176 protein-coding genes, 2 CRISPR repeat arrays and 1 riboswitch (2 of these 179 running past the window's edge) are annotated in these 230,686 nt (G+C 46.9%); of the genes, 151 read left to right on the top strand and 25 right to left on the bottom strand.

Features of this window, described 5'->3' with window-relative positions; all coding sequences use genetic code 11:
- The 20 genes from AC6CIF_RS08210 to AC6CIF_RS08305 form a co-directional block, all read left to right on the top strand.
- On the top strand, positions 1 to 1,705 hold the 3' portion of the coding sequence (locus tag AC6CIF_RS08210) for a vWA domain-containing protein (protein WP_498198986.1). 89 nt of this gene lie to the left of the window's left edge; only the last 1,705 of its 1,794 coding nucleotides appear in the window; its start codon lies off the left edge, out of view; it ends in the stop codon at positions 1,703 to 1,705.
- Between the two features lie 258 nt (positions 1,706 to 1,963).
- Entirely contained in the window at positions 1,964 to 5,353 is a 3,390-nt protein-coding gene (locus AC6CIF_RS08215) for a tubulin-like doman-containing protein (protein WP_091036105.1), read from the top strand.
- 1 nt (position 5,354) lies between these two features.
- Entirely contained in the window at positions 5,355 to 7,802 is a 2,448-nt protein-coding gene (locus tag AC6CIF_RS08220; RefSeq protein ID WP_498198988.1) for a transcription initiation factor TFIID, read from the top strand.
- 86 nt (positions 7,803 to 7,888) lie between these two features.
- Complete coding sequence (locus AC6CIF_RS08225; protein ID WP_498198990.1) at positions 7,889 to 9,172, top strand: vWA domain-containing protein; 1,284 nt, start codon at positions 7,889 to 7,891, stop codon at positions 9,170 to 9,172.
- Between the two features lie 19 nt (positions 9,173 to 9,191).
- Positions 9,192 to 9,839 carry a beta-mannanase gene (locus AC6CIF_RS08230; protein WP_498198992.1) on the top strand — a complete coding sequence of 216 codons (648 nt, stop codon included), beginning with the start codon at positions 9,192 to 9,194 and terminating at the stop codon, positions 9,837 to 9,839.
- Between the two features lie 90 nt (positions 9,840 to 9,929).
- The gene (locus AC6CIF_RS08235; RefSeq protein WP_024632789.1) at positions 9,930 to 11,189 is read left to right on the top strand and encodes a TRAFAC clade GTPase domain-containing protein; all 1,260 of its coding nucleotides are present in this window, start codon (positions 9,930 to 9,932) and stop codon (positions 11,187 to 11,189) included.
- Positions 11,186 to 14,401: a GAP1-N2 domain-containing protein gene (locus tag AC6CIF_RS08240; protein WP_498198994.1), complete on the top strand. Its 3,216-nt coding sequence runs from the start codon at positions 11,186 to 11,188 to the stop codon at positions 14,399 to 14,401. The genes AC6CIF_RS08235 and AC6CIF_RS08240 overlap by 4 nt, the downstream gene beginning before the upstream one ends.
- A 673-nt stretch (positions 14,402 to 15,074) precedes the next feature.
- Complete coding sequence (locus AC6CIF_RS08245) at positions 15,075 to 15,959, top strand: ABC transporter ATP-binding protein (RefSeq protein WP_036612750.1); 885 nt, start codon at positions 15,075 to 15,077, stop codon at positions 15,957 to 15,959.
- Positions 15,960 to 16,198: 239 nt separating this feature from the next.
- Positions 16,199 to 16,678 (top strand): glutathione peroxidase, encoded by a 480-nt coding sequence (locus tag AC6CIF_RS08250; RefSeq protein ID WP_498198996.1) that lies wholly within the window; start codon positions 16,199 to 16,201, stop codon positions 16,676 to 16,678.
- Between the two features lie 485 nt (positions 16,679 to 17,163).
- Entirely contained in the window at positions 17,164 to 18,525 is a 1,362-nt protein-coding gene (locus AC6CIF_RS08255) for an FAD-dependent oxidoreductase (RefSeq protein WP_498198997.1), read from the top strand.
- Between the two features lie 289 nt (positions 18,526 to 18,814).
- Positions 18,815 to 19,666, top strand: coding sequence for a formate/nitrite transporter family protein (locus AC6CIF_RS08260; RefSeq protein ID WP_498198999.1), 852 nt, complete (start codon positions 18,815 to 18,817; stop codon positions 19,664 to 19,666).
- Between the two features lie 15 nt (positions 19,667 to 19,681).
- Positions 19,682 to 19,906 (top strand): hypothetical protein, encoded by a 225-nt coding sequence (locus AC6CIF_RS08265; RefSeq protein WP_498199000.1) that lies wholly within the window; start codon positions 19,682 to 19,684, stop codon positions 19,904 to 19,906.
- A gap of 185 nt (positions 19,907 to 20,091) precedes the next feature.
- Positions 20,092 to 22,155: a molybdopterin-containing oxidoreductase family protein gene (locus AC6CIF_RS08270; RefSeq protein ID WP_498199002.1), complete on the top strand. Its 2,064-nt coding sequence runs from the start codon at positions 20,092 to 20,094 to the stop codon at positions 22,153 to 22,155.
- A gap of 192 nt (positions 22,156 to 22,347) precedes the next feature.
- The gene (locus AC6CIF_RS08275; protein ID WP_498199204.1) at positions 22,348 to 23,571 is read left to right on the top strand and encodes an MFS transporter; all 1,224 of its coding nucleotides are present in this window, start codon (positions 22,348 to 22,350) and stop codon (positions 23,569 to 23,571) included.
- Between the two features lie 281 nt (positions 23,572 to 23,852).
- Positions 23,853 to 25,400: a response regulator gene (locus tag AC6CIF_RS08280; protein ID WP_498199004.1), complete on the top strand. Its 1,548-nt coding sequence runs from the start codon at positions 23,853 to 23,855 to the stop codon at positions 25,398 to 25,400.
- A 333-nt stretch (positions 25,401 to 25,733) separates the two neighbouring features.
- Positions 25,734 to 26,594 carry an ABC transporter permease gene (locus tag AC6CIF_RS08285; protein ID WP_235193717.1) on the top strand — a complete coding sequence of 287 codons (861 nt, stop codon included), beginning with the start codon at positions 25,734 to 25,736 and terminating at the stop codon, positions 26,592 to 26,594.
- 15 nt (positions 26,595 to 26,609) lie between these two features.
- The gene (locus tag AC6CIF_RS08290) at positions 26,610 to 27,479 is read left to right on the top strand and encodes a carbohydrate ABC transporter permease (RefSeq protein ID WP_076209737.1); all 870 of its coding nucleotides are present in this window, start codon (positions 26,610 to 26,612) and stop codon (positions 27,477 to 27,479) included.
- A 27-nt stretch (positions 27,480 to 27,506) separates the two neighbouring features.
- Positions 27,507 to 29,156: a type 2 periplasmic-binding domain-containing protein gene (locus tag AC6CIF_RS08295; RefSeq protein ID WP_498199006.1), complete on the top strand. Its 1,650-nt coding sequence runs from the start codon at positions 27,507 to 27,509 to the stop codon at positions 29,154 to 29,156.
- A gap of 92 nt (positions 29,157 to 29,248) precedes the next feature.
- Complete coding sequence (locus AC6CIF_RS08300) at positions 29,249 to 31,024, top strand: sensor histidine kinase (RefSeq protein WP_498199008.1); 1,776 nt, start codon at positions 29,249 to 29,251, stop codon at positions 31,022 to 31,024.
- Positions 31,003 to 32,289, top strand: coding sequence for an ABC transporter substrate-binding protein (locus tag AC6CIF_RS08305; protein ID WP_498199010.1), 1,287 nt, complete (start codon positions 31,003 to 31,005; stop codon positions 32,287 to 32,289). Before AC6CIF_RS08300 ends, AC6CIF_RS08305 begins: the two co-directional genes overlap by 22 nt.
- A 380-nt stretch (positions 32,290 to 32,669) precedes the next feature.
- On the opposite strand, the gene AC6CIF_RS08310 is transcribed toward AC6CIF_RS08305, so the two are convergent.
- The 3 genes from AC6CIF_RS08310 to AC6CIF_RS08320 form a co-directional block, all read right to left on the bottom strand.
- Positions 32,670 to 34,382, bottom strand: a complete 1,713-nt coding sequence (locus AC6CIF_RS08310; protein ID WP_498199012.1) for an ABC transporter ATP-binding protein — start codon at positions 34,380 to 34,382, stop codon at positions 32,670 to 32,672.
- A gap of 78 nt (positions 34,383 to 34,460) precedes the next feature.
- Positions 34,461 to 35,489 (bottom strand): iron-hydroxamate ABC transporter substrate-binding protein, encoded by a 1,029-nt coding sequence (locus tag AC6CIF_RS08315; protein WP_498199013.1) that lies wholly within the window; start codon positions 35,487 to 35,489, stop codon positions 34,461 to 34,463.
- 110 nt (positions 35,490 to 35,599) lie between these two features.
- Positions 35,600 to 37,246, bottom strand: coding sequence for an ABC transporter substrate-binding protein (locus tag AC6CIF_RS08320; RefSeq protein WP_498199015.1), 1,647 nt, complete (start codon positions 37,244 to 37,246; stop codon positions 35,600 to 35,602).
- Between the two features lie 764 nt (positions 37,247 to 38,010).
- Between AC6CIF_RS08320 and AC6CIF_RS08325 the strand changes: the two genes are divergently transcribed.
- Positions 38,011 to 39,000 carry a LacI family DNA-binding transcriptional regulator gene (locus AC6CIF_RS08325; RefSeq protein WP_076253661.1) on the top strand — a complete coding sequence of 330 codons (990 nt, stop codon included), beginning with the start codon at positions 38,011 to 38,013 and terminating at the stop codon, positions 38,998 to 39,000.
- Between the two features lie 161 nt (positions 39,001 to 39,161).
- The gene (locus AC6CIF_RS08330) at positions 39,162 to 42,554 is read left to right on the top strand and encodes a GH36-type glycosyl hydrolase domain-containing protein (RefSeq protein WP_498199017.1); all 3,393 of its coding nucleotides are present in this window, start codon (positions 39,162 to 39,164) and stop codon (positions 42,552 to 42,554) included.
- A gap of 79 nt (positions 42,555 to 42,633) precedes the next feature.
- Here AC6CIF_RS08330 and AC6CIF_RS08335 read toward each other — a convergent pair whose 3' ends face one another.
- On the bottom strand, positions 42,634 to 43,833 hold the full coding sequence (locus tag AC6CIF_RS08335) for a methyltransferase domain-containing protein (RefSeq protein WP_498199019.1): 1,200 nt from the start codon (positions 43,831 to 43,833) through the stop codon (positions 42,634 to 42,636).
- Positions 43,834 to 44,104: 271 nt separating this feature from the next.
- Here AC6CIF_RS08335 and AC6CIF_RS08340 point away from each other — a divergent pair, with 271 nt between their 5' ends.
- Both AC6CIF_RS08340 and AC6CIF_RS08345 read left to right on the top strand, forming a co-directional pair.
- The gene (locus AC6CIF_RS08340; RefSeq protein ID WP_498199020.1) at positions 44,105 to 44,605 is read left to right on the top strand and encodes a GNAT family N-acetyltransferase; all 501 of its coding nucleotides are present in this window, start codon (positions 44,105 to 44,107) and stop codon (positions 44,603 to 44,605) included.
- Positions 44,606 to 44,631: 26 nt separating this feature from the next.
- On the top strand, positions 44,632 to 45,420 hold the full coding sequence (locus tag AC6CIF_RS08345; RefSeq protein WP_498199021.1) for an SDR family oxidoreductase: 789 nt from the start codon (positions 44,632 to 44,634) through the stop codon (positions 45,418 to 45,420).
- A gap of 113 nt (positions 45,421 to 45,533) precedes the next feature.
- On the opposite strand, the gene AC6CIF_RS08350 is transcribed toward AC6CIF_RS08345, so the two are convergent.
- Together AC6CIF_RS08350 and AC6CIF_RS08355 are read right to left on the bottom strand one after the other, a co-directional pair.
- Positions 45,534 to 46,082, bottom strand: a complete 549-nt coding sequence (locus tag AC6CIF_RS08350; RefSeq protein WP_036612698.1) for a GNAT family N-acetyltransferase — start codon at positions 46,080 to 46,082, stop codon at positions 45,534 to 45,536.
- 32 nt (positions 46,083 to 46,114) lie between these two features.
- Positions 46,115 to 46,372 (bottom strand): DUF2164 domain-containing protein, encoded by a 258-nt coding sequence (locus tag AC6CIF_RS08355; protein ID WP_091012850.1) that lies wholly within the window; start codon positions 46,370 to 46,372, stop codon positions 46,115 to 46,117.
- A gap of 265 nt (positions 46,373 to 46,637) precedes the next feature.
- Here AC6CIF_RS08355 and AC6CIF_RS08360 point away from each other — a divergent pair, with 265 nt between their 5' ends.
- Positions 46,638 to 48,371 (top strand): glutamine--tRNA ligase/YqeY domain fusion protein, encoded by a 1,734-nt coding sequence (locus AC6CIF_RS08360; RefSeq protein ID WP_307415829.1) that lies wholly within the window; start codon positions 46,638 to 46,640, stop codon positions 48,369 to 48,371.
- 308 nt (positions 48,372 to 48,679) lie between these two features.
- On the opposite strand, the gene AC6CIF_RS08365 is transcribed toward AC6CIF_RS08360, so the two are convergent.
- Entirely contained in the window at positions 48,680 to 49,909 is a 1,230-nt protein-coding gene (locus AC6CIF_RS08365) for an MFS transporter (protein ID WP_498199023.1), read from the bottom strand.
- Between the two features lie 126 nt (positions 49,910 to 50,035).
- Between AC6CIF_RS08365 and mobA the strand changes: the two genes are divergently transcribed.
- Positions 50,036 to 50,665, top strand: coding sequence for a molybdenum cofactor guanylyltransferase (gene mobA, locus AC6CIF_RS08370; RefSeq protein WP_498199025.1), 630 nt, complete (start codon positions 50,036 to 50,038; stop codon positions 50,663 to 50,665).
- Here mobA and AC6CIF_RS08375 read toward each other — a convergent pair.
- On the bottom strand, positions 50,635 to 51,609 hold the full coding sequence (locus tag AC6CIF_RS08375) for an AraC family transcriptional regulator (RefSeq protein ID WP_498199027.1): 975 nt from the start codon (positions 51,607 to 51,609) through the stop codon (positions 50,635 to 50,637). The genes mobA and AC6CIF_RS08375 overlap by 31 nt on opposite strands.
- Positions 51,610 to 51,854: 245 nt before the next feature.
- On the opposite strand from AC6CIF_RS08375, the gene AC6CIF_RS08380 reads away from it, so the two are divergent.
- The 6 genes from AC6CIF_RS08380 (at position 51,855) to AC6CIF_RS08405 (ending at position 60,377) form a co-directional block, all read left to right on the top strand.
- Positions 51,855 to 53,858: a beta-galactosidase gene (locus AC6CIF_RS08380; protein WP_498199028.1), complete on the top strand. Its 2,004-nt coding sequence runs from the start codon at positions 51,855 to 51,857 to the stop codon at positions 53,856 to 53,858.
- A 306-nt stretch (positions 53,859 to 54,164) separates the two neighbouring features.
- A complete protein-coding gene (locus AC6CIF_RS08385) occupies positions 54,165 to 55,955 on the top strand; it encodes a sensor histidine kinase (protein WP_498199030.1) in 1,791 nt (596 codons plus the stop codon).
- Positions 55,952 to 57,061, top strand: coding sequence for a response regulator transcription factor (locus AC6CIF_RS08390; protein ID WP_498199032.1), 1,110 nt, complete (start codon positions 55,952 to 55,954; stop codon positions 57,059 to 57,061). Before AC6CIF_RS08385 ends, AC6CIF_RS08390 begins: the two co-directional genes overlap by 4 nt.
- A gap of 147 nt (positions 57,062 to 57,208) precedes the next feature.
- Positions 57,209 to 58,489 carry an ABC transporter substrate-binding protein gene (locus AC6CIF_RS08395; protein WP_498199034.1) on the top strand — a complete coding sequence of 427 codons (1,281 nt, stop codon included), beginning with the start codon at positions 57,209 to 57,211 and terminating at the stop codon, positions 58,487 to 58,489.
- Positions 58,490 to 58,668: 179 nt separating this feature from the next.
- On the top strand, positions 58,669 to 59,553 hold the full coding sequence (locus AC6CIF_RS08400; protein ID WP_498199036.1) for a carbohydrate ABC transporter permease: 885 nt from the start codon (positions 58,669 to 58,671) through the stop codon (positions 59,551 to 59,553).
- A complete protein-coding gene (locus tag AC6CIF_RS08405) occupies positions 59,550 to 60,377 on the top strand; it encodes a carbohydrate ABC transporter permease (RefSeq protein WP_340387834.1) in 828 nt (275 codons plus the stop codon). Before AC6CIF_RS08400 ends, AC6CIF_RS08405 begins: the two co-directional genes overlap by 4 nt.
- Positions 60,378 to 60,551: 174 nt before the next feature.
- Here AC6CIF_RS08405 and moaA read toward each other — a convergent pair whose 3' ends face one another.
- The gene (gene moaA / locus AC6CIF_RS08410) at positions 60,552 to 61,553 is read right to left on the bottom strand and encodes a GTP 3',8-cyclase MoaA (protein ID WP_017691896.1); all 1,002 of its coding nucleotides are present in this window, start codon (positions 61,551 to 61,553) and stop codon (positions 60,552 to 60,554) included.
- Between the two features lie 119 nt (positions 61,554 to 61,672).
- Complete coding sequence (locus AC6CIF_RS08415) at positions 61,673 to 63,898, bottom strand: methyl-accepting chemotaxis protein (RefSeq protein WP_498199039.1); 2,226 nt, start codon at positions 63,896 to 63,898, stop codon at positions 61,673 to 61,675.
- A gap of 364 nt (positions 63,899 to 64,262) precedes the next feature.
- On the opposite strand from AC6CIF_RS08415, the gene AC6CIF_RS08420 reads away from it, so the two are divergent.
- From AC6CIF_RS08420 to AC6CIF_RS08470, 11 genes are all read left to right on the top strand, one after another.
- Positions 64,263 to 65,087 (top strand): ABC transporter ATP-binding protein, encoded by an 825-nt coding sequence (locus AC6CIF_RS08420; protein ID WP_074092556.1) that lies wholly within the window; start codon positions 64,263 to 64,265, stop codon positions 65,085 to 65,087.
- Positions 65,068 to 65,880, top strand: a complete 813-nt coding sequence (locus AC6CIF_RS08425; protein WP_498199041.1) for an ABC transporter permease — start codon at positions 65,068 to 65,070, stop codon at positions 65,878 to 65,880. The genes AC6CIF_RS08420 and AC6CIF_RS08425 overlap by 20 nt, the downstream gene beginning before the upstream one ends.
- On the top strand, positions 65,877 to 66,815 hold the full coding sequence (locus tag AC6CIF_RS08430; protein WP_498199043.1) for an ABC transporter permease: 939 nt from the start codon (positions 65,877 to 65,879) through the stop codon (positions 66,813 to 66,815). Before AC6CIF_RS08425 ends, AC6CIF_RS08430 begins: the two co-directional genes overlap by 4 nt.
- A 140-nt stretch (positions 66,816 to 66,955) precedes the next feature.
- On the top strand, positions 66,956 to 68,032 hold the full coding sequence (locus tag AC6CIF_RS08435) for an ABC transporter substrate-binding protein (protein ID WP_498199045.1): 1,077 nt from the start codon (positions 66,956 to 66,958) through the stop codon (positions 68,030 to 68,032).
- Positions 68,033 to 68,240: 208 nt separating this feature from the next.
- Positions 68,241 to 69,614, top strand: coding sequence for an aspartate aminotransferase family protein (locus AC6CIF_RS08440; RefSeq protein ID WP_498199047.1), 1,374 nt, complete (start codon positions 68,241 to 68,243; stop codon positions 69,612 to 69,614).
- A gap of 109 nt (positions 69,615 to 69,723) precedes the next feature.
- Entirely contained in the window at positions 69,724 to 71,013 is a 1,290-nt protein-coding gene (locus AC6CIF_RS08445) for a M20 family metallo-hydrolase (protein WP_498199048.1), read from the top strand.
- A gap of 4 nt (positions 71,014 to 71,017) precedes the next feature.
- On the top strand, positions 71,018 to 71,899 hold the full coding sequence (locus AC6CIF_RS08450) for a nitrilase-related carbon-nitrogen hydrolase (RefSeq protein ID WP_498199050.1): 882 nt from the start codon (positions 71,018 to 71,020) through the stop codon (positions 71,897 to 71,899).
- Between the two features lie 111 nt (positions 71,900 to 72,010).
- Positions 72,011 to 73,378: an NAD(P)-dependent oxidoreductase gene (locus AC6CIF_RS08455; protein ID WP_498199206.1), complete on the top strand. Its 1,368-nt coding sequence runs from the start codon at positions 72,011 to 72,013 to the stop codon at positions 73,376 to 73,378.
- A gap of 104 nt (positions 73,379 to 73,482) precedes the next feature.
- On the top strand, positions 73,483 to 74,778 hold the full coding sequence (gene preA, locus AC6CIF_RS08460; protein ID WP_076319240.1) for an NAD-dependent dihydropyrimidine dehydrogenase subunit PreA: 1,296 nt from the start codon (positions 73,483 to 73,485) through the stop codon (positions 74,776 to 74,778).
- On the top strand, positions 74,775 to 76,220 hold the full coding sequence (gene hydA, locus AC6CIF_RS08465; RefSeq protein WP_498199051.1) for a dihydropyrimidinase: 1,446 nt from the start codon (positions 74,775 to 74,777) through the stop codon (positions 76,218 to 76,220). The genes preA and hydA overlap by 4 nt, the downstream gene beginning before the upstream one ends.
- Complete coding sequence (locus AC6CIF_RS08470; protein WP_498199053.1) at positions 76,220 to 76,447, top strand: hypothetical protein; 228 nt, start codon at positions 76,220 to 76,222, stop codon at positions 76,445 to 76,447. Before hydA ends, AC6CIF_RS08470 begins: the two co-directional genes overlap by 1 nt.
- Before the next feature lie 16 nt (positions 76,448 to 76,463).
- Here the strand turns inward: AC6CIF_RS08470 and AC6CIF_RS08475 are convergent, their stop codons facing one another.
- The 8 genes from AC6CIF_RS08475 to AC6CIF_RS08510 all read right to left on the bottom strand — a co-directional run bounded on the left by AC6CIF_RS08475 (position 76,464) and on the right by AC6CIF_RS08510 (position 86,187).
- The gene (locus AC6CIF_RS08475) at positions 76,464 to 78,140 is read right to left on the bottom strand and encodes a PucR family transcriptional regulator (RefSeq protein ID WP_498199054.1); all 1,677 of its coding nucleotides are present in this window, start codon (positions 78,138 to 78,140) and stop codon (positions 76,464 to 76,466) included.
- Positions 78,141 to 78,480: 340 nt separating this feature from the next.
- Entirely contained in the window at positions 78,481 to 81,717 is a 3,237-nt protein-coding gene (locus AC6CIF_RS08480) for an efflux RND transporter permease subunit (RefSeq protein WP_498199055.1), read from the bottom strand.
- A gap of 33 nt (positions 81,718 to 81,750) precedes the next feature.
- Positions 81,751 to 82,698 carry a TetR/AcrR family transcriptional regulator gene (locus AC6CIF_RS08485; RefSeq protein WP_498199057.1) on the bottom strand — a complete coding sequence of 316 codons (948 nt, stop codon included), beginning with the start codon at positions 82,696 to 82,698 and terminating at the stop codon, positions 81,751 to 81,753.
- A 213-nt stretch (positions 82,699 to 82,911) separates the two neighbouring features.
- The gene (locus AC6CIF_RS08490) at positions 82,912 to 83,043 is read right to left on the bottom strand and encodes a hypothetical protein (RefSeq protein WP_498199058.1); all 132 of its coding nucleotides are present in this window, start codon (positions 83,041 to 83,043) and stop codon (positions 82,912 to 82,914) included.
- 266 nt (positions 83,044 to 83,309) lie between these two features.
- Positions 83,310 to 83,624 carry a DMT family transporter gene (locus AC6CIF_RS08495; RefSeq protein ID WP_017691901.1) on the bottom strand — a complete coding sequence of 105 codons (315 nt, stop codon included), beginning with the start codon at positions 83,622 to 83,624 and terminating at the stop codon, positions 83,310 to 83,312.
- Positions 83,624 to 83,965 (bottom strand): DMT family transporter, encoded by a 342-nt coding sequence (locus AC6CIF_RS08500; RefSeq protein WP_091036235.1) that lies wholly within the window; start codon positions 83,963 to 83,965, stop codon positions 83,624 to 83,626. The genes AC6CIF_RS08495 and AC6CIF_RS08500 overlap by 1 nt, the downstream gene beginning before the upstream one ends.
- Positions 83,962 to 84,585, bottom strand: coding sequence for a TetR/AcrR family transcriptional regulator (locus AC6CIF_RS08505; RefSeq protein WP_498199059.1), 624 nt, complete (start codon positions 84,583 to 84,585; stop codon positions 83,962 to 83,964). Before AC6CIF_RS08505 ends, AC6CIF_RS08500 begins: the two co-directional genes overlap by 4 nt.
- Positions 84,586 to 84,711: 126 nt before the next feature.
- Positions 84,712 to 86,187: a phospholipase D family protein gene (locus tag AC6CIF_RS08510; protein ID WP_498199060.1), complete on the bottom strand. Its 1,476-nt coding sequence runs from the start codon at positions 86,185 to 86,187 to the stop codon at positions 84,712 to 84,714.
- Between the two features lie 267 nt (positions 86,188 to 86,454).
- On the opposite strand from AC6CIF_RS08510, the gene AC6CIF_RS08515 reads away from it, so the two are divergent.
- The 15 genes from AC6CIF_RS08515 to AC6CIF_RS08585 all read left to right on the top strand — a co-directional run bounded on the left by AC6CIF_RS08515 (position 86,455) and on the right by AC6CIF_RS08585 (position 104,918).
- Positions 86,455 to 87,399, top strand: a complete 945-nt coding sequence (locus AC6CIF_RS08515) for a MerR family transcriptional regulator (RefSeq protein WP_221825440.1) — start codon at positions 86,455 to 86,457, stop codon at positions 87,397 to 87,399.
- A gap of 264 nt (positions 87,400 to 87,663) precedes the next feature.
- Entirely contained in the window at positions 87,664 to 89,214 is a 1,551-nt protein-coding gene (locus AC6CIF_RS08520) for a phytoene desaturase family protein (RefSeq protein WP_498199062.1), read from the top strand.
- Positions 89,211 to 90,674 (top strand): phytoene desaturase family protein, encoded by a 1,464-nt coding sequence (locus tag AC6CIF_RS08525; protein WP_498199063.1) that lies wholly within the window; start codon positions 89,211 to 89,213, stop codon positions 90,672 to 90,674. The genes AC6CIF_RS08520 and AC6CIF_RS08525 overlap by 4 nt, the downstream gene beginning before the upstream one ends.
- Positions 90,671 to 91,543, top strand: a complete 873-nt coding sequence (locus tag AC6CIF_RS08530) for a phytoene/squalene synthase family protein (protein ID WP_342571221.1) — start codon at positions 90,671 to 90,673, stop codon at positions 91,541 to 91,543. The genes AC6CIF_RS08525 and AC6CIF_RS08530 overlap by 4 nt, the downstream gene beginning before the upstream one ends.
- A complete protein-coding gene (locus AC6CIF_RS08535; protein ID WP_076253629.1) occupies positions 91,543 to 92,310 on the top strand; it encodes a carotenoid biosynthesis protein in 768 nt (255 codons plus the stop codon). The genes AC6CIF_RS08530 and AC6CIF_RS08535 overlap by 1 nt, the downstream gene beginning before the upstream one ends.
- Positions 92,279 to 93,040: a lysophospholipid acyltransferase family protein gene (locus AC6CIF_RS08540; protein WP_498199066.1), complete on the top strand. Its 762-nt coding sequence runs from the start codon at positions 92,279 to 92,281 to the stop codon at positions 93,038 to 93,040. Before AC6CIF_RS08535 ends, AC6CIF_RS08540 begins: the two co-directional genes overlap by 32 nt.
- 1 nt (position 93,041) lies before the next feature.
- Positions 93,042 to 94,190, top strand: coding sequence for a glycosyltransferase family 2 protein (locus AC6CIF_RS08545; protein ID WP_498199067.1), 1,149 nt, complete (start codon positions 93,042 to 93,044; stop codon positions 94,188 to 94,190).
- On the top strand, positions 94,187 to 95,668 hold the full coding sequence (locus AC6CIF_RS08550; protein WP_498199069.1) for a phytoene desaturase family protein: 1,482 nt from the start codon (positions 94,187 to 94,189) through the stop codon (positions 95,666 to 95,668). Before AC6CIF_RS08545 ends, AC6CIF_RS08550 begins: the two co-directional genes overlap by 4 nt.
- Positions 95,669 to 96,000: 332 nt before the next feature.
- On the top strand, positions 96,001 to 97,068 hold the full coding sequence (fni, locus tag AC6CIF_RS08555; protein ID WP_498199070.1) for a type 2 isopentenyl-diphosphate Delta-isomerase: 1,068 nt from the start codon (positions 96,001 to 96,003) through the stop codon (positions 97,066 to 97,068).
- Positions 97,069 to 97,277: 209 nt separating this feature from the next.
- Positions 97,278 to 97,783: a CRISPR direct-repeat array (repeat unit 34 nt; unit sequence GTCGCACTCCGTATGGAGTGCGTGGATTGAAATA).
- Between the two features lie 197 nt (positions 97,784 to 97,980).
- A complete protein-coding gene (gene cas6 / locus AC6CIF_RS08560; protein WP_498199071.1) occupies positions 97,981 to 98,862 on the top strand; it encodes a CRISPR system precrRNA processing endoribonuclease RAMP protein Cas6 in 882 nt (293 codons plus the stop codon).
- 436 nt (positions 98,863 to 99,298) lie between these two features.
- Positions 99,299 to 100,174 (top strand): DUF6602 domain-containing protein, encoded by an 876-nt coding sequence (locus tag AC6CIF_RS08565; protein WP_498199072.1) that lies wholly within the window; start codon positions 99,299 to 99,301, stop codon positions 100,172 to 100,174.
- A gap of 6 nt (positions 100,175 to 100,180) precedes the next feature.
- Positions 100,181 to 102,358 carry a Cas10/Cmr2 second palm domain-containing protein gene (locus AC6CIF_RS08570; protein WP_498199073.1) on the top strand — a complete coding sequence of 726 codons (2,178 nt, stop codon included), beginning with the start codon at positions 100,181 to 100,183 and terminating at the stop codon, positions 102,356 to 102,358.
- The gene (locus AC6CIF_RS08575) at positions 102,334 to 103,107 is read left to right on the top strand and encodes an RAMP superfamily CRISPR-associated protein (RefSeq protein WP_498199074.1); all 774 of its coding nucleotides are present in this window, start codon (positions 102,334 to 102,336) and stop codon (positions 103,105 to 103,107) included. Before AC6CIF_RS08570 ends, AC6CIF_RS08575 begins: the two co-directional genes overlap by 25 nt.
- A complete protein-coding gene (locus AC6CIF_RS08580) occupies positions 103,100 to 104,068 on the top strand; it encodes a hypothetical protein (protein WP_498199075.1) in 969 nt (322 codons plus the stop codon). The genes AC6CIF_RS08575 and AC6CIF_RS08580 overlap by 8 nt, the downstream gene beginning before the upstream one ends.
- A gap of 1 nt (position 104,069) precedes the next feature.
- Positions 104,070 to 104,918, top strand: a complete 849-nt coding sequence (locus AC6CIF_RS08585) for a hypothetical protein (RefSeq protein ID WP_498199076.1) — start codon at positions 104,070 to 104,072, stop codon at positions 104,916 to 104,918.
- A gap of 178 nt (positions 104,919 to 105,096) precedes the next feature.
- A CRISPR array of direct repeats spans positions 105,097 to 105,534; the repeat unit is 33 nt; unit sequence GTCGCACTCCGTATGGAGTGCGTGAATTGAAAT.
- 229 nt (positions 105,535 to 105,763) lie between these two features.
- Here AC6CIF_RS08585 and AC6CIF_RS08590 read toward each other — a convergent pair.
- Positions 105,764 to 106,000: a helix-turn-helix domain-containing protein gene (locus AC6CIF_RS08590; protein WP_498199077.1), complete on the bottom strand. Its 237-nt coding sequence runs from the start codon at positions 105,998 to 106,000 to the stop codon at positions 105,764 to 105,766.
- Positions 106,001 to 106,242: 242 nt separating this feature from the next.
- Between AC6CIF_RS08590 and AC6CIF_RS08595 the strand changes: the two genes are divergently transcribed.
- The 3 genes from AC6CIF_RS08595 to AC6CIF_RS08605 all read left to right on the top strand — a co-directional run bounded on the left by AC6CIF_RS08595 (position 106,243) and on the right by AC6CIF_RS08605 (position 108,581).
- Complete coding sequence (locus tag AC6CIF_RS08595; protein ID WP_307415874.1) at positions 106,243 to 106,599, top strand: hypothetical protein; 357 nt, start codon at positions 106,243 to 106,245, stop codon at positions 106,597 to 106,599.
- Positions 106,600 to 106,771: 172 nt separating this feature from the next.
- Positions 106,772 to 108,109, top strand: coding sequence for a transcriptional regulator (locus AC6CIF_RS08600; RefSeq protein ID WP_498199078.1), 1,338 nt, complete (start codon positions 106,772 to 106,774; stop codon positions 108,107 to 108,109).
- A gap of 301 nt (positions 108,110 to 108,410) precedes the next feature.
- The gene (locus AC6CIF_RS08605) at positions 108,411 to 108,581 is read left to right on the top strand and encodes an aspartyl-phosphate phosphatase Spo0E family protein (RefSeq protein ID WP_076209783.1); all 171 of its coding nucleotides are present in this window, start codon (positions 108,411 to 108,413) and stop codon (positions 108,579 to 108,581) included.
- A gap of 82 nt (positions 108,582 to 108,663) precedes the next feature.
- On the opposite strand, the gene AC6CIF_RS08610 is transcribed toward AC6CIF_RS08605, so the two are convergent.
- A complete protein-coding gene (locus AC6CIF_RS08610; RefSeq protein ID WP_076209784.1) occupies positions 108,664 to 109,098 on the bottom strand; it encodes a hypothetical protein in 435 nt (144 codons plus the stop codon).
- A 213-nt stretch (positions 109,099 to 109,311) separates the two neighbouring features.
- Here AC6CIF_RS08610 and AC6CIF_RS08615 point away from each other — a divergent pair, with 213 nt between their 5' ends.
- Together AC6CIF_RS08615 and ychF are read left to right on the top strand one after the other, a co-directional pair.
- A complete protein-coding gene (locus tag AC6CIF_RS08615) occupies positions 109,312 to 109,782 on the top strand; it encodes a GNAT family N-acetyltransferase (protein ID WP_248278076.1) in 471 nt (156 codons plus the stop codon).
- A gap of 121 nt (positions 109,783 to 109,903) precedes the next feature.
- A complete protein-coding gene (gene ychF, locus AC6CIF_RS08620) occupies positions 109,904 to 111,004 on the top strand; it encodes a redox-regulated ATPase YchF (protein WP_017691917.1) in 1,101 nt (366 codons plus the stop codon).
- 141 nt (positions 111,005 to 111,145) lie between these two features.
- On the opposite strand, the gene AC6CIF_RS08625 is transcribed toward ychF, so the two are convergent.
- Positions 111,146 to 112,000, bottom strand: a complete 855-nt coding sequence (locus AC6CIF_RS08625; protein ID WP_498199079.1) for a carbon-nitrogen hydrolase family protein — start codon at positions 111,998 to 112,000, stop codon at positions 111,146 to 111,148.
- A gap of 498 nt (positions 112,001 to 112,498) precedes the next feature.
- Between AC6CIF_RS08625 and prfA the strand changes: the two genes are divergently transcribed.
- The 44 genes from prfA (at position 112,499) to metK (ending at position 166,648) form a co-directional block, all read left to right on the top strand.
- Complete coding sequence (gene prfA / locus AC6CIF_RS08630) at positions 112,499 to 113,566, top strand: peptide chain release factor 1 (RefSeq protein WP_076209786.1); 1,068 nt, start codon at positions 112,499 to 112,501, stop codon at positions 113,564 to 113,566.
- A 24-nt stretch (positions 113,567 to 113,590) separates the two neighbouring features.
- Complete coding sequence (prmC, locus tag AC6CIF_RS08635) at positions 113,591 to 114,475, top strand: peptide chain release factor N(5)-glutamine methyltransferase (protein ID WP_498199207.1); 885 nt, start codon at positions 113,591 to 113,593, stop codon at positions 114,473 to 114,475.
- A gap of 85 nt (positions 114,476 to 114,560) precedes the next feature.
- Positions 114,561 to 115,781, top strand: coding sequence for an FtsW/RodA/SpoVE family cell cycle protein (locus AC6CIF_RS08640; RefSeq protein ID WP_498199080.1), 1,221 nt, complete (start codon positions 114,561 to 114,563; stop codon positions 115,779 to 115,781).
- 268 nt (positions 115,782 to 116,049) lie between these two features.
- A complete protein-coding gene (locus AC6CIF_RS08645) occupies positions 116,050 to 117,270 on the top strand; it encodes an FtsW/RodA/SpoVE family cell cycle protein (RefSeq protein WP_498199081.1) in 1,221 nt (406 codons plus the stop codon).
- Between the two features lie 877 nt (positions 117,271 to 118,147).
- Positions 118,148 to 118,807, top strand: a complete 660-nt coding sequence (gene spoIIR / locus AC6CIF_RS08650; protein WP_498199082.1) for a stage II sporulation protein R — start codon at positions 118,148 to 118,150, stop codon at positions 118,805 to 118,807.
- 220 nt (positions 118,808 to 119,027) lie between these two features.
- On the top strand, positions 119,028 to 120,227 hold the full coding sequence (locus AC6CIF_RS08655; protein WP_498199209.1) for an L-threonylcarbamoyladenylate synthase: 1,200 nt from the start codon (positions 119,028 to 119,030) through the stop codon (positions 120,225 to 120,227).
- Between the two features lie 176 nt (positions 120,228 to 120,403).
- Complete coding sequence (locus AC6CIF_RS08660; RefSeq protein ID WP_076209792.1) at positions 120,404 to 120,964, top strand: manganese efflux pump MntP; 561 nt, start codon at positions 120,404 to 120,406, stop codon at positions 120,962 to 120,964.
- A gap of 58 nt (positions 120,965 to 121,022) precedes the next feature.
- Positions 121,023 to 121,595 (top strand): low molecular weight protein arginine phosphatase, encoded by a 573-nt coding sequence (locus AC6CIF_RS08665; RefSeq protein ID WP_036612575.1) that lies wholly within the window; start codon positions 121,023 to 121,025, stop codon positions 121,593 to 121,595.
- Positions 121,596 to 121,691: 96 nt separating this feature from the next.
- Positions 121,692 to 121,773: riboswitch (ZMP/ZTP riboswitch) on the top strand.
- A 141-nt stretch (positions 121,774 to 121,914) separates the two neighbouring features.
- A complete protein-coding gene (locus tag AC6CIF_RS08670) occupies positions 121,915 to 122,508 on the top strand; it encodes a TIGR01440 family protein (protein ID WP_498199083.1) in 594 nt (197 codons plus the stop codon).
- Between the two features lie 232 nt (positions 122,509 to 122,740).
- Positions 122,741 to 123,988 (top strand): serine hydroxymethyltransferase, encoded by a 1,248-nt coding sequence (gene glyA, locus AC6CIF_RS08675; RefSeq protein ID WP_017691928.1) that lies wholly within the window; start codon positions 122,741 to 122,743, stop codon positions 123,986 to 123,988.
- A gap of 429 nt (positions 123,989 to 124,417) precedes the next feature.
- Entirely contained in the window at positions 124,418 to 125,047 is a 630-nt protein-coding gene (gene upp, locus AC6CIF_RS08680; RefSeq protein ID WP_017691929.1) for a uracil phosphoribosyltransferase, read from the top strand.
- Between the two features lie 56 nt (positions 125,048 to 125,103).
- On the top strand, positions 125,104 to 126,261 hold the full coding sequence (gene wecB / locus AC6CIF_RS08685) for a non-hydrolyzing UDP-N-acetylglucosamine 2-epimerase (RefSeq protein ID WP_036667768.1): 1,158 nt from the start codon (positions 125,104 to 125,106) through the stop codon (positions 126,259 to 126,261).
- Positions 126,262 to 126,446: 185 nt separating this feature from the next.
- Positions 126,447 to 126,701, top strand: coding sequence for an AtpZ/AtpI family protein (locus AC6CIF_RS08690; RefSeq protein ID WP_024632723.1), 255 nt, complete (start codon positions 126,447 to 126,449; stop codon positions 126,699 to 126,701).
- Positions 126,694 to 127,071: an ATP synthase subunit I gene (locus AC6CIF_RS08695; protein ID WP_076209794.1), complete on the top strand. Its 378-nt coding sequence runs from the start codon at positions 126,694 to 126,696 to the stop codon at positions 127,069 to 127,071. Before AC6CIF_RS08690 ends, AC6CIF_RS08695 begins: the two co-directional genes overlap by 8 nt.
- 45 nt (positions 127,072 to 127,116) lie before the next feature.
- On the top strand, positions 127,117 to 127,935 hold the full coding sequence (gene atpB, locus AC6CIF_RS08700; RefSeq protein WP_076209795.1) for a F0F1 ATP synthase subunit A: 819 nt from the start codon (positions 127,117 to 127,119) through the stop codon (positions 127,933 to 127,935).
- Positions 127,936 to 128,013: 78 nt separating this feature from the next.
- Positions 128,014 to 128,238: a F0F1 ATP synthase subunit C gene (gene atpE, locus AC6CIF_RS08705; RefSeq protein ID WP_017691934.1), complete on the top strand. Its 225-nt coding sequence runs from the start codon at positions 128,014 to 128,016 to the stop codon at positions 128,236 to 128,238.
- Between the two features lie 113 nt (positions 128,239 to 128,351).
- Complete coding sequence (gene atpF / locus AC6CIF_RS08710) at positions 128,352 to 128,840, top strand: F0F1 ATP synthase subunit B (RefSeq protein ID WP_036612568.1); 489 nt, start codon at positions 128,352 to 128,354, stop codon at positions 128,838 to 128,840.
- Positions 128,837 to 129,385, top strand: a complete 549-nt coding sequence (locus tag AC6CIF_RS08715; RefSeq protein ID WP_036612565.1) for a F0F1 ATP synthase subunit delta — start codon at positions 128,837 to 128,839, stop codon at positions 129,383 to 129,385. Before atpF ends, AC6CIF_RS08715 begins: the two co-directional genes overlap by 4 nt.
- A gap of 16 nt (positions 129,386 to 129,401) precedes the next feature.
- On the top strand, positions 129,402 to 130,916 hold the full coding sequence (gene atpA / locus AC6CIF_RS08720; protein WP_498199085.1) for a F0F1 ATP synthase subunit alpha: 1,515 nt from the start codon (positions 129,402 to 129,404) through the stop codon (positions 130,914 to 130,916).
- Positions 130,917 to 131,086: 170 nt separating this feature from the next.
- Positions 131,087 to 131,959 carry an ATP synthase F1 subunit gamma gene (atpG, locus tag AC6CIF_RS08725; RefSeq protein WP_036612560.1) on the top strand — a complete coding sequence of 291 codons (873 nt, stop codon included), beginning with the start codon at positions 131,087 to 131,089 and terminating at the stop codon, positions 131,957 to 131,959.
- Between the two features lie 95 nt (positions 131,960 to 132,054).
- Positions 132,055 to 133,458, top strand: coding sequence for a F0F1 ATP synthase subunit beta (gene atpD, locus AC6CIF_RS08730; RefSeq protein WP_047840699.1), 1,404 nt, complete (start codon positions 132,055 to 132,057; stop codon positions 133,456 to 133,458).
- 62 nt (positions 133,459 to 133,520) lie between these two features.
- The gene (locus AC6CIF_RS08735; protein ID WP_091036299.1) at positions 133,521 to 133,925 is read left to right on the top strand and encodes a F0F1 ATP synthase subunit epsilon; all 405 of its coding nucleotides are present in this window, start codon (positions 133,521 to 133,523) and stop codon (positions 133,923 to 133,925) included.
- 607 nt (positions 133,926 to 134,532) lie between these two features.
- On the top strand, positions 134,533 to 134,790 hold the full coding sequence (locus AC6CIF_RS08740) for a DUF1146 family protein (RefSeq protein WP_017691941.1): 258 nt from the start codon (positions 134,533 to 134,535) through the stop codon (positions 134,788 to 134,790).
- A 522-nt stretch (positions 134,791 to 135,312) separates the two neighbouring features.
- Positions 135,313 to 136,659 (top strand): UDP-N-acetylglucosamine 1-carboxyvinyltransferase, encoded by a 1,347-nt coding sequence (murA, locus tag AC6CIF_RS08745; RefSeq protein WP_083656970.1) that lies wholly within the window; start codon positions 135,313 to 135,315, stop codon positions 136,657 to 136,659.
- A 469-nt stretch (positions 136,660 to 137,128) separates the two neighbouring features.
- Positions 137,129 to 138,469 carry a stage II sporulation protein D gene (gene spoIID, locus AC6CIF_RS08750; RefSeq protein ID WP_498199086.1) on the top strand — a complete coding sequence of 447 codons (1,341 nt, stop codon included), beginning with the start codon at positions 137,129 to 137,131 and terminating at the stop codon, positions 138,467 to 138,469.
- Between the two features lie 475 nt (positions 138,470 to 138,944).
- On the top strand, positions 138,945 to 139,685 hold the full coding sequence (locus AC6CIF_RS08755) for a M23 family metallopeptidase (RefSeq protein WP_036667765.1): 741 nt from the start codon (positions 138,945 to 138,947) through the stop codon (positions 139,683 to 139,685).
- A gap of 170 nt (positions 139,686 to 139,855) precedes the next feature.
- On the top strand, positions 139,856 to 140,143 hold the full coding sequence (gene spoIIID / locus AC6CIF_RS08760; RefSeq protein ID WP_024632710.1) for a sporulation transcriptional regulator SpoIIID: 288 nt from the start codon (positions 139,856 to 139,858) through the stop codon (positions 140,141 to 140,143).
- A 219-nt stretch (positions 140,144 to 140,362) separates the two neighbouring features.
- Positions 140,363 to 141,361 (top strand): rod shape-determining protein, encoded by a 999-nt coding sequence (locus AC6CIF_RS08765; RefSeq protein ID WP_076209800.1) that lies wholly within the window; start codon positions 140,363 to 140,365, stop codon positions 141,359 to 141,361.
- A 102-nt stretch (positions 141,362 to 141,463) separates the two neighbouring features.
- A complete protein-coding gene (locus AC6CIF_RS08770; protein ID WP_498199089.1) occupies positions 141,464 to 142,348 on the top strand; it encodes a flagellar hook-basal body protein in 885 nt (294 codons plus the stop codon).
- Positions 142,349 to 142,990: 642 nt separating this feature from the next.
- Positions 142,991 to 143,830 (top strand): flagellar hook-basal body protein, encoded by an 840-nt coding sequence (locus tag AC6CIF_RS08775; RefSeq protein ID WP_340984100.1) that lies wholly within the window; start codon positions 142,991 to 142,993, stop codon positions 143,828 to 143,830.
- Between the two features lie 12 nt (positions 143,831 to 143,842).
- Complete coding sequence (locus AC6CIF_RS08780) at positions 143,843 to 144,067, top strand: DNA-directed RNA polymerase subunit beta (protein ID WP_017691949.1); 225 nt, start codon at positions 143,843 to 143,845, stop codon at positions 144,065 to 144,067.
- Positions 144,068 to 144,555: 488 nt separating this feature from the next.
- Complete coding sequence (gene fabZ / locus AC6CIF_RS08785; RefSeq protein ID WP_498199091.1) at positions 144,556 to 144,987, top strand: 3-hydroxyacyl-ACP dehydratase FabZ; 432 nt, start codon at positions 144,556 to 144,558, stop codon at positions 144,985 to 144,987.
- 112 nt (positions 144,988 to 145,099) lie between these two features.
- The gene (locus AC6CIF_RS08790) at positions 145,100 to 146,821 is read left to right on the top strand and encodes a phospho-sugar mutase (protein ID WP_498199093.1); all 1,722 of its coding nucleotides are present in this window, start codon (positions 145,100 to 145,102) and stop codon (positions 146,819 to 146,821) included.
- Positions 146,822 to 147,038: 217 nt separating this feature from the next.
- Entirely contained in the window at positions 147,039 to 149,060 is a 2,022-nt protein-coding gene (locus tag AC6CIF_RS08795) for a DUF5693 family protein (RefSeq protein ID WP_498199095.1), read from the top strand.
- The gene (csaB, locus tag AC6CIF_RS08800; RefSeq protein ID WP_498199097.1) at positions 149,036 to 150,217 is read left to right on the top strand and encodes a polysaccharide pyruvyl transferase CsaB; all 1,182 of its coding nucleotides are present in this window, start codon (positions 149,036 to 149,038) and stop codon (positions 150,215 to 150,217) included. The genes AC6CIF_RS08795 and csaB overlap by 25 nt, the downstream gene beginning before the upstream one ends.
- 7 nt (positions 150,218 to 150,224) lie before the next feature.
- Positions 150,225 to 150,986, top strand: coding sequence for a WecB/TagA/CpsF family glycosyltransferase (locus AC6CIF_RS08805; RefSeq protein ID WP_498199099.1), 762 nt, complete (start codon positions 150,225 to 150,227; stop codon positions 150,984 to 150,986).
- 372 nt (positions 150,987 to 151,358) lie between these two features.
- Entirely contained in the window at positions 151,359 to 152,486 is a 1,128-nt protein-coding gene (locus AC6CIF_RS08810) for a glycosyltransferase family 4 protein (RefSeq protein ID WP_036612523.1), read from the top strand.
- A gap of 166 nt (positions 152,487 to 152,652) precedes the next feature.
- Positions 152,653 to 156,612 carry an S-layer homology domain-containing protein gene (locus tag AC6CIF_RS08815; protein ID WP_498199100.1) on the top strand — a complete coding sequence of 1,320 codons (3,960 nt, stop codon included), beginning with the start codon at positions 152,653 to 152,655 and terminating at the stop codon, positions 156,610 to 156,612.
- A gap of 205 nt (positions 156,613 to 156,817) precedes the next feature.
- On the top strand, positions 156,818 to 157,159 hold the full coding sequence (locus AC6CIF_RS08820) for a hypothetical protein (RefSeq protein WP_036612519.1): 342 nt from the start codon (positions 156,818 to 156,820) through the stop codon (positions 157,157 to 157,159).
- A 519-nt stretch (positions 157,160 to 157,678) separates the two neighbouring features.
- Positions 157,679 to 161,254 carry an S-layer homology domain-containing protein gene (locus AC6CIF_RS08825; protein WP_498199102.1) on the top strand — a complete coding sequence of 1,192 codons (3,576 nt, stop codon included), beginning with the start codon at positions 157,679 to 157,681 and terminating at the stop codon, positions 161,252 to 161,254.
- A 131-nt stretch (positions 161,255 to 161,385) separates the two neighbouring features.
- Positions 161,386 to 164,064, top strand: a complete 2,679-nt coding sequence (locus AC6CIF_RS08830) for a hypothetical protein (protein WP_498199104.1) — start codon at positions 161,386 to 161,388, stop codon at positions 164,062 to 164,064.
- A gap of 110 nt (positions 164,065 to 164,174) precedes the next feature.
- Positions 164,175 to 164,768: a hypothetical protein gene (locus tag AC6CIF_RS08835; protein WP_498199106.1), complete on the top strand. Its 594-nt coding sequence runs from the start codon at positions 164,175 to 164,177 to the stop codon at positions 164,766 to 164,768.
- Between the two features lie 148 nt (positions 164,769 to 164,916).
- Entirely contained in the window at positions 164,917 to 165,189 is a 273-nt protein-coding gene (locus AC6CIF_RS08840; RefSeq protein WP_017691962.1) for an alpha/beta-type small acid-soluble spore protein, read from the top strand.
- Between the two features lie 256 nt (positions 165,190 to 165,445).
- The gene (gene metK / locus AC6CIF_RS08845) at positions 165,446 to 166,648 is read left to right on the top strand and encodes a methionine adenosyltransferase (protein WP_105600112.1); all 1,203 of its coding nucleotides are present in this window, start codon (positions 165,446 to 165,448) and stop codon (positions 166,646 to 166,648) included.
- A 62-nt stretch (positions 166,649 to 166,710) separates the two neighbouring features.
- Here the strand turns inward: metK and AC6CIF_RS08850 are convergent, their stop codons facing one another.
- Entirely contained in the window at positions 166,711 to 166,929 is a 219-nt protein-coding gene (locus AC6CIF_RS08850; protein WP_498199210.1) for an Rpn/YhgA-type helix-turn-helix domain-containing protein, read from the bottom strand.
- Between the two features lie 143 nt (positions 166,930 to 167,072).
- Here AC6CIF_RS08850 and AC6CIF_RS08855 point away from each other — a divergent pair, with 143 nt between their 5' ends.
- The 13 genes from AC6CIF_RS08855 (at position 167,073) to AC6CIF_RS08915 (ending at position 190,867) form a co-directional block, all read left to right on the top strand.
- Positions 167,073 to 170,861 carry an S-layer homology domain-containing protein gene (locus AC6CIF_RS08855; protein ID WP_498199108.1) on the top strand — a complete coding sequence of 1,263 codons (3,789 nt, stop codon included), beginning with the start codon at positions 167,073 to 167,075 and terminating at the stop codon, positions 170,859 to 170,861.
- Positions 170,862 to 171,245: 384 nt separating this feature from the next.
- Positions 171,246 to 174,545: an RHS repeat domain-containing protein gene (locus AC6CIF_RS08860; RefSeq protein WP_498199109.1), complete on the top strand. Its 3,300-nt coding sequence runs from the start codon at positions 171,246 to 171,248 to the stop codon at positions 174,543 to 174,545.
- Between the two features lie 31 nt (positions 174,546 to 174,576).
- Positions 174,577 to 179,370, top strand: coding sequence for an RHS repeat-associated core domain-containing protein (locus AC6CIF_RS08865; protein WP_498199111.1), 4,794 nt, complete (start codon positions 174,577 to 174,579; stop codon positions 179,368 to 179,370).
- A gap of 1 nt (position 179,371) precedes the next feature.
- Positions 179,372 to 179,722 carry a hypothetical protein gene (locus tag AC6CIF_RS08870; RefSeq protein WP_339179861.1) on the top strand — a complete coding sequence of 117 codons (351 nt, stop codon included), beginning with the start codon at positions 179,372 to 179,374 and terminating at the stop codon, positions 179,720 to 179,722.
- A 13-nt stretch (positions 179,723 to 179,735) separates the two neighbouring features.
- Positions 179,736 to 180,320, top strand: coding sequence for a hypothetical protein (locus tag AC6CIF_RS08875; protein WP_498199113.1), 585 nt, complete (start codon positions 179,736 to 179,738; stop codon positions 180,318 to 180,320).
- A 495-nt stretch (positions 180,321 to 180,815) separates the two neighbouring features.
- Positions 180,816 to 183,539: a stalk domain-containing protein gene (locus tag AC6CIF_RS08880; RefSeq protein WP_498199115.1), complete on the top strand. Its 2,724-nt coding sequence runs from the start codon at positions 180,816 to 180,818 to the stop codon at positions 183,537 to 183,539.
- 47 nt (positions 183,540 to 183,586) lie between these two features.
- Positions 183,587 to 184,747: a sensor histidine kinase gene (locus AC6CIF_RS08885; protein WP_036612500.1), complete on the top strand. Its 1,161-nt coding sequence runs from the start codon at positions 183,587 to 183,589 to the stop codon at positions 184,745 to 184,747.
- A gap of 7 nt (positions 184,748 to 184,754) precedes the next feature.
- Positions 184,755 to 185,477: a response regulator transcription factor gene (locus AC6CIF_RS08890; RefSeq protein WP_026081439.1), complete on the top strand. Its 723-nt coding sequence runs from the start codon at positions 184,755 to 184,757 to the stop codon at positions 185,475 to 185,477.
- A gap of 354 nt (positions 185,478 to 185,831) precedes the next feature.
- The gene (locus tag AC6CIF_RS08895; RefSeq protein ID WP_336762423.1) at positions 185,832 to 186,209 is read left to right on the top strand and encodes a hypothetical protein; all 378 of its coding nucleotides are present in this window, start codon (positions 185,832 to 185,834) and stop codon (positions 186,207 to 186,209) included.
- 389 nt (positions 186,210 to 186,598) lie between these two features.
- Positions 186,599 to 187,969: a helix-turn-helix domain-containing protein gene (locus AC6CIF_RS08900; protein ID WP_498199116.1), complete on the top strand. Its 1,371-nt coding sequence runs from the start codon at positions 186,599 to 186,601 to the stop codon at positions 187,967 to 187,969.
- A 280-nt stretch (positions 187,970 to 188,249) separates the two neighbouring features.
- Entirely contained in the window at positions 188,250 to 188,432 is a 183-nt protein-coding gene (locus AC6CIF_RS08905) for an aspartyl-phosphate phosphatase Spo0E family protein (RefSeq protein ID WP_100528416.1), read from the top strand.
- A gap of 130 nt (positions 188,433 to 188,562) precedes the next feature.
- A complete protein-coding gene (locus AC6CIF_RS08910; RefSeq protein ID WP_339298300.1) occupies positions 188,563 to 188,805 on the top strand; it encodes a hypothetical protein in 243 nt (80 codons plus the stop codon).
- Between the two features lie 172 nt (positions 188,806 to 188,977).
- Positions 188,978 to 190,867 (top strand): helicase-related protein, encoded by a 1,890-nt coding sequence (locus AC6CIF_RS08915; RefSeq protein ID WP_498199118.1) that lies wholly within the window; start codon positions 188,978 to 188,980, stop codon positions 190,865 to 190,867.
- Positions 190,868 to 191,074: 207 nt separating this feature from the next.
- On the opposite strand, the gene AC6CIF_RS08920 is transcribed toward AC6CIF_RS08915, so the two are convergent.
- Positions 191,075 to 191,209: a hypothetical protein gene (locus tag AC6CIF_RS08920; protein WP_498199120.1), complete on the bottom strand. Its 135-nt coding sequence runs from the start codon at positions 191,207 to 191,209 to the stop codon at positions 191,075 to 191,077.
- A 30-nt stretch (positions 191,210 to 191,239) separates the two neighbouring features.
- On the opposite strand from AC6CIF_RS08920, the gene AC6CIF_RS08925 reads away from it, so the two are divergent.
- The 20 genes from AC6CIF_RS08925 (at position 191,240) to AC6CIF_RS09020 (ending at position 214,635) form a co-directional block, all read left to right on the top strand.
- Positions 191,240 to 191,830 (top strand): ComF family protein, encoded by a 591-nt coding sequence (locus tag AC6CIF_RS08925; protein WP_498199121.1) that lies wholly within the window; start codon positions 191,240 to 191,242, stop codon positions 191,828 to 191,830.
- A gap of 305 nt (positions 191,831 to 192,135) precedes the next feature.
- On the top strand, positions 192,136 to 197,130 hold the full coding sequence (locus AC6CIF_RS08930; RefSeq protein WP_498199123.1) for a fibronectin type III domain-containing protein: 4,995 nt from the start codon (positions 192,136 to 192,138) through the stop codon (positions 197,128 to 197,130).
- A 148-nt stretch (positions 197,131 to 197,278) separates the two neighbouring features.
- On the top strand, positions 197,279 to 197,683 hold the full coding sequence (locus tag AC6CIF_RS08935) for a TIGR03826 family flagellar region protein (RefSeq protein WP_336762415.1): 405 nt from the start codon (positions 197,279 to 197,281) through the stop codon (positions 197,681 to 197,683).
- A 176-nt stretch (positions 197,684 to 197,859) separates the two neighbouring features.
- Entirely contained in the window at positions 197,860 to 198,144 is a 285-nt protein-coding gene (gene flgM, locus AC6CIF_RS08940; RefSeq protein WP_047840678.1) for a flagellar biosynthesis anti-sigma factor FlgM, read from the top strand.
- Positions 198,145 to 198,155: 11 nt separating this feature from the next.
- Complete coding sequence (locus AC6CIF_RS08945; protein ID WP_145324373.1) at positions 198,156 to 198,659, top strand: flagellar protein FlgN; 504 nt, start codon at positions 198,156 to 198,158, stop codon at positions 198,657 to 198,659.
- Between the two features lie 19 nt (positions 198,660 to 198,678).
- Entirely contained in the window at positions 198,679 to 200,232 is a 1,554-nt protein-coding gene (gene flgK / locus AC6CIF_RS08950; RefSeq protein ID WP_498199125.1) for a flagellar hook-associated protein FlgK, read from the top strand.
- A 24-nt stretch (positions 200,233 to 200,256) separates the two neighbouring features.
- Entirely contained in the window at positions 200,257 to 201,177 is a 921-nt protein-coding gene (gene flgL / locus AC6CIF_RS08955) for a flagellar hook-associated protein FlgL (RefSeq protein ID WP_498199127.1), read from the top strand.
- 16 nt (positions 201,178 to 201,193) lie between these two features.
- Positions 201,194 to 201,763 (top strand): DUF6470 family protein, encoded by a 570-nt coding sequence (locus AC6CIF_RS08960; RefSeq protein ID WP_498199129.1) that lies wholly within the window; start codon positions 201,194 to 201,196, stop codon positions 201,761 to 201,763.
- Between the two features lie 52 nt (positions 201,764 to 201,815).
- On the top strand, positions 201,816 to 202,295 hold the full coding sequence (fliW, locus tag AC6CIF_RS08965) for a flagellar assembly protein FliW (RefSeq protein ID WP_498199131.1): 480 nt from the start codon (positions 201,816 to 201,818) through the stop codon (positions 202,293 to 202,295).
- 1 nt (position 202,296) lies between these two features.
- On the top strand, positions 202,297 to 202,542 hold the full coding sequence (csrA, locus tag AC6CIF_RS08970) for a carbon storage regulator CsrA (protein WP_498199133.1): 246 nt from the start codon (positions 202,297 to 202,299) through the stop codon (positions 202,540 to 202,542).
- Positions 202,543 to 202,686: 144 nt separating this feature from the next.
- Positions 202,687 to 203,901 (top strand): flagellin N-terminal helical domain-containing protein, encoded by a 1,215-nt coding sequence (locus AC6CIF_RS08975; RefSeq protein WP_498199135.1) that lies wholly within the window; start codon positions 202,687 to 202,689, stop codon positions 203,899 to 203,901.
- Between the two features lie 136 nt (positions 203,902 to 204,037).
- On the top strand, positions 204,038 to 204,421 hold the full coding sequence (locus AC6CIF_RS08980) for a flagellar protein FlaG (protein ID WP_498199136.1): 384 nt from the start codon (positions 204,038 to 204,040) through the stop codon (positions 204,419 to 204,421).
- 17 nt (positions 204,422 to 204,438) lie between these two features.
- Positions 204,439 to 206,325, top strand: coding sequence for a flagellar filament capping protein FliD (gene fliD / locus AC6CIF_RS08985; RefSeq protein WP_498199138.1), 1,887 nt, complete (start codon positions 204,439 to 204,441; stop codon positions 206,323 to 206,325).
- 18 nt (positions 206,326 to 206,343) lie between these two features.
- The gene (gene fliS, locus AC6CIF_RS08990) at positions 206,344 to 206,754 is read left to right on the top strand and encodes a flagellar export chaperone FliS (RefSeq protein ID WP_491103703.1); all 411 of its coding nucleotides are present in this window, start codon (positions 206,344 to 206,346) and stop codon (positions 206,752 to 206,754) included.
- A gap of 10 nt (positions 206,755 to 206,764) precedes the next feature.
- A complete protein-coding gene (gene fliT, locus AC6CIF_RS08995) occupies positions 206,765 to 207,088 on the top strand; it encodes a flagellar protein FliT (RefSeq protein ID WP_498199140.1) in 324 nt (107 codons plus the stop codon).
- A gap of 321 nt (positions 207,089 to 207,409) precedes the next feature.
- The gene (locus tag AC6CIF_RS09000; protein ID WP_024631599.1) at positions 207,410 to 207,607 is read left to right on the top strand and encodes a cold shock domain-containing protein; all 198 of its coding nucleotides are present in this window, start codon (positions 207,410 to 207,412) and stop codon (positions 207,605 to 207,607) included.
- A gap of 421 nt (positions 207,608 to 208,028) precedes the next feature.
- Positions 208,029 to 208,592, top strand: coding sequence for a ribosome hibernation-promoting factor, HPF/YfiA family (gene hpf, locus AC6CIF_RS09005; protein WP_498199142.1), 564 nt, complete (start codon positions 208,029 to 208,031; stop codon positions 208,590 to 208,592).
- 982 nt (positions 208,593 to 209,574) lie between these two features.
- Positions 209,575 to 212,079 (top strand): preprotein translocase subunit SecA, encoded by a 2,505-nt coding sequence (gene secA, locus AC6CIF_RS09010; protein ID WP_498199143.1) that lies wholly within the window; start codon positions 209,575 to 209,577, stop codon positions 212,077 to 212,079.
- A 440-nt stretch (positions 212,080 to 212,519) separates the two neighbouring features.
- Positions 212,520 to 213,633 (top strand): peptide chain release factor 2 gene (gene prfB, locus AC6CIF_RS09015; protein ID WP_145324346.1). Its coding sequence is split into 2 segments (ribosomal slippage): positions 212,520 to 212,591 and positions 212,593 to 213,633, totalling 1,113 coding nucleotides; the frame shifts between segments, so codons are not numbered across the junction.
- Between the two features lie 93 nt (positions 213,634 to 213,726).
- Positions 213,727 to 214,635 (top strand): YitT family protein, encoded by a 909-nt coding sequence (locus AC6CIF_RS09020; protein WP_145324344.1) that lies wholly within the window; start codon positions 213,727 to 213,729, stop codon positions 214,633 to 214,635.
- Positions 214,636 to 214,756: 121 nt separating this feature from the next.
- On the opposite strand, the gene cls is transcribed toward AC6CIF_RS09020, so the two are convergent.
- Complete coding sequence (cls, locus tag AC6CIF_RS09025; protein WP_498199145.1) at positions 214,757 to 216,205, bottom strand: cardiolipin synthase; 1,449 nt, start codon at positions 216,203 to 216,205, stop codon at positions 214,757 to 214,759.
- Between the two features lie 329 nt (positions 216,206 to 216,534).
- Here cls and argC point away from each other — a divergent pair, with 329 nt between their 5' ends.
- The 7 genes from argC to argH all read left to right on the top strand — a co-directional run bounded on the left by argC (position 216,535) and on the right by argH (position 225,790).
- Positions 216,535 to 217,584: an N-acetyl-gamma-glutamyl-phosphate reductase gene (gene argC / locus AC6CIF_RS09030; RefSeq protein WP_498199146.1), complete on the top strand. Its 1,050-nt coding sequence runs from the start codon at positions 216,535 to 216,537 to the stop codon at positions 217,582 to 217,584.
- Between the two features lie 129 nt (positions 217,585 to 217,713).
- A complete protein-coding gene (argJ, locus tag AC6CIF_RS09035; RefSeq protein WP_498199147.1) occupies positions 217,714 to 218,952 on the top strand; it encodes a bifunctional glutamate N-acetyltransferase/amino-acid acetyltransferase ArgJ in 1,239 nt (412 codons plus the stop codon).
- 390 nt (positions 218,953 to 219,342) lie between these two features.
- On the top strand, positions 219,343 to 220,125 hold the full coding sequence (argB, locus tag AC6CIF_RS09040; protein ID WP_498199212.1) for an acetylglutamate kinase: 783 nt from the start codon (positions 219,343 to 219,345) through the stop codon (positions 220,123 to 220,125).
- 409 nt (positions 220,126 to 220,534) lie between these two features.
- Positions 220,535 to 221,788: an aspartate aminotransferase family protein gene (locus tag AC6CIF_RS09045; RefSeq protein WP_169479733.1), complete on the top strand. Its 1,254-nt coding sequence runs from the start codon at positions 220,535 to 220,537 to the stop codon at positions 221,786 to 221,788.
- Positions 221,789 to 221,985: 197 nt separating this feature from the next.
- On the top strand, positions 221,986 to 222,951 hold the full coding sequence (argF, locus tag AC6CIF_RS09050; protein ID WP_047840650.1) for an ornithine carbamoyltransferase: 966 nt from the start codon (positions 221,986 to 221,988) through the stop codon (positions 222,949 to 222,951).
- 93 nt (positions 222,952 to 223,044) lie between these two features.
- On the top strand, positions 223,045 to 224,280 hold the full coding sequence (locus AC6CIF_RS09055; RefSeq protein WP_017692004.1) for an argininosuccinate synthase: 1,236 nt from the start codon (positions 223,045 to 223,047) through the stop codon (positions 224,278 to 224,280).
- 106 nt (positions 224,281 to 224,386) lie between these two features.
- Positions 224,387 to 225,790: an argininosuccinate lyase gene (argH, locus tag AC6CIF_RS09060; RefSeq protein WP_498199214.1), complete on the top strand. Its 1,404-nt coding sequence runs from the start codon at positions 224,387 to 224,389 to the stop codon at positions 225,788 to 225,790.
- Positions 225,791 to 225,996: 206 nt separating this feature from the next.
- On the opposite strand, the gene AC6CIF_RS09065 is transcribed toward argH, so the two are convergent.
- On the bottom strand, positions 225,997 to 226,785 hold the full coding sequence (locus AC6CIF_RS09065; protein ID WP_498199148.1) for an alpha/beta hydrolase: 789 nt from the start codon (positions 226,783 to 226,785) through the stop codon (positions 225,997 to 225,999).
- A gap of 274 nt (positions 226,786 to 227,059) precedes the next feature.
- Between AC6CIF_RS09065 and AC6CIF_RS09070 the strand changes: the two genes are divergently transcribed.
- The 4 genes from AC6CIF_RS09070 to AC6CIF_RS09085 form a co-directional block, all read left to right on the top strand.
- The gene (locus AC6CIF_RS09070; protein WP_498199149.1) at positions 227,060 to 227,683 is read left to right on the top strand and encodes a YhbD family protein; all 624 of its coding nucleotides are present in this window, start codon (positions 227,060 to 227,062) and stop codon (positions 227,681 to 227,683) included.
- Positions 227,684 to 227,697: 14 nt separating this feature from the next.
- Entirely contained in the window at positions 227,698 to 228,426 is a 729-nt protein-coding gene (locus AC6CIF_RS09075) for a polymer-forming cytoskeletal protein (RefSeq protein ID WP_340912484.1), read from the top strand.
- Between the two features lie 34 nt (positions 228,427 to 228,460).
- The gene (locus tag AC6CIF_RS09080; protein ID WP_498199150.1) at positions 228,461 to 229,144 is read left to right on the top strand and encodes a hypothetical protein; all 684 of its coding nucleotides are present in this window, start codon (positions 228,461 to 228,463) and stop codon (positions 229,142 to 229,144) included.
- 72 nt (positions 229,145 to 229,216) lie between these two features.
- On the top strand, positions 229,217 to 230,686 hold the 5' portion of the coding sequence (locus AC6CIF_RS09085) for an MFS transporter (protein ID WP_498199152.1). The gene runs 84 nt beyond the window's last position; 1,470 of the gene's 1,554 nt are visible here — the first part of the coding sequence; its start codon is at positions 229,217 to 229,219; its stop codon lies off the right edge, out of view.

The raw sequence follows: 230,686 nt of genomic DNA on the forward strand, positions 1-230,686 counted from the left end.
ACAAGCTGCAGCGGCTCAGGCACAGACAAGCGGAATCGATGCGGTACTTGTAGCCGATGTAAGTAACTCGATGAATACAAGTGACCGTGACAAGATCAGTAATGAAGCCATGAAAATGTTTATTGATATGCTGCCCGTCCAGGGGGACAAGGTAGGGATTGTCGCTTATACCGATCAGGTGGAGCGGGAAAAGGCTATGCTTACGATTCAGTCCGATACGGACAAGAGCAGCCTGAAGGATTTTATTGATCAGCTCGGCCGGGGGCCATATACCGATGTCTCAGTTGGTGTCGCCGAAGCCGTGAACATACTGAATCATGGTGCAGACCCATCCCACTCGCCGATGATCGTGCTGCTGGCGGATGGCAACAATGACTTTAACAAAACCAAAGGCCGTACACAGGCACAATCCGACGCTGATCTGGCAAAAGCCGTGAAGGAAGCACAGGATCAGGGCATTCCGGTGTATACGATTGGACTGAACGCGGATGGCAAGCTGAACAAGAATGCACTCGCAGACCTGGCTCAGCAGACCGGAGGCAAGTCATTCATTACCGATACGCCGGATGATCTGCCACAGATTCTGAGTGAGATCTTCGCCGATCATGCCAAACTGAATGTGGTGAAGCTGCCCTCTGTAACGGGAAACGGCAGTTATCAGGAAGTTACCGTGAACGTGCCAAACGACAGTGTATTGGAAGCTAATATTTCGATCATGTCCTCGAAGCCGGTGGAAGTGCAATTGACGGACCCTTCCGGACAAGCCGTGGATCTGAACTCGGATGCAGCCAAGCTCTCGACTTCGAAGAGTTATTCACTCGTGAAGCTGTTGAAACCCCAAGAGGGAGATTGGAAACTTCGGGTAAAAGGGGCTCCGAAAGACAGCATCGATATCAACCTGTTGTTCAACTACGATCTTCAGCTCGTTGTGGACCCAATTAAGACCAAGTCCTATACCAAAGGAGACAAGGTTGATCTTGCAGCCAAACTGGAGAATGGCGGTCAGCCGCTTCAGGATAATGATCTGTATGCAGATATGAAGGCCACGCTGGTTGTGAAAGATGTGGATACAGGCAAAAGTGAAGAACAACCGCTGGAAAACATAGGTTCTGGTTTTGCCGGAACGTTTGAAGTACCAGACAATCATAACTATGAATTAGTCATCCGTGCGGAAGAAGACAGCTTCTACCGTGAAAGTGAGCCAATCACGATCAACGCGAGCGGAGCAGCCGGAAGTGGATCTCAACCAACGACGTCTGGCGGTGAACAGGACAAGCCGTTTCCTTGGTTACCTGTCATCCTGGGTGTTGTAGCCCTGATTGTGGTCGGTGTTGGTGCCTGGTTCCTGATGGGCTGGCTGAAACGCAAAAACCGGGGATTTGTAGGCCAGATGGTTGTGGAGATTCGTGATGAGAACACGGGAGACAAGTCCTATCCGCAATATAAAAAGCTGGTATCCTTCCGGGGCAGATTCCATCTGCATCAGTTGTTGCAACTGGACCCTGAGCTGAAGGAAACCGAAAAATATGTATTTACGCCCAGCAATGGGGATCGAATTATAATCCGTAACACCGCAGGCGGTACGCTGGAGAAATCCGGTCGTGCAGTTGATGCAAGCTCAGGCGTTGAACTGAAGAACGGTGACCGACTGAGCATCCCGCTGCAACAGGCGGACAAGACCATTTTAATTGAATATCTGGTGTGAAGGATTATTTGATTTAAGTTGATTGTTTAGTTTAAAAGGATGCCAATAAAATTTGGGACCAACTGTTTACACGAGAACGCAGAGGACAGAAATAACGTGAAGAAGCGGAAGCGTTCGCCTTTATCCCCGGATTTTCACTTTGTAAAAGTGAATTGAAAAAATCTGGGGATAACAGCGATCGGAATGTTATTCTGTCATCGGAGTGGCAAGTGTAATGAAGTTGCAGTTCCAACTTTGTTAATCAAAGGAGGACATGGAATGAAACCGATTGTTAGAGAACATATTCAGCAACTGGATGTATCACTTGGCGGAGGTATTGTCAGTGAGAAGATCAGAGTTGATACAATTGATAACCCCATTCTGATTATTGGTCTGGGAGGAACGGGAATTGACGCACTGCTGCGTCTCAAATATCAGATTAACCGTCGTTTCAAGCTACCACAGGACCCGGTATCCAAGAAAAAAATGGACAAGCCGGACAATGTGGAGTTTCTGGCTTTTGAGACAAACGAACAGGATCGTGCCAAAAAGTATAAAGGGATCGGACTCGATCCGATTAATGAATTCGTGCTGCTGTCTAATGCCGAGATTGGGGGACTTCTTCAAAACCGCAGCGTGCTGGAACCTTATATTACGGACTGGCTGTCTCCCGAACTGAGCATCACGGATGGCATGAACGGTGCCGCAGGGGTGCGTCAGGCTGGACGTCTGCTCTTGTTCACCAAGATCAATCAGGTTGTGCAGGCTATCGACAAAAAGATCAAAACCTTATCTGTAGGCACCAACAAAAAACTGATGGTGTTCCTGCTGACAGGTCTGTCCGGCGGTACAGGCAGCGGTTGCTTCCTCGATATTTCCTATATCGTGCGCGGTATTATCGAACGTGATCACGGCTCAGCCGGGATTGACCGCGTGAATACGCTGGGCTACCTGTTCACGCCAGACGTGAACCTGTCCAACAAAAGCTTGAGCGAACACACTCGTGAATACATTCGCAAGAACGGATATGCTGCACTCAAAGAGCTGGATTACTGGATGAACGTGGATAGCCGCGGTGAGCGGTTTACACAGAAGTACGGCAATATTTTAACCGTCAACTCACCACTGCCGCCATTTAACCTGTGTCATCTGATCTCTGCGACGAATACCGAAGGGAAATTGCTAGAGAACGCCTACGATTACTGCATGAACGTCACGGCCGAGAACATTACCAACTTCATGGCAAGTGAGGAGAAGCAGTCGGGTGAGGAGTTCGCAATCCATGACTATATCAGCAACATTCGAACCAACATTGCACAGATGAACAAAGTGTACCCGGCGAACTATGATTACAACATCATCGGTGCATCTTCGGCTGTACTACCAATTGAAGAGATGACCACGTATCTGGCATATCGCATGTTCGACAAAATGAATACCATGTTCTCCAAAGCACCGAACCAGGAGGATACCGAGAAGTTTGCCCGCAAGCTGGGCATTGATCTCGAAAGTGTGGTCAAGTCCTTTGAAGCGCGCGTGCCAGAGCCACTGCCTGGGTATCAGAACAGCGAGCGTTTATCCTATGGCAACGTGGTGAAATCACAGGTTGTGAATATGGACACCGAGCTGGAGCAGAACTTCTTGGCCCGTGCCCGTGAAGAATATATCAAGGCGAAGAAACAACTGCCGGGCGAGATTGCCGGTCAGTTCACCGAACAGATCCGGCGTATGTTTTTGCATCCCGAACAAGGTCCGTTTTATGTCTCTCGTCTGATTTATACGGAAAAAGGCTTCTGTGTACTGAAGATGATTCAGTCGTACATTGAAACGCTGCGTGAGAATGCCTTCCGCATTCCGCGTGATATTGAAGCAGCTCAGGAGCAGTCCGAAGAGAAGCTGGGCGATGCGAAGAGTGCTTTTGTCTCCAAAGAGAAGAAAAAGAATGCTTATATTGAAGCAAAAATTCATGAGTACTGGCTGCACGCCGACGTGGAACGCAACGATCAGATGATCGAGTTCTATGAAGATCTGTATGAGTTGCTGAACCAGGAGAACAGCCGCATTTATAACGTATTTACCGAAACGCTGAACGCCCTTAGCTCGATATTCGCGAAGAACGGTGACCTGCTGACACGTGGCGAAGAACAAGCCGATCACAAAGGAAACAAAACATATTACTGGAACGTCGTAAGTGTACCGGATATCGTCAGTGTGGTGGACGGGCTGTTGGACAAGCGAGATACAGATGATCTGATCCGTGACTTCTCCCGTGAATTGCTGGAAAACTCCAGCCAATGGGTGAAAGAAAACGAGATTGATATCGTCAGCTCCATCTCCGACTTCCTGAGTGAGAAATTCGGTGATCTGATTACGCGTTCCATGGAAGATTTCCTGGTGATCAAATACGGTCAGGATGAGTCGGTTGAGAAATTCGTGGAACGTTTCATTGCTGGCAAGCTGGATGATGAGGCAGTTCCGGTGTTCAATCTGAGCAACAGTACAGGCAGTCTGCATTTCCCTTCATGGGGATTTGTATCGGTACCGGCACAGGCGCCGGGCATTCTGAAAGGGATTCGCAATTATCAGAACAATGCGGTGGGCAAGTCTCATTTTACCGTTAAGGAAAGTGAAGTGCGTAACCGGATATTCTGGCTGAATACCCGCAACGGGGTACCACTCTTTGTGTATACTCCGCTCAAAGTATATGAGGAAAGTTATGAACGTACCATTTTGGACAAAGAAGGCATTGGTCGACACTTGGTACAAACGGAGAAAAACAACTGGACCTATCTGCCGTCTCCGATTCCGGAGAAATCATGGGGAGATGTGTACGAGAACGCCCGCGTGAAGCAGTATAACGCCCGTGTGCGAAACGAATTTGAGCAGGCGCTTGGATACAACATCGTGACAGCCAAATCGATTGATGAGAATACAAGCAACCGGTATGCGATTGTGACAACAGAAGCGTTTGATCTGTCTGCCAAACTGGGAGCCTACGACATGCGTTTGACGTCCACAACGCCGAACCTCGGGGAAGTGAAGCGGGCGGTGATTGAGCTGAAACGTCTGCAATCCGAAGGGTTGCCACGTGTGGGAGTTAAGGATATTTTCGGCAGTATTAATGAAGATATGGCCAAAGAAAACCTGGTACGCTCCCCGCAGCTGATCGCACGTGTACGTGAGGAACTGGCGAAGATGAATGCCATCTCGGCCAAAGTCGCCGAACTCGAAGGCATTCTTGCCCAGTACCAGGACGAAGAGCAGTGGTATGACCGCTTCATCGAAGCGTTATATACTGACACCATCGTCAAAAAGGGTGCGCTCTACGTCTATGACCGTGACCCGGAAGAAGATGCATGGGAGCCATTCGCTAACCTGATGAAGAGCCGTAACTTTGCCGAGTATGAAGTGTTTGGCAACTTCCGCGGTCTGGCGGAAAAGGATCGCAGTACATTGCTACGCAAAGCCTCCCGTCGGGATAATGATCTGACGGCTTCAGAAGATATCACCCCATTGCTGACAAAGCTGGATGATCTGGCTGCGCTGTTCATGGAATCACGTGATCGTCTCGAATACGAGCGAGTAGAACTGGCTAACGGTGAAGACATCTATCAGTTCTACAGAACGATGTCGTCCAAGTTGAACGACATTCGCAGAAGGCTGAAGTAAGATGGCGGCCGGGATGGAGTTCAATTCGAACAATACCCTGAAGCGTGATCTGGAGAAGTATGCAGCACAGTATGCAATAGAGCAGGAACGTCAAGGCAGTCTGGGTGATGGACGCAGCAGTATCCATTACCCGGCGCTGTTCCTGTTTGTGGGTGATCTGGTTGCACCTGCTGTGTCTGCTGTGCAGGAGATCAATCGGCTAAAATGGGATAATGGAGACGGTGTAGTCTACGTTCAGATTGGGACAGAAGATCAGGAAGCGGGTTCGGGTGAAACGAGGAATGGTGGCTCGTCCGATGATGGTCAGGTGACTCGTCACCGCTTGCCTTTGTCCGCTGGGCAGACGGAGCGACCGTCCAAAACGCGGCGTAAGGATGTACATCGCAGTTTCCACGAATCGGATCAGGCGCTCTACGATCTGAATCGTACGCTTCGGCGGGTCAGTAACCGAATTGCCGAATATGGACGGTTATACTCGTCATTTGATCGGATTTACGTTACGGTGGTAACCAGAGCGGATGATCCGTTGAATGTATTGTTGCCAGAGCTGACCAAGCTGACGGAGACCATTTTGTCCCAAGCCTTCAAGTCGGTGCAAACGGATCTGCATGTGTTGGTCAGCGAGATGGAACAGGTGGATTCCTTCGGGTATGCCAGCGCAGCAGGCCTCGCTTTTCTGCGGGAACTGGATTATATGCAGTCCTTGGACTACACGTTCAGCGGTAAACTGCTGGTGACGGAGGATGGGATCTCCATTCCCGTTACACATCCCGCGTCACCGTTGTTTGATCTGGTATATCTGTTGTCCGACAAAAATGAGCGTGGAACCGGCGTTCCCGGTGGCTGGATAGAAAATGCCGAGATCATCTGCCGCATCTGCCTGCTGAAGAACAGAAAGCAGGATGTGGATCACTCGGGTAGCGTTTCAAGCACGGGAGCGAACACGTACAACAATACATCTTTTAAAAACAATATTCGTACCACCTCTGATCAACATGGTTATGCAAGTGCGGGTTTTGCCGAGATCAGGCGGCCAAACAAACCGATTGCACTGGCGGTGTTATATCACATGTATCGGTATCTGCTCGTACGTATGCGGCAGGAGCCGGATTGGAGCATTAAGGACAAACTCTCTTTCTTTGGACTGGACGCGGCCTCGGTGGAACGCAAAGTCGAAGGCTTGCTGCCCAATGAAGATCTGGTTAGTGGCATGAGTGGCATCATGACGCATAACGTCAGTTTCTCTGATCTGAAGCCGCTCTCCCTACGTGAAGCGGAGAGAGCGTTGTTTGGACAAGGAGCCGAAGCGTACTTCCGCGATAACGTTGTCCGTCTTGTCGAAGAGCGTGTGCGCGAGCGCAGCTCTGGCGGCTCTCTACGCCGTCAGGCCGAACAATCCCGCGCGGAGCATCCAGAGGTTGGTTACTTCCAGTGGGCGGCTTGGAGTGACAGTGAGCCTGGCAGTGTACGTGAAGCGCTGCTTGGACTGATTCGGGATAAATCGATGCAGCTTGAATCGGCACGTGCTCTGCTGGAGCAACGTCAACAAGAGCGAGTGGAAGATCAGTCGTTCAAACGAGCGTTGTTCCGTGATAAACAGAATGTGCGCAATCTGATTGACTGCATGCTGGAGCGAGTGTATGTACCCAAGATAGAATTATTGCGGCTGGAAAATGAATTACATTTGCTGCGCATCTACGATACGGAGATGGAAGAGCTTCATCGTTTCAGTCGCCATGTCACAGCAGCACTTGAAGCGCTGGAACGCACATTGCGAGAGACAGCTGCCCAAAGTATCGCCGCTGCGGATGAATACATCGGCCAGAACGTGATGGAGTACTACGGCAAAGTGACGGAAGAGCTAATCATTGATTTGGAGGCCAAGCGCGGACGGGATGTATGGTTTGAGGACCGTTACATGGGAGACATGAACCGGCTCGCCACAGAAGGCGATGATCGTCTGTTGAAACGCCTGATGGAGGTATGTCACTCGTTGCTGCTTACGGCAGAGCCGTTGCAATTGCCATTTGAAGAAGAGCTGTTGCAAAGGGCCAATGTAACGATTGCCTACGGAGACAAAGACGTATTAACCCGGGATGATCTGTTCCGCAGGTTGTACCACACGCTGGAGGATCAGGCGGTTGTTCGGGTACGGGTATTCGACTATACGCAGGAACATCGGTATGAAGAGAAGTATTTCTTTGGTGATCATCATAGTGCTTTCATGGACTACGCGGCACATGCCGAAGAGACGTCACGCATCTACAAGCTGGGTGTAGTGTACGAAGAACGCAGTAGTGGCGTGGAGAAGCTCAATCTGATGGGCGGTTTCCATCTGGAGGATCTTATGGTGTATCGGAACGGCAAGGTATATTATGACTCGTACACGGAGAATGGCTATGAACTTCACCCCGCAGGTCTGGCGGACAAGTTGTCACCCATCCGTTAAGACGTCTGGCGGTGTCCTGACACCCAGCACCAATCTTGTATTAACTCAGCCTGCTTAGGGCTGGTATGGAAAGGATGCATGTAGACATGCAGCGAAAAATCAATCTTCTCCTGGTCCTGTTCAGCCTGATTGGCGGGGCAGTGGGCTTTGCGGCAGGAGAAATCATGCTGCGTCAATGGCTTGGGGAGATGCCACGTCTGTTGCTGATGGGATTATATTTTGGCGTACTGGCGCTGAGCGTTGGATTGTTCTGTTTGATCGCAGAGATGATCTCACCCAAGCTGAATGGTGCTTCATGGAAGCTCCGGTATCTGGGACTGTCGTGGAAATTGCTTGTTCCGGCAACACTGGCTCTGTTGTTCGTTACTGGACTCGCCCTGCAATTGTTGTATCAGATCAATCCGGGCGGTGTGAAGCAAGTGAAGGACATCGTACTAATGATCGACAACTCGGGCAGCATGAATGATACAGATCCGGATAACGGACGCTTTGAAGCAGCCAAGACATTAATCAGCCAAATGGAGAGTGACAAACAGGTGGCTGTCATTACGTTTGATGACCAGCCGCAGTTGTTACAACCGTTTATTGCGCTAGATAGTGAAGCGGCCAAGAATGAGGTTTATAGCAAAATCGATGGCATTGTTACGACTTCAGGCGGTACCAATTTTGATGCCGTGCTGCGGGAAGGCATGGAGCAGATTCAGGGCAAACATGACCCGAAACGCGGTACCGTCGTCATCTTGTTATCCGATGGATTCAGTGAAGCGGATACGACCGATATTTTGTCCCAATATAAAAACGAACAGATTTCCATCAATACAGTCGGCCTCAGTCTGGTGGACCCATCAGGTACGGATTTGCTGCGTAACATTGCCCAGCAAACTGGTGGCATGTATTATGATGTACCGGATTCTGGTGGTCTGAATCTGGCATTCCAGCAGATCTACGATACGATTGATGAACGGACGCTGGTAACGGAGCGTACAGGCATGATGGAGCAGAGCGTTTATCTGGCGATTTTCCGAGTAGCAGCAGTGCTGCTGATTGGCGTGGCACTGGGTGTCTCACTCGGACTTGTGTTTGATAACCGTCATCTCGCGCTCAGCTTTGGTATAGGCGGTGCGGTGTCGGGTCTACTGGCAGGGCTTCTGCTGGAGTGGGGACTCGACGGTTCGAACGTGGGGGATACATTCGTACGTCTTGGTGCGATGCTCATTTTGTCTGGCGTATTGACCCTCTTCTCCTGGATTGTTCCGATTAAGGAGAACACGCCGCGGAAGAGCAGGGGTCGTCGTGAAGCTGGCGGCGGAACTTCTTCTGCCGAAGGGTTTGGTCAGAGACCAAGAGATACACGCAGCAAAGGATTCTAACGTCGGGAGGTCAATGGAAATGCGGTTTACGGATGCAGACCCTTCGACACCCTTGATTCGAAAACTGACACTTGCGGTGGACGAAGGGCGTTGTACACTTCGCTGGCTCTGGCCGGAACGGGTAGAAGCTGTGTATGTGGAACGGCTAGAGCTGGATATGATGAGCGATGATCGTACCGGGGAAGAGCCTGCACAGGGCAAGCTGAAGCTGTACACGAGAGAGGAATATAAGGCGAGCAATGGTTACACGGATCGGATCACAGATTTTGGTGCCATCAAGTACACCGTGTATGTGTGTCAGATGGAGGAAGAGGGACCTGTGCTGATCCGTCAACGAGACGAGGACAACATGGTGATTGCAAGCGCAGGGAAGGCGGATATCCGCTTTTCCATTCGCTACAAGAGCGGTTTTTTTCAGAAACGAAAAAGTGTATTGATCACCGTCACAGCGGAAGTACCTGTTCCAAAGGAAGCCCTCTGTTATGTTCGCAAGCAGGGCGGGGTTCCGCTGAATAAGGAAGATGGTACGGTGTATCCTTTTGTGAGTGATTTTGCTCCCGGAAGAAATGAGATGCCGCCCGTTGAAGTTGCCAAGGATGATTATGTGCGATTATTCTTCACGGACGGACCGAAATATGGAGCCGCCTATCGGCTTATATCAGACTAGATAGTTGGACTAGCGATTGGAAGGTTACTCTGTCATCGTAGTGCAAGTGTAAATCACCTTAGTCTGACTGATCAGGGGAGGGGAGTGGCTATGAGCTTTTTTAGTCGGTTTTTGAAGAGACAACAGCCGGAGGAACGTCCGCTGTTTTACGATATTGTATGCCCTTATTGTTTCAGCAAGTTTTCACCGGAAGAGGTGGTGTTCCGCGCCGCCCATCACCGCGATGATGATGAGGACTACGCACTCGGGGAAGATGCGAAGTTGAATCGGTATCGCGAAAGATTTGGACTCGACACGGTATTTGATATGGAGGCCGTATTGGCTCCGCATGATGTACCGGAGGAACACCGTATTTATTCCGATAACATCGTGATGGGTCTGAACGATCGGTACGGTGTAGTTACACGCCGCCGGTTGTGTCCGCAGTGTCATAACGAGCTGCCTGTTACGGCAGGTAAAGCACCGAGCAATATCATATCCATCATTGGTGCATCCCAGGTGGGGAAATCCGTCTACATGACTTCATTAATTCATACATTGCAGCATTATACGGCCGATCATTTTGACGCGGCTTGCATGCCATTGAATGCGGAGATTAGCCGCCGGTTCCGTGCGGATTATGAAGAACCGTTGTTTGAACGGGGGGATCTGCTGGATTCCACACAGAAGGAAAAGTTGCAGGAGCCGTTTATCTTCCAATTTGTGTTCAAGGACGAAGATAAAGCGCCGCTGACACTGGTTTTCTTCGACGTTGCGGGTGAAGGTATGGTGGAGCAGGATTATCTCGGACTTCACGGGCAGCACATCAAGAACTCGGCAGGCATCCTGTTCATGGTGGACCCGCTTCAAATTCGTTCGATTCGGGACAAAATCCGCATTAACCTGGGCAACGAGCCGGGAGAGTGGACACCACGATACGATGAGCCGCGTGACGTGGTGCTGACGATGTTCGGAGATTTTATCGCGTATCAGGACAAAGCCAAGACCAATATTCCAACAGCGGTTGTGCTCACGAAAAGCGACATGCTGCATTCCCTCAAGGATGAAGAGGGGGATTATATCAAATCCAACAGTAATGTCTTCCGCAACATGGTGCACCGCGATTGGTTCGACTTAACCGAGTTCGAGAATATCGACGGGGAGATCCGGCGTTTTATCGAGAAAGTGGATCGTCCGTTCAAGGGCACGATGGATGTGTACTTCAAGGATACAGCCTATTTCGCAGTCTCTGCGCTGGGTAGCAATCCGGTGGATATGAAATTGCAGGGTGTGGTTAGTCCGATTCGCGTGGATGAACCCTTCTTATGGCTATTGTACAAGCTGAAGTACATTGAGGGGAGAGTGGGATGATGCGTTCTTCCGTAACCCCGCCCATTGAACAACAGCTGTATACCCGAGAGCGGCGCGGGGTGTTTCGCACAACAGAGGGGTTTGATACGGTTGCGGTATCGCCGGGACTGGACCCTTCTTTTATCAAAAAAGTGCTTCACCCCTACTGCGTCTATGACGCTCCAGCGGAGCTAACAGGTCGTAGCGAGAAGGACGAGACGAAGTTTCCGGCTTCCATTCACCTGCTTCATCTGGAGAGTGGGGAGACAATCCTTGGGCAAAATGTGTACCAGTCTGCGGATTTCACCGGGCTGCGCAGTGCCTTTTTTGCACATAATTACGTCTTGTCTCCCGAACGTTCGGAAGAGCAGATGAAACAAGGCGGCTGGCTGGATGCCGTGTTCACCACGTCCTATGACATCGAACAAGGTACAGTTCTGCCAGCACTTGCTGAATTGCCTATATCACCTAGGAGCGGACAAGGTGGGGCGACCGATGCTGGCGTAGGATCACCAACCCAAGTGTTGAGCACCTTGAAAATGAACGAAGTGCTGTTCAAGCGCCTGCTCTACGCGGTAATGCAGTCCGTGGCGACACGCAGAAAAGTATACATTGCACTGGACCTTCCCGCAGAAGAAGTGACCGCAGGGGCCAAAGGATTGTTACGTTTGCTGTACACGGCTTTACCATACGCATTCCGGCGGCAGCTGGGATTCATGACGTTTGCCAAGGAGCCACAGGCCAAGAAGGGCATTCACGTCCAGTTTGTAGAGCGGGGGACGTTGCGTCCGAAAGACCGGAATACGGAGAAGGATTTCACCTTTGATTTGGTATCCGGCAGAGTGACACATGCGGATGCATCTGTGGCGAAGTTACCTTACGCGGAATTCGCTTGGGCCTTATTGCAGGAACCTGCGGCGGCGGATGCGTTCTATACGTTTGCGGATGAGATGCTGTCTGGCATGGAGCCTGGACGGGAACTTTCCATTGAAGCATATGGTGAACTTGCGGTGTTCTATGGTCTTGAACAAGGCATGGAAGACCTGTATTTGGATAACAAAAGTCATGTCCTGAGTGGCTTGCTGACCTATTTGAAGCCGGATGGTGGACCGCAGCAACGTTCCCGTCTGAACGAGCTGTTCCTGACCTTGCTCAGCCGTGAACTGGACAGCGTGAAGCGTGAGAATGTACCCGAAGAAACGGTCGCTGCTCGCATTGGAGAATATTTCAGTGTTGCCGCACCCGTGGTGCAATCCTGGATTGTGGACTATTTCATCTACGGTGTGAATAATGCCCGCGCCCAGAAGCGTATGCGTGCTGTGCAGGAACTGTATGCTGTGCTGGATCGGGATCCGCAGCTGAATCGAGCTTTCTTTGATAAAGTGCTGGCCAATGAATCGCTTACCAAGCTGTTGTTCGAGCCTTATCTGGACAATCAGCTGAAACGCACGGAATCAGCAGCGAACGTTGTGGAAGTGATCCGAAGATGGGTTACGTCCCATCCATCTGCGATCCACTACAGCTTCTTGCAGGAGCGGACAGCCAATGAGCTGCGTGAACGGTTATGTTCTGCGCCTAATCCGGTACAATCTGCGAATGAAGCACTCCAACGGGTTAGCATACTCGATAGGGTATCTATGGAAGGTACTTATGATACAGGCATTACAGCACGAATTGGTCAATCTGAATCTACAGCCCGCCCTAATCGCAAAGGGGGATATCCGTCTGCCAGTCAAGATCCGACATATCAGGAGGAATTAACCCGCCTTGCAGACAAGCTTGCTTATGTCATTAACCTGTTTATGATTCAGGATCTGGATCTGGATCGGGTTAACCGTGAGCAGCTATTAAGCATCGATATTTTGCAGCATGGCAATGAGGTTCGGGATTGGGCGGCACGTCAGGGCTCTGATGTATCCGCTCGAACGAACATGATGCTGGCTGCGAGAGCGTGGCTTAGTGGCGAGGGGAATGAAGAAGAGGCATTGGAGGCACTTTCCCTGGCAGAACGCAATGAACTTCAACGCTGGACGCGTCGCTGGCTTGCCGGAGAGCTGCAGACTCATCCGGGGATCGCGGCATATGAAGCTTTGCCGATGGCTTTTTATCGGGGAGGAAGCGGCAGCAATCGGTTGGATTATCCTGGCCTGATTGAATTCATCCGCACCAATGCAAGTCGTGCTGAAGGGCTGTATCCATTCTTCGAATGGTCAGGAGATCATCGAATGTTTGTCCGGGGGTCCAATGCGCATAAAGGATATGCGGATGCGATCGTGGCGTATTTTAAAGCCCATGACCGTGAAGCTTTCAAGTCGAAGTCAGCTTTCAAACCGTATTACGTGAGAGCCAGCAAGACAATGAAGCCGGTCTATGACCGTGCGAAGACGGAATTGTCCTCTCCACTGATGCGGATGCTAACGGGTAAAAGGAAAAATCTATTCGGATTAATCCTCTTGATCCTGGTTCTGGGTATTGCTGGCGGTACATATGCATGGATGAAAGATTCTGTAGAGCCGCCAGCGGCATCCCCTCCATCTACCCAGGAGCCTGTCATACCGGCTGAACCTGAGGTGCAGCTCGCGGAGCAGATTGCTTATATGATTCCTGTGAGTGAACAGGAGGGTACGCAATCACCTGCTCAACTGGTGATCCGTTTCAGGAATGATACGGGAAGCACTGAGTTTGAGCAAGGCAAACTTCAATTGACGATGAAGGATGGCAGCACTCAAGAGATGGATGCTACAGGTAAGTGGGAGAGCTTTAATCGGAATGAAGAGCCTGATACCCAAGATACCTCCGATGGTGGCTCAGGAAGTACTTCCGAAGGAAGCACGGATGGTTCCTCAGCGGGAAACGCAGGGAACACAGAGCAGGCGGAGGATGTCGATCAGCAGGCAGGTCCTTCAACATCGGGTGATTCCACTCCAGATCCTGCTACCGATACAACAACGGATACAGGGACGAATGCATCGTCTAATGCTGCGAGTGGAGACACGGATCAAGGTACTGATGCAGATCAAGCTACAGGTTCAACATCGCCTGACACATCAGTATCCAATGAACAGGATGCGACCACTCCTGCACAGATGTCTATTGGAGAGGTAGATCGTCTCTATCCGTATGGATTGCAGATCGATCTTCCAGCGAATATGGATGCCGAGAGCATTGTCAGTGTGAAAAGTACGCAGGGCAGCATGACGGTGATCCAATTGATGCCACAGCCGAAGCTGTAAGTTATTTTATTTGGGCCTGTTGCATAGATTCATTGAGTACCTTTTAATCAAATATTGAAATATGCTGACTTCTTACCATAACAAAGAGTATGTTAGATGACCTTGAACTTTAGATTTCAAGGTCATCTTTTTTTTATTTGATATGGCGGATGAATAAATTGAACTAACATTTACACAAAAACGGAGAGGACAGAAATAACCTGAAGAAGTGAAGCGTTCACCTAAAAGCTTTCTAAAAGAAAGCTACATCGGAAGCATATGCTATCCACGGATTTACCCTTTAAAAAAGGATCAAAAATCTGGGGATAACAGCGATCAGAAGGTTGTTCTGTCATCGGAGTGGCCATTGCATGAAAAAAACTCACACATTCACAATTCAGACACAAAATTTGCGATTCAAGAGTTTGAAAGACAGTCAGAAGTGATAAAGTGCGCGGAATGAATGAGAAAAGATCTCATGTGTACTTGGGAAAAGAGCGGGATTTCTGCTACAGAAAGTCCAAATAAAGCACGAAAAGAGAAGAAAATTTGGTTTTTTATGTTGACAAATGATAATGATTATCAGTATCTTTAGTGTAGAAGATATTTGCGTCGGAAATCACAGAATTACAATTTCGTTTTTGTTGTCATAGCCGGATTACATAACCGGGATAAATGAGAGAGGGATGATCGCATGTTTCGTCTGGAGACGACCAAGCTGGATATCGCTTATGAGGAAAGACTAATTGTAGAGGATCTGAATATTCAGATTCCCCAAGGAAAAATTACAGCACTTGTTGGAGCCAATGGTTCAGGGAAGTCAACCATCCTGAAAACGATGGCACGTATTATGGCTCCAAAAGCAGGTAATGTATTGCTCGACGGGAAGTCTATCCATAAACAGTCCACGCGTGAAGTTGCCAAGCAACTTGCGATTTTGCCACAGAATCCAACAGCCCCTGAAGGTCTTACCGTTACTGAATTGGTATCGTATGGTCGCTTTCCTTATCAAAAAGGATTTGGCTCCATGCGTGCGGAAGACAAACGTATGATTGAATGGGCTATCGAAGTGACAGCCATGACAGAATTCCATGATCGTCCGATTGATCAACTGTCTGGTGGACAGCGTCAACGTGCCTGGATTGCCATGGCACTTGCACAAGAAACAGATATCCTTTTCCTGGACGAGCCGACTACGTTCCTGGATATGGCTCACCAGCTCGAAGTATTGCAATTACTGGAGCAACTGAATGCCACAGCCAACCGTACCATTGTTATGGTTGTGCATGACTTGAATCATGCTTCCCGCTACGCACATCACATGATTGGTATCAAAAAAGGTAAAGCCATCGCTCATGGTTCACCTGTGGAAGTTATGAACTCAGATGTACTTCGTGAAGTATTCAACATTGAAGCAGATATCGTGATTGATCCGCGTTCCGGTGTACCGCTCTGCTTGCCTTACGCTCTTGCAGGCGAACGCCAGCAATCGAAGACGCCAGAGCAACTGGTCATGAACAGTGCGATGGTTCATGCTGGAGGACGGGCAGAACCACGTGTTCAAGCGACAGGAAGTTAACGAAATGGGCCATATGTGGTCCTTACATTATAGAATGAAGCCGCTGTGCGCTATCGCACGCGGCTCTTTTGCATTCATGGGGGATTTGCAATGCATGGGAGCAAAGGGGACGGGTAGACTCGGGATTTGGTAATCGCATTGGATCAGGTTTATAATAATAGGACAGGCTGTGGGTTCATTGGTTATGCCAACGTGCTCGCAACAGCCCAAACCAACTTATGTCATGGGAGGAATCAGTCATGTCCGTATATTCATATCAGGCGGTAACCACCGCGAACCAAGAAGTCTCACTGGATCTGTATCAAGGTAAGGTATTGGTCATTGCCAATACAGCCAGCAAGTGTGGGCTGACCCCGCAATACGGTGAATTGCAAAAGCTCTATGATCGTTATCGTGATCTAGGCTTGGTTGTACTGGGTTTCCCTTGTAACCAGTTTGGAGGGCAGGAGCCAGGTACAAGTGAGGAAGCGGAATCATTTTGCCAAATTAACTATGGTGTGAATTTCCCGGTGTTTGCCAAGGTAGATGTGAATGGTGAGGGCACTCATCCCCTGTTCCAATACCTGAAGGAGCAACAACCAGGCGTAGGTGAAACAAGCGACATCCAATGGAACTTCACCAAGTTCCTTGTTAACCGTGAAGGTGAAGTGGTAGGTCGTGTTGAACCGAAAGAATCTCCAGAGACAATGATTGCAGATATCGAGAAATTGCTCGGTTAATACAAGAACGTTTGAGAAGCCTGTCCTTGCATAAGCAAGGATGGGCTTCTTTGATTATTTTATATACGCAGATTTATTCTGTTCACAGGTAGGAGTTGGATCCATGAAATCAACCCTATAATGAAAATTGAAGCCATTTATTCTTTGTATAAGTCAAACATGAAGGCAGGAGACGCCTCTAACTTTATACGTCCACACTGTGTTCATACAGGGATCACGGAAGCCATTACATAGCATAAACCCGCCCAAATCCGGGGACAATGAAATCAATACAATGAAGGGAAGAAAGGCTTAAATACAGGGAATTGACCTCCTTCGACAAACTTTTTTTGCTCAACCTATTGCAATGTGAAAAATATCACATTATAATGAGTGTATAAAGTGAAATAAATCACATACACAGTTTCGAACAAGAAGTGAAATGTTTCACAACCATAACAACGTTATATTCAAACTCATTTATATATTTCGAGGAGGAACTTTTAATGAAAATCGCAGTTATCGGATGTACACACGCAGGGACCGCAGCCATCGTAAATACCGCTAAATTGTACCCGGATGCTACCATCACCGTGTATGAGCGCAATGACAATATCTCCTTCCTATCTTGTGGCATTGCGCTCTACGTAGGTGGGGTTGTGAAAGACCCTGACGGTTTGTTCTATTCTTCGCCTAATCAATTGGCAGAGCTTGGTGTTGAGACCAAGATGCTTCATGAAGTTACAGCAGTTAATGCCAAGGGCCATACTCTTCAGGCTAAAAACCTGAAAACTGGGGAAGAATTTGAAGATACGTTTGACAAACTGATCGTGACAACGGGTTCATGGCCTGTTGTTCCAAAACTTGAAGGCATCGAGATGGATAACATTTTACTTTGCAAAAACTACAATCATTCCAACACGATTATTGAAAAAGCCAAAGATGCCAAACGTGTTACTGTTGTAGGTGCAGGATATATCGGCGTAGAGCTGGTGGAAGCTTTCCAAATGAATGGCAAGGAAGTTACCCTGATCGACAGTGTGGACCGGATTTTGAACAAATACCTGGACCCTGAATTCACGGATGCGATTGAAGATACGTTGACTGGGCGTGGCATCAAGCTGGCTCTCGGTCAAACGGTACAGAAGTTTACTGGTGAAAATGGCAAAGTAACTAAGGTGATCACGTCCAAAGGAGAGTTCGAAACCGATCTGGTTATTCTGTGCATTGGTTTCCGTCCAAATACAGAGCTGCTCAAAGGCCAAGTGGATATGCTGCCAAACGGCGCAATCATCGTGGATAAATATATGCAAACGAGTCAAAAAGACGTCTTCGCTGCGGGTGACAGCTGTGCTATTCATTACAACCCAACAGGCAAAGCAGCGTACATTCCATTGGCGACTAACGCCGTGCGGATGGGTACACTCGTAGCTCGCAATCTGGTTCGTCCTACGACACCGTATATGGGTACGCAAGGAACATCGGGTATCAAAATTTATGAGCAAAATATCGCGGGTACAGGGATGACGGAAACATCTGCTGCTGACGAAGGCCTGATTGTTGAATCCGTGGTACTGGAAGACAGCTACCGTCCGGAGTTCATGCCAACGGCTGAGAAACTGTTGCTCAAAGTAGTATATGAGCAGGCTACTCGTCGGATCGTTGGAGCACAGGTGATGTCTCAGGTTGATCTGACCCAATCGATTAATACGATCTCGGTCTGCATCCAAAATAACATGACCGTAGATGAGCTGGCCTTCATCGACTTCTTCTTCCAGCCACATTACAACAAACCGTGGAACTTCCTAAACACGGCTGGTCTGCAAGCACTGCCTCCAATAGAAGTAAAAGCACCAGCAATGGTGTAAGGAAGCAGAGTAGATGGTTGAACAGAGAGCATGTTATATAGGAAAAAGAAGACTGGCGAGTATATCGTCAGTCTTTTTTGTGGTTTTTAGCTACAAAGGGTCTTACGATACTCTTCTGTCATAACTATTAAAAGACACTTTTAAAGTATCTTTTTAAACAACATTGTGATAATTTGCACAAAGTTATGTTTAGGACCGAGATACAATTAGGATGTGGTATTCAACGCATAAACAATGAAATTCAGGTCGTTTTTCCAATCGATGAACAATGAAGGAGAGGATGAATGATATGGCAGCAAAAACACCTCTTGAGGTTGCACAATATACGGCGCAAACAGGAATGAAGAAGGCTCAATATCCGGTGTCTTCTGTACTGGTGCTTAGTTTTTTGGCAGGGGCTTTTATTGCGCTGGGGTTTCTACTGGATATTCGGGTGATTGCTTCTGCGCCAGCTGAGTGGGGAAGTCTAGTCAATCTGATTGGAGCAGCAGTGTTCCCGGTTGGATTAATCTTGGTACTCATCGGTGGTGGCGAGCTGCTGACGGGAAACATGATGGCAGTTCCACTTGCTACGATTGCACGAAAATTATCCGTGGGTAACATGTTGAAAAATCTAACCTTAGTGACGATTGGTAATTTTGTTGGAGCTTTGTTTGTCGCGTACGCGTTTGGACATGTGCTGGGTCTGACCGGAGAGGGTGTATATCTGGCGAAAGTGGTGGATATGGCTGGGCATAAGCTGCATGATGGCTTCCTGCAAGCTTTCATCTCTGGCATCGGCTGTAACTGGCTGGTGGCACTTGCCGTGTGGCTATCTTATGCATCCGATACGATGAGTGGCAAGGTACTGGGCATTTGGTTTCCAACGATGGCATTTGTGGCGATTGGATTCCAGCACGTTGTGGCCAATATGTTCCTCATCCCGGCGGCAATCTTCGAAGGACATTATTCGTGGGGTCAATATGTGATGAATTTCATTCCGGTATGGCTTGGGAATCTGACTGGTGGTGCTCTGTTTGTAGCTGCAGCCTACTGGGTGGTGTACCTGCGCCAAGCTGAGCCAAAAGTGAAACCGGAGATAGTAACGTCGATCGAAGCTGTGGAGACGGAGGCTAGAGTGATGTTGAGCAAACAAGCATAGCAGGCACAGCGAGGTATGGATACACGTATATTAGAAGTGAAGACGATTCTGATCTTGCTCGGTTCATGGCGAATATGCTGTGATGGAGCAGGGCGGGATCGTTTTTTTGTATGGGGTCCTCGTTGGAGTTTAACGCAAAATAAATTCGCCATGACAAGGTTCGGGGGAACGAAACCTGTTCATGGCGAATTTCGGGAGTGGTCCATGATATGGCATGAGGAGGAAGTGGGGAAACACTAGCCTAATGCCTTATTTTTAATTTACCCCTGAATTCTGAAGTTGAATCAAACGACAAAACATTTTTTTGAGAATAATTTGAAGCTGCTATAGCGGTTAATATTAGGCGAAAATATACTGTTCTCTTTACGCGATAACCTCGAAGAAGATATGATATAGGGATAGCTTTTAAAGAGGGGAGCCTTACGATGATCGATCAGGAGAATGGTATATTTGCGGCGGTGTGCCCGCTCGACTGTCCGGATACTTGTGGTCTGTTATTACATAAAGAGAACGGCAAAATTGTGAAGGTGGCAGGTAATCCGGATCATCCCATAACCAAGGGTGCCATCTGTAATAAAGTTAGAAATATGACTGAGCGGGTGTATCACCCTGAGCGTGTACAATATCCGATGAAACGTGTAGGAGCCAAAGGTGAAGGCAAGTTCGAACGAATCAGTTGGGATGAAGCGATTCACGAGATTACGACCAAATTCGCTGCATTGTCCGAGACTTACGGCCCTGAGAGCATCCTGCCCTACAGCTTTTACGGTAACATGGGCATTCTCGGCGTAGACGGCATGGATCGGCGTTTCTTCAATGCGCTTGGTGCGAGTGTACTGGAGCAGACGATCTGTAACTCCGCTGGAAATACGGGCTGGAAATATACGATGGGTGCCAATCGGGGAACGGTTCCGGAAGATACGGAGCATGCGGATCTCATCCTGGTGTGGGGTGGCAATATCGTCAGTACAAATATGCACCAGGTCGTTTTGGCGGAGAAAGCACGCAAAAAAGGCGCCAAGATCGTCGTCATCGACGTTCATCGCAATCGTACCGCCCAATGGGGCGACTGGTTTATCCCGCTCTATCCGGGCACGGACAGCGCACTGGCGCTGGGCTTGATGCATGTGTTGTTCGAACGGGGACTAACGGATGAAGCGTTTATGCAAAAGTATACGGTAGGTCATGAGGCACTACGTGATCATGTCCGCAGTTACACCCCTGAACGTGTTGCACGCATTACGGGTGTGCCGGAGGAAACCATTGTGGAGCTGGCCGAACTATACGGCAACGCACAGGCAGCTCATATTCACATCGGGAATGGCCTCCAGCACCATGATAATGGGGGAATGAACGTGCGTAGCGTTGCTTGTCTGCCTGCCATTACAGGGCAATGGCTGAAGCAAGGCGGCGGTGCTGTTCGCACCAACAGCTACGCGAGCACGAATAGCGACGCGCTGGAACGTCCGGAGCTGCGGCAGAATCCGGAGCCGCGAGTAGTGAACATGAACCGGATTGGTGAAGCGTTGCTGGAAGCAGAGCAGCCGATCCGGGCTATGATGGTTTACTGCAGCAATCCACTGGTGGTGGCACCGGATACCGAGCGGGTGGAGCGAGGTTTTGCACGGGAAGATCTGTTCACGGTTGTGCATGATCTGTTCATCACGGATACGGCGAAATATGCAGATATCGTATTGCCAGCCACATCTTCATTTGAAGCGACGGACTTGTACACCTCTTATTGGCATCAGTACGTTCACCTGCAAGAGCCGGTAATTGCACCGATTGGGGAGAGCAAGAGCAATGTGGAACTATTCTCACTGCTTGGGCAGGCCATGGGGTACGATCTTGCAATCTTTGGAGAAACGCCAGAACAGATGATTGAGGACGCACTTCAGGGCACAGGCAACCCCTACATGAATGGAGTCACGTTGGAGGGACTTAAGCAGCATCGATTCGTGAAGCTGGATATGTCGCCACATGCTGCATTTCTGGATCAGCTGCCCACACCTTCAGGCAAAATTGAATTATATTCGGAGACGATGGAACAGCGAGGGCTTCCGCCGCTCCCTACCTATAGTGCTCTGGTTGAAGGATATGATGGGGAGCATCCGGCTGGACCTGCCGATACCTATCCATTGATGTTCCTATCGCCGCCAAACCATAATTTCCTGAACTCCACCTTTGGTAATTCAGCCAAACATCAACGTTTGGAAAAGATGCCTCTATTGCAGATACACCCCGAGGACGCCATCCGTAGAAACGTGGAGGATGGAGATGCCGTGGTGGTATGGAATGATCGTGGGCGCATCGAACTTACCGCCAAGGTGAGTGAAGCCATGTTGCCGGGAACCGTCATCAGCCAAGGCTTATGGTGGGATGGTGACGGCAAGAAGCAGCGAGCGAATTCACTGACGTCCAATCGGTTGTCGGACATGGGGAACGGGGCGACCTTCTTCTCAGCCACTGTTGAAGTGAAGCGTCAATGAGTGTGCTTGCAGCTTGATTTTTTTGAGGTAAGATGAACAAAGGCTAGAATTTGAGCAGGATTATAGTGCAATAGATGTAACACTTCATAAAACCTTCGCTCTGGCTGGTTATGGTTATGCCGTCAGGGCAAAGGTCTATTTTTTATGGCCATTTGTTTGTGCAGAGGTACTAAGGAGAATGAATTAACGATGATGAGATGGCTGGATAACTATCCAAAAGAAGTGAGAATATTTTTATTAGCAAGCCTGGTTAACGCAACCGGCAGTGCCTTGATGTGGCCGCTGACCACCATGTATGTGTTTGATGAACTTGGACGAACGATGGCTAACGCGGGTTTTGTGATCCTCATTCAGTCCCTGGGTGGCATCTTTGGACAGTTGCTCGGAGGTTCGTTGTATCACCGGGTGGGCGTGAAGAAGCTGATTATTGGCTCACTGGGGCTTAATGCGTTAGGTTTGTTTGCGCTGCCGTGGATTAGTGCGTATTGGGTCATATTTATATGTGCGATGGGCTGGATTGGTCTGTTCAGTTCATTGTCGCTGCCAGCGATTCAGGCCTTTATTGGCTTCCGGTTTGCGGAGCGACGCGGTGAATTATTCAATATTATCTATGTAGCGAACAATATCGGGGTAGCGATTGGTACAGCGCTGAGTGGTTTTCTGGCTGACTTTTCCTATCACCTCAGCTTTGTACTGAACGGGGTGACCTCAGCCGGGTTTGCAATTTTCTTCTGGTATTATCTGTCCCGGGTTGAACCGGATCAGGGGGAAGTACATCTGACGAAACGGAAAACCGTTCCTGATGGGCCGGGCGTCTGGGCATTGCTGGGTAATACCCGATTATATCTGTTTATGAGCTTGGGCGTGCTCTTCCTGTTATTCGGCAACTCCATCTGGAACACAGGCGTGTCCCCGTATATCATTTCTGAGGGTATGGAAAAAAGAATGTACGGTCTGCTCTGGACCCTAAACGGGGTGTTGATCTTTGTAGGCCAACCTTTTACCAGCTGGGTGAAACGGACCATGGCCCGTACCTCCACTGCCCAGATGACGGCGAGTGCGGTATTCTATGGCATGGCCTACATTGTCATGATTACCATGTACAGCTATCCAGGCATGGTGCTTGCCATGGTACTGGCCACGTTTGGAGAGATGTTGATCTCCCCTGCAACACCTGCGTTTATCTCGGAGCATGCGGGCAGGGCGGCCCCTTTTTACATCGGGATATCGGGTGGGATCGGTGCGGTTGGACGGGTTATCGGCCCCTATGCGATGGGGGTTATGTATGACAAACAGGGACTTATTCCTGTAGCTTGGCTGGCAACAGGCACAGCAGCGATTGCGGTACTTGGTTTTGTGTTGCATGCGGTGTTGAACCGTAATCGTGAAGTGAAGGAGTATGGGATGGATACGTAATGTTGTAGCGGAATTACTCCGTCCGTACCCATACCCTGATGATATTGTAAAATGAAGCGAGGCTAACCTTCACCCCAGTAGCGGGGTGAGGGTTGTTTTGTCTTTACAGAGACTAACTCCAATAGCCGTGCCAATGATTTTCCCAATGAGATGAGCCAGGAATGTTCAGAAATCAGACTTGTTATAGTTCAATTCCCATGTCAATCAACGACCTCCCCTCTATTTGTGCATAATGCCCATATAATAGAATGGAACTGGTTAAAGGTAGGGGGATGCATACGATGTACAAGGTTTTGTTGGTTGATGATGAATCTATGATCTCGGACGGGATCTCCAGTGTCGTGAACTGGTCCCGATTAGGAACAGAACTGATCGGCATTGCTCAAGATGGATTGGAAGCGCTTGCTTCAATTGAGCGGCAACGTCCAGATATCATTATCTCGGACATCCGCATGCCGGGAATGGATGGGTTACAGCTGGTTGAAGCTGTGGCAGAGAAGTATCAGCATATCTCGTTTATCATGCTCACGGGTTTTACGGAGTTCGATTATGCGAAAACGGCCATGCAGTATGGGGTGAAGCACTACTTGCTCAAGCCCTGCAGTGAAGAGCATCTCGTACAGGCTATTAGTGAATTGGTCAGTGAGAAGCGGGAGTTGACCGATCAGGAGTGTTTTGTGCAGTCGATCCAATACAATCTGGAGCGTGTATTGCCGCATGCCAAGGAATATTTTCTGAAAGAGCTAGTCACGAACAGAACATACGGGGTCAAGGAATGGAAGTATTTCGAGGAATTATTCGATGTACAGTTTCAGGATCAGCGTGTGCGGTTGCTGCTGGTAGAGATTGAGGGGGATCATGAGTATTTGCACTTGTTCGCGGTGAAGAACATTGCCGAGGATATTTTTCACAATCCCATCTTAAGTGCCACGGTTGGGGGGCATGTGTTACTAATCATGGAGGAAAAGTTATCTGAAACGCAGTTGTTCCATAATATCGATGAGATTCGCGCCACATTTACCCGATATTACCATGATGATCTCACGATTGCGCTGAGCGAGCCAGGAGACCTTTCGCAGGCACGCCATTTGTACATGCAGACGCTAGTTTATCTCAATTACCGCTTTTACCTCGGTGAAGGCAGTCTCATTATGGAGCGGGATATTTACTCTCCCGGAGAGCGCATTCTTCCTGAATTCGAATACGATCCGGAGCGGATGGTTACTGCAATCAAGGCGGGGCACTGGCAGGAAGTGGGATCAGAGCTGAACCGGATGTTTCAGATGCTTGCCAGCTTGCGATACGATATATCCCAAACGAAGTCCTATCTTATTCAGATGTTTATGGAGATGATTCGACTCAGTGGCTCTGCCGAGATGAAAAGGTATATGGATCAGTTGCCAGGTATGATTGAGTCCAGCACCCTGCATTCTTTTCAACAGTTTCTGCTTGCTGTTGGCAAGGAAATCACCCTGCGCCGCTATGATCAACATCGCTCCAGACAATCGCAGATGGTAGGCAGTGTGAAACAGTTGGTAGAGAAACGCTACAAGGACGAGACATTAACACTCCAGTCTATCGCTGGGGAAATATACATGAATCCAGACTACATCGGCAAAATGTTCAAAAAAGAAACTGGTGAGAAATTTACGAACTATGTGTTAAGCTACCGCATCCGTAAAGCGTTGGAGCTTCTGGATCAGGACGGGAACTGCACTGTATCCTCGCTTGCCGAACAGACAGGCTTTGGTGCCAACTGGCCGTATTTCAGCAAAATGTTCAAGAAATACACGGGTTTCTCCCCTTCCGAGTATAAAAAAGTACCCTAATACAGCGTTGCTACCGGCTTCTACATAGCTAATCTTTATATCCGATCTACATCTAATCTGTGATCGGGCCCTGTACGCCATTCATCGGCAGCAGGGTCTTTTTTTGTCGGACGGAACTCGGTTTTGAACATCCATTTATCGGAAATGAGCATGGGAAGAAAAGGCGCTCGCTTCTATCATTAGAAGTGTCATGTTAGTGAATGAACATCGAGAGTGGAGGTTGAGTGGATGGAGCTGAATCGAAGCCGGGGGATTGAACCTGGGCGTTTGAAGCCAGCTGGCAAATGGAGTTCGGTGAAAAAGGAACTTGTCCGCAACAGATACGTTTATCTGATGCTCGTTCCTGTGGTAGCCTACTATCTGATTTTCAGCTATGGGCCAATGTACGGGCTACTGATGGCATTTCAGGAATCCTACAACCCGATCAAAGGAATTTTGGCAGGCGAATGGGTTGGATTTGACAACTTCACCATGTTTTTTGAAAGTTATTATTTCTGGCGACTGATTAAGAACACACTGATTTTGAGTTTTTACAGTATTGTGTTTGGTTTCCCGGCTCCGATTCTACTAGCACTGCTGCTGAATGAAGTCCGGAAGAAGTGGTTCAGAGGCGCAGTACAGACCATTAGTTATATGCCGCATTTCATCTCGGTTGTCGTCGTGGTCGGAATGTTGAAAACGTTCTCATCTCTGGACGGTGGGTTATTTAACGTCATTCGTGACTTTTTTGATCTGCAGCCGATTATGTTTCTGGCGGAAAAAGATATGTTCCGTCCGATGTACATCCTGTCCAACATATGGCAGGGCGCAGGCTGGGCCTCGATTATCTTTTTGGCAGCACTAAGTGGTATTGATCCACAGTTGTATGAGGCTTCCAAAATTGATGGTGCAGGCCGCTGGAGACAGCTATTACATATTACACTACCGGGCATCATGCCAACTATAGTAATCATGTTAATTCTGCGTATGGGTGCAGTCATGAACGCGGATTTTCAGAAAATATTGCTGATGCAAACGGCACCGACCTATGAGACATCGGATGTCATCTCCACCTTTGTTTATCGATCCGGTATTTTGGAGGGGAACTATACGTATTCAACCGCCATCGGACTATTTAACGGCGTCATTAATTTCGCGCTACTTATTATCGCGAATGCGATCAGCAGAAAGCTTAACTCAACCAGTCTCTGGTAATTGGAAGGTGAAGCGATGAAACAGTCTATAGGGGAACGACTTTTTGATGTATTTAATACACTGCTGCTCTTGGTAATCATGGTTTTGTGCTTTTACCCGATGCTGTACGTGTTCAATTCTTCAATCAGCGACCCGGATCAGATGCTGCGTTCCCGTTCACTGATGCTCATCCCTGAAGGTTTCCAGCTGGGAGCGTACAAGTCAGTATTTCAGGATACTCGCATCTATACGGGATATATGAACACCTTGTTCTATGTTGTGGTGGGTACAGCCATCAATCTGCTCATGACTTCGCTGGCCGCATATGGGCTGTCACGTGGTGATCTGATGGGCAGAAAAACGCTGATGAAATTAATTACGTTCACGATGTTTTTCGGCGGGGGTATGATCCCAACTTTTCTACTGATTCAGAATCTGGGCATGGTGGATACCCGTTTTGCGCTTATTATTCCGGGTGCCATCAGCACATTTTATTTCCTCATTATGAAAACAAACTTTGAAGGCATTCCGATCAGTCTGATCGAATCGGCGAAGCTTGATGGTGCCAATGACTTTCTGATTTTGTTCCGAATTGTACTGCCTTTGTCAAAGCCAATCCTGGCGGTCATGATGCTGTATTATGCGGTTGACCATTGGAATGATTATGTCGGACCGATGCTCTACCTGCGCAGTCAGGAGTTGTATCCGATCCAGATTATTATGCGTGATATTCTGATCAGCAGCAGTACAGAGGCCATGGGCGCTGGCGCTGATACCGGCTTTGCCATTGGGGAGAACATCAAATATGCGACCATTATTATCTCCACACTGCCGATTATGCTGGTATATCCGTTCATCCAACGTTATTTTGTTCAGGGCGCTCTAATCGGTGCTGTGAAACAATAAAAAATGTAATCTATGGAGGCGAATTACGTGAAAAAAAGAATGGGGTCCATCCTGTTGTCATCGCTACTTACCATATCTTTACTGGCGGGCTGTACGGGTGATAATGAACCAGGTACCGCAGAGCCAGCAGAAGGAACAGAACCTGCGGTTCAGGCGTTGACCGAAATTCCGCTACCGATTACAAGTGAGCCATTTACCATTGACTATTGGCGCGCCAATGATGCCAAACTGACAGCTTCCTTGAACAATTTTGGCGATATGGCGGCTTATAAGGAAAAGGAGAAGCTGACAGGCATCAAAGTGAAGTTCACACACCCTCCGCTTGGACAACAGCGTGACCAGTTCAATCTGCTGATCTCCACGAAGGAGCTGCCGGATGTCATTTATTATAACTGGGCGGATGCCGTTGGCGGACCGGAAAAAATGATCAAGGACGGCCGGATCATCCGGTTGAATGAATTGATCGACAGTTATGCACCAAACTTAAAGCGGATTATTGAATCCGATCCGGATGTGAAGAAACAGATTGCACTCGACGATGGCACGATCTATATGTTCCCGCTGCTCAAGCTGGATGCATTGAAGCTGAATGCCACTTCCGGTTTAATTATGCGCCAGGATTGGCTTGATGCATTGAACCTTAAGGTACCTACGAACATCGATGAGTGGTATACGGTGCTTAAGGCATTCAAGGAACAGGACCCCAACGGCAACGGCAAGCCTGATGAGCTACCATTCACCGGGAACTGGGGACCGGGTAACCTGACCAAGCTCCATGATTTTGCGGCGGCATTTGGTGTAATTGGTGGCTTCCAGATGAATGGAGATAAGGTGGAATTCGGACCGATTCAGCCGGGCTACCGTGATTTCTTGGAGACCATGGCCAAGTGGTACAAGGAAGGGCTGATTGATCCCGAGATCATGACCAATGACGGTAAAGCATTTGACTATAAGGTTACCAGCAATCTGGCAGGCGCATATCAGGGCGGTGTGTTCAGTGGTATGGGGAAATACTTCAATCTGATGAGAGATACCGATCCGAACTTTAACGTAACCGGCGTACCATGGCCCGTATCTCCGGATGGAACTTCGTATGCTACCTTCAATCTGGAGAATAAGGTACTAAGTTATGGTGAGGCCATTACGGCATCCGCAGACGAAGACAAACTGAAATATATTGTTCAGTGGATGGACTACAACTATAGCGAAGAGGGTAGTGATCTGTTCAACTTTGGTATCGAAAATGACAGCTATGTTCGTGACGGGGAAGGTGTCAAATTCACAGATACCATCATTGATAATCCGAACGGTCTAACGTATGACCAGGCTCTGGCTTCCTATGCCTTATCCATTATGGACGGTCCAATCAATCAGGATAGTCGTTATCTGGATGCACTATTATTTGACGACGGACAGCGTGCGGCGAACGCGGAATGGATGAAAGCAAGCTCAGCATTAACGCTTCCTCCAATTCGTTTGTCAACAGATGAGGTGACCACAAGTACATCCATCATGAGTCAGGTGAATACGTATTTGAATGAGACGATGACTGCCATTATTAGCGGACAGAAGCCGATCACCGAATTTGACAAGATGGCCGAAACAATCAAGAGCATGGATATTGACCGGGCGATTGAGGTTCATCAGGCTGCGTATGATCGATATCAGTCTAAATAATACGTGAGAAATCGAGCGCTAAAACTTTGGGGAAACCTTCCTGTATGTGATATACCTAGTAGTATCACGTGGTTCAAAGGAGCGCTTTGGTCATGACAGCCTACCGCAAACTCAGCATCAAAATGAAAATGTTTCTGATGATTATGTTCATGATGGCGTTTGTCATCATCCTCGCGTTTGGGTCCTTGTATTATACGTACTCGGTGTATGACAAACAGCTGTTTGATAAGTCGTCCCGACTTCTGAACCTTTCTTCGTCTACAGTGGATGTTGAACTTCAGAAGTTGGAAGCGTTATCATTAAACATGATCTCCGATACGCAGATTCAAAGAGCCTTGAAGTCGTTGCTGGATGACGATAGCGCATATTCAAGCTTTATTGAACGAAAAAAGATCACGGATCGGTTATGGGAGCATATTAGTGGGGCTGCACGATATGTGCAGTCCGTTCATCTGATTGATTCCAGGGGAAGAGTCAATAAATATGGCGAGACACTAACCGTATCTCAGGAAAAATATGATCGGATGATTGCGGCTGCGGAGCAGGCCAATGGTGCAGTGAGGTGGCTATACCCGGATGATGATGACCCGATGCTGGTTATGGTGCGTCAAGTGCGAGCCTACGAACCGATGACCCTGGAACCGGTAGGCATACTGTTTCTGCGTATTAATATCGAGCGACTTGTTGAGGAGTATGCGGGCATTGATAGCCAGGACAGTGACATTATTTTAAAAGCAGGCAGTGAGGTGGTCTATCCTTATCGCCAGCTTCCAGAAGCGGTGTCCGCGGGACTGAATCCACTTCCAGGCAGTGGGGGATATGAGATCAAAAATCTGGATGGGAGGGAGATATTTCTTTCCCAGAAGAAATCCGCCTACACCGGCTGGGTTTACTATAATATGGCCTCTTATGATGAGATTTTTGAACGTATTATATGGTTGAAAAATAGTTTGATTGTTGTTTATCTTATCGCCATTCTGGTTGTTCTCGCACTTGGTATGGTGTTCGCACGCAGTCTGACAAGGCCGATCAGGCAGCTCATCAGTCAGATGAAGGAAGTGCAGTATGGCGATCTGGAGAATATGGACGCCAATCTGTCCATTCCAAGACACCAGCACATGGATGAATTGGGGTTACTACAGCGTACGTATCGAATGATGATTACACATATTAATACATTGATTAAAGAAAATTATGCAAGCCAACTGGTCATTAAAGAAACAGAGTTCAAGGCGCTACAGGCGCAGATCAACCCCCACTTTCTGTATAATGCGCTGGATTCGATCCATTGGCTCGCCAAAAAGAACAGGCAGGAGCAAATCTCCAGTATGGTGTTATCACTCGGATATTTGCTGCGTTCCTCCATCAGCTTCAAGCAAAATATCATTACCATTGCCGAAGAGCTGGAGATCGTCAATCATTACATCACCATTCAGACCTACCGTTTCCGGCAGCGACTGGATTTCCGCTTAGATGTGCCCACTGCCTATCTGGGGTGTGCCACTCCAAAGTTGACCCTACAGCCATTATTGGAGAATGCCATTCAATATGGTTTGGAACCACAGGTTGGTTCATGTCTGATTCGAGTGTATGCCGAGATATCCGGTGGCAAGCTGGCCCTTATCGTGGAGGATCACGGTCCTGGCATGGAACCCGAATATGTGGAACAGGTACTGCGCGGTGAAGTGAAAACCAGAGGAACAGGTATTGGTCTGCTGAATATCAGGGAGCGGGTACGTCTGGCTTTTGGCGAAGAATATGATGTTCTGCTGGAGAGCAAGCCGGGGCGTGGAACGAGAGTAACGGTGCTGCTGCCACCCCCATCACCAGGTAAGGAGGAGAAGTTATGGGAAGATGGATGCGAATGATAGGCATGCTCTGCCTTATGCTGACTCTTCCTGGCTGCGTGAACCAGTTGGATCAAAGGCCAGGCATGATTGTGGAAGAAGAGCCGATAACGCTGCGAATCGCTTGGTGGGGTGGGGAGTTTCGCAACAATGCAACGATAGCCGTTATCAACCTGTATGAGAAGTTGAATCCACATGTGAACATCGAATACGAATATAGCAGTTTCAACGAATACTGGAGAAAACTTGCACCACATGCAGCAGGCAATGCGTTGCCCGACATTATCCAGATGGACATCTCCTATCTGTCCCAGTACAGTTCGCTGCAACTGTTGGAAGACATGACGCCGTACATGCAGAGCGGGCTGATTGACACGACAGATATTGAGAAGGAACAGTTGGAGAGTGGTAGCCTGAATGGAAAAACCTATGGTCTCAGTTTGGGGGTTAACGCCATGCTCAGCATCTATGATCCGGAAGTGTTAAAGGCCAATGATATTGAATTGCCAACGGATACGTGGACATGGGCGGATTTTGACCGGATGGGCGAGCAATTGCTCGGAAAAGGCATCTATCTGGGAACCTATTTCACGCCGGAACAGTTTTTCGCGTATTACTTGAGACAGTATGGTTCCAAGCTATACGCCGAGGATGGCAAGAGATTGGGGTATGAGGATGATGGGCTGTTTATTGAGTACTTTGGCAGGATGCAGCAGCTCGCGGAGAAGAAACTTATTTTTGCACCAGATATCTGGACATCAGATATTGGCCAGCCTGATAACGACCCGTTTTATCTGGGAGAGGCTTTGTTTAGCTGGGGGTATTCCAACCAATTTATCAGCACTGCTCAGCGTTATGGCAAACCCTTAACCATCTCCCCAATGCCTGGGCCAAACAGCCAGGATGGATTGTTCTTGAAGCCAGGCATGTTTTTCTCCATGGCGGGTAATTCCAGACATAAGGAGGAAGCGGCCAAGTTCATCAGCTTTTTTGTGAATGATTTGGATGCCAATCTGCTGCTCAAAGGGGAGCGGGGTGTGCCCGTCTCATCCAGTGTCAAAGAGCGGATGAAGCTGGTGGTTGAACCGGAGCTGGCGCAGGTGTTTGATTATATCGATTGGGTTGCGGATAACAGCACTCAGATGGACCCCCCTGATCCCGTAGGTGCGCCAGAGGTCACCGCGGTGTTACGTGAGTTATATGATCTTCTACTGTTTGGCAAAATTACGCCTGAGCAGGCGGCGGTGGAATTTCGTGAGCGAGCGAATGCCATTCTGGATGGGTAGTGATATAAATTGAACTAATGGTTATTTACACTTGCCACTCCGATGACAGAACAACCTTCTGATCGCTGTTATCCCCAGATTTTTTTGGATTCCCTTTTTCAAAGGGGAAAATCCAGTGATAGCGTATGCTTCCGATGTAGCTTTCTTGCAGAAAGCTTTTAGGCGAACGCTCCCGCTTCTTCAGGTTATTTCTGTCCTCTTCGTTTTGTGTAAATATGTCATTCAATTTATATAACGAATAGTAAATACAAGAACAACCTTCCCTATAGTACAGAGGGAAGGTTGTTTTGCTGTTGTAGTGACTTATTTGTACAACACCTATATTGAACTTATGGCGTTTAAGCCTACAAACCACTTGGTTTCACTTTTAAGCCCTGCCTTTAACCAAACTGGGCTTGATGCAGTCGGCTGTACGAGCCTTTACGCGCGAGAAGTTCTTCATGACTTCCTTGTTCAGCAACGCTGCCGTTCTCCACGACTACGATGCGATCGGCGTGTCTAATGGTCGCCAGTCGATGGGCAATCACCAATGTTGTACGTCCCTGCGCCAGCTCGGACAAGGCCAGTTGAATGGCTGCTTCTGTTTCGGTATCGAGTGCGGAAGTAGCTTCATCCAAAATGAGAATAGGTGGGTTTTTCAGGATCATTCTTGCGATGGATAGAAGTTGCTTCTGTCCGCCGGACAATTTCACGCCACGTTCACCGATCATGGTATCGAGTCCATCTGGCTGGGACTGTACCAGCTCTTCCAGTTGGGCCCTGCGAATGGCTTGCCAGATTTCTTCATCGGAAGCATTCAGTTTGCCGTATGCAATATTTTCTCGAATCGTTCCGTCAAACAGGAAAATATCCTGCTGCACAATCCCAATATGGGAGCGCAGTGATTCCAGTGTCATGTCCTTCACCGGAATGCCATCGATGGAGATATGTCCTGTATCCACATCGTAGAAACGTGGGATCAGACTGCATAACGTCGTTTTGCCCCCGCCCGAAGGTCCAACCAGAGCAACCGTCTGGCCTGCCTGGATATCCAGATTGACCTTAGACAGCGTAGGTTTGTGTTCTCCATAAGAAAAGGTAACGTTATGGAAAGCAATATCTCCTTTGACATCCGGAATCGGCTTCGCCTGTGGTGTATCTTCTACATCCGGTACAGCTTCAAGCAGCTCCAGGTAACGTCTGAATCCGGCGATGCCTTTAGGGTACGTCTCGATGACAGAGTTAATCTTCTCGATCGGTCCGAGGAATACATTGGAGAGCATCACAAAAGCGATGAATTCTCCGTAAGTCATACTGCCTTGAATGACAAACCAGGTTCCACATACCAGTACAAACAGCGATACAAATTTCATCAGGATAAAACTGAGTGAAGAGTTCCAGGCCATAATACGGTAGGTGATTAGTTTTGTAAGCCGGAAACGTTCGTTGTTCTCAACGAAACGTCCTACTTCATGTTTTTCATTGGCAAAAGCCTGTACCACACGGATGCCACTCACATTGTTCTCTACTCGTGCGTTATAATCGGCGATATCCGCAAACATGCGCTTGAACGCCTTGGACATTTTGCGACTGAAATACAGTGACAGGTAGATCATCAGCGGAACGATGATGAACGTCATCACCGCAAGCTGCCAGTTGATCCCCAGCATAATCCCGAAAGCTCCAGCGAGTGTCATGAGGGCAATGAATAGATCCTCGGGTCCGTGATGCGCGATCTCACCAATATCCATCAGATCGTTGGTCATGCGGGAGACCAGATGCCCGGTCTTATTGTTATCGAAGAAGCGGAAGGACTGTTTCTGTACACGCTGGAACAGTTCACGCCGCATATCGGATTCGATGTTAATGCCAAGTTTGTGGCCCCAATAGGTCACTGCATAATGGAAAAAGGAACTGAGCAGGTAGATGCCGAGCAACCCAACACACGCCGCCAAGATCATGGACCAATTGCCAGCCGGAAGCAGTTGATCCACCACCCGGTTAACGGCGAGTGGAAAGGCCAGCTCCAGCAGAGCGGCGGCGATGGCACAGGAGAAGTCCAAGATAAAGAGTCTTTTGTAAGGACGATAATAAGACATAAAACGGCGAAGCATATGTAAGTCCTCCTCGATATGACACAAATGCCCGAGCAGGATGATTAGCCTGTCCGGACACCTGTATTCATGCTTATGTTATTTACGGTTTTGCTCGGCACGTTCTACGATCATATTGGCGAATTCCTCAGCCTGACCTTGAATCGCAATTGGGTCGAAGTACCAGTAACGGTCTTCCAGCAACTCATACACCTGATTGTTTTTCACAGCCGGCAGGGATTGCCAGATGGAATCACCTTGGTAATTTTTGGTGTTCTCTCCAACGGTTAAGAAGATATGATCCCCTGCATAATCACCAACAACTTCACGCGAAATTTCTTTCCATTGGGTATCACCCATCAGTTCTTTTTTGGTGATTTCGAGTGGGGCAAGTTGCAAAGCACTGTAGACCGCTTGTCCTCCTCGACCAAAGTTGTCTCCATATCCATAATAACTCTTGTCGGATACTTCAAGGATGGAGAAGGTTTCCTCCGGTTTAATGACTGTTTTCACCTTAGCGCGAGCGGCTTCAATTCGCTCATCGTACGTTTTCAGCCAAGCTTCGGCTGCTTCGGATTTGTTCATCAGCTCTCCGAATCCCCGGATTTCGTCATGTACATTGGTGAATGTACCATACGGAATGACCACGGTAGGTGCGATTTTTTGGTAACTCTCAATTTCGCTGGCCTGGTCGGAGTAAGTAATGATCAGATCCGGGTTCAAGGCAATAACCTTCTCCATGGATACCGCCGCCCGATCACCGATACCCTCCATGCCCGCCACCTGATCGGCATAGAACGGGTTTTCCAAATAATATTGAACGGCCCCAACGGGTTTCACACCCAGTGCGAGCAGATCACTTACGTACATATCCGTAACGATCCGTTTCGGTTCAGCCGGAATCTCAACATCCCCGCTTAATGATTTGTAGATTCGTGTAGCATTTGAATTATCCGAACCGGACGATGTGTCTGTGTTCGTCTCGGTAGAGCCGGTTGTCGCTTCGGTTCCCGTTGCCGATGTCTGTTCAGTGGCAGTAGAGCCTGTTCCGCTGCTACATGCAGCCAGAATCATAATAATGGCGAGCATAAGCAACAAGCCGGAAAAGCGTTTTTTTGCAGCAAACATATTGTTGTTCCCCCTGTGTATAATCAATAATGATTATTATTCTCATTAATAACATAGAGGAAGATGTGATATTTGTACATGGACAACTATGATCACTATCGCATGGACAATTATGATGTCAGGTGATGCATGATATGCTGCAATTGCTCCATAACGGACAAGGGATCAAATCCGTAGAACATGTCGCCATCAATCTCGTATACACGTCCTTCACGAACGGCGGAGAGGGTGCCCCAGGATTCCTGATTCAGCAGATTATCCAGCATTTCTCGTTCGCTCGTTTCCTCAGGATAGGCGACAAACATGTGATCTGCTGCATACAAGTGAATTTCCGACAACGGAACATGAACGTACCCCGTGAGTACCTGCCCATCCTGCTCCATACGTGAGGGTGGGGTGAAACCAAGTGAGTGATACAGTACATGAGAAGCTCTTCCCCAGCCATGACCATAGATATAAGCGCCGTCCTCTCCAATCATAAACATGCAAACGGCGGACCCACGTGTCCCTTCCATCCATTGATCCAACACATGATTGGCCTCTTGCTCAAGTTGGTGATATCGATGTAATAACGCCTGTGCATTGGACTCAAGCCCGGTAATTCGGCCCAGATGAAGAAGCTGCTCCTGCCAATCAAGTTCCTCGAAGGGCATCAGAATGGTCGGTGCGATCAGACGTAGTTCATCAGAAGCGGGATGTGGTGCATAACCGATAATGACATCAGGATGAGCATTCGCAATCAGCTCCGGATGTTTAACCAGCTCATATTCGGAATGCTGCTCAAATTGTTCATGAACATCATGACCCTCTTCACCCCGGTTTTCTTCCATCCAGCTTGCTACGGCGCCCATGTGGGGAGTGTGGCCCAGTGCCAGAAGTGAGGCCGTATAATTGTAAGTCAAAGATACAATCTTTTTGGGCATTTTCCGGTAGTGTGTTGGTGCTAATCCAACCATCTGTTTGAATTTGCGGCTCAGATAAAAGGTGTCCCTGTAGCCTGTCAGTTGTGCAATTTCCTGTAGCGTGGGGTTCGCGAACAACAAATGTTCCTGAGCCATCCTGATTCTGAGACGGGTCACATATTCAACAAACGTAAGACCTGTATGTTTCTTGAACTCTCTTGAAAAATGCTCAGGGCTCACATTTGCATCTCGTGCCAATTGTTCGCGGGTCAGCGGATGAGTATACATCTGATGGATATGTCTGAGCACGGCATCAAGCCATGAGTGATCTTCATGAGCAGAATGAGCCACATGATCCCGCAAAATATCCAGTAACTCATAGAAAAGGATATGTGGCTTGAATGGGCTGGAATCATGGCCCTTCGAACTTGCTTGAACCAGCTCTAGTGCCCTATCAGTGAGAGTACGACTCGCAATGGGAGCTGGTATCCCGAACGGCCAGAACAGCTGTTCATTTTCAGTGGAATCAAAAGCAATAGCAATGCCCTGTACTGGCGACAGGGAGCCGCGTTTGTTCTCGTGCTGAAGCAGGCTTCCAGCTTGTCGAACGACTGCACAGCCTGCATTTAATGTCAGTTTACCCTCTGCACTAATCAGCCTGGCCTGGCCAGCAGTAATGACGTATAGCACATGAAGGGTACTCCACATCTCATCTGTACGGGAGAACGCCTCACGGTCGTGAAGTTGCACCAGATGGCGCAGCTTGAACAGGGCATCGGGGATGGACTGAATCTTCTGCAAGGAAACGGGGCGGGACAGCGATTTTTTATGATAAATGGTTTTGGATATATTCATTGGATAACTGTCTCCTTACATAAGTCAGCAGGGACAGTATTCGTCTCATGCCCCTGGTGTACTGGCGTTATTCTCGGATCTCGACTATTATGCAGTATATACTATAAACAGAGTGACGTGGATGGACAGATTGAACAAATCAACTTTTTCTATGAAAAATAGATAAAGTGGTTGAAATCGCTATCAACACCGACTATAATGAAAATGTCGAAACGTTTCAATCTAGCGTTTACTGCCAGTTTCACTGTATTAGGCACGAACTGTTTATAGAGCGCCAGATTGAAAGACGTGTCATGACCATCACTAATGGTATGGATTGGAACGGGACGCATTCAACCGTGGTCCCATAAGGATGGGAACGAGGATTTTTTTTGAGAACACCTCGAAACGTTTCGATTGACATCCATCGCTATGATATGTATAAAGATTAATAAACGATAATGAAGGATTTAGTGGTTGTTCTAACCATGTATCGTATAAAATGTGGGGTAACCTTGAATTTGTTCTTTATAGGTTCAACTAAACTTTTTACGCGAGAACGGAGAGGACAGAAATAACGTGAAGAAGCGAAGCTAAAAGCTTTCTGAAAGAAAGCTGCATCGGAAGCATATGCTGAGCCTTTATCCCCGGATTTTCCCTTTGAAGAAGGGAATTAAAAAAAATCTGGGGATAACAGCGATCGGAAGGTTATTCTGTCATCGGAGTGGTAAGTGTAAATATTCTTTAGTTGAACTTATATATAGTTTAGAAGGAGCGAACGTGGAATGGCAACGATTAAGGATGTGGCAAAGCTGGCAGGTGTAGCACTCTCGACTGCTTCCTATGCGCTGAGCGGGGATAGCAAGGTTAGTGCCAAGACCAAGGCTAAAGTGCTTGAGGCAGCACGAGAACTGAATTACCGCAAGAACGGCTTTGCCATGGACCTGAAACGGAGCCGGACAAACACGATCGCTTTGATTCTGACCGATCTGTCGGGCCCGTATTACTCGGAGTTGATCCGTAGTGTACAGGATGTAGCACTCGCGAACGGGTATGACCTGATTGCGTGCAGCTCCATGGGGGGACGGGACTCAACGGCAGTACGATTTTTGCGTGAAAAAAGAGTAGATGGAGCCATCATCCTGGCGCATAACATCCATGATGATATTCTGGTAGAATCTGCCGGTCATCGTTTTCCGATCATTGTGATGGATCGTCAGCTGTCGAGTGACCATCTGGTCAACGTGCTGGTGGATGGAGAGCAGGGTGGTTACCTTGCAACCCGCCACCTGATCCAGGCTGGACATCAGAAGATTGCTTATATCAGTGGCCCATCCAACTCGTATGACAACGCGCTCCGTTACCAAGGGTATCTGCGAGCGATGCGGGAAGCGGGACTTGAAGAAAAGTCCAAATGGCGTCTGAACGGTAATTTTGTACGTGAGGGCGGATACAGTGCAACCAAAATGATGATCATGCAGGGCGATCTTCCCTCAGCGGTATTTTACGGTAACGATGAGATGGCGATTGGTGGCCTGAAGGCATTGGAAGAGCGTGGTGTATCGGTGCCGGATGACATTTCCGTTATCGGTTTTGATGATATTCAGTTGTCCGAATATGTGCATCCACCGCTGACAACGATACGCCAGCCGAAGCATGAAGCCGGGTCGCTCGCCGGACATCTGTTATTCCAGATGCTCAATGGCGAAGCGGTTGACCCTTCATATACGCTAACGATTAATATGATCGAGCGCAGCTCTGTACGTTCGATTTAGACCAAGTCTGAACAATAAAGAACTGCCTGCATGCTGAAGTAAAAGTTTAATGATGGGGTTATCGTCCGGACGGGCTGTAAAAAGCCGGTTTGAAGAGGCCCCTATTCTTTTTCAGATTTATCGAAACGTTTCGATTTTAACTAATTCAAGGAGTGAACCTTATGACAACGATGATTAATGAACCGATCCGGTTAAGTGCCGGAGAGTTATCCTTTACCTTTTTGAACAGTGGCGACCTATACCAGGCTACATCCGGTACAACGATGTTGAACCAGTTGCTCAGCAACCAGATTGATGGATCATTGAACAACCTGTACCTGCGTGTACATGAGGGAGAGAATATCAGCTCGTTCCCGTTGCTCGGTGTACGTTCGAACAGCAAGGTGATTACAAGCAAAACACAATCCAGCAATCAGTTGATATGGGAGGGCACAGTCCAGCTGGAAGGTAGCGAAAAAGGCATTGGCTATCAGGTCGTATTTACGGCTACACCGCAAGGTGTATGGTTCTGGGATGTGAAGCTCACAGGACAACAACATAACGTAGACGTGGTGTACGGACAGGATGTAGGGCTTGCTGATCCAGGTGCGGTACGCAGTAATGAAGCTTATCTGTCACAATACATTGACCATACGGTGTTTGAAGATGAAGCGAAAGGTTATGTCGTTTGTTCCCGTCAAAACCAGCCTCAGGGCGGCGCATTTCCATATATGCAACAAGGTTCCCTGACCAAAGCAGTCGGTTACTCCACAGATGGATTCCAATTCTTCGGTCTGTCGTACAAGGAAACGAATCAACCAGAGAGCTTGAATCGCCCAACGCTGGCAAATGAGACATATCAGTATGAATTTGCCTATACGGCATTGCAATCTGAACTGCTGAATCTGAACGGAGAAGCTCAGGTGGTCTTCTATGGACTGGCGAAGCCTAATCATGCCGAAGGGATCTCTGCACTGGAATTCGGAGATGAAGTTACAGCAGCATGGAATGAAGTACAGGCTCTGACTGTGGAAAATGGTGACACGTTGGAACAGGTGAAACTGTCCTCCTTCCTTGGTGAGCCACTGGTTACGCTTGATCTGACGCAAGATGAGATTCATGATCTGTTCCCTGATCGTCATCAGGAAGAGCACAGTGGCGAGGAACTGTTGTCCTTCTTCACAGGCAGCTATGAACATATCGTTCTGAAAGCAAAAGAATTGCTTGTAGAGCGTCCGCACGGTCACATTCTGATGAGTGGTGGCAACGTGCAACTTGGAGCACAGGTTATTACGACAACATCGTATATGTACGGTATTTTCAACTCGCAGCTCGTTATTGGTAACACCAATTTTAATAAAATGATCAGTAATGCCCGCAATGCATTAAACGTGCCGAAGACGGCTGGACAACGCATTTATGTGGAAATGGACGGACAATATCGTCTGCTGACGATGCCTTCCTTGTTCGAGATTGGCTTCAACTATGTACGTTGGATTTACAAAACGGCATCCGATACAATCATCGTGACGAACTATACAGGGGCACATACTACGGAAGTAAGCATGAACGTACGCTCCACAAGTGGCACAGCATACCGTTACCTGGTAACAAACCAGATTACGATGAATGTGAATGAATACGAGTATCCGCTGCATATGACGCAGGATGGCGATACATTGATCTTCAAGGCTGATCCACAAGCGATTAGTGCAGGAACGTATCCAGATCTGCAATACCGCATGTCGGTGGACGGCGCAGCTGTGAATGTAGGGGACGAAACGTTGCTGGCAAGTGGTATCCGCAGTGGTTCCGCATCACTGGTTACGCTTAGTCTGGAAGCGAGTGCTGAATGGACGCTGAAGGTACAAGGGGTATTGGAAGGCCAAGCAGACAGCGGAGTGGTAGCAGGTTCAAGCCTGACGTTTGAAGAGGAAGTGCAGGCATACCGCGAGTTCTTCGCAGGTGTGATGAACGGGTTCCGTTTGTCCCGTGGCGAAGGTCAGAGTGCTGAGGATCTGTTCAAAGTAAATGCGCTGGCTTGGTGGTACACCCACAACATGCTGGTTCACTACTCTGTGCCTCACGGTTTGGAGCAGTATGGCGGCGCGGCTTGGGGTACACGGGATGTGTGCCAAGGTCCGGTGGAGTACTTTATGGCAACACAAAAATATGAGCAAGTTCGCGATATCATCAAAATGGTTTATACCCACCAATACGAAGATGATGGCAACTGGCCGCAATGGTTCATGTTTGATAAATACTTTGCGATTCAACAGGAAGAGAGTCATGGCGACATCATCGTATGGCCGTTGAAAGTATTGGCGGACTACCTGACAGCGACTCGCGACTATGCAATCCTGGATGAGAAAGTACCTTATACCGTTAAACATAGCTTCGGGTTCACGGAAGAGACGGCAACGGTACTGGATCACGCGAAAAAAGAGATCGAATATATCCGTTCGCACTTCCTGCATGATACGTTCCTGTCTTCCTACGGAGATGGCGACTGGGATGATACGCTCCAACCAGCCAATGCACAGCTGAAGCAATACATGGTGAGCAGTTGGACGGTGGCATTGACGTATCAGTCCGTGAATGTGCTCTCGCAAGCGCTGAAATTCAAGGATGCGGACTTTGCACAGGAGCTTGATGTGCTGGCTCAAGGCATTCGTGAGGACTTTAACCGTTACATGCTGGGCACAGATGTGATTCCAGGTTTTGTATACATGGAAGAAGCGGACCAAGCGAAGCTGATGCTTCATCCAACAGACACAGAGACAGGCATTCAATACCGTTTGTTGCCAATGACGCGCAGCATGATTGGTGAACTGCTGAATGCGGAGCAAGCAGAGTCTCATTACGCATTGATCCGTGAACAGTTCCTGTGCCCGGATGGCGTGCGTCTGATGAATCGTCCAGCTCAATATGCTGGTGGTGTAAGCACACACTTCAAACGTGCAGAGCAAGCATCCAACTTCGGACGTGAGATTGGTTTGCAATATGTTCATGCTCATATCCGTTATGTGGAAGCGATGGCGAAGCTCGGGAAGACAGATCAGGTGTGGAATGGTCTTGCGATGATTAACCCGGTTGGTATTGGCGAGGTTGTACCTAACGCGGAGATTCGCCAAGCGAACTCATACTTCAGTAGTTCGGACGGCAAGTTTAATACGCGTTACGAGGCTCAGGAGCATTTTGACCAGCTTCGTAAAGGTACTGTACAAGTGAAAGGCGGATGGAGAATCTACTCCAGCGGCCCTGGAATCTACATGAACCAGCTGATCTCCAATGCACTTGGCATTCGTCAAGAGGGCGGCGATCTGGTCATTGACCCGGTATTGCCAGCTGAGCTGAACGGCATGCAATTCGAGTTCGAGTATGCGGGTGAGCCGGTGACGTTTATCTATCACTTGAACGAAGGTGCTGTGAGCCGTGTAGCGGTGAATGGCAAAGACATTCGTACTGAGCGTACAGCGAACCGTTACCGTCAAGGCGGAGTAAGCATCTCACTGGATGAGTTCAGACAAGCACGCAGTGCAACTGAGCGTACGGTTGTTGATATTTATATGTAATTTTGTAGCATGATGTATACCAAGGTCATCCTCCTTTAATCAAGGCGGGATGGCCTTTTTGGCATATGCTCATAATCCACTAGCGCAGTGGAACCGCCAACAACGTATGTAACAGCTCGTTATGCCGCACATGTTTTGTTACGTAGCCCTGTTGCTCCAGCCAGCCGCATAGCTCATCCAGCAGAGGGAAGTGACGCTGGCGTAAGGCGCGCAGCTGTTCCTCGTGTCCTGTGGTTTCTGCCTGCCGAATATAGGAATCACGGTGAGTCGCATCAACAAACATCAGATCGGTTAGACCGATACGTCCGCGCGAGGTTAATACCCGCTGCATCTCCTGTAAGGCCAGTCCTTGCTGGTCTGGACTCAGATGATGGAAGGCGAAGCTGGATACAACAAAGTCGAAGGAATGATCGGTAAAAGGCAGCGCCAGAAAATTACCAAGCTTCACATGCATCTCGGGATATTTGGTACGGCATCTGCGCAGCATCTCCCGGGATTGGTCGATTGCAGTCATGTCTGCGCCGTGCTGTAGCAGTTTTCCAGCCAGATTACCTGTGCCTGTACCAATATCGAGTCCTTTCTCACCAAGGGCGGGAGAGATCCAATGAGCTGTCTGTTCGAGCGCTTCGTCATAATTGTGATACAGATAAAAGGAAGACTGTACCGTATCATTAGAGTCGCTCGGCGTGGAATGACCTGCATCCTGGTATGGATGTGAAACTTCATGCTTATCGCTTATGGGAAAGGCTTCATCCGAAGAATGCCTGCCCTCTGAAATGAATTGTCCAGTACTGACTCTGCCTTCTGCCTGCACTCGCTGATCATGGATGGCTGCCTGCGTGTCATAATTCCACCGATCATGCCAGTTCTGCCGGGCTTCGCGCAGGCGACGGGCACTGTCCGCGAGATCGTGTAGATGGCTGACATCCAGCGGACCGTCCTGACGATTCAGGTCAATCATGCGCTGGGTTGTATCCATCATACGTTTCAACTCAATCCACTGGGCATACATGACGGCCTGTTGCAGCTCCAGATATTCTTCCAGCCGTTGCTGATTCCCTTGATCAATCTCTCCGAGCGCATGTGTAATATCCTGTAGCGACATGCCAATCTCACGCAGCGCAGCAATGGTCTGAAGCCGCCAGATATCATTCTCGGTATAGGTACGATACCCGTTACTGGACTGTTTGGCGGGGAGAATTAATCCTTTTTCTTCATAAAAACGAATGGCTCTCGCCGATATACCGAGCCTGCTTGCTGCCTCTTTGATATTCATCATGCATCCTCTCCTTATCGAACCAGTATAAACCATGACGTTACGGCAAGGTTAAGTGTTTATTCCATTTTGCGAAAAGGTTCAAAACCGAGTGGAATTTTAGTCAAAGCTGAGGCTATGCTACAATATATAGAACGAACATATGTAAACAGTGAAGCAAACGAACAACGTATTTCTAAAGTTTCATAAATTTCTTAACTCTCTTAACTTTCTTAAATCTCCCGACGTTGTAACGTACAGCGTTGTCGACTATAGCACGAAAGGTTGAATCATTATGCTTACCAGCCATACATTTACGATTCGTCCATCGGAGATTAAAGATGCAGCCCAGCTAATGGGGTTGGATGCCCTGGTATGGGACAAATACACCTCTCCTGCACCGATGCATTGGCGCTCCAGACAGCAATATCTGCAGCATTGCCCGCCAGGCAGTCAATTGATTGCGGTGCAGGGAGAGCGGGTATGTGGTTATGTGGGCTTTCAGCCAGCCACAGGTATGCCGGTCAACCGTCATGTCTACGAGATTCATATTGCAGTTCATCCTCATGATCGGCGTTGTGGCATTGCCACAGCTTTGATGGATGCCGTCAAGCAGCATGCGGCCCAACAAGGCGTTCGCAAGCTCAGGTTGCGCGTACTTTCCAGCAATCCGGGAGCCATCACGTTTTATACACAGTGTGGATTTGTGACGGAAGGCAGGTTGGTGTCTGAGTTTTATATCGGCGGCAAGTATGTGGACGATATTCTTATGGGTTATTTTATCCAGACCAAATAGAAACTAGCTGAGGAGGAGGAACAACCATGGACATGGGACTTCAAGGTAAAAAAGCGCTGGTGTTGGCTTCCAGTCGCGGGCTGGGCAAAGCGGTAGCCGCTCAATTGGCAGCAGAAGGTGCTGACGTCATGCTTGCCAGCCGAAGCGAAGAAAAGCTCGCAGCAGTGAAGCAGGAGCTTCTGGCGCTTGGTGGTGGTGGACGTGTGGAATATTGTGCAACCGATGTGACACGCAAGGAAGATATTGAGGCTCTGATTCACAAGACAGCGGAGCTGTTTGGGCAGATTGATATTCTGGTGAACAATTCGGGTGGCCCGCCATCGGGTTCATTTGAGTCACTGACGGATGAAGATTGGGAGCGTGCATTTGAATTAAATGTACTCAGTTATGTAAGGCTGATTCGCGCTGCTCTTCCTTATATGAAAGAAAGCGGAGGACACATTGTGAATATCGCTTCAACTTCGGTGAAGCAGCCCATTCCGGGTCTGGTGCTGTCCAACACGTTCCGTACCGGCGTTTTCGGATTGGCGAAGACGTTATCCCAGGAGCTGGCTCCATACGGAATTTTGATCAACACGGTGGCGCCGGGACGTATTGCAACAGACCGTATACGTGAGCTTGATGCAGCACGGGCTGAGCAGAACGGAATCAGTGAGGAAGAGGTATCTGACCAGTTCCGTAAAGAGATTCCACTAGGACGTTATGGTCAACCGGAGGAGTTTGCCAAAGCGGTGGTGTTCCTGTTATCCGGGGCCAATACGTACATTACCGGAACCTCATTGATCGTGGATGGTGGTATGGTCCGAGCACTATAAAAGTCATTGAATACAATAAAATACCCTCTGTCACCACATTACGTGGAGATCGAGGGTATTCGTGTTGATCCATTATGTTGGGAGAGATCACTCCGATTTATTATGTAGGCGAATTAGCGCAAGAGTTCCCATTCATGCTGAAGCATGCCGTACACCGCATGGTTCACGTAACCTTTAGGCAGTTTCTCTGCCTGACGAATGACCCCCTCGAGAACAAATCCGAGTCTTTCAGGGATAGCGCGACTCCGTTTGTTATTCGTTGCCGAGCGAATCTCGACGCGATTCAGGTCCAGGGTCACCAGAGCATAATCAACCAGAACGCGACAAGCGCTTGTCATCAAGCCCTGACCCTCAAAACCTTTGCCAAGCCAATATCCGATGCTTACCGAGCGGTTGGTCCAGTTAATCTCGTGGAATCCGATGACGCCGGCTAGATCCCCTTTTGACCATACTCCGGCGGTGAATCCGCCATTCTCGGCACCTTGTTTTAACGCGTTGGTAATAAAGTTCGAGGTGTGTTCAACTTCTGTCACATGATCCACCCACGGCAACCAATGTCTCAATTGATCCCGCGAACGATCCGTCAGTTCAAACAGCGGTTTGGTATGTTCCATTGCCAGCGGCCGGAGTTCGGTATATTCATCCAATGAATAGGTAAACATGAATGCAACCTTCTTTCTTTATAAATTAGTGATTAACGGGAAGTCTTGGGTAACTTTTGCTCCAGTGCAAACAGGTCTTCTTCCATTGAGGCCATGCGTTGATTAACCGTTGTGCGTGCGTCACGGAGTGCCTGATTATATATGTAGGGAGCGAGCTGTGTCATGAACAGGTCGAGGACACCCCAAGCGGCCAGATCGCCGAGTTCTTCGCCACGTTCCTCTTCGAAATACGACTGGATGGTGCGAATGGCTTCATCCTGCTGTTCTTTGGTCAGTTTAAGCGAGTTCAATGGAATGGGAAACCCTCCCTTTAATTTGTTTTTACTATCATGCTACATGATTCGAGCGAACCCGTCAAAATGGTTTAGGGCCTATTTATGCACGGCTGATCCTGACTTTGGTGCCGTTCTTTATTGAACTCCTCCCCCGTTAAAGGTATATTTAAATGAAACGCGTACGAAACTTTCCAAGAAAATAGATTTTTTCAGGAAATGACTTCGTTATTAAGGAATTATAGCCGGAATTGCTGCAATTCCCTAAGGCTCCAATCCATTCATGAAAGGTTTGATACCTGTGGACAATCGTACAACCCCACCTAACTTTATCAAAAATATTATTACCGAAGATCTCCGGTCTGGGAAAGTCCAGGAAGTTATTACCCGTTTTCCTCCGGAACCGAACGGTTATCTGCATATCGGCCATGCCAAGGCGATCTGGATTAACTTTACGCTGGGCGGCGAATTTGGCGGCAAAACGAATCTGCGCTTTGATGACACGAACCCGGTCAAGGAAGATGTAGAGTACGTTCAATCGATTCAGGAAGACGTGAAATGGCTCGGATACGAGTGGAACGAGAAACGTTTTGCCTCGGATTATTTTGACGAGATGTACAACCGTGCTGTCTTGTTGATTAAAAAAGGAAAAGCCTACATCGACGACCAAAGCGCCGACGAAATCCGTGAAATGCGCGGAACGCTGACGGAGCCGGGTAAGAACAGCCCGTACCGTGATCGTTCGGTGGAAGAGAACCTTGACCTGTTCACACGTATGCGTGCAGGCGAATTCAAGAACGGAGAGAAAGTGCTGCGTGCCAAGATCGATATGTCTGCACCAAATATCAATCTGCGCGATCCGGTTATTTACCGGATTTCACATGCACACCATCATAACACGGGCGACAAATGGTGTATCTATCCAATGTACGCCTTTGCTCACCCGCTTGAAGATGCGATTGAAGGTGTAACGCATTCCCTCTGTTCTCTGGAGTTCGAGGATCAACGTCCATTCTACGATTGGGTTATTGCCGAGTGTGAGATGGAGAACCAACCGCATCAATATGAATTTGGTCGTCTGAACCTGTCTCAGATGGTGACAAGTAAGCGGAAGCTGAAACTGCTCGTAGATGAAGGACATGTGGATGGATGGGATGATCCGCGCATGCCAACGATTTCGGGTCTGCGCCGGCGGGGTTATACACCGGAAGCTATTCGTGATTTTGTATATGAGACAGGCATTTCCAAAAACTATGGAGTTATCGACCTGCAAACGCTGGAGCACTTTGTACGTGAAGATTTGAAACTGAAAGCTCCACGTACGATGGCTGTGCTGCATCCGCTCAAAGTGGTTATTACCAACTACCCTGAAGGGCAAGTGGAATGGCTTGAAGCAGAGAACAATGTGGAGAACCCAGAGATGGGTAATCGCCAAATTCCGTTCTCCCGTGAGATTTATATTGAACAAGACGATTTCATGGAGAATCCGCCGAACAAATATTTCCGTTTGTTCCCTGGCAACGAAGTTCGTCTGAAACATGCATACTTCATCAAATGTAACGATGTGATCAAAGATGCAGAAGGTAATGTAACTGAGATTCATTGTACCTATGATGTAGAGACGAAGAGCGGCAGTGGCTTCACTGGCCGTAAAGTCAAAGGAACAATCCACTGGGTAGAAGCGACTCAAGCGGTACCTGCTGAATTCCGTCTGTACGAGCCGTTGATCCTGGATGAAGCACCAGAAGCAGAGGTCGAAGTGGCAGTAGCTGGGGCTGAAACTGAGGTTGTGGAAGAGCAACCGGAGAAAACGTTCCTGGATCAACTGAACCCGAACTCCCTTGAGATTGTTAATGGGTATGTGGAACAAGAGATGAAAGAAGCGAATGCTCAGGATAAATTCCAATTCTTCCGTCACGGTTACTTTAGTGTAGATCCGAAACATTCCGAGCCAGGACGTCCGGTATTTAACCGGGTCGTATCCCTGAAAAGCTCATTCCAACTGCCGAAGGCGTAAGGTAAAGTCAAGACGTAAACTTAAATTTATAAATGTAAAAGGCGTCTCCATGGCAACAACCCATGGAGACGCCTTTTCTCTTTACCTGCACCTATGCTTAATCTTTTGTCTGAATGTTTGAACGTTTTATTTACACCATAACGGAGAGGACAGAAGAAAGCTGGAGAAGCGGAGCGGTCGCCTTTATCCCCGGATTTTACCCTTTGAAAAGGGAATCAAAAAAATCCGGGGATAACAGTGATTGAAAGATTGTTCTGTCATCGTAGTGCTCTTGTGTAAATCGATCTTTCAATTTTTTAAACAAATGATTAACCGTCCTCATCCATATTACCCATCTCCGTCAATACAACTGGCTGATAGCCGTTACGTCGATTCGATAACCACATGATGCTAAATCCGACAGCGCCAATGAGCGAGAAGAATACGCCGATGCTATACATGATTTCCGCACCGAAGCTCTGGAACAACCAGCCGCCGAACAGACCCGCAATGACGCCCGAGAGACCGCCCCAGGCCATCGTATATACCGCTTGACCGGAGGAACGATAAGGTCTTGGAATAAACAGCATGGTTAGCTGCGTACCCACATAGAAGTACCCACCAAACGTAATGGAGTGCATCAACTGAATGAATACAATCTCCAGTGGGTTGTTAGCCAGTGCCATGAGCTGCCAGCGCAGTGCAAACAGCACACTGATCAGAATGAGAGATGCCAGGAGCATGCTCATTTTGCGTTTGAGTAAGCGGTCGAGCAGCAGGAATACGCCGACTTCGAGAATGGATGAGGTGAAGATGGCCCAGCCGACCATCTGTTTGTCGCCACCCATTTCTACAATATATAGTGACATAAAAGTACTGTTCATTGCATTAGGCACCGATACGAGTACACCCAGGCCGATAAATGCCATAAAATACGGATTGAACATGACTTTGCCAAACCGCCGAAAAGTAACCACCGGTGTATCCGAAGCGATCGGCTGTCTGGGTAGAAATACGGATAATACAAAGGCGGTGGCAATCATGCATGCAAATATAATGGATACACTGCCGATGCCAAAACGGTCAATGAGCGGTCCGGCTGCGACGGCAGTCAGTGCCCAACCGAGTGAACCCCAGAGCCGGAATGACCCGAATTTTTGGGTTGTACCATCGATATATCCGAGAATCAGACTGTTGGTTTGAGCAAATAATGGACTTTGAAAAAAATAAAAGAAAATCATGGCTACATAGATCCACGTATACGTGGGCGCATAGAATACACCTTGGGCGAGCACAAATGTGCCTCCCATCATAATCATCAGAATGATGCGAATGTTGCGAGATTTATCGCTCCAGAAACCCCAGAACGGGTTGGCAAACAAGGATACAAAAGGTCCAATCGCCATGAGACTGCCAATCTCCAGTTTGGTCATGCCAATCTCTTGCAGGTAAAGCTGCAGGAATCCGGCGAAGATCGAGATGGCTCCATATATGAAAAAGTTATATAGTTTCAGAGAAACCAATGAGGGATTGCCTCTTGAAGGTGCAGGTCTGTCCAATTAAGCCATTCCTTTCAAATGCATATTGTTCAATGTATCATTTGTTGAAAGGGGATTCAATGCATAGCGAACGTTTTGAAATTGATGCAGTCATACACATTTCGTGATCTGAGGGAGGATAACAACATGAACACGCGTGAATGGACAGGCATCATATTGGCAGGAGGTTTATCCAGTCGCATGGGGACCAACAAGGCCATGCTGGAACTGAATGGTTCCGTTGTACTACAACATGTCACAAAGGCCATGAGACCCGCTGTATCCCGTATCATCGTGGCAGCTGGACCCAATGTGACAACCTACAGTGCAATGGGCTACGACTGCGTTCAGGATCACTATCCGGGGAAGGGGCCACTCGCCGGTCTTCACGCGGCGCTGGAAGCTTCCGATACAGACTGGAATCTGGTATGCGCCTGCGATATGCCGCTCCTGCAGACGTCTTTCTTTGATGGAATAAAAAAACTGGCCGAGTCGCATGACTCTTATTCTGCTATCGTTCCACGCGTGGATGGACATGTCCATCCTCTTGCAGGGGCTTACCACATACGAGTGCTCCCTGATCTGGAGCAGCGTCTGATACAGGATCATCTTCGAGTTATGAGATGGCTTGAAGAGATCGGTTGCTGTTATGTCGAAGCGGAAGAGCTTGAGAGAGCGGGTGTTCATCAAGTAGCGATGCAAATGAGTAATATGAACACGCCGGAAGAGTACGAAGGTATCCGTAATCAAGATTCTGGACTCGATTCCGATCTGTAGGATACAGGATCGCCTGATGCTTCTGCATGATGATTGCGATATTGAAGCGGGCTTTGGCCTGTCCAGCGTTTGAATTGTCTGCTGAAATGGGACAGATGGGTGTAACCGAGCTTCCACGCAATTTCCCCGAGCGACAGCTCTGGCTGTTCGATCAGCACTTTGGCCTCCTGCAACTTCAAGCTGGACAGGTAAGCCCTGGGCGATCGCCCGTACACCTTGCGAAAGACCTGTAGACCATATCCCGGGCTGATGCCAAACGAGGATATAATCTGCTCTACTTTGACCGTGGATACACTGCTTTCCTTGGTTCGAAGCTGGGCATGGAATGCCTGCTTGATCGCCTCCGCTATAGCTCCCGCATAATGCATGGCTGTTGGAGCTGGTGCATGTGAAGCAGCAACGGAAGTGGTGGACTCCGGTTCATTGTCAGCGGCTTGGGACAACAGGGCGAACAATTCAAACATGCGGGCCTGCATGATCATTTTATCAGTGGACGTGTAGGCTTCAGATATGTTAATCATCCCCATCCAACTCTCCAGCACAATGCGCATCTTCTTATTATTAACCGTACCTGCTGCGTAGATTTGGCTATGTTGTGACATCAGCTTCAGGGTGAAGACCGGATCATCCACATTAAAGTGAGCGCTAAAATAAGTCATGCCTTCCGTGGATACACATTGATTTGTATGTTTGAACCCGGGAGGAATGAGAAGAATGGAACCTTCCTCCACGGTATAGGTATAACCATGAATCACACTCTCCTGCGTACCTTCGATGATCAACATAATCTCAAAGCCCGGATGTGATTCCTCCGGCATCGCCCATCCATAGGGTACTTGTTGGCTGTGAGCACCATAAAATTTGATGTTACAGTCGATAATAGGCAGCCAGTGGGCCAACGTATGGTGAGGCATTTCTCGGAGCTGTGATCGGATATCCATCATATTCACCTCGGAAAAGGGTAAAAACAACTTGCCTTATACAATCGGCACCCGTAGTATACTTCATTATAATCAGTTTAACGCAAGGATGGACAATCCATGGAATACATCAGCGTTTGAAGTGGTTGCTGAAAAATTCAAGTTCTTCGACCTATAATAATGTAAACGCTACCATTACGGATTGGAATATGTCAACTCTTGCACACGTCAAGAACATTATATTTTCCACCTAAAAAGGAGATTAAATCATGGACAAATTATTATATGGCGTAGCTTACTATGATGAATATATGCCTTACGAAAGATTGGACAAGGACATTCAGATGATGAAGGATGCAGGCATCAACGTGGTCCGTATTGCAGAATCAACCTGGAGTACCCATGAACCGCAGAATGGCGTATTTGACTTTTCTTCCGTAGACCGTGTGCTGGATGCCATGCATGAAGCGGGAATTCAGGTTATCGTCGGGACACCAACGTATGCTGTTCCAACATGGATGGTCAAGGAACATCCGGACGTGCTGGCTACCACCTCTCAGGGACCTGGTAAATACGGTGCAAGACAGATCATGGATATTACACACCCAACCTATCTATTCTATGCCGAGCGGATCATTCGCAAGCTAATCTCTCGGGTAAGCACACATCCAGCGGTCATCGGTTATCAGACAGATAACGAGACAAAGCATTACAATACGGCTGGAGATAATGTGCAACTGCAATTCGTCAAATATATGCGGAACAAGTTCAGTTCTCTGGATGAGCTTAACAAGGAATTTGGCCTCGACTACTGGAGCAATCGGATCAATAGCTGGGAGGACTTCCCGTCTGTGGTAGGAACGATCAACGGCAGTCTGGGCGCTGAATTTGCCAAGTTCCAGCGGCAGCTGGTAACCAACTTTTTGGCTTGGCAAGTGGGGATCGTGAATGAATACAAACAGGCAGGACAGTTTGTTACCCAGAACTTTGACTTCGATTGGCGTGGGTATTCCTACGGCATTCAAGGGGATGTGGATCACTTTGCCGCATCGAAACCTTTTGACATCACCAGTGTGGACATCTACCATCCTTCGCAAGATGATCTGACGGGCATTGAGATTTCATTCGGCGGGGATGTGGCGCGTTCCACCAAACAATCGAACTATCTGGTACTGGAGACTGAAGCGCAGGCGTTCTGGCATTGGGTTCCCTATCCGGGACAACTGCGTTTGCAGGCATTCAGTCATCTGGCATCAGGAGCAAACATGGTCGCATACTGGCACTGGCATTCGTTGCATAATTCCTTTGAGACGTATTGGAAAGGATTGCTCAGTCATGATTTTGAACCGAATCCGGTGTACAACGAAGCGAAGACGATTGGCAGGGATTTTGCCCGACTCAGTCCAAAGCTCGTTAATTTGAAGAAAAAAAATCGGGTGGCGGTGCTTTTTAGCAATGAGGCTCTGACATCCATCAAGTGGTTTGGGTTTAACTTCACCAGTGACAAGAACTACAATGACGTGGTGCGCTGGATGTACGATGAATTGTATAAAATGAACATTGGCTGTGACCTCATCGACCCATCGGTTGAGAGTTATGCGGAATATGACGTGCTCGTTGTACCTGCTCTGTATGCAGCTTCGGATGCACTGTTGGAAAGATTAAATCAATTCGTACAGGATGGCGGACATATCGTCTACTCGTTCAAAAGCGGATTTGCAAATGAGCATATCAAGGTACGCTCTACCCGCCAGCCCGGCCTGATCAGTGAGGCATGCGGGATCAGCTATAACCTATTTGTAGAGCCAAAACATGTCTCGCTGCGCGATGATCCGTTCGGGGTTGGTGAGGAGCAAAACCAGGTTCACACCTGGATGGAACTGATTACGCCAACAACGGCTGAAGTACTCGCTTGGTATGATCATCCACATTGGGGTGAATATGCGGCAATTACCCAGAATGCCTATGGAAAAGGCAAAGCAACCTATGTCGGCTGTTTCACCAGTTCTGCCGTAATCCGTAAGGTGTTGGAACGTGTCATGAAGGAAGCGGGCGTATGGGGAGCGGATCAGGAGCTGGCTTTTCCTATCATTGTGAAGACAGGTGTGAACGATCAAGGGAACACGATTCGCTATTATTTCAACTATGCGGATGAGGCCACATCCTTCGTGAATGCTTATGGGGAAGGGACTGAACTTCTGGCAGGAACCCCGATTGCTGCGGGAGAGAAGATCGAACTGGAGCCATGGGGAATACGGATCATTGAACAATAATAGGAAATAATATATAGGTATATAAGTTGAATTCAACATGTACACGTTAACGGAGAGGGCAGAAGAAACCTGAGGAAGCAAAGCGTTCGCCTTTATCAACGGATTTTCCCCTTAGAAAAGGGAATCAAAAAAATCCGGTGATAACAGCGATCAGAGGGTTGTTCTGACCACGTAGTGATCTCGTGTAACCATTCATTCTATTGTATAACGTGATATTTTAACATTTCCAAACGAATATAAAGACCAAAGCGCCCTCAGCTTCCATGCTGGGGCGTTTGTCTATTTTAGCTCAGGAGTGGATGCGCTGTGTTTACCGAATGTTATCGGAAGCTGATAGATCCTTTCAAACGCAGCATTCGCAATAAGTTGATTCTTACCATGACGCTGCTGGCCGTTGTGCCCGTCATTGCCATGACCGCTATGGCTGCTGAGAATACCCGCTCTTCCATGGAAGAGGAGATTATGGAGACCAACCGAGCTAATATGAACTGGGCCTCCATCTATCTGGGTGAACAGTTCGCGCGCATGAACAACATTATTTATTCCATTCAGATCAGTGACGAATTGCATCAATATCTGGCGTTGAACGAGGAAGCGCCGGCAGCCAGTCGGTTCGATGAACAGAAGGCCATGTTCAATATGCTGAACAGTGTATACTATTCGGCTGGCAATTATGTATTTGGCGTTGAACTCTATCTGAAGGAATTGGACACCCTGTTCACCTTCAACTCGATGGATTCTCGCATCAAAGCGGTATCGGAAATACCGGAAGGATATCATGAGCTTTTTGCACAACATAAAGATTTTACGATTATCAATGATCCGAACGATCCGCAAAAGTTTCACATGACCCGCAGCATGAACCGCTTCGAGGATCGGGCACAGATCGGGGCCATCAGTCTGGAGGTCAAGTGGGCTGAGTTCAACCAGACCCTGGAGCTGCTGGATAGCCGGGGTGACTATGCGGTATACATTGCTGACAGCACGGGCAGTCCGGTCTATCAGCCAAACCAAGAGATTCAGCCTTCAGCGGAAGCACTGGAGAAATTGGCAGGCACAAAAGAAAGTTCGGGGTTTATCCGTACAGCCAAGGAATACGTATTCTTTCATTCCATCGAGCCGTCAGGACTGCGTGTGATCAAGATTGTACCTGCCCATGTTGTTAACGAAAGTGCCTTGGAAACGATGAAATATGGATTGGTTGTGGGTGGCCTGGCAACCGTCATTTCTGTAGGACTAGCTGCGCTCGTAGCCTGGCGTACATCAAAGCCCATTGTCAGACTGGCAAATTCCATGAAGGGTATTCAACTGATCAAGGACAGGGAAGTGGTGCGAAGTGGCCGGGTAGATGAGATTGGTCTGCTGGAGAAAAATCTGCACGGCATGGCTAGTCGTATTCGGGAACATATTCGCGACAACTACCTGATGAATCTGGAGAAGCAGACGGCCGAGCTCAAAGCACTGCAATCCCAGATCCATCCGCATTTCCTGCAAAATACATTGCAGATGATTGGCGGCATGGTCTACTCGCAAAAACCGGCAGACAGTTACAAGGTCATTCGAGCCTTGAGCGAGATGTTTCGTTATATTGTGCGAGCGCCGGATGGACTTGTACCCCTGCAGTCTGAACTGGACCAGCTGGAGCATTATATGCTGATTCAGAAGCAACGTTTTGCCGGCAGGCTTGAATATACACTGGAGATCACCGGAGAACTTCGGGCGTGTTATATCCCCAAGTTGTCTTTGCAACCCATTGTGGAGAATGCATTTTTGCATGGTCTGGAGAAGAAACAGGGCGAATGGAAGCTGGGTATTAAGGTCGTCTGTGAACCTACAGATGTAACCATTCGAATTCGCGATAACGGCGTGGGTATGGATGCTGAGAAACTAACGGAGATGCAGTCCAGACTGGAGCGGCTTACCCGGCAGGCAGATCGGGTGTGGAGTTCAGGTACAAGTATTGGACTGGTCAATGCGGCCTCACGAATTATAATGCATTTTGGACCTGAGTACGGGATGAGCATGGAAAGTGAATACGGACAGGGGACAAGCGTTACGGTACGAATCCCCTGCAATACAGGAGGCGAAGTCTTGTGAACAAGGAACTGTACAGAGTGCTGTTGGTGGACGATGAACCGTGGAACCGGGATATTTTGCGCAACCTGGGAGATTGGAATGAACTTGGCATGACCGTTGCAGGTGAGGCAGAGGATGGTGAGCAGGCCATACAACTGGTCAAGCAGCATCAGCCTCACATTATCATTACGGACATGCGCATGCCCGGTACAGACGGTGTGGAACTGTTACAGACGCTGAGCGGACAATACCCACAGATCAAGGTGATCGTGGTGAGCGGATATGATGACTTCAATTATGCAAAACATGCGATCCGGCATCGGGCTGCAGATTATCTGCTCAAACCGGTGAATCCGGATGAACTGAATGGTGTACTTGCGAAATGTGCAAAAGAATTGGAAAAGGTTGAATCAGCACCTGAATCATGGGAATCGTACCCATCTTCGTTCGCAGGTGAGTTCTCCCTGTTTCAGCAGCAGGCCCGCCTGCGGTTTAATGACCTGAACGTTCAGAGTCTGCGTGAGTGGTTCCAGCAATTGCAGCAGAAGCTGGAACGATGCGAGATTAACAGACCTCGGCAGCTTGGAAGGGTAGCCTATGAATTACAGGCTTTGTTGGATGAACTATGCGTCTCCAATGGCTTGTACGAGCGGCCCGAAGCAACGGCGCTACCTCCTGCGGCTGCGCTGGCTTCCATCGAATCCACGATCACATGGATTTCGACTCCATACTACCAGGCTTTGGAGCAGCTGATTGCGCAGCGCAAATTTAAGAACAAGCTGAACCTGGACGAGGTGAAGCAATACATTGAGCAGCACTGTATGGAGATGATTACGCTGGAGCAGCTCGCCCAGATCTTTTTTGTCAGCAAGGAATATCTCAGCAAGGTATTCAAGAAAGAGTATGAGGTGAACGTAACCGACTATGTTGTCCAGTTACGTATGACGAGAGCGAAAGAATGGGTGATGGATGAACAGATTCCGTTCAAGCATGTTGCCGAGATGGCGGGTTATGAGGATGTGTCCTACTTCTATCGAGTGTTTAAGAAGCATTTCGGAATATCTCCAGGGGAGATGCGGAAGGGACAGGCTCGTATATCAGGTAAATCAGGCAGTAGTACGGAATGAGACGTTTGATAGAGCATTTGCGGCAGGATTAAGGTTTAAAATAATCCAATACACAAGTCTAATTTTGTCCAATGAAGCGCTTTCATTTTCTGATATATAATGAGCCTATGAAAGACAAACCAGTTACACACCGGGAGGTCATAAGAGATGAAAGTATGGAAAAGCGTAGCAAGTGCGGTACTGATCAGTGTTCTACTCGCAGGTTGCGGTTCCAATGCAGGAACGGACAGTGGGCAGGAGGAATCGGCATCAGGCAGCACGGTATCACTCAAAGTATTCGTTGCACAACCTCGGCTGAAAGAACACTACGATAAATATATAGAACAGTTCAAAGCCAAGGAGAAAGCAGAGAAAAACATTGAGGTGAACGTGCAACTGGAGATGCCGCCAGCGGACAATGCCCCTCAGATTCTGAAGACTCGTCTCGCCTCCAATGATGCACCGGATGTGTTCGCCCTGCATGCAGTCAATGAGATTCCACCATTCAGCAAAGCGGGTTATCTGGAAGACCTGTCGGGCCAACCTTTTGTCGATAAGCTGCTGGATTCGGTTAAACCTTCCATAACGGATGCGGAGGGCAAAATCGTAGCTGTTCCATTGGAAACAGTATCATGGGGCTATCTGTACAATAAAGATATTTTCGAAGAGCAAGGGCTGGAAGTGCCAACGACTTTAACGGAAATGAAAGCGGTCGTGGAGAAACTCAAAGCAGCCAACATTACACCGTTTGAACTGTCCTACAAAGAAGCCTGGATTCCGCAATTATTCCTGCCACTTACCGTGGGTGCATTAACTCAGTCTGAGCACAAAGACTTCGTGGAGAAGATGAATCAGGATCAGGGCTCCTTCTCCGATATGAAAGCATTGTTTGATATCTTCGATCTCGTCAATGCCAATGGAACGGACAAAGCGCTGGAAGTGGGCGGAGATGATGGTTCAGCAGCCTTCGCATCAGGAAGCGCCGCAATGTGGATTCAAGGACCATGGTTTGCCGAAACCATTCTGAAGTCCAACCCGGACTTGAACTTTGGTGTAGCACCCATGCCGATCAATGACAATCCGGATGATACCAAAATCAATCTGAGCACCTCCACTTCACTTGCAGTATCATCATCTAGCAAAAACAAAGAAGTGGCACTCGATTTCGTGAACTACATTCTCGATGACAAGGATTCAAGTGCATTCTTCGAAGCACTCAAATTTAATCCGATTGCCAAGATCCATGACTTCAAGAGCTTCCCGTGGGTAGACGATGCTCAGAAATATGTGAGTGAAGGTAAAGCTTATGAGGACCCATCCCTCCCTCAAGCGGTGAAAGACGAGTCAGGCAAAGCGTTGCAAGGTTACTACTCTGGGCAATTAAATCAACAGCAGGTTATCGATGCGCTCGACAAGGCGTGGAAATCCTACAACAAAGTCAACAAGTAAGGAGCTGCGAGGAATGGAGTATCCGCTTTTGTTGGCAAATCTCAACGGTCTGAGAGTTTTGTCAACAAATGAGCGGTACTTTGTTTCGTCGCAGTCTCCAAGCAGATGATACGGCAGGCAGAACGTTCTTCGTTCCCTCGTTTACAATCATCCGCTTCGAGTGAAAAGGGGGAGAACCTATGGCTACGAATGTGTTCAAGAAGTATCTGTCACTGCTCGCGTTCACTGCGCCTGCCTTTGTCATCTATGCAATTTTCCTGCTGTACCCTACGTTTAGCGGCATGTTCTATAGCCTGACGGATTGGAACGGACTTAATCGGGATTACAGCTTTATCGGTCTGGGCAACTTTGTGGAATTGTTCAAAGAAGATCCAGACTTTCTGAACTCTCTGTGGTTCACGATGAAATATGTAATATTTATGCTGATTCTGCAAAATGGAATTGCCTTGCTGCTCGCTGTGTTGATTGAGTCACGAACGCGCAGCAAAGGGCTTTTCCGGACGCTGTTCTTCATGCCTAACATGATCAGTACAATCATCAGTGCTTTCATGTGGACATTCATCTTCTCTCAGGTGCTGCCACAGCTCGCAGAGAAACTGGCCTTTTCGTTCCTTGACCAGCAATGGCTGGGTGATCCGAAGTTTTCATTTTACTCTATCCTGATCGTATCGCTCTGGAACGGTGTGGGGTATATGATGATCATCTATCTGGCTGCTCTCCAAGGTGTGCCAAAAAGCCTCAAGGAAGCGGCTGTTATTGATGGGGCCAACGCATTCCAGGTGCTGCGTAATGTGGTGTTGCCGATGATTACTCATGCCGTGACCATCTGTTTCTTCCTGACACTGAACGGAGCATTCAAAGTGTTTGAAGTGGTGTATGGACTGACGGGTGGTGGACCGGGCCGGGCCACGCAGGTGATCACGATGAACATCTATGAAGAAGCGTTCTCCAACAACTTCAGATACGGCTATGCGAGTGCAAAATCGGTTGTGCTGTTCATCATCGTTCTCATCTTTACACTCATCCAGATCACCATCATGAAGAAGAAAGAGGTGGAAGCATGAGGATGCAACGACTGAACAGTTATCTGATTCGACTGCTGCTGATTCTAGGCTCTCTCGTTGCCATGCTGCCGATCTACATGGCGGTGGTGAACTCTTTCAAAACACAGGGTGAAATGTTCCAATCCTTTCTCGCGCTGCCAACAACGTTGCACTGGGAGAATTATTCGGACGCGTTTAACAAAATCAATCTGTTGGGCAGTTCCATGAACTCGGCAATTGTATCCTTTCTGGGGATCGGTGGTATCGTCTTCTGTGCCTCACTTGCGGGATACAAGCTGTCACGTACCTCCGGCCGTTTGAGTAACCTGATCTTCTTCCTGTTTGTTGCATCCATGCTGGTGCCGTTCCACTCAATCATGATTCCGCTGACACGGGTAGCCAAAGGCATGGGGGTGCAAGGAAGCACGTACGGATTGGCCCTGATCTATATCGGACTTGGCGTGAACATGGCAATCTTCCTCTATCACGGGTTTGTGAAGTCCATTCCGCGTGAATTGGAGGAGTCGGCTCAGATTGACGGATGTAATGAGTTCCAGACGTTCTTCCAGATTATCTTCCCGCTGCTGCTTCCGATCACAGTCACCATCGCGATTCTGGACTTCCTGTGGATCTGGAATGACTTCTTGCTGCCACTGCTCATGTTGACCGATGTGAATCGTTATACGCTGATTCTGTCCACAAACATGCTGTTTGGTGAATATAATAAGGAATGGCCATTGATTCTGTCCTCCCTGGTACTGACTGCGATTCCGGTTATTCTGATCTATGCGTTCTTCCAGAAGTTCATCATGGAGGGCATTGCGGAGGGTGCAGTCAAAGGGTAGAACATTTGACAAATAAAACTCCCCGTAGCAGTAACGCACGGGGAGTTAGAAATGGATGCTGAACTTGGTCATTCATGTATTCCTAGTACAACGTTCTATTTCACGTTTCCAGCAATGAATGCTGATTCACGTAAAGGTATACACCGCCAGCATACATCATCCATGAAACACGTGTTATCCGCCAATCTGGGACATGCGCCGTACCGTCGGCGTATGAGATTGCATTTTTTGTTCCAAAGCCAGAGCCATCTCATGATTCTTTGGTTTCGTACCCAGCGCTTTGAGGAAAAGTGCCGCCATAGCGTCCGGATCATCCACGAAGCGGCGAACATTATACTCATCCGACCAGTAGAGGCAGGCTTTGATATGTCCATCAGCGGTCAACCGAAGTCGGTTGCAATTGTCACAGAAATGATCGCTTACGGGATGAATCAATCCAAATGTGCCTTCGGAGCCCGCAATTTTCATATTTCGTGATGGGCCATTGCCCGCAGGGCCTGTTGTATTTTCTACCGTCCAGCCTGCTTCAGCACATACATCAGTCACGGCTTCCAGCGGCAAATAAGATTTGCGCCATGAATCCGAAGCCTGTCCAATCGGCATATATTCAATAAAACGCACATGAAGAGGTTGATCAATCGTCATGGCAATAAAGTCCTTGATCTCATCATCGTTGATACCCTTCATCAGCACAACATTCAGCTTGATCGGAGCAAGGCCAGCAGCTGTTGCAGCTTCAATGCCTTTCAGTACCTTGTTCACATCTCCGCCGCGGGTAATCATGGAGAAGCGATCAGCGCGCAGGGAATCCAGACTGATGTTAATCCGGTTCAACCCAGCATCTTTCAACGCCTGAGCTTGTTTGTCCAGCAGAAGAGCGTTGGTAGTCAGGGCAATATCGTCAATCCCGTCAATTGCCGAGATCATGCTGACGAGCTTATGCAGATCCTTGCGTACCAACGGTTCGCCCCCCGTGAGTCGAACTTTACGCATGCCCATCGGAGCAAGCACTTTCAGCACCTGTGCAATCTCTTCGTAGCTCATAATCTCATCATGTGGAGCAAACTCCATACCCTCTGCGGGCATGCAATACACACAGCGTAAATTACAGCGGTCCGTAACAGAAATACGGATGTAGTCATGTATCCGGCCAAATGAATCCTGAAGCAGTTCCATGCAGACCACCCTTTCATCGGTTCAGATTGGAAATCTTCTATTATAAATGATACGACAATTTCAAAAGGAACAGTTGCATCAAATTTTAGCTATTTCTCCAATCCGCGTCAACGATGACGTCAGATGACAGCATTTTTGGCGGGGTGATTCAGATGGAATTGTCCCACGAGTTGTTGCAGAAAGACTGTAATGGCTTCCACATTATGCGAAGAATGCTGAACCTGCAACATATCCCGGATCAGCTCCATCATCTCTGCTTCTACCTCGGCGGAAGTCGCCCGATTTTGATGACTGATTGCAGCAATATTCTCCATCAGCATGACCACTTGATCCACGACTTGCGTACGCTCAGGTTCTTCAGCGGTAGCATTTTGCAGAAGTTGCGAAGCGGCCTGAACCAGTGTTGTTCCTTCAGCCAGTACCTGATCACCCTCTGTGATTAATTGGGATGCAGCTCCTGCTGCCGTTGAGATTCGGTCCAGAATCTGATGAATATTTTCAGTAGAAGAGCGGGATAACTCGGCCAGCTTGCGGATTTCCCCTGCTACGACCGAGAACCCTTGGCCATGTTCGCCCACGCGTGCGGCTTCAATTGTAGCATTCAGAGCCAGCAGGTTCGTCTGAGCTGAAATTTCATCAATGACAGCCAGTGCACGGTAAATCTCTTTCATGGTATCCATGAAGGACAGGATGGTACGGTTGGTATCGGACACCGCTCCTGAGATTTGGGTCATTTTGTCGCCGATTCGTTCCACTTCCTGCTGAGCCACGCCGATCTGTTCGGTAGCAGAGGTCTCCAGTTGTTGCAGCGTTATGCGCATGTGATCGGCAGCAATCTTGGCCTGGTCGAGATCTTCCAGTTGAGTGCGAATGGCCTGAATCATCGAACCAAGCTTGTGGTTCACACGCTCAGTCGTACCCTGAGTTGTCTCTGTTGAAGTTCGCATCTGATACTGGTTATCCATAACGTCTACCGTGGCAAGTTGTACCTTCAGCATAATGCCTTCCAGAGAATCAATCATGTTGTTGATCCACTTCGCCAGTTCACCTGATTCATCTTGGGCAAAAGCAGACGTGTCCATGCGCTGGGTCAGATCACCCCTGCCTTCGGCGTTAATTCGAATAAATCGGCTGATGCGGCGTAAGTCTTCATGAACTCGTCGATATTGGCTGCGATGCAGCTGTAATGCAGTGAAGAATCCAAATAACACATTAAAAGCGGCCATTGCTGCCGCACTCCAACCGCTACCAGTGAGGGCATAGACAAGCGCGGCTCCTGCAACGCCTGACAAGAGCGTGAAGAGACTGTGCTGCTTGAACTGGCGCCAGCCGATGCTTCGTATCCGATACACTTCCTCCAGATCCCCTTCACACATCATTCCCCAGCGATCAGGACAGTGTGGCAGCTGGAAGGTGATGCCTTTGCCGATCACAGAAATATGGCGATAATCCGAGTAGCCGGGAAAGGCTACGAACAGATTGGAACCATTCTGAATGGTGTTTGCTACCCCGGGATGTAGTTCTCCGGTCGACGGATCAGTGAACATGAGTTCCAGCTCGGTATGCTCCTTAATGGAAACGATCCCCCATTCGGTGGTCACACCATCTTTGAGGTTTTCCCCATGCGTAAAGGTACGGTCTTCGAAGCGGCTTCGGGATAAGGCGGTGCCAGGTTGCAGATGGGGCCTTAATATCGACTCAGCCATAAAGAGGTAGTTGTCACCGGAATCGGGATAGATATGACCTGATTCTCGTTGGATCAGGTCACCCAGTACATCTGCGGGAACACGGCTGCATAATGAACCGACATATCGACCTTCCTGCAGAATTGGGGAGATAAACAGCAAGGTGACATCATCGTGAAAAGCGGACGAGCGTGGACCAATATCCAATGTCAGTGGATCAGAATAAGGACCATACAAGCATTTTCGGCCCTGACGATCTGCTCTGGAGTATTTCAATCCTGGTCCAATCAATGCTTCGTGATCCTTATAGATCTGTCCAATATGTTTCTTATATGTAGAGAAAACCACCTGATTCTGTTCGTTCAGCATGAATAGCTCCGTACTGTCAACGGCTCGATTATAACTGGATTGAAACCATGCATCTAGTTTGCTTAGTTGCTGTGAATCTTGTAATACATCCTGTAATTGGACCGACGGTAACTGTTGGAGCAAACGATCCAGGTGATTCCATTGTTCATCTGCCCAGTCCATCATAAGCTGCCGTCTCGTTTCGGCAATTCCCTCAAAAATCTGTTCCACATCTTCCTTCATATGTGCGTTTAACCGATACGATCGCCACAGCGGCAATCCTTTTCTCCATCCCAGCCAATCAAACATCATGACCACCCCGATTTCTGGATTCTCTATTCAATCTTTATACAAGAAAACGAACAAGAATACGAGGGGATATGTCATATTTTCCGAATATTCATTCAATAAATACAAATGATCGTACGTTTATTGTTAGGTGAAATATATGTTAGCTTTCTACCAAGGAAACTCACATGAATACATCTGAGAATGGGTCTCATTTTACATTGTGTAACATGAACAGGCCCATACTCAAAACACACTGTATAATGTAATCCCCGCCCAAAGCGATATAGTATTATCTAACAAGCAAAACCTGTTACGTTTGTGTATATAAACCTCCCATTCAGCCTTGGTGTGTAATGAAAATAACTTCCCACAAAGGAGAATGCCCATGTCCTCCATATCTTCAGCCACAGTCCCCGAAGCCTGCCATATTGATGTAGATCATGTGTCCGTTGTTTTTGGTACAGGTACACAACAAGTCACTGCCTTGTCGGATGTTACATTCCAGATCCAGTCTAATGAGTTTGTCTCTCTGCTGGGCCCTTCCGGCTGTGGCAAGTCGACCTTGCTCCGGCTGGTGGGTGATCTGCTTCAACCTACCTCAGGCACCGTACGCATTGCAGGTCAGGAGCCTGAGCGGGCTCGACTACAGCGACAGTTCGGCATTGTCTTTCAGACACCCGCCTTGTTCGATTGGCGCACCGTTCGTCACAATGTGGAATTACCCTTGGAACTGCTGGGTACCCGCCGGAAAGAGTGCCGCCGCATTAGCGGTGAACTGCTTGAAATGGTAGGGCTAACCCGCTTCGCAGACCATTATCCATGGCAGCTCAGCGGCGGGATGCAGCAACGTGTATCCATTGCACGTGCCCTTGCGCTTGATCCGCCATTGCTGCTCATGGATGAACCCTTTTCGGCCCTGGACGAATTCACCAAAGAAAAGCTTCAATTGGAGCTGCTTGAGATCAAACGCTCGACAGGCAAGACCTTCCTCTTTGTCACACACAGCATCCCCGAAGCCGTATTTCTATCCGACCGGATCATCGTACTCTCGGCACATCCGGGGCAAGTACATTCCATTCATTCCGTCAATCTGCCTTCCGAACGTCATAGTGAACTGAGAGAAACGGAAGCCTTCTACCACATGATTACAACCATTCGCAACTGCTTCTACGAGGAGCGTGATGAATCTCATGTCTCTGCGGTTCTTTAAACCAGGATATCGCTCCTGGGTCGTCATCTGGATTATGGCCGTATTGGTGCTGTGGGAAGGAATCGCCTGGATGCTTCAACTGTTCTTGTCACCCCAGCAGGCGGCATCTCGCCTTCCTTATCTGCACGAAGTCCTTGCAGCCCTGTTTCGTTACTCGGGTACGCTCGCAGAGCAGGGGGCTGTCACGTTTGGCAATGCAGCCATTGGTTTCGCAGGGGGAACGTTGCTGGGTCTGGGTCTGGCGCTGCTCATGAGCGCGGCTGTCTGGCTGGAACGCACGTTATCGCCATATGTAGTCTCCTCACAGATGGTTCCGGTTATTGGTCTAGCACCAATCGTGTACGGTATCATCCACAACGCGGAGTGGGCCAGAATTATTATGGCGGCGTATGTCACTTTCTTCCCAATCATCATCCATACGTTAAAAGGATTGAAAAGTGCAGCACCAGAGCATCTGGAACTGATGCGTTCCTGTGGAGCTTCACTGACTGCGCGATACATCAAATGTCTGCTGCCCTCAGCACTGCCGGGACTATTTTCCGGTATGAAAATAGCTGCTCCGCTGGCGGTGACTTCCTCCATCGTTGTGGAATTGATGGGGGCTCCCGACGGGCTGGGCGTACTGATGGTCAGTTCGTTATATTACGGCCATGCCCAAGTTGGCATGTTCTGGGCAACCATCATGCTTAGCATTGGCATTGGTCTGATCTCGTATCTGGCCATCAGTCTGGCTGAACGTTGGCTAACCCCTTGGCAGCCTGAATTCAGGGCCAAAGGAGGGGATGCCACATGAGTGAAGGTCAAGTTTTGCAACGGAAGGGTGATGAAGGTGTGGCGATTGCTGCTGTAACTGGCGCGGCTACGCCCCTCACAGGTTCACAGATGACATCTGCTCCCGGATCGGAAATTCATGGACAACGGGGACAAGCCGGAAAGGCTAGATTGGGTACCAGCGTTCGCGGGCGCTCCATTGCACTGAGCATGCTTCCTTGGGGTGCTGGTGTGTTGTTTCTCACCCTTTGGCAGCTCAGGTTATTTCATTGGATATTTTCACTGGAAAGTTACCAACTACCTGTGCCTTCCGCGATTGCGGCATCCATTCAGGAAAATGCCAATATGCTCTTTCGATATGCGATGTACAGCGGAACCGAAATGCTGGGTGGTTTCCTGCTCGGTTCACTGTTGGGTGCTCTGGCAGCAGCGGGTGCATCCTTCTTTCCAACAAGCGGCAGGGCGGCGGTTACGGTTCTGTCAGCACTGAACGCTGTTCCGATCGTGGCTCTTGCCCCAATTATGAACAATTGGTTTGGTGATGGGATCTGGTCGCGTATTGCAGTCGTCACGGTGATTACAATGGCAGCGATGGCTGTCAGCCTGTTCAAAGGACTGACTTCCATTCAGCCGCAGTACAGTGATCTGCTGAGTGGCCTTGCCGCGAGCAGGATGCAGTTTTTTTGGAAGCTGAGACTGCCTCACGCGCTGCCTTCCCTCTTCGCCGGTCTGAAGATCAATATGTCGACCAGTATTATTGGGGCCATTGTGGGTGAATTTTTCATCGCGTCCCAAGGGCTCGGATACTTGCTCTCAGATCAGATTCGACTGGCGAACATGCCCTTGGCCTGGTCCTGTATTGTCATCGCTGCCGCGCTTGGCATTGTGCTGTATGAAGCTGTTGTCCTGGCAGAAAAGCGACTCATTCCTTGGAATCGTGCACGCACAGATCAATAACGTACATTAGGACACCAACCATCCATAGATCGTAATACGTGATTGAGGTTGTTCAAAAAGTCCACGGTACTGAAAAGCAGACTTTTTGAACACGGACTGATGCTTGATAAATCGTATATAAACAGGGGGTTGTTCTGTACATGTACAAAACGTTGAAGCCGGGTTTGCTGGTATTGGTCCTGTTGGTTGTTACTATGCTGGGCGCATGTTCTACGAAGTCCGAGCCGGCTGCTGAGCCTGTTGCTGCGAGTTCAGGAGGGGCGGGCGAAGCAGATCAACCTTTAACCAAAGTGAAAATTCAACTGAAATGGGTGCCGCAGGCTCAGTTTGCCGGGATCTATGCAGCGAAGGAAAAAGGTTTTTTTGCAGATGAAGGCATTGATGCCGAGATTATTCCGGGTGGTCCGGATATCGTGATTGAGCAGCAGGTGGTCAATGGCGCGGCCGATGTGGGTATCACCGGAGTGGACAGTCTGCTGGTCAGCCGGGATAACGGTCTGCCGCTTGTCTCACTCGCCCAGATCTCACAGAAGAGTAGTTATCGTTTGATTGCCAAGAAGTCCCTAGGCATTACTGATCCCGCTCAGATGAAAGGCAAAAAGGTCAGTACCTGGTTCGGCAGTCAGCAGTTTCAGGTGCTTGCATTTATGGAGAAGAACGGCCTAGATCCGAAGAAAGACATTGAACTGGTGAAGCAGGGGTTCACAATGGATCAGTTTTTCAACGATCAGGTAGATGTGGCGACGGCGACGATCTATAACGAATACCACGTTGTACTGGAAAGTGGAATGAAAGAATCCGATCTGGATGTGTTCAACATTGAAGATGCCGGTGTTGGGATGCTGGAGGATACGCTGATTGCCAAAAAGGATTGGGTAGACAGCAACCGTGAGCTTGCGATCAAAGTGACCCGTGCCATTCTGAAAGGGTGGAATTACGCCATTGATCAACAGGATGAAACGGTGGATATCGTGATGAGTAATGTGACGGATGGCAGTACCACCCGTGAACATCAGGTAACGATGCTGGAAGAGATTGCAAAGCTAATTCGCCCGGAAGGATTTACAGAGCAGCAAGTCGGCAGTTTTGTGGATGAGTCATTTACCCGAACTGCGGATATTGCACTGAACTATGGCTTGATCAAAAAAGCCGCAAACCTGGATGAAGCGCTGGAGAAAAGCATCTATGAAGAAGCGGTGATTGATGTGACGAAATAATTAGGCTGGGAACAAGCATTTACACGAGAACGAAGAGTGCAGGACCAATCTGAAGAAGCGAAGCGTGCGCCTTTATCCCCGGATTTTTCCTTAAGGAAAAAAATGAATCTAGAAAATCTGGGGATAACAGCGATCGGAAGATGGTACTGCAATCGGAGTGGGCGAGTGTAAAGTCTGTAGGTCCAGCTTAAAGAGAGGAGGATGACGAATGAGTTCTGTGGATCAGCAGCCTCAGCCGCTTGGCGGTACGAAGGAAGAATGGCTGGAGAAGGATCGCAAATACGTGTGGCATCACATCTCGCCTCATAACGATCATCCAATGATTGCGGTAAGTGGAGAGGGCAGCTGGATCACCGATCAGGATGGTACGCGTTATCTGGATGCGATGTCCGGACTGTGGTGTGTGAATGTGGGGCATGGCCGTGAGGAGATTGCGAGAAGTGCCTATGAACAGATGAAAGCACTCGCTTATGTACCGATGACGCAGAGTCACGAACCGGCGATTTTGCTGGCGGAGAAGCTGAATGAATGGCTGGAGGGGGAGTATCGAATATTCTTCTCCAACTCAGGTTCAGATGCGAATGAAGTGGCTTTCAAAATAGCCCGTCAGTATCACCATCAGAATGGTGAGCCTACTCGGCACAAATTCATCTCCCGTCACCGTGCCTATCACGGTAATTCCATGGGAGCGCTAGGCGCCACCGGGCAAGCCGCCCGCAAGATCAAATACGAGCCGCTCGGCGTAGGTTTCTCTCATGTTCCGCCACCATATTGTTACCGCTGTCCGTTTGGACGAAACAAAGATGGATGTGCACTCGAATGTGCAACCATCTATGAAGAGGTGATCCGTTGGGAAGGTCCTGAGACAGTTGCCGCAGTAATTATGGAGCCGGTGATCACAGGGGGCGGCATGATTGTGCCCCCGCCGGATTATATGCGTACCGTACAAGAGATCTGTCAACGCTATGGCGTGCTGCTCATTGTAGATGAGGTAATCTGTGGTTTTGGCCGCTCTGGGCAGAAGTTTGGTCATCAGAACTATGGCGTACAGCCAGATATTGTGACGATGGCAAAAGGCATGACCAGCGCCTATTCGCCATTATCAGCAACGGCCGTGCGAGCCGATCTGTATGACACGTTCCGGGAACCCGGATCGGATGCCCATTTTCGCCATGTGAATACCTTTGGCGGGAATCCCGTATCCTGCCGGGTGGCACTGGCGAACCTGGAGATTCTGGAACGAGAGAATCTGGTCAGCCGCGCGGAGGAACTGGGATACCTGCTTCGTGAGAAGCTGGAACCTCTGCTGGAGCTGTCCATTGTGGGGGATATCCGTTCATTTGGATTCGCCTGTGGCATTGAATTGATTGAAGCAGACGGATCTCCTGCGGAGGCGGATAAAGTAATGAAGGTACTCGCCAGTTGTAAAAGGGATGGCATCCTGATTGGCAAGAACGGCGATACCGTACCGGGGTTTGCAAACATTTTGACGATCTCTCCACCGTTTGTCACCACCGAGGAAGAGCTGGATCTGATCGCTGGAAGTTTGCTCATTGCGCTACGTAGTCTGGACGCAGGTTAGTTGCCATAATTGGATAATACACAGGTACGACAGACGTTTACGGTTTAGCAAGCGAGCTGGAGATTTTCATATCATTACGCGATAAATAAGCGCAAGGAGGCGAGGGAGGATGCAGACCACAACAGGCAAAGTCATTAATCAGCTTCGGCTGAATGAGCGAATTGAGCAGTTGTCACGTATTGGCCGAATCGCAGAGACGGGTGTTTGCCGACTTGCCCTGACCCCGGAAGATATGGATGGCATCATACAGGTTCGTCTCTGGATGGAAAAGGCCGGTCTGACGACGCGATTTGATGCCTTCGGCAACCTGATTGGTCGTCTGGAAGGCGCGGATCAGGCAATGCCGATCCTCATGATTGGTTCCCATATCGACTCTCAACCGTATGGCGGTCGATATGATGGAGCGATCGGTGTGCTTGGCGCACTCGAAGCGGTGCAATGCCTGATCGAAAATGGCATTCAGCCCCGTATGCCGATTGAGGTAATTGCCTTTTGCGATGAAGAAGGTTCCCGTTTTAACAAAGGCCTGTTCGGCTCACGTGGCATAACCGGTCAGTTGGAAGAAGGCGAACTGGAGCGGCAGGATAAAAACGGAGTGACCCGCCGGGAGGCGCTGGAAGCCTTTGGCTGTTCTCCTGCCGATTTTGAAGAAGCGATCTACCCGACGGGTTCCATAGGCAGTTATCTGGAGCTGCACATTGAGCAGGGGCCGGTGCTGGAAGCACTGAATGCTCCTGTGGGTCTGGTGACGGGCATCTCGGGCCCGCTATGGCTTACGGTGACGATGAAAGGAATGGCGGGTCATGCCGGCTCTGTTCCGATGGGGATGCGGCATGATGCTTTGGTAGGCAGCGCCAAAGTCATTGCGGCTTTTGACGATATGGTGAGAGAAGACCCGGAAGCTCCAACTGTAGGTACGGTGGGTAGTCTGAGGGTGTTTCCAGACTCGCGTAACATCATCCCAGAGGAAGTCAGTTTCACGGTTGATTTGCGAGACATGGAGATGGAGCGCAGGAACCGGCTTGAAGCCCGATTGATGAACATTTTGGATGACGTGAGTTTCCGATATGGTCTAACCTACTCGCTGACAGAGGATACGAATAGTGAGCCGCGGTATTGTGCAGAGCCAATCAAGTCGGTGATTCGTTCATCCGCGGAAGAGATCGGGGTTACTTTGCCAGAACTGATGAGTGGTCCGTTCCATGATGCGTTGGCCCTTTCGCTTGTGTGTGATTATGGCATGATTTTTGTCCGCAGCAAGGACGGCATCAGTCATCATCCCAGCGAATATTCCTCCCCGGAGGATATTGGACTCGGCACGGAAGTGTTGTATCGCACCATTCGGAAAATGTGCAGTGGAATGAACCAACCAATCATTTTACCTGAGGAGGCGTTGTGACGTTATGAGCAAAATCAGCATCGGATTAATCCAGGCTTCTCATGAGATTGAAGGTTCGGCTCCCGTTGAAGTACACAAAGAAGCTGCGGTTCAGAAACACATTGCGCTGGTCCGTGAAGCGGCTGCAAGAGGCGCCAAGATCATCGGGTTGCAGGAAGTATTCTATGGGCCGTACTTTTGCACAGAGCAGAATCCCAAATGGTACGCATCCGCTGAACCGGTGCCGGAAGGACCGACGACCAGACGTTTTCAGGAGCTGGCAAAGGAGCTTGGGGTGGTGATTATTTTACCTGTGTACGAGGTGGAGGGCATTGCTTCGTATTACAATACGGCAGCCGTTATTGATGTGGATGGTACGTATCTGGGCAAATACCGCAAACATCATATCCCGCATGTGGAAGCAGGTGAGGGTACGAATGGGTTCTGGGAAAAGTATTATTTCAAACCAGGTAACCTTGGGTTTCCGGTTTTTGATACGGCCTACGCCAGAGTGGGTGTGTACATCTGTTATGATCGTCATTTTCCGGAAGGGGCACGATTGCTTGGGCTCGCAGGGGCAGAAATTGTGTTCAATCCGTCCGCTACGGTTGCGGGTACATCGGAATATCTGTGGAAACTGGAACAGCCCGCTCACGCGGTAGCTAACGGCTATTATGTAGCGGCCATCAACCGGGTTGGCGTGGAAGCGCCATGGAATATGGGTGAATTTTATGGACAGTCGTACCTGGTCGACCCGCGAGGCAGAATGGTAGCGATCGGCAGCCGGGATCAGGATGAGGTCGTTATTGGCGAGATGGATACGGAGATGATTCGTGAGGTGCGTAATGTGTGGCAATTCTACCGGGATCGCAGGCCGGAAACGTACGAACATCTGGTTCGTCTGTAGGAAGCAGCAACGAGTGATCGGTAAGTGATTCTGTCAGCGGGGTGGCATGTGTAATGCGCTAAAGATTGTTTTAGATAGCGTAGATCATTCTCCAGGAGGTGCATGACATTGATGAACAGCTCAGGAACAACGTTATCCGATTATGGGTGGGAGAGTCGTTTTGACGAGATGAAACCCGCTATGACAGGAAAGGAAGCGATGGAGGAGTCAAACCGCTGTCTGTACTGTTACGATGCACCTTGTATCAAGGCCTGTCCAACTGATATCAACATCCCTTCGTTTATTAGCAAAATCTCCACAGGGCACCTGAAAGGTTCGGCCCGCACCATCATGGATGCAAATCCGGTTGGAGCCAGCTGCGCACGTGTCTGTCCCACAGAGGAACTTTGTGAAGGCGCATGTGTGCTGAACGAATCGTCAAAGCCGATTCGAATTGGTGATTTGCAGCGTTACGCCACTGACTGGGCACGAGCCAAGAATGAGCCGTTATTCCAGGCAGCGCCAGCCAATGGGAGAAATGTTGCTGTTGTAGGAGCCGGGCCAGCAGGACTGTCGGCGGCACGTGAACTGGGGCGGGAAGGATATGAGGTGACGATCTATGAAGCAAAACCCAAAGGCGGGGGACTGAACACGTACGGCATCGTATCTTTCCGTTTGCCTGAATCGGTTGCGCTATGGGAAGTGGAGCAGGTAGAAGCGCTTGGTGTACAGATCCGTTATGGGGTGCGCATCGGTGTAGATATCCCTGCTTCGCAGTTGCTGGAGCAGCATGAAGCGGTCATTCTAGCCTGTGGCATGGGTTCAGTACCTATGCTGGGCATTGAAGGGGAGACATTGGAAGGTGTCTATGATGCGATTGAACTGGTGGAGTCTACGAAGCAGGGTGTTCCACCCGCGCTGAATGGTCTGAAGGTCGCCGTTATTGGCGCGGGCAATACGGCGGTAGATGCAGCGACCTGTTCGGTACGTCTTGGTGCCGAGCGGGTGCAGATGTTATATCGGCGCGGGGAAAGCCAGATGACGGCTTATGCGTTTGAATATACGTTTGCCAAGCAGGAGGGTGTGGAGTTCCGCTGGTTTACGATGCCGCAGCGAATCATTGGAGACGAGAACGGTCGGGTTCAAGCTGTGGAATGTGTGAAAATGGAGCTAATTACCCCGCCTGGTGGTGGGCGTGCGTTACCCGTGCCTGTGGAGGGATCGGAGTTCATGATTGAATGTGATACGGTCATCCGGGCGATTGGGCAGCATCGTTTATTACCATTAATTGAAGCGTTCGGGCTGCGTCATCACTGGGGTGTGGTCGAGATTGAGCCGCATACGTACCGTACCTCGCATCCTCAGATCTATGCGGCAGGAGATGTTATTTTTGGTCAGGGCCAGGGTGAAGCGATGGTTGTCTCGGCTGCACAGCAGGGTAAGCTGGCTGCCGCCGCAGTCATGAAGGCATTACCTGGACAGGTGGAAGAGACGGCATGAGCAGGCGCTATACAATGTACCGATAACAAACTGCACGTGTTTTAGTAGCTTCCGTGCCGTAAGCGGCAGACTGTAAGTTCAAACAACACCAAGGAGGGATCATTATGGCTGACTTATCCATTAATCTGGCAGGTATTCGATCACCCAATCCATTCTGGCTGGCTTCTGCACCACCCACCAATACGGGATATCAGGTCCAGCGTGCGTTCGAAGCGGGCTGGGGTGGTGCGGTGTGGAAGACGCTGGGCGAGCCAATTATCAATACATCATCGCGTTTCGCGGCGGTCCATTTTGGTGGGCAACGGGTGGCGGGGTTTAATAATATTGAATTGATATCCGATCGTCCGCTGGAAGTGAATCTGCGGGAGATCGCCGAGACCAAGAAACGCTTCCCGGACCGTGCGGTTATCGCTTCACTGATGGTGGAACCTACGCGGGAGAAGTGGCATGAGATTGTCAAAAAGGTGGAGGCTGTCGGCGTCGATGGCCTGGAGCTGAACTTTGGTTGCCCGCATGGCATGGCCGAACGTGGTATGGGAGCCGCCTCTGGTCAGCAACCTGACCTGGTCGAACTCCAGACGATGTGGGTGAAGGAAGTGGCGACCACACCGGTGATCGTGAAACTCACGCCGAATATCACGGATATTACGGCGACTGCCCGGGCAGCTGTCCGCGGTGGCGCAGATGCGATCTCCCTGATCAATACGATTAACTCTCTCGCAGGTGTGGATCTGGATTCGTGGAATACCGTGCCCCATGTGGGCGGCAAAGGAGCGCACGGCGGGTATTGTGGCCCAGCCGTGAAGCCAATTGCACTGAACATGGTTGCTGAGTGCGCGCGTAATCCGGAGGTGGGTGTGCCGATCTCGGGTATTGGTGGAATCTCGGACTGGCGGGATACGGCAGAGTTTCTGCTCATGGGTGCTACAGGGGTTCAGGTATGTACCGCAGCGATGCATCATGGATTCCGCATTGTGGAGGACATGATTGATGGGCTGAACGATTATTTGGATGAAAAGGGTCTGAGCAGCGTAGCAGAACTGGTAGGTCAGACGGTTCCGCGTTACTCGGATTGGGGCAATCTCGATCTGAACTACAAAGTGGTCGCCCGCATCAACCGCGATGTCTGCATCAATTGCAACAAATGCCATATTGCTTGTGAGGACACCTCGCACCAGTGTATTGATATGTTGACCGACCCGTCCGGTTCCTATCTGGAAGTGGTGGAAGAGGACTGTGTTGGCTGTAATCTGTGTTCGATCGTCTGCCCGGTGGATGGGGCGATTGAGATGGTTGAGCTTGTGCCTGAACAAGAGCCTGTAACCTGGAATGAACGTCAGTCTGCGATTGCCATGCTGCAATCCGTCAGAGATCAATCAACCAAGGAGGCGATATCATGAATACCCGCAAATTGATTCGTAACGGTGTGTTGGTCACAGCGTCAGATACCTTTGAAGCAGATATTTTGATCGAAAAGGGTAAAATCACCCAGATTGGCATCGGACTGGTGCCGGACGAACGAACGGAAATTGTGGATGCAGCGGGCTGTTACGTCATTCCGGGTGGTATCGACCCGCATACGCATCTGGATATGCCATTTGGTGGCACGGTAACGGCGGATGATTTTGCGACGGGAACAACAGCGGCAGCCTTTGGCGGTACAACAACGATCATTGATTTCTGCCTGACACAAAAAGGCCGTCCATTAATCGAATCCCTCCAAGAGTGGCACGCCAAAGCCGAGGGTAAAGCCGCCATCGACTACGGTTTCCATCTGATGATCGGCGAGATGAATGATCAGGTGCTGGAAGAGCTGCCGCAGATCATTGAAGAAGAGGGTGTGTCATCCTTCAAGGTGTTCATGGCGTATAAAAACCAGTTTCAGGCCGATGACGGGATTCTCTTCCAGACGTTGCAAAAGGCAAAAGAGTACGGCGCACTCGTCATGGTTCATGCCGAGAACGGGGATGTCATTGACCTGCTAGTTCGACAGGCGCTGGCCGAAGGGCACACGGAGCCAATTCATCATGCCTTAACACGCCCATCCATGCTGGAGGGAGAAGCAACAGGGCGTGCGGCACGTCTGGCTGCACTTGCGGATTCACAGCTGTATGTGGTGCACGTGACCTGTGCGGAGGCTGTAGAGCAGATCGCGCGTATGCGTGAAATGGGCTACCGAATCTGGGGGGAGACCTGTCCTCAGTATTTGACGTTGGATCAGTCGATCATGGATCAGCCGGACTTCGAGGGTGCAAAGTATGTCTGGTCACCACCGCTGCGAGAAGCAGCTCATCAGGACGTGTTGTGGAATGCATTGAAAAGCGGTCAGTTGCAGACGATTGGTTCCGATCATTGTTCGTTTAATTTCAAAGGACAGAAGGATCTGGGTAAGGATGACTTTAGCAAAATTCCGAACGGCGGGCCGGTCATCGAAGATCGCCTCAGCATTCTGTATTCGGAAGGTGTAGTCAAGGGGCGAATTACGCTCAATCAGTGGGTCGATCTATGTTCGACAAGAGCGAGCAAGTTATTTGGACTATTTCCGCAGAAAGGGACTCTAGCTGTAGGGACAGATGCGGATATCGTTATTTTTGACCCATCTGTAAACAGGGTGATCTCAGCAGATACCCATCATATGAACGTGGATTACAGTGCATTTGAAGGCATGCAGGTACAGGGGTGTCCGGTGACGGTGTTGTGCCGCGGGGAGTATGTCATTCGAGATCGACAGTATGCCGGAACAGCAGGGGCGGGGCAGTATGTGAAGCGCAACAAGTATGATGCAGGTGCACCTATACCGATGAAACAACCCGTGACGGCAGTGAATGGAGGGAGAAGCTGATGTCGGATCATGATGTGTTTGAGGCCGAGAGGATCGCCATAGAGCGAATGGTTACACAAGGTTATCGGATCTATGCGGTACGGGAACATCTGGAGGGTGCTCACGTCATATGGGGGCACCCGGATCTTCCCGAAGAGAAACAAGAGCAATACGTAGGCACGGCGTCTGGACGGAAGTGGTTCAGTCATATTTTGATTCGCCAGCTTCAGGAGCAACGGGGAGCGTAGACCATACTGAAGCTCTTCATGCGATCGGGCCGTGTACGTACTCATAAGCGTAGATGGCAAGTTCGATCGCTACCCGCTTCTCGGGAAGGATATAGTCTTCTCCCAAAAGGGCTTCGATTTTGTCCAAACGGTGATACAGTGTCTGTCTGACGATATATAGAGCGGTGGCCGTCTCTTGCTTGGAGCAGCACAGGATCAAATATTGCTTGAGCGTGCGCAGCAGCTGACCTCCTTTCTCTACATCGTAACGGATGAGCGGCCCCAGATATTCTTCGATGAAATCATCCAGATTACCGCTCTGCTTCATGCTGGCAATGATCCGATAACAATGAAGGTTACTGTAAAAGGGCTGCTGCATCACACCGATGTCCTTCTGAATTCGCAGTGTCTCCTTCGCGGATTCCAGACTATCCTTGAGACGGGAGAGGTCTGTGCAGTTATGACTGATACCGATCAAGCCTGAGAAGAGGCAGTGGGTCTGTTCCTGCTCGTGCTGCTGCAGCTGTTCGATGCAGCGCCAGAGACTGCTTTTGCGCTGAGATCCAGGTAGTGGGTCGAGAATGATAAGAATGATCTGGTGGTTCAGAACGGTGCTGTAGAGGGTGAAATTCTCCCGAGCGAACACGGAACGGGCAACGATGTTGCGTTGGATCAATAACTTCTGAAGTCTGAGGCTATCTGTGTACGCGGGGTTGCTGTCAAATAAGATTATGGTGGCTTTGCTCGTTGCGAGAAGGGGATTAACGGTGGATACATATTCATGGATTTCCTTCGTGGAGTGATGTCCGTTAAGCCAGTCAATGACCCACATATCTTCTTTGTAGCGACGTTTCTCTTCCATGTATTTGGTTCGCATCCAGTCCTGGGCAATCGCGGCCGCGCATCGTTCCAGTGCCTGAATGACGAATTCATCCGAAGGTTTGATCGGTATGCTTGAATCTTGATCCGTCAGCTTTTGATGCATCAGCACAAGGTCGGCAAAGGTGTAGTCCAACGCCTGAACAGGCATGCTGATCACATCCAATGTGTTCTCTGACAGCTGCATTAAATTCGGAATATCCTCCCCCGCCAAATGTTCCCGCTGTAAAAACCAATCCTGCCGACGAATCTCTAGCTCCTCTGGAGGGCAGTAGGGAACGGCGCTTGCTTCCCCTTCAAGTGGATATAACGCCACGGCACATCCGGTTGTTCGTGACAATAATCGAAGCAGAGGTTGTACGCCATCTCCATTCAGAAGAAGTTGGTTAAATGAGGTGGTGAGACTATCGAGTTCAGCGATCATCCGCTGATGACTGCGAATCAGGGTGAAATGCAGGTCTTGCGTAATATCAATATAACGGACTTGTTCGTGAAACCAGATCAACGGAAAATCCGCTGCTACTGCAATTTCTTTCATAGCCCCGAGCTGCGACTTGGTGTGATCCCCCAGTTCCATACAGAGTCCAGCAGCCCCACGTGCAATTAACTGACGCAAAAAAGACAGGCCTTGCTGCTCACCTTCCTGCCAGCCAATGCCTGTCGTAAGTACTAATTCCCCTCCATTGAGCAAGTCCCCTACCTCAGGAACCTCCATGATATGAACCCAGCGAACATACCGCTCCAACGCGCGATCACTGGCCAGAACTTCCGCCTTGCGAAATACGGGACGTTTTAACATGTCTCTGACTTGAATATGAAGCGTTGTCTCCCCCACACAACCACCGTCCTTCCCCAATCACATGTGATCTATCTGGAGTCTGGAATCCGTCAACTTGCATAATTAATCCATATTATAAGTCCATTTACAGCCTATGAGCTGAAATCTCACGTTCATTTGTTTCAAATGACAAACGGGTCTGCACTTTTTGTGATTTTGATTAAAATGAAGCATTTCTATGTCAGTTTATGTCTCGTGTGAATTTACATAAAAAAAGCCCCTTAACATCACATCGGAATTCAATCATTCCAATATGCGCTAAGGGGCGAGAAGCTAAATATTATAGTCTGTATTTAAGTTGTACTCGAACCGTTACATGAGCACGACTCTCTATTTCTTAATCTTCGATTCTTTTCTTTTTAAATTTCATCAGGAACTCATACACAATCGGTACGATAACCAGCGTGAGCAGCGTGGAGCTGATCAGACCACCGATTACGGTGATTCCGAGTCCTTTGGAGATGATACCCGCACTCTCTTCGAGACCCGTTACCAGTGGCAACAGGGCACCAATGGTTGCGAGAGCGGTCATCAGAATTGGACGCAGACGTGTTGCACCGGCTTCCAGCAAGGCTTCACGGGTAGACATACCCTCTTTTTCCTTGTGAATAACACGGTCGATCAACACGATGGCGTTGGTGACCACGATCCCGATGAGCATCAGTCCACCCATCATGGCTGAGACGTCAAGCGTACCACCAGCGATGAACAGACCTACCATAATACCAATAACCGTAAATGGCAGGGAGAACAGGATTGCGAATGGTGCCAATCCGCCGCCGAATGTAACAACGAGCACGAAGTATACAATGGCGATGGCCGCCAGCATGGCGAGACCCAGTTGAGTAAAGGTATCATTAATCTGTTCGGTTGTACCTCCGAACTTCACTTCAACGCCATCAGGCAGATCCAGCTTGTCGATCTCAGCCTGTAGGTTACTCGAAGCTTTCGTTACATCCGAAGCCAGGATGTTGGCTGTGACTTGTACAACAACTTTACCATCAATTTGCATGATGGAGTTCGGGGACGTACCTTCTTCCACTTTGGCAACATCTTTGATTGGTACTTCGATGCCAAGCGGTGAAGTGACGGTTTCATCCTCAATCTCTTTAATGCTACTGAATGATTTGTTGTCTGTCTCTACATATACTTTGTACGTTTTGTTATCAATATCGACTTCCGTAAGCACAGGACGTTCCCGTGCCGGGCTAAGCGTCATAGCCAGTTGGCCTGCAGTCAGGCCTAGGGAACTCAATTTCTCCTGATCCGCCACGAGCGTATACTGCCCGTAGGTGTCAGCGAGTGTAGTGTCTGCTTTTTCAAAATTATCCTTATCCGCTTCAACCAGTTTCAGAATTTCGTCCGACACAGGTTTAAGTTGCTCTACATTATCGCCATAGATGGAGAGACTCAGGCCGCTACCACCCAGACCGCCGGACATGTCGAGCTCATTCCAGGTACCTACGGTAACTTCTTTCTTCAGACCTTCTACAAGCTGTTCCTTCACTTTGGTAAAGTCTTTCGTGTCTTCGTTATATTCAATATAGAATAGAGCCGAGTTGGAACCACCGCCACCCATACTGCTCAGTGGGTTCGTGCCGCCGATGGAATATTGCATTTTCTCCAGACCTGGTTGTTCCAGCAACCACTTCTCGGCAACGAGTGCTTCTTTTTCTACATCTTCACGTAAAGCTCCAGTTTGTGGACTGTACGTAATGGTCACATATTTATCCTGTTGTTCTGGCAAGAAGCTTGCACCGATGAACGGGTACAGGAACAAACTGCCGACCAGCAAGATCACTGCAATACTGACCGTGATGAGTTTGTGTGAAAGGGTCCAGTTCAGCAGGCGTTTGTAACCTTCCGCCATTTTGCCTGGTTTTTCTTCGTGATTCTGTTTGTTCTTCAACCCTCCACGGAACAGGGTGTGCGCAAGCATCGGCACAATGGTAATGGCAACGATCAGGGATGCCAGCAAAGCGAATACCATGGTCAGTGCAAATGGCGTGAATAACTCACCGACCATACCGCTTACCAACGCCAGTGGCAGGAATACCGCAATCGTTACGATCGTGGAAGAAAGGATAGGAACAAACATCTCGCGAGTTGCTTCGCGGACCAGTTCACGGCCTTTCAGTTTCTCACCTTTAAGTGTTAATCTGCGGTAGATGTTCTCGATAACAACGATGGAGTCATCGACAACCCGTCCGATGGCAACCGTCATGGCACCCAGCGTCATCATGTTCAAAGTAATATCCATCATGTTGAGCGCAGTCAATGCCATGAGCAAGGAGAGCGGGATCGATATAATGGAGATAATGGTTGAACGAATATTACGCAGGAATAGCAGGATGATCAGGATGGCAAACAAGGCACCAAAAACGGCTTTACCCAGCATCGTGTTCACCGAGTCCTGAATCGGTTTACCTTGGTCAAGCAGGACAGTCAAATCAGCATTTTTGAACTGCGATTGCAACTCTTCCGCTTTATCTTTGACTGCGTTAACGACATCAACCGTGTTGGCATCGTTGGATTTTACAATGGAAATACCAATCGATTCCTTGCCGTCAGTCCGGGAAATGGATTCCGCTTGACCGATGACTTCGATCTTGGCAATTTCACTTAATTTCACTGTCGGGATACCAGCTGCGTTGGCAGCACCTGAAGGGCTACCCACACTGGCATTACCACCAGCAGCTTGGCCTGCAGCCTGGTCTGTTCCTTGTGCAGAGCCAGGAGCTGTACCTTGACCAGCTTCACCAGTTGGTGCTCCAGAGCCTTGTGGGGCTGCGTTTGAGCCATTGCCTGCGGAAGCACCGGCACCGCCGGGTACAACTGGAATGGCAAGGTTTTTCAGATCATCGATGTCGATAATGTTACCATCTACGACAACGGCTTTCTGGGATTTATCCAGTTCAAACAGTCCAAGGGGCACACGAATGGATGAACCTTGAACGATGCCGTTTACCGTATCTTCGGTCAGGCCCAGCTCGGCCATTTTGGCTTGGTCAAACTTTAATTGAACTTCTTTCACATATTGACCGGACACCTGAACCTGAGCTACACCGTCAATATCTTCGAGTGCAGGCTGAATATCCGATTCAACCAGTCGTGTCAATTGTTCCAGGTCACCGCCGTCCTTGTCGGACAGACTCAGAGATACAACCGGGAAAGAGTTAATGCTGAACTTGGAAATGGTTGGCTTCTGCACGCTGTCAGGCAATTGGACTTCATTCAGTGCCTCACGAACGGTTGCCGTCGCGTTGGTTAGATCTGTTCCATAATCAAATTCGAGTGTAATAGATGCTGCATTTTCCATGGAAGTGGAGGTAACGGTCTTCACGCCATCTACATTACGTAGTTTTACTTCCAGCGGCTTCGTGACATCCTCAACAATTCCCTCCGGTGCAGCCCCCGGATCAATGGCAGTGACATTCAGAAACGGTACGTTGATGTTTGGGATTGTCTCTTGTTTCATCGTCAATCCGCTGTACAAACCTGCGAAAGAGATGATAATTGTCAGAATCCAAATCGCAAACTTGTTGTTCAGTGAAAAATTAATAATACCTTTCATACGATGGTTTCTTCTCCTCTCTGTTTCTCCTGTTTATATGTGTGACGAGTCAGCCTGAATAAACCGGCTATACTTGGCATCAAGACTGTGCTTAAGCTCAGAGTGCAAAGGTTTGATGGCAGATACGCTCTCCAAATTGTGCATCATGCCAAGAATGATGGCACGCCGCGGTGTGAATTCCATCATCTCCTGTCTGAGGATGGCGATGGTTTCGAGCACATCATTCTTTGTTTGCCCTGCGGGCAAATCGGAACCAGCGATATCCTGCATTTGCTTGATGATGTGAATGGGATGACGCATCACAGTGGAGTCTGTGTTTGGATCACTACTCCATGCGGGCCAGTCTTCCAACAAAATCAAAGGCGCAGGGCGCTGATCGAGCAATCCGTAAGCTGCATAATCAATCATCTGCAGCATATTGGTTGCCATTTTGGAGACGGTAAGGGAAGGCATTTCTGTAAACCAGATCTTAACGTAAGAGAGGAACAGACCCTGTATGAGCAAAATAAGATCTATCGTATAGGGTTCAATCTCCGGTCCGTACATATCTTCCAGTTTGTCCTTGAAACCGTGTAGTGTAAGGATCTCCAAATCTTTATGCTGCGGGTTGCATTTTTCCTTGCGATGTGGCTCATCATTCATCATCATGCTTTGCATTTGCACTCGTAAAAATTCCTTTAGCTCGGACACATGGCCGAGCAGTGTCTCAATCTGTTTGTGTGAACGTTCTCTCGGAGTAAGGTCGGCTTCATGTTCGATCCGGGATAGTTCGTCTATGAGCGTAAATAAACAGTACTCCATCGTGCTGTCTTCCAATTCCTCTTTGGATTTGAATATCAGGTAGAGGCTTCCCTTGGACATCCCGCATATCTCTGCAATCTCCTGCATGGAGGTTGCGGCACTGCCTTTGGCCGAGAATAGCTTGAGTGCTGTAGTAATGATGAGTTTTTTCTTCTCATTCATCTCATGTATAGGGTTCATTAACGATACTTTCACCTCATCAGGGAACTTATGAGTTCTTGAATTGACTTAAGGGTCAAACTAAGTATAAACGATCTGGTTGAAGGAATTCAAATGGGAGTAAATTGGAAAATTAGAGCGGAGAACAGAGGCTGATCAAAGGGAAGAATACACGGCAAGTAACAAGGTACAGCTTGTATGCACGATAGGGATAAGGTATCAAGAATGGATAAGTTAGTTTCCTCCAGTGAAGGCGTACAAGGCTAGTATAATAATGGCGACTAGAGCGATGAGATAGAAGATGGCCATACCGATCAGAAGGGTATACCCTGTAAAAGAACCCATGCGTGCCAATAATTTTTTCATGATTACGACATCCTTTCTTACGTAGCAGAGTGTAGAGAGGTTCCCTATTTATATCATTCCCCAAAAAAGACGACTTCCTGATCGAAGTCGTCTTTTTTATATTACAGAATTTAATAGATATCATAATGGAAGCTAAGAATTACACGATAACGGAGATTGCAGAACCGATTTGAAGAAACGAAGTGTTCGCCTTAAAGGTGTAAGAAAGTTTCTTCGGAAGCATATGCTATCACCGGAGTTATAAGTATAACTTCATTTTCGTTCCGTTATGTGATCAGTTTCAGACCAACGGCTGCCACCAAAATCATCGCGATAAACAGGATACGCTTCGCTTCTTTCCGTTCACCGAACAGGAACATGCCTGTTAACGTACTGCCGACCGTCCCGATCCCCGTCCACACGGCATACGCTGTGCCCATGGGAATGGACGTCATCGCGTAGGACAACAACGAGAAGCTGAACACAAATGACACCAGCATCAGTACGATGTATGGCCATCCTTTCTTGGTGGAAGCACCATTAATACCGATTACGCCGAAAATTTCACATATCCCTGCACCTACAATTGCCATCCAAGCCATTACGCTGCACCTCCTTGGGCTTCTTGCTGATCCGTAACCAGTTTCAGCCCGATTACGCCGCATAGCAGCAGCCCGATAAGCAATACTTTGGCCAAGCGGAATGGCTCACCAAACAGTACCATTTCCGTAAGGACGGTACCCGCCGTACCAATTCCCGTAAAGACGGCATACACCGTACCTACAGGCAACCTTTTGGAAGCGGCAATGATCAGTCCAAAGCTGATCACGATGGCAATCCCCGTTAAAGTCCACTCCCAGGCATTCGAGGCATGTTTCAGCCCGCTTACCCAGACAATCTCAATAATTCCACCGATAAATACATATAACCAGTTGCGGTTCATGTTGTTAAATCTCCTTCCGGCACAACGTGTTGTGCCTCTTCGTTCAAATGATGAATGCCATGCCAAAAGACAGGCCAGGATGCTTCCAACCGTCTCTTGTAGCGACGGGAACTTCCATAGATAATCTCCACGGTAATACCGTCGAGGAACGTCATAAATGCAATAGCGGCTTGTTCAGCGGGAAGAGGCGGTATATCTTCATTACGCATTGCCCTTTGCAGCAGACGAGTCAGTGCGCGTTCCATGCCATCGATAAACGGATACACCTGATCCATCACTTCGCCATACAGAGAAAGGGGTGGGTAAAAACAATTACGCAGCATCAAACGAGCCGAAGCATGGGCATTGTATTCTTGTTCGAACCAGATCAACAAGCCTTTCAGCCGCTGCTCCAATGGCAGATCCGCATGATCGCGGAAATATTCCAGTGTGTGCCGTTTTACCTCGTGAAATGCAAACGCCAATGTGTGTAAAAACAAGTCATCCTTGCAGCTAAAATGTGCATATATGGACGGTTTTTTAATCCCGACTTCATCAGCAATAGCTCTCAGAGAAGCTCCCTCATAGCCATCTCTGGCAAAATGGAACAGGGCTGCATCCCGAATGGATTGTGCAGTCATTCAATCACCTTCCTAACGGTCGTTAGGTAATTATATTTTCACACTTCACACCCCCTGTCAAGATGAAAAAATCCGCCTGCACAGTAGAGTACAGACGGATATAACAGATGTGAATGTGGTTTTTGATCAAAAGGTTGTAAAACCCAGAATCAGTTGCAGCTTATATAGGATACCTTTCAAAAACGTAGTCTTCTCCTGAAACTCATTCAAGTCTAACGTGAACTCGGCATCATTATTATTCCAAATGCGCTCGAAATAACTCGCGATATCAAGCGTGAACTTATTGTCTGGAGGAGCAGCAATCCATAAATCATTCTCCAGATTGTAGTCATTCATGTTTCGGGGTGTGAAATTGGTTGAACCCCCTAGGACAATATGATCTCCGGTTGCTTTGGCAAGATAGATCATCTTGGTATGGTATTGTTCCTTGGTGGTGTTATACCAGCGGATCTGAATTTTACCGTCGGATTTATCATGCAATTCAGCAGCGACAGGACGGTTCGGAATGCCGATCTTCTCCTGACCAAATGCATTTTCATTTGGATCAAGTACAAGCCGGATCTCGGTTCCTCGTTTTGCGGCTTCCAGCAGGGCTTCTAATACTTTCGGAGAGGCCACATAGAACATGCCTATCCATAAGGTGTCACCTTTGCCAGCCTGATTGATCTCATGGAGTGCAGCGTCATTCACTTTGCCTTCAGTTAAATAGCGAATTCGTAGGTCTCCCGTGTTTGAATCCGGGGAAGGCGCGGTGTAGGCAGGAACCTTGCCACCGCCTGAGAAGTCGAGAACAGCTTGCTCTGACTGAAGAATATCGCCAATGATTGGGCCTGTTACTTCAAATGCAATGTTCGAGTGGTAGGCACTCGCATCATGAATATTGCCAGAAGAGACAATCGCCTTCTTCTCACTAACAACAACTTTGCGATGATTTCCTTTCACATTGAGCAGCTTGAGATAGGAACGGACCGTTACATCCGGACCATCCGTGGCCATCAGGTTTTTGATCCAGCCATCTCCGGATTGGCCAAACCATTGGAAGAAGGTCCGCCAGACCGCAGAGTATACTGGCGTTGAATCACGCAAAGGGTCAACATCAGTGATGACCACATGAATGCCTGCTTGTTTCATTTGTTCCAGCAACGGATTGGGTGCTGAGTTATAGTTGGTATTTACTTCATCTGTAATAAACCAGATGTCCATATCAGGATGCTGATTTTTTTTGGCGACCAGTGCTTCGGTGAATTCATTACTCACGGGAGGAAAGTTCTGTCCCTTGTGCTGATAATTATTGAACAGGAACATATCCACCAGGACAAACTGCTCTGCTTCCTCCACAATTTGCATCATGCGCTGGAAAATCTGCTGTTCGTGCTGCATCTGTCCGTCGGAGGAAGGATAAGTGAGGTCATACAGGAACTCGACTTGATCCACACGATACTCCGGACTTTCGTAGGAAATGCCCGTTGGTAATGGTTTGTAAGTCTGATAGAGCATGACGGCGATGAGCCATAGGACCAATAGGACGAGTCCTGTTCGTATGTATGGAAATTTGCCGCGTGAAGACTTGCGGTCTGATGTATGGCGGCGTAATGAGACCAACGGTGGACTCCCCCTTCTGTACTTGCTGACTTCTATTACCACACGGATGATAACGTTGACGCAGGATAACCCGGTAGAATAACTAATGCAACGGTAAAATGCATATGGCAAAATTGACATTATGCAATCGACAGGTGTCTGAGCGTTGTGTATAATGGGTGTATTATTTTTGTAGAATGTTAGGGTTTTCATATGCCTGACAAGGACGGGGAACCAATGATATAACCTTTGAAATCTGGACATTTAGGAAAGAAAGTGGGTAATAAGGTGTATTCCATCAAACAAGTCGCTGCCATGCTCGGTATCCCGACGGTGACGCTCCGGGCTTGGGAGAATCGGTATAGTGCGGTCACCCCTGAGCGGACGGAATCGGGTTATCGAATGTATACCGAAGAGAATGTTGCGGATCTGCGCTGGTTGAAAGAACAGGTTGAGCTACATCAGACCAATATTTCGGAAGCGGTACGGATGTTGAAAGTAAACAAATTAAATCCGCCCGAGGCTGTGCCCACGCCGATCATGGCTCCGGTGCCTACGATGGAAGAAGCCTACGCACGCATGGCAGATCAGATCTATGACTCGCTCTACAACTTTCAGGGTGAACGTGCCAATGGTTTGATTGATTTTGGTTTCACCATGTATGGGTATGACTCGATGTTCTATCATGTGTTGGTGCCCATTCTGGTTCGGGTTGGAGATGCATGGGAGCAAGGCAGGGCTTCGGTGGCTCAGGAACACTTCATGACACAGCTGATTTCACAGCGGTTTTATCAGTTTTTCCATCTGTTCCCGATCTATCCGCATCTGCCCAAAGTTCTAGCGTTGTGTCCAGAAGGGGAGCATCATCAGGTTGGATTGCTGCTGTTCTCTCTCTTTATGCGTAAAAATGGAGCGGAAGTACTGTATCTCGGTGCGAACACACCAGAAGAAGGTATCTTCCCGATTATCCGGGAGCAGAAGATCAAGTTGGTCTGCCTTTCAATCACAAGTCCAGGGCTTCTTGAACGGTGTGATCAACTTATAGAGCGGATTAAAAACGAGTTTCCACATATTCGCTTCGTACTTGGTGGAAAGGGCTATGAGCGTGCAGAACATGCTCGTTACCCGCAATGGATTATGCCAGGGGATTCAGCGGATTGGCAGTCATGGATAGAACGTGAGTATCTCGCAAATCGACCAACTGGTGCGAGGTTTGGACAGGCACATAACTAAACATATCTTATCATTCAATGAATAGGTTAGAGTATAAGGGACATCCTTTGACGAAAGTGATCAAAGGGTGTTTTTTGTGTTTATATATGGATTAGTAGAGTGTTTGACCAACGGGTCATTTTTTGGTTTACAAGGTCGTATAATATTTGTATTATATTTGTATAATGTTTTTGCTAGTTACCGCTTAAAGTGTTCTTGGGCGGTTTAATAATAGGTTAGGGGCTAGAGAACTATAGGAATTCCCTACATAGAAAGGTGAGTGGCATGATACCGAATCAACAACGCAAACGTGCAGCTGTCATTGGTGCAGGTCCAGGTGGACTTGCAGCAGCGATGTTATTGTCCGGTCAGGGGTACGAGGTAGATGTGTATGAGAAACAGCCAGTCATCGGGGGGCGTTCTGCCAGATTGGAACTGGGTGAATATCGATTCGACCGGGGTGCTACATTTTTGATGATGCCGCAGCTGATTGAGGAAATGTTCGACGTGGTGGGACGCAAGTTATCCGATTATGTGCATATGAAAGAGCTAACCCCGCTGTACGCACTGAACTTTGGTGACAAGGTGTTCAAGCCTTCTCGTAATCGGGAAGATACAGCTGCACAGATTAAGGAATTGTTTCCGGGCAATGAAGACAATTACCTTCGGTTCATGCAAGAAGAAGAAGTGAAGTTTGGCAAAGTCATGCCTCTGCTCCGTCGTCCTTTTGGCAAGTTGACTGACTATTTACGCAAGGATGCGGTAACGGCTCTACCCAAGCTTGATGTCCATAATACGGTCTACGGAATCTTGTCCCGCTATTTTACAGATGAGCGTCTACGCTGGGCATTTACATTCCAATCCAAATACCTTGGCATGTCTGCCTGGGATTGTCCGGGCACCTTTACCATATTATCGTTTATTGAGCATCACTACGGATTGTTCCACCCCATTGGCGGCGTGAATCGGATCTTCCAAGCCATGGCTGATGTCGTGGAAGAATACGGAGGACGTATACATACTTCCACCCCGGTGAAACAGGTCATCGTTCGCAATGGTCGTGCAGAAGGTGTGTTGCTTGAGAACGGTGAACGCATCGAAGCGGACCATGTGGTGGTGAACGCCGACTTCGCACATGCGGTGAACCATCTGTTCGAACCAGGCGTGCTTAAGAAATATACCCCGGAGAAAATGAAACGCAAAAAGTATTCCTGCTCTACAGCAATGCTGTATCTGGGCGTGGATGGTGAAGTGGACCTGCCGCATCACTCGGTTTATTTTCCCGAGGACTATCGGTTGAACGTTGATGAGATCACAAAGCACAAAATGTTATCAGCCGATCCATCTCTATATATTCATAACCCTTCCAGACTTGATTCGACGCTGGCACCGGAAGGGAAATCTGCTTTGTATGTTCTTATGCCTACACCTAACCTTACCGCAGACATTGATTGGGAGGCAGAACGGGAGAATGTGCAGGAGGCCATTATGAAACGCATGGAAGGCATTCCTGAGCTGGCAGACATACGCAGCCGTATTGAAGAATGTATGCTGTTCACTCCACTCGATTGGGAGACTGAACTGGATGTTTACCGCGGAGCAACGTTTAATATGGCGCATAATCTGGGTCAGATGATGTATCTGCGTCCCCATAACCAGTTTGAAGAGTTGAAAAGTGTATGGCTGGTAGGCGGCGGAACACATCCGGGCAGCGGGTTACCCACGATCTTCGAATCGGCACGGATCAGTGTCAGACTGATTCAGGAAGAGGACGCACGCACAAGTTCCAAGCCATCCTCTTATGTGAAGACGGCACAAGCCAGAGGGCATTCATGAAGCGGGCCGCTATTGTAGGCGCAGGGATTGGCGGACTCACTTCGGCACTGTTATTGAACCGTCAAGGCTGGGATGTCACCGTGTATGAACGGGGTTCCCGCGTTGGCGGACGCATTGGATATGAGCAGGAAGGCGAGTATCGGATCGATCAGGGGCCAACGATCGTACTGCTGCCGGAGATGTTACTTGGCATACTGGAGGAAGCAGGCGTAGATCGTTCGAAGATTGAGTTACTTCGCTGTGATCCGTTATACAGAGTGCATTACCACAGTGGTCGTGTCATGACCAAGATGACCTCACGTGAAGAGCAGACAGCGGAGATTGAACGTTTGTTCCCGGGAGAGAGCCGAGGATTCACACGGTTCATGAAAGATATGGACACGTTGTTTCCGGCAGGCAGGGCAGCGTTTCTGGAAAGGGCTTTTCCGCGCAAAAGGGATTTCTTCACCCCTTCGCTCATGTCCCTCATGGGCAGATTGCGTGCACACAAAAGTGTCCGGAAAGCGGTAGGCGATTATTTTGAGCACGAGGAATTGCTTGATGCATACTCACTGCAAAGTTTATACATTGGTGGATCACCGTTTGGGACGCCAGGCATCTATTCCCTTTTGCCTTACGCAGAGCATGAATATGGTATCTGGATGGTCAAAGGTGGATATGCAGCATTGCCGGCCATGCTGGAACAGGAACTGATATCACGTGGTGGACGTGTCGTGCTGAATTCGGAAGTGACCGGACTCAAGATTAAAAATGGTGTGTGTGAAGGTATAGAAACGGCAGCAGGCGCAGAAAATGTGGATGCAGTTATCTACAATGGTGATTTCCCCCATCTATCAGGTTTGCTTGGACAATCACCAGAGGTAGCGCGTAAAAGAAAACCGTATCGTCCCTCTTCCGGATGTGTATTGCTCTATGTGGGCGTGGACAAAACCTGGGAAGATGCAACAACACACCAGTTCTTCCTGCCACCGAGTCTTGAAGGTAGCTTACAGGAAGTGTTCAATCAGCGATGCATTCCGGCAAAGTCCTCATTCTACGTATTTAATCCGGTCGCATTGGATGAAACTGCAGCACCTCCAGGACAGAGTGTATTATATTTCCTCATTCCCGTACCAGATGCCGAAGGTGTCGACTGGGATCAGGAGAGTGAAGCATTGGCGGAACGGGTACTGGAAGAAGCGGAGCAACGAGGATTCCCAGGACTTCGTGCAGCGATCAAGTGGAAAAAGGTACGTACACCCGCTGACGCAGAGCGAGACGGGCTCTATGGGGGCGGTAGCTTTGGTATAGCACCTGTATTGTTCCAGTCCGGTGTATACCGACCGCAACCCAAACCATTCCCTAATATACAGGGATTATATGCCGCAGGAGCATCTGTACATCCAGGTGGCGGAGTGCCGATTGTAATGCAGAGTGCACGTATGGCCGTCAATCAACTCATGAAGGAGATGGGAACATGAATGAAGCGATTTTGAGCAGGTGTGAAGAGTTGATGCAAAAGGGTTCTTCCTCTTTTTATCAGGCCTTTAGAGGGCTGCCAAGTCCACGTCGGGAAGCGGTATATGTCATTTATGCCTTCTGCCGCATGATTGATGACAGTGTGGATGAGCCGGAGCAATCGGCCTATACGATTCACGAGATCCATGACTTGTTTGATCGTCTGGATGAAGCGGAAGGACACTTTATCTGGCCAGCACTGAGATGGTTGTTCAGTAGTTTCCCTCATCTGGATAAGGGGCCATTTTTCCGTCAGATGGAAGGTCAGCTCACGGATCTTAAAGTGACACATTATGCAACGATGCAGGAACTGGAGCATTATTGTTATCTGGTAGCCGGCACTGTAGGCGAGATGTTGTTGCCTGTATTGCGGGATGATAATGGCGCGGAAGTAGCCATGAACGGGATTGCTTTGGGTAAAGGGATGCAGATCGTCAATATTATTCGGGATGTTGGTGAAGATCGGGCCAGAGTGCGCCGGTATGTTCCGCTGGAAATCATGGAGAAGCATGGTTACTCCGAGCAGGACTTTGAAGATGGGATCGTGGACGAACGCTTTATTGCCATTATTCATGAATTAAAAGCTGCAGCATTGAACTGGTTCCGTATTGGCATGGATCGTCTGGATACGTACCCAACGGAAAGTGCGTTTTCCATCGAGCTGGCAGCAGCCTTTTACTCCACTATTCTACACGCGGTTGAACGCAACGATTATGACGTATATACCAAACGGGCATATGTTAGCGATGAATTGAAACTGGAGATGCTGGGTGCGATTGTGAAACGTTACCCGATGCTGGCCTATCAAGCCTCCCGAACGGCGGTATCCTGATGATCCAGTGGCTTTACTGGGCGTGGTATGTCATTGGAGCAACCTTGATGCTAACGATCGGTGTGCCTGACGTATTATCTTTTTCTAATGGTTTATTTCTAATCTTCTACGCATTGTATGTGCTGGATCTGATCTATCAAGGGCGTAATCGGACAGGCCTGTCCGACCAGTCAGTCATCTGGCTGAAACCCGGACTCTGGATATCCTCTGTGATTATCTGGCTTGGAGGTATGGGCGTAGAGTGGGTAGGCGTTCATACGCATTGGCCCTTTGGTGAGTATGCTTACTCAGACTTCTTCGGGATTCATCTGTTCAGTGTGCCAGTTACGCTGGGTTTCGCCTGGATCGCAGTGGTGGGTAACTCGGCGCTGTTAAGTGGCGGTGGTTCAACGTGGACTGGCAGACTGCTTCGAGCAGTGAAGACCGGGTTCTGGGCGATTGTTCTTGATCTGGTACTCGACCCTGTTGCACATGCGAGAGGATTCTGGGAATGGCAGGCTCCAGGTGGTTTCTACGGTGTTCCGTGGACCAATTACATAAGCTGGTTTATCATGGGTGCATTCTTGTCCCTTTTCCTTCCGGCCATGCCTAATGACCGTAGCTCATTGCTCCGTGCAAAATGGTTGTATCAGCTGTTTATTCTTCTGTTCGGCCTGCTTGCTCTAAAGGAAGGGATTACGGGCAGCTTTATCATCGCCATTGCTGGTGTGCTTCTTGCCGAAGGGAGCTGGCTCTATGATTCGCGCCGTAAAATCAAAACCGTTTAATCGTATTTTTGCCTTATACAATCACTATTATCTGCTACGTCGGCGCTTCCGCTCATTCACGCTCACAGGGTCACTGGACCCGCAGGTGGACATCAGGGATAACTCCCCGATTGAACCGACTCGTCCGGTGATCTATTTCATGAACCACAGCTCCTGGTGGGATGGTCTGCTGCTCTATCATGCGGCGAGGCAGACATCGCGGGGTGATCATTATGTGATGATGGAGGAGCAACAGCTTCAGCAATATGCTTTTTTTCGTAAATTGGGTGCGTATTCGATCAATAAGGATAGTGCGTCCGGTATTCGGACCTCTCTACAGTACACCAGTGAGCTTTTGGATTCGGGTAAAAGGGTCTGGATTTTTCCGCAAGGAGAAATATTGCATCAGGAGGCTAGACCAATTCAGTTCCGTCCAGGCATCGGATTGTTGCTTCGTCGTTCTCCGAATGCCATCGCCGTACCGGTAACCTTGTGCCATGGGATGGTCCAGCATGATCTACCGGAAATATCGATGCAGGCAGGCCCTCCTGTGATAGAAGACTGGAAGACGTTGAAGAGTGAAGAGATTGCCTCCAGACTCGGCCTTTTGTTGGAAAAGCAGTTAGACGATCACAGATCAGAGCTCGTACGGATGGGGCAGGGAAGTTTGCCAGATGCGCTTTCGTTGATTCGTCATGTACGTTCAACAAGTGAAAAATACGATGCGGCACGAAAGCGGGTGAACCGTTAGCATGAATGCATCTGAAATCTTCTGGACTGTGCTTACAAGCATATTGGGTATCCAGTTGCTGTTCGCTCTATGGAATGTCTCCTGTCTGCCCAAAGTACGTTCATTCCGAGCAGACCGAATACAACCACCAGACCTGCTGGTTTCGGTGCTGATTCCAGCCAGAAATGAAAGACTACATATTGAAGGATGTCTGGAAAGTGTACTCGCGAGCGAGACGTCGGGATTCCGGATGGAAGTGCTGGTGCTGGATGATCGCTCCGAAGATGAGACAGCGGCCATGGTACAAGCGATTGCGGATCGCGATGCACGTGTGCGTCTGCTGCATGGCGTCGATCTTCCCGAGGGCTGGATGGGGAAATCCCATGCGTGTCACAGATTGGTTCAGGAAGCCAAGGGAGAATGGTTTATGTTTGTAGATGCGGATGTGCGTCTCGAGCCAAGTGCCATTCGGCAGACGCTTGCGGCAGGATGTGAGCAGAGCGGTGGTCTGGTAACGGGTTTTCCTTATCAGGTAACAAAGACATGGATGGAAAAGCTTGTTGTGCCCATGATGGTCTTCACCATCATCAGTCATCTACCCATTTTTATGATACGCAGATCATCCAGTCCGATGTTTGTGGCCGCTACGGGGGCTTTTTTGCTGATTCATCGCTCCAGTTACGAAGCATCCGGCGGTCATGCTGCCATTCAGGCACATCTGGTGGATGACATGAGTCTCGCCAAAGCAGTCAAGCGTGCAGGCCATCCGGTGATGCTTACCGATGTGCATGACGTAACAAATACCCGCATGTATCAGAACGGGGCAGAAGTATGGAACGGATATAAGAAAAATATGTACGAAGGTATGGGACGTAAAGACGTACTGCTGCTTGGCACGATGTTCATGTATACACTGATGTATATTGTGCCTCCGCTAGGCTTGATTATTGGACTCCTTATGGGCAGTTCGATGTCCATTCTGTATGGATTGTTAGGAACATTATTAGGTATGGCTGTGAAAAGAGTAGCGGATCATGCTGGCGGACAACCCTGGTGGCTTGCCCTTCTGCAATCGGTCAGCATGGCCTGTGTCATTGCCATCGGACTCGCTTCCTGGCAGGCAGGCCGCTCCGGCAAAGGGTATGTATGGAAAGGTAGGCGGTACAGTTGAGAGGTAACGTCATTATAATCGGTGCAGGGTTTGGAGGTTTGTCGTGTGCGATACGACTGGCTTCACAAGGTGTGCAGGTGACCATTCTGGAACGGCAGCAACATGTAGGTGGCAAGCTGCAGCAGATTGAGCGGGACGGGTATCATTTTGACCGAGGACCGAGCACAATCACGATGCCATCCACCTTTCGTTCAGTCTTCGACCATGCGGGAGTAGCAATGGAAGATTACGTACAGTTATATGAGTTAGAGCCGCGTACGCGTAATATATTCGCAGATGGCACAGTGGTAGATTTGTCAGGCAATCGCGGGTGGATGAAAGAGCAGATCGCGGCGTACAGTCCGGAGGATGCGGCTCGTTATGATGCATTTATGGATGAGTCTGCTGCACTGTATGCGGAAGCCAATCGTCATTTTCTCGGTAAGTTGCTGCTGTCTCCTTCTGACAAATACAATCTGCAGATGCTGCGCAGCCTGCTCCGCGTGCGGCCAATGGTGAAGCTGGATAAGTTGCTGCGTTCGTATTTCCAACATCCGAATACGCTGGCTATGTTCGGACGGTACGCGACCTATGTGGGATCATCGCCGTATCAATCGCCTTCTATCTTTGCCATGATGGGTCATGTGGAAGCAGAGGTGGGCATCTACGGAGTCAAAGGTGGAACCTATCAACTGATCGAAGGAATGACTCGTCTGGCACAGGAAAAAGGCGTACAAATCATTACCGGTATAGAGGTCCGGCAGATTGTTGTTCGGAATGGCAAAGTGGCTGGTGTCGATACGGATCAAGGCTTCCGTGAAGCCGATCAGGTGGTTGCCAATGGAGATGTACTTAGCGTGAATCGACTGCTGCTCGCACCGGAACATCGGAAAGAGATGAGCGATGCTCGCATACGGAAGTATGAGCCATCCATTTCGGGATTTGTGACGCTGGCGGGTGTGCGAAGACAATATGATGCGTTGTTGCACCATACGGTGTTTTTCCCGGAACGTTATGAACCGGAGTTTGACCATATTTTCCGTGACCGTAAAATGCCCGAAGATCCGACGATCTACATCTGTTATTCCGGTTATTCGGAAGCAGGTATGGCTCCGACGGGAGCCAGTAACCTATTCATTCTGGTCAATGCCCCCTACTTGTCGGATTCATGGAATTGGGAGCAGCAGACGGAACGTTACGGAGCGTTTGTGCTGGAACAATTGGCAGGACGGGGAATCACCGGGTTGAACCAATCCGATGTGCTGATCCGATATACGCCGCGAGATATTGAACGGGATACTTTGGCGCATCAAGGATCGATCTATGGCATCTCCTCCAATTCGGTAAAACAGACCTTCATGCGACCGGGCAACCGAAGCAAAGATGTACAAGGACTCTGGTACGTAGGGGGAACGACACATCCAGGCGGTGGAACCCCGATTGTGACGTTGTCCGGGCAGCTTGTTGGTGAGCAGTTGGCATCGGAAATCTTGAGATAAGTTCGTTGTGCGGATGATGGAGTGAAATGTGTTCTGTTGATCCATGTGCGTGTGCATCGTCTCTGCTAATTAACTTTGAAGCTGCTACGGATGATCCGTGCTGTTGAGTAGGTATAAAATAGTGGTGCTCCGAGATTTAAGTGAGACATTTGGTGTCGGGGCATCCTTTCAATAGATGGTTTGGAACGTTATACTGGATAGAGTTAAACTGTTGAGCTGCAATGCTTATAGGATTAATGTTTTTGTCTTTTGCAAAAAGACGTATACATAGAAGCTAGGAACAGGCAGGTTATCCTGTCGATCCGCACGATTCTCACATAGGAGGTCTCATCATGAATGAACAAGAGCGAGCCGGCGAACGGCTGCTTCCCGAAGTGGCTACGGGAGAACGGAAGCTGGAACACGTGCGCCTCTGTCTTGAGGAGAATGTGGCAGGAGAAGGGGTAACCAGCGGTATGGAAGGGTATGCGTTTCGCCATCACCCACTGCCGGAACTGGATTTTGAAGAGGTGCATCTGGAGACTTCGTTTATTGGCAAAAAAGTACGTACACCCTTTCTCATCAGTTCGATGACGGGTGGAAGCAAAACAACGGGCGCCATCAATGAGCGCCTCGCTCGAGTAGCAAACGCCAGAGGCTGGGCGCTCGGCGTAGGTTCAATCCGGGCTGCCGTGGAACAGCCGGAACTGGCGAGTACCTTCGATGTGCGGCGCTGGGCACCGGACATCCCGGTCATTGCCAACCTGGGCGCGGTGCAGCTGAACTATGGTTTCACCACGGCTGACTTCCATCGTGCCGTAGATATTGCGGGAGCGGACATGCTCGTGCTTCATCTGAACACGTTGCAGGAAGTCTTTCAGCCGGAAGGTAACACCAACTTCAGCGGCTTATTTCAGCGGATTGAGAACTTGTGTCATGAGCTAGACGTGCCTGTTGGCGTGAAAGAAGTAGGTTTTGGCATCGATGGCGTGACGGCTCAGCGACTATATGAAGCAGGTGTCGCGTTTATCGATGTAGCCGGGGCAGGTGGTACAAGCTGGGTACAGGTAGAGAAGTACCGCAACAATAACCCGGTACGTCGGGCAGCAGCTGAAGCTTTTGCCGACTGGGGCATTCCCACAGCGGAGTGTATTCAGGAAGTACGAGCACTGAACCCTACTGGTGCCCTGATCGGCAGCGGTGGACTTTACACTGGCGTGGATGCGGCCAAAGCTCTCGCGCTCGGCGCGGACCTGGCTGGTTTTGGCCGATCTCTGCTCGAATCCGCAGTCGCTTCGGATGATGCGCTGAATGAGCGGTTGGAACAGGTTGAATTTGAACTGCGTACGGTGATGTTTGGCATTGGTGCAGGGCAGATTGAAGATCTGAAGCAGACGTCACGTCTGGTGGAACGGCGTTAGAGTGAGGGGGAAATGAAGGTGCGAACCCCAAGCTCACAAGATTTCCCTGGGAGATTCGCACCTCGAAATTTGTTGAAAACGTCGTAATTATTACCTTTTGGCAACAGGAGTGTGGTTTTTTTAACACAAATATTTCTATAATTCGGTATAATAATTGAGCATACGTGATAATGTTTGAATTTGATGACGTTATTACGTGTATTTTCGCTGTCGCACTCCGTATGGAGTGCGTGGATTGAAATAGTTTCGCCCAACTGCTTGTTGTCCTCGTCATACAGTCGCACTCCGTATGGAGTGCGTGGATTGAAATATCCCTACCTCTAGTAAGTGTGGGTGTTCAAAGTCGCACTCCGTATGGAGTGCGTGGATTGAAATAGATTAATTTTTAAGATATAAGCCGATTAGAAGCAGTCGCACTCCCTATGGAGTGCGTGGATTGAAATCCAAAGGAGAAATAAAAAGTTATGAAGGACTCAAGGTCGCACTCCGTATGGAGTTCGTGGATTGAAATTTTGAAATCTTTGATGAAGCGCCACGGGTCTTCCAGTCGCACTCCGTATAGAGTGCGTGGATTGAAATTTCGCAATCATGTCACAGCAAAGCTTACTCATTACGTCGCACTCCGTATGGAGTGCGTGGATTGAAATACTCATGACTGTTCTTCCTCCCTCAAATGATTTCGTCGCACTTTGTATGGAGCGCGTGGATTGAAATGCGTCAAAGTGATTGCTGCCTGGTTCATACTTCGGCGTCGCACTCTGTATGGAGTGTGTGGATTGAAATCGTCCGGATACCGCCAGAATTATAAAGTAAACGTGTTCGCATTCTGTGACAGTGCATGAATCAAAAAATACCGAGATGCTGTAAGAAATGTCGCATCTGCTTTAACTAAATTTAGAATTGGAGTTACACATGAATAGAACATCACCTGTGTTCTCGCTAGAATATCTACCGTTACTCATTCGATTGCAATGCAAGGAAGACGCACGTCTGCCTGCATTTCTCGGGTCAACACTTCATGGTGTCGTAGGATGGGCGTTACCCAAACATCCAGAGTCGTATGAGTACCTGTTTCAGAATCGTCGACGGGGTGGAGCGAAACAGGATATTGTCAATCCATATATCATCGAGCCGCCAAGACCAAGACCAATGTATCTAAAAGGCGAGCTGTTGAGTTTTAAATTCTTATTGCTTGGAGATGCGATTCAATATAGGAAAGATGTAATCACGTCTCTAGTCGATTATCATATATATGGAGTTGGATCGGAGCGAAAGGTTTTTGAGCTGTTGGATATATTACATGGGGAGACGTACGAACCTTTGTGGCAAAAGGGAGCTTTAAATATGAAGTCCGCTATCTCAGAAAATATTTCTCATCATGCGACCTATGATCATGCCTCATGGTGCTCTATTCATATGGTCACTCCTGTTCGGATTCGCCGTGGGGGTGCATTGGTGCAGGGTATTGATTTTTCAACCATTACTCGGAATATTACGAGGAGAATAACAACGCTGACTGAACGTTATGGAGGACATATTCATTCAGATGTAGCTGATCATGCTGTGGAACGTGCGGGTGACGTCCGCATCACCTCTTCAGCGTTGTATTTGAACCAGATGCATCGATACTCCAATCGTAAAAAAGAGTCCCTTGACTGGAGCGGAATGCTGGGCGCTTTGACGTGCGAAGGCGAGTTATCACCATTCATACCTTGGCTAAATGCCGCACGAATTTTGCATATCGGAAGAAATTCGACTTTTGGCTGTGGACAGATTGATGTAATCTATAGCTAAGTTCCCTAGGCTATTTGCCCGTGTGGTAAGGTGCGAACCCCAAGCTCACATGATTTCTCCGGAGGATTCGCACCTCATATTTTTTCGAAAACGTACTTTTCGTGACCTTTTGGCAATGGTCTTTCTCTGTTGTTAGATGATTTGATATGAAAAAGATGAAGTTGCGTAATAGTTTTTTGATTTTTCAACGTTTTACGTTATTTTTCGCTGTCGCACTCCGTATGGAGTGCGTGGATTGAAATACGCCACAGATTGCGTAGATTGATGGTGTTGAGGTCGCACGTTGTATAGGGAATTCATATAATAACGAAAGATGCTATTTGGGCGTAGGCCAGATGGCATCTTTTTTTATGGGGTTTTAAGGAAAATATGATATTCTATGAATAGTTTTGCAAAAGCAACTCATCGTTACTTTTACAAGAAAGGGAGTTACTACATGGCGAAGGAATTATCTTTTGAGGAGAAGAAAGAGAAGATGATTGCAAATGTTACAGGAAATTATACGCAAGTAGAAAGATCTATTGTGAATCAGCTCTATATGAAGCACGATCTGCATGGAACAACCGTTGGCTCCGAGCGGGAAATGATTTGGTCGCAATTATTTGAAATGATCATTCCCAAGAAATTTGTCATTGAACCATCGGTATTCATCATTGATTCTCATGGGGGAGTGTCCAAGGAAGTGGACTTTGCTATTTTGGATGAAACCTATACTCCCTATATCTTTCGTTATGGCAAAATTAAATTCGTTCCCATTGAAGCAATTGCGGCGGTCATCGAATGTAAGAGTCATAGCCTGGATGCAAGTTCCATTGGGAAATGGGCTAAAAGCATTACAACTTTAAAAACCTCGGGAGACTCTATTGCTCGTATTGCGCCAGCTATTGCTGTGGGAGTAGATGGTGTCAAAACACAAAAATCGACTCGTCCGCTTCGCATATTATGTGCTTTGGAAGAGAATTGTGGGAAGGGTATTAAACAGCACTTTGATTTTACATTACTCGCTTCCAGACCGGATGAGGGAGATGTACGGATTGATATTGAGTGTAATGCGGATGATACGTTATTTTCCTGGTTCAAGAGTCTTAATTTTCATGAATATGAAATGGATAAAGAACTGGAAGAGAAGACATTAGATCAGCTTCAATCTTTTTCACTCGAAAACTACAAGGTTCACGATCAGAAGGGCCAAAATATTTCGCTGTTAACCTTTAATTTCCAATTGAATCAGTTATTAATGCTAATCAATAATCCTATTTTATTTCCGCATCGTGCCTATGTGAATTTATTTGACCAAAAAGTAAAGGATTGAATTCCAATGAACTCATACGTGGTAGCTGTATCAATGGACAAGGTGCAGTCTTTTCTATATGATGTGCTCCAAGCGCAGATCCAGGAGAAACAGAGTAATAACAGAACGTTAAAAACGATTATTGAATCCTCCCAATTCATTTCAGATCAGTTCTATCAGGATATTGGAATAGAGAGCAATGAGAGCAATGAGAGTTCATTTGCTGGAAATATTGATGAAACATTGCTCAAATGTTCCGGCATGTGTGTGTTTATAACTTCGCTTCCAGAGGATGAGATTGTTAGTAAGCTCAAGACTTTATTTGAAACGTATTACAGGAAATTGAGTGGGCAACTTTTGATGAAGTATGTGTATTTTGAGGTGAGCGATCTCAAACTAAACCCTAAGCAGCCAGATCACGAAAACGACGAGCAATATCAATTAAAGGCCATCAAAGAAAGCAAAAAACGATTAAAAGGAAAAGCCTGCTTGAACTCCATCATTGCGCAGAATCAGGCGTTAATATTCGGATTTCACGAATCACCTGCCAAGGATGAGAATTGGAGCTTAACGTCATCCCCAGCGAATAATCTGAATGGGTTCACGAGAACCATCAATAAACTATATTCTGAGCAGGATGATAACAACGAAAATCACTTCCGGGTGGCAATTATTAAAGCCGATCTGGATGGGATGGGTACAGTCTTTGACCAAATTAATAATTATGAGACGTATACGCAGGTAAGCGAACTGTTATCCGAATACATATGTCTAAAGCATTTGCACAACAAGATTAAACAGTATAAACGCAATGATCCCGAATTCAGGTTGTTCCCACTGTATATTGCGGGCGATGATATTTTCTTTGCCGTGCCGACCTCGAAGCTCGTGGATGGTGTTAACCTGTGCAGAGATATTTTGAAGCAGATTAATAGAGGACTCGAACAAATTAATCTTAATAGTGAGGCAGGGCTTCAACCCTTGTCGATGAGTATTGGAATTGATTTTACGTTCAATCGTGAGCCAATCCGCTATTACTATGAACGAGTTCAGAAACAACTTGATTGTGCGAAGTATGCACCGAGCATGGAGACCGTCGCGGACATTGTTCCATCGTCATGCATGAAGATTAGTATCAATGAGTATGTGTTACATCGTTACGATCTGCCACCAGACAACTCAGGGAATTCCAATCAAACGAAGAGCAAAGATAGTCCGAAGAACAAATCCATGGAATCTGATGCATCAAAACATAATTGGAATCACTTCGTAAGCCAAGTCAAAAGAATTCAGCGTGCGATGGAGAAAGGCTTCACGGCGCATCACTTTTTCTACGGACTTCTCAGCAAGATTACAGATCCTGAAGTACGCAAAAGCGAAGTGAAATACAGCAATGCGGTGCTGTATCATGTGATTCCGCAGTACCTCAATAGTAACAGCGAACTATTAAGGGAGTCTGAACTGCTTATTATTGAATCGATGCTTAAACATCTGATTGTCAAAACAAACAAGTGGGATAAGCCAAGTAAAGAAGGAAGGCTATCTTTCAATTCAAATCAGCAACTGCAACTAGAGAAGTATGTTCGCTTACTGCTGCTATTTTCCGATCCTCGCTTCAAGATTGTTCAGAATAATGATGCGAAAGGATTGGATAAGAAGGATTTTGATCATAAACGGGTGAGAGGTACGGTGTTTAATAAAACACTACGTTATCTGTTCGATGAGAACCTGAGAAGAGTGGAGAAACGTGAAGAGTTTAGAAATATTTTTGTAGAGAGGGGTACCTACACTCCTTTATCTAACGTTGGAAGCGGACGAGGTCAGAACTCTGGAAGGAAAAACGAGGTCGATGTTTATCGGACTCTACGTTTATCGAACTCTTTGCTCTATCGTTTGAAAGGCATGAAAGACATTCAACAGGTGGCAGACATGATTGAGGCAACGAACGCGCAGCAGCAAGAGGAAGTTAAAGTTCTTGAGAAAAAGCGTGAAGAGGAGCATAAAGCGCCACCGGGGTTGTTTTTTGATAAGCAAACATTTCTACGAATGGCTCGAAGCCAAGGGATGTGGAACTCGGACTACATCGACTCTTTGCTAATCTTCTACCAGTTACGGGAGCAATCCATTCAATTCAAAGTTCACCCGGCATACCCGAAAAAAAAGTCAGGAGGTAATAAAACATGGAAAAAGACCCCGAAAAGATGATGAAAAAGGTTGCAACGGAGCTTTCTGTACATGTAACAACACGTTCCAATCTCTTCATCGGCGGTTCCCCATCAACATTTGAAATCGGTGGTGTAGATCTGTTTACGGTTACGAACCAAGAGGGGCTACCCTATATTCCGGCTTCTTCGTTTAAAGGGACTTTGCGCCATATCGTCAGGGAAATGATTGAAAGTCATGGATATATAGAGGGAATTACTCAGGCATACACACAATACTTGATGGGACTTCAGGAGAAAAATATACAAGAATGCGAAAAATACGGCATTGATCAGGATCGGATTAAACGGATGAAAGAACGATATGACAAGGTTATAGGTAAGGTAAGTGCTGAGTATTTATTCGGGATTGAAGGATTCAACGATACGCCCAAGCTGCTTTTTAACGATCTGATGCCTTTAGGTGATAAACCTGTTAAAGAAGAGTGGTTCTCCATTGATTCCAAAAACAGTATTGAACTGAGTGACCTGGGAGGAGTGCCACAGGTTGCTGCGAACCCTCGAACATACAGAGTGGTACGTCCGGGAATTACATTCAAGGGAGACGTGTTGTTCTACAATATGGATAAATTGAAATTAGACGAGCAAAGCTTGGATTCCGAAATTCTTAGCTTTGTTAAAGAAGCTATGATCCGATTCAATTCAGGACATTATCGCTTGGGAAATTCGGGTAGTCGAGGGTATGGACGTGTGGAGATCCAATTCGATGAGGAGGATTCTTCACATGGCTGAATGGACATATTACCGAATCGATATGGATTTGATGGGGAGGTTAACCCAACTTCCGGATTCGCAGAAAATGTTCGGAGCGTTGGTACACCGATTCTCAGACATCTACTCTTCTGGCCAAGCAACACAATTGGTCAGTAAAGTAAAAGATGGAACATTGTCCTTGGCAGTATCCAGTATGTTTCCGTATGAGTATTTTCCTGTCCCATACACGGAATTAATGGATCAGTTGACTGCCAGTGGCAAGGGGAGTAAGCCAATCTATAAGGAATTGAAGAAGCGCCCATATGTGAAGAGAGCACAGCTTACTGAGATGATGAAGGAGCCTGAACAGGCGTGTGAAATTTATCCCTATGTGTATACCGAGTTTACACAGCAGATCCACGCGTCAATTGACAGTAAACGTCTTAATCTGCCAGGTCTGGAACCTAACCTCTATTCGGTACCCGAAGTGATTGTAAAAGAGGTTACTTCAAAGGGAGGACAGGAACATACGATTCATACATTTTCGTTTTATCTTGCGATGGAAAGTTGTTCTGAAAGAGATATGTTGCTTGGCATGCTGGAAAAAGAAAAAGATGAAAGTAAGCAATTTATCCTTGGGCCTCGTGGTTCTCAAGGTTTGAATACATTCACGATCAGAGAACTTCAATTTGAAACGAGCGCAGCATCGAACGAGCCAGGGATTTACTTGAATTTGGGAATGCTGTTGCCGAAAAATATTGATTTTGAAAAGTCTAGTCTCAAGTTATTCACTTCAGAACGCAGACCGTACAATCCGCCGGGAGGTTGGGACTCGGGCGACGCTAGTAGGTTTATTAGTTTTATTGAACCGGGTAGCATCGTATACGCACCTGATGGAATTGAATCGACTGGACATTCGATTAAGTCTCCGTTTTATTCTCGTGATATTGTGTTTGGAAATTCCCTGTTATATCCGTTGTCTGATCAGGAGGGAGATTGAAATGTCACTACAACGATATCAATATCGTTTGAAAACCTTATCCAAGCTTGCCATGTCGCCAAGGGATCATGAAGGATTATATTTAGCTGCTAAAGAGTTCAAAAGGGAAGACGTGATAAAGCACTTATCCTCAGAGGGTGCGAGTGACGAAAGTGATAGAGCCAACAAGGTGAATATCATCTATCCATTCTATCAATATGGAGCCTATTCCCCATATAATCCAATTAAGGCAGAATACTATATACCCGGTTCTTCACTCAAAGGTGCGCTACTCCCAAAAGGTGTCAACGATACGGTAAAGCGTTCATCGAAGTTGATGGTTGATGATATTCCAGTTAAGGGTATGGATGTACGCTTAAACCAACTTAATAAGCTACAAAATATGTCAGAAGGAAGGGCAGAACCTATTGTTCTAAAAGAATTCTTCCCCAATGTAGCTGTGGAGATGCTAGAGGCAGAGTGTGACTATACCGGGGAGCTTTTTTATGAAGGAGATCTACATACAACGTTGCAGGCAGCTCAGCAACAAACGATGTGTAAACTTGCACAATTCATAGATAAGCTGGGTGTTGTTAGTGACGAAATCTTGGTGGATGATAATACAAAGCAACATGTTGTTCAGTTGAAAAAGAATATACAATCTTTGATTGATGATAATCGTGATAGATGTATTCTACTACTCGGAGGATACAAAGGACTTGCGTTATCTGGTGTATTTGAAAATGTTAAATTTGGTAAAGTTGATAGTGCGGTATATGTGGATATAAAAAAGGGTTTACCGTACGGAATGGTTGAAATTGTGGACTGTCAAGAATGGTCTGATCCAAGTGCGAACCCCAAGCTCACATGATTTCCCTGGGGGATTCGCACCTCAGATTTTGTCGAAAGCAGCGTTTTCGTAACCTTTTGGCAACGGTTATGTTGAGTATATACGCTGTTGTAGGATATAATGATTACATTATTTGAAGAAGTGTTGAAAACGCGTTATGAATTTTAAATGATGGCACTTCATTGCGTGTATTTTCGCTGTCGCACTCCGTATGGAGTGCGTGAATTGAAATACGTAGATTTGGGATATCTACATAAATTTGCGTATGTCGCACTCCGTATGGAGTGCGTGAATTGAAATATGCTAATCAGCATATCTACATCTTTGAAAATTGTCGCACTCCGTATGGAGTGCGTGAATTGAAATCGAAGAACACAATAATCAGCACAACCGCCGCAAGCGTCGCACTCCGTATGGAGTGCGTGAATTGAAATACGGAACCGTCTTACTCCTGTATCCTTGTGGACCGTCGCACTCCGTATGGAGTGCGTGAATTGAAATTTTTACTTCGTCTAAATACAGGTCATGAGTAATTAGTCGCACTCCGTATGGAGTGTGTGGATTGAAATTGTCGTATATCCGTTCCATTGTTGTGTATAGCAACGTCGCACTCCGTAGGGAGTGCGTGGATTGAAATGCCAGATCTGATAACGCCGTGTCACGCTGCGCCAGTCGCACTCCGTATGGAGCTCAACTTATCAAATCCTTAAAGCTCCTTATCTATTTTGTGCTTGTTTTAACATAACTAGAAGTCAGTAGTAAGCCAAACAAACCGTCCAAAGTAAACATGGACGGTTTGTTTGTGTTTCTCTTTGAAATTGAGAAGGTGAGGGCTCCATTGACAATGCTCAGCCCAGTTTGTTTTTTTACCCCTTGTCATCATCCGGTATGTACTCCAAAACATCTGTAAGAGTGTAATCATCTCCTGTCATTGCCCGTAGAGTGTTCACTATATTATTCAACGTATCTAAATCAAGCCTTTTCGTTTTTCCTTCGCACAAATCATAGATAAGGTTCGGTCTAACTTTTGCTTCTCTAGCCAGTGCATTTTTAGTGACGCTGGCTGCATCTAAAGTGTCGCCCAATCTTATTTTTATAGACATAGCCAATTCCACCTTTCACTTTAATGATAACCTAACGTTAAATGTTTTAAAATAATCACTTGACGTTTATCGTTAAACGTTATAAAGTTTGGATGTATTATCAATAGACGTTAAACTTTTGACGTTAAATTATTTGTGGTTTAAATCAAATTCAATAATGTTTTAAATTTACCTAATGGTTATTTCTTCATAATAATTATGAATATTGAGTCTCATTCTTTTTAAGGGAGGGCAATAGTGTCATGAAAATCTCAAACCATTTTGAACGTGCTTTGTTAATCCTCGACACCTTTGACCAAGATCGAGAGATGTATATTTACCAAGGTTATGTCATGAATGAGCGCTATATCATTTATGTAGATGAAGGTACGTTATGGCTTCGGCATGTACAGAGAGTTACACATATAGATCATTTATATATTGATGGAGATACTGGAGGGTTAGTCCTGGCTGAGCATATCACAGGAAATGCAAGAGAGATGCTAGAGTCAATCGTGGACAGATTGAGTGGTATGGATGCGATGACATTTCTCACGGATGTCTTATTGTGGACTCCCGACCGTGTGGATATGAATTTGATGCTTGATCGCATACTATGACAAGGCTCTCCAGCCCTCTTCCAGGCTATTTTTTACAACATTTTAAGCAAAGCAGATAAATATCTTTATAATAAAAGTAAATTATTTACAAGTAAAATATTGATATTAAATTCAAAAATATAGTATTATTTTATTGACCATTGCTTATTTTTGTTTGGAAGGTGGTGTACCTTTGAAATCAGTAGCCACAATACGTGATCATTTAGCAGACTACTTAAAAACGAACCATATGACACTCAATCAATTCTCTGAGATATCGGGAATTAACTCAGGGACGTTGAGTAGTACGCTGAACGGGCTTCGTCCCATAGGCATGCAGCAATTGGATCGAATTACTGCCGGGATGGGTCTAATAGAGGGTTACTTCTATGAATTATACATACATGAGTGTTTTGTACATACGAGCCCGGATTGGCGAAGACTGGGGCCCTTTTTATACCGTTGTGCCGAACTCGGTAAGGTCGATTATATGAAAGAAGCCGTTAATCTAATTATGGATAATCTTTCCTATGCACCGCTTTTGTTCGAGTTGGCTGAACAGTTATATCGTGAAGGGAAGTTGGAAGCGGCCAAGCCCTTGTACCTTTGTGTAGCCGAGGGTGAGAAAATGCAACATTCTGAACGGTTGGCTCTAAGTCAGTATCGTTTGTTCACAATCGGACTTTCCAAGGATCAGTTGAGCAATCTTACACTTGCTACGCAGTTTGAGTTTTTTGTAGATCGGCTTGATGAACACTACCAGCTGGATGGATTGAACGATTTGATTAATGTGTATGCTTCGTTACGCCGATGGGATAAGGTGAAGAATCTTGCTGACAAGTTAAAACTAAAAGCAATGATCCATTATGAATTAGGGGTAACATCTGAAGAGCCCGAGGCTAAACCCAAAAAGCAGATTGTTTTCTACGTTTTGTACGCATATTTAGCGCTTGGAGAAGCTTGTTTCTACTATGAAGAATATGAAAAGGCACTTCAATATGTCTCTTTGTACACCGATTATAGCTGGATAAATAATCCGAGTGACGAGGAAACCGTTGTTATTCGTCAGTTCGAGGAATGGGCAGAAGGCAACTGTTATCTATATGAATTAATGTCAGGTAAAACAGAGGTTATCCCAAGTTATATGAACTACATCTCGGAGAGAGAGAACGAAATCTTCCCTGCTTTATGTGCAATTGTGAATGCGGCAAATCGGTTTGATATCAACATTGACTCAGTTCTTGAAGCGTATGACTCTTATTTTATCTACCAAGAACAGAGCAGTCGTATTGGAAAAATCAGCGAGCAGTATACGAATGATCAATATGTTACTTTGCTTGTCGGCCTAGGGAGATATTATCTACAACATCAAGATTTTACCAAAGGATATGAGTTTATCCTTAGAGGGTTGGATTTTGCAATTAAAATTAAGAATAAAGAGGGTATTCTCGAATCTTTGTTTGAGGAGTTTCGGTATTGTTCAGTCGAAGAAGTTAAACTGCGTTACAATAAGTTGATTCGGGAGCTTTGAAGATAAAAGAAGATGAAATTGGCAGTATTGATAGTTACATGCAGTATCACAGTAGGCGTTGTTTTTCCTACTACTCAACCCATCCCCGTTGAAAAAGACCGTCCAGTAATCGTGACAACTAATGGCCACGGCACAGGGAGTTAACCAGCATTTCTGAAAATACGCTTTTTGAATATGAGCTGCTCCCTCAAGTAGAATGGTGAATTGTCTACGTTGAAGGGAGCTTTTTCGTGTTGGAGTTCACTTGATTTCCTACTAATTAGCAGAATGGACTAGAATGTTACAACAGGGAGGGGTGAATATGGATTGTGGTGAGCTCAAGTTGCAGATCGAAGCAGCGAGACAAAAGCTCTATCAACTCAAGGTGGACTATGGAGATCTGCTTCATCCTCATGTTATACAGCAATCTATGGTCCTGGATGATCTAATTAATCAATACAATCAGGTTAAAATAAATAAGCCGATTGAATAATTCAATCGACTTTGGGCGAGAAACTTTGGCGGGTCGCTCGCCCCTATATTTTAACATAAGTCCACAGAGCGAAGTATCGCTATTACATACATTCATCTTTCACGGTGACATTCTCATTGGTTACAGTGACGTAGGAATTGCCGGACAAGTATTCGGTATAACCGCAAACTGTTTTGTTATAGGTTTTTCCGCGGCTGTCCGTAAACGCCAAGGAGACGGCCCCCTCCCCGGAACGTTTCAGCTGCGGGGCGAATTTCACGTTTGCTCCGCTGGGAATATCCTTATTGAATACGTAGGTGGAGCCACTCTCATTGTTGTTTAACGAGTTGTCGCCTTGGACTAGGCTAGCCTGAATATGGGTGAGGTCATAGTCGGACTGATTGTGGATCGTGATTCTTAAGTGGCGAAAGGGATCCATTGCATTCAGAAAGCTCATAAAAGCGACTATGGCGATTCCGAGTATGATAGCGGATAAGATAATCATTTTCTTTTTGGAGAATCGGCGACGTGTGTTCAATATGATCCACTCCTTTCCTATGAGGTATAAACGATGAGAAGAGATCAAAAGTTTTGATTAAAATGGATAAATATGAAAATTGAAAACCGAACCGTCAGAATAACTTCATGCGCTAAGCGAGAGAACAGGATACAATAAGATACTAGTAGTGCAAAAAGGACTGCACAGAGTTCATACATAATTAAGATCACTCTTAATAAGGAGGGGAATAACTTGGAACTTTCTCCAATGAATCAGGAAGATTATGCGAGTTTTCGCATTCGATCGATTAAGGATTTTGCAGAAGAAAAAGTAGAAGCGGGTACCTGGGCTGAGGAAGAGGCGCAGCAACTTGCCGAGGAATCTTATGAACGTTATCTGCCAGAAGGCTTGAACACACCGGGAGCGTATCTCTACAATCTGGTGCACCCTGTGGACGGAAATGTGGGATATATCTGGTTTAACATCACGGATAATCGCCGCGGGAAGGATGCTTTTTTGCTGGATATTGTGGTTGAAGAAGCGCATCGTGGTAAGGGATACGGAACAGAGACAATGCAGGCGCTTGAACAGACGGCCTTGAGTCTTGGCGTGGATCGCATTGGTTTGCATGTGTTTGGACATAATGTGCGGGCGAGCAGCCTGTATCGCAAGATGGGATATGAGGTAACGGATCTGACGATGTACAAGGAAATCAAAGGTTAAACCAATAGCGGATCGGACTCTGGTCGAATTGGCGAAGTTCCTTGATGCCTTGAGGTTTGTCATATATAATGTATAGGATTATCCATACCGAACAAGTAATCAATGAGGAGTTGTCATATACATGGCTTTGAAAGCAGGAATTGTAGGGCTTCCGAACGTCGGAAAATCTACGTTGTTTAACGCTATTACACAAGCAGGTGCCGAATCGGCAAACTATCCGTTCTGTACGATTGACCCTAACGTGGGGATCGTTGAAGTACCCGATGAGCGTTTGGACAAACTGACAGAACTCGTTGTACCTAAGAAAACAGTACCAACAGCGTTTGAGTTTGTAGATATCGCAGGTCTTGTTCGCGGTGCGAGCAAAGGCGAAGGTCTTGGTAACAAGTTCCTTGCCCACATTCGTGAGGTAGATGCAATTGTACACGTGGTACGTTGCTTTGTAGATGAGAACATCACACACGTCGATGGTAAAATTGACCCGGTGAGCGACATCCAGACGATCAATCTGGAGCTGATCCTGGCCGATATCGAGAGTGTTGAGAAGAAAATCGATCGCTCCAAGAAAAACATGAAGGGCGGCAACAAGACTGCCTCTCAAGAAGTAGAAGTATTGGAGAGAGTGAAGGCTGTTCTGTACGATGACAAGCCGGCACGCAGCATGGAACTTACGGATGACGAGCTTCTGATCGTGCGCGATCTGCACTTGCTTACCCTGAAGCCTGTTCTGTATGCAGCCAATGTAGCTGAGGACGAAATCGGTGACGTGGCGAACAATGCTTACGTGCAAAAAGTAAGAGAATTTGCAGCTGCTGAGAATGCAGAAGTGGTGCCAATCAGTGCAAAGGTTGAAGAAGAGATCTCCGAGCTGGAAGGCGAAGATAAACAAATGTTCCTGGAAGAACTCGGTATCGAGGATTCCGGTCTGAACCTGTTGATCAAAGCGGCTTACAAATTGCTCGGTCTGTACACATACTTCACAGCAGGTGTACAGGAAGTTCGTGCTTGGACAATCCGCAAAGGTACCAAAGCACCTGGCGCAGCGGGTGTCATTCACACCGACTTCGAACGTGGATTCATCCGTGCAGAAGTGGTTTCCTACGACGATCTGGTTGCAGCGGGTTCCATGAACGGTGCTAAAGAGCGCGGACAACTTCGTCTTGAAGGTAAAGAGTACGTTGTAAATGACGGCGACGTTATGCACTTCCGTTTCAACGTATAGGTTGTTACAAGTTTATATGTAGATTCAATAACCAAAAACCCTACGATCTTCTCGTGAAGATTGTAGGGTTTTTAGTATCGATGTATGGGGCGACTTCAATCGTAATGTACTTATATAGGCTTCAATTCATACGAGGTTTGCTTAATTACTGACAATAGTCTTGAAAGAATAGTGTTCTTTATTTATATCAAACGAATCTGCAAGCATTCTTTCGCCATTTCTAGCTTGATTAAGAAGAGCGGGGTCTAATTCAGCCAATAGCAATTCAACGTTGTCTTGCGAGGCATCAATTATATTATCACCTAGAGGGTTCCATACACCGCTATGTCCACACGTATCCCAGACTCCGGTTGTTCCAACGTGATTACACATCGCTGTAAATATCGTATTATCCAGAGCGCGGGCAGGAAACCATACTCGTGACTCTTTGTACCCCATTCCTTTACTAAAAAGAGAGCTACCCATATATAAATGACAGCCATTTTGTGCTAAAAGACGAGAATGTTCAGGGAAACCTGCATCATAACAGATGGCCATCCCAATATTCCAGCCCTTTAATTTAATGATGACCTGCTCATTATTGGTTGAAAACAGTTCCTTCTCTGTTTGAAATAAATGAGACTTGTCATAAACACCTACTTCATGTCCATTGGAATCTATTATAATTGAAGAGATGAACACATCCTCGCCTCTTCTTACAGGGGTTCCGATGATTGACCAAATGCCGTACTTTTTGCATGCTTGACGCAACTTATCAATCCTCGCATCATTAATGGAGAGTGTATATTCAGTTAAATTGGATTCTACGATTTCTGGCACATATCCCGTCAGGTATTTTTCTGGAAACATGATAATATCGGCATGCTCTTTTCCAGCTTCTTCAATCATCTCATAAGCCCTATTAACGTTCTCTTCAATATTTCCGTCGATCGAAGAACATTGTGCCAAAGCAATCTTTAATTTTTCTTTTGGATAAACAGCTGGTGTTAAGTTCATATCATCCATTCCCTCCTAAACTAAAATATCCATTGAATTTATTTTACAACATCAGAAAGAAACTTGAATGATCTATTTGTTACAATCATTTCCGGCAGGCTGATCCATGAGCAGGATGGCAACGAGTGAAAGTTGAGAAAATTGCATTTAAAAATTAGTTCATCTGCATGCGGAACAGTTACTATTCAGAACCATGAGAATATGCTATAATTAAGAGTCGTATACCACGTTGAAATTCGCGCTAGAACAGATGAGCTGAAGCGGATTTCATTCAGGGTACGCGATTTCTTGATTTCACTTTAAAAGTAAAGGATTTGATGACGTTGTAGCGATGTTATACGTCGATCATACATGAATGTGAATACATGCTGCGGTCAGGGGATTCGTGAGAATCCTGTGCGTTGTGGAATATAGATTATAGATGTAATTAATGTTGGATTGAAATAATTATTGAAAATGTGATGTGCTTGGACAAAATAATGCGTGAGGTGACTATACATGTTGGATAAATTACAGGCGTTAGCCGACCGTTATGACAAGTTGAGCGAGCTTTTGTGTGACCCGGATGTGGCAAGTGACAACAAAAAGCTGCGGGAATACTCCAAAGAACAATCCGATCTGCAACCGACTTATGAAGCGTACAATGAATACAAACAGGTAAGTCAGGATCTCGAAGCTGCGAAGGAAATGCAGGGTGAGAAGCTGGATGATGAGATGCGTGAAATGGTCAAAATGGAAATTGACGAACTGAGCACTCGCCAGAAGGAACTGGACGAATTGATTCGTGTGCTTATGTTGCCAAAAGATCCGAATGACGACAAAAACGTTATTGTTGAGATTCGCGGAGCAGCTGGTGGAGATGAAGCAGCGTTGTTTGCAGCAGATCTGTATCGGATGTACACACGTTATGCAGATGCACAAGGCTGGCGTGTAGAGCTGATGGACGTTAACACAAATGATCTCGGTGGATTCAAAGAGGTTGTTTTCCTGATCAACGGACGCGGCGCATACAGCAAAATGAAATACGAAAGCGGCGCACACCGTGTACAGCGTATTCCAACAACCGAATCCGGCGGACGTATTCATACGTCAACTTCAACGGTTGCGGTTATGCCTGAAGCCGAAGATTTCGATATTGAAATTCATGACAAAGACATCCGTGTTGATACGTTCTGTTCCAGTGGTGCCGGTGGACAATCGGTTAATACCACGAAATCCGCAGTACGGGTAACGCACGTTCCAACGGGAATCGTTGCGACATGTCAGGATGGAAAATCACAGAACTCCAACAAGGAAAAAGCATTGCAGGTTCTGCGTACACGTATCTTCGATATGAAACGTATGGAAGAGGAAGCGAAGATCTCTGTTGAGCGGAAAAGTAAAGTGGGAACGGGCGACCGTAGTGAGCGTATTCGTACGTACAACTTCCCGCAAAGCCGTGTGACGGATCACCGTATCGGTCTGACGATGCACAAGCTGGATCAGATCATGAACGGGGAGATTGAAGATATCTTGTCTGCACTGACCATTGCTCAGCAGACTGAGATGATGGATAGAGGAGAATAATCTGTGACCCGCGCGCAGTTTGTCATGACGCCGGAACAGAGCTGTCGGGAAGCCTTCGTGGAGGCTTCCTCTTTTTTGGAGAAGTGCGGCGTGTACGAGCCGCAAAACAATGCCCGGCTGCTGCTGGAACATGTACTCGGCGTTTATGGCGCCGCGTATTACATGATGCAGCCGGAGCCTTTTCCCAGCGAGCATCGCAGCCGCTGGGAGGACGCCGTCACGCGCAAGGCTGCGGGTGAGCCGGCGCAATACATTATCGGCAGCCAGGAATTCTATGGGCTGCCGTTTGAGGTCACGCCGGCCGTGCTGATTCCGCGGCCGGAGACCGAGCTGTTGGTCGAGGCTGTGCTACGCGAAGCCGACCGCGTGTTTCCTGACGGCGCTCCGCTCGCCGTCGATATCGGCACGGGCAGTGGTGCCATCGCGGTGACGATGGCTTCACTGCGCCCGCGCTGGCAGGTCGGCGCCGGGGATCTCTCGGCGGCTGCCCTGCAAGTGGCCGCGCGGAACGCGGCCGCGAACGGCGTACAGATCGACTTCCGTGAAGGCGATCTGCTGGCCCCGTTCGCCGGGGCTCGGGTGGACATCCTGGTGTCCAACCCGCCATATATCCCGGCGGCAGACATCGCCGGGTTACAGCAAGAGGTGCGTGATCATGAGCCGCGCATGGCACTGGACGGCGGTCCGGACGGGCTTGCACCGTACCGTATCATGCTGGAGCAGTTGGCGCTGCTGCCTGCGCCGCCGCAGATCATTGGTTTTGAGCTGGGCCAGGGGCAGGCTCGCGACATCGCAGCTTTGCTTGAAACGGAGGGACATTGGCCGGAAATTATCATTGTACCGGACCTTGCCGGAATCGAGCGGCATGTCCTGGGTGTTCGTGCTTCGGAACAGGTGACGAAAATGTAAGGTTCCGCGGGTTTTCTTTTTGCCGTGAAATCCTCTACAATGAGATATACCGAAGATTTCTGAATGCTTGGGGGAACATAATTACATGCTGCACAAATTTAAAAAGATAGACTATTCTATTGTGTTTATACTGGTTATTCTGATGGTTATCAGTATTTTGTCGATTTACAGTACAACGTTTGGTCGTCCGAAGCTGGAGGGACTCCCGAAAAGTGCAGTGATCTTTTATATTTTGGGATTCGTAGTCTTTTTTGGGATGTCGATGATCAACTATAAATTCATAATCAAAAATTATTTATATATCTATGGCGTGGGGATGCTCCTGCTCATATTCGTTATGTTCTTTGGTAAAGAGTACTATGGTGCAAAAGGTTGGCTGTCCATCTTCGGGGTCAGTTTGCAGCCTGCTGAGTTGTTCAAGTTATGCCTGATTGTGTTTTTATCAGCCTTTTTGGCTCGAAAGAAGAATCGTCCGCTCTATTTTGGACGTGATGTTATCCCGATCACACTCTGTGTTATGCCACCATTACTGCTGGTGTTGCTCCAAAATGACTTGGGGAATGCTTTAAGTTATGTGGTCATTCTTGTGGGCCTATTATGGATCGGCAACATTAAATTTACGCATGCCCTCATTGGCTTTATGATTGCAGTGGCTGCTTTTATCGGTGGTACACAGGCGTATATTCATTACCATGATGAGATTGTTAAATTCCTGAATGACATTGGACGTTCGCACTGGGCGGATCGTTTTGACCCTTGGCTTGTACCAGAGCTGACCTCAAGAGATGTACTCTGGCAGACGTATAATGCAAAGCTTGCGATTGGTTCTGGTGGGATTACAGGCAAAGGTTATATGGAAGGCACAACGATTCAGTCGAATCGGGTGCCGCTGGCCTATGCTGACTCCATCTTTGTGCAGATTGGGGAAGAATTTGGTTTCATCGGTGCCTCGGTACTGCTTCTCCTGTACTTTATCCTGATTCACAGGCTGGTGCTGATTGCACTGGAGTGTAAGGATCGCGCGGGACCTTATCTCATTGTTGGGATCATAGCGATGCTGCTCTACCAGATCTTTGTTAATATTGGTCCATTCATTGGTCTGATGCCGTTGACAGGGATTACGCTGCCGTTTATCAGTTCGGGTGGTACCTCCATTATGATCAACATGATCAGCATGGGTCTTGTGATGAGTATTAAGGTCCACACGGAAGAGAACGAGGATATTCTTGGCTCTGCGGAACAACCGAGTATTACGGATCTGGTGATGAAATTGCTAAGACGCAAGCCGTCGCAGCAGGAGCAATAACGTTTTTGAGTCAAACCGTGAAATAGCACGTCAGATTTATGTATATAAGCTAGATAACTATAGAACCCTGGAACAGACCAACCCAAGTTACATTGGGTGGATGTTTTGGGGTTTTTATTGTTTTTAGATGTGAGTCAGGCCATTGAATGGTTTAATAGTCATCCTGAAGCATCCAGATTTCCATTTTATTATCCAATTATATACAATGGTAATATTGAGTTCAATTGGAAATCATAGAATGTTAGATTTCAGGGGGATGGACGGAGTCATGTTGAGAATGCTGAAAAAGATGGACGGTGTGATTCTTTTTGTCATGCTGTTGCTCATGATTATTAGTGTATTTGCGATTTATAGCGGGACGCAGACGGATGCCAAACTGGCGAATCATCATGTCAAAACGATTTATTTCTATGTGGCCGGGTTCATTGCGGTACTTGTAATCGGGCTTGTGAATTACAAGTTATATGTGAAATATGCGTTTTATTTGTATGGCTTGGGGATCATACTACTGATCCTTGCGAATGTGCTGGGCAGTTCGATCAATAACGCCAACGGTTGGCTGAAGCTGGGCGAGAACTTTTCTTTTCAACCGGCAGAGCTGTTCAAAATGATTCTGATTCTGTTTCTCGCTCATTTAATTGTGAAGAGACAACGAGGTACGCTGAAATTTTGGAGAGATATTGTGCCGATTGGCTGCTGGGCATTTATTCCGTTTGCCCTTGTTATGGCTCAGAATGATCTGGGAAATGCATTGGGATATGTGGTGATTCTCGCTGCGGTATTCTGGATCGGAAATATGAGGCTGAAGCACGCATTGATTGCACTGGCCATTGTGGGAGTGGCGTTCTTTGGTTTTGTCAAAGCCTATACCTTCTACCATGATGAAGTTTTCACTTTTCTTGAAAAGATAAAACGTGAGCATTGGGCGGAGCGGATTGATCCCTGGCTTGTACCGGAAAAGGCTACCTCCAAAGCTTCCTGGCATACGAAAAATGCAGGTTTAGCCATTGGTTCAGGGGGCATCATCGGCAAAGGTTATTTGCAAGGAACTTCCGTTCAGAGTGGACGAGTCCCCTATACGTACTCTGATTCCATTTTTGTCGTGATTGCAGAGGAGTTTGGCTTTGTTGGTGCATCCGTACTGATTTTGTTGTACTTTATTCTGATTCAACGTATGGTGCTGATTGCTCTGGCATGCAGAGATCGCGCGGGACCCGTCATCATTGTAGGTATTATCGGAATGTTATTGTATCAGGTGTTTGAGAACGTGGGGGCGTTCCTCGGACTGATGCCACTCACAGGTATTACGTTACCGTTCATCAGTTACGGCGGCACCTCTTTGCTCATTAATATGGCATGTATTGGGGTGGTCATGAGCATTAAGTTGTATGGACAAGAAGAGGAAGATGAACTTCTCATAGGGGAGCAGCAACCCCGGTTATCGGAACGTTTATGGAATATGCTCAAGAAAGAGAAAAGTGCTGTGTAACTGTTGAGTTGGTGTAGGTGAAAAGTAAAGTGGTGGGACGTATAACGTGATCGTTCGTAGAAATGAAGAGGTTGATTTGCCCTGTAACCAGGTGCAGATCAGCCTTTTTAACATGATGGGTGAGAAAGTGTGAATGAGGACGAGAGAAGCAATGCATAGGTGTTTTCAAGCCAACTGTAGGCTGAGGCGTACCTGTAAGAGTTGGGAACAGAGTGTCGAGCGTGCTGTGGAGCTTCAGGTGCCAGCTGTTAGGGGGTTAGGAGTTAGGTGGTGTCCGGAGAAAGCTAATGAATCTGAGACACGTTATATCAGCATAAACAGCCTTTTGTAGCGTGTTGATTAGATGATTTTGGGAAATAACTCGCCTCATGTTCCTTACAATTTCAAAAGAAGACCTGAAGGGCAAATAAGACGTCCTCGGTTCCTTGGAACATCGACTGGTCATTCACGAGAGTCATTCGCCTAGGGTCAGCCAGTACAGTCTTCAAGGCTTCTTGTACGCCCACATTTGTCATCGTATAACTTGCCTGGGTTTAAATACACATTCTAGTAGTACGTGTTCAAATAGTTGGGTTTTCACTACCGAGAAGATGGGATTAGGTTAGAAATGGAGTTGTGGAGCGTAGGATAAACTACGCGAGCAATCAATTTGTTTCCTTCGGAAACATACTGCGTAAGCCTCACGCTTATTTCCGCTGAATTTCATATTCGACGTTGATGATGCAGCTGGGCATCCTTCGTAATTAAAGCGAACTTTTTGAACAACTTCTAGTAGATTTATTGCAAATGCTAGGTTTACTTCCGTCTCTACCGGGCATACTGATAGACATGAGAGAGTTACAGGCAACGTGATCAGAGAGCCGAGGGGGAGAACGGAATGAACAGACGAATTGTAAAGCAAATTGGACTTATTATTGTATGTCTTATGATGATTATCATGATGTGGGAAGGTCAGAAAACGGATGCAGCTGTGGCGGCCACAGCAATTCCGGAACAATCGATTCGCTTGCGTATTCTCGCAAACTCGGATGCACCGGGAGATCAATTAGTGAAACGCGAGATTAGGGATACTGTCGTTGCTCAGATGGGCGAGTGGGTAGCCGAACTGGAGAATCCGCAAAGTCTGGATGAAGCGCGCAAGGTTATTCGTGAGCATCTGTCGGAGATTGAGGGTCAGGTGGGAGAAGAGTTGGCCAGTCGCGGTTTGAATTATGAGTATCGGGTGGAGCTGGGTTCTGTTCCATTCCCGACCAAACTATATGGGGGTACTGTCTATCCTGCCGGAGATTATGAAGCCGTTCGGATTACGCTGGGCGAAGGCAAAGGTCAGAACTGGTGGTGTGTGTTGTTCCCGCCGCTGTGCTTCATTGATGCAGGGACCGGGGATGCACTGGCGAAACCTTCAACGGTATCGGCCGCAGCGGCTGAACCAGGAGATGCTGAGGCATCTGTGCAGGGAGATACACCGGAGGCGAGATTCTTTCTGTGGGATATGGCTGTGAAACTGTGGAGTTGGGTAACTGGATTATTCGCATAACAACTTATTTATACTATTAAGAAGGGTGACTTCGATTAAGGGAGCTGCCCTTTTGATATGAATTAGTGGGGAATTTCCGGGGGCAGTTTGAAGGGCATCCGAGTTGGGACAGGTATGTTATAATTAGTTATATTGAATATGGATATGAACTAACCTACTTGAAGTTTAGGAATGATGATATATGAGCAGAGAAAACGAATCAGTTCAACACACCTCTGAGATGAGGGATGGTAGAGAAAACCGTGATATGAAAGCTTCGGGAAAACTGGTCACCGAGATGTGGGATGTACGCGTCTTGGTGAGCGCTGAGAACGATCACGGATTGGGTAATATTGAAATGTTGGATGTGAAAAAGGGGAGCGCCGATCAACAGGCGCTCGCCGACTTGCAGGCTGCCGCAGCCTGCATTCGTCAAGGTCAGACGGTGGCCTTTCCGACCGAGACGGTCTATGGCTTGGGTGCGGATGCGCGTAGCACAGCAGCCGTGGAGGCCGTATTTATCGCCAAAGGCCGACCTTCCGACAATCCACTGATTGTGCATATCGCGCACCGTGACCAGTTGGATACTCTGGTTACGGAAGTGAACGAAACAGCGGAAGCGCTGATGGCGGCCTTCTGGCCGGGACCACTGACGCTGGTGCTCCCGGTTAGGCCGGGGGCGGTGTCCCCGCGTGTCACCGCCGGACTGGACACGGTGGCCGTGCGCATGCCGGACCACCCGGTGGCCTTGCAGTTAATCGCGGCGGCGGCATGCCCTGTGGCTGCACCAAGCGCCAACCGCTCCGGGCGGCCAAGCCCGACACTCGCGTCTCATGTGCGCGAGGATCTGGATGGCCGCATCGGCGGCATTGTGGACGGCGGCCCCACCGGGGTGGGCGTCGAGTCCACGGTTGTGCAGGTCGGTGACGACGGTACCGTCACCATCCTGCGCCCTGGCGGCATTACGGCGGAACAACTGTCCGCCGTTGCCGCCCGTGTCGCCACGGACCCCGCGCTACTCGCGGAGGGGGCCGATGGCGTGGGCAGCCCGGCGCCGCGCTCGCCGGGCATGAAGTACACGCACTACGCACCCGCAGGGGCGCTGTGCGTGGTGGAGGGGCCGCCCGCAGCGGTGGCGACCTGGATTAGCGCCGCCCTCGCAGAGGCGGCGCAGCGCGGAGAGCGCACCGCTGTGCTGGCGTTCGCCGAGCACGCGGAGCAGTACCGCGCCGATGCCGTTTTCTCGCTGGGTGACGCCAGCGAGCTGGAAGAAGCAGCGCGCCGGCTATACGCCGCGCTGCGCAGCTGCGATGAGCAAGGCGCCACATATATTGTGGCTGAAGCCTGCTCACGCGAAGGGCTGGGAGCAGCCGTCATGAATCGGCTGCTCAAGGCTGCGGGGAACCAACTCATACAAGTTGGCAACCAGCAACCCTCATAACCTCTCCTGATCATACAGTCAGGAGAGCTAATTACTCTTTTTCCAAAACAAAATCAAGATTCTATAAAGCCAGCATTTGACCACAGATCCGTCGCCGTTTGCCTTTCATCGGTCATGTTTAGGTCCTTGTCCGCATATCGTGTACAAGAACCTTTACGTGACTTGGGGGTATGGGGATGTGGGATGTGTCTGCCCATGTGGGGCAGTTGGTAACCATTTTGATCATGGCTATTGCGCTTGGCCTCGATGCGTTCTCACTCGGGATCGGAATTGGCATGAAGGGCATTCGGCTGCGGGATGTATTGCGAATCAGTATTGTAACGGCTCTATTTCATATCATCATGCCGCTCATCGGCATGTATATGGGCAAATACGTCAGCTCCCTGCTCGGTGACATTACGACGTATGCGGCAGGTGGATTGCTTGTTTTGCTGGGTGCTCATATGATTCTGAATGCATTTCGTGAAGGCGATACCAAGCTGGTGGACCACCGTTCCCTGCTCGGCGTTGTGTTGTTCTCCCTCAGCGTAAGTGTGGATTCGTTCTCCGTTGGCGTTTCCTTAGGGATGTTTAGCAGTGATCTGATCTTGACCGTACTTGCTTTCGGTGTGTGTGGCGGGGTGATGTCGGTTATGGGGCTGTTATTAGGCCGTCGGGTGAGTCAGAATCTCGGGGATTACGGCGAAGCTATTGGTGGCGCAATCTTGCTTGCGTTTGGACTTTTGTTTATATTTTAAAATAAAACTTGAGATATCATATCATTCGCATCATATGTAAAATGGGGAGGCTAACACAATGAAACATATTTTATTCGTATGTACAGGAAATACGTGCCGCAGCCCCATGGCAGAGGGGCTTTTGCGAAAACTGGCATCGGAGCGCGGCATTCAGGTAGAGGTTCGCTCCGCAGGTGTGGCAGCAACGTCGGGTATGCCGATCTCCCGTCATGCGGAAGCAGTTTTGAGAGATCATAACGTTGAAGGTCCACCTCATTCCACACAGCTTAGCTCTAACCTGGTAGGTTGGGCCGATCTGGTTCTTACATTAACACGGAGTCATAAGCAGCATGTCATGCAGGTTTTTCCCGATTCAGTCCACAAAACCTATACATTGAAAGAATATGTGGAGGATGATGAACAGGTATTAAGTGATGTTCAGGAGTTGGACAGCCTGTTTGCAACGCTTGAGATGAAACGTGCCCTTGGGCAAGAGATCCTGGCATCGGAGCGTGAGCGAGCCATTGAGATTAGACAACGAATTCCAAGTTTCGACATCTCCGATCCGTTTGGGGGAAGTCGTGATGATTATAATATAGCTGCAGCTGAGATTCGGACGGCATTGGACCGGCTTTTGGATAAGCTGGGATAATTCTGATCCTGCGAGGCAGGTTATAGAAATAGGACACGTGATGTAAATTAACCGTTGATTTTAGGCGCGGGTTGTTTTATGATGAAGGGGAAAACAGGGATCCGGTGTAACTGGCGACGAAGTGGGCATAACCACGATGGAGCACCGGAACAAACGGCCGGTCGCCTGGGCAAAAGAGCAATTCTGCGTTACCCGCAGACTGCTCTTTTTTTCGTCTTTCATCTGATTATTCGCTATAATAGTACCTGAGATGCCGTGCAAGAATACGAAGGACAGCCAAGAGAAAGCAGGCATGATTTTATCGGGAGGCGATAATAGGATGACTATAGAGTTAGATTCGGAACAACCCGGATTGCAGGAACAGACCGCGTCTATTCTGCATGAACTGGCGCTTGCCGGACAGCTTGGGCCTGGACAGATCGTTGTGATCGGTACAAGCACAAGTGAAGTCGCAGGCGCTCGGATTGGTACGAGTGGTGCCATTGAATTGGCGCAACAGCTTCTTGCGGGTATACGCGAGGTGCAGGAAGAGTTCGGTTTTGACACGGTATTCCAATGTTGTGAGCATCTGAACCGTGCGCTGGTAATGGAACGTTCTGTGCTTACTCGACTTGGATTGACCGAGGTTGGTGCAGTACCCGTGCCCAAGGCCGGAGGTTCCATGGCATCCGCAGCATATCGTTCGCTGACCGATCCATGCCTGGCTGAACATGTGCAGGCCCATGCGGGACTGGACATTGGGGAGACGATGATTGGGATGCATCTCCGGCATGTAGCCGTACCCTATCGTACAGTGCTCCGCTATGTTGGAGATGCTCGTGTAACCACAGCGTTGACCCGTCCGAAGTTGATTGGCGGCGAACGCGCGGTGTATCGTAAGGAAGAACAACCAGATTCGACATTTTGTGACTGATATCTTCAACCAATATAAAGCTAAATTAGACTTTACACGAAAACGGAGAGTGCAACACCAATCTGAAGAAGCGAAGCGTTCGCCTTTATCCCCGGATTTTCCCCTTATTATAAGGGAGTTCAGAAAATCCGGGGATAACAGCGATCGGAAGATGGTGATGCAATCGAAGTCAGGAGTGTAACCACTGTAGTTTCGCTTTATAACTTCACTTATACCTGGGAGGAATTTAATCATGGAACAATTGCGCAAGAATGACCCGGCAGTACTGGAAGCGATGAATCTTGAACTGAAACGTCAACAGAACAACATCGAACTGATTGCATCCGAGAACATCGTAAGTGAAGCAGTAATCGAAGCAATGGGATCTGTTCTGACCAACAAGTATGCTGAAGGATATCCAGGCAAACGTTACTATGGCGGTTGTGAGCATGTGGACATCGTTGAAGACATCGCGCGTGATCGTGCAAAAGAATTGTTCGGAGCAGAACACGTGAATGTTCAACCTCACTCCGGTGCACAAGCGAACATGGCAGTATATCTTGCAGCGTTGAAACCTGGTGATACTGTACTTGGTATGAACCTTGCCCATGGTGGACACCTCACACACGGTAGCCCGGTTAACGCATCTGGTTTGCTGTACAACTTTGTAGCATACGGCGTACAGGAAGATACATTCCTGATTGATTATGATGAAGTACGCAAAGCGGCTTTCAAACACCGTCCTCGTCTGATCGTTGCAGGTGCAAGTGCATATCCGCGTACCATTGATTTTGAAAAGCTGGCTTCCATCGCCAATGATGTAGGCGCTTTGTTCATGGTGGACATGGCTCACATCGCAGGACTGGTTGCTGCTGGTTTGCATCCAAACCCGGTTCCACATGCGCATTTCGTAACAACAACTACACACAAAACGCTGCGTGGACCTCGTGGTGGTATGATTCTGTGCCGCAAAGCATGGGCAGCAGCGATTGATAAAGCGGTATTCCCAGGTTCCCAAGGTGGACCTCTGATGCACGTGATTGCTTCCAAAGCGGTAGCATTCGGTGAAGCTTTGCAACCTTCGTTCAAAACATATGCACAGAATGTCGTGAAAAACGCACAGGTTCTGGCTGAAACACTGATCGCTGAAGGATTGAACATCGTATCCGGTGGTACAGATAACCACTTGATGCTGATCGACACACGCAGTGTGAACATCACAGGTAAGGAAGCAGAGCATGTGCTTGATTCCATCGGCATTACCGTGAACAAAAATGCAATTCCATTCGACCCTACAAGCCCGTTTGTAACGAGTGGTATTCGAATTGGTACACCTGCTGCAACTTCCCGTGGCATGAACGAAGAAGCTATGGTAGCGATCGGTAAGATCATTGCCAAAACGCTGAAAAATCCAAAAGATACAGCGAAGCTGGATGAAGCCCGTGCAGAAGTGACTGCACTGACAGACCAATTCCCGCTCTATACCGATCTTAAATACTAAAAAACTTTGCTAATGGTGTTTGTATTTGAGATGTTCTTAAAATGGGATACAAAAAAACGAAGCAGACAGAATGAGACCGCAGAAGCGAAGCGTTCGCCTTTATCCCCGGATTTTTCCCTTGTTAAAAGGAGAATAAAAAAAATCTGGGGATAACAGCGATCGAAGGATCATTCTGTAGGCGGAGTGCCCTTGTATTCATCATTTTCATTTTCTTAACGACATAACAGCAGGAGCAAAACAGGACCGGATGGATCATTTTCCGGTCCTGTTTTTTATAGGATTCGGTAATCTGTAATGATTGGGTGCCCTTTGATGGTGTAATTCGTTGTTGGTGATGATATAATATACAGGATTTATCGAGCCCATGAATGGCGGCTAGGTATATTTGGAAATGCTGAACATGAAGAACTTACCGGAGGGACAAATTAGATGGGAAAATTAGTAATATGTGATCACCCTTTGATTCAACACAAACTGACGTTTATACGCGACATGCGTACGAATACGAAAGATTTTCGTGAATTGGTGGATGAAGTAGCAACGTTGATGGCTTATGAGATTACAAGAGATGTTGAACTGGAAACGATTGATGTACAGACACCTGTAGCTGCAACACAAGGTAAAGTCATCTCTGGACGTATGCTCGGCCTGGTGCCGATTCTGCGCGCAGGACTCGGAATGCTGGATGGCGTTGTGAAATTGTTGCCAGCGGCAAAAGTTGGACATGTTGGTCTGTTCCGTGACCCGGAAACACTGCAACCGGTAGAATACTACACCAAACTGCCTACAGACGTAACAGAGCGTCAATTGATTGTAATTGATCCGATGCTGGCAACGGGTGGTTCGGCAATTGCAGCTATTGACGTGCTCAAAAAACGTGGCTGTACCCAAATCAAGATGATGAACCTGGTTGCGGCACCGGAAGGCGTAAAAGCTGTGCAAGATGCACATCCCGATGTGGACATCTATGTAGCAGCATTGGACGACCGTCTGGATGATCATGGTTATATCGTTCCAGGGCTTGGAGATGCAGGAGACCGTCTATACGGCACTAAATAAGCATATTGCATGCTTTGTAAGAGGTTCGGAACTTATAGAAAAGGGGCTTTGCTCGAATGTCCAACAAAATTAAAGTCATGACGATCTTTGGGGTGCGTCCGGAAGCCATCAAGATGGCTCCGCTTATTTTGGAATTGCAGAAACACCCTGAGTCTATTGAATCTATTGTTTGCGTAACTGCGCAGCATCGCCAGATGTTGGATCAGGTACTTGAAGTTTTCGACATTCATCCCGATTATGATCTGGATGTGATGAAGGACCGTCAGACATTGAATGAAATCACAATTCGTGTGCTTGGCGGTCTGGAACCGGTGTTAGCCGAAGCGAAGCCGGATATTGTACTGGTTCACGGGGACACATTAACTACCTTTGTAGCGAGCTACGCAGCATTCTTGCAACAGATTCAGGTAGGACATGTGGAAGCTGGGCTGCGGACGTGGAACAAGCTGTCTCCATATCCGGAAGAGATGAACCGTCAGCTGACGGGAGTACTGGCGGATCTACACTTTGCGCCTACGGATTGGTCTTCTTCCAATCTTGCCAAAGAAAATAAATCAGAGTCTAGTACGTACGTCACAGGCAACACGGTAACAGATGTGTTTCAATATACTGTACGGGAGGACTACACACACCCGGTACTTGATTGGGCCCAAGGCAAACGCCTTGTGCTGATGACAGCTCATCGCCGTGAATCTCAAGGCGAGCCTCACCGCAACATTTTCCAGGCCGTCAAACGGATTGCCGACGAATTTGAAGATATTGCCATCGTGTACCCGGTGCATCCAAGTCCTGCTGTGAAGGAGCCGGCTCACGCGATTTTGGGGAATCATCCCCGTATTCAATTAATTGATCCACTAGACGTGGTGGATTTGCATAACTTTTACCCGCACACTCACTTGATTTTGACCGATTCAGGCGGTTTGCAGGAAGAAGCGCCTTCGTTTGGTGTGCCTGTGCTCGTATTGCGCGATACAACAGAACGCCCGGAAGGTATTGAAGCCGGAACGCTGGAATTGGTAGGTACCGAAGAGGAACGTGTGTATGAACGGACCAAAGCTCTGCTTACAGACAAAACCCTGTATGCAAGCATGAGCCAGGCTGCCAATCCATACGGTGATGGACATGCTTCGGAAAGAATTGTCAATGCGATTTTGCATCATTTCGGTGTAAATAGTGAGCGTCCGGAATCATTTCACAGAAAATTCAAAAAATAATACATTTTTTCTGACGGATTTATAAAGGGCAAGCATACAGTTAAACTGTACGGTTTACGCGGGTTTATGGGCTTTGAGGGTCTGTATTCCCGTCGTTTCCCCCTTTAAAACGCTAAAATCATTCAATTGACAAAGGCTCTCATCATTCAGTAAAATTAACTGGGATTGCAAGGGTGGCGTGGAAAATGGCCGATTCGAACAAACCAAATTCATCCCGTAACCATGACGATAATGTATGGAAAGCGATGGGGCTCGTGACAGCTTTTGGGATCGAGATTGCCATTCTCGCTGTTGCCGGATATTACGCTGGCTCCTGGTTGGACAAGACCATCGGAGGTAACGGAATATGGATCGCCGTAAGCGTTCTCTTTTTTCTTGCGGCAGGCGGTGTAAGCATCTACTTTATCGCGAAAAAATTCATGGGGGAAAGTGATGAGTGAACTAACCAGATACCGCAGATCGATGACTGTTTTCGTCATGTACTTTCTTATGATTTGTTTTCTCGCAGCGGCCTTTATGCCACGTGTGGAGACAATTGCTTTGGGACTGGCCCTGGGTACAGGAGTTAGCTGGATCAATGCATTTTACCTGGGCTACAAAGTAAGGAAAATGTCTGATGATGCGGCAGAAGGTAACTTGAAGCGTGTCAACTTGGGATTTTTGACAAGAGCGGCACTCGCTGTGCTCGGTATATTCATATCGATGCGCTTTCCGCAGTACTTCAATACATATGCGGTTGCAGGCGGTCTCGTCATTGCACAATATTCCTTACTGATTATAGGGATTGTCCATTCCCGCAGAGCAGAATGATGTTAAGGGCTGCAGCTTTCAAGTCGAGAAAGGGGTGAGAAAAATATGCATGAAGCTCCAATTATTATGCTTGGCGGATTTCGACTGGATCTATCGGTACTGTTGATGCTGGTGGTAACAGGTGCACTTGTTTTTATTTTTGCTGTACTGGCAACACGGAGATTATCCGTTGAAAATCCCGGCAAGCTGCAAAATTTTATGGAGTGGGCAGTAGAATTCGTCCGCAATCTGATTTCCAGTACAATGGATATGAAGAAAGGTAAACATTTTATCTCTCTCGCTCTTTCCATGATTATGTTCATTTTTGTAGGAAACATGCTCGGACTTCCATTCCAAGCGGTAACTGCAGTGGACAGCGCAGAACATGCGCAAGTATTCGGTAAGCCGATTGTTACAGCGGTGGAGGCGTTTGAAAAAGCGCATGCCAAGGACCCAGAGGCACACCCACACGTTGAACTGGCCTGGTGGAAATCACCAACAGCCGACTTGTCTGTAACGATGGGACTCGCTCTCGTAGCGTTCCTTGTATCTCATGGACTTGGATTGTTCCGTAACACCAAAGGGTATCTCCAGCATTACTTCAAGCCATTCGCCTTGTTCTTGCCAATCAACTTGATTGAGACGGCATCCAAGCTGTTGACACACGGTATGCGTCTATTCGCGAATATCTTCGCGGGTGAGGTACTGATCGCAACGATCCTGAAACTGACCACATTCAAAGTGTTTGGTGCTATTGCAGCGATTCCGCTACTTATGGTGTGGCAAGGTTTTAGTATCTTTATCGGCGCGATCCAGGCATTTGTGTTTGTTATCTTGATGATGGTGTACATTTCACAGAGCATCGAGACACACGACGAGCATTAAGTTTCAAGCCCTACGAAGATTTCTTCACCAGGCTGAACAATAAAAAATTCGATTTATCATTTTAAGGAGGATATACAAATGGGAGCAATGGCATTAATCGCAGCAGCAATTGTTGCAGGACTGGGCGCGTTTGGCGCAGGTATTGGTAACGGTATGGTAATCAGCAAAACGGTGGAAGGTATTGCCCGTCAACCGGAAGCAAAATCCACTCTTCAAACAACAATGTTTATCGGTGTAGGTTTGATCGAGGTATTGCCGATCATCGGTGTGGTACTCGCGTTCATGTTCTACGGTATGGCTTAATTAAATTTTAAAGGTTTGGCGGGGAAGGCCATAGCCATCCGCGCCTTCTTTTTAGGTAATGTCCGTTCTAACGGATGACGTTTCAAGGATACCTCCAGGAAGGAGTGAACAGATTGAGTTTCATATGGGAAAATACGCTTCTTGCGATTGTTGCATTTGCAATTTTATATTGGCTGCTTAGCCGTTATGCCTTCGGGCCTTTGTTCTCCATTATGGAAAAACGTCGTGAACTCGTGATGACGCAGATGAATGAGGCTGCACAGACACGGGAACAGGCCATTGCCTATGTGGAGGAACAAAAACAAGCTCTTGAGCAAGCACGTCAAGATGCTTACGACATCATTGAACAGTCCAAACAAACAGGTGGTAAACAAGCTGAATCGATTTTGGCTGATGCAAAAGCTGAAGCAAATCGTCTGAAAGACGATGCAGTACGCGAAATCGAGAGCGAGAAGAACAAAGCAGTCGCAGCACTTCGCAGCGAACTGGGTACAGCTTCCGTTCAGATTGCATCCAAGTTGATCAAAAAAGAAGTTGAGAACGGTCCTGCACAAGAAGAGCTTGTGAACCAATACCTCAATGAGGTAGGAGGCCGACAATGAGCCGCGATACGATAGTTGCCAAGCGTTATGCGAAAGCATTGTTCGAAGTTGCTCTTCAGCAACAGCAGGTGCTTGAGGTTGAACAGGAACTGGTTGCAGTAGTCAGTGCATTGACCGGAGATGCAGATATCGAGAAATTTATCGTATCCCCTAACATTTCTGATGAAGCGAAGCAGAACGTAATTCACTCAAGTCTTGATGGCAAGGTATCCGATTCAGTCCTTCGTACAGTCTTGTTGCTGATTGAGCGCGGACGCGTTGAATTGCTGGGAGACTTGCTGAATGATTATCGGAAGATCCAAGGTGAGTCGCTGGGCATCGCTGATGCGCGTGTCTACTCGACTTATGCGTTGAATGATGAAGAAAAAGAAGCGGTAGCCCGTGAATTCGGTGGCCGTGTGAATAAAAAGATTCGTATCGAGAACATTGTTGATCCGACTCTGCTGGGCGGATTGAAAGTCGCCATTGGCGATACGATCTATGACGGCAGCTTGGCTGGCAAGCTCGAACGTCTTGAGCAGTCTTTTAACAGACGAGTACAGTAGATTGGGGTGAGGACACTTGAGTATCAAACCAGAAGAAATCAGTACATTAATTAAGAGCCAAATCGAACAATACAAGACCGATATCGATGTAGTCGAAGTCGGAACGGTAATCGAGGTTGGTGATGGTATTGCTCGTGTTTACGGACTTGAGAACGTCATGTCCAACGAGTTGGTTGAATTCCCAAGCGGTGTTATGGGACTCGCCATGAACGTCGAAGAAAGCAATGTCGGTGTCGTTATCCTGGGACCTTACTACGATATTCGTGAAGGTGACCAAGTGAAACGTACGGGTCAAATCATGCAAGTGCCTGTAGGCGAAGCATTGATTGGACGCGTTGTGAACCCGCTCGGTATTCCTGTAGATGGCAAAGGGCCAATCGCTACAACGGAATTCCGTCCGGTTGAAGGTAAAGCACCAGGCGTAATGGATCGTAAATCGGTTCATGAGCCGATGCAAACAGGGATCAAAGCCATTGATGCAATGGTTCCAATCGGTCGCGGACAACGTGAGTTGATCATCGGTGACCGTCAAACAGGTAAAACATCCATCGCAATTGATGCGATCCTGAACCAAAAAGGCAGTGGCATGAAGTGTATCTACGTGGCTATTGGTCAGAAACAGTCTACGGTTGCTCAAGTTGTGGAAACTCTTCGTCGTAAAGGCGCAATGGAGTACACAATTGTTGTAACAGCAGCAGCTTCCGATCCATCACCACTCTTGTACATCGCACCGTATTCCGGTTGTTCGATGGGTGAGTACTTCATGTACAAAGGCGAGCACGTTCTGGTTATCTATGATGACTTGACCAAACAAGCCTCTGCATATCGTGAGCTTTCCTTGTTGCTTCGTCGTCCACCGGGCCGTGAGGCTTATCCGGGTGACGTCTTCTACCTGCACTCCCGTTTGCTGGAGCGCGCTGCGAAGCTGAATGATGAACTTGGTGGTGGTTCTTTAACCGCACTGCCGTTTATTGAAACACAAGCTTCCGACGTATCTGCATACATCCCAACGAACGTAATCTCCATCACGGACGGACAAATCTTCTTGGAAGCTGACTTGTTCAATGCTGGACAACGCCCGGCGATCAACGTAGGTATTTCCGTATCCCGTGTCGGTGGTTCTGCTCAGATCAAAGCGATGAAAAAGGTTGCAGGTTCCCTGCGTCTCGACCTCGCTCAATATCGTGAGCTTCAAGCGTTCTCCCAGTTCGGTTCCGATCTGGATAAAGCGACTCAGGCCCGCCTGAATCGTGGTGCACGTATGATGGAAATCCTGAAGCAAGGTGTTAACCAGCCTCTGCCTGTAGAACAACAGGTTGTCAGCTTGTACACCGCGGTTAAAGGATTCCTGGATGAGATCCCAACAGGTGATGTTACTCGTTTCGAACGTGAGTTCCTCGCGTTCATGGAGAGCACCCATCCGGAGATTCTTGCATCCATCCGTGATACTAAAGAATTGACTGCAGACAACGAAAATGCACTGAAAGGTGCAATTGAGAAGTTCAGAAAGAGCTTTGCTGTCTCTGTCTAAATAAATGATTGCAGGTGCGGAGTTGTCTAACCGATTCCGCATGTCTGCATGTAATACTTTGACTCTGTCAAAAAAGATGATGCTTACGATGTAGTTTTGACTTTGTCAAAACTAGTGGTGATGCTTACGAAGTAACTTTGACCCCGTCAAAGTTTTGAGGTGGTGAAATCATGGCAAAAGGCATGCGCGAAATCAAGCGGCAAATTAAAAGCGTACAAAGCACCAAGCAGATCACCAAAGCAATGGAGATGGTAGCTGCTGCAAAACTGCGTAAAGCGCAGGAAAAAGCGGAAGCAGCCCGTCCTTATTCGGAGAAACTGAAAGAAGTTGTAGCTAGTATTGCATCAAGCACGCAAGGCATACAGCACCCGATGCTGGAGAGCCGTCCGGTCAAAAAGACAGCTTACCTGATCATTACATCGGACCGTGGTCTTGCAGGTGGATACAATGCAAACGTTTTGCGTCAGGTTAATCAGACGCTCAAAGAGCGCCACAACTCCCAGGATGACTACGAATTGTTCGTCATTGGACGTAAAGGACGCGATTACTTCAGACGTCGTGAAATTGCGATGGCATCCACAACAACGGATCTGTCGGATTCGCCTTCATTTGCAGACATCAAATCCATCGCACACGAAGCTGTTCATGGGTTTGAACTGGCTGAATTTGATGAATTGTACATTTGTTATAACCGCTTTGTGAATGCGTTGACCCAGATTCCTACGGTAGAAAAACTTCTTCCGATGGAAACACCTGAGGTAACTGCTGCGGAAGGACCAACGGCAAGCTACGAATACGAGCCGTCTGCTGAAGCTGTACTTGAGGTCTTGCTTCCGCGTTACGCGGAAACGCTGATCTATGGTGCACTTCTGAACGGTAAGGCAAGTGAGCTCGGCGCGAAAATGACGGCAATGGGTAATGCAACCAAAAATGCATCCAAACTCATTAACGACTTGTCATTGACATACAACCGTGCCCGTCAAGCGGCGATTACGCAGGAGATTACGGAAATTGTGGCAGGTGCCAACGCAGCACAAGGCTAACCGTTTTTTTATTAATGAAGGCTTGCAGAGCAAAGATAAACGAACGGTACATTATTTTTGCAAAAGTAGCAGGCTTGTAGGAGGGGAACGTTAAGATGAACAAAGGACGCGTTGTGAGCATCATGGGTCCGGTTGTTGACGTCGAGTTTGATCGCGGCGGTCTGCCGGAAATCCTCAATGCCATTACGATCACTACAGTAAGTGAGAGCGGCGTAAGTGTAAACCTTACACTCGAAGCTTCGAAACATCTGGGTGACAACCGAGTACGTTGTATTGCGATGTCCTCCACGGATGGACTTGTTCGTGGTATGGAAGCTTTAGATACAGGAGCACCAATCTCTGTACCTGTCGGAGAAGCAACACTGGGTCGTGTATTTAACGTACTCGGCGAAGCAATTGATACTGGCGGTGCCGTAGCTGCTGAGCACAAGAACCCGATTCACCGTTCAGCACCTGCATTTGATGAACTGACTACCCAAGCAGAGATGCTGGAGACAGGAATCAAAGTTATCGACTTGCTCGCTCCCTACGCTAAAGGTGGTAAAATCGGTCTCTTCGGTGGTGCCGGTGTAGGTAAGACGGTAACCATTCAAGAATTGATCAACAACATCGCACAAGAGCACGGCGGTATCTCCGTATTTGCGGGTGTTGGTGAGCGTACACGTGAAGGTAATGACTTGTATCACGAGATGAGTGATTCCGGCGTTATCAACAAAACAGCAATGGTCTTCGGACAAATGAACGAGCCTCCAGGCGCACGTCTTCGTGTAGCCCTCACAGGTCTGACGATGGCGGAATACTTCCGTGATGAAGAAGGCCGTGACGTGTTGCTCTTTATCGATAATATCTTCCGTTTCACTCAAGCGGGTTCAGAAGTATCTGCCTTGCTTGGACGTATGCCTTCCGCGGTAGGTTACCAACCTACGCTGGCAACAGAAATGGGTCAACTGCAAGAACGTATCACATCAACGAAAAAAGGTTCTGTAACATCCATCCAGGCCATCTACGTGCCTGCGGATGACTACACTGACCCGGCTCCTGCAACGACGTTTGCTCACTTGGATGCAACGACGAACTTGGAGCGTAAAATTTCCGAGATGGGTATCTACCCTGCGGTAGATCCACTGGCTTCCAGCTCCCGGATCTTGTCCCCTGAAGTTGTAGGTGAAGAACACTACAGCGTGGCTCAAGGCGTTAAACGTATCTTGGCACGTTACAATGAATTGCAAGATATCATTGCAATCCTGGGTATGGACGAGTTGAGTGAAGAAGATAGAGCGCTTGTATACCGTGCTCGTAAAATCCAACGTTTCTTGTCCCAGCCTTTCCACGTTGCTGAAGCATTTAACGGTATTCCGGGTAAATACGTTCCAGTTAAAGAAACGGTGCGCAGCTTTAAAGAGATTCTCGAAGGTAAGTATGATGATCTTCCGGAAGCAGCTTTCCTCTTTGTTGGTACAATTGAAGAGGCAGTGGAGAAAGCCAAAACACTGGTTTAGTCTGAATCCAGGATTGTCCTTATGAAGCGGGCTATCCTTCGGATATTTCAGGAGGGATGGAATTGAGCACCTTTTTGTTGGAAATCGTAACACCCGAGCGTTTGGTCTATTCAGAACAGGTGAATAGCATTACAGCTCGTGGTATTGAAGGGGAACTGGGCATTCTGCCAGGTCATATTCCTATGGTTACACCTTTGCAGATTGCACCAATCTATATCCATAACGGAAAAGAAAATAAACGAGTTGCTATCGGTGGCGGGTTTATCGAAGTTCGTAAAGATAAGGTTGTTGTACTCGCAGAGAGTGCTGAATTCCCGGAAAACATTGATGTGGATCGTGCGCGTGCGGCGAAAGAGCGGGCTGAACGTCGGCTTGCAAGCCAAAGCAATCAGGACCACTTTGATCACCGTCGTGCAGAGATTGCACTGCAAAAAGCGGTTAACCGGATTAATGTATTCGGCAAATAAACGATTCTTGGAAGCCTGGCGGCTTAGTCTGCCGGGCTTTTTTGAGTTTGTTTGATAGAATTGTTTTATCGAATATATCAAAATAGCTGACCACAAATCCATCCTGTTCCTTCAGTACACAGAAGTATTTTAAGCAAAATATTCACCGATTATGAGGATTTGAATAGAATGTAGGACTAAAGTAGTGGGCGCATTTACCACTAAGAGAACCATTTTTTTCATGAATGAATCTAAATTATTTCCGAGGAAATGACAGAATCGATATCGAAATAGCGCTCTTTTATGTCGTTTTGGTCACAAAATCCCGGCATTTTAAAATTAAAATATTTTAGAAGTGGAAATCAATGTAATTGACAATGTATGATGAAAGAGCCTATATTCCATAGAGTCAGCAGAAGCAGGAAGCTGCGTAGTAGATTCCATAGTCATGCACAGCCGCAAATGTTGCTGCTCGGTGATTGGGCATCAGGAGATTCCTGCCTGGCAGGAGTAAATCTGACAGTACGTTCAGTATGTTGTGCTGAAGACATTCCATTATACTAACAAGTTATGGGTGCCGGGCATATGATATGCTGATCGCTGCAACAAATGTGGAGGTAAAGAATATATGGATACTGATCTGACGAATCAGGTGAACCAGGCGTTAAGCACCAATGGCTTGGTCTCAATCATCGTCTCCCTGTTATGTATTGCGTTGTCTTGGTGGGCTTTGACAAATCTCAAACTGGATTTAATCATCAGGCAACCACGAGGTGCTCAGGGAAGACTGTTGCATTTGTTGCTCGCCATCATTTTGGGGCATGCCGTTGCTGGCTTTGTCATTGACTACTTGTCCTGGACTCAAATGTTGCGTAATTTGTTTTAATGTTGAGATGGTTGGTTAATCATCTGTTAGGTTCTTCAAGCTGCTCATTGTCGAATAACATCGATTAATTGTGTTAACAATTAGAGTATGATTTGTCGGTAAAGAAATTAAGAAAAAAATGTGACGTTAAATTGGATGAATTTGAGATGTTTTATGTAAAAATGCTTGTATCGTACAATTCAACAATGTTATGATGGAAGTTAGGGAATTCACAATTGTTCACTTATTTTGTAGTTATAAACGGGATATCCGGTTCATGCCGGCTAATAACCATCCCACTCTGTCTGTTCTGATGCTCTGCTGGCTTGTAAGACACTGATTTTTACATGCTGAATAGCAAGATGCACGGCACATGGTATCATTGATATGGATTATAAAAACCAATTCTTTTCTGAACAGACATCTGTGGCAATATGCCAGAATATGTCGAAATTCCACACACAGCAACAGTCCTTTCTAGCATAGTGGGGCTTACGTATTCCGGAATGAAGAAAAGGGAATAAAAGCGCGGAGGGAACCATGATGAGCAAATTTATCGTCCGCGGTGGCAAAAGGTTGACCGGAAGTGTCAAAGTTAGCGGCGCTAAAAATTCTGTTCTTCCGATCATCGCTGCCTCTCTCTTAGGGGAAGAAGGACAAAGCGTTATTATTGACGCGCCTCCTCTAGACGATGTGATGACGATTAACAAGGTGTTGGAATCGCTGGGAGCGGGAGTTACATACCGGGACGAAGTGATTACCGTAAATGCGGAGAAACTTACTTCCTGTGAAGCCCCGTATGAATGGGTAAGTAAAATGCGGGCGTCTTTCCTGGTCATGGGGCCTTTGTTGACTCGAATGGGTCATACAAGAATCTCACTTCCTGGTGGATGTGCCATCGGTACACGGCCTATTGATCAGCATTTGAAAGGTTTTGAAGCCATGGGCGCAGAGATAAGCTTGGGCCAAGGTTATATCGAAGCTCGTAGCCAAGGACGGTTGCGTGGCGCGAAAATTTATCTGGATGTGGCTTCCGTAGGTGCCACTCAAAATATTATGATGGCTGCAACATTGGCCGAAGGTGTAACTGTTCTGGAGAACGCGGCGAAAGAACCTGAGATTGTGGATCTTGCCAACTTCCTGAATGGAATGGGTGCCATCGTACGTGGCGCTGGTACTGGAGTCATCCGCATTGAAGGTGTGGAGAAACTGAAAGGCGTTACACACACCGTTATTCCGGATCGGGTAGAAGCTGGTACGTATATGGCTGCTGCTGCAATTTCTGGTGGTGACGTGTACATTGAAGGTGCAATCTCTGATCATTTAGGCTCCGTTATCGCGAAGCTTGAAGAGATGGGTGTAACAATCCAACCGGATGAGAATGGCGTGCGTGTAATCGCAGATCGCCCTCTTAAGGCTGTGGATGTGAAAACATTACCATACCCAGGATTCCCGACCGATATGCAATCCCAGATGATGGCACTTTTGCTTGCATCTGAAGGAACAAGTGTCGTGACAGAGACTGTTTTTGAAAACCGATTCATGCATGTGGATGAGTTCCAATTGATGAATGCGGAGATCAAAGTTGAAGGACGTTCGTCCATCATCACAGGTAATGCCAAACTGAAGGGTGCCAAAGTAACGGCTACCGATCTGCGTGCGGGTGCCGCACTCATTATTGCAGGTCTTGTTGCTGAAGGTACAACGGAAGTGGGCGGTGTTCATCACATCGACCGTGGCTATGTACATCTCGCTGAGAAGCTTAACGGACTTGGCGCTGACATCTATCGGATCTCGGTTGATGAGCCTAAGCTGGAAGCAACCAAAGCACCTAGTGAAAAAGTGGAGAAAGAAGTACCTATGTTTAAGGTGCAACCAACTTTGGCTTAACACTGGATTGAATAGAAAAAATATGGTCCCTCGATTATGAGTCACACGGTTGTGTGGATTATGAATGCGATGGAACGTATATTGTAAAAAATGATAAAGCTAAGCCATCTGGCTTGGCTTTTTTTGTGTTTACTTTTAGGAAGATGACGAGATATTTGATACCTGATTCTATTAATAGCTGGTCCTAACTTGTATAGCATAACATCGTATTCTGTATCGATTCTGAACCAAATGAAAGAGCGTACTTTATATAGGGTGTCGACTGCAGTTAATTACCGGTATTCAGCGACAGATCAACGTTTCTAAGATGTACATAGCAAAAGAAAACAGGAGATTGAACTGAACGAAAAGGGCCTCGTTTCTCTTAAATCAGGTTCTATCAGATCAAGCCAGCTCATAACCTAAACTATGGATTTGAACAACACGACCGGCACATGACCGGCCATAGATAACGGAGGGTTATATTCAAATGAAAGAAGCTCGTGTACAGGTAAAGGTACCCCTTGTCCCTCGTCCAGGTATGCAAGAGCCGGAGGGAAATACCGTTTCTGGAGTGGAAAAAGACAAGCCTGCACCATTGAACCTGAGGACTGTTCCATCACAGCCTGCAAGTTTCTCCAATCCAGGACGGGTTTCGACAGATGAGTTGAACCGAAAGACAACCGAGCACATTCATATACCTGTTATTGAGCTGGACCAATTCCGCCGAGTGAAGCGTCGCCGAATGCGGACATTTGGACGAAAACCCCGATGGGGACGCAATACGAAGCGATGGCAACCTGCCGCCGCTGTATCTGCCTTATTGGCAATGGCGTTGCTGATTCCGGTAATTCTGGTATGGCCGCGGACAAGCGAAGCACCAAAGCCGCTCCCTGCTCCAACAGATTCAAGCAGTACAAGAACCCCAGCTCCTGCGCCAGCCGTTCCTATTACGTACCCTGAACCTAAAGTACGCGTATACCTGTCTGCAACGGGCACAACGATGAATCTGCCACTGGAAGACTATGTTACCGGGGTTGTGGCAGCTGAGATGCCGGCGGAATTCAGACTGGAGGCGTTAAAGGCGCAGGCAATAGCAGCTCGTACATTTATCGTACGTAGGTTAGCTGCGAGTGATACAAGCGGTGTTCCGTCGGGTGCGGCGGATGTGACGGATACAGTCAGCCATCAGGTGTTTATTCCGCCAGATCAGGTGAAAGCGGATTGGACGCGTCTAGGGAAGGCGAAGGAATGGGAGAAGCTGCAACAGGCTGTACGCGAAAGTCGAGATACGGTGATGACATATCAGGGCAAGGCGATCACCGCATCCTTTTTTTCCACAAGTAATGGGTATACCGAGAATGCGGAGGATGTATGGGGGAACGCTGTGCCGTATCTGCAAAGTGTAGACAGTCCGTGGGACAAAAAACTGGCACCAGGATTCAAGCAGACCGTTACCTTGAAGCGTAATGAGATTCTGCAGAAGTTAAACTTGGATGCCATTCCGGTTACCGCTCAGAAGGGTGGATCGTGGATGGAAGTATTGTCTACAACTAAAGGGCATCGGATTAAGGAAATGCAGATTGCAGGTGAGACATTCAGCGGACCCGAAGTTCGCAAACTGCTTGGACTAAGATCCAGCCAGTTCAGTTGGAAGACCACAGGTGACGAAATCCAGATTACAACGTACGGGTACGGTCATGGGGTTGGCATGAGCCAATGGGGAGCAAACGGCATGGCGCAGGAGGGACACACGGCCACCCAGATTCTCAAACACTACTATACCGGCATTTCATTCGGACAGGCATCCAAGATGCTTGCATCGAAGTAGGAGAGATGAACACGGATGGATAGATAGATGCTTTGACGCATGAGGACGTCAGGAAAGCCTTAGTTGGCCGGTATCCAGTCACATCCTATATCATTTCGCTCTCGCCGATAAATGGACTTCATAGAAGGACTGGCCTCTACACCAATCCAGACCAGTCTACCAACCACCCATTCCGGAGCTTTCGAGATTCGGCTATATATGCGGAGAGTGCTAGCGTATGGGGAGCGCAGGGGACAGAAAAGACCTGTAGAAGCGAAGCGTCCGCCTTTATCACCGGATTTCTCCATTGGGAGAAATAATCAGGAAATCCGGGGATAACAGCCGGTCGAAAGGTTTTCTGGCCCCGAAGCGGCGCACGCACTAACCACTCACCCTTCACATATATAGCACTCTCTGAAACCTCCGTGAAAATAATTAGAGTCGCGCGTGTATAAAAGAGTTGCACCCGGTAACACTTGTTACTGAGGTGATTAACATGAATGAACAAAACAAAAAAACAAACCAAGAAGAAACTCCTAAAACAACTCAAGGAGTACCGGCTAGCCAGCCCTCTTCATGGAAAAGAGCAATGTCCAAACGCTGGGTCTTCCCGGCAGCCTACATCGCAGCAGCAGGCATTATACTAACCTTAGTGTGGGTCTATCAGGGCACAGGCGACAAAACGCTAAACTCGGACCCTGCTAGCGGGGTAGTAGAAACAGGCGCATCGGCGGGTACAGAAGGAACAGCAGTAGGTGGAGAAGAAGAAAGTGTGGAAGTTGTTGCAAAGTCGGAGAATTTTGTATGGCCGGTAGCGGTACCGTCCGAAATTTCGGTAGTAAAACCTTTCTATGATAGCGAAGCTTCAACCGAGGAACATGAAGCGGCAATGGTGCAGTACAATGATACATTCATCCCGAACACGGGTGTTGATCTGGCACGTGGGGATAACAAAACGTTTGAAGTCAAAGCAGCACTCGCCGGTAAAGTTACCCGGGTTGAGCAAAATCCGCTCACAGGTCAGGTTGTGGAAATCACACACAGCGATAACCTGAAGACCGTATACCAAAGCCTGGCAGACGTCAAAGTGAAACAGGACGACGAAGTGAAACAGGGAGATGCGATTGCATCCGCTGGCGTCAATGAATTGGGTAAAACGCTTGGCAACCATCTTCACTTTGAAGTGTACGAAGACGGACAGCCGGTTAACCCGCAAGGATATCTTCCGGAAAAATAAATGAATTTTACCGCAGCAACATGATGGGCAGAGGGTTGAACCTCTGCTCTTTTTGTGCTTTTCAGAAAATAATGGGACCTTCGAAGCTTGTCACACCTCTAAACCGCGAATATATAGGCATGCTCCTCATATAATGTACCAAACTATCCACACAGTAGGGAGGCGGGAGCGTGCACGATTACATCAAGGAACGGACCATCAAAATTGGTCGCTGCATTGTTGAGACGAGGAATACGGTCCGTACCATTGCCAAGGAATTCGGCGTGTCAAAGAGTACTGTGCATAAGGATCTGACGGAGCGTCTGCCGGAAATCAACCCTGATCTTGCTGACCAGGTGAAACACATTTTGGAGTATCACAAGTCGATCCGCCATTTGCGGGGCGGTGAAGCGACCAAAATTAAATACAAAAAAACGAGTGGCAAGAAACGTGAGGTGTTGGCTTCCGCCAAATCGTAAGCATCTTCACAAAGACGTAGGCCAAAAAGCTCACACATGCATTGAATCCCTCCCCTGAAGTATGATATGTTAAAAGCTGGTACAGGATCGAATTATGACATCTTATCAGCCCGATTTTTACATATATATGTTGCACTTTGTCGAACGAGCGGTGACGTGATAAGGGACTCTTTTTCACAGGATACGCTGACCAAATAATATCACTTTGGGGGCTCTTTTATGTTTAGCAAGGATATCGGTATTGATCTTGGCACGGCCAACGTGCTTATTCACGTGAAAGGAAGTGGGGTTGTCCTCGATGAACCTTCCGTCGTGACCATTGAAAGAGATACGAAGCGTGTCCTTGCTGTTGGGGAAGAAGCGCGTCGTATGGTGGGGCGTACTCCAGGTAACATTGTTGCCATTAGACCGCTGCGTGACGGCGTTATTGCGGACTTCGAGATTACAGAAGCGATGCTCAGACATTTCATTAATCGTGTGGGTGCAAGAAGCTGGTACAGCCACCCTCGGATTTTGATCTGTGCACCAACGAACATTACTTCCGTGGAGCAGAAGGCCATCCGTGAGGCCGCAGAACGCAGCGGTGCCAAAGAAGTGTTTCTGGAAGAAGAGCCGAAAGCGGCAGCGATCGGTGCGGGAATGGATATTTTTCAGCCGAGCGGCAATATGGTCGTGGATATCGGCGGCGGTACGACTGACGTTGCAGTCCTTTCTATGGGCGACGTGGTCACCGCCTCTTCTATTAAAGTTGCAGGGGACAAGTTCGACGAAGCCATTATCAAGTTTATCAAAGCCAAGTACAAGCTCATGATTGGAGAACGGACCGCTGAAGATCTTAAAATTGCGATTGGTTCCGTGCACCCGGATGGAGGGCAAACGGAGATGGATATTCGCGGGCGCGATATGGTATCCGGTCTGCCAGTTACCGTAACGGTATCGGGAAAAGAAGTACAGGAAGCGCTGTGGGATTCCGTACAATCCATCATCGTGGCAGCCAAATCGGTATTGGAACGTACACCGCCTGAATTGTCAGCGGACATCATCGACCGTGGTGTTGTATTGACTGGCGGAGGTGCATTGCTGAACGGACTGGACGAGCTTTTGTCCAATGAATTGCATGTACCGGTATGGGTTGCGGAAGATCCAATGCACTGTGTCGTGAAGGGGACAGGCATAATGCTTAATAATTTGGATCAGGTGGTTAAGAAAAAGTTCTAATCTGCCGATATAAATAGCAAAGGTTCGCCATGCTCGGAAAGCAGAACGGACAAGCAGCCAACCTGTGATGCAGGTCAAGCGCTTGAGGAGAGGGGTTAATTCATGTTAAGAGGTCTGTACACCGCTACTGCGGGAATGATTACGCAACAACGCCGCCATGACACAGCAACACAGAATATCGTAAATATGAACACCACGGGATACAAACAGGTGAACAGCGTAAGCCGTTCCTTCCCGGAAATGCTCATTACTTTGGTAGGCGGAGATGCAAATCTTCCAACAAAGCGGCTGGGCAAGCTGAACACGGGGGTGTTCGCGGAAGAGAGTTTGTCCATGAATTTGCAGGGGACCATAATGGAGACTGGGCAGAAAAATGATTTTTCCATTTCATCCAATATGACGGTCAATGATCCGCAGACTGGACAACCTATCCCGTTTGACGCATCAGGCAAATTTGTACGGGCCGACGGCACGGTGACTTACCAGCCTCAGGCGTATTTTACAGTTCAGGATGCAGAAGGTAACACCGGATATACACGCGATGGTCACTTCGAGATCACTGGAACGGGACAATTGCTGAGTTCAACAGGTTCACAAGTGTTGGATAATAATGGACAACCTGTAGTGTTGACAGGTTCTGTGGAGCAATTTAAAGTGGATGAGCAAGGCCGTTTGGTAGATGCAGCAACGGGTGCACCAACAGGGGTTACTCTTGGCATTAGTGTCATTGACCAGCCGAATCAACTGGTTCGTCAAGGTAATGGCAATTTCAGTCTCAGCGATGCAAACGGGGCAACGGCCCGGATGATGGCTGCTGGTGATAATGTGCAGATCCGTCAGGGGTACCTGGAAGGCTCGAATGTTGATGCTTCACAGGCAACGGTTGATATGAACGCCGCATTCCGTGCGTATGAAGCAAACCAGAAGATCGTACAATTCTACGACCGCAGTCTGGATAAAGCCGTCAATGAAGTCGGGCGTGTATAACGCCGACGTTTAAATATAACCGCGCAGCGGAGAGCCAAACGCCCTTTGCGCAGCAAAGCAGAGAGGCTCACGCGAAGCGCAAACCACACGCAACCGAGCTATGCGAGGAATGCGTGGCAATACCTGAGCGCAGCGACGGTCTCGACAGTCCTTTGCGAAGCAAAGCAAGGAAGAGACCCCGCGGAGCGCAAAAGCCTAGACGCAGCCGAGCCTATGCGAGGAATGAGTAGCAGTACCTGAGCGTAGCGACGGTCTCGACAGCCCTTTGCGAAGCAAAGCAAGGAAGAGACCCCGCGGAGCGCTAGAACCTAAACGCATCCGAGCCTATGCGAGGAATGCGTGGCAATACCTGAGCGCAGCGACGGTCTCAACAGCCCTTTGCGAAGCAAAGCAAGGAAGAGACCCCGCGGAGCTACACGCAGCATAAAGAGCGTGCCGTGCTATGATTCAGCCTTGTGAAACGATGGCGGGAATCATAGTCGGGCAGTCGCGGCGCATACACACCACCGCCACTTAGCAAGATCGTACCCCACTTACCTAATCCGCCTGTTTCGGGAGTCCAGAGGGCAGCGCCATCTGGGGCCCTCCCTACTAGGGAGGGTTTGGGAGGGTGGACAGGACACAAGGGAGGGTATACCACCAATGAATAATTCCATGATTAGTGCCAAGGTGTCCATGACTGCGATACAGCAGCGCCTGGATGTCATTTCCGATAATATTGCCAACGTGAATACGGCAGGCTATAAGAGCAAACAAGCGGCCTTCGAGGATGTGCTGACCCGGGTTCAACAACAACCGGACAAGTACAAACTGGATGGACGTTCCACACCGATGGGATATAACCTCGGTTTTGGTGCTCGTTTGGCAGATGTAACGAAGGATATGTCTCAAGGCCCCTTGAACGAGACTGGTCTTCCGACCGATCTGGCCATTGAAGGAAATGCGATGTTTGCAGTTGAAGCGAATGGGGAGAAAATGTGGACACGTCAGGGTGCATTTCATTTTGTACCTGATACAAGACCTAAGCCTACTCCGAATTCACCTGATATGATGGTGATGGTCAATGGCGAAGGCCACTTTGCCCTGGATCGTCAAGGCAATCGTATTACGGCACCGAATAATAGCAAAGTTGCTTTTGATGAAAATGGCAACCTGTTAATCCGACGCGGTAATGCGGCAAACGCAACCATTGGAGCACAGCTGCAAGTGGTAGACATTGAACGTCCTGAGGGGCTGGTGCAGTTTGCGGATAACCTGTTTGGTCTGGATGCGGGATTAACCGAAGATGATGTATTTGGCGCTAATGCAGCTACACGTCAAGCAGCGGCCTTGATCCGTCCAGGATTTCTGGAGCAATCCAATGTTGATATGACACAGGAGATGTCTTTGCTTATGCAAGGACAGCGGACATATCAGCTGGCGGCAAAGGCGCTAACTTCAAGTGATTCCATGTTGGGACTTGCCAACAATATGAGAGCGTAAAAGGTGAATGTGATGACAGAAACACAGCAGCAGAACAGTAAGCCGGAGAAAAAGGAAGTCAAGAAGAAGAAGAGTGGATGGCGCATCGCAAGATGGTTCCTGGTTCCGGTCCTGCTTGTTCTTGCCCTCGCTGGCGGAATGGTAGCTGGATATGTGGTACTGGGCAAACAGGATATCGGTTCCGTATGGCAATGGAGTACATGGGAACATGTATATAATCTGGTGTTCGCTCCATAATGTAACGAGTTAAGCGAAAACTCCTGCGCAGGCAGGAGTTTTCTTTTTGACGTTGAAAACAGTATAATGATGGATGACGTTTGACGTCACAAAAGAGGCCTCCCCTGCGAAAGACATTTGTCATCGCGAAGAGAGACCCCTTATCTTAACCTTCACTACTGCAGTCATGAAGGATATAACTAGTGTTAACCGAAAATATGCTTTCCATACAAAATTTAAAAATTAAAAACCTTTTATATGAGCTTCGACTTGATCATAATCAGGTTTTCCATGTCCGCACTAAAGTCAGTGAAGGGAACGGAATCGTTCGAAAGAAGCGAAGCGCTCGCCTTTGTTTCCGAATGTTATCCATCTGAAAAATAGTTCAGAAACATTAGGAAACAACAGCGATCGAAAGAACGATCCGTAACCGTAACGGTCACCTATGCGCACATGAAAAATCCATGATGAAGAACGCTCATATAAACATCCTGAGAGGAGATTACACTGTGCTCGATATTAAACAGATCCAAGAAATCATCCCGCATCGCCCCCCGTTTTTGCTGGTGGACAAAATTCTAGAGATTGAGGATGGCAAACGTGCCGTTGGTCTGAAAAACGTAACCATTAACGAACCTTTCTTCATTGGTCATTTCCCAGAGTATCCGGTAATGCCGGGTGTACTGATTACAGAAGCGCTGGCGCAAGTTGGTGCAGTAGCCATTCTGAATTTGGAAGGCAACAAAGGAAAAATCGGCTTTTTGGCGGGACTGGACAACTTCCGATTCCGTGGACAAGTTGTGCCCGGAGATACGTTGATTCTGGAAGTGGAGATTACACGTCTGAAGGGTCCTATTGGTAAAGGTAAAGCAACTGCCCGAGTGAACGACAAAGTGGTCGCTGAAGGCGAGATCATGTTTGCACTGTCTGACCCAAGCTGATTATATACGTGAGCATTGACATCATGCAGGAACGTAGACGGACCGGAATGATGCAAGATGCTGAAGTAACTCAGCACACCTGAATTTATATAGACGGAAGGGGTTTATCGGAATGGAACAGTTAAGCACAGCAGCAGCAGAGACGTTGCAGCAATGGTTGGAGGATGCTTCGATTGATGAAGCAACGAAACAAGAGCTTCGTGACTTGCAGGATCAGCCGAAAGAGCTGGAGGAACGTTTTTACAGAAACCTGGAGTTTGGTACAGGGGGATTGCGCGGAGTCATTGGTGCCGGAAGCAACCGGATGAACCGTTACACCGTAGGTCGGGCAACGCAAGGATTTGCGCGTTATTTGCTTGAACAGCATGGTGACCAAGAAGGCAAACCTTCTGTTGTCATTGCTCATGATTCCCGTCATTTCTCACCTGAATTCACACTGGATGCTGCGCTTGTACTAGCTGGAAACGGCATTGTAGCCAAGCTGTTCCCATCCCTGCGTTCAACTCCTGAGTTGTCATTTGCGGTGCGTAATCAGAAGGCAACTGGCGGAATCGTTGTAACAGCGAGCCATAACCCACCGGAATATAACGGCTATAAAGTCTACAATCATGAGGGCGGTCAATTGGTACCGGCTGAAGCGGAAAAAGTCATTCAGTACATCCAGGAAGTGCCTTCCCTAGCTGACGTGAAGAAACTGACGCAAGAAGAAGCAGAAGCTCAGGGGCTCTTGATCTGGTTGGGTGAAGACCAAGATCAAGCATTTGTGGATACCGTAGCAAGTCGCAGTCTCAGTCGCGAACTGATCCAATCCGGCATTGGCCGTGATTTCAAAATCGTTTACACACCGCTACACGGAACAGGTAACATCCCTGTACGTCGCGTGCTGGAGCAGATCGGATTCGAGCAAGTGCATATTGTAGCCGAACAAGAACAGCCGGATGCTGAGTTCTCTACCGTGAAATCCCCTAACCCGGAAGAACGCGAAGCGTTTACCCTCGCAATGAAGTTGGGGGAATCTGTTGGTGCTGATATTCTGATCGGAACAGATCCGGATGCAGACCGTATGGGTGCTGTCGTGAAAGACAACGATGGCAAATATTTCGTCTTGTCCGGTAACCAGTCTGGTGCCATTATGGTACATTACCTGCTCAGTCGCCTGCAAGAGACCGGAACACTGCCAAGTAACGGTGCGGTTGTGAAAACAATCGTAACAAGTGAGATGGGTGCTGTTATTGCTGAACATTACGGTGCAGAAGTGATGAACACACTGACAGGCTTCAAATATATCGGTGAAAAAATGAACCAGTTCGAAGCAACAGGCAGTCATACATTCTTGTTCGGATATGAAGAGAGTTATGGCTACCTTTCTGGCAACTATGCCCGTGACAAGGATGCTGTCCTTGCCTCGATGCTGATTGCTGAAGCAGCTGCGTATTATAAGAGTCAAGGCAAGACGCTCTATGATGTCTTGCAAGAGCTGTACAACCAATTCGGATACTTCTTGGAGAAGCTGGAGGCCCGTACGCTGAAAGGCAAAGACGGCGTAGCTCAGATTCAAGCCAAAATGACGGACTGGCGTTCCAATCCGCCACAAGAAGTAGCGGGAATTGCGGTACAAGATGTACTGGACTACTCCCTTGGTCTGGACGGTCTTCCGAAGGAGAACGTACTGAAGTTCATTTTGGCAGACGGTTCATGGTTCTGCTTGCGTCCTTCAGGAACAGAACCGAAGATCAAAGTATACTTCGCCGTGCGTGGAGAGAATTTGGAAGATGCGGAAAGCCGGATCGAGCGTCTGGTGACTACAGTGATGTCGCGTGTAGACGCACAATAATACGAATGCAACAATGAGCAAGAACATGAGAAGGCCTCTCCGCACCGTAAGGTTGGTTGGCGGAGGGGTTTTTCTTTGAAATAAAAGTGTAGATGGTTCTAGCATATAAGAGGGCTTGTTGACACAAGCTGTTTGTAACCTATTGTATGAATGTTAAATGAACGAATTACTTGAGCTGAACGTGCATTTGGTTCCAACACTTGAGGAGGTACATGTAGTGCGTCAAAAATGGCTTTATTGGAATAACGCTTCTCGGAAGTGGTTGTGGCTCGTCGTTATTATCGGTCTGGTTGCGTCCATCCCTGTAATCAGTGATCGGGTGCAGACAGAATCTTCTGCCAAAAAGGTGGAGCTTGTCTTTAACTATCGAGGACTGCTGGATATCTCAGCGTATCAGGCACATCCGCAAGATTTCATGAATGAACAATTGACTCGTCTAAAAGACGCAGGCGTAACAACGATGGCTGTGTTCGAAAGTACATTGGACGAGCTGAGAAAAACACGCCGACTGATGGTATATAACGGCCAGGATCTCGCGAACCTGACTAAAGATGTGATCCCTTCTAATGCAAATTACACGTATGTGTTATTTACATCAGAGGAAAACGCACAGACGTATACCCCTATTATTGAACAAACGTTCGCTGATCGGCAGATTCCGGTAGTACCATGGGAATATGAAGGTCGTAGCGGCTTAATATTGCAGACTCCTCCGGAGAATGCCAACATGCAACCTTTGCAGCCCGATCCGGTTGCCGTGAAGATGCTGCGTGATAAAGGTTTCTACATTTTGCCGCGGATCTCGGACAGTGTGCCATACAGCCAGGAATCAATGGAGCGCTTGCTTACCTTCTTCGAAGAGAATGGCGTAAAGCGCATCTTGTTTGATGGTGATGCTGTGAAAGGGTACAATGATAATGCAGACATGAAAAGTCTCGACCAATTCGCACAGTTGCTGAATAAGCACAATATTGGTCTTGCAGCCATTGAGAACTTGAAGAAACCGCAGTCTGGGTTCCAGACTCTTGCTTATAAAACGGATTACAACGTTACGCGTCTGTATTCGCTTAGTGATGGAGATGCCAATCTAGACGTAGATACGATTGCTGACCGTTTTGTTCTGGCAACCAAGGATCGCAACATTCGTATGCTCTATATGAATGCATCGCCAAGCCGGAATACAGCAAAGGCCATGATTACAGATCCAATTGAGAATCTGATCAACAGCCTGGGTGAACCGGGTCATGCGGTAGAACGCATGGCGAAGCATGGATTCGAGCTAGGACAAGCTGAAGCATTTACAGTTAAGGATTCTTCGATTCAGCGTTATGCCAAGCTGGTTGCTCTTATTGGTGCAATTGCGATGATTGCACTTATGGTTTCTTATTTTATCCCACTACTGACCTTGATCGCATTTGTGGTTGCATTGGTGGGCAGTGCAGGATTGTTCCTCTTGAAACCAACGCTGCTGGAGCAAGGAATTGCCTTGCTTGTGGCAATCGCCGCGCCGACCATAGCAATGGTGCTGGCTGTTCGTACAGTGAACTATCAGCAACAGCGTCAACCAGACGCATCTGCGGGTCGTCGTTTGAAACAAACGTTGGTGTTATATGTAAGAACTTCGATTCTGTCATTCCTGGCGGTACCTTTTGTCATCGCATTGCTTAACAGTATTACGTACAGTCTGGTCATTAACCAGTTCCGCGGCGTGAGTCTGTTGCACTTTGCACCTATGGCACTGGTAGCGATCTATATTGTGTTTTATCGTGGTTCAGGTTCGTTCTCTATTAAGAAAATTAAAGAAATGCTTCGTATGCCAATTAATGTTTTGATGGTTGTTTTGGCACTTGTTGCTGCCGTTGTTGGATACTATTACTTGAGCCGTACAGGCAACTCGGGTTCAGTAACACCATTCGAGATGTTCCTTCGTACTACGTTGGAAGATACGTTCGGTGTACGTCCGAGATTCAAAGAATTTATGCTGGGACACCCGCTATTTATCGTTGGCGTGTTCGCCGCTTTAAAATATCGTAAAGTCATCTTTGTGCTCATTATTGCAGCGATTGGACAGTTGTCCATGGTGGATACGTTCGCGCATATCCATACGCCGGCTGTATTGTCACTCATTCGTGGAGTGATGGGATTGGGACTTGGCTTAATCTTCGGTATCATTGCTGTGGGTGTGTGGCAAGTAGCGGAAGGATGTTGGAAAAAATGGTCACCACTTCTCAAAAGTTAGTCATCTCGGGGTATTACGGATTCCGCAATAGCGGAGACGAAGCGGTGCTAAAGTCGATTTTGACAGCGCTGGAAGAGGAAAGCCAAAGGTCGAACATAACGATTGAACCTATTGTTCTCTCGGGTGATCCCGAGTCGACAACCGCCATGTACGGTGTGCGCTCCGTGCATCGCATGAAATTGAAGGAAGTCCGTGAAGCACTCAAGGAGAGCGACGGGTTAATCAGTGGCGGAGGAAGTCTATTGCAGGATGCAACTGGACTGAAATCCATTCCTTATTATCTGGGTGTAATCAAGCTGGCTCAGTGGCTGAAAAAACCAACGTTTATCTATGCACAGGGGATTGGCCCTGTGAATCGTAAAATTTTTAATCCGATGATCAAATCAGTCTTCAAGTCCTGCACCTATGTATCCGTTCGGGATGAACAATCTGCAGATTACCTGCGTGGGCTCGGGTTACAGTGGAATCAGATCCATGTTGTACCCGACCCAGTAATGGGCTTGCCATTACCTGAAGCAAAAGTTGAGAGGGGCGCAGGTGCTGTCTCAGCAGATGCTGCTCCTCAAGCTAATCGAGTGGAACCTTCAACTGGAGGACATACCAAGCTTCCTGTGATCGGCGTATCGGTACGTTTCTGGGAGTCAGACCGGAAGGAACTTACGGCTATTGCAGCAGGATTGAAAAAGCTATGCTCCAAAAGAGCGGTGCACTTGCGTTTTCTGCCGTTTCATTTGCCAGTTGATGAACAGGCATCACGATTCCTTATGGAAATGCTCGGTGATGTGACCAGCAAAGGCAGTGAGATTAGCATCACAGAAGATCTGACCGATCCTCAGCTTATGCTAGAGGAAGTCAGCAAGTGTGATCTCGTTATCGGTATGCGTCTGCACAGTCTGATCTATGCAGCTTCGCAATATGTGCCTCCGGTGGGTATCTCGTATGATCCGAAAATCGATCAATTCCTGCTTCGTCTGGACAGTGAACCAGCAGGCAACACGGATACACTCGATGGCGACAAACTCGCGAAGACTGTTGTTGGACTGCTGGATCAACGTTCACAGTGGTTGAAGGAACATGAAGAAGGCATCACCCAACTGAAGCAGGAAGCCAGAGTGCCTGCACAGCAGATTATTAACTATTTAGGCCGCAAAGGATGAGATAAAGATGAGTCAGACCGGATCAATACCTACCGTTTCAATCTACGGCATTCCTTTTTCCAAACTGACGATGAAAGAAACGGTGAAGGTTCTCCAGGAAGCTGTGCTGTCCAAGCAGACACCACATCAGGTCATTACAGCCAATCCAATTATGGTCATGGCTGCATTGGAAAATCCCTCAATCATGGAAGTCATGCAAGCTGCGGAATTGATTGTTCCTGATGGAACAGGTGTCGTATGGGCTGCGAATTATTGTGGAGATCCTGTAGCTGAGCGAGTGCCGGGTTATGAGCTTTTACATGAATTGCTGCGTGTTGGAGAAAACTATCGATGGGGCGTATATCTGCTTGGTTCCACCCCTGAGGTGATTCAAGAAACGGCAGTTCGGTTACAACAGCAATATCCGGCGATTCGAGTTGTGGGTTATCGCGACGGTTATTTTGGTCCGGCTGAGGATGAACAGGTCATCGCTTCCATTCGGGAAGCGGCACCTGATCTGTTGTTTGTAGCACGTGGGGCGGACACCCAAGAACCGTGGATTCACAAGCACAAAAATGCGCTACAGGTTCCCGTAACCATGGGCGTTGGCGGCAGCTTTGATGTGATTTCGGGCAAAACCAAACGTGCGCCTATGCTGTTCCAAAAGTTAAGACTGGAGTGGTTTTATCGCTTATTGCGTGAACCAAGCCGGGCTGGCCGGATGCTTGCGCTTCCGAAATTCGCTGTTAAGGTGATGCGTGACAAAGAAAACGTGACGAAAGTCCGTTAAAAACAGGTAATTGCGAGATAAATGCGTGTTTTTGCTAGAAATTGAGGATGGCTTTTCGGGTGTGATGAGCGTATAATTCATTCCGGATTACATGTGTGCCACTCCATGAAAACAGAAGCGTTACACTTGGCACTACGATTGCAAGGCAACCTGTCGATCGCCGTTATCCCCAGATTTCCTTTTATCCTTTTCCAAAGGATGAAATCCGGTGATAAATGCGAACGTTACACTTCTCTAGGTTTTCCTTGCACTCTCCGTTATCGTGTAACAGAATTTTTCATCAAAAGTGACTAACAAATAATTTTATATATAAAAGAGATCAGGGGATTTATAATTTCGTACAGGTATTATAATTGGGGGTCGAATGTTCAAATGGTAGCGATCTTTATCATTGGATTTATCGTGTCAATGGGACTGGCTCTTGCCCTGACACCACTTGTCAAAAAGTTCGCAGTCCGCATTGGCGCAATGGATACGCCGAATGCACGTAAAGTACACACACGGATCATGCCACGTCTTGGTGGTCTGGGGATATTCCTGGCCTTTATTATTACAGTTGCTGCATTGCTTCCGTTTGTATCGGCATGGTTCACAACTCGGGATATGAGTTTTGTCAGCGCGTTTCTGATTGGTGGAACAATTATTGTACTGATCGGAGCACTCGATGATCGGTTTGAACTATCAGCCAAAGTGAAGTTGCTTGGTCAGATCGTTGCTGCTTCTGTCGTTGTATTCGGATTTAATATCCGGGTAGATTTCGTTAACATTCCTTTTCAGGATTCCTATTCTTCACTCGAAGCTTGGGTATCCATTCCGCTGACGATCCTATGGATTGTTGGTGTAACTAATGCGATTAACCTGATTGATGGTCTGGATGGTCTGGCTGCCGGTGTATCTGGTATTGCAATTGGTACCATTGCCGTAATGTCCTTCCTGATGGGTAACATGATGATTGCCTTGATGTGTCTTGTATTGCTGGGTAGTATTATCGGCTTCCTGTTCTTCAACTTCCACCCGGCCAAGATCTTCATGGGGGATACCGGATCACTATTCCTTGGTTTCTCTCTGGCGATGCTGTCCATGCTCGGATTCAAACAAATTGCTATCGTGTCCTTTATTACACCGCTGATCATTATCGGTGTGCCGCTCTCGGATACCTTCTTCGCGATTATCCGTCGTGCGGTACAACGGAAACCGATTTTCGCACCGGATAAAGGTCACCTGCATCACTGCTTACGTGAACTTGGATTCAGTCACCGTCAGACGGTACTGATCATTTATGGAATTGCCGCATTCTTCGGAGTTCTGGCGATTATCCAATCTTCCGCTGCCATGTTTGAAGCGAACTGGGTAACGTTTGTGGTCATCTGTATCATGATGTTCTTCCTCCAGGTGGGAGCAGAAGTCATCGGACTTGTTAGCAAGACGAGAAGACCGGTTATCAACTTCCTGATGCGCATGCGCGTCAAGCTGAATCCGGAGACCCGTTCGAAATCATAAATAGATAAATGTAATGGTTATAGCTATTCTTGAATATTATTCCAGACCCAACCTTATCCCTCGTGGATAAGGTTTTTTTGTTTATTTTGAGATTTTTACTAAATAATTGGAACCTTTTGCCGATATATAAAGGTAACTGACTTAAAAAGAGGAGAGATGATATTTAATGCAACAAAAGAAACGGCCGTTGGTCTGGATGATGTTGGTCACCATGGTGTTCTCATTGTTCCCACAAGGTCTATTCGGTGGTTCCGTTGCTTCGGCAGCTGACGCATTTTCCACATACTTCACGCCCTCGGATCAAACAATTCGAGAAAGTTCCAGACTCTCACTAGTTTTTGATTCTACTCAAGGTAAGGATAACTCCAATTTCCTAACCCGTGATAAGGTATACAAGAGCCCTACCTCAGCGCTGACAATTACAGGTACATTCGCCATGGTGAGTGGGACAAGTCTGAAGGTAAAAGTTGAACAGTTGAAATTAGTCGAACAAGGAACCCTTAAGACATGGACTCCGGACGAGACCCGTACAGTAACAACAGCTATTACGGATAGTGGAAGTAATCGATTTACAGCAAATGATGTTGCATTGTTTTCAGGATTTAACAAGATCACGTTTATCGGAACACAAGGTAACAGTTCTGTAGAAAGCTCCGATAGTTTCTATGTGATGTATGATCCGGCTCCTTATATTGAGAACTTTGTATTATATACAGATCGAACTGTTCCAGGCGGTGGTGTAAGCTACAACTTGAATGAGGGAACAGAGACGGTAGTGGATACAGAGCGTGTTGATTTCCAAGGTACGGTTAAAAACGCAACGCAGGTTTCGCTCTCGGTTAATGGTGCAGAACCTATTGATCCACCAGTTACTTCAGATGGCAGCTTCTTCGCATCACAAATTAAGTTGTTGCCGGGGGAAAACATTCTGAAGTTTAAAATTGAAGGTCAGCCTAACGGTATTGAAACAGAACGTATCGTGTATTATTTTGATAAAACAAAACCTTTTGTAGATCTTAAGGTGAAGATTGGAACTGAAACTAAATCCGTACTGAGCAGGGACGAAAAGTCAACATTTACGGATCCAAATCAAACCACAGCAACATTGTCTGGGCAAGTATTGATTCCTTATGTTGAAGGCAGTGGTAAATTCGCTGATGAAGGTGTAGTAACAGTTCAAGGACAACCCTACACCGTTATTATTGGTGCTAATGATGAGAAGTTGATTACAGGTCCTGACGGAAGATCTGTAAGATATCGTATGGTATCATTTACTTCTAATGATGTATACAACCTGACTGCAGGTAAGAATCAATCGCTTACTGTAAGGGTGGCTCAAGGCGCATTCAGTGCAGAATATACAACCAGCTATTTATACTCGCCTGGTTCACAAGACATCACGAACCTGTACTACCTGCCTAACTTTAAACCAGGATCTGCAATTACGTCCAAAGTACCGCTTAACGGCGCGACATTACAAGAGGATAAACTGTATATTCTCGTAGAATCGAGTAGCTCACTTGATAAGATACCAGAGCCTGTCCTTAAAGGAGCTTATCTGCCATCAGGGCTTAAGACGGTGGATATGACAGAAGTTACGAATGTCTCAGGATTAACTGATAAACAACAAGTGTATGAAATTAATGGTCTTGCAAGTGGTAAGCAGCAACTTCGCTTCTCCTTTAGTGATACGCCAGAGCCTGAACTGTCTAAAATCGTTGAAGTTACCTATGCAACGATCAGTTCGATCTATGTTGGAAGCTTGCAAACAGGAGAAACTTATGAGTTTGACTCCTCTGCAGGGAAGCAATACGTGAGTGTAGAGGGAGAATTGCTTGGCTTCAAAGATCTGACTGCTTTGAAAGCAGAGATGATTGTGAATGGTCAATTGACTGCAACGACTGCCACAGGACTGGTGACTGGGCCTACTTTAGATGTTGAGCCTCCAACACCTATTCCTGTAATCGAATTTCCAAAAACTCAGAAATTCAAATTTAGCTTACCGATCAAGCGAAATGGTCCAATATACTATGGAGAAAATACGATTGAACTTCGCGCTGTAGTTGATGATGGGGGCGGAAGGCCCAAAACAATTACAACCTTGCTGAAAATCAATGTGATCGATACTTATCATTCAACCATATCTACATTTATGCCAACGCGTATTCCAACAAGCAGAGAGTCTTTTGATAATTCGGTAATTGGCAATTACACACAAGAGAAGCTAAGCAGAATTTTTGCGGTGACTCCTGATTTTATCTTTAAAGATGAAAAATATGTAACGAGTGAAAAAGAGTTTGACTTGGTATTCAGAGGTGCTGGGGCCCAGAATGTAAATCTGAGCTTTGGATCAAAAGTCATTTTCAGCCAAACATTGAATAATGATAATGTGCTTCAGAGTAAAGATACTGGCAATACGGCTGATTATACCGGGTCAGACTTTGCGGGTAATCAAGATGCATTTATTGGCCGGATTCGCGGCTTGAAATTTGATGCGCCTGGTACACAAGTGTATACACTTGAGTTAATTAACAGCACAGGGGCTCGTTCTACTCAAAGAATCGAGATCGTGCGTGAGCCTGCATCTTATCGGATATTAGCTCCACAACCTACAGTGGGTGATCAGATCGTTGTTAATAAAAACTTTGTCCGCTTCGATATTGAAGCAGAAGGCGCAACTCAAGTGAAGATTGGTAAAGACATAGCTGAGAAACGTACAGACTTAAACAATCGTTTTGTGCTTGATTATGTAGATCTTAAGGCGGATAAAGAGAATAAAGTGAAGATTGAAATTACCCGTCCAGGCGGGAAAATTAATGATACGATCTCTATTTACTATACAAGTGCAGTAACGACAAATTCGGAGTATATGGCTCCGAAGGTTGCCAATAAATATACGGCGTTTAATAAAAACTTGCAGTTGTCTTTCCCGAAAGGAACTGTGTTACAATCTCAAAACTCAATCGGTGTAACAAAGTTTTATCCAAATAACAAACTGTTGTTTGGTATTGCGGAACCGAAAAAAGGGATTGTAGAGAAGATCAATGATTATGGTTATGACACCGAAATTGGTGGAGAGAATAAGCCGAAAATTGAAATACCGCTTGCTGTCTCAGGGAATTTCGCATCTTCATTGGACACAGGTGACTTTACCTTAATCTCAGATATTTACTGGATTAATGGTGGAGTCGGTGAACTGGGTAGCAAAAGTGATAGTAGCTATAAACCAGGTACGGATGGTCTCACTCCTTACAGTATGGAAGGGATCTTCTCTACATTCGCTTCTGAGCGTATTCTCACACCGTCTAGTCGAGGATCATTAATTTTGAACTATGATCCGTCTATTGTGGATGATGTTGGTGCTACAATTACGGTATTCCGTCTTTCCGATAAAACCAAAACAGGAACATGGGTTCCAATTGGCGGCAAGGTGGATACGAAGAAACATACCATTACAGTCCCATTCGATGAATTTGGATATTATAAAGTAATGAAACAGAGCAAAAGCTATGCGGACATTACTAATCACCCTTGGGCAAGAAACTACCTTAATGCCATGTATGCCAAAGGTCTGATGAAGCCATTGAAGAGTAATTCGTTTGGTGCAGATGATCGTATAACTCGTGGTGAGTTCGCAACGTTGCTGGTAAAAGGCATGAATATTCCAATTACAACGCCAACACAGCAGACCTTCAGTGATGTAGGAAAAGGTACGGGAGCGGAGATTTGGAACTATGAAGCTATTGAAACTGCAGCACGTGTAGGTATCATTACGGGACGCAGTGACGGCTTCTTCCAGCCGCAGTTACCAATATCAAGAGAAGATGCGGCGGTAATGATTGCCCGCGCCATGAATGCTAAACTGGCTGCTAATGACGACAAACTGTCGCAAGCATTAGGTAAGTCATTTTTGGATTCTGGTTCAATCGAATATTATGCACGACCAGCTATACAAGCCGTAACCAAAGCCAAAATTATGGATGGAAGTCCGGTTACAGTAGCTGGATCTAAGAAAGCACAATTCCAATTCAATCCAAAAGGCAATATGACTCGTGCTGAAGCTGCTAAAATTGCTGTAGAGCTGCTTAAGAAAAGTACAGGTCTATTCCCTAAAACCTTGAGTTAATTCATTTGATACATGGAATCAATTTAGGAAGGACCTGTCCCTTACTCTAAAGGGCAGGTCCTTTTCATGGCTGTCAATGAATTGACATAGAGTACTTTTATAATAGAAGAAACAGAATTTTTACCAATAACTATTTTTGTAATTTGCTAGAGTTTAAGATACAATAACGGTAAATACACAATGATCTAGAGGGTGAAGTTAGCTAATGAAACCGATTTATTCGAAAGCCCAGCTGGGCTACATGAAGGCAAAGACACAGTTTGAGAAGCAGGCAGTCATTCTGGAGAAAAAGTTGGAAGATACACGCAAGACTCAGGAGATCTCTCAGGAAGTTATGGAAGGGCTTGTACAGTCCACTGGCTTCCATGATGCGTATAACAATCTGGTTCTGGCTGAGAATGAGTTGATTGAATGGTCTCACACGACGATGAAGCATGAGAAAACGTACCGTGAGAACAGACAACCAATTGACGATATGTATCTGAGATTGAACAGTGATCCAAATATGCGAGCTCAAATTATTGAACTTGCGATGAAGATTAAATAACTTATATTTCCAGAACTGCACCAGAAGCATCCCAATAGGGGTGCTTTTTTATTTTGTTTTTTGTGAATTTTGTCGCTTCATAGGTTGAAGTTGCGGGTATAAATAAACGTTGGTAGCACAGACAAACCAGAGATCGCAATTCCAGATTCACTGCTGTATCAACGGTTTGAAAAGGTTTTGAATAGCTTCAATACCCGCACTGTACCTATACATAAAAAAAATCAAAACTTTTTTTGTGCAATCCGCAACTTTTTGAAATCTACTGCGTTTAAAGTGTAGAGTCGAAAACATTGGGCCTGTTACCAAGAATGACCTCGTGAAGAATCTTGTCTATTTTTTAGAAAAAATTGCTTTACGGCACGAGAGACCCATTGTATAATACGTAAGGTAGGATTAGGAAACTACTCTATTTACGTGTGATTCTGCTTTACCAAACTAGTTTACAAGTTTCTGTGATATGCTCACAGACATCATTTATATTAACTTGCTCACAACTCTGGAAAGGGGGTGCAACAATATATGAGGAATACGAGCGACCCTATTAAAAAAGAAAATTCAAATGTTATGAACGCCCAAGGAGGAGAAAAAAAGGTTATGAAGAAAATTTTATCCGTAGCATTGTCTACAGCAATGGCATTCTCAATGTTTGCATCTGTAGCATTCGGTGACACAGCAGTTTCCCCGCAACAACAGTTTGATGCATTGAAAGCAAAAGGTATCTTCAACGGTTATCCGGATGGTACAGCAGGTCTTGACAAAGACATGACTCGCGCTGAGTTTGCAAAAGTTATCACTAAATTGCTGGGTCTGAAAGAGATCACTGGAACTCTTTCTTACACTGACAAAAACTACACAGCTAAAAACTGGGCTGTACCTTACATCGAAGCAGTAACTGCTGCTGGTATCATGGAAGGTAAAAACGTTGAGAAGAAAATCTTCGACTTCAACGGTAAAGTGACTGTGTCCGAGATGGCTACAATCCTGACTCGTGCATTGGATCTTGAAATCCCAGCTGAAACAAACAACACTGCTCCAGCTTGGGCTAAAGGTTATGTTCAAGCAGCAATCAACGCTGGTTTGGTTGATGCAAACACTAACTTCACAGCTAACGCTTCCCGTGAATTGCTTGTAGGCGCTGCTTACGCAATTGACGAAGCACAAAGCTTGAAAGTATCTTCTTACACAGTAACTGAAGGTGGAAAAGTTGTTGAATTCAAAATCAGCGACGGCGAAACTGTAAAAGTTACTTTGGATAAAGCTCTTGAAGCTAACAAAGAAACTGAAGTGAAATTTACTTACAAAGAAAAATCTTTCACTGAAAAAGTTACTTATGTTGTAGAAGCTGCAACTAAAGTACAATCCGCTTCTTCTGTTAACTTGAAAGAAGTTGACGTTGCTTTTGACGGTAAAGTAGACAAAGCTACTGCAACTGACAAAGGTAACTACACTGTAGACAGCAATTCCAAAGGAATCAAATCCATCACTTTGTTGGCTGACGGTAAAACAGCTCGCCTGTTGTTAAACGAATCCAGCAAATTCACACAAGGCACTACTTACAAAGTAGCTGTTAAAAACGTGAAATCTTCTACAGGTACTGTATTGCCACAAGGTGAAGTTTCCTTCACATCTGCTGACAATGTACTGCCTACAGTAGCAGAAGTTAAAGCACTGGGTACTAAAGTTATCAAAGTAACTTTCTCTGAGCCGGTTGTAGCTCCAACTAGCAGCAACTTCCAATTGGATGACAAAGCTTTTGTTGGATCTGTAACTCAAGGTGCTAACCAACGCGAAGTAATTCTGCGTGACTTCACTGGTTCGATCGCTACAGGTGATCACAAACTGACTACTTCCCTGGTTGAAGACTTCGCTGGTCTGAAATCTTTGTCTGCAACAACTGACTTCACTGTAGTTGCTGATACTGAAGGTCCTAAAGTATCTGAGATCTCTGCTACATTGGAAAAAGTAACAGTTACTTTCGATGAAGAAATCGATCCTAACTCCGTTACTAACGATAGCTTCTATTGGAAATCAGGCGATACTAAGAAAACTGGTAAAGTAACACAAGTTGCTTCCAATGTTTACGAAGTTGAGTTTGATCAAGCTAACCGCCTGCCAGGTTATGAGTCCACTTTGTTCGTAGAAGTGAAAGACTACTCTGGTAACGCTAATGCTGTGAAAGAACACAAAATCAACGCCACAGTTGACTTGGTTCGTCCACAAGTAGTTGAAACTACTTTCGGTGATCGTACAAACACATTGACTGTACGTTTTGATAAAGCTGTAAGTGCAGCTGATAAAAAGTATTTCACAGTGAAAAAAGGCAGTGATAACGTTCCAGTAAATAACGTTACTGCAGCTGACAGCTCTAACAAAATCTTCTATGTTACTTTCTTCAGCGAACTGAAAACAGGAACTTATAACCTTAAAGTTGCAGATGTGCAGGACACTACTGCACTGAGAAATACTTTGGTTGAGTACAATGGAACGTTTATCGCTAATGATAGCGTAAGTCCATCTGTTCAATTCGTAGATTACAATGAATCTACACGTAAGGTTACACTGAACTTCGGTAGAGAAATGGATCTGTCTACTTTGAATAACAAAGGAAACTACTACATTTCCTTCGTTAAAAATGGTGGAAACGCGCAAAGTATTGCATTGCCAACAGAAGCAACTGTAAATGCTGTAAACGGTGGTAAATCTGTTGTTATTCAGTTCCCTGAAAACATCGATGCTACACGTGTTACATTCGGTCCTGCTGGATCTGTTAAGAGCATTACTGCAGCTGGTTTGAAATCCAAAACTGGTCAAATCGTTTCTATCAATACTAAAGAATTGAATGACGCTGCTAACAATCGTCTTCAATGGACTGGTGCGGTTCAAAAAGATGCTAGAACTTTCGAACTGGAATTCAACCAAGTAATTGCTAATGCAAGCTCTAGTGATTTCCGTATTGCTGGTCAATACCCTGTTTCTGTAACTGTTGATGAGAACAAAGTTACTTTGAAAACTGATCGTGACTATGTAGGTGGAATCACTAATATCACATTGGTTTCTAACAACAACATTGAAACTTACTCTAACAACAGAACGAATTTGACTAACGATCAAACTTCACCTGTTAACAGCAATGTTTCTCCTAAAGTACAGAGCGTAGGTATCTCTGTTAATGGTGCTGTTGTTGCACAAAGAAATGCTGATGATGAGTTCTTCGTAACTTTCTCTTCTAATTTGACTGGAGAGCAAGCTCAAATCGGAAATGACTTCATCGTAATTAATGAAGCAACTGAAAAAGAACTTGTTCTTGGTGAAGGTTATACGGCAGAAATCGTTGCTGCCTCCCCTAATCAAGTGAAAATCGAAATTATTGGTGCTACTGCTACTGAAAAACAACCAGTTACAGTGCAAGTTAGAAAAGGCGCTAAGTATTTGAAAGCAGCTGGAACTAACGGTCCATTGGTTGCTGAATCCAGTAAATATACTGTAGTTGCTAGTTCTACATCTACAAATAACGATGTTTCAGGTGCTGCTGCTTATGCACCAGCTACAAACGCTACATTCGCAAAAGTTAATGCGAATGGCTTGAGCTTTACTTCTTCTAAAGCAGGAGAAGTTGGTAATGTAACTGTTGAATTAGAAGTAGTTGCCCCTGGAACTGACATTGAAAAAGTTGCATTTAGTGCAGATGGTAAAAAAATCACCGTTACTACTGATGCTACAGTAAGTGATATTGTTACCGCAGCAGAAGCTAAAGCAGCTGATCTTCCTTATACAATTGTTGGTGGTACTGGAGTTCTTCCAACAACAGGAACTACTGATTATGTACTTGTAGGTGGATCTGACGCTAAACAAGCAACAGTAACAGTACAACTTAATAAGGCTGCAAGTGGAGTTGTGAACCAAGTTGCTATCACAAACTCCGAAGCAACTAAAAACTACTCTGCTGAATTGCAATTTGCTAATGGTGCTACTACAAGCCAAGTGCTCGTAGTTAAACTGGGAACTGATACAATTAAAGCAGATAGCACATTGTCTGGTAAACTTATCGTAAATAATGAGCAAGTTAACCTTACTACAGGAACTATCACGAACTAATCTTTAATTATTAAACCAGAGAACTTTGTTCTCTGGTTTTTTTTCTATTTAAAACCAACAACATCGTAACTTTCTCTCCCTGCTAAACGTTTATACTATATAGCAACAAGCAACTTATGGGAGGTTTGGAAGTGGATCATAAAAAGGTCATAACGACTTTGATAACTAGTATGTTATTCATCAGTTCAAGTGGAGGTTTAGTAGCTGCTGCTGCTGCAAATACACCAGCTAACTCAGGTAAACCTACTACAAATAACAGCGCAACAACAAAGAAGCAACAGACTACACCCACGAATAAAGTCGTACATACCCTGGCTAAGGTGCCTGCGGTCAAAGTAACTGCACGGAGTACCGTGAAGCTAACCGACGTTAATATCTTGTCTCAAGACGACGGGAATACGGTGACGTATACACTGACGTATAAAAATAATGACAGCACACCGATGATGATGCTCGATTATTGGAGCAAAGTGAAAACAAAAGGTGGAACAAGCTTCTCTCCAAAGCTGATCGCCAAGGATCAAGAGAAGAAGACGGTATCACCGGGTTCCACGATAGATCTCACATATGTTATGAAGGTTGGACGTGAAGTGAAATTAAGTGATCTGAACTTCCTGATTGTGAAGTGGGATTTCAGTAAACCGAATTATGAAAGCACGCTGGGGAAATTCAATGTTCCCACATCTTATAGCATCACTACACCTGTAGGCAAAACGAAGACGGTTCGTCTGATTGATTCAGCTGTCAAGGTTAAAGTCTCTGGTATTAAAGTGTATCCAGGTGAAAATAAGAAACAATACGTCAAAGTTGGCGTGAACCTAAATAATATCAGTTACAAGCTATTGGATAATCCAAATATCAAGTGGATTCTACGTACACCAGGTGGTACGAATTATCCGTTGACCCCGGATAAAGATAGTACGGGTGTCAGTATTCAGGCACAGGCCAACAAAACGTTAAATTTAATGGCTTCTTTGCCTACAGCATTGAAACTGGAAAAGTCGGAATTGCTGCTCGTTGAAGAACAAGGTGAAGAGAAGACTGCTCTACCGGTGGCAGCATTACAGCTTCCTGTCGCTAGCCAAACCAATGTAAACGTAGCAGCGAATCAACCGAACATCATCTCTATTGATGGACAACCTGTTTCGACTCTTCTGGAATCGGCTCGTGTGCGTGCAGAAGATGAGGAATTTGATCTGACCATGCAATGGGTATTGAAGAACCAAGGCAAGAAAGAAGTGAAGGTTCCCAAATATGCATTGGAGATCCGTACAGAGGATGGTACTTCCTATCCGATCGAGACGAAGCTACTGGATGATCTCAAGTTGAAGCCAGGTTCAACGAAGACGATTAAGCTGATCTCTACGATTCAAGGGGATGGCGATACGAGTAAGATCAAATTTGTTGTGATGACACCTACTACCAAAGATGAGAGCAAAGAAGGGGAAACGACTGGCGGAGGCACGAGTGGCTTTGAGTTTTCCTATCCTGTTGGCATCTATGCTATTCCTGAATCCGTAACAAGTGGGGATGGACTTACGACGGAAACGGTCATTAAGAATAGTAAAGGTACATTCGGTGTATCTGTAGGCTCTTTGCAACGTCTTCCGTGGACAGACAGTGATATTATTGCTGCCAAGGTCACCATCCGTAATGCATCGGCCAAAACGGTTCAATTGCCTGAACTGGAAGCGATGTTTACAATCGATTCCGCACGTATTGATGGAGATACGAAGCTGATTCGTGCAGAAGGGGGTAAGTTGCTAGGTTCTGGCATGGTCACCGAAGCTTATCTCCTGACGAAGATTCCATCTGAGCTTAACATGAGCCGTTTGGAATTAACTTTGCTGGAGAAAGTGAGTGAGGAAGAAAAGAATGATTGGATTACCCTCAGTACGTCTGGGTTAATTCAGCCCCTCTCTTATGTGGGCGAAGGGAAAACCTATACCCAGGGCACTTCTGATAAAGAAACAGAGCTGGGCATACGCAGAACATATGTGTATCCAGGATCTTCTTCCGATATTGTATACACCGAATTCGAGATGACGAATAAGTCTCTGCGTCAGAGTGGACTTGCGAAGTTGGTAGGATACTACAAAACAGCAGATGGTCAATATTACAAAGCAACAGCCAAGCAGGCAAACCGTGTACCGGGACCGGGTCAGAAGAGTATCGTTACGTTCTGGGCCAAAGTGCCGAAGAGTGTAAAAACATTATCTGATATGCGTCTGATTGTAGGTGAAGGGGTTGCTGACAACAAGTTTGTCACCGGTGAAGGTGAGGCAACGGCTTATGTTAATGCCATGTCATTTGAAGTGCAGCCGAAATCATTATCTGTTCTATCATCTCTGAATGATATAGACTTGTATCCGTTCAAATTCTCGGGCAGCAATATTAAAGCTTATCTTACAGGTGGAACTTCAGTACAGATTGAGATGATCTACTCCTTAACACAGGAGGAAGCTGTGGATAGTGGAGAGTACGGACATAAGCTGATTCTGTCTCTAACTGATGGGTCAGGTAAAGTGTTCGATAAAGAGATCACACCAGGAACTGATCTGAAGACAGGAATTAACCAAACGCTCAACTGGAGTATTGATGATACGGTATTTGATAAAATACGTGGTGGTTCATATCGTGTAGCCTTGTATGATGTGTTCGAGGGTCAACGCATCCGTCTTGCAGAACAAGGCTATAGTTATGATGTGTCCAAACTGCCTAAAGAAGAACCAGAGTTTCCGGAATTCCCAGAAGAGGGATCTTCTGATAGATACGAACCGGTAACTATACCAATTAACCGCATAAAGTAAGATAGTTAACCTCGTCTTCGACAACACGGAGACGAGGTTTTGCTTGTCGCATGGCATTTTTTTCTCTATAGTTAAAGTTAATAGATTACCAGAGGAGGAAAATGATTCACATGAAACCTTATATGAAAGTATCCCTCGCTGCGCTCGCCATTGGTGTTGGCGTGTGGGTTGGGTCGGTATACAGCAATACAGCCATCGGTGCAGGTACAAGCCAACCAGGAACAGCAGATGATCCGGTTGTAACAAAGAGTTATGTAGATCAGCAGATCCAACAGGCTTTGGGCGGTAAAATCCCGACAGGAAGCGGTAATACCAGTACGGGAACGGACAGTAATGCAGGAAATGGTAACAATACAGGCTCCACAGGAACCGGGAACTCCGGTAGCACAGGTGGAGACACATCCCTTCCTCCACTGGTCTCGGGCGCTTCTGAAGCCGTTGAGATCGTAACCGTGAAGCCGGGTCAACAGCTGATCGGCAAGTCTGGCGCGGAGTTCATTGTACGTAGCGGTAAAGCTGTGATCGTCAGTGAAGGTACGAATGGTGTAGCTGATCTGACGGACGGGATTGACCTGACGAATGGGCAGGCAGCGCCGACCAATCACCTGCTCTCTTTTCCAAGGGATGGACGGGGAATCACGGTATTGGAAGGAAACAAATACAGCCTAACCGTAATGGTTCGTGGTGGATATACTCTGAAATAGGATTTGTAGCTGTTAAAGGAATTATTCATTAGTCATTCATTTCATTTGCTCAGATTAACCAGTTCTAACAAACATTAATACGGCTAGCTGACCTTGTTCCTGCTCACTCTATAACTGTTGATAATCAATTAATGGAGGTGCAGGAACCATGGCTAGAAGCAATCGCAAAGTGGTACCCGAAAGTCGTCAAATGCTGGATCAGATGAAGTATGAGATTGCTGCAGAGTTTGGTCTCAATGTAGGTTATGGGGGCAGAGGTTTGGCTGGTGCGGATACAGAATTTGGATCTGAACTGGGTGAAGTGAGTGACCACTCGTATGGGCAATACAAAGGGTGGGGACATCTGACTTCCCGCGAGAATGGATCCGTTGGTGGAGAGATCACCAAGAGGCTAATTCGCCAGGCAGAGCAGCACTTATAGGGCATTTTCCTTCCCCCAATTCGTTTGACACGTCTTGACAAATACGTTAAGATGGCATTTGAGGTATGCAACCTTTTCCACTAGGGAAAGGTTGATTTTCGTTTGAGGCAATTACCTGAAAAATCCTTATCTTCGCAACTGCGGACCCCTGCGTCCTTATTCCATTTTGGAAAGCTTCGAGGGTACAGTGAACGAATCGCTGTCATGTTTTGTTCGGGCAATCGCCATACTACTAGTTATGGGAGGTTGAAACTTCATGTCTGTTAAAGGCCGGCATCTATTTACATCGGAGTCTGTAACCGAAGGACATCCGGATAAAATCTGCGATCAGATCTCAGACGCCGTATTGGATGCGTTTCTTGCAAACGACCCCAATGCTCGCGTAGCTTGCGAAGTTTCCGTAGCCACAGGCTTAGTGCTTGTCATCGGTGAAATCAGTTCAGCTTCTGAATACGTGGACATTCCGTCCATCGTTCGTAATACAATTAAGGATATTGGCTACACACGTGCCAAGTTCGGTTTTGATTATAACACTTGTGCAGTTCTGACTTCTCTGAATGAGCAGTCTGCTGATATTGCCCAAGGCGTTAACGCAGCGCTTGAGAACCGTGACCCGGAACAAGTCGCTCGTGAAACAGAAAACATTGGTGCAGGTGACCAAGGTCTGATGTTCGGTTTTGCAACGAACGAAACACCGGAACTCATGCCTTTGCCAATCGCATTGTCCCACCGTATCGCTCGCCGTCTGGCGGAAGTGCGTAAGAACGGTACATTGGAATATCTTCGTCCGGATGGTAAAACTCAAGTAACGATTGAATACGACGGTGACAAGCCGGTACGTGTGGATACAATCGTTGTGTCTACTCAGCATGCTGAAGAGACTACACTGGAGCAGATCCAAAAAGACATCAAAGAACATGTAATCTTGCCTGTCGTTCCAGCTGAATTGCTGGATGAGCAGACTAAATATTTCATCAACCCAACAGGACGTTTCGTTATTGGCGGACCTCAGGGAGATGCAGGCCTCACTGGACGTAAAATCATCGTAGATACCTACGGCGGTTATGCACGTCATGGCGGTGGCGCGTTCTCTGGTAAAGATCCGACAAAAGTAGACCGCTCCGCAGCATATGCGGCTCGTTACGTAGCGAAAAACCTTGTAGCTGCAGGTCTTGCAGACAAAGTGGAAATCCAGCTCGCTTACGCGATTGGTGTAGCCAACCCGGTATCGATCAACGTGGATACATACGGAACTGGCAAAGTCAGCGAAGAGAAATTGGTTGAGCTTGTTCGCAACAATTTCGATCTTCGTCCGGCTGGCATCATCCGTATGCTGGATCTGCGTCGCCCAATCTACAAACAAACCGCTGCTTACGGTCACTTCGGCCGTACAGACCTGGATGTACCTTGGGAGCAAGTGGACAAAGTTGACCTTTTGAAAACTCAAGCAGGTCTGTAAGCTAGATTCAAATAGAAAAGAAGCCCTTGATTCCGATAAGGAATCAGGGGCTTTTTTTGTCGTTACGATTCTTTTTGTAACTTTAAGACTTCTGCCTCCGATAGACCAGAGGCTTCAATGATAACGGAAAGATCAACACCCATTTTTATCATTTTTGTAGCGATCTTGATTGCTTTTGTGTGTTCCCCTTCTGCGAAAGCCCCTTCTCTAATTGAGGCTTCATCATGCAGATATCTCTGCCGGGCTTCATATAGCTGGCGTACCTCTGCATCCTGAATGATTTACTTCACAGCGAGAAGAGATATAACGAAGAAATAATACCAAAATAACCCTTTTTCCTAATTGAAACACATCGTTTTGCCGAAATACATAATGAGGTCTGTACATCAGACAGGAGAAGAAATTCAGATAAGGGGGAAGATCAGTGAAATTGAAGAGAATTGCCAAAAAAGGCATGCTCGGAATCTTGATCGTTATGCTGACGGCTCAAGGTTGGCTTACGGGTTGGAGTGGAGTTGAGCAGGGAGCATATGCGGCCAATGAATTAAGTGCAAATGGAATAACGAACACTGTTCCTGCTGTGAAAGGAACGAATGTGGATAGTTCAGTACCATTCGTTATTGATTTTGATAAACCTGTTCAGAAGGCACCTGGTACACAAAGTTCAATCTTGATTAAGCGTTTGGATGATAATACAACGATGGGTTCGGTACTGGTATCCAGTGACCAAGTCGTGATTGATCCCACACCACCGATTACAGACCCTACGACACCCGATGCGGGGGACAGCACACCTGTACCAGCTAATGGCCTACGAGTGACGATTACACTGGGCAAGGACAAGGTTCTACCGGGAGCAACATACTACGTAGAGATAGATAATAAATCATTTGTTTACGCGGACAATACTCCATTTCCGGGCCTGACTAACAAAGAGTGGACCTTCAGTACTCTGGGGCTAGGCTCAACTTCCCTTGTGAGTAGAATTCCTGATAACGCAGCAATGGTATCCCCTTCAACTAAGGTAGTGATGACATTCGATAAGCCGGTGACCGCAGGCAGAGGGAATCTCACTATTTATCAGGGAAGAGTCGGAGGTACTGTATTTGAGCAGATTCCAGTAACCGCAGGACCCTCTCGAATTACAGGTTTTGGAACAAATACGATTACGATCGTTCCCACGAATAACTGGAACAACAACACTACATATTACATCGTAATGCCAGAAGGTTTCTTGAGGGATAGAAATGAGAATGATATCAGTGCAATTAGTGGGAATGTTTGGGGATTTAATGTCATATCCGATCCGACATCCCTTATGGTATCTACTGTATCTCCCACAAACGGTGCTACCAATGCACCTTTAACGGGGAATTTAACAGTTACGTTTAACAAAGAACTTGATCCGAATTACATTCAGAATGTAACACTCAAAAAATCAAATGGAGCAACCGTTGCATCTAAGACAATCATTAATAGTGCAAACAGTAGACAATTGCTTATTACACCTACGAACGCATTGGATAGCAACACGAACTATGTGGTGGATATTCCCGCCAATACGTTTCGTGATAAAGCAGGCAATGCATTCACAGGTCTGAATGGGTCCACATCATGGGCTTTTAAAACATTAAGCCTTGATACAACTCCGCCTGTACTGAAGACGGCTAAGATGCATAGCAATAACACCATTCGCCTGACGTATGACAAGTGGCTGAACAGCACCAATTCGCTGAGTAGTACTTACGCCGTAACGGTGAATGGGGAGAAGAGAAACGTCAGCTCCACTTATATTTCGGGTGACAGTGTATATGTTGTCTTGGATACGGGTGTAGCGGTAGGACAGGTTGTGCGTATCGCTTATGCGCCGGGTACTACAGGTAATCGTCTCACAGATCAGTCTTCCAATGCTGCGGCTGCTTTTGGCGCTCGGGATGTAGAGAATGGTCTAGATTCTGTCATGTCCAAGCCGCGAGAAGGTAACGTGTATTACAGTACAATTACGTTGTACTACCCTGAGACGGTATATATCACTTCAAGTGATGCAGCAAGACAATTCAGCGTAACTGCGGATCAGTCTGCTGTAGGCGTTAATAGCATATCAGTCAATGGCAGTTCTGTCGTAACATTGAATCTTAGTCGGTCAATTACGGATGGTGAAGTCGTTCGGGTTGCATACACGCCAGGTTCATGGCCTGTAAAAGATACACGTGGACAGGCTCTTGCTGGATTCAGCGGTTTCTATGTCCGCAATTCAATTGATACCAAACCACCTGAGTTTAAGAGTGCTGAGGTGAGTGGTAACAAGTTATGGATGCGTTACAATGAACCACTGAACACGACGAATAAACCGCTCAACAGCCAATATTCTGTTCTGGTCGATGGTAAGCCAGTCTTCGTTAATGATTCTGAGATCGAAAATGATCTGGTCACGTTAACGCTGGCTTCAGCGGTGAAGGATACACAAAATATATCGTTATCATATGTACCTGGAGCATTGCGATTAACGGATCTGAACAATAACCCAGCAGGATATCTCAATCTGACTCCAGTAACGTACACATATGGAAATGGCAAAATCCTGTCGGCTACGCTTCAGGGAGACACGGTTCAAATTAATTTCCGTGATTCAATCCAGTCCCAGGCTGCACTAACAGCATCTCAGTTCAGTGTAGTGATTGGTAATTCAACCACAACTGTATTGTCTGCTTCAGCTTCTGGCTCTGTGGTGACGTTGAAAGTGGATACTTCAGCAGTAACATCGACAGCTACTCAGACGGGAACGGTGAGTTATGTACCTGGGGCAGTGCCGTTGCGGGATGCGTCGAATGCCACGATAACAGCATTTGGCCCACTTACGTTACAACAGACGAATAATAGTTCGAACAATAATCAGTCGGGAAACCGTCCTTCCTGGTTGGCAGAATTGGATGCATCGAGCTATGGTCAGTCTTTACTTGTGATGAATAACACTACGGCTTCTGCTGTATCTGCGATGTCCCACTATAATCGCCCGACTCGTCAATTCAACGTGGATGCAACCAAGTTGATTCAGTCCTTTGAATACGCTGGAGCAAACGGGAAATTGACTCAGCCGGTGGTATTTGAGATTCCGGACAGTGAATCGGCTGCGTATGTTGGATTCCCATTAAATGCACTGACTCAGATTGCTGCAAGTTATCGCACCGGTACCATTGGTGTGAAGTATGGAGATCGTCTTTGGACGGTGCCACTGTCTAATTTAGATATGGCGGCTATGAGTCGGAGTGTAGGAACGCCAAACACAATTACAACGACAGGAGCAGCGGTTCCATCCTTATACGTTCAGTTAGAGACGGTACCTGTGTCTTCATCAGGAACGATGGAAGGCTTGATTGCAGGTGCAGGAGCGCAGAAACTTGCGAATTATACGGATGTGTACCTGTTTGCCAGTAATGGTACGACCGATCAACGTGTGGAGCAGAAAATGAAAAGTCAGTTATCCATGCAATTACCAGTAGGTACTTCTACAGTAACATCTGGATTCACTTATATTGATCCAGTTACCTTCATGTTATCGAACGTACCTAGCTCGTTTAAAAATACACCAGGAAGTGTCGTTGTCCAAGGACAACTGAATGGTAATCAATCGGTAGTCCCGGTCAACCATATTGTTAATTATCCGGATACCACATCACACTGGGCAAGTGCAGTCATTAAGGAACTCTCTGCCAAATGGATTATTAATGCACCAAATGGCTCTTACTATCGACCGAATGAGAATATTTCGCGTGCAGAATTCGCTGAATTGGTCGCCAGAGGTCTGGGTTTAAATGGAGAACCAACCGCAGCGAGTCGTTTCAGGGATGTCCGCAGTGGAAGTATGACAAGTGCCTATATCGGTGCTGCTGCTGAAGCGGGAATCATTACAGGGAATACCGATGGTACGTTTAAGCCGGATCGCCCCATTACGCGTGAGCAGATGGCACTTATGATGGTACGTGCTATGAACTACGGTGGTAACACGGTCTCTCTTCAATCTTCGGCTGCTTCCACTCTATCCAAGTTCAAGGACAGTAACAAAATCCAGTCCAAGGATTCTGTTGCCAAAGCGGTGCAGGAGGGAATTATTCAAGGCATGACAGCCAGAACATTCGAACCTCAGGGAAATGCAACTCGTGCACAGGCAGCAGTCATGTTGAAACGGGTTTTGGACAATTTAGGATATCTATAAGGCACACCATAACTATTTAACTATAATAGTAATCTTATTCATCCAGAGCTAGAGGATAAAGATGTGTAATTAGTAGGGACACTTCAAGGAAGCACATTTCTTGAGGTGTTCCTTTTTTGTTCTAAGGATGTAGGCTCTGGCTTACGTCTTAAGTTAAATGCAAAGATACTGCAACCCTCGTTGTCGGGGTTATCTTTTCATGTTAAATAAGTATGCTTGACTTCTTGTTATCTGAGATTTAAGAGTAGAATAGTCCCTATAAATAAGGACCATTCTACTATTACCTAAAATAAGGTAAATACCGATAATCATTTATTAGACTCCATTTATATATCTGTTAAGGAATTGAATGGAGAAAAATCATAAAGGAGGAATACAAATTTCATGAGTTTAAGAAAAAGTTTTATTGTTTTTCTGATGGCTTTGTTGTTGATTGGAACCATGTATCCAACTAGCAGTTATGCGCTTTCCGATCAATCGGATGCCATAATAACGACTGAAAGTAGCGCTGAGAATGTCGATGTTTTTATGGAGGAATCAGCTGTAACAGACGACGAGTATCTAGATCTTATTGATCCGGATATCCACGAAGAACCAGAAGGTGTAGACGAAGATGTGGAAGATGTAGATGATGCACAGACCGTAACTGAGGATACGTACGAAGAAGATTTTTTTACTCCTCAAGCTATGGCATTTGCCGAAGAGCAAGTTATAGTTATGTATCCTGGTGATTCCTATAGCTTCACTAATAATGGAACTCGCTCAAGATCCTTGAGCACAGATGCTGCGACATCGAGAAGCAGTTCTTATGATTATGCTGTTTATAAAGCAGATGGAAGTGTTTCAACGGATAACATGAATTCGACTAGTAGCTTATCCGTAGGAGCAGGATACACCGCTGTCGTGACTTCAAGTGGGAGCAATGCATTTACAGTAACAATACCTGCTGAATTTACTTATAGTGTATCTGCGAATCCTGCCTTACATAGAGCGACCTTGTCCAAAGGTGAGAGCTATCGGTTCGTCAATGAAGGAACACAAACGAGAGCTGTTAGTGCGGATACCTCCACAGCTCAAGACCGGAGATATGACTATGCAAACTACAATGAAGATGGAAGCCTTTCTAGTTCGAATTTTGAATCAACCGGCAAACCATACTTAGGGGGAGGAAACGAGATCATCTTTACGGGGGCCGGAGCACAGCCTGTCACCGTTGGACTTCCTTACGAAGTATATACCGGTGAATGGAGTGATGAGCCAGCCTATACGCGTACGACTCTACATCAGGGCGAGAGCTACCAGTTCACCAACATCAGTTCCAAATCAGATGCGCTCCAAAGTGATGGTTCCACCAAAGATAAGCATGACTATGTCGTTTATCTTCCAAATGGAACAGAAAGTTCTACAGGGACGAATACATCCACTAAGCCTACTGTAGCAGCAGGAAGAACCGCTGTTGTAACCTTGGTTACAGCAACGCCTGTAACATATGGTGTACCCTATCGGACATTTGATGTCCAAAAAGCAGGTGGTGATGCGATTACTCGAATCACTGTATATCCTGGAGAATCTATGATTTTTAGTAATAATGGTTCGTTGGCCAATCCGATTAAAAACAATGCAAGCAGTACCAATGGAGCCGTTTTTGATTATGTTCTTTATACAGCAGAAAACGTTGTTCATTCGGATGGATTCAACAAAAATACCAATCCGATCATTCGCTCACAGGGTTACGCAGTCGTGACCGTAGCTGGGCAAGTCCCAATTGAGTTTAGTTACACGGACGATTTCTCGGTTGAAGAAAGCATGGAACCTGCATACCATCGCGTGACACTCAAACAGGGAGAAAGCGTGACATTTTGGAATAACAGTACCGATCGGGAATATCTAGACAGTGATGCTTCCACCACCCAAGGGCGGATATTTGATTACGTCACCTATTATCCGGATGGCACAGAACGGAGTACAAGAAAAGCAACAGCGGTTGAACCTGTTGTTTTTTATGGAAATAAAGCAGTGGTCACGGGTGTATCCGCTCAACCTGTAACCATAGGTGCGATTTACACCATTTTTGATGTGGAGGATCGACCAAATGAAGCACTAAGTAAGATTACCGTGTCACCAGGCCAATCGGTCAAATTCCATAATGGGGGTTCACTTAGTAACCCAATTCGGAGTAACGCCAAGTCGGTAAGTGCTCTATATGATGTCGTGGTGTATAAAGCAGACGGTAGAGCACATAGTGACAAGTTCAATAACAATGGTAGTCTCGCTACAATACCAGCCGGTGGTGAAGCCATTGTTACCGTAGGGGGAAGTACACCTGTGTTATTTGAATACACGGATGATTTCTCGGTAGTGGATAGCCAGGAACCGGCTTATCTGCGCGTGACATTGAACAAAGGTGAAAGCTATGCCTTCACCAATACAAGTTCGGATTCGGAAAGGCTCCGAAATGATGCTTCCAGCAGCGCGGGGCGGGTGTATGATTACACGATTTACAACGTAGATGGAACAGAGTCAAGTAGTAGAACAGCAATAGCGATCGAGCCTCTTGTCCTGGGTGTTAAAAAAATTGTCGTTACTAACGTCTCCGATCAACCCATTACGTATGGTGGGATTTACCGTGTTTTCCGTGGACAAGATGATCAAGTCCCTTCACCAAAATCGGAAATCACAGTCAACCAAGGGCAGAGTGCAGTATTTACGAATCCGAGTTCGGAACCGGCACAGCTTAATCGGATTGGAGTAACCAATTCCATTGTGGATTTTGTGGTCTACGAAGCAAACAATAAATATTTGTATTTAGTGGTAGGTTCAAGTCTTGAAACATGGGATATTCCAGCGGGTGGAACGCTTGTCATCACTGTAATATCTCCAGAACCGGTAACGATTCAATATAACGTTCCTGTGACAGCCAGTCCCAGTCAGGAGCCTGCACTTATCAAACAGAGTGTGGAGCCAAATAGCACGGTGTTGTTCTCAAACACATCATCTTATTCGTCATTGCTCTTTACATCTCATACAGAAGGATTAACCTATGATTACGTTATCCGGAACCAGAACCAAGTGATTGTTAAGGAAGGTGAGAATACGGTAGGATCACAACACATACCTGGAAAGTCTGATATTCAGTTGCATAATGTGTCATCCCAAACGCTGAAATTTGTAGCTGCTTACCGCCATTTTACGGTCAAGGAAGCGGAAGTGGAGTTTCTGACTTTGTATGAAAATACAGAAACGGAGCTTCCCGCAGTTCAGCAAGGGAATGTGTACTACCGTTTTAGTCCTTATAGCTCTGACAAGTATCGGATTGCGATAAAGGAATCAGGTGATTTTTCCATTGAACCTCGGATCGAATTGTATTCAGATAAGGAACTGAGTATTCCGGTAGCTTCTTCATTAGAGCAAGAACAGGTATATGGTGAGCAATATACAATTCTTGAATGGGAGCTTCAAGGTGGACAGAATTATTATCTCAAGCTAAGTGAAAAGGATGAAAAACCGATTCAGGGAGCCATAAAAGCAGCATGGATGAACATTCGTAATGACAATAACTATGAGTATGGCTATGGCAATCAATTGCTTAAAGTCGTTCTATTTACAGGAGATCAAATTGTGTTTGAGTATGATCGCAACGGTAATTTAACGAAACGAACGAAAAAGATTTTCCCATTTAATTAGTGATTGTCTAAATCTAGGTTGAGGTGATGGAGTGTTTAAGAAAATAACGATTATTTGGTTATGCGTGATATTGGTTCTTAGTGGGTTCGGTTCTTTTGGATATGGAGGACAAGCAGCAGCGGCGGCAGAAGGTAGGGATTCACTCCCTTCCGCTACCTACATTACAATCCATAGTTTAAAAGAGCAATTTGGTATTAAAGAAGATTGGATTGAGAAAAAACTAGATCAAGGTTACTCGCTGTACCAGTTGTATAAAGCTTTACAGACAGATCGCACAGGTGGCGAGGCTGCTGAGAAATGGCTAGAAGCACAAGAAATAAGTGAACCGATCCAAATGGAGGGGCTACGCCCTTCCGGATCATCACAGCAAAACAACTTCTCGATTAATGCTCTTAATGAGGATGCTCCAGGTACAGGAACAACCGTGGACGAAACTGGACTTAACCATGTAGATATCCGAGATGACGCATCGCTTTATATGACGTCTTATGGAGCAGAATCCATCTCAACTGCTACAGGGGAAATGATGATTCAGAGTACTGACATTTCTCTACCTGGTCTCATTCCGTTTGATCTGACACGCGTCTATGACAGCGCTAGAGCGAGTGGACAGCTGGACGTTGAATATGACGAAACGACACAGACGTATTCCAATATAGTTACGCCACGCAAGGAAGAACTCTCTGCTGGATTGGGGCAAGGCTGGCGTTGGGACATTCCTTTCATGGAAAAGCGTGGCGATCATCAGTATATTCTGATTCCAGGCGTGGGCTATTACCGCTTAAACGCGAATCTGGAACTGGAAGGTTACGTATGGAATGACTTAACCGTTAAGCGAGATGCGACCGTGACTGTTAATGGCGTATCTAGCAGTTATCGTCTATCCATCCGTAACGGCTACGATTATCTATTTAATGAAGCCGGAGAACTGTTGCAAATTACAGATGGCTACCGGAATACCGTGAATTTTCAATATACGACATTGGATGGAAACCAAGTCATTACTAAAATTGAAAACAGTGAAGGTCAGGCGCTGACATTTGCTTATGACAACCTGAAGGTTACTGTACAGCTTGCAGGAACAGATCGGAAAGCAACGTACACGCAACGCGAGGACGAAGGCATTCGCATTTTGCGAGAATTCACGGATGCTCTCGACCGGACAACGACGTATACGTACTATTATCCGGAATCCAAATTCAATTTTCTGCCTGAGTTGCAAAGCAACCAAAATGCTCAAGGTGTGATGCATACAGCGCTGTTATCGCGTATTACAAGCCCTTCATCGGCTATAACGGATTATGCATATATTCCTGCACTGAAGCAGATCGGCGAAGGTTCCTCACATTTTGTATTCAAAGTAAGAGAGCGTAAGAGCCAGTTTAGTACAACGGAAGGCGAAGGCGTACTGGACAAGGTTAACTTTGAGTACTCTGGAGAAGATCTGGACACCTACGGTCAATCTGCAACATGGACAACGAAAGTGAAGGCAGAGCAAACTGTAGATACTTGGACATTCTCCAAAACGTTTAGCGCTGCAGCTCATCCAGATTTGGTTCGCGCAGATAAGCACACGTTAACTGGAGATGATGTGACTTACTCTACGGAGTTCCAGTATGATAACCAAACGAAGCGAAACCTTCCAACTCAAATGACAGAGTGGGTGAGCGAGAGCGGTCGTTCAGGCGAAAAGCTGACTACGACCATTAAGTATGATGCAAGCGGCATGGTGACCTCTAAAAAGCTTAGCACAGGGCAAGAATCCACCTATGCATACGAAACAGGCATAGCACCATATCACTGGATTAAGCCTGTGAGAGTCAGCACGAAGATTAATAGCACGTTGGAGCGCTATACTGAAACAACGTACAACAATCAAGGTTCCATGATGAGGACCAGCACCAAGAATGGATATGGCGGACAATTGCTTTCTGAATCGGAAGTGAAGCTTGATGACAAAGGACGTGTCATCAGCACAACCGACAAAGGTGGCACACTGGCCAAAGATCGTACGGCGACATTCAGTTATCATTCTAATGCTGGGCATTTAATGGGGTCGACATCAATTACAGTCCATGACGCTGCTGGCAAAGCAGAAAATCTTGTGGAGTCATATAGCTACACGTCTGCAGGTAAACTGGAAACGACAACTAATGCTGCAGGAGAACAGGAAACGAATCAATATGACCAAGCAGGACGACTTCTTCAAATCACGCATGCTGATGGCACGAAATCAACAACGACATATGATGATGAAAATAACATCATTATCAGCACGTCCCCAGACGGCATTTTGACTACCGAGCAGTACAATCCGCTAGGCTTGCTGGTGGAAGAGCAGACTGCTGATGCTACGTATAAATATGCCTATGACGGTAAAGGAAACGTTATTGCTTCGGAAGATTCGGAAGGCAATGTGACGAGATATTTGGTCAACGCGTTTGGACAGACGGTAGAGGCGCAATACCCAGATGGAACTACGGAGAAAACATCTGTTGATCCTGTCGGAAAAACCGTGACATATCAGGATGCTTCCGGGTATCAAACACGCGAGAAGAAAGATCTATTGGGACGCACGACAGCGGAAGAAGAATATCGGAACGGTGCATTTGTATCGTTGCAACAAAGCGAGTACGATTTAGAAGGGAACGTCACCACATCCATTGACGGTAACGGAGAACGAACAACATATACGTACGATGCACTGGGACATATCGCGACCGTGACAACGCCGAAGCAAGAAACAAGTCGTTATTTCTACAGTTATCTTGGACAGGTGACCCAAATCGTCTCTGCAAATGCGCAAACAGTTACCAAACAGTACGATGAATTGGGCCGCATCATCAAACAGACACCACCCATGCTGGATGGAGCTGCGACAACTTACTATTATGATAAGAAGAGTAATCTGGTTAAGATGCAGGATCGACTTGGGAAAGTAACAGAGTATACGTATAACAGTGACAATATGCTCACAGCTATGAAAGCACCAGATACGAATGTATCCTATACGTACGACGAGATTGGCCGCAGAACATCGATGACCGATGATCATGGAAAGACCACGTACAGTTATCGAGCAGCAGATGGGATGTTGAACGGACTGACGTTCCCGGATGGGACACGACTTGATTACGAAAACAATACCCAGCAACGTCTAGGGTATACCTTAACGGATGCCAAAGGACAATCCTTGCGCATTCACGGCGAAGTAGATGCCATGAATCGGGTAACCTCCATGGATATTACCTCGGGTTCGGGAGGGGCTTCTGCACTCGCAGCATCGGGGACGACGCCTGTGGATCGTATGACATTCAGTTATGCGTCCAATAGCTTGCTGGAGAAATTGTCGTTTGGCAAGGGTCTCAGCACAAGCTACCAGTTCAATGGCTATGACCTGTCGGGAATCACGATCTCTCAAGGGACATCTGCGGTGCAACAGTTCGCCTATGAATATGATGGTAATAAAAACATCACGTCTCGTACACAGAACGGGGAAACCGATCAATACACATACGATGAATTGAGCCGGATTCAGACCGAAACGGGGACACAAAAAGAAACGTATACTTATGACCCGAATGGTAACCGGTACAGTACCGGAAGTGGTAAGATATACGGTCTAAAGGATGCACAGTATACGTATGACAGCCAGAATCGTCTGATTAAAGCAACGGGTGAAGGCAAAACGGTAACCTACAGCTATAATGGAGATGGACTGTTGTATGAACGTACGGAAGGCGACCAAACGATTCGTTATTACTACGATGAAGAAGCCAAACTCATGGCTGAGGCCAGTGTAACTTCTGGAAAAGCAGAATTGACTTATGCTTACATCTATGATTTGTATGGACAACTGTGGGCACGTCAGGACAAGCAAACAGGCAAGCTGGAATACTACCAATTCAACGGTCACGGAGACGTGGTTGGACTCGTGGATGATGCCGGTCAAGTATTGAACCAGTATACGTATGATATCTGGGGTGGGCCATCAACGACGGAACAAACCGTACCGAATATACTTCGTTATGCTGGCGAGTATTGGGATGAAACGATAGGGTTACAGTATTTGCGAGCCCGATGGTACGATCCAGGCATGGGTCGATTCATTGGTGAGGATACGTACGAAGGTGAACTGAACGATCCACTGAGTTTGAATTTGTATTCGTATGTAAACAATAACCCGTTGAAGTACGTGGACCCTAGTGGGCACATGCCAAAAAATCTCTTAAACGGCTTCTTGAAGGACTTCTTGAATGGTAGGAATGATGGAACGAAATATACAGATTTACAATTATCCGATGCTGTGTTGAATGCTAATGGAGATAATCGAATATATTTAGCGTTCCATGAAATTGCCCAAATTCATACAGCAAAAGCAATACATTTAAAAACAGGCTTGAGCACAACTTTGGAATATCATATAGAACAAGAAATTGCATGGTGGCCTAATAAGCATTATTGGGTAGATATAGTAACATCAAACGGTCAAATGTGGGAATTAAAGGCCAGACGAGATGTTCCTTACGGTGATACTGACGGGTACTATGAAGATGCAGAAGAACAACTGACAAAATATCAATCTGTAAATGGAAAGCTTGTTAGGGGAGCGCAGTATCGAACAATAAAAGGAATAATTGTAGAAGGTGATTTATATATGGATATTGAATTTTTCGATAAAGGGAAGATATTCTACGAGTTCTATTTGGATTATGGTAATGGTAAAACTGTGTCAATGACAACTAGACAGGCAGAAAATTATGTGGATGCGAATCACTTGTACCCGCCTGAATTCAACTTTAAAACCAAAAAAAGGAGAAGGTAGTTTGACAACTAAACTAATTAGTTCCTTCCTTCTGATTCTGTTACAAATGGGGTGTAATATGGCTAATGAAAGTAATTTTGTATATGAAGCAACTTACGTAGTAGAAGTATTGGAAGCTTCTATAGAAAATAAGGGCTTTCCAAAATCAGAGATAGTCAGGATTGACAATTTTTTTGATATGGATCTTTTTAGAGAAGAGGAGAACAGAATTCAAGAAAAGTTGATGAGTGTCTATATGGCCTTTCTGGGAAAAACTAATTTTAAGAATATTGACTCTGACGAGAATAATAAGTTGTTTAAACAACTAATCATGGAGTTAAATGAAATCTATGTAGAATTAGAATCAATGTAATGGTGCGGTGGACATGTTGTATCCAACTATAGAGATGCCATTTGAATTCGCTCCCTTTTCAGTGATGTCCAAAACTGAAGCAGAGGAATATTATGAATGGTTCCTTTCGATCATCCCGCAAAGAATTGAATTATTACAGGAATATGTTGAATTATCTGGTTCTCATGTACAGCTGGATTTCAGTCAAGATTCTTTGATTTCTCTGTGGGAATGGTTTATTCCTAGAATTGAACAGAAAAAAATGACGATAGAAGAAATAAATGAAGAATTGGATCTAGTACCGGATTGGATGAGACCTGAAGTAGAACAAAATGTATTAAAGTTTAGTAGAGATACAGAAACTCAAATAATAGATATTGGAATTTATTTTAGCAGTGTATTGATACATTCATCCAGTAAATTGAAATGGACGGTAATTAATAAACCACGGAATCATGTTGATGTTAATCAACCCTTACTGGCTGGGACAGGGAAGATACGACTAAATCCAATTCGAGTCGTGGATGTATGTGCGGCAAGGGCTTTAAGTGATGTTGGAAATATAAACATGTTAAATGATCTTTATGTTTGGTGGAGAGAAAAATTGTTGAATCACTGAACATACTAGGGCTTGTATAGTTCATAAAAGTCTTCCAAAATGTCAGAGAATATGAAATGTTGTAATAATTGTACCCTATAGTGTGGACTTACTTAAAAAGTCCAACTATGGGGTGATTTTTTATTGAAATATACATATCTATTAAGCTATTTGTAATTCCCTTACAATTAGATAAAGGGAAAAAGAAGTATCCTTATATAGGAACGGGAACCTTTTTGAACATTACCTAGATTCTCACTATGGAAGATTTTAAGAACTATCATTCATTTATCAAGATTACCAACCAATACATGGATTTTTGTTAGGTCCAGAAACGATTATTCGTGACAAGTCATTTAACCAATATATACCTCAAAGTTAGCTATGGGCGTAACTTTTTCCACAAAAAGCAGTCTATTAATAGAAGAGTATACTAGAGATCTCGCTATCTCTGCCTACTTGGCAGTGTTCGTGATGTCTAAGATTGATATACAAGATGGGAGAGACGTTTCAGACATGCTGGGGAAACATGGGAAACAGCTGGAAGACGTTAAGGGCAGTAAGGTGAAGAAATGGGCGATTGTGACGCTGGCGGGTGTGATCTGGATTGCACCGGTGATGAGCGCAGGCGGGCAGATGTGGTCTGGCACTTCGTGGCAATCGGTGGCCGCCGCAGCATCTACGAATACAAGCAAGTTGAGTGAAGAGATTCTGACTTCGGGTGCGAAGCTCATGAAATACAGATATACAACAACACGTTCCGGTTCCAAGGTCAACGTACTGGCGGATGTGATCCAGGTGGATCTGCAGAACCCGTATGTGAAGCTGGATGTAATGACAGGCAAGGGCGGTAATCTGAACAGTAAACAGAGCACAGGTGCCATGGCTAAGGAAAATGGTGCAGTAGCTGCTGTGAATGGCGATTACTTCAATGTTTCCGGGGAGCTCGCCCCAATCGGTGGACAGGTATCTGATGGCGTACTGGTCTCCACACCTTCTGAGCTGTCGGGCATGTATGCCCTCACGGTGACCAAGGATGGCAAGCCGATGATCGACGAATATTCTTTTGACGGAACAGTGAAGGCGCAGGATGGTTCAACATTTGCTTTGCGTGGGATAAATAAAGAGGATTATACAGTAGAGTCGGGTGCGGTAAAATACAGCCATGCCAATTCGATGTATATTTATACACCAGAATGGACTTCTACCAAACGTCCAAATGACCCTTCCACAACGCCGACAGAGGTTCTAGTACAGAACGGGGTAATTACCCAAATCTCGGATAAAAAAGCGTTAAACATGACGGTGCCGAAGGATGGGTACATTTTGCGTGCGCATGGAACAGCGGCGACATGGATCATGAGCCATCTATCTGTTGGGCAAACATTGGATGCGGATTACAAGTTGAAAGCCAAAACAACCGGGCAATCGGTTGATCCAAGTAACCTGGAGATGATGATTGGCGGTCATACGATTCTTGTGAACGGTGGAAAGGCAGCTTCCTTTTCACGTGATATCGCAACTTCTGGCATCGGTGGCATTCGTGCAAGAACGGCAGTAGGATACTCCCAGGATGGTCGGTATGTCTACATCATTGCAGCGGAGAAAAACAGTAACAGCAGCGGTATGTCGCTGACGGAACTGCAATCCTTTATGACCAGTGTGGGTGTCTGGAAAGGCATGAACCTGGACGGAGGCGGCTCCACAACGATGGTAACACGTCCGTTAGGTGAGCAGACCGCGGGTCTGACGTTCAACACAGAGTATGGCACCGAGCAACGTCAGGTTGTAAACACGCTGGGTGTGTTCTCTACGGCTCCTGCAGGTAAACTGAAGGGCTTTGCCGTGAGCGGCAACCAAACGTTGCTGGTGGGACAAGAGGGCAAGTACACAGCCAAAGGATATGACACCTACTACAACCCGATCGCAACAGGCGATATCAGCATGTCCTGGAAGTCCAGCAACAACAGTATCGTGAGTGTCAGCAACGGAACGATCAAAGGCGTGAAGCCGGGTACAGCAACCCTGACGGCAACGAGCAATGGAGCTTCATCCTCCATTAAAGTATCGGTACTGGGTGGAAGTGAATTGGCTTCCCTGACAGCAGGGTCGGGTCTTGGTTCGCTCAAAGCGGGCACAACGATATCGATTCCGGTGACGGCAACGACGAAGAACGGGCAAAGTGTCACGGTTCCGGCAGACTCGCTGACATGGGAATTTATCGGCTTCAAAGGTAAAGTGACTGCTGACCAATTAACCGTATCTTCCGTCAATTCCGGTGCACAAGTGGGATATGCGATTGGACGTTATGATGGTTACAGCACAGTCGTAGTACTCTCGGCATCTGCCAGCGAAACGATCTGGGAGAACTTCGAGAATGTGAATTATCCGATCAACTTCACGACGAACGCAGCGGGAGTAACGGGTACGGCAACCGTTACAGCAGGAACAGATGAGAAAGCCGGCTCCAATGTACTGCAACTCGGTTATGATATGACTGCTGGAACAGGCAAAATGTATGCTTATGCACAACTGAATGGCTCTACCGGTAGAGAGGTATCTGCCGCAGCTACATCGATGTCGATGGATGTTATGGGAGATAAGAGTCTGAACTGGCTGCGTGCCGAATTCACGGATGCCAATGGCAAAACGGTATATGCCGATCTCGCCAAGGCGATTGACTGGAACGGGTGGAAGAAGCTGAGCGTGGACCTGAATGGACTGAACATCGCCTATCCGGCGAAGCTGAAGCGGGTCTATGTGGTAAACGTGGAAGAAGGTCAGGATGAGCGTGCGAAATCAGGTACGGTTGCTTTTGACAACATCGCCTTCACGATGCCTTCCAAGTCCAGTGAAGTCGGATTACCTACGGGTACAGCTTCGCTTGTGCTTGGACAGAAATCAATGACGGTGAATGGAACGAAAAAAGCCATTGATGCAGCACCAGTCCTGAAAAATGGTACCACGTATGTGCCAATCAAACATGTTTTGGACGCTTTTGGTGGTCAGGCAAGCTGGGATAGCAAAAATCAGCGGATCACGGTATTGCGTGGTGGCAAGCTGATTGATCTGGTTGTAGGGCAGAAAGAATTCATTCTGAATGGTAAAAGACAGAGCGCAACTGTTGCACCATACGTAACGGGTGGTAGGACTTTAGTCCCGCTTAGACTCGTTTCCGAGCAACTTGGTCTGACTGTAAAATGGGAACAGAAAACGAAGACCGTTACCATCTCATCGTGATATGGTATGATATATACCGGAAACGATAGAAATGGAGTCGAACAAACGTGGATTTACAAGCCGATGCCATAGACCGCGTCATAAAAAACGCCATACAAGTCATGGAAAACAGCAAATATCAAATGTTCGAAATCATGGACTCGACCCGCGATGAGCTGAAAACCCTCAACGAGGAGTTAAAGTCGGTGCTGAAGGAGACGGCAGAAACGATCGAGAAAGTAGATCAATTGGAGCTGAACTACCGCCGTTCCCGGATCCGGCTGACGGAGGTTAGCCGTGACTTTGTCCGTTATTCCGAGCATGATATTAAGCAAGCGTATGAAAAGGCAACACAGCTGCAGCTGGATTTGATGATTTATCGTGAGAAGGAAATGTATCTGAAGGCCCGTCGGGATGATCTGCAGAAGCGTGCCAAAAATGTGGAAGCTTCTGTGGAGCGTGCCGAGACCATCGGTTCGCAAATGGGCGTTGTACTCGAGTACCTTTCGGGTGAACTGGGTCAAGTGACCCGGATTATTGAAAATGCCAAAAATCGACAAATGATTGGTTTGAAAATAATTTTGGCCCAGGAAGAAGAGCGGAAACGCATTGCTCGTGAGATTCATGACGGGCCTGCGCAGATGCTCGCCAATCTAGTGCTTAGGACGGAAATTGTAGAAAGAATGCTCATTAAGCAGGATTTTAAGATGGTCCAGGCCGAAATAGTAGATTTGAAAGGCCAGGTTCGTTCCAGTCTTGAAGAAATGAGAAAAGTAATTTTCAATCTGCGTCCTATGGCACTGGATGATCTGGGACTGATTCCAACGCTTCGGAAGTACGTGCAGGATTTTGAAGTAAAAACGAAAATCCGGTCGCTTTTTGAAACAAGAGGTAAAGAACACCGTTTATCTTCCGCGATGGAGGCAGCGATCTACCGCCTCGTGCAGGAAGGTCTGTCGAATGCTGCAAAGCATGCTTATCCCACATATGTAGTAGTGGAAATTACATATCAGGCTCAGCTCGTCAAAATTGTCGTTCAGGACAATGGGCTTGGGTTCAAACCGGAGCTTCTTGCGAAGAAAAGCAAGGATCATACCCACTTCGGTCTGATTGGGATGAGAGAACGGGTTGAACTGTTAGAAGGAAGAATAGAGATTGAATCCGGAGAAAATCAAGGAACCAAAATAGTAATTCATATCCCGACAAACGTGGATAAGGGGAAGGAGTAGCAGGATGATGGAAAACCGTGATACTGGTAAAGCATCAATTAAAGTTCTTTTGGCTGATGATCATCAGCTGTTCCGTGAGGGACTGAAACGCATTTTAAATATGGAGGACGACATTGAGGTCATCGGCGAGTGCGGCGATGGTATTCAAGTACTCGAATTCTGCAATCAGGATAAACCTGATATCGTATTGATGGATATTAACATGCCGATCGAAAACGGGGTTGAGGCAACGGAGAAATTGCGTGAACTGTTCCCTGATGTCAAAGTGATTATCTTGTCCATTCATGATGATGAAAGTTATGTATTTGAGACGCTTCGTAAAGGGGCTAACGGATACTTGTTGAAGGATATGGAGGCCGAGTCTCTGATCAATGCGATTCGTTCCGTGCATGAAGGACATGCGTTCATTCATCCGAAAGTAACGGGCAAACTGATCATGCAGCTGCGTCGTATGACGTATCTTAATGAAACAGGGGCAATGAGTGAAGGAGCTTCGAAGGAAGCAGGTGTTAAATTTGTCGCTGGCGACAACAACCCGCTCACACGTCGTGAGGCTGAAGTACTTCGCTTGATGGCAGAAGGTAAGAGCAACAAAATGATTGGTGAATTCCTGTTCATCAGTGAAAAAACGGTAAAAAACCATGTCAGCAGTATTCTGCAGAAGATGGAAGTGGACGACCGTACACAAGCTGTAATCAATTCGATTAAATATGGTTGGGTTACGCTCTAATACCTTATTTTTTCTTAAAGTAATATTCTTATCGGAAGTCAGTCCATTGGTTGATTCAACCTGATGAAGTATAGATTGGTGTACACTCGCGCCCTTTCCAGAATGTTGGATTGGTCTGCGGGTTAATGGACTTTATCGCTGTGAATGAGCAAAGTGTAAAGTTGTGCGGAACATATGTTCAAGCTTAGGCGTGAATGAATGACCTGGCCTGTCTTTCTTCGTCCGGTGTCGATCAGAATGGAATATGAGTGATAGGAGTTGCAAGTGTAACCCTTCAGAAAGTACAGCATATACTGCTGTATACAGGGATGTTCGCCATGGGTGAGCATGACCTTCCGAGGAGGTGCAGTTGCCATGGTTGCTCATCTGACTATGATTCTGCTCATATACTTCCTGGCGGCAATGGCCGTTCATGCCATGCACCAGCGCCATCTTTCCCGTCCGGAATCTGAAGGCTTCGAGCAGATCCTGCTCATCCCTTCCAATCAGGCAGGACGGATCGAAGGCACTGTAAGAGCACTTTGCCGGGAATTGTTATACCGTGGAAAGAGCTTCAGATTAACAGTTGTCGCTGATCGTACAGAAGCGGAAACGATTACGATTATTGAAAAGCTTATGCAAAGGCAAGGAATGGAGACATCTTATCTGCCTGCTGTCCCTGCTGATATTGAACGGGTAGCACAGACCGATCACACGTTTCGCTTGATTGATTTGCGTGAGCCAAAGCAATAAATCAGGGTGTGAACGAAAATCGGAATGAGTATTTCTAAGATCTACAGTGAAAAGATTACAGCAGAAGCTGTAGTCTTTTTTTGTAATTGTAGCCAAGTCTGCTTTTAAATTAAAAATGGGTTTTTATGCAATCTATGGTTATAAAAATTTTCGAAGTCAGAAATCTTAATTTAAAAGTATAGACGAAGCAGACTGGAAAAAGTTTCGCAATTTAAAGAAAGATTCTGGTTATTAGAAGAATTAGTATGTGTGAACCAGAGATGATAGATCAACTCATAAAATGCACAGCAACTCTTCCATTATATTGACCTATGGTATATTAAACCATATAATGACTTAAAATGGATGTCGGGCGTGGGAAAAGTGTGTTTCTGGAAGGGGGTATCTTCTTGAGTGTATTGAATAAGACGATCCGAACAGAATTTTTACATTACATAGAGGAAAACAAAATCCTTCTCTATCATTTTGCAGAGAAATCAGGCATTAATTCTGGAACGTTAAGCAGGGTGATTAATGGTTCACAGCCCATATCGGTGAAAATTCTGGATATCATGACAGAATACATGGGATTGGAAGAGGGATATTTTTATGAACAGTATGTGAGTGAGTTGTTTGATGACCCTACAATGAACTGGCGACGGTTGCGCCCGTTCATCATACGCTGTGCTGAGCTTGGAAAAAACGATTGTATTGAACGAACTGTAGATCTAATGATGGAGAATCCTGCGTATATCCAACAACTGTTTGATTGTGCCGAATCATTAAACGCTGAAGGGAGCGCAGCGGCTGCATTAATTATTTATCGTAAAGTGTGTGAAGGAGAACGGTATCAGCATGCCGAACGATTGGCTATTTGCCAGTATCGAATTTTTAAACTCTCGATTAATGATGATCAACAGCATAATCTGGAATGCGCGGTACAATTCGATCCGTATGTCGCGCGTCTTAATGAGTTGGAGCAATTGGATGCGCTGAAGGACCTGATGAATCTATATCTCTCATTGCGTCGTTGGGACAAAGCGGAGCAACTGGCAACACGAATGGGCAAACTGGCGAGGGTACAATATGAAATCAAACATCAACGGATTAGACGGGGGAAGAGTTATCAGGAGCCTTCCAAAGCGTTGTTTGGTTATATTTTATATTCTGATTTGATCATAGCATCAATATATGGAGAAAAGAATGAGTATCAGCAGGCGCTATACTACGTCTCAAGCTATGAGAATCACGAGTGGATTATTGAGAATGATCTTGAGGCGGAGCTTACAAAGAGTCAATTTCGGGAGTGGGCAACAGCAAATAGATACCTCTTTGAAATTATGGCAGGAAGAATTGAGATTTTAGATGAGTATGTGGATTATATATCTACAAAAGAAAATGAGATTCTACGTGGATTGTTTAAGCTCATTAAGGCAGCACTAAAATATAATATGAATATGGATCATGTGTTGGAACGCTTTAAGACCACAATATCATCATATATGTTCACACATGAGAAGGTGGGTTCCTACACCAATCAGATTATAGATGATCAGTTCGTGAATTTCTTGGCAGATGTAGGTGATTATTATCTAAACTCAGACCGGGTCCGGGTTGGGATTCAATTCGTACTGGATAGTTTGGCAATCTCAGCTAAAATTAACAACGATGCTTGTATGGTTAGAGGGTTCTGTACATTTGATTCCATTCGGTATTTAGCAACAAACGAAGAGCTTCATAAGTACACTACACTGCTGAAGGAGGTTCGAAAAGAGAGATGAAGATAAAATTCATAATCATTGCTACCATAATTACCATCACAACGATGGTGGTACCATTAAATACGTCTTCTGCTACGGAGCATGTACCGCCTGAAGTTCCAAAAAATTTGGCGACTAATTCTCATGGTCAAGGTGGTTGGTAGATCTTATTTTATAGATTATAGATAATTACCTGTGAGAGGATGGCCACATTTCATTTTCTTATAGGTTTTTTGTATATCTGACATGAATCTTGGTTTTTACATAAAAGGTTACACTATTTCATAGAGGTGAGAATGCTATGAAATATGTTGTGAACAATCAGGAAAGTGACTTGGAACGTGAACGGGAAAGTTTGCACGCGTTGGTTGCGATTTATGGTTTACAACATCCAATCGTAATTAAGCAATCCGAGATTTTAGATGAGTTGATTAATCGATATAATCGAATGTTCTCAGGCATCTCCAAACTAAGTAATACATAACGAGTTCCTGGACATTTCAGACCAATATGATTGAAGTAAACGTACATCGTAGAATAAGGTTCATCTCTCTTTATATATAAGTTTCCGGTCATAGGTTGTTAATGAAGTGGTTCATGAGGAGAATGATCTAATGAGACAGCAATACAAAAAGAAAATGATTTTTTTGATAACATTGATCCTGGTATTGAGTTTTAGCTCAAGCAAAGTAATTGCAGAAGGATATAAACAAGATGGAGAAGTCCCTGATATATATGGTACGACATCTGAAACGATATTTACTTTTGAGGTGAATGGTCAGATTCTACAACCTGGCGAGTCGATCTATATTGAGACAGCTCCTGATCAGCAACCTGTAATTCGAGTTGGGAAATAAGCTGTTTTTTGAATGGCTGAATTTGTAGAGTAGCGTTTCAGTTGATATAGTAATAAGTAGAGTGATCAATAAGAGATAGAATATGGACATGAAGCACATGCTCCGGCGAACAGCCGGGTTGGCATGTGCTTTTTTTTGCGTTCGGAAAATGTGCGATGGGGGAGGAGAGTAAATGAAAGTTGCCTTATATGTATGCCGTGTAGGGGAAGGGTGGAGCATGATCTTGTCTCTCGATATTCGAGTGGATGTAGCTTGGTGGCTAGAGGGAAGAAGTGGGCGACATGTGCTGCGCTGGTTAATGTTGGATACAGCGTTGCCGTTAAGTCAGGCATCTTGGTTGGTTGAACATTTTGAGATGGGGCGGGGCATGGATCAGTGGGGCGAGCGCGAATGGCAGAGTTATCTTGCGCGGAAGCTGGATGTGTATGAACTGGCCTCAGGGGAAACAGAGGTTAGGAAAGCTACAGCGGGCAAAGCGGGGAGTGCCGCTGTGCGTGGCATTCAGTTAGGCGGGATGTCCGAGCCGTATCCCGCCGGGCATTGGGCTCAGCTGGAGCGGGACGCGGCCCTGCTGGCTGAGCGGATTAGCGGCCGCCAATTACTGGCGGCCGAGGCGGAGGCGTTGCTGGCGGATACCGCCCAGCCGCCAGGGGAGTGGCGCGCGGCGGCGCAGCTCGCGCGCTTGCACGGGCGGCTGAGCATCACAGCCGCCCTCGAAGGGTCTGCCACGCGCCGTCGGCACGCGTGGCTTGGACGCGCGCGGAGCGCGCCCCGCTGCCACCGTTGTGGCAGCGAAGCCAGGCAGCGCGTGCCCTGCGCTGCCTGCGGCCTGGCGGCGTGCGCCTACTGCGAGGCTTGCCTCGCGCTGGGGCGCAGCCGTGCCTGTGCGCTGCTGCTACGCAGTGCAGCGCAAGAGGCCGTGCCACGACGCGGCGAAGCACCGCGTGGCACGGCTATGGCCTCCACCGGCGGCGGGCTCGCCCGGTGGGGGCTTAGCGCAGCGCAGAGCGCGGCAGCAGCCGCGGCGCTCGCGTTTTTGGCCCGGCCACCCGCAGGGGGTGGGCCAGGGCGGTTCTTGCTGTGGGCCGTGACCGGGGCCGGCAAGACGGAAATGATTTTTCCACTGCTCCAACATACATTGGATCGCGGTGGACGAGCACTGGTCGCTACGCCACGCAGGGACGTGGTGCTGGAACTGGCTCCGCGTCTGGCAAAAGCTTTTCCGGGCACCTCACTCGCTACCCTTTACGGAGGCAGTGACGAACGCTGGAAAGACGCTCAGCTCACGCTCGCGACCACACATCAACTGATGCGTTTTTATCAGGGGTTCGATCTCGTCATTATCGACGAACTGGATGCTTTCCCCTATCACAACGATCCCATGCTCGCTCACGCGGCGGCATCTTCCTGTAAACCGGACGGGAATTTCGTTTATCTATCTGCCACACCGCCTGCTCGGCTCCAGAAGGAAGCAGCACAGGGGAAACTCACTCATGCCAAAGTTCCAGTACGTTTCCACCGTCATCCTTTGCCCGTGCCAAGATTGATCAAGATGGTTACCGTTGCTGAATGTATTAAGAAACGAAATCTTCCTTCTGCCTTGAAGAGTAACATCCAAATTTCATTGAAGCGCGACGCTCAGGTATTTGTTTTTGTTACACGCATTGCCCAGATTGAGGCGTTTGTGAACCTGATGCGTCGTACCTTTCCCGGAATTCATATCGAAGGAACATCATCTCAGGACCCCGATCGCGCTAGCAAAGTTACAGCCTTTCGGGAACGCACGATTCGTCTGCTCGTAACCACCACAATTCTGGAGCGTGGCGTGACCATTCCGCGCAGTGATGTCTTTATATTGGATGCTGACAATGGTCTTTTTGATGAGGCATCGCTGGTTCAGATGGCGGGTAGAGCTGGGCGTTCCAAGGATGATCCGGCGGGTAGAGTGTTTTTTGCATCGTCTCGTCGGACACGATCACAGGTGAAGGCCGTTGCACAGATTCGGAAAATGAACGATATCGCTCGTCGCAAAGGTTATCTGCATTCGTCATCCCAAAGATAATCGTCATCTACCAAGTTTATATCCATATTTCACATTACATTCACCAGACTGGAGGTTTGCATCCTAGTGTTCAACTGGCTCAGCAATATCACCGATCACACGCAGTACTTGACTCAGCGCCTTCACCAACTGCTCGCCCCACCGGGAGCGACGTGTCTGACATGTGGCACTCGGGCGATCCTTTCTCCACTCTATCCAGATATATGTTTACGTTGTGTGAAGCAGATTCCATGGATTCGTTCCATCCGCTGCCTGCGTTGTGGTCGGGGTGTCGGTTGCCCGGACTGTGCTCGTCCACACATGCAAAACCGTTCTTTTATCTCCAACCGCAGCGCCGTACAATACAACCCTCTTATGAAAGAATGGATAGGCATGTACAAATTCAGAGGCCATGAACGCTACGCGCCGCTCTTAACCGTGCTGTTGATTCAAGCTTTTCAAGCGATGAGCGAGGAACAGAATTCTGCTTTGGCAAAAGAACCCCCAGCCCCCGTGGCTCATCTCGCCACACCTGCTCAACAAAAGAAGCCGCAATGGCAGCCTGACGCGGTCACCTATGTTCCCGTGAGCAGCGAGCGCCTGGCCGAGCGCGGCTTCAATCAGGCGGAGCGGCTGGCCGCAGGACTTGCCACCGCCTGCCGCCTACCCATTGTTGATCTGTTGCAGCGCCAGATCAACACCACCAAACAAAGCTTTAAATCACGCGGTGAGCGTATCGAAACGATGAAGAACGCTTTTTCCATCAATCCGGAAGGCATGCAGTTAATTGAAGAATTATACAGGGAATCTTATCTGCCAACACAGATGGGCATGTCACATGCCAAACCCATACAGTTACTGCTGATTGATGATATATATACAACAGGCAGCACCTTAGACGCTTGTGGGCGAGTTATCCTAAATGCTGGCTTCTCCATGGAGATTCCATTCGAGATATACACACTGACACTGGCAAGATCCTAGGAAGTAAATCTAAGTAATGAATGACTGTCCAGCAATCTTCAGCCACTTTAGGTGGGTGACCTATACTGTATGATTAATAGTAGACAGGAAAATATGTTCCTTTATTAATCATTGGTATGTTAATGCGTGTCTCCATTTCATTTATACCGTTTGAAGTATAGTTGTTTGAAGAAATTATGGATGAAAGCGTTATAAGAAAATTTTTACATGTTAAAAAGAGGAATTGGTTTTCTCGCGCAGAATAGATAGTTTTGCCGTTCACCACAGGGAGTGGCACAACATATCTGTTGAAGGGGAGAACAAAAGTGGTCGCAGGAAAAAGAAAAAATGGATTTTACTTATGGACCGTCCGTCTACTAGTAGTCATGCTGGTATTCGGACAGTTTAGTGTGTATGGAGGGAACCGGGCACATGCAGCGGCAGGAAGTGAAATAGTCTCATCAAGTAATGATTACCAATATGTGTTGACCAACAACAACGGCCAATTACAGGTGAATCAAAAATCAGTTAAGCTGGGTTGGGTGAGATCATATGAGATTTCAACATCAGGATATTCTTTTAGGAGAAGCCAATCGATCAATGGAGCAGTTGAGGACATAACCAAGATTTCATTTGGCTCCTACACATCTACTTATGCCGGTAAAGTTACCAATGCTTTTATTATCGACTTTGCTGAGGTATGGGAGTATTACACGACTATGGAATACAGACAATCCGGAACCAATGTTGGTGTATGGAACAATTCTACCGTTGATGAGTTTGGTATGACTACACCAAGATATGTGCAAAGCTACGAGGCTACACAGTTAAGTCTTGTTGTTAATGCAGATACAGGAGCGGTAGTCGATTTTGTATCCAACCTGAACCCGTATTATATACGGAAAGCAGAATCATTCAGTTTTGTAAAAGAGCCGGGGGCAACACAGCCTATTACTACAGTTCCTGCTGTTCCAGCTAATTTGGCGGCTGATGCCAATGATGTAGCTATTAATCTTAATTGGTCTGCTGCTCCACAAGCTGTCCAATATGAGATTGAAGAGAATGGCGTAGTCAAAGAGCCTTTTTATGGAATCAATTATACAAGTTCATCACTTATACCCAATACTACATATACCTATAGAGTACGTGGAGTTAACCAACTAGGGGCTAGTGAGTGGAGTGAGCCGGTTGCAATCACAACCTTGCTTGAGAAACCCGTTCTGACCGTAACCTCAGAAGAAAGTAAGAATACGGTACAGTGGAAGGCGGTTGAATTTGCCGATCGGTACCAGCTGCAGATTGATGGGGGGACGCCAATTGAACTCGGGAACGTCACCTCATACGTGCATGAAGGCCTAGAAGCGAATTCAACGCATACTTATGTGCTAAAAGCTTTCTCATCTAATAATGAGAGCGCGTGGAGTAAATTGGTGAGTCAGTTAACAGTACCTGACCGTGCGGACGGGTTGAAGGTTACTGATGCTACATTTAATAAACTAACCGTAGCTTGGACTGCAGTAAAGGGTGCTACCGGATATGATTTGGAGATTGATGGCACTAATGTTGCTGTAACCGGCACCACATATAGTAAAACTGGACTTACAGCCAATACAGAGTACACCTTTAGAATCAGACCTAAAAATGCTGGTGGTGCAGGAAGCTGGAGTGAGGCAATTACAGGAATTACTCAGATGAGTACACCCGTAATTCAATCCAACCCTTCTCAAGAAGAAGTTGTCCTCATCTGGTCACCAGTTGATGGTGCTATGTCGTATGAAGTTGAGGCTGATGGCGTTGTCGTTGGAGACATATCCGATTCAATCTATACGCATACGGGGCTCAAACCTGGTACGGCACATAAGTATCGTGTACGAGCTATAAGTGACAATAACGTTAGCGCATGGTCGGCAGTAAAATCACAGTATACGTTGCCTGATTCCGTTAATGGATTGGTGATTAGTGCAGCAACCAACGCAGCTATTACTCTGAAATGGACAGCAGTAACCGGAGCCACAGGTTATGACCTCGAGATCGATGGAACAGTTGTTCCAGTGACGGGAGCTGCCTATACGAAGAGTGGTCTTGCAGCGAACACAGACCATACCTTCCGTATTCGTTCGAAGAATGCGGCCGGTGTAGGAGTGTGGAGTGAACTCATCAGTGGAAAGACACTGCTGAATACACCAGTAATAAAAGCAACATCGGAAGAAACTGCTGTCAATCTGACGTGGGCTGAGGTAGCAGACGCAACCAAGTATGAGATTGAGGCAGACGGAGCAGTGGTTGCAACAGTAGAAGAGCCTAGCTACAGTCACACATCATTGTTACCAGGAACGGCGCACAAGTATCGTATTCGTGCGTTGACGGATACCAATGCGAGTGCATGGACAGCAATCCTGACACAAAGCACCATCCCTGCTTCCGTTACAGGCTTAACGGTTAGCTCGGCTACAAATGTAGCCATTGCCTTGAAATGGACAGCTGTAACTGGAGCAACGGGATATGATCTGGAAATCGATGGAACCGTTGTCCCAGTAACGGGAGTAGCCTATACGAAGAGCGGTCTTGCAGCCAACACAGACCATACCTTCCGTGTTCGCTCAAAAAATGCCGCTGGTGTAGGAGCGTGGAGTGAACTCATCAATGGAACGACACTCCTAAATACACCAGTACTAAAAGCATCATCGGAAGAAACTGCAATCAACCTGACGTGGGCTGATGTAGCAGACGCAACGAAATATGAGATTGAGGCGGATGGAGCAGTAGTGGCAACAGTAGAAGATCCTAACTACAGCCATGAAGCATTGCTGCCAGGAACGGCGCACAAGTACCGCATTCGTGCGTTGACGGATACTAATATAAGTGCGTGGACAGCAATCCTGACGCAAAGCACCATCCCTGCTTCCGTTACAGGATTAACTGTTAGCTCGGCTACGAATGTAGCCATTGCATTAAAATGGACAGCAGTAACTGGAGCTACAGGATATGATCTGGAAATCGATGGAACCGTTGTCCCCGTAACGGGAGTAGCCTATACGAAGAGCGGTCTTGCAGCCAACACAGACCATACCTTCCGTGTTCGCTCGAAAAATGCAGCTGGTGTAGGAGCGTGGAGTGAACTCATTAATGGAACGACACTCCTAAACACACCTGTACTAAAAGCATCATCGGAAGAAACTGCAATTAACCTGACATGGGTAGCTATTGCGGATGCAACCAAGTATGAGATTGAGGGTGACGGAGCAGTAGTGGCAACAGTAGAAGAACCTAACTACAGCCATACAGCATTGTTACCAGGAACGGCGCACAAGTATCGCATTCGAGCGTTGACGGAGACCAATACGAGTGCGTGGACAGCAATCCTGACGCAAAGCACCATCCCTGCTTCCGTTACAGGCTTAACTGTTAGCTCAGCGACGAATGTGGCCATTGCATTAAAATGGACAGCAGTGACGGGAGCAACGGGATATGATCTGGAAATCGATGGAACCGTTGTCCCAGTAACGGGAGTAGCTTATACGAAGAGTGGTCTTGCAGCCAACACAGACCATACCTTCCGTGTTCGTTCGAAGAATGCTGCCGGTGTAGGTGCTTGGAGCGAACTCATCAATGGAACGACGCTTCTAAATACACCTGTATTAAAAGCATCATCGGAAGAAAATACAATTAACCTCACGTGGGCTGAGGTAGCAGACGCAACGAAGTATGAGATTGAAGCGGACGGAGCAGTTGTGGCAATGGTAGAAGAACCTAGCTTCACCCATACATCATTGCTGCCAGGAACGGCGCACAAATATCGCATTCGAGCGTTGACGGAGACCAATACGAGTGCATGGACAGCAATCCTGACACAGAGCACTATACCTGCTTCCGTTACAGGATTAACTGTTAGCTCGGCTACGAATGTAGCCATTGCATTGAAGTGGACAGCAGTGACGGGAGCAACGGGATATGATCTGGAAATCGATGGAACCGTTGTCCCAGTAACGGGAGTAGCTTATACGAAGAGTGGTCTTGCAGCCAACACAGACCATACCTTCCGTGTTCGTTCGAAGAATGCTGCCGGTGTAGGTGCTTGGAGCGAACTCATCAATGGAACGACACTCCTAAACACACCTGTACTAAAAGCAACATCGGAAGAAAATGCAATTAACCTCACGTGGGCTGAGGTAGCAGACGCAACCAAGTATGAGATTGAGGCTGACGGAGTAGTAATGGCAACAGTAGAAGAACCAAGGTATAGTCACGCAGGACAGTTGTCAGGAACGGCACATAAGTATCGCATTCGTGCGATGACAGATGCCAACACAAGTGCATGGACGGCAGTACTGACTCAAAGTACGATCCCTGCTACAGTTAACGGTCTCATGTTAAATACCGCTACACCTGTGGCTATCTCAATGAAGTGGAGCCCAGTTACAGGCGCTACCGCTTATGATTTGGAAATTGATGGTGTTGTAATTTCTGTGAGTGGAGCTGCTTATACGAAAAGTGGTCTTCTGGCCAATACAGATCATACCTTCCGCATTCGTGCGAAGAATGCTGCTGGCATCGGTAGTTGGAGTGAGATCGTAACCGCCTCTACCCAATTAAATGTACCAACAATACTGAAAGCTGTATCTGAAGAAACTTCAGTTACGCTGACATGGAATGAAGTTGCTGGTGCAACAAAATATGAGATTGAGGCAGATGGCATAGTAGTTGCTACTGTGAGTGATCTCTCGTATGTCCATAATGGAGTACTTGGTGGCACGATTCATAAATACCGTGTTCGTGCCATTACAGATACCAATGTGAGTGCATGGACAGCAATATTGTCGCAAACTACGTTACCTGCCAGTGTCTCAGGTTTAAGTATTAACTCTGCAACCACAGCGGCGATCGGACTGAGATGGAGTGCTGTAACTGGAGCTACGGGTTATGACCTTGAGATTGATGGTACGGTGATCGCCGTGAGTGGAGTAGCTTATACGAAGAGTGGACTTGCACCGAATACAGAGCATACCTTCCGAATTCGTGCCAAAAATGCTTCTGGTGCGGGAGCTTGGAGTGAGATGATTACAGGTACGACTCAATTAACCACAACTGTGCTGAAGGGAACTTCGGACAGAACGAACGTTATTCTGACGTGGGACGCGGTTATGGGGGCTTCGTCTTACGAAATTGAAGCTGATGGACAAATTGTGGCGACTGTCAGTGACTTAACGTTTATTCAGTCTGATCTGTTACCGTTCAGTTCGCATAAATATCGTATTCGGGCATTCAACGATCAGAACACAAGCATATGGTCTTCTGTACTAAGTATTAGGACATTGAATTAGTGTTGTATAATGGGGAACAGGCTTGCGTATATATGCATCCTGTTCCCCTCTTTGTTTTGTAAATAGACTATGGCTTCATCAGAGAAAATAAGGTAATGTATAGTTATTATCTATTCGGAAATGGAAGTTTGAGAGGGGCGTTTTAGCGATGAATCTAGGTAATTGTCCTCGCTGTGGTAAATTATATGCGTTAAATTTTAGAGATGTATGTTCAAACTGTATTAAGGAAATAGAGCTGGAATATCAGATCTGTGTAGATTATTTGCGCGAAAACAAGGGCACCAACATACAGGAACTATCCGATGCAACAGAAGTTTCAATTAAAAACATTACCAAGTTCATTCGTGAGGGACGAATTTCCATCGAGAATGCCCCCAATATGATGTATCCTTGTGAAGTATGCGGTACATTGATTCGTGAAGGTCATATGTGTGATTCTTGCCGTAATCGTTTGACGAAAGACTTGGCAGGAGCAGCTCGTGAAGTAGGTCAGAAGGATAACAACAATGTAGGCGGACGAACCTACAATGCTGTCGACAAACTACGCGATTAATAGGAGCGAGGGCTCAAATACATGTTTTGCTATAACAAATGTTTTGAAACGTACCGATAAACTTATTAAAGATTATCGGTTTTTTTTATTATCCTAATCATTTTGATAACATAAAGATAAAGTAAGAAAAACGTATATCGTCGTAAAAACCTAATGTGGAAGGAAGTGCAAGTTAAATGAAAATCAATGAACCGAGTAGGATTGGCGCCATCAATTCATATCAGAGGAACGTTGAATCCAATCAGCAGGCTGATGCCAAGAAGAGCCGCCGTAAGGACGAAGTATCCATTTCTCCGGAGGCGATGAAGATGCTTGAGGAACAAAGTCGTACACAGGATGCAGGACGCATACAACGGATACAGGAACTGAAAGAACAGGTTAGTTCGGGAACGTATCAGGTAGATAGTAGCAAGCTTGCTGACAAGCTGCTGCCGTATTTTAAGTCTTTTGATAAGGAATAGGTGATCACGTAATGGCAGCACTGGACAGATTGATTGCAGTTTTGCAGCAAATGGAACAAAGTCACCGCGATATGCTGGCACTCAGCGAGGTCAAGAGACAGGTCATTGTCAAAAACGATGTGGATGAGCTCATTGCCCTCCTCAACAAAGAATCTCGATTCATGAAACAACAGGAGCCATTGGAGATCGAGCGGCAGAGCGCAGTTCACGAACTGCTACAGGAGCGAGGCATCAAGTCCATGCTGAACCTGAATATCACCGAGATCTCGAAGCTGATTTTTGATCCAGCTGACAAACAGCGATTGCTTGAAGTCCAGAAGAAGCTGGCGGGAACACTGCAGGAGTTAAAGGAAATCAATCAACTGAATCAAAAGCTGATCGAGCAATCATTGATGTTTATTGACCTATCCATGGACATCTTTGCTTCTCGGCCAGAACAGGATGCCACATATCAGCATCCTGCTGATAAGAACGGCAATCCAGGGCGAATCGGTCTGTTTGACACGCGTGCCTGATTAATTAGGGGGAAACCAGGTGACATCTACATTTCATTCAATCGAAACGGCTAAACGCAGTTTGTTCACACAGACGACAGCTCTTAGCACAACAGGCCATAACATAGCCAATGCCAACACCGAAGGCTATTCACGCCAAAAGGTAAACATGCAGGCATCTATTCCAATGGAGCCGTTCGCATTTCTGCATAGCACAACACCAGGACAGCTCGGTACAGGGGTAGAGTTCGACTCCATTACCCGTGTGCGTGAAAAATTTCTGGATGACCAGTATCGCAATGAAAATACCAACTTCGGGAGTTGGTCCATTCAACGAGATACACTTGAGAAACTTGAAGCTATTGTAAACGAACCATCAAACACCGGTTTTCGAACCGTTATGGATAATTTCTACAAATCATGGTCAGATCTGAGTAAGAATCCTGAGGATGTCACAGCACGGCGGATCGTAAAAGAAACAACGTTGGCTCTGACTGATGCGATGAATCAGATTAGCCGTCAACTGGATGCACTTAGCGAGGATCTTGATAGTAACATTGCTGTGAAAGGCAATGAAATTCAGGGCTACCTGGGTAATATAGCGAACCTTAATAGTGCCATTGTAAAAGTCGAGTCTCTTGGCGACAATGCCAACGATTTACGTGACCAGCGAGACTTGATGTCAGATAAGTTGTCCAAAATTATGAACATTACGGTTACGGATTCTCCACAAGGATACCAGATTCAGATGAATGGACAGGCACTCGTTACAGGCGGGGCAGTACAAGTTGCGGTAGACCCTGCCTTTCTGAATGCTGCATATACGGCAGGTACGCTCACCAACGGCGAAGTCCATGGGATGATTAAGTCCAGAGATACGTTGGTGAGTGATTACCAGAAGCAAATGGATGACTTAGCCAACACGTTGGCTAACGGAGATATACAACTTACGATTCCTGCTGGTTCTGTCCTGCCTGACAACACTGTTTTGGATGGTGTTACATATACAGGGGCTGCTCGTACACTGGTTGCAGATCTGACGGTAACAGTAAAAGGCTTAAATGGTCTGCATCAACTTGGTTACAGTATGGACGGAACGACCGCACCGGGCCTACCATTCTTCACAGCATCGGGTGGTGGTACGGCTATTACAGCTGGCAATATCTCATTGAACGCAGAAATCTTGGCAGATCCGAACAAGATTGCTACTTCGTTACGCACTGTGGATGCTTCTGGAGCAGAAACAGTGATTAAAGGAAATAACACCCTTGCCATTCTAATTGCCAATCTGAAGGATACATCAATGAAGACCGCGGACGGCCTGCGCAATGCTACCATTGGCGCACAGTTTAGCTCGATGGTGGGACAACTTGGGGTACAGTCTCAGGAAGCTGCACGTCAAACGTCAAATTCAGAGTTTCTTGTACAGCAAGTGGACACCCGACGTCAATCGGTTAGTGGCGTATCCCTAGATGAAGAGATGGCAAATATGATTAAATTTCAGCATGCCTATAGTGCATCTGCTCGTTTTATGACGACATTTGACCAACTTCTTGATAAATTGATTAACTCTACTGGTGTAGTAGGCAGATAATAGTAAGGAGTGACATAACAGACCATGAGAATAACCAATAATATGCTCAGTTCACAGCTACTTTTGAACCTGAACCGGAATGCTCAGCAGATGAATAACACACAAACCCAGCTGGCAACGGGGCGTAAAATTAATAAACCCTCGGATGATCCGGTAGGGATTACGTACTCCCTTCGTTATCGGGCAGAACTCTCATCCAATGAGCAGTATCAGAAAAATGTGGATAGCGCGGTTTCCTGGCTGGAGTTTAACGATACCGTTCTGAATCAAGCGGGGAGTGTATTGCAACGTATTCGCGAGTTAGCGGTACAAGGTGCAACTGATACCAACCCCCAGTCTGCACTTGACAGTATCAATGAAGAGGTGAAACAACTTAAGGGACAACTTATTGATGTTTCTAACAGTAAACTGAATGGTAAGTATATTTTCAATGGTGAAACCTATGATGTTAAGCCGTATGATTTCCCTACTAGTGCAGACGGTTCCCTGGATACGACGAATGCAGCATCAGTGGCTACAGACAAGGGGAAAATTAATTTTATTGTTGGGGAGAGTGTGCAGCTTCCCATTAATGTAAATGGCAATGAAGTATTCGGCTTTGAAACAGAAGATGATCATTTGTTCGTGACAGTCGACAATATTATAAAGGCACTAGCAAGTGGGGATACGAAGGAATTATCGAATCAATTAGAAAATATAGATACCCGAATGAACAAAATGTTGGCAATCCGCGCCGAGATTGGTGCGAAAACTAACCGGGTAGACTTAATGACGGATCGTTTGACTGATCTTGAGATTAATCTGACGGATATGCAGGCCAAGGTGGAGGATGCAGACGTTGCAGAAGTGATGATGAAAGCTAAAATACAGGAGAATATTTATAATGCTTCCCTATCTGCTGGAGCTAAGATTATTTCTCCGTCGTTAGTGGATTTCCTTAGATAGGAAGGGGAGATACGCCTTGAAGACTCTTCCCATTGTTCAGATTCGAACAACGCCATCCATATTGAATATGGATACTAACCCTGGTCAATACTCTATTCGTCAGCCTAAGGCGGAAGTACAGCTTAATACCAGACCAGCGAAGTTAACCGTTCAGAGTCATCCGATCACTCTTCATGTAGATCAGAGCAAAGCTTTCTCTGCCTATAATGGTGGAAATATGATTGACATGAATGCACGTATCTATTCAGGAATCCAGCAACAGTTCTTGCAAAACATGGCTGAACGTGTTCAGCAAGGGAATCAATTAGCTGCCATCCATAAACCGGGGAATACGATAGCTGATATTATAGGTGCGGATTGGCAGTCCAAGCCCTTTCCAGAAACAAGAACTCCCGCATCATTTGATAACGTAGATATTCAAATTGATACGAGACCGCCAGATATTAGTTATGAACCAGCTGTTTCTGAAATGAATGTTATTGTTAATAAACCGGAAATTGAGTATCAAAGAGGCAAGCTAGATATCTACGTGAAACAATACGCATCAGTTCAATACACTCCACCTGCCATAGATATGGGGTTGTGAGTTATAATGTAGAGCTATAGACGGTCTTGGAAGCAGCCCGCTATGGCTCTTTTTGCATAAATTCTTCGCCAAGGAGGCGTTTGGTATTATTATTCATACAAGCACGTGGGGAGAAGTAGAGGTTAGTGGGGACGATGTATATCAGTTTCCGAAAGGTCTGCCGGGATTTGAAGACGAGACGGAATTTGCCTTAATTCCATGGGAGGGTACACCGTTCAGTTACTTACAGTCGCTGCAAGAACCCGATTTATCTTTCTTGTTAGTGAGTCCATTTACGTTTGTATCTGATTATAGTTTTGAACTGAGTGAGGTAGATAAGGAAGAGATGGGCATCGTGGATCAGGTATCGGTGTACTCTATAGTTACAATCCATTCTCAAACAAATAAATCTACAATGAATCTACTTGCGCCAGTTGTGCTTAATCCCGAAAATCGTGTGGGTAAGCAAGTTGTACTCCATCAATCCAGCTATGAGACACGTCATCTCATATGGGCAGAAGATGAAGCAAACTCAGCGAAGGGTGGAGTCTGACATGCTGGTATTATCACGAAAAAAGGGCGAGTCTATTGTAATTCAGGATCATATTGAGGTCACTGTGCTCGCTGTAGAAGGGGATACCGTGCGAATCGGAATCTCTGCACCCAAGCATATCGATATCTTTCGTCAGGAGATTTATGCATCAATCCAGGAGACCAATCGTGAGTCTGCAACACCTCTGACAGCCAACGTTGAAGCGTTTATGGAACGCTTGCGGAATGATAGTACTAAAAAAGAATAAAAAAATTCCAATTTGCTATAAACAGTTGATCCTCTTCTGTCGATATATAATTTAGACGCTGCTTCGGCAGGGCGGCCGACCTTAATGTCGCGGCGTTTACCACATGGATGTGGAACTAACTCAATTTCAGGGAGGAAATACCAAATGATTATCAACCACAATATCGCAGCGATGAATACTCATCGTCAACTGACTACTAACACTGCAAACACAAACAAAAATATCGAGAAATTGTCTTCCGGTCTTCGTATCAACCGTGCCGGTGACGATGCTGCCGGTCTGGCAATCTCCGAAAAAATGCGTGGTCAAATCCGTGGTTTGGACATGGCTTCCAAAAACTCACAAGATGCGATCTCTTTGATTCAAACTGCTGAAGGCGCATTGAACGAAACCCACAGCATTCTGCAACGTATGCGTGAGCTCTCTGTTCAATCTTCAAATGATACAAACACAGATGCTGACCGTAAAGAACTTCAATCCGAAGTTAAACAATTGGTTACTGAGTTGGACCGTATCGGTAACACTACAGAGTTCAATACGAAGAAATTGTTGGACGGTTCTGCTAAAGGTGTAACTGAAGCAGTAGCTGGTACAGCAAAAGTTAACAATAACTCCGGTGTTAAAATTGATTCTGCAGCCTTGGAAAATTTGAATAAGGCTGCGGGTACATCAGGTGCGACTGGAACACAATCCAAGGTTGATGGGGCTTACATGATTGTAAGAACTGGCGTTTCTGATCCAGCAGCTACAGGATTCGATCCAGATGATTATAAAATCATTGGACCAGACGGTAAAGATTCTACTGGCATTGCAATCACAAGTAAAGACTTACTTACTTTTGACGGTTCAGTTCTTAATGGTGGCGCAACTACATTAGCAGTTGGCGATTTACATGTGAACATGAAAGTCGGAGAAAGTATGACTTTTGTATTTGGTAAAGATGAAGCTGCGAGTAGTGATCTGGCTAACTCCATCATGACCCAAATCGGTGCGAACGCTGGTCAAACGGCATTTATCTCTGTTGGAGATATGCGTGCAGATGCTCTTGGTGTTAAAAAGATTGATATTTCCAGCAAGTTTGGTGCGGCAACTGCAATTGAAACCGTTCAAAACGCTATGCAAAAAGTTTCTTCCCAACGTAGTAACCTGGGTGCTATGCAAAACCGTTTGGAACACACAATCAATAACTTGGGTGCAGCTTCCGAGAACTTGAGTGCAGCTGAATCCCGTATTCGTGACGTGGACATGGCTAAAGAAATGATGGCTCAAACGAAGAACAACATTCTTGCTCAAGCTTCACAAGCAATGTTGGCACAAGCTAACCAACAACCACAAGGCGTACTGCAATTGCTTCGTTAATTTCTTCTTGTATGACCAAAGCTCCGGGAAATCCCGGAGCTTTTTTCTTTTTTTCGCTTGACAGCTATAAAATCCTAAATTATCCCTGAATGAAACCGATATATAATATAAATGAGCGTCGCTGGAGGTCAGGATAATGAATGTACAGTTTTCACTTACTGCTAGTTCTACAATAAATAAGTCTAGCGGTACAGAGAGCAGTCACAGCACAGAACCGATATCACAGGTAAAACCATTTTCTCCAATTCAAGATATTAAAGGAACGGGGGAGAAGCAAGGTTCGCACGTATCTGTAGCTGAAGAACAGCTTATTCGAACGATTGAACAAGCAGTGAAGTCTCTACAAGGACCTCAGACCACGCTGGAGATCAGCATCCACGAGAAGACGCATGATATTATGGTGAAGGTACTTAATAAAGATACCGGCGAATTAATTCGTGAAGTTCCCCCAGAGAAAACGCTGGATCTTGTCGCTAAAATGATGGAAATAGCAGGTATACTGGTGGACGAGAAAATCTAACATTTGGAGGTGCTGATTTGGTTACAAGAATAAATGGGTTTTCTGGCATGGATATTGATAGTATGGTCAAGAGCATGATGGCAACGAAGCGGGTACCGCTAGATAAACTTAATCAGGATAAGCAAATATTACAGTGGACCAGAGAAGGATATCGTGAACTGAACAGTGTGCTGTACGATTTTCGTACAAACAAGCTGAACGATAAATATAAAAAGTCTGACTCTCTAAATGCGAATAAAGCTGTGACTACAGGAAACACAAACGCAGTAAAAGCCGAAGCTACTGCTACGGCAACCGGAGTGGATATGAAGGTCAGTGTAACTAAACTTGCGACCAAAACCACACTTCAGACTCCTGGCTTAGGCCAGGGCGTACCTAGTTCAACTTCACTGGCACAGCTAGATGGTATCGCATTGTCAGAGCTTAGTGAAGAAGAAGAAGCTGCATATCTTAAGAAAGGTTTTGACATTACCATTAATGGAGTGAGCTTTAAGGATAGTGCGGGTAATTCACTATTTAATGGTATGACATCTATATCTTCTATGATAGCAACAATCAATTCCAATGAAAAAGCCAATGCTGTCGCAAGTTATGATGAGATAACTGGAAAGCTGTCGATTGCATCTAAAGTTGGAGGGGATGCAGGGAAGGTAGAGGTTGCAACTCCGGCTGGAAGTAATTCATTATTGGCGCTGTTTTCCAAAAAAACAGTGGTAGAAACGAATGGAGCGGGGGGAACGGTATCGAATACTCAAACACTTGCTGAATTGCAGAAGATGTTGGATGGTAAAGATCCAGAACCTGGTGCTCCAGCCAAAATATACAGTTTCAGCATTAATGGGAGTAACTTTTCATTCGATGCTTCGACCTCAATAGATGCAGTAGTATCAGCAATTAATTCAAAAACAGATGCTAATGTGTTTGCAAAAGTCGATGGCGGTAAACTAACGATCACCGGTAATAATGGTGGAGAAGTGAAGATGGGCGGAGCTTCCTACGAATTTTTGAATTTATTCAAGGGAGCTGTACCTTTTGCCGAGGGCGCGGATGCGATCAAAGAGGTTATTAAAGGTGAGAATGCAGAAGTCACAATTAATGGTGAACCTATAAAAAACGTTACTAGTAACGTTTTCACTATCAACGGTGTTCAACTTACATTATTGGACGTTACTAATAGTAGCGGTACAGATGTTCCTACCAATGTTAAAACCCAAAGTGATCCGGATAAGGCGCTGGAATCTATCAAGGGTTTCATAGAGGACTACAATAATTTAATAAAAGCCCTTAATAGCAAAGTTAATGAAACTAAGTATCGTGACTTTAAGCCTCTGTCAGATGAACAAAAAAAGGAACTGAAAGAAGGCGAAATTGATAGTTGGACAGAGAAGGCCAAAAGCGGTTTATTCAAAAATAACGACATAATCACAAGTGTTCTCTCGAAAATGAGAGAAGCAATTACGGAGAAACTTGGAAGTCTTAATGCAATTGGTATTACTACAGGAAATTATATGGAGAACGGTAAGCTGGTAATAGCGGATGAGACGAAGCTGAAAAATGCTATAAGTGCTAACCCACAACTTACTATTGATCTATTTCAAGGTTCCGCCAATGCTCCGGATTCAGGCATCTTCAATAAATTGACCAATAGCATTACAGGCACTTTAGATATGATTTCTGCTCGCGCGGGTACCAATAAATTCTCGATGGATTTAACGAGTACTTTTAAAGAGGAAAGTGTCATTGGGAAACAACTTAAAGGTTATAATAGTCGGATACTAACGATGCAAAGAAACCTTCAAATGACAGAAGATCGCTATTACAAGCAATTTTCTGCGATGGAATCAGCGATGAATAAATTGCAAACACAGTCGTCGAGTCTTTTGTCCAGTATGGGACTATCTTAATTTAAAGGGTGAGACCATTTGATTACATCTCCTTATGATAAATACCGTCAATCCTCGGTTCAGACTTCGAACCCTGCGCAGTTGGTTATTATGTTGTATGACGGGGCAATTCGTTTTGTCAAGACGGCTATGGATGGGTTGGCACAGAAGGATAATGAGAAGGCGAATCTGAATCTTGGAAAAGCTCAAACCATTGTTAGTGAACTGATGAGTACCTTGGATCGTTCTTATGATATTTCGAAGAGTCTATACTCACTATATGAATATACGAATTATCTGCTTGTGGAAGCGAATATTCGTAAAGATGTGACCAAAGCCGAAGAAGCAGTGGGATATTTAACGGATCTTCGTGAAACGTGGCTACAGGCTTCCAAAATTGCTGCAGGGCAAGAAGCGTCACCTGTTTCTACTGAAAGTGCTCATGGATAAATTGACGTACATGACTCAGCTGCAGCAGCTAACGAGAACTATAATGGATATATTGTATGAAGCGAATTATGAACAGCTTGAAGCTTTTGTTGAGGAACGTCAGATCATTATTGATGGACTCGCTGAACAGTTCGCATTACAGGCCGCAAGTTTAATTGAGAAGATGGAAATTGAACAACTCTTAAGCAATGATCATGAGATTGTAGCACGTATGAACGTTTTGCGACTGGAAGCACAGGATTGGTTGCATAAGCGTGGTCAGGCCAAGACACAGAGAAATGCTTACGAGTCGAGCTATACGCCAGATAGCTTTTTGATGGACAAGAAAAAATAAGCAACATACAAATACCCTTCATGCAACCCTCGACTAAACTGATTTGTCAGTAGGATTGTGTGAAGGGTGTTTTTGCTGATAATATATCTTAAACTAGGTCATTTCATCTTAGCTCCCACGACTTATCAACTCTCCAATAAACTGATATATTCAAGATATCCCAGCGTTCAACACAATCCCCAATTAATCTACAAAAAATTCCAAGAAAACATTTACTTTTCCAATTGACAGTGGATAACTTTGGATGGTATTATCTGAATTGTGGGCTAAGGTTAAGGCCAAAAGCTTCACTTCATTTGATGACGAAGGGAATGTTAGTGCATGCAAGGTAAAGTAAAATGGTTCAACGCAGAAAAAGGTTACGGTTTCATTGAAACTGAAGACGGCGGCGACGTATTCGTACATTTCTCCGCAATTCAATCCGAAGGATTCAAAACTTTGGAAGAAGGTCAATCCGTAGAATTCGACATCGTCGAAGGCGCGCGTGGACCGCAAGCAGCTAACGTAATCAAATTATAATCATCCGGACAATCCGACCTACATATATGGTTAGATGGTTACCAAATTGAATTATCGCTAGCATCAGACTCCGGTACGTTCCGGGGTCTTTTTTTGTTCTAATAGATTCGAGATTTAAGGATCATCCGAGGAGCATTATTCTTAAGAATTTGATAGATTTAAGAGATAGATTGAAGTTCATTTTACATAATAGATTGAGCAAGCTCAAAATGGGTTAATTACATCATCAAGCGCCTAATAAGACATAGCATGTAAATTTGCGATTATGGCTGAATATGCCGGAATATCGCGAAATATGGCGTTATGCCTACGTTGGCAGATGTGGCTTGAACAGATGTCATTATTCGGTCACCTGGAGTTTTTACATGGCGCTTACATTCGTGTTATAATGAAGTGGCAAAGGAAAAAGGAGGAGTGCCCTATGAATTTAAGTATTCGAGGTCAACAAATCGAGGTTACTGATGCTTTGAAGGATTATGTCGACAAAAAGTTGAGTAGACTCGAGAAGTATTTCGATGCACCCCTTAACTCTGACGGTGCTGTTACATTGAGCACGACGAGAGGCTTGCATACGGTAGAGGTGACGATCCCTTTGAAAGGCATTGTGCTCCGCGCAGAGGATGAGAGCGACGATATGTACGCATCCATTGACTCCGTGGTAGACAAGCTGGAACGTCAGATCCGCAAACATAAAACAAAAATTAACCGTAAGTTCCGCCAGGAAGGCAGCCTGAAAACGCTCTTCGTTGAAGATCCAACAGGCACTGTAGCTACAGCTGAACTGGATACGGACACGGATGAAGATGATCTGGAAGTTGTACGGACGAAACGCTTTATGTTGAAACCAATGGACGTGGAAGAGGCAATCCTCCAAATGAACATGGTTGGCCACAATTTCTTCGTATTCTCCAACATTGACAGTGAAGAAGTTAGCGTTGTTTACAAACGGAACGATGGTAAGTACGGATTGATCGAACAAGGTTAATCTTAACGTACAAGATCATCGGATCGGACTTGGGTATAATATCTAATAATAATGAACACAGGAACTGTAGTTTCCTGGATTAGACTTAACAAGAGCTTCCATCCCTTAGGGATGGGGCTCTTTTGTGCATAAAGGGGCTGGGAAAATGACCTTTGGAAATAAAATGGTGAAACTATTCCCTATGCTGCTGCGTCTAATAGATAGTAAGAAGAAGCACAAACTGTGCAATCATACGACCCAGATTCAGATGGTTACGAAAATATTCGTACACATGCATTCGAGAACTGGATATTGAGATTTACATCCAAATTTACCATCAAAATTCGTTGACAGGGCGGTCTACCGTGCAAAATCAAACATGGCAATCCATGGCTTCTGCTAACGACTATGATTTTTTGCACTTAAACTCAATTTGATATGTCTCAGAAGTTCAAAGAAGTGTGCCGTGGCGTGTTGCGGCGACCCTTACAAACTGTTACAATTTATGCAAAGAGAATCATTGTCCTGATGGAGAATTGTCAACGAATGATCGCTAATCATAATCAATGACAGGCACAGCACCATGAACATGATTCGCAAGGCTCGGGCTTCGGCTAGTTTTTAATAACCGAATCCGTTAGAATACCGAATCAGCTTCATGAGGAACCCTTGGCAAGCCTGAAGTTGATTCATCATATTACTTATTAGTATATGATTTGAATTTGATTTTTACAGGGATGACGAAGAGGGCAGAAATGACCTGTAGAAGCGAAGCGTTCGCCTTTATCCCCTGATTTCCCCCTCTGAGAAGAGAGTTTAAAAGAAATCAGGGGATAACAGCGATCGAAAGGACATTCTGGCAACTGAGTTGACGAAGTGTAATCTTCATTAAGCTCAAATCATATTGTTTGTCACCCCCGGGCAAGTGGATGCAACATCCATCCGATGGTGTCGCGTGGCGGCAACAGGGGGTCTATTCTGTTTTGCACGAAAGGGGTATACCATGCTAGGACTTGTCAAAAAGATCTTCGGCGACATGAACGAACGTGATGTTAAACGTCTGATGAAGACGGTCGATGTGATCAATAAACTGGAACCACAATTTCAGGCGTTGTCTGATGAACAACTGAAAGGTAAAACGGACGAATACCGTGCTCGTATTGAAAAGGGAGAAACGACAGATGAACTTCTTCCAGAGGCATTTGCAACCGTGCGTGAGGCATCACGCCGTGTACTGGGCAAACGTCACTACGATGTACAGATGCTGGGTGGTATCGCTCTGCATGAAGGCCGTATTTCCGAGATGAAAACGGGTGAAGGTAAAACACTGGTAGGAACACTTCCGGTATATCTGAACGCATTGATGTCCAAAGGCGTACACGTGGTTACGGTCAATGACTATTTGGCACAGCGGGATAGCCAGGAAATGGGACAAATCTACGAATTCATGGGCATGACGGTAGGGGTTAACCTGAGCGGTATGGACCATGCTTTGAAACAACATGCTTATGCATGTGATATTACGTACGGAACGAACAACGAATTTGGTTTTGACTATCTGCGTGACAACATGGTGCTGTACAAAGAGCAAATGGTACAACGTCCATTGTTCTTCTGTATCATTGACGAAGTGGACTCAATTTTGGTCGATGAGGCGCGTACGCCGCTCATTATCTCTGGACAAGCTCAGAAATCGACGGACATGTACTATTCAGCAGATCGTTTTGTGAAGCGTCTGGTTCCTGAAGAAGACTTTACGGTAGACATCAAGGTGAAATCCGTAGCGTTGACTGAGGCGGGCGTGGCAAAAGCAGAGAAGGCATTTGGTATTGAGAACTTGTATGATCATGCCAATGTTACACTTAACCATCACATCGTACAGGGCTTGAAAGCCAACGTAATCATGCGTCGTGACGTGGATTATGTTGTCAGTGATGAGGAAGTTATGATCGTCGATGAATTCACAGGTCGTCTGATGTCTGGACGTCGTTACAGTGATGGATTGCACCAAGCGATTGAAGCCAAAGAGGGCATTGAAGTACAAAATGAGAGCATGACGCTTGCTACGATTACCTTCCAGAACTATTTCCGGATGTACCGTAAACTCGCGGGCATGACGGGTACAGCGAAAACCGAGGAAGAAGAGTTCAAAAAAATCTACGGTCTCGAAGTACTGCAAATTCCAACCAACCTTCCGAACAAACGGGATGACATGGCAGATGTCGTGTACAAGAGCATCGATGGCAAGTTCAATGCCGTTGTAGAAGAGATCGTGGCACGCCACAGTAAGAACCAGCCGGTTCTGGTAGGTACAGTATCTATCGAGAACTCGGAACGCCTGTCTGACATGCTCAAACGCCGTGGTGTAAAACACCAGGTACTGAACGCCAAGTACCATGCGGAAGAAGCAGAGATCATCACAGGAGCTGGACAAGCGGGTGCAGTAACGATTGCAACCAACATGGCTGGACGGGGTACGGATATTATCTTGGGTGAAGGCGTAGCTGAAGTAGGCGGCCTTCATATCATCGGTACAGAGCGTCACGAATCACGCCGGATTGATAATCAGCTGCGTGGTCGTGCGGGACGTCAAGGTGACCCGGGCTCAACACAATTCTACCTGTCACTCGGTGATGAATTGATGAGACGTTTCGGTGCAGACAATGTATTGAACATGATGGAGCGCCTTGGTTTTGAAGAGGACCAACCGATTGAGAGCCGGATGATTACCCGTGCAGTAGAATCAGCGCAAAAGCGTGTTGAAGGTAACAACTTTGACGTGCGTAAAGTCGTTCTCCAGTATGATGATGTGATGAACCAACAACGTGAAATTATATATAAACAGCGCCGTGAGGTGCTGGAATCCGAGAATATCAAACAGATCGTTATGGATATGATCAAGCCATCCATTGAACGCATCGTTGAAGCACACTGCAGTGACGATATTCCGGAGAACTGGGAGCTGCAGGAAGTTGCCGACTACATGAACAGCAAATTGCTGGATGATGGTTCGATAACAAAAGATGATCTGTGGGGCAAGGAAGCAGAGGAGATCATTGAGTTCCTGTTTACGAAAGTTCAGAACAAGTACAATGCACGTGAAGAGCGAATTGGCGAAGAGATGGTTCGTGAGTTCGAGAAAGTGGTTGTGCTCCGTGCAGTAGACAGCAAGTGGATGGATCATATTGATGCGATGGATCAATTGCGTCAAGGTATCCATCTTCGCGCCTACGGCGGTACAGATCCACTGCGTGAGTACCAGTTTGAAGGCTTCGAGATGTTCCATCAGATGATCGCTTCGATTCAGGAAGAAGTAGCAACATATGTGATGAGAGCGCAGATCGAGAGCAATCAGGAGCGTCAAGCGGTTGTTGAGGAAAGCCAGATCTCGACAAGCGGTGAGCCTGCTGAGAAACGTCCAGTGAAGGTTTCTGACCAAATCGGACGTAACGATCCATGTCCATGCGGTAGTGGCAAGAAGTTCAAACATTGCCACGGTCAAGAGTAGTACAATGGTTTTTATATACACTATAGTGTAATAAGTTGAACCTTGATTTTACACCATAACGGAGAGTGCAGAAGCAATCTGAAGAAGCGGAGCGTTCGCCTTTATCCCCGGATTTTACCCTTTTGTAAGGGGATTAAGAAAATCTGGGGATAAGAGCGATCGGAAGATGCTACTGCAATCGGAGTGATATGGTGTAAAGAATGCTGGCTCAACTTAAATAGCATGACATGAACGGCTCCTCGCAGCCGGGTATTCCATAGGATGAAGTGAAGGATGCAAAACCGGTTAATGGTGCATAGTTATAATAATATGACCATGATCACGGAGAAGAGATATACTGATACACCAGTAATCTCAACACCAGGTGGCGCATCGGATACTTGATCTGGAGGAATGCCCTGGATGCGGGGAGCTTATCTTAATGAAAAGAGGAATTGCACATGATCGATCCAAACGTGAAGCATGACCTGCGTGAAATAGGCAAGAAACTAACAAACCTTAGGGGGTCTCTTTGACTTAGATCTGAAGCAAGAGATGATCGGCAACTTCGAAGTCAAGATGTCTGCCCCGGATTTCTGGGACGACAGTGACAAGGCACAATCCGTAATCGCTGAGTTAAACGCGGTAAAGGGATCTGTAGATCAATACACCAAACTTCAACAAGATTATGATGATGCGGTGATGATGATTGAGCTGGCGGACGAAGAAGGCGACGAAGACCTCGCATCCGAGATTGGTAACAGTATTACAGCGATCGTGAACAAGGTTGCAGAGTTCGAACTTCAACTACTCCTGAATCAGCCGTACGACAAGATGAATGCGATTCTGGAGCTTCACCCGGGTGCGGGTGGTACCGAGTCTCAAGACTGGGGACAGATGCTGCTCCGGATGTATACACGCTGGTCTGAGAAGCGTGGTTTCAAGGTTGAGGTACTGGATTATCTGCCAGGTGATGAGGCTGGGATCAAAAGTGTTACGTTGTCGATCAAGGGACATAACGCTTATGGCTATCTGAAAGCCGAGAAGGGTGTACACCGACTGGTGCGGATATCTCCTTTTGATTCATCGGGCCGTAGACATACGTCATTCGTATCCTGTGATGTGGTACCGGAGATTGATGATACGATTGAATTGGACATTCGCACAGAGGATCTCAAGATCGATACGTACCGGGCAAGTGGCGCGGGTGGACAGCATATCAATACCACTGACTCTGCCGTGCGGATTACTCACCTTCCGACAGGTGTGGTTGTAACGTGTCAGAATGAGCGTTCACAGATCAAGAACCGTGAGCGTGCGATGACGATGCTCCGTTCGAAATTGTATGAGCGTAAAATTGAAGAGCAAAAACAACAGCTGGATGAAATCCGAGGAGATCAGTCGGATATTTCATGGGGTAGCCAGATTCGCTCCTATGTGTTCCATCCCTATAGTATGGTAAAGGATCACCGTACAAGTGTAGAGACTGGAAACACAGGGGCAGTAATGGACGGCGACCTCGATGCATTCATCGATGGTTATTTGCGTAGCCAGATTAAAGTAGAAACCGATTAATATAAGTTCCTGTATGGACCCATACGTGTAGGCGTATGCTGGTGTGTACAGGAGCTTTTTTTGAGTTTACAGACAAAAGGAGAGCAAGATGACATGCAACAACGATCACAACTTCACAATAACCGCAAAAAGAGGATAACTAGCCTCATTCCACTCAATGGCCCATGGAGGAACGTAGTGGATACGGTATCCATCATTGTAGGTTCGTTTTTAATCGCAGTGGCCTTTAATTTATTTTTATTACCGAATCAGATTGCTTCGGGTGGGGTGTCCGGGTTATCGATCCTGGGTAAGGAATGGCTAAATCTGGAGCCGGCATACACCCAATGGGCAATTAATATTCCGCTCCTGATCGCGGGTTTCCTGCTCATTGGCAAGCAGTATGGTGTTCGCTCAGTACTGGGAAGTATTGTCCTGCCACTGTTAGTCTATCTCACGAAGGATTGGGCCATTCCAACAACGAATCCGCTCCTTGGTTCACTGTATGGTGGGATTGGCGTTGGTCTAGGGATTGGAATTGTATACCGGGGTAGAGGATCAACAGGCGGCATGAGCATTCTTGCCAGAATCGTGCAGAAATACAGTGGGCTCAGCTACTCTCTCTGTGTTGTGATTATGGATGCCACTGTTATTATTATGGCTGCATTTGTATTATCGTTGGAACAGTCTCTCTATGCGCTGATTGGGTTGTATGTTACCGGTAAAGTAATCGATGCCGTTGAGATGGGTCTAGGCTTTTCCAAGGTGGCCTATATTATCTCCAACCAGACGGAAGCGATTAGCAAAGTGATTCTGGATGACTTGGATCGCGGATTGACGAAACTGGAAGCCAAAGGTGGTTACACTGACGATCAACGAACAGTACTGATGGTCGTGGTTGGGCAAAATGAGGTTCCTAGACTCAAAGCGTTGATCCGGTCTGTGGACCCTGGAGCTTTTGTCATTATCAGTAACGCGCATGAAGTGCTTGGCGAAGGCTTTAAGCGGGGAGAACATGTTTGAACGGGTGTAAAAACTAGTGAGTGAGCCATACAGGTTTAATAAGATATGACTTCATCAAAAAAAAAGCAGGCACATTCCTTTCTCCGAAATAGCGGAAGAGGATGTGCCTGCTTTTTTACTATTACAGAATCGGAGACAGCAGACGGGAAATCGCTTCTTTGAAGCGGATGATCAGACTGCGTTTTTTGTATTCCTCAAGCGTCATCTCCCGCGATACATGCACGTCATGCTCAAAGGTATGTACAAGTGCTGTCGCAATCGTCTCATCGTACATAAAAGCATTAACCTCAAAGTTTAACCGGAAACTGCGGTAGTCAATATTGGCGGTTCCGACAGATGCAACCAAACTGTCAATGATAAGCGTTTTGGCATGAATGAAACCATTGTCGTATATAAATACTTTGGCACCAACCTTCAACAACTCACCAATATAAGATAACGTAGCCCAATATACGAAAGCATGGTCGGGCTTATTTGGAATCATAATGCGAACATCAATGCCGGACAGACACGCGAGACGAATAGCTTCGAATACACTGGCATCCGGGATAAAATAAGGCGTTTGAATCAGAATCGATTGTTTGGCCCCGTTAATCATCTTAAGATAACTGTTCTTGATATGCTCGGTCTCTGCATCCGGTCCACTGGAGACAATCTGCATGGCAATCTTTCCTGTGCCCTCGATATGAGGGAAATGCGCGGGAACATAAGGTGTATCGTGTTGCTTGGACGCTTCATTCCAATCCAGGAGAAAACGGGTCTGCAGCGCATGAACGGCGTTCCCTTGAATACGCAGATGTGTGTCACGCCAGTAACCGAATTTCGAGTTCAAGCCCAGATACTCATCTCCGACATTAAACCCGCCCGTGTATCCAAGGTTACCATCGATGATGACAATCTTCCGGTGGTTCCGGTAGTTCATTCGCAAGTTGATCAGACTGAATTTGGATGGGAAAAAGACTTCAACCAAACCGCCTGCTTCGCGCAATTCTTTGAAAAAGCGTTTGGATACCCGCCGTGATCCGAGCGCGTCATACAGTAATCGGACTTTGATGCCTTCCCGCGCTTTGCGGATAAGTGCATCCCGGATTTTTTTGCCCAGCCGGTCGCCTCTATAAATGTAGTATTGTACGTGCACGTGATCCTGAGCTGCTTCGATGTCGTCCAAGAGCCGCTGGAATTTGTCTGTTCCATCCGTAATGATCTCGACCGCATTATCCTCTGTTAACAGAGCACCGTTCTGCTTCAGGTTCATATAGATCATATCCTGGCTACTCTCGGTTGCATGGTTACGGAAAGGGGTGCGGTTATCGTGCAACTGCGTGAGCTGGGCTTCAATACGTTCCTCTAGCCCGAGCTTCTTACGTTCTTTCCATTGGAAAAGCCGGTATCGGGTCAGGTTCTGACCGGTTAGAAGATAAAGTACAAACCCAAACACCGGAATAAAGTTCAAGACGAGCAGCCAAGCCCAGGAAGCGCTAGCATCCTTCCGTTCGAAGAAAACGACTGCTGCGGCAAAAATAATATTCAGGCCCAGGAGTACAATAAGTAAAATGGATTCGATATGCACTATAGTCCCCCACGTCTCATAATAACCATCATGAATCTATTCATATGTCCTTGATTAGCAGGTTAGTTATGAATGAGACCCTGATTGTAATGTTTCCTACTAATACGTATTTTAACAGATGTATACCTATTCGTCCCGGATGTTAAAAAAGATATGTTCGGATTGGATGGAAATCCATGTGAAATTGATGATAGAGTGTTGTATTTATATAACCAGAGTTGTATAATAATACACAAATATGCATATAAGCGACGGAATTGCTTTGTTCGGACCTTATTAAGGGATGGCTTAGCACAAGTAGCGCATACATCGAGATTGGGGGAGCGAGAGTGAATAACAAATTAAAAGTGGCAATCGTCGGTTCCACCGGCTACGGCGGGGTGGAGCTGATTCGTTTTTTCCAGAACCATCCGCTGGTTGAAATCACATCGGTGATCTCATCATCGAGCAGTGGTGAATCCATCGCAGATGGGTTTCCGCATTTGACGGACGTGATTCACAGGCCGCTCGACGGCGTCGATCCGGCTGGAATTGCGAGTCGTGCAGATCTGGTATTCACAGCGACCCCGTCCGGCGTAAGTGCGAAGCTCGTACCAAGCTTGCTGGCAGCAGGGCTTAAGGTCATTGATCTGTCTGGTGATTTCAGACTCAAAGATGGAGCAGTGTATGAAGAGTGGTATAAACATCCGGCGCCTCCAGCTGATTTGTTGGAACAGGCGGTATATGGCATGGCTGAGGTGTATGGCGAAGAAGTGAAGGGACAGAATTTTATATCCAACCCGGGCTGTTATCCAACGGCTACACTTCTTGGACTGATCCCTGCAGTAGAAGCGGGATGGATTGATCCATCCACCATTATCATTGATGCCAAATCGGGCGTATCGGGAGCGGGACGAGGAACAAGTTTGACGAACCATTATGCAGAGATGAATGAGAATTTCAAAGCTTATAAACTGAACAAACACCAACATATTCCCGAGATCGAACAAGTGCTTGGCAATATAACGGGAACGCCTGTTACGGTTACCTTTACAACACATCTGGTGCCAATGACACGTGGAATCATGAGTACGATGTATGCCAGCCTGATTGGGGAACACAGTGATCGGGAGATCGTAGATTTGTACCGCAAATATTATGAAAATAAACCTTTCGTACGTGTACGTGAACCGGGCATCTGGCCTTCGACCAAGGAAGTGTATGGATCGAACTATTGTGACATCGGATTTGCGGTGGATCCTCGCACAGGACGTTTGACGATTATTTCGGTCATCGACAATCTGGTGAAGGGTGCATCCGGGCAAGCGATTCAAAATATGAACCTGATGATGGGATGGGAGGAGAACCTCGGGCTGAACATGACACCGGTATATCCATAAGAGATGGAATTCAAGAGGAGCATAAGTACATTCGTTGTAAAAGTGCATTCTCGGAGCCACTTAGGGAGAACGGATCAGGTTAAGCAGGCGATCATCAGCATATAGCTGAACGCATACGGGGGATATGATATGGGAACGAATGTGGAGCAACAGACTTTTACCGTGGTTGAGAACGGAACAATTGTAACTCCTGGGGGGTTCACTGCGGGTGGACTTCACTGCGGATTGAAAAAAACATCTCGCAATGACATTGGAGCGATCCGCTGTGATGTACCGGCTACAGCTGCTGCTGTATACACGACCAACGTGTTTCAGGCGGCGCCACTCAAAGTAACGCGCGAAAGCTTGAGCAATGGACGCCTTCAGGCGGTCATCGTTAATAGCGGCAACGCCAATGCATGTACAGGGCAACAAGGTGAAGAAGATGCTTATGCGATGCGTTCAGCCGCTGCGCGTGAGTTGGGTGTGGCAGAAGAGGACGTTGCTGTGGCTTCCACAGGTGTCATTGGTGAATTGCTCAAGATGGATGCTGTACATTCAGGCATCAAGGCGCTTCCGGAGCAACTGGGCAAGGAATCGAATGAGGCGGAACAATTTTCACAAGCGATTCTGACAACGGATTTGGTGAAAAAGGAAGCCTGCGTCTCCGTTAAGGTTAACGGCAAGACGGTTACGATTGCGGGAGCCGCCAAAGGCTCGGGTATGATTCATCCGAATATGGCGACAATGCTCGCTTTCATGACCTCTGACGCGGTCATTGGTGCAGAAGCGTTGCAGCGCCTGCTGCGTCAGGCAACCAATCACACATTTAACATGATTACCGTCGATGGAGATACGAGTACGAACGACATGCTGGTAGCTATGTCCAGTGGATATGCAGGCAATGAAGAGCTGACGATGGAGCACCCGGATTGGGACGCTTTTGCAGCTGGATTCACCTATGTATGCCAAGTGCTGGCCAAAGCCATTGCTCGTGATGGTGAAGGAGCAACCAAACTGGTTGAGGTAGAAGTTACAGGTGCAGTGAGTGATGAATCCGCGCAAGCGATCGCCAAAACCGTCATTGGTTCCAGTCTGGTGAAATCCGCCATGTTCGGCGCTGATGCCAACTGGGGACGGATTATTGCAGCCGTAGGGCGTGCAGGACAGCCGGTGAACCCGGATACCGTGGATATCCGTTTGGGAGAGATCTCGGTACTCGCGCAGTCCCGCCCAGTCGTATTCGACGAAGAAGTGGCACTGGCGTATTTGCAAACTGATACGGTTCGCATTGTGGTGGATCTGCACCACGGCGAAGGAACAGCAACAGCCTGGGGCTGTGACCTGACGTATGACTACGTACGAATTAACGCAGCATACCGCACGTAATAAGTCTTTGGGATAAAGGTTTTGCGAAACAGCTGTCTTCTATTGTGAAGCTGTTTCGTGAGATGTTTCAAAAATTATCAATAAAATTTAAACTTGTTGTTTGGTGTTGAACATATAGCGATAGTAATGGAGAAGACGGAATTGATTCTGCAGAAGCGGAGCGGTCGCCTTTGTCTCCGGGTATTCCCCTATATAGGGATAATTCAAGAACCTGGAGACAACAGCGATCGAAAGAACAATCCGAATTCGGAATGGACTCCTACCAGCCTTTGTTACCTTATAAAATGTTATATTTTTTTGAATGTAATTTTTACTATGAAAGGAGTTGTTCTCTTGAATTCAACATTGCCAAATGATAGTACCGCAACGGAAGCGGGTACTGAGAAGCAGATGTTTGTCATGAAATGTGGAGGAAGTACGCTCGCAGCGTTGCCTGAATCTTTCTTTGCGGATCTGCGTGATTTGCAGTCTCAGGGTACGCAGCCGGTAATCGTACATGGCGGAGGTCCTGCGATCTCAGATAACCTGGCGAAGCTTGGTATCGAAACCGAATTCGTTAATGGCCTGCGCAAAACAACTGAACCTGTGCTGGACGTAGTGGAGATGGTGCTTGCGGGCAGTATCAACAAACAGATCGTGCGTCTGATTCAACGTGTGGGCGGTCGTGCACTAGGCTTGTCCGGCGTTGATGGAGGTCTGATTCAGGCGAAGCCCGTATCGAACCACGCAGAGATCGGTTGGGTAGGCGATGTCACTGGTGTGAACGCAGAGATTATCCAAGGCATCGTGAACATGGGTTATATGCCGGTTATCGCACCAGTTGGCGTAGATGCAACTGGACAACGCTACAACATTAACGCAGATACAGCTGCGGGTGCAGTGGCGTCTCATCTCGGCGTAAGTCGGATGATTGTCGTGACAGACGTTCCTGGCATCATGAAGAACGTAGGCGGCGAGAAAAAAGTACTGCCATCCGTATCTGTACAAGAGATTGAGGACATGATCCAGACCGGAGAAATCTATGGCGGCATGATTCCGAAAGTACGTGCAGCTATCGCTTGTATTCATGGTCAAGTACGTGAGGTCGTCATCGTAGACGGCAGCGAACCCCAAATCCTAAGCCGAGTGCTCGGCGGAGAAATCATCGGAACAAGAATCATCCGTATGCAATAATTTGCTCTCAGTGTGCTAGGGTCTTAATAGTCTTATATTAAATAAAAAAATATGTGCACAGCTTTTTTATATAAGAAATCTAATATTACACTCACATATCGTAGGGTGCAGAACCAATCTGAAGAATAAAAATGCATAACGGAGAGGACAGAAATAACCTGAAGAAGCGGAGCTAAAAGCTTTCTGAAAGAAAGCTACTTCGTAAGCATCATCTCGCCTTTATCACAGGATTTTCCCCATTGAAGGGGAATAAAAAAAATCCAGGGATAACAGCGATCGGAAGGTTGTTCTGTCATCGAAGTGGAGTATGCATACGTTCGGAAGATGGTTCCGCAATCGGAGTGATCTAGTGTAAATAAGAGCTCTTATATAATTGCCGTTGCACCAACCAATAAGGAGTGATATGGTCATGGCAAAAGGCAACGAACAGCCAGGTTCTGGCACAGCGGTAGCGGGCGCAACAGCAACAGGTGCAGCGGCACAGACGGAAAGCTCGCTTTTCCAAACGTATGCGCGTTATCCAATCAGTCTGGTTAAAGGTAAAGGCAGCTGGTTGTGGGATGATCAGGGGAACCGTTATCTCGATTTCATGTGCGGACTCGCTGTAACTAGCCTGGGCCATGCACCGGAGAAAGTTGGAGCCAAGCTGAAAGCTCAGATTGATGAGTTGTGGCATGTGTCCAACCTGTTCCAGATTCCGGGCCAGGAGAAAGCAGCAGCATTGCTGACAGCCAATACATGCGCTGACGCAGTGTTCTTCTGTAACAGTGGTGCTGAAGCGAATGAAGCGGCTATTAAAGTAGCCCGTCGTTATCACCAGAAGGTGAAAGGCACAGATCGGTATGAAGTGATTACCTTTGCCCAATCCTTCCATGGACGGACGCTTGCAACACTGACAGCAACTGGACAGGATAAGGTGAAAGAAGGATTTTTGCCATTGCCAGCCGGATTTGTAACAGTACCTTTGCACGATATTCCTGCACTGGAAGCGGCAATTGGACCTAATACGGCAGCTATTATGCTGGAGATGGTTCAAGCCGAGGGTGGTGTATATCCAGTCGAACCGGAATTCGTCAAACATGTACGGAAATTGTGTGACGAGCACGGTTTGCTTCTGATTGTCGATGAAGTACAGACTGGAATGGGACGTACAGGCAAACTGTTTGCGCACGAGCACTACGGCATTGAGCCAGACGTGTTCACTGTTGCCAAAGGTATCGGCAGTGGTTTCCCTGTGGGAGCGATGCTGGGTAAAGGCTTCTTGCGGGATGCGTTCACGCCAGGCAGTCATGCGACAACATTTGGCGGAACACCGCTCGCTTCATCCGTTGTCATTGCGACAATTGAAACGATGCTGGAAGATCGTTTGCCAGAGCGTGCAGCGGAGATGGGTGAATACCTGATGAGCTCCCTGCGGAATCGTCTGGCGGGCAATTCCTTTGTGAAGGAAGTTCGTGGCTTGGGATTGCTGGTCGGCATCGAATGTGCTGAGCCGGTAGGTGATATTGTGCTTGCTGGGCAAAAACGCGGTATTTTGTTTGTCTCCGCAGGACCGAATGTGATTCGTTTGCTTCCGAACCTGTATGTGAGCAAAGAAGAGATCGACGAGGCGGTATCCCTGGTAGCCACATTGATCGAAGAGCACGTAGCGGCGAAAGCCTAATATAAAAATGAGAACCTTTCTGTCTCGAGGCCATTACCGGCCTCGAAGCAGAACGAGATGATGAATCCCTGTAGCCGCGCGGTGAACCTGCAGAAGGTGGAAATGAATAAACTTGAGAAGCATCCAAACAAAGTGTCAACGTTGCTCTCTTCTGCCCATGCGGGTGCAGGGAACCGGAAATAAGGAGGACATTATACATGACAGCACAACAGACGGAAAAGATTCAAAAGATTGATCTAAGAGGCCGGGATTTTATCGAATTCACGGACTACACAGCCGAGGAGATTCGTTATCTGCTTGATCTCGCGATTGAGATTAAAGGCAAGCAAAAAAGCGGTGTACCTTTTCAACCGTTGAAAGGCAAAACGATCGGACTTATTTTTGAAAAATCATCTACACGTACGCGTGTATCCTTTGAAGTGGGTATGTTCCAATTGGGCGGACACGCGCTCTTCCTGAGCAAAAATGATATCCAGCTGGGTCGCGGGGAAACAACACATGATACAGCGAAAGTATTGTCCCGTTACCTGGACGGCATCATGATCCGTACCTTTGGACACCATAATGTAACTGAACTGGCAGAGCATGCGGATGTTCCGGTCATTAACGGCCTGAGCGATGCAGCGCATCCTTGTCAGGTCCTGGCAGACTTCCAAACGGTGCTGGAGCACAAAGGCAAGCTCGCAGGTCTGAAAATGGCCTACATCGGAGATGGCAACAACATGGCGCACTCCCTGATGCTGGGTGCAGCGAAGATGGGTATGCATGTTGCTGTAGCAACGCCAGAAGGCTATGAGCCGGATAGCGCAGTTGTGGAGCAGGCGCGCATTATCGCACAGGAGAGCGGTTCTGAAGTGACTGTAACGTACAGTGCACAAGAAGCAGCGAAAGATGCAGATATCGTGTATACGGATGTATGGGCGAGCATGGGCTTTGAGGAAGAGCAGAAGATTCGTGAGCAGGCATTTGCGGCATATCAAGTGGACGAGGAACTGATGAAAGGCGCGAAGCCAGACTACATGTTCTTGCATTGTCTGCCAGCACACCGCGGCGAAGAAGTGAGTGCCGGTGTAATTGACGGACCGAACTCCCTGATCTTTGATCAGGCGGAGAATCGCTTGCATGCACAGAAAGCATTAATGGCTGCATTAATGAGCGAATAGCTGCTATTTCATTGAATGGGTTGATTTTAGGCGCAGATTTCGCGATGATAGATAAAAGTTTATAGCAACTGATCTTGGGGAGGACCATCGAACATGGCTAAGGAAAAAATTGTACTCGCATATTCAGGCGGGTTGGACACATCTGTAATTTTGAAATGGTTGAAAGAAACATATGATGCAGAGATTATCGCATTCACAGCGGATATTGGACAAAAGGATGAACTGGATGGTTTGGAGGAAAAAGCACTGGCAACAGGCGCTTCCAAAGTATACATTGACGATCTACGCGATGAGTTCGCAAAAGATTTCATCTATCCGATGTTCCAGGCTGGCGCCCTCTATGAAGGACAATACCTGCTTGGTACAAGTATCGCTCGTCCACTGATCGCTAAACGTATGGTGGATATCGCTCGTGCAGAAGGTGCTACAGCCATCGCTCACGGCGCTACAGGTAAAGGTAATGACCAAGTTCGCTTTGAGCTGAACGCGGCTGCGCTGACACCAGACATTAACGTAATTGCACCTTGGCGTCTGGAAGAATTCCGTAACCAATTCCCGGGACGTGCCGAGATGATTGCTTACGCTGAAAAACATGGCATTCCGGTAACCGCTTCTGCGGCTAAACCGTACTCGACAGACCGTAACTTGCTGCATATCAGCTATGAGAGCGGTGTTCTCGAAGATCCTTGGTTCGATCCAAGCGCGGACGAGAACAAAGACATGTTCCTGCTGAGCAGTGCACCTGAAGATGCACCGGATCAAGCGGAATATGTTGAACTGGAATTCGAACAAGGTGACTGTGTTGCACTGAACGGTGAGCGCCTGAGCCCACTGCAAGTGATGGAGCAACTGAACGAGCTGGGTGGCAAACATGGTATTGGCCGTGTAGATATGGTTGAGAACCGTTTTGTTGGTATGAAGAGCCGTGGCGTATACGAAACACCAGGTGGAACAATCTTGTTCACCGCACATCGCAAAATGGAGTCCATCACGATGGACCGTGAAGTGATGAACCTGCGTGACAGCCTGATCACACGTTACAGCACACTCGTTTACAACGGCTTCTGGTTCGCACCGGAACGTCTGGCGCTGCAAGCGCTGGTGACTGAAAGCCAGAAAAATGTAACAGGTACGGTTCGTGTGAAACTGTACAAAGGCAACATCATCGGCGCAGGCGTGAAAAGTCCTGTCAGCCTCTACAATCCGGACATCGCAACGATGGAAGCTGATCCAACGCAAGCCTACGATCAAGGTGATGCAACAGGCTTTATCCGCCTGAATGCATTGCGTTTGAAAGTAAACTCCGGCGTGGAGCAAAACAAAAACTAATTTCAACCTGCATACTAGAGCTACATCAATATAAATGACAAGGCAGGCCGTTCTTGCACATCTGGCAGGAGCGGCTTTGTCCATGAGCGAAAGGGGAGTACTCACTGTGAGCAAGCTGTGGGGAGGACGTTTTACAAAACAAACCAATCATTTGGTTGAGGAATATACGGCATCGATCAATTTTGACAAAGCTTTGGCTGAGGAAGATATTCAGGGCAGTCTGGCTCATGTAACGATGCTGGGCAAATGCGGCATTCTGCCAGCGGAAGATGTAGAGACCATCAAAGAAGGATTGATCACCGTTCTGCACAAAATCCGTGCGGGCGAAGTGGAATTCTCCGTATCGGACGAAGACATCCACATGAATATTGAGAAAAACCTGATCGAGACGATTGGTCCTGTAGGCGGTAAATTACATACAGGCCGTAGCCGGAACGATCAAGTTGCAACGGATATGCACTTGTACCTGCGTGAGCGCGTCGTTGGATTTGTAGGCATGCTGCATTCCTTGCAGGAAGCACTGATTGGACAAGCAAAAGATAACCTCGATACCATCGTACCGGGTTATACGCATCTTCAACGGGCACAGCCAATTCTGTTCGCCCATCACCTGATGGCGTATGTATCCATGTTCCAACGGGATGCGGAGCGTCTGATGGACAGTTACAAACGCATTAATATCCTGCCACTGGGCGCAGGTGCGCTCGCGGGCACAACATTCCCGATTGACCGTCATTTTGTGGCGGAACAACTGGGCTTTGATGGGGTGTACGAGAACAGTCTGGACGCAGTAAGCGACCGTGACTTTATCGTTGAGTTCCTGGCAGCCGCTTCGCTGATCATGACTCACTTGTCCCGTCTGAGTGAAGAGTTGGTGCTGTGGAGCAGCACAGAGTTTGGGTTCGTTGAACTGGACGATGCGTTCTGCACAGGCAGCAGCATTATGCCTCAGAAGAAAAACCCGGACGTTCCTGAACTCGTTCGTGGTAAAACAGGACGTGTGTACGGCAACCTGATCGGTTTGCTGACGGTACTAAAATCTCTTCCACTGGCATACAACAAAGACATGCAGGAAGACAAAGAAGGCATGTTTGATACAGTAGCGACGCTGGAGGGTGCACTGCAACTGTTTGCTCCGATGATCGCGACAATGACAGTGAACAAGGATCGGATGCGTCAAGCGGTCAACCAGGATTTCTCCAATGCTACGGATATTGCTGACTTCCTCGTGGGCGAAGGCTTGCCTTTCCGTCAGGCGCATGAAGTGATTGGTAAAACGGTGTTGTACTGCATCCAGAACAGCAAGTATTTGCTGGATCTGACGATTGATGAATTCCGTCAGTTCTCACCGTTGTTTGATGACCGGATCTATAATGTGCTGCAACCGGAAGCGGTTGTGAACGCGCGTAATGTTTACGGCGGGACAGCTTCGGGTCAAGTTGCTGAAGCGATTGGACGCAGTGAGAAGGTACTGGAGATCACCGAGCAATGGATTACGAACCGCGGTTAATATCACCGCTACTATAAGGTACCCTTACAGATACAACAGTACAACAAAGAAGCAGGCCAGAGAACTTTGTTCTCAACGGCCTGCTTCTTTGTGTTTTACAGCGATGTGCTCTAGATATATTGAACTCAACCGCGTACGGAAGGTAGGTTGTTTTACTATCGGAGTACCAGTTTAGTTACTCGCGGTAGCTCCATTGCAATTCTCCACTAATCGCGCTTTTGTAAAGGCAACCATTTCAATACATCCTGAATCTTGGCATCCCAGTAGCCCCACTCATGTTCACCAGGCCCTTCCTCGTACGTCAGTTCGAAGTTCGTCTGTTCACAGGCATGCCGGAAGGTTTGATTATCCTCATACAGGAAATCTTCCGTTCCGCAACATTGGTAGAGCAAAGGTCGAGGACTTTCGCTAGATTGATTTTCTTTTAACAGATGGATTAGATCGTTCTCTGTACCTGTCACCTCGGGTCCGAAAATCCGCTGTAACTCCGTCTGTTGTAATGCTGAGGATGCATTTCTATCCATATGTGCAGACATGTCGAGTGCTCCAGACAGACTGGCAGCTGCAGCATATTGATCTGGTTTACGAAGGGCCAGCTTGAACGCCCCATAGCCACCCATGGATAATCCGGCAACGAAATTGCCCTCCCTTTGATCTGACAGCGGGAAGAAAGAACGAGCAAGTGCCGGCAGTTCTTCACTGATAAAACTCCAATAACGTCCGCCTTCTACCATATTGGTATAGAAGCTGCGATGTACCTGTGGCATAACAACAGCGATCCCGAGGTTTGCTACATAACGTTCGATGGAAGTCCGGCGCAGCCAGATGGAATCATCATCAGACAGACCGTGCAGCAGGTACAGGGTTGGGTGCAACCCTTTGCCAGTCACATTCTCCATACCGATCTGATTGTGGGTTTGTTGCGGCAGAATGACATGCATGCTGGTGCTAAGCCCAAGCGTATCCGAGTAAAAATCACATTTAATAAGTGCCATGAGTATAAGAAACCCCTTTCATAAGTTTGTTAACCACGTGTTCTGACATGAGACGATGGGATGAAAATCGGATGCCTAGGCCTCCAAAGTGTTTATATGTAACAGGTTATACGCATTATGCTTCCATTGCAATAACAAGATCTATAGTAGAAAACAAAGAATTTCACACCAGTGGTTAAAGTGGAAATCTGTAATCTGATCATCGATTTTTCAATGCGGTTTACAACGTAACAATGTTATGTTACACTCATTTCAATAAAAAGGGGGACTATATATGACGGATGATTTGATCTCCAAGAAAGAATTGTTGGACCTGACAGGAATCTCATACGGCCAGTTATACCGTTGGAAGCGGAAAAATCTCATTCCGGAAGAATGGTTCATTCGGAAGTCTTCCTACACCGGACAAGAGACCTTTTTTCCCAAACAACAGATATTACTTCGCATTGACAAGATTCTCAATATGAAAGACGGATTATCGCTGGATGAGCTGGCAGACGTGTTCTCACCTACGTTGGGTGAAGTAGAGATGTCTGCACAGCAACTATTAGAGCGAAACATTGTTTCACAGATCTCGCTGGATCTGTTAAAAGAAGCAGGTCGAGAACAACCGTTGTATGTTTTGGAGCAGATTATGATGCTCTACGTCCTTGATAAGCTGTTAATGAGCGGAGATATTACTCGGCAAGAGGGTGCTTTGCTGATCGAAGTGATGTCCGAACATTATTATCGTTTTACAGGCAAACCCAGCGAACTCGTGCTTATTCGTAAGATGGGTGTTCCTTCATTCATGCTGGTAACAGCAGGAACGGAGTTTTATTTTGACAATGGTGTGAAAGTGGTTCTTAGGCAGCCGATGGGAACATTTATGGAAGAATTAAAACTCAAATTGGGATAAGGAGAGGATCATCTATGGAAGAACGAAATAAGCGGAATGATCTGAATGTGGCGGGCATAAGTCAAACGGCAGGCGGGAATTTTCACCGTGTATCTATTGATGGCATGGCTAAGGTGAACGGCAACCTGGACTGCACCTCTATGGAAGTAAATGGAACATTGAAGATGCACGGCGCTTTGAGCTCCGAGAGTGCAACGATTAACGGCATGTGTACGTTGAACGGTCCTTTGACCAGTTCTCGTGTTCGGGTGGATGGCATGACGACGATTAACGGAGATCTCCATAGCCCTGAGCTTGAAGTGAACGGAAAGTGTACCGTACGTGGAAGAGTGGATGGGGAACGAATTGATATTGGCGGTGTGATCGATATTGAAGGGGATGTCCAATGTGAGTCCCTGAATGTACGGGGCAATATTAAGATCAGCGGCTTACTGAATGCGGGAACAGTGGAGATCAGGCTGCATACATCTTCTTCGGCTAAAGAGATTGGCGGAGAGCGTATCGATATTCGTCGCAAGGAACAACAGAATGGATTTTGGAAAAGTATTGGTCTGGGCGGGACCCCTTCTTTTAAGACATCCTTAATTGAGGGTGATGAGATTGTGCTGGAAGATACCGAAGCTGACATTGTTCGGGGGAGTAACATTTTTATCGGTCGCGGCTGTAACATCAGGCTTGTCGAGTATTCAGGTGAACTTGAGATAGATCAGGATGCCAAGGTGGGCAGCAGTCAGCGAATTTAAAGTTTGGATATGGAGAGAAAGGGATGGGATCGAAATGAATAACAATCCTGGGCGTTCATTGGACAAAAAAATGGATATCAGCATCGTTGGTGATGGCAGTTCTTCTGGTGGCGTGTACGGCAAGATCAAGGTCGTAGGGGACGCGTCCTTTAACGATAATCTATCTTGTGATCGATTCAAATGTACGGGTACATCAGTCATATACGGATCGCTTGAATCCACAGATATTAAAATTACCGGCACCCTTACTCTGAAAGAGCGAGAGACCAGCAACGATGTTGAGGATGGAATCCAGGCATCTGGCCTGCATGCCAAAGCTGAGCATATAAAAGTGGTCGGTGAGCTTCATCTGTCAGGGGATTGTCAGGCGGAAAATATCAAGCTGAACGGACGATTGACGATGGCGGGGATGCTCAGCGCTGAACACATGACGCTCAAAATCATGGGTCCATCAGAGGTCAAGGAAATTGGTGGTTCCATCATCTCGGTGAAGAGTGGCCGGTTGAATGACTTGTTTACGGGGAATAAATCAATTCTCAAAGCACAGATTATCGAAGGTGATGATATTGAATTAGAGAATACGGAGGCCGAGATTGTCCGTGGCGATAAAATAAAAATCGGTCCTGGCTGCCGGATTGGTACAGTGGAACACCGTTCATCTCTGCAAGTTCATCCGCAATCGGAAGTTTTGCTGCAAAGCAATCGGTCTCTGGACTGATTAACGCAGACTTCCTTTCGGATATACTAATGCAGTCATATGAATAGAGCGTGAATGGAGAGATTGAGTACAATGGTTGCACGTAAAAACAGTATTGGATTGGTGCTGGCAGGGTTACTGCTCAGCATACTAATGGCCTCGATGGATAATACCATCGTGGCAACAGCTATGGGGGATATTGTCGGGAAATTGGGTGGGCTCGACAAGTTCGTCTGGGTTACCTCCGCGTACATGGTGGCTGAGATGGCGGGAATGCCGATCTTCGGTAAGCTATCGGATATGTATGGCCGGAAGAAGTTTTTTGTATTTGGTATTATTGTGTTTATGCTTGGCTCGGCACTGTGCGGAACGGCAACGTCTATTGTGGAATTGACGATGTACAGAGCGATTCAAGGTATTGGTGCAGGTGCCCTGGTGCCGATTGCATTTACGATTATGTTTGATGTTGTTGCACCAGAATCACGCGGCAAATTGGGTGGATTGTTTGGAGCGGTTTTCGGCCTCTCCAGCGTATTTGGACCCCTGCTCGGTGCTTACATTACCCAGTATGCGACATGGGAATGGGTATTTTATATCAACCTGCCACTCGGCTTGATTGCATTTGTGTTTATTGCGTTCTTCTATAAAGAATCCCATCAGCATCAATCTCAACAGATCGACTGGCTGGGTGCGGTAACGCTAATCGGTGCCGTTGTCTGCCTGATCTTCGGTCTGGAACTGGGCGGCAAAACATTTTCCTGGGGTTCCTGGCAGATTCTTGGCTTGTTTGCCGGATTCGTAGCACTAGCGCTGCTGTTCCTGTTTGCAGAAACGAGAGCCAAGGAACCGATCATCTCCTTCGGCATGTTCCGCAACCGTGTCTACTGGTCCAGTAACGTCATTGGTATGTTCAGTGGTGCGGCGTTCATTACAGCATCCGTGTACATTCCGATCTTCATACAGGGAGTACTTGGTGGTAAAGCGACCAACTCCGGTCTCGTACTTTTGCCCATGATGCTGGGGTCTGTTGTGACGGCGTCCTTGGGCGGAGTGTTGATGACCAAAATCAAGTATCGCAATATCATGATCCCTACGTTGGCCTTACTTGTCATTGGACTTGGATTGCTGACTACGCTGGATGAGAATTCTTCCCTTTGGACGATACGTATCTACATGGTGATGGTTGGTCTTGGTGTCGGTGCTTCGTTCTCCGTACTTAGCAATGCAGCTATGAATGCGTTTGAACCGCAAAGACGCGGAGCAGCAAGCTCCACACTTAACTTTTTGCGGTCCCTCGGTATGACGATGGGCATTACGATCTTTGGTATCGTACAGAGCCAGGTGTTTACGCGCAAAATGAACGATGCCCTTGCTGGTTCAGCTACGGAAGCAGGCGGTGCTTCAGCGGGCGGTATGCCTCAGGGAGTGAATCTGACCGATCCACATGCATTGCTGTCACCAGAACTCAGACAGGCGATTCCGCCTCAGGTGCTTGACACCATCACACATGCACTGTCTTCTTCCATCGTCCAGTTATTCGCCTGGGCTGTGATTCCAGCTGCA

Source organism: Paenibacillus sp. GQ49 (genome assembly GCF_059759055.1).

What these genes read in the sequence shown, in the direction of transcription:
- AC6CIF_RS08315 (WP_498199013.1), bottom strand. Translation starts at nt 35,489, where the DNA reads ATGTTTGCTGCAAAAAAACGCTTTTCCGGCTTGTTGCTTATGCTCGCC.
- prfA (WP_076209786.1), top strand. Translation starts at nt 112,499, where the DNA reads ATGTTGGATAAATTACAGGCGTTAGCCGACCGTTATGACAAGTTGAGC.
- upp (WP_017691929.1), top strand. Translation starts at nt 124,418, where the DNA reads ATGGGAAAATTAGTAATATGTGATCACCCTTTGATTCAACACAAACTG.
- AC6CIF_RS08890 (WP_026081439.1), top strand. Translation starts at nt 184,755, where the DNA reads ATGGAAAACCGTGATACTGGTAAAGCATCAATTAAAGTTCTTTTGGCT.
- AC6CIF_RS09065 (WP_498199148.1), bottom strand. Translation starts at nt 226,785, where the DNA reads ATGGCACTTATTAAATGTGATTTTTACTCGGATACGCTTGGGCTTAGC.
- wecB (WP_036667768.1), top strand. Translation starts at nt 125,104, where the DNA reads ATGTCCAACAAAATTAAAGTCATGACGATCTTTGGGGTGCGTCCGGAA.
- AC6CIF_RS08975 (WP_498199135.1), top strand. Translation starts at nt 202,687, where the DNA reads ATGATTATCAACCACAATATCGCAGCGATGAATACTCATCGTCAACTG.
- AC6CIF_RS08500 (WP_091036235.1), bottom strand. Translation starts at nt 83,965, where the DNA reads ATGAACCGCAACTGGTTATATGTATTTATCGGTGGAATTATTGAGATT.
- fni (WP_498199070.1), top strand. Translation starts at nt 96,001, where the DNA reads ATGAATGAACAAGAGCGAGCCGGCGAACGGCTGCTTCCCGAAGTGGCT.
- AC6CIF_RS08775 (WP_340984100.1), top strand. Translation starts at nt 142,991, where the DNA reads ATGAATAATTCCATGATTAGTGCCAAGGTGTCCATGACTGCGATACAG.
- AC6CIF_RS08255 (WP_498198997.1), top strand. Translation starts at nt 17,164, where the DNA reads ATGAAAATCGCAGTTATCGGATGTACACACGCAGGGACCGCAGCCATC.
- murA (WP_083656970.1), top strand. Translation starts at nt 135,313, where the DNA reads ATGAGCAAATTTATCGTCCGCGGTGGCAAAAGGTTGACCGGAAGTGTC.
- hpf (WP_498199142.1), top strand. Translation starts at nt 208,029, where the DNA reads ATGAATTTAAGTATTCGAGGTCAACAAATCGAGGTTACTGATGCTTTG.
- AC6CIF_RS08245 (WP_036612750.1), top strand. Translation starts at nt 15,075, where the DNA reads ATGTTTCGTCTGGAGACGACCAAGCTGGATATCGCTTATGAGGAAAGA.
- AC6CIF_RS08980 (WP_498199136.1), top strand. Translation starts at nt 204,038, where the DNA reads ATGAATGTACAGTTTTCACTTACTGCTAGTTCTACAATAAATAAGTCT.
- metK (WP_105600112.1), top strand. Translation starts at nt 165,446, where the DNA reads ATGTCTGTTAAAGGCCGGCATCTATTTACATCGGAGTCTGTAACCGAA.
- AC6CIF_RS08275 (WP_498199204.1), top strand. Translation starts at nt 22,348, where the DNA reads ATGAGATGGCTGGATAACTATCCAAAAGAAGTGAGAATATTTTTATTA.
- AC6CIF_RS08660 (WP_076209792.1), top strand. Translation starts at nt 120,404, where the DNA reads ATGTGGGATGTGTCTGCCCATGTGGGGCAGTTGGTAACCATTTTGATC.
- atpE (WP_017691934.1), top strand. Translation starts at nt 128,014, where the DNA reads ATGGGAGCAATGGCATTAATCGCAGCAGCAATTGTTGCAGGACTGGGC.
- AC6CIF_RS08835 (WP_498199106.1), top strand. Translation starts at nt 164,175, where the DNA reads ATGAAACCTTATATGAAAGTATCCCTCGCTGCGCTCGCCATTGGTGTT.
- AC6CIF_RS08400 (WP_498199036.1), top strand. Translation starts at nt 58,669, where the DNA reads ATGGCTACGAATGTGTTCAAGAAGTATCTGTCACTGCTCGCGTTCACT.
- argB (WP_498199212.1), top strand. Translation starts at nt 219,343, where the DNA reads ATGTTTGTCATGAAATGTGGAGGAAGTACGCTCGCAGCGTTGCCTGAA.
- AC6CIF_RS08360 (WP_307415829.1), top strand. Translation starts at nt 46,638, where the DNA reads ATGAAAGGTTTGATACCTGTGGACAATCGTACAACCCCACCTAACTTT.
- AC6CIF_RS08670 (WP_498199083.1), top strand. Translation starts at nt 121,915, where the DNA reads ATGACTATAGAGTTAGATTCGGAACAACCCGGATTGCAGGAACAGACC.
- moaA (WP_017691896.1), bottom strand. Translation starts at nt 61,553, where the DNA reads ATGGAACTGCTTCAGGATTCATTTGGCCGGATACATGACTACATCCGT.
- AC6CIF_RS08270 (WP_498199002.1), top strand. Translation starts at nt 20,092, where the DNA reads ATGATCGATCAGGAGAATGGTATATTTGCGGCGGTGTGCCCGCTCGAC.
- AC6CIF_RS08455 (WP_498199206.1), top strand. Translation starts at nt 72,011, where the DNA reads ATGAACAGCTCAGGAACAACGTTATCCGATTATGGGTGGGAGAGTCGT.
- AC6CIF_RS08430 (WP_498199043.1), top strand. Translation starts at nt 65,877, where the DNA reads ATGAGTGAAGGTCAAGTTTTGCAACGGAAGGGTGATGAAGGTGTGGCG.
- AC6CIF_RS08545 (WP_498199067.1), top strand. Translation starts at nt 93,042, where the DNA reads ATGAATGCATCTGAAATCTTCTGGACTGTGCTTACAAGCATATTGGGT.
- AC6CIF_RS08895 (WP_336762423.1), top strand. Translation starts at nt 185,832, where the DNA reads ATGGTTGCTCATCTGACTATGATTCTGCTCATATACTTCCTGGCGGCA.
- atpG (WP_036612560.1), top strand. Translation starts at nt 131,087, where the DNA reads ATGGCAAAAGGCATGCGCGAAATCAAGCGGCAAATTAAAAGCGTACAA.
- AC6CIF_RS09070 (WP_498199149.1), top strand. Translation starts at nt 227,060, where the DNA reads ATGACGGATGATTTGATCTCCAAGAAAGAATTGTTGGACCTGACAGGA.
- AC6CIF_RS08325 (WP_076253661.1), top strand. Translation starts at nt 38,011, where the DNA reads ATGGCAACGATTAAGGATGTGGCAAAGCTGGCAGGTGTAGCACTCTCG.
- AC6CIF_RS08935 (WP_336762415.1), top strand. Translation starts at nt 197,279, where the DNA reads ATGAATCTAGGTAATTGTCCTCGCTGTGGTAAATTATATGCGTTAAAT.
- AC6CIF_RS08715 (WP_036612565.1), top strand. Translation starts at nt 128,837, where the DNA reads ATGAGCCGCGATACGATAGTTGCCAAGCGTTATGCGAAAGCATTGTTC.
- AC6CIF_RS08790 (WP_498199093.1), top strand. Translation starts at nt 145,100, where the DNA reads ATGGAACAGTTAAGCACAGCAGCAGCAGAGACGTTGCAGCAATGGTTG.
- AC6CIF_RS08915 (WP_498199118.1), top strand. Translation starts at nt 188,978, where the DNA reads ATGAAAGTTGCCTTATATGTATGCCGTGTAGGGGAAGGGTGGAGCATG.
- AC6CIF_RS08595 (WP_307415874.1), top strand. Translation starts at nt 106,243, where the DNA reads ATGAAAATCTCAAACCATTTTGAACGTGCTTTGTTAATCCTCGACACC.
- AC6CIF_RS08260 (WP_498198999.1), top strand. Translation starts at nt 18,815, where the DNA reads ATGGCAGCAAAAACACCTCTTGAGGTTGCACAATATACGGCGCAAACA.
- AC6CIF_RS08220 (WP_498198988.1), top strand. Translation starts at nt 5,355, where the DNA reads ATGGCGGCCGGGATGGAGTTCAATTCGAACAATACCCTGAAGCGTGAT.
- AC6CIF_RS08525 (WP_498199063.1), top strand. Translation starts at nt 89,211, where the DNA reads ATGAAGCGGGCCGCTATTGTAGGCGCAGGGATTGGCGGACTCACTTCG.
- AC6CIF_RS08285 (WP_235193717.1), top strand. Translation starts at nt 25,734, where the DNA reads ATGCTCGTTCCTGTGGTAGCCTACTATCTGATTTTCAGCTATGGGCCA.
- AC6CIF_RS08335 (WP_498199019.1), bottom strand. Translation starts at nt 43,833, where the DNA reads ATGATGAATATCAAAGAGGCAGCAAGCAGGCTCGGTATATCGGCGAGA.
- AC6CIF_RS08625 (WP_498199079.1), bottom strand. Translation starts at nt 112,000, where the DNA reads ATGAACTTAACACCAGCTGTTTATCCAAAAGAAAAATTAAAGATTGCT.
- AC6CIF_RS08395 (WP_498199034.1), top strand. Translation starts at nt 57,209, where the DNA reads ATGAAAGTATGGAAAAGCGTAGCAAGTGCGGTACTGATCAGTGTTCTA.
- AC6CIF_RS08910 (WP_339298300.1), top strand. Translation starts at nt 188,563, where the DNA reads ATGAGACAGCAATACAAAAAGAAAATGATTTTTTTGATAACATTGATC.
- AC6CIF_RS08310 (WP_498199012.1), bottom strand. Translation starts at nt 34,382, where the DNA reads ATGCTTCGCCGTTTTATGTCTTATTATCGTCCTTACAAAAGACTCTTT.
- AC6CIF_RS08300 (WP_498199008.1), top strand. Translation starts at nt 29,249, where the DNA reads ATGACAGCCTACCGCAAACTCAGCATCAAAATGAAAATGTTTCTGATG.
- AC6CIF_RS08605 (WP_076209783.1), top strand. Translation starts at nt 108,411, where the DNA reads ATGGATTGTGGTGAGCTCAAGTTGCAGATCGAAGCAGCGAGACAAAAG.
- AC6CIF_RS08840 (WP_017691962.1), top strand. Translation starts at nt 164,917, where the DNA reads ATGGCTAGAAGCAATCGCAAAGTGGTACCCGAAAGTCGTCAAATGCTG.
- AC6CIF_RS08340 (WP_498199020.1), top strand. Translation starts at nt 44,105, where the DNA reads ATGCTTACCAGCCATACATTTACGATTCGTCCATCGGAGATTAAAGAT.
- AC6CIF_RS09045 (WP_169479733.1), top strand. Translation starts at nt 220,535, where the DNA reads ATGGCAAAAGGCAACGAACAGCCAGGTTCTGGCACAGCGGTAGCGGGC.
- AC6CIF_RS08330 (WP_498199017.1), top strand. Translation starts at nt 39,162, where the DNA reads ATGACAACGATGATTAATGAACCGATCCGGTTAAGTGCCGGAGAGTTA.
- spoIID (WP_498199086.1), top strand. Translation starts at nt 137,129, where the DNA reads ATGAAAGAAGCTCGTGTACAGGTAAAGGTACCCCTTGTCCCTCGTCCA.
- AC6CIF_RS08425 (WP_498199041.1), top strand. Translation starts at nt 65,068, where the DNA reads ATGTCTCTGCGGTTCTTTAAACCAGGATATCGCTCCTGGGTCGTCATC.
- AC6CIF_RS08320 (WP_498199015.1), bottom strand. Translation starts at nt 37,246, where the DNA reads ATGAATATATCCAAAACCATTTATCATAAAAAATCGCTGTCCCGCCCC.
- AC6CIF_RS08585 (WP_498199076.1), top strand. Translation starts at nt 104,070, where the DNA reads ATGTCACTACAACGATATCAATATCGTTTGAAAACCTTATCCAAGCTT.
- mobA (WP_498199025.1), top strand. Translation starts at nt 50,036, where the DNA reads ATGAACACGCGTGAATGGACAGGCATCATATTGGCAGGAGGTTTATCC.
- AC6CIF_RS08945 (WP_145324373.1), top strand. Translation starts at nt 198,156, where the DNA reads ATGGCAGCACTGGACAGATTGATTGCAGTTTTGCAGCAAATGGAACAA.
- AC6CIF_RS08505 (WP_498199059.1), bottom strand. Translation starts at nt 84,585, where the DNA reads ATGACTGCACAATCCATTCGGGATGCAGCCCTGTTCCATTTTGCCAGA.
- AC6CIF_RS08590 (WP_498199077.1), bottom strand. Translation starts at nt 106,000, where the DNA reads ATGTCTATAAAAATAAGATTGGGCGACACTTTAGATGCAGCCAGCGTC.
- AC6CIF_RS08810 (WP_036612523.1), top strand. Translation starts at nt 151,359, where the DNA reads ATGGTAGCGATCTTTATCATTGGATTTATCGTGTCAATGGGACTGGCT.
- AC6CIF_RS08280 (WP_498199004.1), top strand. Translation starts at nt 23,853, where the DNA reads ATGTACAAGGTTTTGTTGGTTGATGATGAATCTATGATCTCGGACGGG.
- AC6CIF_RS08470 (WP_498199053.1), top strand. Translation starts at nt 76,220, where the DNA reads ATGTCGGATCATGATGTGTTTGAGGCCGAGAGGATCGCCATAGAGCGA.
- AC6CIF_RS08375 (WP_498199027.1), bottom strand. Translation starts at nt 51,609, where the DNA reads ATGATGGATATCCGATCACAGCTCCGAGAAATGCCTCACCATACGTTG.
- AC6CIF_RS08780 (WP_017691949.1), top strand. Translation starts at nt 143,843, where the DNA reads ATGACAGAAACACAGCAGCAGAACAGTAAGCCGGAGAAAAAGGAAGTC.
- AC6CIF_RS08490 (WP_498199058.1), bottom strand. Translation starts at nt 83,043, where the DNA reads ATGAAAAAATTATTGGCACGCATGGGTTCTTTTACAGGGTATACCCTT.
- AC6CIF_RS09055 (WP_017692004.1), top strand. Translation starts at nt 223,045, where the DNA reads ATGGCTAAGGAAAAAATTGTACTCGCATATTCAGGCGGGTTGGACACA.
- AC6CIF_RS08825 (WP_498199102.1), top strand. Translation starts at nt 157,679, where the DNA reads ATGAGGAATACGAGCGACCCTATTAAAAAAGAAAATTCAAATGTTATG.
- AC6CIF_RS09080 (WP_498199150.1), top strand. Translation starts at nt 228,461, where the DNA reads ATGAATAACAATCCTGGGCGTTCATTGGACAAAAAAATGGATATCAGC.
- preA (WP_076319240.1), top strand. Translation starts at nt 73,483, where the DNA reads ATGGCTGACTTATCCATTAATCTGGCAGGTATTCGATCACCCAATCCA.
- cas6 (WP_498199071.1), top strand. Translation starts at nt 97,981, where the DNA reads ATGAATAGAACATCACCTGTGTTCTCGCTAGAATATCTACCGTTACTC.
- AC6CIF_RS08380 (WP_498199028.1), top strand. Translation starts at nt 51,855, where the DNA reads ATGGACAAATTATTATATGGCGTAGCTTACTATGATGAATATATGCCT.
- AC6CIF_RS09075 (WP_340912484.1), top strand. Translation starts at nt 227,698, where the DNA reads ATGGAAGAACGAAATAAGCGGAATGATCTGAATGTGGCGGGCATAAGT.
- AC6CIF_RS08875 (WP_498199113.1), top strand. Translation starts at nt 179,736, where the DNA reads ATGTTGTATCCAACTATAGAGATGCCATTTGAATTCGCTCCCTTTTCA.
- AC6CIF_RS08695 (WP_076209794.1), top strand. Translation starts at nt 126,694, where the DNA reads ATGAGTGAACTAACCAGATACCGCAGATCGATGACTGTTTTCGTCATG.
- fliT (WP_498199140.1), top strand. Translation starts at nt 206,765, where the DNA reads ATGACTCAGCTGCAGCAGCTAACGAGAACTATAATGGATATATTGTAT.
- AC6CIF_RS08580 (WP_498199075.1), top strand. Translation starts at nt 103,100, where the DNA reads ATGGCTGAATGGACATATTACCGAATCGATATGGATTTGATGGGGAGG.
- csrA (WP_498199133.1), top strand. Translation starts at nt 202,297, where the DNA reads ATGCTGGTATTATCACGAAAAAAGGGCGAGTCTATTGTAATTCAGGAT.
- AC6CIF_RS08755 (WP_036667765.1), top strand. Translation starts at nt 138,945, where the DNA reads ATGAATGAACAAAACAAAAAAACAAACCAAGAAGAAACTCCTAAAACA.
- atpB (WP_076209795.1), top strand. Translation starts at nt 127,117, where the DNA reads ATGCATGAAGCTCCAATTATTATGCTTGGCGGATTTCGACTGGATCTA.
- AC6CIF_RS08655 (WP_498199209.1), top strand. Translation starts at nt 119,028, where the DNA reads ATGAGGGATGGTAGAGAAAACCGTGATATGAAAGCTTCGGGAAAACTG.
- AC6CIF_RS08440 (WP_498199047.1), top strand. Translation starts at nt 68,241, where the DNA reads ATGAGTTCTGTGGATCAGCAGCCTCAGCCGCTTGGCGGTACGAAGGAA.
- atpD (WP_047840699.1), top strand. Translation starts at nt 132,055, where the DNA reads ATGAACAAAGGACGCGTTGTGAGCATCATGGGTCCGGTTGTTGACGTC.
- AC6CIF_RS08480 (WP_498199055.1), bottom strand. Translation starts at nt 81,717, where the DNA reads ATGAAAGGTATTATTAATTTTTCACTGAACAACAAGTTTGCGATTTGG.
- csaB (WP_498199097.1), top strand. Translation starts at nt 149,036, where the DNA reads ATGGTCACCACTTCTCAAAAGTTAGTCATCTCGGGGTATTACGGATTC.
- AC6CIF_RS08520 (WP_498199062.1), top strand. Translation starts at nt 87,664, where the DNA reads ATGATACCGAATCAACAACGCAAACGTGCAGCTGTCATTGGTGCAGGT.
- AC6CIF_RS08860 (WP_498199109.1), top strand. Translation starts at nt 171,246, where the DNA reads ATGAGTTTAAGAAAAAGTTTTATTGTTTTTCTGATGGCTTTGTTGTTG.
- AC6CIF_RS08215 (WP_091036105.1), top strand. Translation starts at nt 1,964, where the DNA reads ATGAAACCGATTGTTAGAGAACATATTCAGCAACTGGATGTATCACTT.
- spoIIR (WP_498199082.1), top strand. Translation starts at nt 118,148, where the DNA reads ATGAACAGACGAATTGTAAAGCAAATTGGACTTATTATTGTATGTCTT.
- AC6CIF_RS08235 (WP_024632789.1), top strand. Translation starts at nt 9,930, where the DNA reads ATGAGCTTTTTTAGTCGGTTTTTGAAGAGACAACAGCCGGAGGAACGT.
- AC6CIF_RS08565 (WP_498199072.1), top strand. Translation starts at nt 99,299, where the DNA reads ATGGCGAAGGAATTATCTTTTGAGGAGAAGAAAGAGAAGATGATTGCA.
- AC6CIF_RS08880 (WP_498199115.1), top strand. Translation starts at nt 180,816, where the DNA reads ATGCTGGGGAAACATGGGAAACAGCTGGAAGACGTTAAGGGCAGTAAG.
- flgL (WP_498199127.1), top strand. Translation starts at nt 200,257, where the DNA reads ATGAGAATAACCAATAATATGCTCAGTTCACAGCTACTTTTGAACCTG.
- AC6CIF_RS08405 (WP_340387834.1), top strand. Translation starts at nt 59,550, where the DNA reads ATGAGGATGCAACGACTGAACAGTTATCTGATTCGACTGCTGCTGATT.
- secA (WP_498199143.1), top strand. Translation starts at nt 209,575, where the DNA reads ATGCTAGGACTTGTCAAAAAGATCTTCGGCGACATGAACGAACGTGAT.
- flgM (WP_047840678.1), top strand. Translation starts at nt 197,860, where the DNA reads ATGAAAATCAATGAACCGAGTAGGATTGGCGCCATCAATTCATATCAG.
- prmC (WP_498199207.1), top strand. Translation starts at nt 113,591, where the DNA reads ATGACGCCGGAACAGAGCTGTCGGGAAGCCTTCGTGGAGGCTTCCTCT.
- AC6CIF_RS08350 (WP_036612698.1), bottom strand. Translation starts at nt 46,082, where the DNA reads ATGTTTACCTATTCATTGGATGAATATACCGAACTCCGGCCGCTGGCA.
- AC6CIF_RS09020 (WP_145324344.1), top strand. Translation starts at nt 213,727, where the DNA reads ATGCAACAACGATCACAACTTCACAATAACCGCAAAAAGAGGATAACT.
- AC6CIF_RS08305 (WP_498199010.1), top strand. Translation starts at nt 31,003, where the DNA reads ATGGGAAGATGGATGCGAATGATAGGCATGCTCTGCCTTATGCTGACT.
- argF (WP_047840650.1), top strand. Translation starts at nt 221,986, where the DNA reads ATGACAGCACAACAGACGGAAAAGATTCAAAAGATTGATCTAAGAGGC.
- AC6CIF_RS08450 (WP_498199050.1), top strand. Translation starts at nt 71,018, where the DNA reads ATGAGCAAAATCAGCATCGGATTAATCCAGGCTTCTCATGAGATTGAA.
- AC6CIF_RS08435 (WP_498199045.1), top strand. Translation starts at nt 66,956, where the DNA reads ATGTACAAAACGTTGAAGCCGGGTTTGCTGGTATTGGTCCTGTTGGTT.
- AC6CIF_RS08225 (WP_498198990.1), top strand. Translation starts at nt 7,889, where the DNA reads ATGCAGCGAAAAATCAATCTTCTCCTGGTCCTGTTCAGCCTGATTGGC.
- AC6CIF_RS08415 (WP_498199039.1), bottom strand. Translation starts at nt 63,898, where the DNA reads ATGATGTTTGATTGGCTGGGATGGAGAAAAGGATTGCCGCTGTGGCGA.
- AC6CIF_RS08240 (WP_498198994.1), top strand. Translation starts at nt 11,186, where the DNA reads ATGATGCGTTCTTCCGTAACCCCGCCCATTGAACAACAGCTGTATACC.
- AC6CIF_RS08690 (WP_024632723.1), top strand. Translation starts at nt 126,447, where the DNA reads ATGGCCGATTCGAACAAACCAAATTCATCCCGTAACCATGACGATAAT.
- AC6CIF_RS08640 (WP_498199080.1), top strand. Translation starts at nt 114,561, where the DNA reads ATGCTGCACAAATTTAAAAAGATAGACTATTCTATTGTGTTTATACTG.
- AC6CIF_RS08570 (WP_498199073.1), top strand. Translation starts at nt 100,181, where the DNA reads ATGAACTCATACGTGGTAGCTGTATCAATGGACAAGGTGCAGTCTTTT.
- AC6CIF_RS08535 (WP_076253629.1), top strand. Translation starts at nt 91,543, where the DNA reads ATGATCCAGTGGCTTTACTGGGCGTGGTATGTCATTGGAGCAACCTTG.
- AC6CIF_RS08805 (WP_498199099.1), top strand. Translation starts at nt 150,225, where the DNA reads ATGAGTCAGACCGGATCAATACCTACCGTTTCAATCTACGGCATTCCT.
- AC6CIF_RS08445 (WP_498199048.1), top strand. Translation starts at nt 69,724, where the DNA reads ATGCAGACCACAACAGGCAAAGTCATTAATCAGCTTCGGCTGAATGAG.
- hydA (WP_498199051.1), top strand. Translation starts at nt 74,775, where the DNA reads ATGAATACCCGCAAATTGATTCGTAACGGTGTGTTGGTCACAGCGTCA.
- AC6CIF_RS08345 (WP_498199021.1), top strand. Translation starts at nt 44,632, where the DNA reads ATGGACATGGGACTTCAAGGTAAAAAAGCGCTGGTGTTGGCTTCCAGT.
- glyA (WP_017691928.1), top strand. Translation starts at nt 122,741, where the DNA reads ATGGAACAATTGCGCAAGAATGACCCGGCAGTACTGGAAGCGATGAAT.
- AC6CIF_RS08495 (WP_017691901.1), bottom strand. Translation starts at nt 83,624, where the DNA reads ATGGCTTGGATGGCAATTGTAGGTGCAGGGATATGTGAAATTTTCGGC.
- AC6CIF_RS08420 (WP_074092556.1), top strand. Translation starts at nt 64,263, where the DNA reads ATGTCCTCCATATCTTCAGCCACAGTCCCCGAAGCCTGCCATATTGAT.
- AC6CIF_RS08905 (WP_100528416.1), top strand. Translation starts at nt 188,250, where the DNA reads ATGAAATATGTTGTGAACAATCAGGAAAGTGACTTGGAACGTGAACGG.
- argJ (WP_498199147.1), top strand. Translation starts at nt 217,714, where the DNA reads ATGGGAACGAATGTGGAGCAACAGACTTTTACCGTGGTTGAGAACGGA.
- AC6CIF_RS08265 (WP_498199000.1), top strand. Translation starts at nt 19,682, where the DNA reads ATGGATACACGTATATTAGAAGTGAAGACGATTCTGATCTTGCTCGGT.
- AC6CIF_RS08815 (WP_498199100.1), top strand. Translation starts at nt 152,653, where the DNA reads ATGCAACAAAAGAAACGGCCGTTGGTCTGGATGATGTTGGTCACCATG.
- AC6CIF_RS09000 (WP_024631599.1), top strand. Translation starts at nt 207,410, where the DNA reads ATGCAAGGTAAAGTAAAATGGTTCAACGCAGAAAAAGGTTACGGTTTC.
- AC6CIF_RS08575 (WP_498199074.1), top strand. Translation starts at nt 102,334, where the DNA reads ATGGAAAAAGACCCCGAAAAGATGATGAAAAAGGTTGCAACGGAGCTT.
- AC6CIF_RS08290 (WP_076209737.1), top strand. Translation starts at nt 26,610, where the DNA reads ATGAAACAGTCTATAGGGGAACGACTTTTTGATGTATTTAATACACTG.
- AC6CIF_RS08250 (WP_498198996.1), top strand. Translation starts at nt 16,199, where the DNA reads ATGTCCGTATATTCATATCAGGCGGTAACCACCGCGAACCAAGAAGTC.
- ychF (WP_017691917.1), top strand. Translation starts at nt 109,904, where the DNA reads ATGGCTTTGAAAGCAGGAATTGTAGGGCTTCCGAACGTCGGAAAATCT.
- AC6CIF_RS08820 (WP_036612519.1), top strand. Translation starts at nt 156,818, where the DNA reads ATGAAACCGATTTATTCGAAAGCCCAGCTGGGCTACATGAAGGCAAAG.
- AC6CIF_RS08485 (WP_498199057.1), bottom strand. Translation starts at nt 82,698, where the DNA reads ATGAACCCTATACATGAGATGAATGAGAAGAAAAAACTCATCATTACT.
- AC6CIF_RS08530 (WP_342571221.1), top strand. Translation starts at nt 90,671, where the DNA reads ATGAATGAAGCGATTTTGAGCAGGTGTGAAGAGTTGATGCAAAAGGGT.
- AC6CIF_RS08765 (WP_076209800.1), top strand. Translation starts at nt 140,363, where the DNA reads ATGTTTAGCAAGGATATCGGTATTGATCTTGGCACGGCCAACGTGCTT.
- AC6CIF_RS08645 (WP_498199081.1), top strand. Translation starts at nt 116,050, where the DNA reads ATGTTGAGAATGCTGAAAAAGATGGACGGTGTGATTCTTTTTGTCATG.
- AC6CIF_RS08230 (WP_498198992.1), top strand. Translation starts at nt 9,192, where the DNA reads ATGCGGTTTACGGATGCAGACCCTTCGACACCCTTGATTCGAAAACTG.
- AC6CIF_RS08665 (WP_036612575.1), top strand. Translation starts at nt 121,023, where the DNA reads ATGAAACATATTTTATTCGTATGTACAGGAAATACGTGCCGCAGCCCC.
- AC6CIF_RS08925 (WP_498199121.1), top strand. Translation starts at nt 191,240, where the DNA reads ATGTACAAATTCAGAGGCCATGAACGCTACGCGCCGCTCTTAACCGTG.
- AC6CIF_RS08770 (WP_498199089.1), top strand. Translation starts at nt 141,464, where the DNA reads ATGTTAAGAGGTCTGTACACCGCTACTGCGGGAATGATTACGCAACAA.
- AC6CIF_RS08540 (WP_498199066.1), top strand. Translation starts at nt 92,279, where the DNA reads ATGATTCGCGCCGTAAAATCAAAACCGTTTAATCGTATTTTTGCCTTA.
- AC6CIF_RS08740 (WP_017691941.1), top strand. Translation starts at nt 134,533, where the DNA reads ATGGATACTGATCTGACGAATCAGGTGAACCAGGCGTTAAGCACCAAT.